The following is a 230,686-nucleotide window of genomic DNA, read 5'->3' as shown; positions in this document are numbered from 1 at the left end:
GTGTCTCGATCCTGGCGCGGGACAACGTCCCCCATGAAAGCATCGACGCGGCTATCAACCATCTGCTGTTGACGTGGGATATTGCCGCCGCTACGGCGCCGCCGGTACGTCCCGGAACGCCATGACATCTGGAACGACAAACAGGCCATTACCCTCGCACGCAGCCAATCATCAGGCTTTACCCGTCACGCTGAACCTGCAATTCAGAGGCATGATCGGGGTTCTTGTACCCGTGGGCGCAGCCCGCCCTTAACTCTCCGACTCGACCACCAGCGAGTCCGTGAAGTCGAGAATGACAGTGAAACGATGTTGCACGCGAATCACTTCAATGTGCCAACCCAGTTTTGCGCATAGCTGGCGCATCAACTGCAGCCCAAGGCCATAGCCGAAGTCGTTGGACTCCTGTTGCGGCGGGATCTCCCTCATCTGATTGGCAATAAACAAACGGGGGTATTGGAAGCTGATTTCTACTTGCCCCTCCTGCGCGTACTGAAGCGCATTGCGCAGGAAGTTGCCGATCACGATGCGGCATGCGGTGGGAGGCAAGCGGCAAGGTTCGTGGCGGATGTCGATGATCAGCTCGATATCCCGGTTACCGATCAGGTAGCGATGTTTCTCAATCAATTCGCCCACCAGCTCACCCAGGTCAACGTCTGCTTCCGGCAACGGCTCGGGGCTCTCGCGGCTCATCCACAGCAATGTCTCGGCGATGAGCTGCATATTCAGCACGGAGCGCTCGATGCGCTGCAAAGAGGTCGGCAGCACACCACCCGCTTGCAGGGTCAACAGTTCCATATTGGCTTTGAGCACCGCCAGTGGGGTGCGCAGTTCATGGCTGGTGTAGCGTAAAAGCCGACCTTCGCGCTGGCTGGCCGCCTGCACCTGCTCGACACTTTTGGCCAGCGCTTCGGCCAGCATATTGAATTCCTTGAAGCTGAAACCCGGTCGGCCGGCAGCCATTGCGTCAGCATTTTTCAACGTACTGGACCATTCGGCCAGGCGTCCCAACGGACGCACCAACCACCACACCAATAAGGCGATAATGAACAGCGCCGGCACGAATACCGCCAGGCTGATGAACGTGACGCTCTGCAACACCTGGTCAAAGTAGGCATCGGACAAGGGTGTTTCGACTTCACCGCCCTCCTCGTGGTCATGGTCGATGTCATACAGGTAAAGGGTTTTACCGTCCCCCAGGGGCTGCTCGAGGATGATCTGGAAGGGGGCATCGTCATCATCGGAGTAAAGATCGCCGAAGATGTGGACCGCGCCGAAGGACAGGCTCGGCGGGCTATCCAGCATCTGGCGGACGTTCTGCGGCAAAGCCTCCTTGCCGATGACGCCGGTATAGAAGTAATTGTGCGGAGGTGGCGTGCTCGGATCTTTCTTGTAGTGCCGGATAAAATATTGGGCTTCTTCTTCCATCATCGAGCTGGCGGTGTAGAGCAAGCCGCGCACGGTGAATACAGGCAGCAGGTGGCTGTAGATCAGCAACACCACCGCAATCAGTAACAGGAAACTCCCGCTGATCACCCACTTCAGGCTCAACCCATTACGCATAGGGTTTTACCTGAATACCGACCCCGGCAAGGGTATGGATCAATGGCCGGCCAAAGGGTTTGTCGACCGTCTTGCGTAGCCGATGCAGGTGCACTTTGAGCGTATTACTGTCCGGTGGCTCATCGCCCCAGACTTTTGCTTCCAGGCGCTCTCGGGGAACGGGTTCAGGACTGGCGCGCATCAGATGCTCCAACAAGGTCCAGCAGATCGGCGACAAATGCAGTTCCTGTCCTGCGCGACTGACCTTACGGGTGGACAGCTCCATCACCAAATCATCCACCTGCAGGCGGCTGGTCTGACCGCTACGGCGCATGCTCAATGCGCGAATCCTGGCCACCAGCTCGGCCAGCTCGAAGGGCTTGACCAGATAGTCATCGGCTCCAGCGGCAAAACTGGCGAGCTTGTCCGACAACGCATCCAGCGAAGTCAGCATCAGGATCGGCGTCTGCACGCCTTGCTGGCGCAGTCGTTCGCATAACTGCTGGCCATCCAGTCGCGGCAGCATGATGTCCAGGAGAATGACGTCGTAATGTTGGTTGAGTGCCAGATTAAGTCCGGCCTGGCCATTACTGGCGTGGTCACAGACGATGCTGCTGAACGCCAGATACTCGATGACGGTGGTGGCCAGGTCCAGGTTGTCCTCGACCAGCAGCAGGTGAATATGCACAGTAAAAAGCCTCGGACAGGTAGTGCGCAGAGGCTTGAAGGATAACGGAAGCCGGCCGGCCTTCGAATGATGTTTACCTGATGTTAACCCTCTCCTGCTTAAGCTGAGGCTCTTCTTATCCAGAGCATCACAGCCATGAACCTGTCTTCGATGATCATCGGTGTCCTGCTGGTGTTGATTTTCTCCGCCCTGATGGCCGGCCTCCTCGCACCGAAAGCTCAGTTGATCCGCATGGGAGGCAGTAGCTGGTTTCTGGTGGGTCAGAACGTTGAGCGAACAGGGTCGTTTCATGTCGTCAGTGCGTCCTGATCACGTAAACATCAGCTATACCTATCAGTTGGTATTGTGCGTAGTGCTGATTGTTTGCGTGTCGTTGTCGATGGGGATCTATATCACTCGCGTGAATGCGTATGTTGATCAGCAACGAGAGCTGTCGCCGGTGTATCTGCACGAGTGCCATGAAGGTCGCGGCGGCTTTATTGTCTATGCTGATGGCAGACGCAGCAGTGACAAGTGTTATAGCTGCGATGAAGGTGAATCGGCGGGTGCCGACGAGGCGCAGGGCCTGCCAGGCTCACACCGTACCGGGTGGCTCGAGTACATCCTGCCTACGGTTGAAGAGCCGCGGATTCTCAAGAGATGGGGCAACCCTCCTACCGACGCCCGGTAACACACCGGTCACAAACCGGACGGAAGGTATGTACCCCATCTAAAGTTAAGGCGCCGGGGACAGATAGACTTTATGTCGTTCACATCTGCAATACTGTTCAAGGACCGAACTCATGACTCAGCGTCAATCCGGCCGTACTTTACCCCCCGTTCCCTTGCCTTTTCGCTGGTTTGCGTTAATCCCGGTCATCCCTGCCATCGCATGGACACTCCTGCAATCAGCCTCGCCGGCCAACATGGCGGCCTGTGCCGTACTGCTGCTGATCGGTCTTGGTGCATGCGCCTGGAGCACCCGTTCGCAGCGTGACCTGGTGCTGCGAGCGATTGCGCAGGCCAAGGCAGACCCGACAGATGCAGACGCGAAACACCACGGCATGGCCGTGCGCGCCCAACTCGACGAGGTGTTGCTGGGCGCCATGCCCATCTGGGCCAAGCAAGTGGAAAGCTCGCGCTTGCAGACCGAAGACGCCATCGTCAGCCTGGCCAACCGTTTCACGGGTATTTCCACGCGCCTGCAGGACACCGTGCAGGCCTCCCAGCAAGCCGCCGGGGAACTCGATGGGCAGGCTGCCGACGGCGCGCTCAAGGTGCTGGCGCGCAGTGACAGCGAACTGAGCCAGGTGATCGACTCGCTCAAGGCCGCTCAATCGAGCCGAGACCAGACCCTCTCCCAGGTGCGCAGCCTCACCGCCTATACCGGCGAACTGCGCACCATGGCCGCCGACGTGGCGGCGATTGCGGCACAAACCAACCTGCTGGCCCTCAATGCCGCGATCGAGGCGGCGCGTGCCGGTGAAGCCGGGCGCGGGTTTGCCGTGGTTGCGGATGCGGTGCGCAGCCTGTCGAGTAAATCCAGCGAGACCGGCCAGCAGATGTCGGCCAAAGTCGACATCATCAACAACGCCATCACCCAACTGGTGCAGGTGGCCTCCACCAGCGCCGACCAGGACAGCCACTCCGTCGCCGCGTCCGAGCAGAGCATCCAGCAGGTACTCGAACGCTTCCAGAGCATCACCGGGCGCCTGGCCGATTCCGCCGACCTGCTCAAGCAGGAAAGCTACGGCATCCGTGACGAAATGACCGAGGTGCTGGTCAACCTGCAATTCCAGGACCGGGTCAGCCAGATCCTCAGCCATGTACGCGACAACATGCACGCCCTGCATGAGCACCTGCTCCAGGCCAACCAGACGCCCGACCAACTGGCAGCCGTCGATGCCCGCCAGTGGCTGGCGCGCATGGAGGCCACCTATGCCACCGACGAGCAGCGGCGTAACCATCATGGCGATACCGCGGCGCAGCAGAGTTCACAAGACATCACTTTTTTCTAGGAGCACAGCATGGCGAAGAATGTATTGGTGGTCGATGACTCGAGCAGCGTGCGACAAGTGGTCGGCATTGCCTTGAAAAGTGCCGGCTACGATGTGATCGAGGCCTGCGATGGCAAAGATGCCCTGGGCAAGCTCAACGGGCAGAAGGTGCACCTGATCATCAGTGACGTGAACATGCCCAATATGGACGGCATCACCTTTGTAAAGGAAGTCAAGAAGCTGGCCAGCTACAAGTTCACCCCGATCATCATGCTGACCACCGAGTCGCAGGAATCGAAGAAAGCCGAAGGCCAGGCCGCAGGCGCCAAGGCCTGGGTGGTCAAGCCGTTCCAGCCGGCGCAGATGCTGGCGGCGGTGTCCAAGTTGATCCTGCCCTGACCGATGACGGCACGGAGGCCTTATGTCCATCACCTGCGAAACAGTCGACGGTACCGCCCGCCTGGGCATTGACGGCGAACTGACGATCTACACCGTGGCCGAGCTTGCCGCCGCCCTGCTGCCCCGGATCGGCGCGGCGCCACGCCTGGAAATCGACTTGTCACAGGTCACCGAAATCGACGGCGCCGGCCTGCAATTGCTCGCGGTCATCAAGCGCGAAGCCGCCGGCAATGGCACGGACTTGAGCCTTGCCGGGCAGAGCCAGGCGGTCACGAGCACCTTTCAACTGTGTGGCGGCGCGATCCTCTAACGCGCAGCCCCGTTCAATGAGCGACAAGGAGTGTCCAGGTGAGTATTGATCTCGATCAGGCACAGCAGACCTTTATCGCCGAGGCACGCGAGCTGCTGCAGGTCATGGAGCAATCCCTGCTGCAACTGGAGAGCGAACCCGGTGATGAAGATGCGATCGGTGCAGTGTTTCGCGCCGCCCATACCATCAAAGGCTCCGCCGGGTTGTTCGGCTTGGCACCGATTGTCGGTTTCACGCATATCGTCGAAGACGTGCTCGACCGCCTGCGTGATGGCAGCGTAAAGGTGGATGCGGCGTTGATCGCGCTGCTGCTCAAGTGCGGCGACCACATACTTGACCTGATCGAGGCGGTCGACCATCACGGTGGCGCGCTGCAGCCTGCGACGCTGGAACATGGTGAGGTATTGCGCGAAGCACTGAGCGCCTATCAGCCACTGCAGACGGCAATCACCGCTGTGGAAAGCGCAGGCCAAGATGACGAGACCCGCGCCGAGGTGCTCTGGCATATTTCCCTGCGCTTCGGCGCAGAGGTGTTCCGCAATGGCATGGACCCGTTGTCCTTCTTGCGCTACCTCGCCACGCTGGGCCAATTGCTACAGGTCACCCCGCTGACCGAGCGCATTCCGCCCGTGGACGCCTGGGACCCGGAAAGCTGCTACCTGGGCTTTGAAATCGACCTGCGTTCGAATGCCAGCCATGCCACCCTCAATGAAGTGTTCGACTTCGTACGCGATGACTGTGAGGTGCTCATCAGCGCCCTCGACGCGCCAGGCGACAGCAGCACCGCAGCCGGTACCGAGTTGGTCACCCAGACCCTTGCCAGCCCAGTGGCGACGACGCAACATCGCGTCGCGACGACCAGCGACGTCAAGCCGCGGGATGGCAACTATGTACGGGTCAATGCCGACAAGCTCGATGAACTGATCAACCTGGTCGGCGAGCTGGTCATCGCCAGCGCCGGCTCCAGCCTGCTGGCTCGCTCCTGCAACAACGACCCGCTGGAAGAAGCCGCCTCGACCGTCTCCGGGCTGGTGGAAGAGATCCTCGATGGCGCGCTGCGCCTGCGCATGATCCCCATCGGCGATACCTTCAATCGTTTCCGCCGCGTGGTGCGCGATGTCAGTCAGGAACTGGGCAAGGATATCGACCTGATCATCAGCGGCGCGGAAACCGAGCTGGACAAGACCGTCGTCGAGAAAATCGGCGACCCGCTGATGCACTTGTTGCGCAATGCGATGGACCATGGCATCGAGAACGCCGAGGCCCGACGCGCCGCTGGTAAATCGACCAAGGGTCACCTGAGCCTGAATGCCTACCACGACTCGGGCAGCATCGTGATCGAAATCGCCGATGATGGCGCCGGACTCAACCGCGAACGTATCCTGGAAAAAGCCCAGGAGCGCGGGCTGGTCGCCAGCGGTGCGGTGCTCAGCGACCAGGAAATCTACAACCTGATTTTCGAAGCCGGTTTCTCCACGGCCGAGGCGGTGACCAACCTTTCCGGACGCGGTGTCGGCATGGATGTGGTCAAACGAAATATCACCCTGTTGCGCGGTACTGTCGACCTCGACAGCCGCCCCGGCCAAGGCACCGTGGTGCGCATTCGCCTGCCGCTGACGCTGGCGATCATCAACGGATTCCTGGTCGGCATCGACCATTGCACCTACGTGATTCCGTTGGATATGGTCCAGGAATGCGTCGAGCTGGACGAACTCCAGCGCCAATCCAGCCGCGACCAGGGCTACCTGGATCTGCGCGGCGAGGTGCTGCCGCTGGTGCACCTGCGCGACCACTTCAACCATGAAGGCCCACCGGCCCGCCGCCAGAACGTGGTGGTGGTGCGCTATGCCGAACACAAGGCCGGGCTGGTGGTGGATGACCTGCTCGGCGAGTTCCAGACCGTCATCAAACCCTTGGGCAAGCTGTTCGGTGCGCTGCGCGGCATCAGCGGCTCGACCATTCTGGGCAGCGGCGCGGTGGCCCTGATCCTGGATATACCGGCGTTGCTCAACCAAATCGTACAACAGGAAGCCCGCACACCTCAGGCGCCCTCGTCGCCCACGGTCGGCGTGCGCTGACGCATTCGCAATTCCATGGAGGTTCCCCGATGAAATGGTTCTACGATCTTAAGATTTCCACCAAGTTGATCAGCGCATTCCTGGTGGTCCTGGCGCTCACGGCGGCCATGGGTGGGTTTGCAATCCTCCAGCTCGGTGCTGTCAACCAGGCAGCCCAGGAGATCAAGAGCGATTGGATGCCATCCATGCGCGCCGCAGCCGGCATGCGTTTTTTTGCAGCCAATTATCGCCTGAAGGAAAACCGCCACGTCACTACCGAGATCGCCGAAGAAAAGGCACAGGCTGATCGCGAAGCCGATGAGACGCTGCAACAGTTCAATACCCGCATGGGCACCTATGAGCAATTGCTGTCGGGCGATGAAGAACGTCAGCTTTTGACCGGTTTGAAAAGTGCCTGGTCCACCTACCTGGCGACCAGCAAGCAGTTACTCGACTTGTCCCGGCAGAACCAGGAAGCCGCTGCGACTACCCTCCTCAGAGGGGAGTCCAGGACGCATTTCGATGAGGTGACCAGCCGCTTGCAGAAAATGGTCGAGTTCAATGAAGCCGGCGCGAGCGAAGCCGGTGACAAGGGCTCGGCGTTGTACGACAGCGCACGCGTTTCGATCATCGCGGTGCTGGTCGCCGCCCTGTTGATCGGCCTGGGCCTGGCGGTGTTCATCGCGCGGATTATTTCGCGTCCGCTGAGGCTCGCCGCGACCGCCGCCGAGCAATTGGCTGATGGCAACCTCAGCACCCCTATCGCGCCGGGCGGCAAAGATGAAACCGGCATGGTGCTCAATGCCATGCGCAACATGGTCGGCAAACTGGCGACTATCATCGGTGAAGTACGCAACGCTGCCGACAACCTGGCGAGCGCCTCGGAGCAAGTCAGCGCCACCGCACAGTCGATGAGCCAGGCCACCAGTGAACAGGCCGCCAGCGTCGAGGAAACCAGCGCGTCGGTGGAACAGATGAGCGCCAGCATCAATCAGAATACCGAAAACGCCAAGGTCACCGATGGCATGGCCAGCAAGGCGGCCAAGGAAGCCACCGACGGCGGAGAGTCGGTGCAACAAACGGTATTGGCAATGAAGAAAATCGCCCAGCGCATCAGCATCATCGATGACATTGCCTACCAGACCAACCTGCTGGCGCTCAACGCCGCGATTGAAGCTGCCCGGGCCGGCGAGCACGGCAAAGGTTTCGCGGTGGTCGCCGCCGAAGTCCGCAAACTGGCGGAGCGCAGCCAGGTGGCCGCGCAGGAAATCGGCGAACTGTCCTCAAGCAGCGTGGACATGGCGGAAAAGGCCGGCAAACTGCTCGGCGAAATGGTCCCCTCGATCAACAAGACCTCCGACCTGGTGCAGGAAATCAGTGCCGCGTCCGAAGAGCAGGCGGCCGGCGTGGCGCAGATCAACACAGCCATGACCCAGCTCAACCAGGTGACCCAGCAGAACGCCTCCAGCAGCGAGGAACTGGCGGCGACCGCCGAAGAAATGAGCAGCCAGGCCGAACAGTTGCAACAGGCGATGAGCTTTTTCGTACTCGACAACACCTCCGGCGCCGCGGTTCAAACCAGCAGTGTGGACAGCCCGGGCAACAAGCCCAGCCGCCAGCCACCCCGCCCGGCACCGCAGCCCGCCCGCAAAGCGTTTGCCTACACGATGGCCAGCGCCCCGGACGAATCGGAATTTACCCGTTTCTGATGCAAGACATCGACGCGGGCTTACAGGGAGAGTGACATGGGTGCAGTGATGACTAACCGTCAGACCGCAGTGGCGGCGGATGAGGATGCGCAATACCTGACCTTCATGCTCGGTGGCGAGATGTTCGCGATCGGCATCCTGGGCATCAAGGAAATCATCGAATACGGCAGCCTGACCGTGGTACCGATGATGCCCGCGTTCGTGCGCGGTGTGATCAACCTGCGCGGCGCCGTGGTGCCGGTGGTTGATCTATCGGCGCGTTTCGGCCGGGCGAACTCGCCGATTACGCGCCGCTCCTGCGTAATCATCATCGAAGCGAGTACCGAAGATGGGCAGCCCCAGGACATCGGGTTGCTGGTGGATACGGTATCCGCCGTGCAGGAGATTCCGGCGGCCCAGATAGAACCCCCTCCCAGCTTCGGCGCGCGGATTCGTGCCGACTTCATCGGTGGCATGGCCAAGGTCGAAGGCAAGTTCGTGATTGTGCTGGAGGTGGGCAAAGTCCTTTCTATCGACGAGATGTCCAGCCTGGCCGAAAGCGCGCAGACACCGGCGCTCGACCTTGAGCAGCGTTGAGATACGATCATGGCCGACACTGCTTCGCTCGACGACCGTGAATTCGGTCAATTCCAATCCTGGTTGTACCGTGCGGCCGGCATCAACCTGTCGCCGGCCAAAAAAGCCTTGGTGGCCGGGCGCCTGTTCAAGCGCCTCCAGCATTATGAATTGGAGAGCTATGGGGACTATTTCAAACTGATCATGAACGACCAGCGCAAGGGCGAACTGCAAGTCGCGCTGGACCTGCTGACCACTAACGAAACCTACTTTTTTCGCGAGCCCAAGCACTTTGATTTCCTGCGTCAGCACGTCCTGCCCAAGGCCGCGCCGGGCAAAGTGTTTCGCGTGTGGAGCGCGGCCAGCTCCTCGGGCGAAGAGCCCTACAGCCTGGCAATGACGCTGGCCGAGGCCCTGGGCACCACGCCTTGGGAAGTGATCGGCTCGGACATCAGCACTCAGATGCTGGCCAAGGCGCGTACCGGGCATTACTCGATGGAGCGCGTCGGCACCCTGCCCCAGCCGCTGCTCACCAAATACTGCCTCAAGGGCATCGGCCGCCAGGAAGGCACGTTCCTGATCGACAAGAGCCTGCGCAACCGCGTCAACTTCGTGCAAGTCAACCTGAACGAGCCGCTGCCAGGCCTGGGCGAGTTCGATGTGATTTTCCTGCGCAACGTGATGATTTATTTCGACCAGCAGACCAAGAGCCAAGTCGTCGCACGCCTGTTGCCGCAGCTCAAACCCGGCGGCCATTTCATCATCAGCCACTCGGAGAGCCTCAACGGTGTGAACGACACCTTGAAGCTGGTGGCGCCGTCGATTTACCGCAAGCCATGAAAAAGCCTCTCGGTGCAGCCGAAGTGGTGTTGGCGCCCGGCCAAGTCACTTTTGCGACGCGGCCGACTCGCCTGCGCACTTTGCTCGGTTCCTGCGTGGCGTTCACCTTCTGGCATCCGCAACGGCGGATCGGCGGCATGTGCCATTTCATGCTGCCGGCACGCTTGCGGCATGGTCAGCCCCTGGATGGCAAATACGGCGACGAAGCGCTGGAGCTGCTGATTCGGCATGCGCGCGCCCATGGCACGCGGCCCCAGGACTATCAGGTGAAGGCGTTCGGCGGCGGCGAGATGTTCCCCACGCAGCATCGCCACCTACCGGCGCAAAATGTGGCCGCCCTGAACATCCGCGCCGCGCTGGCGCTTGCCAAACACCATCATTTGCACTTGGCGGCCCAGGACATGGGCAGTACCGGTTATCGCACTATCGTGTTCGACCTGTGGAACGGCAACGTCTGGGTCCGGCATCAACCTATGGGATTACTCAAAAACAATGCCTAACAAAAAAATCAGCGTATTGCTGGTCGATGACTCGGCCGTTGTCCGCCAAGTGCTGCTGGCGATTTTCAATGACACGCCGGATATCCACGTCATAGGCGCCGCCTCCGACCCGATTTTCGCCATGGACAAGCTCGCCCGTGAATGGCCGGATGTGATTGTACTGGACGTGGAAATGCCGCGCATGGATGGCATCACCTTTCTCAGGAAAATCATGAGCGAGCGCCCGACACCGGTAGTGATCTGCTCGTCACTGACCCAGAAAGGCGCGGAAACCTCCCTGCAGGCTTTATCGGCCGGCGCCGTGGACATCATCACCAAACCCACCACAGGCCTGAAGAATTTCCTGATCGAATCGGGCCCGGAATTGATTGCGGCAATCCGTGCGGCGGCCAACTCCAATGTCAGTAACCTCGGCAAGCGCATCGCCAAGCCGACCCCGGCGCCCGCGGTCGCCGGCAAGCTGACGGCGGATGCGATCCTGCCCGCCGCCAACGGCCAGGCCATGGCCCAGACCACTGAACGCATTGTCGCCATCGGCACCTCCACCGGCGGCACCCAGGCGTTGGAGGCCGTGCTGACGGCACTGCCGAGGGTGTGCCCGGGCATGGTGATCGTGCAGCACATGCCGGAAAAGTTCACCGCCTCCTTCGCCGAGCGCCTGAACAGCGTGTGCCAGATCGAAGTGCGTGAAGCGCGCAACAACGACCGTATCCTGCCGGGCCTGGCTTTGATCGCTCCCGGCGGCAAGCACCTGATGGTCACACGCAGCGGCGCCTACTATCACACTCAGGTCATCGACGGGCCGCTGGTCAACCGCCATCGGCCATCAGTGGATGTGCTGTTTCGCTCAGTGGCCAAATTCGCCGGCAAGAACGCCACCGGCATCATCATGACCGGCATGGGCGACGACGGCGCCCGCGGCCTCAAGGAAATGCTCGTCGCCGGCGCCGCGACGGTCGCCCAGGACGAGGCCAGCTGCGTGGTATTCGGCATGCCCAAGGAAGCCATCAAACTCAACGCCGCCCAGCGCATCATGGCGTTGCAGGATATTCACCAGGCGATCCTGCATAAGTGAAGTTGGATGTAACTGCCTGGGCGACGGCACATGATGGGTTGACAGGTGCTGGCCTGGTTTTTCTCGGAGTAATAACGGGATTCGTCGGGACCAACACTGGGGCTCGTCCTTTCCGTGGGCTCACTCGCAAACGCCTTATGCGACAAGCACCGCGCTAAATACAGTCTATGGACTTGGCTCCGCTGGCCCAGTGGGCTGCGAAATCGGACGTGCGGACTGCAGGATCACAACCCAGAATGTCGAAAGTTGCCAACCTGTAAACATCGAACGGGTCCTCGGCGATTATTTGTTGAATGTCCGAGTGGCGCTCACCATACGCAAGGATGAAGCCTCCGCTCTCATCGGTGAGAGGGCCGGCAAACAGTATGATTCCGGACTGTATGTATTTGACCAGCCACGCTTTGTGGGCTTCCAAGTGAGCTTGAATTTCCTCAACAGGGCGAAGGTAGGTAAGTTTGATAGCAAACAGCATGAATTCAAGCCTCCAGACTGGGTGAGTTATTGAGCAGGGGCTGACAGGCTTGCAATGACCGCGGGCATTGCAGCTATGGCTTTTTCAACACCCTGGTCTCGTAATTGTTGACCTCTGGAGACGCCTTCGGCGCGGACGAAGTGGATATCACTAATTCCGAGAAAACCAAAAAATGCCCTGAGATAACTTTCTTGGAAATCCATTTTTTGCAGTGGCCCCTCCGAGTAGAAGCCCCCACGAGCCGAAACCACGATGACGCGTTTACCGCCGGACAAGCCTACAGGACCCTGTTCTGTGTATTTAAAGGTTCGTCCGACTTGGGCGATCCTGTCGAGCCAAGCCTTTAGCTGGCTCGATACGTTAAAGTTGTACATCGGAGCGCCGATGACCAGCACATCGCTCGCCAGGAACTCCATGACTAGAGTTTCTGACAGTTGATGCTCCTGCAAAGTGGTCTCCGTAAAATCATTGATCTCGGTTTGTCGGAATCCTGCTGCAATAGGACCGGTGAGATGCTTCAACTCATCATCGACCAGGTCGCGGTACTCCACATGCGTCTCGCGATGGCTATCTTGAAGATGTGCAACGATGGTTGAGGAAAGTCTACGGGTTATGGAGTTGCTGCCCATTATGCTCGAGTCAATATGCAGAATTTTCATGTTTGAGGACCTACTTGCTGTAGAAAACTTATGAGCACTTTTCATCGTCCGGCTTCCCTGGCGGCTTGATCGATGAACTTGGCTACCGTATCGGGATGAGAAACAAGGGACAGGTGGCTGGATCGGATTGATAAGGTCTGTGCTCCAATCTGTTTCGCGATAGCCAGCTGTACCGCTGGTAAAAGCGCCTTATCGTCAGTTGTCTGCAAGTACCAGCTCGGCTTGTCGTGCCACGCCGCGTGCTGGACCTTGCCGACAAAACAGGCTGCCGCTATAGGCTGTTGAACCGATGCAAGCAACTGCGCTTTTTTCATCGGTAAGTCCGCCGCCATGACTTGATGAAACTGCACGGGATCGTCCAGCCAAACCCAACCCTGCGCATCGGGTGTCAGGCCAGTCATAGGCGCATTCAGTCGCTGCAGAAGGCCCGCTGCTGATTCACCGCTGTCGGGCACTAAAGCGGAAAGATAGGCCAACCCCTTTACATTGGAGGCGTTACCGGCCTGCGTTATAACCGCGCCGGCCCATGAGTGTCCTACCAGCAGCACGTCGCCTTGTTGTCGGCGAAGTACGCGCTGCGTTGCCAAAACGTCATCGTCCAATGAGGTCATCGGGTTCTGTACGGCGGTGACGTGATAGCCCATAGCAGTCAGCTGCTTAATCACCGGTGTCCAGTTCGAGCCATCGGCAAATGCGCCATGTACCAGTACGATGTTGCGCACAGTGCCATCAGGTAACGCGGCTATGGCCGGCCCACCGGAGAACAACAGCGATAAACCCAGGACCAAGCCAAGTCGGCTCAGCCAGTTCAGCGGACCGAAGCGTTTTTCTTCGTGAGGCTTCGTGTGGAGCGGCAGGTTCATGTCGGAGCGCCTTTGCAGTTGACTGTGCAAAGTTTAAGTAGGCCCAACTGGAACTGTTAGATAACAAATAAGCCACACTTCATGCAAAACTCGCCAACTTGATTGCCAAAGCAGGATTTGCCATGCGCGTTGCGATTGTTGCTGTGGAAGGTAGCCTGATGTCTGCCATCACTGGGCTGGCTGATCTGTTCTGGATGACCAATCAGGCGCTGAAATCACCACCGCCTGGTTTGGCTTCGGAAATGAGCGCCAAGATCGATGTTGAATTCGAAACGATCATCGTCAGTGCGGATGGTAAGTCGCTAAGGGATCCTCAGGGCAGGCTTATTCCCGTTGATGCCGATTTTTATGGCGCGGGGCCTCTTGATGCTGTGCTCGTGACTGGCATGGCCTTGGGGCCGGATAGGTTGCCGCCCACTTCCGACTCCCTCAAACACGCGGCAGCTTGGCTCAAAGTGAATCATCAACAAGGCGTACTGGTCGGTGGGGCGTGCGCGGGTACGTTTGTTCTGGGAGAGTCTGGGTTGCTCGACAACAGACGCTGCACCACGACCTGGTGGCTGCACCATGCTTTCAAACAGCGATTTCCAAAAGCCCAGCCGGTGTGGGGCACTGCGGTGGAGGAGCACGACGGCATCATTACCACTGGAGGACCGTTATCCTGGATTGATCTGGCCCTCTACGTGATTAGGCGCTTGGCCGGTGCCGATGTCGCCAAGTTGACCGCAGATATCTCTGTGACCGACAGCTTGCCTCTGCCTCAACTGGTTTATGCACCCCGAGGTTTTATCAATAGTGCCAATCCGCTGCTTCTGGAAACCGAGCAAATCATTCGTCATGCCAAACCCGGGCTGACGGCTGAAGAACTGGCCAAAACATTGAATCTGAGTGAGCGGACACTGCATCGGCGACTCAAGAAATTGACCAATGAGTCGCCTAAAGAACTCATTACCCGCGTGAGGATAGAAACGGCCTGCGTCCTCCTTCAGACACCGGGAGCCAGCGTTAAACAAGTGGCCCTCAAGTGCGGCTACAACGAAGATACCTCGTTCCGACGGGCTTTCATTCAACTTACGGGGATGACTCCTGCGGATTACAAGCGCTGGTCTAAAGGGCGTTGCTCCTGAGCCCAAGACTGGAGACGGAGCGGATCAGCAAGATCGGGCAGTTACCGCCGCGTCCGTTCAGCGAACTTGAAGTGAACCGGGAAAACGCTTGCAACTCAGCTACCCGCTAATGGGTAATGCTCAATACGGCACGCATGACTATGGCCATCGCCTTTACATGTCCCATCCAGATACCGGTAGTTCACACGCACCGACTGGCCTTTTTTGGGCCACTCTCGGCGTGGGATCTGGCTTTGGTAATCAGTAGTTTCTGGGATAAACGTGAGGGTCGCCCCCTCTTCCGGGCACTCTGCCGTGGTCGATGTAGGGCTCACCTTCAGGATCTGCGCCTGTAGCTTGGGGTATGGATGTTTCAATACATCAGTAACACGTAACTCCATACTGCAAATTTGCCACGATGCCGCTTGTACTGGCTGGCACAACATGAAGACAGGAAAAGCAAATAACGCGTAGCGAGCCACATGATTGCCCATTATTGACACTGCCTCGAATATTGATATTCAGGACACTATCAGATTTGAACTCATCGAATCATGGAACGATCAATCTCCTTATGCACATCCAGCCAAGTCGTTGCTCGAGCCGGCATCAACTGAAGCCGCACCCGCTGCGGCTCCTGCCGTGGGCCAGTCAGCGGCGCGGCGTCTGCAAGGCGTGGTAGCCGTAATCGGCGCGAGCTTTGTGTAAAGGAACGCCCGCCTCGATAGCCGCACGAATATGCTCTTCGGCCTGGTGGATTTCTTCGGCCACCTCCAGCACTTGGCTCAGTGAGCCGGCCGGAATCACTACCAAGCCGTCACCATCTCCGCGCAACCAATCATCTGGTTGTACTCGCACGCCGCCCAGCGTCACGGGCGCCTGGATCGCTTCGACACGCACGCGATCCTTGCCGGTGCGCATCCAGTTACCCCGGGAAAATATCGGGTAATCAAGTTCCAACGCACGGTCGACATCGCGGCAGATACCGTCAATCACCGTCCCGGCCAGTTGCTTGCGGGCGGCAGTAGAGGTCAGCAAATCGCCCCACACGGTGGTGTCGAGCCGCGCCTGGTTGTCGATCACTACCACCTGGCCGGCCTCAAGGTCGTCGATGTAGTCACCCACCGAGCCGCCGTCCAGGCCAATAGGGCCGTAGCGCAGGGTCCAGGCTTTGCCTGTGAGGGTGAACGACCGGTCCAGAGGCATGATGTCGGTGCACTGGCAAACGATTTTCAGGCGGTCCATCGCATCGCTGAGGTCGGTGCAACTCAGGGCGTTGAGACGGGTAAAAATAGAGGTCTGCATGATGTAGCCTTCCTTGTGTCCGGTAGGTTAACGCACGATGGCGGCGGCACTGAATGCATGGATCTTGTCGACGATCTGACGGGACGCCACCCTGATTGCCGTGGTGGTATTGCCGGCGATATGCGGCGTCAGTTGCGCGTTGGGAATGTCGGTCAGTGGCGAGTCGAACCGGTCTTTTTCCAGGGAAAAGGTATCGATGGCGACCGCCTTGATGTGCCTGGGAAACTGGCGCATGAAGGCTGCCAGCTGGTGTTCGTCGACGATCCCGCCGCGAGCGGTATTGATGAGGATTGAACCTTGGCGCATCTGCCCGAACTCGGCGGTGCCGAACAAGCCGCGGGTCAACGTGGTGAGCGGCACGTGGATCGAGACGATGTGCGATTCAGCCAGTAACTGCGCAAGGCTTGCTCGTCGCTCAAGCTCAAGGCTGCGCGCCACCGGTTCGGTAAAACGCTCGGACCCGGTAGCGATCACCTTGATGCCCAGCGCCGCCGCCTTACGTGCCACCTGCCGGGCAATGCTTCCGGTGCCCACCAGCCCAAGCGTGAGTTCGGCGTATTCGGAGGTAGGTGCCAAGGTGCCTTTTGCCCAATGACCGTTGTGCGTTTCGGCGTTGTAATAATCCAGGTCACGAGATAGAAACAGCGCCTGGGCCAGGACGTACTCGGCAACAGCGACCGCGTTGGAGCCTGGCGTGTTGAGTATCGTAACGCCGCACTGCTCGCATTCGAGCCGATCAATATGGTTAACCCCGGCGCCGGCCTGGGCAATGGCGCGCAGTGGCGTGGCCAACGCGGGCGAACTGGCGGCACGGATCAGGCTGGCACCGAGGGGGATGTTCAGGCGCGTCTTGAACACGCTGTAACCCCTGGCTCGACTCACGGCGGCAATAAAGGCAGGCTCGTCGTGACAGTCGATCTCGGCATATTCAATACGCGTAGTGTAGTGCTGCCGGATGCGCTCTTTATCCGCGAAATAGTGCAGGTTGAGAGTGACGTTCAGGCCCAGCGCAAGAAAGCGATCGACTTCCTCAAACAGCAATGGCGGGCCGGGGGCATCGAGTATCAGGATAGTAAATGCCATACAGTTGATCCTCTTGGAGGGTAGCGCCTGCCGATACCCAGGCTGCCCTGGGTATCGGGGCTAATCACCAGTTGAAATGGTGGGCGCTGGTGGGATCGACCAGACCTGCATCGGTACTCACGGCCGCGAGGAACCCGCTGTAAAAATCATTCAGCGATGAGGACTGGATGAACGCGGGATTGCTTTTGGCGTAGATAAGAAACAACCGATAGATTCTCAGGTTCTTTTCCTTGCGGTAGACCTCTGCCTTGAGGCTAGGCCACAAGTTGAGCAAGCTGCTTTCCTTGATTTTCCAAGGATCCGCCGGCTCGGTGCCGGTGGTGGCCTTGTACACGAAGCGCTTACCTTCAATCACTTCCAGGTGCAGGCTGGCCAGCAGTTGTTCAGCCGTGCCGATGGCTTCGGTCTTCAAGGCTTCAGCCAGCGCCAGGATGTGGGCTTTCTCCGGGTTGCTGCCGGTCAAGGTCAGCCAGGCGCATTTCAGGTCGGTTCGCGCAATGGCATAGGCCATGCCTTTGACGTAGGTGTGAAAGCTCTCATCCTCGTTGAAGGCCTTCGACAAGTGCGTTACCGGCTCTTGCGCAAACTGCCCGACGCCGATCAGTTCGCTGTGCAACCCACCGGCCAGCAAGGCGCGGGTCCAGGGAATCGCACGAATGGCATCGGGTCGCGACTCGAACACCTTGATGTTGAAGATCCGAGAAGGCGGTCGGGTGCCCTTGGCGGTGGCCCTGACCACGTCAAATCGCGCCAGGTCACGCAGCAGAGAGGGCAACGCCGGATGCTCGAAGAACGTCGCCTGGTAGCGGCGCACCACTTCCCCCCAACGTTGAATCCTCCCGGCAATGACCTCTTCGGACGGTTTCGGCTGGGGCTCGGCGTGCATACGGTACAACTGGCTGAGAAAGTTGACGGACTGATTGCGGGTCAGCAGATGAGCGCGCATCTCCGCACACCCGGCCAGCATAAAGCGGGTTTCCGGCCCCTCCAACGCGCCGAATTCCTGCAAGGTCTCTGCAATCACTCCATTACACCGTGCGTGTTCCCCACCCATGATGACGTGGACGACCACCTCGATACCGTAGCGGGCCGCGATCGACTTGTGCTGGTTGGCAATCGCCATATTCAGTTTGTGCATGGCCTTGCCGCCTTGCTTGCCCGTGTCGCTGGGACCAAACGTGATGTATTGGCGGTTGCCGCGTGTTGCCAGATGCTGGCGGTACACCGGGTTTTCGTAAACCTCATGCACCGTGGCAAGCGTGCGCTCGGCACCTGCCAGGTCTTCGGGTTGCAGGGCAATGTCTATACCGTCCCGCACCTGGGCCGCCTTCATCAGGAACAACACCTCCAGCGCACTGAGGGCCGAAGTGTACTCGGCGATCCCGTGGATTTTCATGCGGTCGCGGTAACGGTCAATCATTTCAAACCGCTCGAGCGCGTTGCGCGCATCGTGCATACGGATATAACTCGGGTCCTGCTCCATCAGCGCAATGTAGTCCTGACCGGCGTATTGCTGAGCTTTCTTGGTGTAAATCGATGTGGTGCGTTGCAGATACCCTTGCCACAGGGCAGCCGGAGCCTCCTCGCCTTCCAGCGCAACCTCAAGCGCGGCCTGGCGCGCCCGCTCATCCAGCTCGTGATAGTGCCGGCCCTGGCCCAGGCCGATGGTTTCCAGCCATTGACTGGAAAGAATCTCATCGACCACGCTACTGAACATCTCGGCGTTTTCACGAAACTCGATATCCAGGTAGTGAAAGCCAAACGCATGCACCCGCAGCAGCAGGCGGTCGATGGCAACCGGCTGGGTAAAACGGATGCTGCCCAGTGCCTCGATCAGCTCGGCGGGCTGTTCGAAACGCTCGGGGTGATCCTTGCCCAGACGTGCACGAATATCTTCCAGGCGATGCTGTGCACCGCCGTCCTTTATCAGGCTGTCAATATCAGCGATGTAGCGGTTGCGCAGCGCGGTTTCCAAGGCCACAACCAGCGTTTCGGTGTGCTGGTTGGTGTCATAGGGGCGACCATCCTTGTCGCCATATAACCAGGTAAACAAGGTCAGCCATTTTTCCCGCGGCGCCAGGCCCAGGGCGTGATGTACGTCGGGCAACGCGTCATACACACTGTCGGCGTAAAAAATCTGCGACTCGATATCAGTGCCATTACTGCCCGACCATACGGCGTTGTACAACTCCAGCAGAAGCTGCGCAGTGACTTGGGGCTTTTTGAGGCCACGGTCTTCAACGTGTTGTGCCAGTTTCTGCAAGACCAGCACGACAGAATGCTTGAGTTGGTCGGTCTCTTTGCACAGCAGCCCCAGGCTGATATTTACCCCGGACGGCGCTGCAATCAACTGCGAGTCGAGCGTGAGTAACTGACGGGGCAGGCTGGCTTGCGAAGCAATCTGGGTCGCCACACTCCTGACCGACAATTCGAACAGCAGTTGCTTGATCAGCAACAACTTCCAGAACGCCTCGACGTCTTTGCTGGAGCGGGACTCGAAGAATGCCTTACCCAAAGCAGCCGCCAATTTCGAATCAGCCTTGTCCAGATACGACAGCGTATCGATTTCGGCGTAGATCCTCAGGCAGGCTCGGGTGTGCGGGGTCTGGGAAGCGTCGTCCGTGTTTGCCTTGAGTGCGTGCTCAAGTGCTCGCCATAGAATGTCATGTAGTAAAGCGGGGTTGGTATGGCCGAGTGACGGGCGAGTTGATGCATTTTCCAGTATGGAGTTGATCACATGATTCATGGGTTCGAGCCTCGATAATTATACAAATCCCTTGTTTCGCATTGCGCCGAACAGACGCACGCAAAATCATCACTGTCCCAGGCTCAACCCACTGCGCCGCAACGAACGGAACTCACCTGTTCGCCGACAGAAAGCCCTTTTGTCGGTGCCGAAAACGGCAAAAAATGAAACGATTTGTTACATTCGTGCGCAATAAAGCATGCTCCGAAATTTTCAACAAAAGACCTTTTTGGAATAGACGGTTAGGAAAAAATGATAGGAAACCAATAAAAACCACAGTACTGAATTCTGTTTCAGAGCCGATGTTTTTTCTAAAATCCTGATTATTCGAAATTTAAATCCATCCACTCAACAATGTTCGCTCCGGAAAAAATGTCGCGTAGGCACGATCTGCAAGCGCAACCTAAATAATTCTTCATAAACACGACTTTATGAAAAACAGCGCAGGCTCCTTGGATATCAATCAGAATCAGATCAATTGACGCCAACCCTGGTTTTACCCAGCGCGCCTTGGTTGAAACCACTGCAGCGATTTTCATGTAATCGCAGGATTAGAGACGCAGTCACGCTGGTCGCGCTGCGCGCTTTGATCACCCCGAAGAAATCCAGGGCAAAAAAAAGCCTGCATCGCTGCAGGCTTTTCTCTATCTGGCTCCACGACCTGGACTCGAACCAGGGACCCAATGATTAACAGTCATTTGCTAGCTGTTAGTCACAACGGCACCACGGAAGAAGGTGGTAGAGATATAGGATTGCTGCATAGCATGAGCCGCATGAGCGCAGCACGCCAAGAAAGTTAGTCGCGTTGGATTAGCTTGTCAAAGCAGGATAATTCATCAACCTGTAGGAAAAGGAGACGGTAGCAGTCAGCTACCGCATCACCTCCAACGCATACCTTACTTGATCAACGTGGACGTGGACGTACTTCAGGGTAGTCGCAATACTTCGATGCCCCAGCAAATCCTTGACGATATGTAGATTGCTCTTGGGCGGTTTCATCAGTCAGTCGTGATCGTATGACTAAAGCGATGTGGGCTCAAGCGTCAGGCAAAACCGTCGAATCGAATAATCGCCCGCGCGTTGCTTGATAAAGCCGAACCCCAGCCGAAGTCGTCGGCAAATACACGGCGGACTTTTTTCTCGCTCTTCAGTATCACACTTGAGTTCCGCTCGCAAACGACGCAGTGGTCATGATCCTGCTGCCGCGCCTCTAGAGGTTTGCTGTAGCTTTTTATCCAGGCAGCTGTACGTCGACACGCCAATATGGGCCGCCACATCAGCGACAGATAGTTTCTCTTCGATTACTTAAATGAGTACTTGGATTTTGAATTCTTCGGGGTAATACGGGTTGCTCATAATACTTCCTAATAGCCTGAGGTTAAGGCAAAGAGGCATCTACGAAACTTAGGGCGATTCATTCCTTTAAGATTGCGAAGCCATCTCAAGAATCGCAATCTTCTGATTCAGAAAGTTATTGAGCTGCCGCATTTCTTCATATTTCCGCTCAAGCTCAAGCGAGCCATCAATTCGAGCAATTATTTCACCATTCATACTCCGGTGATTTTTTTCTGCAGCCAGGTTAATCTGATCGTGAAGTCCTTCCGGCAGGCGCAGGAGGAATTTATCAGCCGTCCTGGAGTCGTTACGCGCAGGTACGGATTGGGTTGCCATATTATATCTCCAGCTTTTACAAAGTCAGTCAGCGCTCTCAGAGTCGTTTGACGCGAAGCCTGTGAACCAAAACCAGAAGGCGCATGTGATGCGGATCAGGTGCTTGAATTTCCAGGGCAAAGGGATGTCGCTCTGCGGATGGATGCAGCCAGGGGGGCTCTCTTTCAGGCTGAGTGACAAATAGCGTACGATACTGAGAGGGCTGGCAGCGGGCCTGCTAAATAGCCTACGGCCGCAGGCATTGGTGTTATAAGGGTGAAGGCATCAGATTCCTGCTGGACTGAACCACCCTGCCCTCCCTGCAAATTCTTATAACTTCTGTGTGAGGTTCCCCAGCATATCTCCTGCAGTTTTAATCACTTTCGAGTTCATCTCATAAGCACGTTGAGTTGTAATCATATTTACCATCTCCTCCACAGTGCTCACATTAGAGGTTTCCAGAGTGTTCTGTAACATGCTGCCAAAACCGTTCAGGCTTGGAGTGCCAACTTGAGGGGCTCCACTCGCGGCAGTTTCTAAGAACAAGTTATTACCGACAGCCTGCAGCCCCGCAGGGTTGATGAAATCGGCAGTCTGGATGCTCCCAATGACCTGAGCTGCAGGATTTCCGGCGACGCTGATTGAAACCGTTCCGTCCTGCCCCACTGTAAAAGTTTTAGCATCGTTCGGCACGACGACAGCTGGTTGCAAGCTGAAGCCATTGGCAGTGACGATCTGACCATTCGCATTTAGATGGAAAGTGCCGTCGCGCGTGTATGAAGTCGTACCATCTGGCTGCAAGATCTGAAAGAAACCGCGCCCATTAATTGCCATATCCAATGGTTGGCCAGTAGTTTGCAAGCCACCAGAGGTGAAAATCTTTTGAGTACCTACAACTTGCACACCTGTTCCCACTTGCAGCCCGGAAGGCAGCACGCTATCTTGCGTGGACTGAGCCCCTGGCTGACGTTTAATTTGGTAAAGCAGGTCTTGAAACTCCGCGCGATCTCTTTTAAATCCGGTAGTCGAGACGTTCGCCAAGTTGTTGGAAATCGTAGTAAGGTTCGTGTCTTGGGCGGACAGTCCGGTTTTGGCAACATAAAGTGCTGGAAGCATGTGGATATCCTTCGTCGATCGGCGAGCTGATCTATAAATTTAAATAGAGTTTAAACGCCAGAACAGGTTGGTGTACCTGAGTGTCTGAAAGCAAAACTTATTTCAACTGAATAATCGCCTCTACCAATTTTGTCTCTGTTGAAATTACTTTGGCATTCGCCTGATAGTTACTTTGACCTTTAATCAAGTTGACGAGTTCGTTCGTCAGATTAACATTGGAGCCCTCTAGAGAATTAGAGACTACTGAGCCAAGCCCGCTGGTTTGAGGGAAATCGTAACCCGGCTGACCGGAGGCGAAGGTTTCTCTCCAAGTGGTGCCACCAGCGGGTTGCAAGCCTTGCTCGTTGTTGAAGCTGGCCAGAGAGAGCTGGCCGATGGCCTTGTTCTGCTGGTTGCTAAAGGTGGCGACCAGTAGGCCTCTACCGTCAACCTTCAGCCCGGTGAGCTGCCCAGTGGCATAGCCATCAGTGAACGGTGGATTACGATAAGTAGCCGAATTGTATTGGGTGATATTGGCCATGTTGACCGCAATCCCCGCCGGATTGGCATCTGCACCGTTCGCATTCCACACACCGTTGTTCACCGTTCCAGGTACCCAGCCGGTAATGCGCCAAGTCTTGTCTGATATACCTGAGGTCACAACACTGGTGAGTTTTCCAACGCCATCAAACGTCAATGTCGATGGCACTGGTAAGGTGGACGGCGTGCCAGTCGGCGCAGACCCGTTGGGGTTTCGACCGTCGATCAAGGTATAGGCGTTCCACTGGTTGACGTCAGTCTTCACCAGGTATTGCACCATAGGGTGCGCATTGCCTTGGGAATCGTACAAGGTTGTGCTGAATTGGGCGCTGAAGGTGCTGGTGTCGTTTGGGTTAAATGGCTTGGCCGTCTGATCGATAACCGGAGAAGAGGAGTTAAGGTTACTGGTGGAGTCCACTTTGGTAGACGCCTTGGGCGGGAGGCTGGCCAGGTTCAATTGGAGATCGACCAAATTACCTTTTGAGATTTTGCCGTCAGCATCTGCCCTGTAGCCTTGCAAGCGCGAGGTTCCGGCATTGTTGGTAATAAAACCATCCTTGTTAGCACGAAAGGAGCCGTTGCGGGTGTATTCCAGAGTACCGTCGCTGGCCTTTTGCACGAAGAAACCGCTACCTTGGATACCCATGTCCAGCATACCGCCGGTAGTACTGATGTCCCCTTGGGTAAACTGTTGGGACACCGCCGCAAGGGTCACACCACTGCCTATGCTGTTCATGCCGGCGCCCAGTTTTGTGGCGGCATAGATATCTGCGAATTCTGCCCGGGATGCCTTGAAACCGGTGGTCGCGACGTTGGCGATGTTGTTGCCTGTCACCTCCATCTGTTTATTGGCTGCGTGGAGCCCGCTAAGGCCAATATTGAAAGACATATCAACTCCTTCGAGTACCGTTTCTATTCGAAACTGAGGAGGATCTGAGTGTGAGCTACGTGTATGGATGTTTGTGGGAGGCTTTGTGGAGAAAGTATGAAGACCGAGATTTATTTATCCCGGCCCTCTCGGAGGTCGCGCATTAGCAAACCAAGGTGAAAATCCGACTTAGCCGGAAGCGCAGGATGCGCCGTGTATCATCTCCGGGTGTTGTCAGCACTGCTGCCATGGCAAACCTATCCCCTGCGACTGAGCTATACATCGTCGAATTTGACTCCTGCCCACGGTGAGTGCCAGGGAATGGAACTTCTCTTTGTGCAATCTCCGCGCTTCGAGCCAGACGCCCACACCATCGTGCAATGGCTGGTTGGAAAGGATGACTATTTTCCATAACACTATGTAGCCATCGATAGCTCCCCGGTAGTGCATGGACAAGCGGGAGTGATAGTTCGGGCTATTAACAATCAATCCCAACCACAGCAACGGCACAATCAACATCCGACAGCAGCTGATGAGCGAAATCAATCAAGCTTAGGTTAGCAAGCGCTTGCCAACACCAAGGCAGCAGGAACGTAAGGAGGTGTTAAACCTTATTCGGATCAAAAGCCATCACTAAAGTCACGTCATGAATCGTCGCTCACCGCTCCTTGACTCCTAGGGATGCGGGTCCTTGAATAGGCAATTGAATCTCGAAGCGTGTTCCATTTGCAGAAGGCACACATATGGCATTGCCACCATGCGCTTCAGCGATAGCTTTCACCACTGCTAAGCCCAAGCCACTACCTCCACTCTTTCCTGACGTTGAGGGCTCACCACGGCGAAAAGCTTCAAATACATAAGGGGCTAGGTTAGGTGATATACCTGGTCCAGAGTCCTCAACGCTCAGCGTGAACAGCCCATTGTTAGTAAGTGTACGGATGATTAGCACACCAGGATCGGCATGATGAAGTGCATTTTCCAAAAGTGCGCTGAGCGCCTGGCGTAGGCGAAACGCGTCACACACCGTATGAATTTGCTCTCCAACTTCAATTCGCAATTTGAATCCACGTAGCTGCAGGCTCTCAGTGAGCGCGTGAACGGTGACCGACACTTCGTGCGTCACCTCAGTTAGTGAAAGATCCAAGTTCAAATGATGACTATCACTTAGGCTCACCACGCGCAGGTCTTCGATTAATCTGCCGAGCCCTTCAATTTGGCGCAGCAGTCCTTCAAAAATTTTGGTGGATGGAGGGAATACTCCCTCTGCCAGTCCCTGCAGACGTCCGCGCAAAATGGTAACCGGCGTACGCAACTCGTGGGCCACCGCAGCATTCCAGAATTGCTGCTCGCGTGTCACGCTCTGCAGACGCTCGGCCATGGCGTTGAAGTCGCGCACCAGTTGACCTGTCTCACCCAGCGCCTGGTCATCGGGCACAGCGCGCGCTTGCAGGTTGCCTTGGGCAATTTCCCGAAGGCTGTGGGCCACCGAGTTCAGCGGGGTGAGAATACGCCGCGAGAGCCTGATCGCCACAAAGCCAGCGAGACAAAGCGCCAGTATGGTGGTGCCAACTATCCACAGCATCTCTACCTTGGAGGGGATCCAGCTTTCCGAAATACTATCGGGCGAGAGCGTCAAGGCGATGGCATAGAACACATACGTGCCGACCATCGTCAGCAGGATCACGCCAAGCACCATGAAGCTCAACGACAGCACGATCTGACGGCGCACGCTCACCGCGCCGGTCATGTGCCACTTCCGAAGCGATAGCCAACGCCGCGCACGCTCACAGGCGTACCGTAGACGCCGAGGCCCTCCAACTTTCGCCGCAACTTGCTGATGTGACTGTCCACGGTGCGCTCCATGGTGTCGCCTTCGGGAAGACAACCGACCAGCAGTTCGGAACGGCTAAATACGCGCTTGGGAGCGCGCATGAGGGTGACTAGAATCTTGAATTCAGTAAGGGTCAGGTCGAGCGCGTGCCACTGGTCGGCGCAGTTGATCGTGGCCTCGTGATGATCCAGGTCAACCTGCAGTAGCCCAACGCGCAGTAGCCGACTATCGTGCGAAACTTCCCTCTTGGAGCGCCTCAGTACTGCCGTAACACGGGCTACCACCTCAGCCGGATTGAAGGGTTTGACCACATAATCATCGGCACCGATGCGTAGGCCCAATAGTTTGTCGATATCTTGGTCGAGGGCTGTGAGCATTATCACCGGAGTGTCGCCACGATGGCGAATTTCGCTGAGCACCTGCCAACCGTCTAGGTGTGGCATCTGCACATCGAGCAGCACCAAATCTGGCTTAAGTGCCTGATGTTGGATCAAGGCTTCTTGGCCGTCTCGTGCATATGCTGTTCGCAATCCGTCACGTTGCAAATAGGCTGCGAGGATCTCGGCGATCTCACTCTCGTCCTCAGCGATTAGGACCAGCGCGTCCTTTCGGGGCACGGGAGAGGTTTCTGGTAGCGACAATGTCATGAATTCACCTTTTACGGCTGGGTTCCATATTATCTCCACAAAATCTCGAATGAATCCCAATTCTTTTCACTGACAATCGCCCCCCTGATGCTGCGCCCGGTGCGCAGAGAACGAAACGTCTGTGAGGTTAATGAGGTTATGGAGAGTCAAATAGGGCCGTATGTCATCTGGCTCTGCCTATTCGCCCTGATGCTGGGTGGTTGCGATTCGAGACAGCAGGGCGAGGCGCAACCGACATCGGTGCATGTGTCGGTATTGAGACTGAAGCCTCAGGTCGTAGACGTCAGTGAGGATCTGCCAGGGCGCGTTGCGGCCTTCAGAACCGCAGAGATTCGCCCGCAAGTCAGCGGTATCGTACAGCGACGTCTGTTCGAGCAGGGCGCCGACATCAAAGCGGGTGCCGCGCTATTCGAGATTGATGCCGCACCGTTCAAGGCCGAGATGCAAACCGCTGCGGCCGCACTGCAGCGCGCCCAAGCCGTGTTGGCAAGAGCGCGAATTCAGGCCGAACGCCTACAGCCGCTGGCCAGCGCGGAAGCGATAAGCCAACAGGTCTATGACGACGCCGCCTCTACGCGCGAACAGGCTGCTGCCGACGTTGCACAGGCCAGGGCGATACTGGCACGCAAGCGCTTGGACCTAAAGTTCGCCACCGTAAGCGCACCGATTTCCGGTCGTGTCGACCAGGCGCAGGTGTCAGAAGGCGCCCTTGTAGCGTCCACCGACAGCACGCCGATGGCTACTATCCAGCAGATCGACCAGGTATATGTCGACGTTCGTGAATCGGCCACAAGCCTGGAGCGCTGGCGCCATGCACTGAGTAGCCAATTGCCCCCCGACGCTGATGGAGTACCGGTGCAAGTGCTCGATAGCAGCGGCAAGGCTTACGGTATCGGCGGCAAGATCCTGTTTTCTGGGATCAGCGTCGATGTTGGTACAGGCAACGTGCTGCTGCGCATTCAAGTCGATAACCCCAACCACCAGTTGCTGCCGGGTATGTACGTGCTGGCGCGAGTACCAAGGGCGCACTATGTCGATGCCCTGAGCGTGCCACAGCAGGCAGTGGTGCGCCGCGACGGCAAGGCCAGCGTGTGGGTGCTGGGTGCCGACGAGCAGGTGCAGCGAGTGCCGGTCGAGCTCGGAGAGTTGGTGGGCCGTCGCTACCGAATCGTCAGCGGGCTCAGCGGCGGCCAACGGGTAGTGATTGAAGGCTTCGAGCGCCTCGCCGAGGGTATGACCGTCAAGGCACGTCAGTGGCAAGCCGACAGTGCGGGCGAGTTAGCCGACTCGTCAGCGCGCTGATCAGGAGAAATCTCAATGCCACAGTTCTTCATCAACCGCCCGGTATTCGCTTGGGTCATAGCCATATTCATCGTGCTTTTTGGCGTCATCGCCATTCCGCAGTTACCGATCGCTCGCTACCCCTCGGTAGCGCCGCCCTCCGTAACGCTGTACGCAAGCTACCCAGGTGCCACGCCTAAGACCCTAAACGATTCGGTGGTCAGCCTAGTCGAGCGCGAGCTGTCCGGGGTCAAGAACCTACTTTACTTCGAGTCCTCGGTAGACACCTCGGGTAGCGCGCAGATCACCGCCACCTTCAAGCCAGGTACTAACCCAGAACTAGCCCAGATGGACGTGCAGAACCGAATCAAGGCGGTTGAGCCGCGCCTGCCCCAGGCGGTGCGCCAGAGCGGCCTGCAGGTGGAGTCAGCTGCATCGGGCTTTCTGGTGATGATCGGCATGACCTCGCCGAACGGACAGTTCGACGAGGTGGCGCTGAGCGACTACCTAGCGCGCAATATAGTCCCGGAGCTGCGTCGCATCGAAGGCGTCGGCCGCGTGCAGCTTTTCGGCGCTGAGCAGGCGCTGCGAATCTGGGTCGACCCCAACAAGCTGACTGCTTTTGGCCTGACCATGAGCGATCTATCCCAGGCCATTGAGCAGCAGAACGCGCAGATCGCTCCCGGGCGGATTGGTGACGAGCCGGCACTGCCAGGGCAACGCCTGACCGTGCCGCTGACTGTCGAAGGTCAGTTGGAAACCCCCAAACAGTTCTCGGCAGTGGTGCTGCGGGCCAACCCTGATGGTTCCCGGGTGACCATCGGCGATGTCGCAAGGGTCGAGCTGGGGGCGCAGTCCTATGGCTTCTCCAACCGCGAGAACGGGGTGTCGGCAACCAGCGCCGCCATCCAGCTATCTCCGGGCGCCAATGCAGTACGCACGGCCAAGGCGGTTCGCGATAGGCTCGCCGAGCTGGCTCCGAGCATGCCCTCGGGCATGAGCTATTCGGTGCCGTTCGACACAGCGCCATTTGTCAAAGTGTCTATCGAGAAGGTGGTCTACACCCTAATCGAGGCTATGGTGCTGGTATTCCTAGTGATGTTCCTGTTCCTACAGAACATGCGCTATACGCTGATACCGGCCATCGTCGCGCCCATAGCGCTGCTTGGCACCTTCGCAGTGATGTTGCTAGCCGGATTCTCGATCAACTCGCTGACTATGTTCGGCATGGTGCTGGCTATTGGCATCATCGTTGACGACGCCATCGTGGTGGTAGAGAACGTCGAGCGGTTGATGGCCACCCGAGGCATGTCGCCACGCGAGGCGACCCAGCAAGCGATGAAAGAAATAACCGGCGCGGTGATTGGCATCACCCTGGTGCTCATCGCAGTGTTCATTCCCATGGCCTTCGGCAGCGGCTCGGTGGGCGTGATCTACCAGCAGTTCACCCTTTCGATGACGGTGTCGATTCTGTTCTCGGCGTTCCTGGCGCTGACCCTGACGCCGGCGCTCTGCGCCACTTTGCTACGCCCGGTGAGCGCTGACCACCATGAAAAACGCGGATTCTTCGGCGCCTTCAATCGTGGCTTCGAGCGACTGACCGAGCGCTACACAGGCGGTATCACTCGGCTGGTCGGACGCAGCGGGCGAATGATGTCCGTATTCGCGCTGCTCTGCGGCGTGCTGGTCATCGCCGCGCAGCACCTGCCGTCGTCGTTCTTGCCGGAGGAGGATCAGGGCTACTTCATGACCTCCATCCAATTGCCAACTGGCGCCACTAGCGAGCGCACTCTGGATGTGGTCAAGCGCTTCGAAGCCTACGTAGCCTCACGGCCAGCGCTGGACACCAACTTAGTGGTGCAGGGCTTCAGCTTTTCGGGCTCCGGCCCGAACGCGGCCATGGCCTTCACCATGCTCAAAGACTGGAGGCAGCGTAACGGCGCCACAGCCGCCGACGAAGCGGCGCTGGTTCAGGAGGCTATGACCGACAATGTCGAGGGGACGGTGATGAGCCTGATGCCACCAGCCATTGACGAGTTGGGTACGTCCTCGGGCTTCAACATGTTCTTGCAGGACCGCGGCAACCGTGGCGAAGCAGAGCTGCTCAAGGCCCAGGCACAGTTGCTGAAGCTGGCCGCGCAGAGCAAGCTTGTTAGCGACGTGTACCCAGACGGTCTGCCGGCGGGCGAAAGCATTCGCCTGAATATCAATCGGCAAAAGGCTGTAGCAATGGGCCTGTCGTTCGCGTCGGTGAGTAGCACGCTGTCAGCGGCCATGGGCTCGCAGTATGTCAACGACTTCCCCAACGCCGGACGCATGCAGCAGGTGATACTGCAAGCCGACGCGTCGGCTCGTATGCAGCTTGACGACGTGCTCAACCTACGCGTGCGCAATGCCAACGGTGGCATGGTGCCGCTCAGCGAAGTAGTCACGCCGGTATGGAGCAATTCGCCGCAGCAAATGATGCGCTTCCAGGGCTTCCCCGCAGTACGTATTTCCGGCAGCGCCGCGCCTAACGTATCCAGTGGCGCAGCAATGGTCGAGATGGAGCGTTTGGTCGCCCAGTTGCCGCAGGGCTTCGCGGTGGCCTGGACCGGGCAATCTCTGCAGGAGCGCCAATCGGCTGCACAGGCCCCGATGCTCATGGTGCTCTCGGCGCTAGTAGTATTCCTGGTGCTGGCTGCGCTGTACGAGAGCTGGGCGATCCCGCTATCGGTGATGCTGGTTGTGCCGCTCGGCCTGCTCGGCGCGGTGGTGGCGGTGATGCTACGCGGCCTGCCCAACGATGTTTTCTTCAAAGTGGGGATGATCACCATAATCGGCCTGTCGGCAAAGAACGCCATTCTGATCATCGAATTTGCCCGCCATCTGCATGCTGAGGGTCGCTCGCTGGTGGACGCTGCGGTGACCGCCGCACGCTTACGCCTACGGCCGATCCTGATGACTTCGCTGGCCTTCACCCTTGGAGTGGTGCCTCTGATGCTCGCCTCCGGCGCAAGCGCCGAAACCCAACACGCCATCGGCACCGGCGTATTCGGCGGTATGCTCAGCGGCACCCTATTGGCTGTGTTCTTCGTGCCGTCGTTCTTCGTGATCGTGATGGGATTCCAAGAAAGGTTTCAGCTCTGGCGTGCGCGACACAGCCCTGCCCTATCGCAGATCGGTGAGGAGAAATGATCATGCGTTCTTTCGTGGTAATCGCAATGATCGGCTGCCTGTCCGCCTGTTCAATGGCGCCCAAACTGGAGCGCCCAATACTAGCTGTGCCAGCCAGCTTTCCCGGTTCGGGTAATGCCGCAATGACGCAGGGCAACGCCGTGCCCCCTAACGAAATAGGCTGGCGAACGATATTCGTCGACCCGCAGCTGCAGCGACTGATCGAGTTGGGCCTGGCGCACAACCTCGACTTACGCCTAGCGGCATTGAATGTCGATGCGGCGCGATCGATGTTCAATATTCAGCAGTCCACGCGTCTGCCGTCGGTGTCGCTCGATGCTAGTCGCACCCGCGAGCGGACCTTGGCGCAGGGCAACGGCGGCGAATCGCGCCGCGAGGTGACCAACCAAGTAGCCGTGAATGTAGGCACCAGCGCGTTCGAACTGGATCTGTTCGGTCGTGTGCGGTCGCTATCTGATGCGGCGCTGGCCCGCTACCTGGCCAGCGAGCAGGGCCGCGATGCGGCGCAGATTAGCCTGATTGGTGCGGTGGCCGATGCCTACTTCGCCCGCCTACTCGCCGACGAGCAACGGCAATTGGCCGAGCGCACCCTCAAGGACTGGCAGCAGTCCTTAAAACTGGCACACCTACTGCAAAGCGCAAAGCAGCACAGCGGCCTGGATGTGGCCCAGGCCGAGGGCCAGGTGGCAAGCGCCGAGGCCGACCTGCAGGCACGCCAGCGAGCCTTTGCCCAGGCTGGCAATGCATTGCAATTGCTGGTCGGTCAAGAGCTGCCTACTGACCTGCCGAGGGCGCGCGAGCTCGAACAGCAACCGCTAGTAACGCGTCTCCCGGCTGGCTTGCAGTCAGACATACTGCTCGTGCGCCCGGACATCCGCCAAGCCGAAGAAACCCTAAGGGCGGCCAATGCCGATATCGGGGCGGCACGGGCCGCGTTCTTTCCGCAGGTTTCACTGACCGCCTCATTCGGTTATGCCAGCGCCTCACTGGGTAGCCTGTTCGACCCGAGTCGGCAGGTGTGGCGCTTCACACCGCAAATCTCGCAGCCGTTGTTCCAGGGCGGGCGCCTGCGTGCAGAGCTGGGTCTTGCCAAGGTGCGTAAGTCCGAAGCGGTGGTTCAGTACGAGCGCGCCATCCAAGTTGCCTTTCGCGAGGTGGCCGACGCTCTGGCAGGCGCGGCTACCCTGGACCAGCAGATCAAGGCACAGTCCCGGATGGTAATTAGCGCGCAGCGTCGCGTGACGCTTTCCGAGTTGCGCTATGGGGCCGGAGTCGATGGTCGCCTGGAACTGCTAGATTCGCAGCGTCAATTGTACAGCGCCCAACAAACATTGCTGGAACTGCGCCGTGAGGCGGCCGTCAATAGCGTGGCACTGTACAAGGCGCTCGGTGGAGGCCTGCGTGAACGTACTGTTGTCGCGACCGCGAGCAACGCAGCGTCCACCCCCAATCATCGGGAACAATAATCATGCCCCGTGCCATCCCCAAACGCTGGTTGATTCTGATCGCCGTGATGTTGGCCTTTACGCCCATCGTCATCGACATGACCATCCTGCATATCGCAGTGCCTTCGTTGACTCAGGCGCTCGGCGCATCGAGCACCGAGGTCCTGTGGATCATCGATATCTATCCGCTGCTGATGGCTGGTCTGCTGGTGCCTATGGGCACTCTGGCCGACCGGGTAGGCAGTCGGCGCATTCTTCTCGGCGGGCTGAGCGTGTTCGGAATGGCTTCAGTGCTCGCCGCTTTCGCACCTACGCCCGCGCTGCTTATAGGTGCCCGTGTGTTGCTGGCGATGGGGGGCGCGATGATCATGCCATGCGTGCTTGGCATCATTCGTCGCACCTTCGAAGATGAGCGTGAACGGGCTATGGCACTTGGTCTTTGGGGAACCGTTGGTGCCGCCGGCGCGGCACTGGGGCCTCTGATTGGCGGGGCACTCCTCGAGCACTTCTGGTGGGGCTCGGTATTCCTAATTAATGTTCCGATCATGGCGGTGGTGATTCCAGTTGCCGTCCTACTGTTGCCTTGCACTGAAACCACGACACCTGGCAAATGGCCAATCGGCCAGGCACTGATCCTGATCGCCGGCATCATAGCCTTCGTCTACGGGATCAAGTCCGGGATCGGAGGCACGCAACCACTCGTGGTAGTTGTACCAGTGCTGGCCCTGAGCCTAGCGCTGCTTACAGTCTTCGCCCGTCAGCAGCTTCGGACTACTACACCAATGCTGGATTTATCGCTCTTCGCGCACCCAGTGCTAATAGCCGGGTTGATCATGGCGTTGGTCTCGATAGGCGCCCTGACAGGCGTGGAACTGACCCTGGCGATGGAGCTGCAATACGTACTAGACAAGACGCCATTGCAAGCGGGGGTCTTCATGATTCCGATCATGTTAGCTGCGGCTATGGGGGGGCCGGTAGCTGGCTACTTGTCTAACCGCTTCGGCTTACGCGTGGTCGCTAGCTTGTCGCTGGTTGTTTCCGCTGGGGCGCTGGCCTATCTGGCCTTCGCTGATTTTTTTACGCCAGGTATCAGGGTGCCCACCGTGCTAGCAGTGCTCGGGTTGGCATTGAGTATCGGCCTCACAGCATCGTCTATTGCGATAATGGGTGCGGTAGAGGCCAGCAAAGGAAGCGCGGCAGGCGCCTTGGAGGCGACGGCTTACGAGCTGGGCACTGGCCTGGGCATTACGTTTTTTGGCATGTTCATGGCTAGGGTCTACGGGCGCTCGATCAATCTACTGGACGGATTATCACCCTCTCTCACCGAGCGGGCGGCTAGCTCGATAGGCGACAGTTATGTGGTCGCAGCTGCGTTGCCGGCTGAGCAAGCCAGCACTTTGGTCGAGGCCGCCAAGATGGCGTTCTTGAACACTCACTCGATCCTGCTAAGCACCTCTGCGGTACTGATCGGAGCTCTGGCAATGGTGGTTTTCATACTTATTGGCCGTGCCCGCTAACTGGCTATGTGATCAACCAGAGCGAGCGGATGACTATCCAGATAACGGTTTAGTTTTGCGCTCAAGTTCGTAAAGATTCTGGTTAAGCGTGACTTTCTGCGTCGAAATCTGAACGCGCCAATATCAACCGGTGACCGCTGAGTTCGACCAAGTACTCGAGTAGAAGAACAGTACCACCTAGAACCATTTAAAATCACGAAATGTGCTAGCACGAAATTCAAGTAGGTCTCGACATAAAATCTACATCCTCGACCAACCCCTACCAGAATAGCCAAAGGCAAAAAAAAATCAACATCCATCATTTCTCCACACTCCCTCCAACAAACGCCAACACTCACACAGTAAAATATTCACATGAATCGATTTTTCCAGTTTAAACCTAGAAAGCCCTATGAGTGAAAGAAATGTTTCTGAGTAGACAAATAACAGCATGGATTTCGGCAGTCGTCATATGCGTAATTACACTTGCCGTAGCCGGATCCTATATTTTTTATAGTCTTCTCTCGAATGTCACTACATTCCAAGAAACTGAAACGGATGTATGGGAATCTACTGATTGGGCATTATTGGGATTAATTAGCTGCTTTAGTTTGACGGTTGGCATCTTGTCAGCCATCAAGGTATCACGAAAAATCATCATACCCTTAAACTCAGTGAGCTTAGGGCTTCGCAGTCTTGCAAGCGGAGATTTGAATGCAAGAGCCGCTGCCCCAGATAACTCCTTGAAAGAAGCATCTATTTTAGTAGCAGACTTCAACAAGATGGCAGACAAGTTACATCGACTTGACCAAGAACAAACTTTTTGGAACGCAGCTATTGCACATGAATTGCGTACACCTCTAACTATCTTAAGAGGACGCATCCAAGGACTGATTGATGGCGTGTTTCTCCCAAACCAAGCGCAATTTTCAATATTAATGCGTCAAGTGGAGGGATTGACGAGAATCACTGAGGACTTAAGAGTAGTAAGTCTAGCCGATAACGATCATTTAAACATAGAGTTACAAAAATGCGAATTAGGTAAAAAAGTCGTCTCTGATAGCTTGGAACTCAAGAGCCACTTAACCGCCGCGGGTCTTACTTTAACCTTAGACATAAGTAAAGAGCCAGTGTGGTGTGACCCGGGCCGAATACTGCAGGCACTTTCAGCGCTATTCGAAAATACGCTCAGGCATAGCACTCCCGGCAATGTGTCGGTTCGGCTTATCAATAAAGACAATATTAATATACTAAGTGTTTCAGATGATGGTCCGGGGATTGAGGAATCTTATCTAGGGAAAATCTTTGATCCCTTTCAACGATGTGAGAGGTCACGTTCTCGGGCCCAAGGAGGAAGTGGTCTAGGTCTAGCTGTAGTCAGAGCCATCGCATGGGCACATCATGGATCAGTTACTTGCAGCAAATCTCACACGGGCGGAACAACTTTTGAAATTCTCTGGCCAAATCAACCAGCCTCAAAATAATTAGAAGCACCTATTAGCTCTTATACCAAGGCTATATAATGAACATCGAAAAATACACAAACCCAACTATTGACTTAAAAGCGCTAGAAAACTCAGCCAATCTTTATGATTACAAATTAAAAAAACTAAATAAAATTTGGATACCCCTTCAATTTCACATTCCATACATGCTGATCGGGCTGCTTATATTAGGCACAATAACCACCCTCTTCACAAAAAACTTCTGGATTTGGGCAATCATAGCCCCCACAGTATTAACGTTTATAATCTTAGACGCAGCCATCCAAGAGCTATCAATTGATCTCTCACTGATTAGAGATGAAGCTAGGTATTTGTTGTATGCGGCTCGTCGCTCACAGACTAACTTAAACCATGGCATCTAAAATTTCACTACAGGTTTCAAAATCTCCAAACGATGAGTCAGACTCAGTTGATAACTATGATGAGATTGCCGAGCGTCACTTCTCCTTGGCTCGGGTTCTTGCACTCCTTCATCCCCATCGGACTTCGATCAGCTTTGTCGTATTTCTCATTGCAGTGGCGGGCGTCGCCGGTGTGGCCAGCCCTTTCTTGATACGCAGCATCGTTGACGATGCGCTACCTGCCAAAGACTTGACGCTGTTGGGTTATTTGGCAGGCGGGCTGATCGCAGTGGCGATGTTCAACGCCGTTGCGAACCTGACTCAGACGTACTTTTCGGTGCGTGTCGGTCAGCGCATCATGCACGATCTGCGCACACGCCTGTATCAGCACCTGCAGAGCTTGTCGCTGGCGTTTTTCTCGGGAACACGGGCCGGAGAAGTACAGGCTCGTATTTCCAGCGACGTCGCCGGTATGCAGGTTTTACTGACCAACACCGCCACCGATTTAGCCAAGCACCTCAGCGTAGTCGCAGCGACCTTAGTAGCGATGCTGCTTCTCGATTGGCGCTTGGCACTAGCTTCACTGGCCGTGATTCCTGCACTGATATGGATTAATGGTCGCGTCGCGCAGTTGCGTGAACGGGTAACTTACCAACAGCAAGAGCGTGTGGCGGACCTGTCTGCGAACATCGCCGAGTCACTCTCCGCAGGCGGTATCGTCTTGTCACGAACCATGGGTCGGGTACATTTCCTGGTTCAGCGTTTTCAGCGTGACTCTGCGGATCTGGCTCGCTTGGAAATTAAAGCCAGTACGGCTGGGCAATGGGAATTTGCGATCGTCTTCCTGGCCTTGGATATCCTGCCAGCACTGACTTTTCTCGGTGGCGGGGTTTTCATAGGTCTGGGCTTGGAGGTGTCGATTGGGACCTTGGTGGCCTTCATCGCGCTGCAGGAACAATTGCTATGGCCGCTTATCGAAATATTCGAAACGCGTATCGAATTTGCCAAGGGGCGTGCCCTGCTAGCGCGGGTGTTCAGCTATCTGGATACCCCAGCGACGGTGGTAGAGACAAGCTCGCCAGTCAATTTCTCCGGCAAAGACTTTAACACCGGCATTCGTTTTGAAAATGTCAGCTTCGCTTACGGCGAACGTACTGTGCTGCATGATCTGACATTTGAAATACCTGCAGGTAAGCACACGGCTCTGGTAGGCCCTACCGGCAGTGGCAAGACCACCATCTCATACCTGATCACTCGATTGTACGACGCCGACCGCGGGCGCATCAGCTACGACGGCGTTGATATCCGCGATTTGAGTTTTGACACCCTGGCTGACTTGGTGGGCATCGTCACGCAAGATACTTTCCTGTTGAATGCCAGCATTGAGGCCAATCTGCGATTTGCCAAGCCGCAAGCCAGCGAGGCAGAGTTGTGGCGTGTGCTGGAAATCGCGCAGTTGGATACTACGGTGCGCAATCTCGCCGATGGCCTGCATGCAGGCGTCGGTGATCGCGGCTATCAGCTGTCTGGCGGTGAGCGTCAGCGGCTTTCCTTGGCCCGCATGCTCCTACGCGATCCGCCAATCATTCTTCTGGATGAGGCCACCAGCGCGCTGGATAGCCAAACCCAGGCGGCGATGGCGAATGCATTGGCTTCGTTAAGCGGACAGCGAACCTTGATATCGATTGCCCATCGCCTGAGCACGATCAGGGAGGCGGAGCAGATTCTCGTCATTAAGGCTGGCCAGTTAGTCGAGCAGGGCACCCATGATGAGTTATTAACCCAAGACGGCCTCTATGCGGCCATGATTCGAGACGCCTAGACATTGTGAGGAAAACGCCTGCGCGGCGAGCACGCTACGCAGGTGGACTTTTCTCGAGGCGCGAAGGAAAAACCGTAACCTTCCTCCTCATATTACAAGCTGTGATATTGCAGCAGCGGAGCTCGCCCAGGCCTTCAGTGCGCCACTTAAAAACTGCTCGAGATAGGCCACTACAGTTCAGTCACTTATAGTGACTAAGGCCTACCATCCTGCCGTGCAAAATTACCAGCCTTTACGCTGAACACATTGATCTCGGGCTTCTTCATGTCTGCGTATCAGTTGTTCCAGATCAGTTCGTTGCGTGCATAAATATTATCGTCTAGCAGCCACTCACTCACACGCTCCTTGGTCTGCATCGATTGTCTACCGACCCAAACCACCACACCAGGGGCCCCTCCCTGAATAGGCATAAGCACTCCAATAGCCAGGGAACGAAGCTACCTATGCTGTTCCCGGTCCATGGAGCGCTATTTTACCCGAGCGTGTGGATCGCCGTATCGTCGGAAGTCAGGATCAGCGCCCCGTCTTCAACCTTGTAGGCAACGGCCTGTAGGCGGGCCCCGGTGCACGGGCCGTCGATACATAGACCGTCTTCGAAGCGGAATATGGCCGAATGGTGGGCGCACATGATGAGCTGTCTTTGATAGGTGCAGAACTCGCCAGGGTTGTAATCCAGCGGAACAGAAAAATGAGGACAGCAATTTCGGTAGACCCAGACCTGATGACCTCGCCGCACTGCCACAAGGGATTGCTGCTTGCCCTCGACTACTGCTTCGAGGGCTTTAGCACCACCGTCAACGATCTCCTCCAGCCGACAGAGAATCATGCGCTTGTCCCACATCACGACGACTCCGGATTGCCTAATCCCCATATCCAAGGCCGGACGACCACATGTTCAAAGATGCCCGCCCGCATGTAGGGATCATCTGCCAGGAACGCTTGGACGTCCTCAACCGAACTAGCCTCCACCACCAACAGCGTGCCGTTCATCTTCCCGCCTGCGCATTCCAGGGTCGGCCCGCCCAGTCTCACCACCACAAAATGGGGAGATGGGTTACGAAGGTATTGGCGATGGGCAGCCCTCACCCGCTCTCGGATCTGCCACTGCTCAGGTTTGTCCGTGGCGAACACGGCGAAGAACTGACTCACGATGGCACCCGCGGAAGGACGAAATCATAGGCGGCATGACGAAACGCGCCACCGAAGCCAAATTCTTGGCCGAGTGGATGGCTGGCGGCACAGGGTCTATACACCACTCGCAGGGAGTCCTTCACGCCGAACACCGCATCAGAATCCAGGTAGGGATCATCGTGGTTAAACAGGTGGGTGACCAGTGTGCGGTAACCCTGCGCTTGAATCATGAAGTGCAGATGGGCAGGACGCCACGGATGTCTTCCGGTCGCAGACAGCAGCTGTCCGACAGGGCCATCGGTGGGGATCGGGTAACTGACCGGCAGCACTGTACGGATGGCATACCTTCCCTGGCTGTCGGTTCGGTAGCGACCGCGCAGATTTCCTGTCGGCTGCTCGGTGTCCTGTCCCGAATACATGCCGTTACTCGCAGTCTGCCAGACGTCGAGTGTCGCATCGGCAATCGGTAGGCCATCGCTGCCTGCCACTTGCCCTGTCACCAGCGCCGCCTCCCCTGGGGTAAAGGCAATGTTCTCACCGTATTTGCGACTAGGCATGCCCTCGATAAAGAATGGCCCGAGCACCGTGCTTTCAGTGACGGTGTGTTGAGCGCGATGGTTGATCGCGTCGACCAACATCGACAACCCGAGCACGTCGGATAGCAGTATGAATTCCTGCCGAACCAGACCATCGCACTTCTGGCCGGTCGACGTGAGGAAACGAATGCCCGCCAACCACTCGAGTTCAGTCAGCTCCACCTCCTGAGCGAAACCATGAACGTGGCGAACCAGACTCTGCACTATCTCCCGCAGCCTGGCATCGGGGGTCGCATTAAAGCTTGCGAGGGCTTTCTCTGAGAGGGTGGCTTCTGCAGGGGTCTGGGTCATTGTTATTGGCTCCCTGATTAAGAATGGACAGGTCTCCAGCAAGAGACCTGATCCCGAACTGACACGTCAGGCCGATGCCAAGGCGTGCACGCTCCAGCATTTATTCAATCGGCGCCCGTTCAAAGGGGCGCGGGTTGTCGTAGGGGCTGTCGCATGCGATCCGTGCCGTCTCAGCGGCGCCGTCGGGTGGAAAGCCAAGGCTCTCCAAAGCCAAGGGTATTCCCAACTTTCGATTGAGCTCATACAGCAGTGGGCCCACCTCATCGACCTCAATCTCAGCGTTTGTAATGGGGGGCGATGGCTGCATCGACATTGACCCAGACTGAGTGGGCCTCGGTGTAGTCGTGGATAGCTTCAAAGCCCATCTCACGCCCATAACCGGACTGGCCAACCCCGCCGAAGGGGCTACCCGGGCTCACACGCTTGTAACAGTTAATCCAGCACATGCCGGCACGGATCTTCGATGCCATTTGGTGGGCGCGCTGCAGGTTCTGTGTCCATAGGCCGCTGCCCAGGCCATAGGCTGTACCATTGGCGATCGCCAAGGCTTCCTCATCAGTAGAGAAGCGCGTCACTGTGACGAACGGTCCGAAAACCTCCTCCTGCGATACACGGTGGTGCGGCAGCGCTTCTACGATCGTCGGTTCGACAAAGTAGCCGTCAGCCAGACCTGGCGCACTGGGCGTACGACCGCCGGAAAGAATTTTCCCGCCCTCCTCCTTTGCCACAGCAACGTAGGACAGAACGCGATCACGATGCAGGGCCGAGGTCAGCGGCCCCATCTCTGTATTGGGATCAAGCGGGTCACCTAGCCGAATGGACTCAGCCAGCTTGATGAACTTCTCCAGGAAGGCGTCGGCAATACGTTCATGAAGGACAAGACGCGAGCCGGCGATGCAAGCTTGCCCCTGGTTGTGAAAAATTGCCCAGGCAGCGCCATTGACAGCCGCTTCCAGGTTGGCGTCTTCAAATACGATGTTGGCGCCTTTACCGCCCAGTTCTAATTGGACGCGCTTCAGGTTTCCCTGGGACGCCTCGACGATACGCTTGCCAGTAGACGTCGAACCCGTGAATGCGATCTTGCCTACCCCCGGATGCTCGGCAAGGCGCTGCCCCGCCGTGTGACCATACCCGGGCACCACGTTAACCACGCCATCGGGAAACCCGACTTCTTTCATGAGCTCAGCGATACGCAGGGTCGATAGCGGGGTAATCTCGGAAGGCTTTATCACCACGGTATTGCCGGCCGCGAGCGCGGGGCCCATTTTCCAGCTGGTGAACATGAGCGGGAAATTCCAAGGCACGATTTGCCCTACCACCCCAATCGGCTTGCGCTGGACGTAGTTCAGAAAGCCCACATCGACAGGAATCACCGAACCTTCGATCTTGTCAGCCATACCGCCAAAATAGCGAAAGCACGCGGCGGTACGCGGTACATCGAGGTTGCGAGAATCGCGGATGGGGTGGCCGGTATCGCGTGACTCAAGCTGTGCCAGTTCTTCGGCATTCGCTTCAATAACATCGGCCAGTTTGAGCAGAAGACGCCCGCGCTGGGCGGCTGGAAGAGCCGCCCACGCGGGAAATGCGCGCTGGGCAGCGGCAACAGCCAGGTCGACATCCTCGGCTTCAGCAGCGGCGATCCTAGTGATGAGCGAGCCATCTGCTGGAGAAAGTACGTCGATTTCACCCCCTTTAGCGGCAGGAACGAAGCGGCCATCAATGAAGAGTTGGTTTTGCATGGTCAACACTCCCCTACGCCGCACATCAATGCGGCGTGGCTTTTGAACATCAGCGAATGCGAAGTTGTTATCAGAAGTCGACTGGGTACGGCTTGAGCGCGCCGCTCTCGTACCGTTGCGGAAGATTTGGTGTTGCGTTTTCCCAGACCAGAAGCATGGATCGTTTGGTGGAATAGCCTTGGTGACGGATGTCTGCCGGCATGGCGGCGATGTCACCGGCGCGCATCGTGAGACGTGCCCGCGGGGTGCCGTCGTCCTTATCACCCACATCCCAGATGATTTCGTCCGACATCTGCAGGAACCACTCGACACGGTCATTTCCGTGGAAGACCGGCAAGATGTATTCCTCAGTGGTGGGACAGAACAGGCTGGCCTTGCACACCGAGGTCACCGAAGGGTTCCAGGTCACGTCAGAGCGCGACAGGTACTTGAACAGGTTGATAGCATGAAGCTCGCCTTCGAACCCCGCAGCGACGTGCACTTCGGGTTCATCTTGCAGCACGTCCTCAAACTGGCGATTCACCGGGAGATCATTTCGTAGCGGCGAGTCGTCCGGGAGACCCGGCATCCGTTTCGTAGCGATACGGAAACGTTCGATGGCCTTGATGTTGTCACCGTGTTTGCGACCGAACGCCGTGCCGGTCTCGGCCGGTGCTGCAAACGGGTCGAAACCCTCGTTCGTCCAGTCGCGCAGAATCGCCTTGAAAGTCGCCATGATCTTCGGAGTTTCGAACTGCTCGATGTAATCAACCCCGGCATCACGCAAAACACCGTTGAAGGTACCTGCGTACAGGTCGACCTTGCCGTAGTGGTTATGGGTGCCGATGACAGAGTCGAAGTTTACCCAGCCATAAAAAAAGCCCCAGGCAACGTCACGCATCAGGGCCCGCAGGAACGCATCGGCGGGAATCAGGTGGGACCTTATCTGTCCCTTTGCCGGCCATTCGACACGAGCGAAATATTCGTCGCGGGAGATGGTGAAAGCACCGAGACGATACGTGCGATAACCGGTTGTGGCATCGGGCGCGCTTGCATCGACATCCTCAATGAGGGGGGAATAGATTTCCAGCGTATCAAGCATAGCCATGTTCATGATCCTTGTTCTTATCAGTCCGAAGAGGAATTATTTCAGGCAGATGTCTGCCCACTTCTCGATAGAAAGAGGGCCTTGAATCGTCTGTTGAAGCAGCACACCGGGACGGGGACTTTCGAAGCGATAGGCACAACCGGCCGGCAGAAGTGCCTGATGGCCACGGCGTAGCACGACATAACCCATCGGGCGACCTTTGGGCTCCTCGCCGGCGAACTGAGTACCCTCGGCCCCCTCGAAAGGTTGAACGAGCTTGAGGAAATCGATACGAACCTCGCCATCCATGCAGATCGCGAACTCGTCATGAGCGCAGGTATACCAAGGGGAACGGCCCTCCGCGCGTAGCACCTCGATGACATAACCGAGGTTGAGGCCAACAACGACTTTCTCGTAAGGGACGGATTTCTCAGCCACTTCGAAAATGTTCGAAAAGGCGTAGTGGCGGGCATCGCCTTTCACCAATTCGATAGTGCCCTTGCGGTAGTTTGCTAGGGAGCCGAAGACAGTGCGGTATGCAGCGCTCATGTCGATTACCTTTGTTGTTGTATTCGTGGCGTTCAAGGTAAGTCTCCTGGATGGGCACAACAACCCCACATCCACCGACCTCAGTGTTTGCAAAAAACAAACAACCGGGGCGTATCAGAAGTCAGCCGATACGTCCCGGTGCATTGCCAAAATCAACTGTTATCGAATCCAGCCGCGTTCCAGCAAAGGCTTGTCCCAGAAGGGTTCTTCGGCCATTCGTTCCACGAGAAAATCGATGAGACTGCGCACCTTAAGGGCATTGCGCTGAGTTGCCGGAAATACAGCTGAAAAGTTGAACGATGATAAGGGATAGTCTGTTAGCAGGGGCACCATGCGGTTGCTCAGCAGATCTGCACTTGCTACGAGCGTCGGCAAGCAAACCAACGCCTCGCCAGTGAGTGCGTAATCCCTCAACAGGTGCACAGAATTCGAACGGATATGCCCAGGCAAGCTGAGCTCTATCACGCCGCTGACGTGGTGAAAATGCCACCGATTTCGAGTTGGGTAGCCTTCATAGAGGGCAATGCGATGGTTCGCCAAGTCTTCAGGGCACTCAGGCACTCCATGGGCATCGAGATAAGCCCGGGTCGCAAGAAAAAGGCGTCGAACGCTGAACAGTTTTCGCTCGATCAGGGTTTCCGCTTGCGAAGGGAACATTTGGAAGGCCACGTCAAAGCCTTCTTCAATAGGATCAACCACGCGGTCATTCACGATGACATCGACTTCAATGTCAGGATAAAGCCTGGTGAACTCTGCCAACAACGTCCCAAAGTGATGGATGGCAAAGCCAGGCAACATCTGGACTCGAAGCTTTCCGGCGGGCTTGGCGCGCTGATCGCGCATCTGCTCGGTAAGGGCATTGAAGCCCGCCACCATGTCAGCGCATTCCCGGTAGTAATTGGCCCCAATCTCGGACAGCCGGACATGCCGGGTGCTACGGTGAAATAGCGGAGCTTTGATAAACGCTTCCAACTGCTGAATTCGATGAGTCACGACTGATCGAGTGACTCCCAACTGCTGCGCAGCACGGGCGAAATTGCCAGTCTCAGCGACCCGAACGAACGCTTCTATACTTAGTAGGCGATCCAAGGGACATCTCCGATTTCATTATTGTTATAAACGCCTCACGCCAGCGGGAGCGAGTCTAGCTGGCGTGAGGCGTTGACCATCGCAAAAGACCTGCGAAGGCTGATGTTCGGCGGGCTCCTGACGGAGCAGTACAACTGGCGACGCCCGCATCAGTTCAACAAAGCGCTGGCACCTGTCATTGCTGAGGTAAAAATTAACGTAGTGTCCGAGATCAGTTGATCCACTACAGTTCAAGAACCGTTCTATATTGAGCCATTGTTATTTCTCCTATCTGCTTGATTCACCCTATGCAGTCGGGCAAACAGCCCGGACGACATCCCGTATAGCTATTTAGCTGCGCCTTTACCCCACGGCCACATGCGTCTCATGATCGGGTCTTTGTCCACCATGTGATGCTTGACGAGTGCGCCGATATGGATCGCTAGCAGGATCGGCATACCCCATTCCGATAGCAGCCAGTGGCTGTCGCGAAACAGCGCAAAGAGTTGGTCGATCGTGCTTACCTCATACCTTTGCATGAACGAAAACATCGGCAGATCGAAAAGACCAAAAAACTGCTGCCTGATCGGATACACCTTGTGCGCCGAAATCATCAGCCAGCCCGTAAGCGGGATAGCGATCATCAGAAAATAAAGAAAACGGTGCATCCAGACGGCAGCGAGAACCTCCCAACGAGACATATGATCGGGGCGGTGCACTGGAGGCCGGTTACGCAGGCGCCAAAGCAGTCGAACAAATGTAAGTACCAGCACCAACACGCCCACCGAAATATGAATGGGTTTGGTCGGGTCCCATGGCGGCAAAACCGGCGGCTCGCCTGTCGGTAGGGCCACTGGCATTGGGGGCAACGGCTCATCGGAAAACAGAAACCCGGTTACCAGGTTGATGATGATCAGGACGGCGATCATCCAATGCAGACTCGCGGCCACTCGGCCATACCGCTCAGTGCTTACAGTCATGACGTTTGCCTTGTTTGTTATTGTTCGGGCAATACATTCGGTATGTAAGGAGGTTGCCGGCCCGGGCTAAGCGCTAAGCGCTTCGCCTGGACCAGCGCTGTGCATCACGACCCCACTTTTTCGCGACGGCCTCCACCGACTGCCTCGAGCATGGGCACCGGCAAACCGAAGTGGCCCTGGGCGAAGCCTTGTGACGCCGCGAGATACTGTGCGATCGGGTGGGTGCGGTAGGTGGCCATTGCACGGTAGTAACGGCCCATACGCCCCATCGCAGCACCAGTGCCTGCGGCATAGGTGCACTTTTCAACCACGCCCGCCGCCATACGCGCCGCCTGAGTGCACAGCGCGCTGGCCTCGAAGTCCTTCTCGGCAGTGAGCGGAATGCCCTTGGCCCAATCGTCGTGCGCCTGTTGGTACCAGCGCGCGAATTCCATCAGTGCCGCGTCGGCCGCCTTGGCTTCCATCAGTGCTTCACCGAAGACCATCTGGTAGTCGGTACTCCTGTAGCGGAAGTCGAACGGTGGGTTTATGGTTTTCTTCGTCTGAAGTATTTCACCCAGCTCATCGATAGCAGCCCATGCCATGCCTACAACGCAAGAGGCGATGGTCGAGCTGAAGAAGGAGGTGGTCAGGCCGAGATACATGGGGTTGCCATGGAGGCGGGTGCCGAAAGTGCCGTCAGGGGTTTCGCCTGCGCGTTGATATTCCGAGAACGGCGCTACCATGTGTTCAGGCACGAACACGTTGTCGATCTGGAATGTGTGAGACCCGCTGGCCTCGAGGCCAAACGACTTGCCGATGCCCCAGCTGTCCCAGCGGACGGTCACGTTCTCGATCGGGATGACCGGCACGTAGAAGTCCGGTGGCAGATCCTTCCCTTCCTCTACAAGCCGAGCCGTTGGCATGACGTGGGTCGCATAGCGCATGCCAGACCCAAAGTCCCAGGTGCCGTTGACGATGTAGCCGCCTTCGACCTTGCGCATGGTGCCATTGGGGACCGGCGCGCGCAGCGGCGCCAGGGCCAGACCATTGTTCTGACCGAATATTTCGTCTTGTGCCTGCTCGTTGTAATGCGCTGCGAGGCAGGCAATGTGGCCAGCGCCGAAGGTGTAGCACCAACCGCTTCCCGGATCGCTGCGTCCCATTTCAATGGCCGAGCGAATAAAGGTACGGAAATCGAATTCGAAACCGCCATAACGCTTTGGTTGAAGTGCGCGGTAGCCACCGAAGGCAAGCAACTCATCGTGAACCGATTGAACGTAACCCGCGTTTTTTTCGGCTTCAGCTTGCTGTTCACGAATCAGCGGGCGCAGACCGATGATCTTGTCGATAAATTGCTCCGGAGTCAGAGCGGGTACAGGATCTGTGTATGTCTGAACGTGGGCCTGAGCCTCACTGTTTTGCAGAGTAATCATCGCTGGGTTTCTCCTTCTTATTACGCGGCGCCCCGAGGCGTAGCGTTCTTATTATGGATAGTCTACAATCGATTATGCTTGATTTAGCCCGAATCATCCCATCGTGCCGGCCAAGCGTATGTCAAACAGGTTGCTTATCAAATTCGAGTACGGACGTGATGCGGATATCCACCGAAAAGCACCGTATATCCTAGGATTAGCAATAAAAATAAATGCCACATGTGTTTCTTGTGCGAGAGGTTTCGATCCGTCGAGGTCGCTACGTCACATGGACAAACCATAGCGCAAGTTCTTTTTGCCGTCACCAACAATCGATTATTTTTTGCCGCAATAAGCGGAGGCGAGATGGCCGCGCCAATGTCGGCCCAAGGAAACACACAAGAAATATGCACACGCACTGCTGTAACGTTGAAAACGAGGTCTCTACTCCGAGGGGCGCTGAAACAACCGCTGGAAAAAACACCGACATACCGCCGCTAGAAGCATTTCCCGCGACGCTTTATTCTCCATCCGGCTGCTTGGAACTGATCGGTGTCGCCCATGCCAATATCTGGACGTATCATGGGTTGGTATTCTGGTTGCATAAGACGTTATGAACTGGCACCAAATGGACGTTACGGCACGAACGCTTCACCGCACCCCGACTAGGTTTCCATTTCGGATAACGTGTTGTTGCCGGCTTCCGATATTCAATAGAGCCTAATATGAAAATTGTCGATCCATATCCACACCTGCGGTACGCCACGCATGACACCAGTCCGCCGCGCAGCATCACATCCGCGGTTTTTCACAAGCTGCGCAAGGCAATTCTTGTAGGCCAGTTTGAGCCAGACCAGAGGCTGAGCGCAGGGCACCTGTCCGAGCACTACAAGATCAGCCTTGGGGCTGTGCGCGAAGCCTTGGCTCGTCTGGCAGCGGAGGGGCTGCTGGAGTCGCAGGACCATAGAGGCTTCCGGGTTGCGGGAATTTCCAAAGAAGAACTGCTGGACCTGACCGAAGCGCGCATCAACATCGAGAGCCTGGCGTTGCGCATCTCTATCGAGCGGGGCGATCAAGCCTGGCTAGATAACGCGTCCGCTGCTTACCAGGCCATGCGCCAGGCCTACTCCACACCATTCGTCGAAGCCGAGCATCGGTCCGCACTGCATCTGTTTTTCCACATGGCGCTATTAGAAGGCTGTAATTCGCAATGGCTGATGCGAACCTGCACGACCATGTTCGAACGGGCCGAGCGCTACCGGCAGCTTTCGGCGGCCTACGGAAAAAGCAGCCGTGACGTGGAAAACGAGCACGAGATAATTTTCAACGCCGTCATGGATAGGGACGTCGATACGGCGATCGCTGCGCTGTCGCAGCATATCCAGGAGACCACTAACGCGGTGCTGCAGGCGGAAAGCGAATCCTCGACTTCCATCTTCGAGCTTCACTTGGCGAAGAAATAAGACTGATCGAGCGATTGCGGGGAGCTGTACCAGCCCCATGGTTGAAGGGCGAAACTCACGTATTGCTGGAGCCTGCTAGGGCTCCAGGCCCGCTTGGCTTGGAGCTACCAGCCTGACAATCGCAGGCAGGATCAAGCTGATCTGCTATTGATGCGCTTATATAGATGGATACAAGAGTTACCTTTGGGGTTGGCAAGCGATGCACTTTGCAACCCCAAAGCCTACCTAAGCGCTTTAGTCGACAACCCCCATCAATTTCTTCATATCCCGAACCCACTCCTCTCGAGGCTTGAACCCCGGTAGCGACCGCGCGTGGGCTTCCACCTTCGTCATGACGTCCTTATCCGACTCGGTAATATCGAGCGGGAGCAGCATGGGCTGATGCGCGTACCAAGGCGTATGCAGATAGAACTCCAGCCGAAGCCCTTCGGGGTCATGGGCATAAACCGAAATCGAGTTGCCATGCGTCACCGTTTCGAACCGGTCCAACCCTTCACGAAGGAAGTTTTTGTGAATCGTGCGAAGATCATCCAGGCATTTCACCTTGAACGACAGCTGATTGACGACACTATCGTAGTCTATCGCTGAATCGCGCCCGCTCAGCATCACGATCTGGTGATGCTCTTCAGGGTCTCGGCTGAAAAACGTCAGCTTGATCTTGCCTTGTGACGGGCTCGTAATTTCGCCGTGATCGGTCACGAAGAAGCCCAGCACCCGCGTATAGAAGTCAGTTTGTTTGTCGAGGTCCTCGACGTACAAACCTATATGGCTAAAGGTCAGTCCGGTCGTCGTCATTCCTGCTGCTCCTATCGTAGATTGGATCAACGCGACATTTCCTGCGCCGGTATGGAGGGTGTAGTGTCATGTGATGCGAGTGGCCGCGGGGCAGAAGAGAAGTACAGCGCGATGGCCGCGACCACGTTGATACCAACAATGGTGTAAATGACCGCCATGTAGTTCTGATTCGCATCGAAGTAGGCGCCCGCCGCCACCGGCACGATGCCGCCGCCGATGGTCTGGATGATCATTCCGAACGCCGTCAGCGCCGGGAAAACCTTGGTGCCCCAGTAGTGGCTGAGGATCGCCATCATCCCGACCTGCGCACCGCCGAAGCCGATCCCAGTGACCACTGCGTAGCCGTACAGCATGGTCATACTGCTGACCTTGGACAGCACAACGAAACCGCAGACAAAGCAGCCCATGGCCAGAATGAAGGCGCGGCGCAACTCCAGCTTCGGCGCCAGCAGCCCGAAGCCCATGTTGCCCGCCACCATGAAGATCGCCAGCAGCGACATGGTCGACGCCGCATCGGCGGCGCTGATGCCAGCTGCGCGCAAGTGCACTTGCGAGTGGCCCATGATGAAGCCGTTGCCCGCCGCCACCGTCAGCATGCACAGGGTGACGATCCACAGCAGCGGCGTGCGCAAGGCTTGAGAAAAGGTCATGTCGATACCGACAGGCGTGGCCGAAGCGCCTGGCGGCGGAGGCGGCATCAAACCATCATCAGCGGCGATAGAACGCCCAGCTACTGGCCCGGGACGGCGAACCACCAACAGGCTGATCATCAGCCCCAGCAGACCGGCTGCGGCAAACACCCACCAGCCCAGGCGCCAGCCACCATTACTGACGACGCTGCCGACCAGCGCAATCAGCAAAAAGCTCACCACGCCCATTGAGGCATATAACACCGAAAGCGCCAGGGTCCGGTGTTCGACGAACCAGGTCGCCACACCGGCCTGGCAGGGAATCAACCCGAACGAGCCGGCCAGTCCCATCATCAGGCTGAAGCCGATCAGGGCGTGCCATGGTTCGAATGCCAAGGTCGCCAGCGCGACGCCACCGGCCAGCATGATGCAACTGCTGATGATCAGACAGGCCTTGAAGCCCAACTTGCCGACCGACTTGACCACCAACGGACCGGCCAGCGCATTGACCAGCATGTTGAGGGCCGTCAGCAGGCCAAGCGTCTGCTTGTCCCAACCGAGGTCTTCAGCCATGAAGGTGTTGACGATACTGCCACCATACAGGGGAAGCGACATGCTGATGCACAGCATCGCGGAAAACGCGCCTAGCATTACCCAGGCCTGAGGGCTCGAACCTTTCATGCATGCGTCTCTTATTATGATTGTGGGACCAGCGGACGACCTCTCTCGAGGTCCATCCAGCGTTGCATTGCGAAGTCGAGATTTTCACATAATCGATTATTGGTCAACACTGGCTATTTGCTGCCAGCTCAATTTTCGTCAAGAGTGCTTTTTTCCCGTTCGATTACCGACCGTCTTCACAACGGTGACCCGCCAGTCTTCGACTTACGCGCGGCGCCCGTAATGCAACGCATGAATGTTTATCAACGCAACCTTGAGCAAAAGCTGCGACGCGCCGCCAGGAACAAGCGACGACATTTCACGTTAGATGCATTGATTTAGCTGACAGAACGCTCAAACAAAAATAATCGATTATTTGTTGATAAGCCAAGCGACCGTGCCTATGCTGAGCTTCATCGCGGGCGCCGAACCCTGCCCATCAGATTGCGTGGATGGGAGTCAGCGACCGCTAAGTCATTGCTCGACTACTAGAATAAGAAGGGAAAACCATGTACGTACGACGCATCGTCACGGGTATCGACAGCGACGGCAAAAGCATCCTCGTCTCCGACGGCTCGGCGCCACGAACCCGCGATTTCGAGCACATCCCCGGCTTCAGCAACACCGTGGTCTGGGCTACCGAAAGCGCTCAGGCGCCGACTGGAAAGCCTGAAGACCCTACCCCCACATTGACTGCGTTCACCGCACCGGCCGGCGGCTCCCGACTGTTTGTGGTTCAGATCCCTCCGGCGTCCGTGTTTGCCGGTCTGGATTTCGCCGCCGCCGATGCCGAGCAGAACGAGCATCTGCCTGGTCTGGCCGAAACCTTCGACCCTGAGCGCCCGGGTTTCCACCGTACCCAGAGCGTCGACTACATGGTCCTGTTGCAAGGTGAGCTCTGGCTGGAGCTGGACAAGGGCCCTGCGGTACAAGTGCGCCCGGGCCATATCGTGGTACAGAACGGCACCTACCACGCCTGGACCAACAAGAGCGATCAGCCGGCGGTTTTCATGGCCTGCTCCATGGGCACGAGCGCCTGAGGCCGGTATGCGGGCACTCATGTTAAACGGTGAATGGGCACCGCGGCCCAACGCCAATCTGAGCGATGAAGACCGCCGTCGCCAGTGGACGCCGGATGCGCGTCTGGCTTGGCGCAACCCGCAGTGGAATGTCGAGGATCAGTCCGATCCGACGATCACCGAACCGGACGATGTTATCGTTCGTGTGCGTGCCGTCGGCCTGGCCAACTCGAACATCCGCATGGGCAACATCGACGATGAGGGCTACGTCGTCCTGCCCTATTCTCTGCATCTGCCGCTGATACCCGGCCATGAGATCGCTGGCGAAGTGGTGGAAACGGGGTCGGCAGTGACGACCGTGAGCCCGGGTGACCCGGTATGCGTCGAGGCGTTGCGGGCCTGCCTGCATTGCAGCAGTTGCCAGCGTGGTCTGTTCAATCAGTGTCTTCATACCGAATTCACCGGCCTGACGATCAATGGCGGCATGGCCCAGTACCTCGTCACCAAAGCCCGCCAGGTCCGCCCCATCGGCGCGATGCGTGCACGCTTTGACGAACAGGCCATGTACGAAGTCGCGACGCTCGCCGAGCCCGCCGCCATCGCCTACAACGGCATGTTCGTGCGCGCCGGCGGCTTCCAGCCAGGCCTGACGACAGTCGCCGTATTCGGCTGCGGCCCCATTGGGCTTGCGGCGGTTGCCCTGGCTCGTTGCAGCGGCGCGATTAAAATCATCGCCTTCGATATCGACGATCACCGCTGCCAACTGGCGCGCGAGCTGGGCGCCGACGAGGTCTACAACAGCCGTACCCTGCGCGAAGCGGGTGGCCGTCCGGGGCAGCAGGTCATGGAGCTGACCCACGGCAAAGGCGCCGACTTCATTGTCGAGGCCGCTGGCGATCACCACGCCACCGTGCCTGAGATCGAAGCCTGTCTCGCAACCTGGGGCAAGGTGGTGTACCTGGGCGTGGAAGTCCGCAACAACCCAAGCCACCTGCTGGCCTACCAGCGCAAGGCCGCCGCGGCCTTCGCAATGATGGGCCACATCGGCGGTTACGACCCGATCATCGCACTACACGCCGCTGGCCGTATGGATCTCTCGCCGCTGATCGATCGTCGCTACGCCATGGAGCAAGCTGTCGAGGCCATTGCCCGCCTGCGCACGCGCCAGGACGTCAAAGTCCTCATCCTGCCCAATGAATAAACAAGATCACGTTGCTCGCCACGCATATGCGCGGCCCGTGCCGTCAGGTGACGGGCGATGGACAGTGCAAGGTCCGATCATGCTACCTGCTGGTACTGGTGTTCTCCGGCCTGGTGATTGCGGGCTATTTCTACTTCTTTCAACTGGCCTAAACGCAGGGTTCTGCCCACAAATGGATCCGATCATGACCGATACCGTGAATGACACCTTGCCCGCTGCGGCACTGCCTCTGGCCCAATCCGGACACCATTTCGACTTCCTGCGAGGCATTCGCGTGCTGGATCTCACCACCTCGGTGGCCGGCCCCTATGCCGCGCAGTTGCTAGGTGACATGGGTGCGGACGTGATCAAGGTCGAGCGTCATCATGGTGATGACGCCCGTGCCTGGGGCCCGCCCTTTCTGGATGGTGAGTCGCTGTGGTTTCTGAGCGTCAACCGCAACAAGCAGAGTGTGCGCCTCGACTACGCCAACCCAGAAGGATTGGAAGTGCTCAAGGCGCTGGTAGCCAAGGCCGACGTGCTAATCCTGAATGCTCCGTCGCGGGTCGCGAAAAAGCTGGGCATCGACTATGCCAGTCTGCAGGCCATCAATTCCCGGCTGGTCTACGCCTCCATCACCGGTTTCGGCATCCAAGGCGAGCGGGCCGACTGGCCCTGCTACGACCTGATTGCCGAAGGCTATTCCGGGGTCATGGACCTCACCGGCGAAATAAGCGATGAACCACAGAAGGTGGGCACGCCCGCGGCCGACATGCTGGCCGGTCAGGATGCCGCCTTCGCCACGTTGTCGGCACTGTTCAAGCGTCACACCACCGGCAAGGGCGCCCTGGTGGACATCGCGCTTGTCGATTCCATGACCCGCTTTCTCACTTGCCGCATCGTGCCCTACCTAGGCTCCGGCGAGGTTCCTCGCCGCTCGGGCGGCAAGGACAGCGTGATCGCCATTTATCAGGCGTTCGAGACAGCCGACGAACCGATCACCCTCGGGCTTGGCAACGACAACATCTGGAAGCGCTTCTGGGAGGTGCTGAATCGGCCGCAGATGATCGAAGACGCGCAGTACGCCAGCAATGCCGATCGCCGTGATCTGCGCGCACACATCGTTACGACCATTCAGGAAATCCTCATCACCCAGCCGCGTGAGCATTGGCTGGCCCTGTTTCGCGAAGCGCGCATCCCGTCCGGCCCAATCAATCGCGTAGACGAAGTCGTCACCGACGAAACGATGCTGGAGCGTGGCCTCTTCTACAACATTCAGAAAGGTAACCGCCGAATCCCACAGGTGGGCACCGCAATGCGCATCGACGGCCAGTCCAACTACCCGCGCCGCCCTCCGCCCGATCTTGGCGAGCACACCGAAACGATCTTGATCGATCTGCTGGGCTATGAGCCTTTACAGCTGGACGCGCTTCGCGCGAACGGCGTCATCTAAGCGAGGCAAACATATGAACTTCGAAACCATCATCTACGAAGAAGACGGTCCCATCGGCACCATTACCCTGAGCCGTCCGGACGACGGCAACATGTTCAACGTGACGATGTGCCACGAAATCCGCGATTGTATCGAGAGCATCCGCCGCGAAACCCGCACACGGGTCATCGTCATCACAGGCGCGGGCGACAAGTTCTTCTGCGTCGGCGGGCGCAAGGACGGCATGGAAGACAGCACGCTGTACGCCGGCACCTTGCCCACCCTGGAAATGTACGAAGCCATCGACCGTCTACAGAAGCCGGTGATCGCCTCGGTCAACGGCTTCGCGGTAGGCGGCGGCAACGTACTGCAGATGGTCTGCGACTGCACCATTGCCAAGGAAAGCGCCGTGTTCCGACAGGTCGGTCCGATGGTGGGTTCCTTCGATGCGGGCTACGGCACCTGGTATCTCGAAGACCTGGTCGGCAAGAAAAGAGCCAAGGAAATCTGGTACCGCAATCCCAAGATAACCGCCCAACAGGCGCTGGAGATCGGGCTGATCAACAAGGTCGTCCCGGACGACCGGCTGGCCGAGGAGACCCGCCTCTTCGCCCTCGAAATCGCCGAGCGCGGCGCTTTCGCCCTGGCGTCGATCAAGGCGGCGTTCAATGCCCGTCACGGTGGCGTTTCCGGTCTCTCGCGCATGGCTCATGACCTGTTGCTCACCACCTACCTGAAAACCGATGAGCACGACGAGCTGGCCTCCGCTTTCGCCGAAAAGCGCAAAGCCAACCCGTCCCGCTTCGGCCATTGAGGTAGCCAGCATGCCTGTGGAAATCAGCCAGCACGGCGAATGCGCCGTGATGACCTTGAACCGGCCGGAGAAGCTCAACGCGCTCTCCTTTGCGTTGCTCAAGGAGATCGACGAAGCACTCAACAGAGCCGCCGCGATGCCCGTACGCGCCCTGATCGTAGTCGGCGCAGGCGAAAAGGCTTTCTGCGCAGGGGCCGATATCGAGGAGCTGCGCAACCGCGACTTGCTGTCGCAAAAGCGCGGCGCCGAAATGGGCCAGGCGGTATTCGCCAAGCTGGCCGCCCTGCCCTTCGTGTCCATCGCCGCCATCCACGGCTACGCCTTTGGCGGCGGCCTGGAACTGGCGCTGGCCTGCACCTTTCGCATCGCCACCGCGCGGGCCAAGGTCGGCCTGCCGGAAATCAAGCTGGGGCTGATCCCCGCCTACGGCGGTACCCAACGCCTGCCCCGTGTCGTGGGCGAAGCCCGCGCGATGGACATGATCCTGAGCGGCCGCACCGTGGGTGCCGAGGAAGGCGAGCGCATCGGCCTGTTCAATCGGCTGGCCGAGGGCGACGTGCTTGAAGCGGCACTGGCATTAGCCGCCGAGTTCACCGGCTACAGCCTCGCAGCCAGCCACTTCGCCCGCGAGGCGGTGAGTCGCGCACTGGATCATCCGATCCACGAAGGCCTGAAGATCGAAGCGGACCTGTCCACCCTCGCCTATCGCACCCGCGATGCCGAGGAAGGCATGGCTGCATTCATGGAAAAACGCACAGCGGAGTTCAGAGATGGCTGACGGACAGATTCTGGTCACGGGCGCCAGCCGAGGTATCGGCGCAGCGATTGTTAGCGAGCTCGCACGGCGCGGATATACCGTGGCCGGGCTGTCCCGCTCGGGCGAGGTACCCGCAGGGTACGGCATTGCCTGTGATGTCTGCGACGAGCAATCGGTCGCCCATGCCGTGGCCGAAGTGGCCGCCAACGGCACGATCAGCGGGGTGATCAACTGCGCCGGCGCCCATGCCGCCGTGCCGACTGCAACGCTGCCGGTCGCGGATTTCGAGCAGACGATGCGCATCAATACCACTGCCGTACTGATGGTCTGTCAGCAGGCCTACCCACATCTGGCCGAGAACGAACAATCGCTGATCGTCAATATCGGCTCCTTTTTCGACAAACTCGGCGTAGTGGACAACGTCGCCTACTGCGCCTCCAAGGCTGCCGTCGGCGCCATTACCCGCTGCCTCTCGGTGGAGTGGGCGAAAGATGGCATTCGCGTGCTCAACGTGGCGCCCGGCTATATCGAGACCGACCTGAACCGCGACTACCTCAGCAAGGAAAAGGTACGCGGCTGGCTTTCCAAACGTATCCCGATTGCCCGCCCCGGACAGGTCGATGAGGTGGCGCGATTGGTTGGCGCACTGTTCAGCGAAAACATCGGGTTTCTGTCCGCAGAGACGATTTATATCGATGGCGGCCAAGGGATTAACCACTAAAGCGAGAAACCCATGAAGGTGTTCGAACAATTGGCTCGCTCGCGGAACTGGAGCGAGGAAGAGCATATGGTGCTCGAGCAGGTACAACGCGTTGCGAATGACATCATCGCACCCAACGCCGAGCATGCCGATGCCAAAGCCGAGTTTCCCCAGAAGAGCCTCGATGCCCTCAACGAGCTGATGCTCAACGGCATCTTCGTACCCGAGGCGTACGGCGGCTTTCCTTCGGCTTATCGGGTCTATCTTGAAGTGGTCAAGATCATCTCCGAAGCCTGCGCCTCGACCGGGATCATCTACGCCACCAATTTCCACGGCATGAAGCCGCTGATCGATTTCGGCAACGAAGAGCAGAAGCAGCGCCTGCTGCCGCGTATCGCCGAAGGCGGGTTGGGCGCGCTGGCCATCACCGAAGCGGGCTCGGGCTCCGACGCGACGGGGATGAAAACGTCGTTTACCCCAGACGGCGACGACATCATCATCAGCGGCAGCAAGCTGTTCATCACCAACGGCGACCGCGCCGATCTGATCCTGCTGTTCGGCAAATGGAGCACCATCGAAGACCCCAAGAAAGCCATCTCCGTACTGGTGTTCGAGAAAGGCACCCCGGGTTTCGAAGTGGGTCGACTGGAGAACAAGATGGGTCACAAGGCCTCTTCCACCGCCGCCATTAATTTCAATGAGTGTCGCGTCCCTCGTACCAATCTGATCGGCGAGCCGGGCGACGGGCTGCGCATCCTACTGGCCTCACTCAACAAATCCCGCCCCAGCATCGCTGCACATGCGCTCGGCATCACCCGCGCCGCGTTCAAGGACATGGTGAATTACATCAATGAACGCACGCAGTCCGGGCGGCGAATCATCGAATTCCAGGGCAACCAGTTCACCCTTGCAGACCTCGCCACTGACCTGGCGATGACCGAGAGCTGGCTCGACTACCTGGCGCGCCTGATCGATGGCGGCGCCACGGATTTCGGCATGGAAGCGTCCATGGCCAAGCTGCGTGCCTCAGACCTCGCCATGCGCATGACCACCGAGGCGGTGCAGATGCTGGGCGGCTACGGCTATTGCAAGGATTATCGCGTAGAGCGGTTGATGCGCGACGCCAAGATTACCCAGATCTGGGAAGGCACCAACCAGATACACCGCCAACTGATCGGCAGGAGTTTCATCCAAAAATGACTACGCCCAACAACACGCCAATCAAAACCGTCGCGGTCTGCGGAGCCGGCGGCACCATGGGCGCCGGCATCGCGATCGTCGCGGCGCGCGCAGGCTTCCGAACCCTTTCACTCGATCGTTCCGAAGAGATGCTCGCCCGCTCGCGCACCAACACCGAGGCGTTCTTCAACAAGTCTGTAGAGCGCGGCAAGATGAGCCAGGCGCAACGCGACCAGGTCCTCGCCAACATGAGCGTGACGACGAGCGTAGATGATCTCGCCGACTGCGATCTGGTAATCGAAGCGGTGTTCGAAGAACTATCAGTCAAGCATGGACTGCTCGAGTCGCTCGGCAAGGTAGTGCCGGAGCACTGCATCATCGCCTCCAACACCTCGACCCTGTCGATCACGGAAATCGCCTCCGCCTTCCCGCGCCCGGACAAAGTTGTTGGCATGCACTTCTGCTTGCCGGCGCAGCTGATGAAGCTGATCGAAATGTCGCCGGGCATTCTCACCTCGGACGCCACTTTCCAGACGGCTTGGCAGTTCACCGAGGCCTGTGGGCAGATCCCCGTGCAGACGCAGGACAAGCCCGGCTTCATCCTCAACGCGCTGCTGGTGCCGTTCAACAACGACGCCATCCGCGCGGTAGAAGCCGGGGTCGCTGACGCCGCTGATATCGACAACGCCATCAAGACCGCTCTGGGTTACAAGATGGGACCGCTGGAGCTGATCGACTTGGTCGGCCTGGACACCCAGGTGCGGCTATGCGAGGCGTTCTATCCCATCACACTCGACCCACGAGCTTCTGCGCCTCCGCTGTTGCGGCGCATGGTGGCTGCCGGGCTGCTCGGCCGGAAGTCAGGCCGCGGTTTCTATAACTATGAAGGCAACGCCATGTTTGGCGCGTAGCAAGTCGATTCAATGGCGTCGTAGTCGGTGTATGCCACCGATCGCTTGAATCCCTTCGCGCTGATTGCGCGCCATCAAAACAGAGAGCAGCACTATGAATTATGCAATAGTCAGCAAGGGCGAGAGCCGCTCCTTTCCTGCCGGAGACGACTTCCTGCGCAACGCGACGGAGCCGACCGAGGCCGAGATACTGGTCTTCCTGGGCGCCAGCATCCTGGAAGCCGACAGCGACAAGGCCGCCATCCTGGTGGAGTTGGGCAACGAGTCCCTGGGCGCCCACACCGGAGAAAGCGCCGGTGAAGAAGGGAGCAACGTTTTAGGCTTCGCCCGCTACCGAAACAGCGGTGACGCGCCGTCCCAGCTGGTCGAACTGGTCAAACAAAAGAACACCCTGCCGCAGGCGCTGGCAGCGGCCAAGGCGCTCTTCGAGTCGGCCGGCCTGACCGTAGCCGTATGCAGCGACCAGCCGGGCCGCATCATCGATCGCCTGGTGCGCCCCAAGTACAACGCCGCGCTGCGTTTTCTGGACGAAGGTCTGGCGACCCAGGAAGCCATCGACCTCACCTGTCGCCTGGGGTTGGGCTATGCCGACGGCCCCATCGAGCGCACCCTGCGCGGTGGTCTGGCCCATCACCATGATATCACCCGTGCGCTGTTCGAAACCTTCGGTACGCCAGCCTATGCCCCGGCGCGGCGCGCCGTAGTGGCTGCCCAGATCCGCGACGGGAATCAGGGTGACGCATCATGACAGCACTTACATCCGATGCAATTATCGCCGTGGCCGGCGCCGGCACCATGGGCGCCGGCATCGCCCAGGTCGCAGCGAGCGCAGGCCATCGCGTCCTGCTGTTCGATGCTTTTGCCGGTGCTGCCGAGCATGGCCTGCAGAATGTCGCCAAGGGGCTCGATGCATTGGTCGCCAAGGGCAAGATGGAGGCGGTCAAGCGCGATGCCATCGTCGGCAACATCAAGCCCGTGGAAAGTATCGCCGCCTTTGCCGAGGCATCGCTGTGCATCGAAGTGATCGTCGAGAACCTTGAGATCAAGCAGCAACTGTTCAAGCAGATCGAGGAAGTGGTCGCAGCGCACGCCATCCTCGCCACCAACACCTCATCCATTTCCGTATCGTCGATTGCTTCGGTGCTTCAGCACCCGGGGCGGTTGGTGGGCATGCATTTCTTCAATCCTGCGCCGGTGATGAAACTGGTGGAAGTGGTCTCCGGTGCGGCGACCGAAAAGGCCGTGGCGCAGACGGTTTTTGATGCAGCCAACGCCTGGGGCAAGACGGCGGTGCATTGCCGATCGACCCCGGGCTTCATCGTCAATCGGGTGGCCCGCCCCTTCTACGCCGAGGCGCTACGCGTGCTGGAAGAAGGCTTCGCCGACGTCGTCACCATCGATGCCCTGCTCACCGAGTGCGCGGGCTTCCGCATGGGCCCGTTCACCCTGATGGACCTGATCGGCCATGACGTCAATTACGCAGTCACTCAGTCCGTCTTCAACGCCTACCACCAGGACCCACGCTATCGCCCATCGCTGTTACAGAAGGACATGGTGGATGCCGGCTGGCTGGGGCGCAAATCCGGGCGCGGTTTTTACGACCATGCCGAAGGAACCGAGAAACCACAGCCCGCGACCGAGCCAGGCATGAGTAACGAGGGAGACGATGACACGAGCGTGCGCCAGAGAATCCTCGCTGGCGAGCAGTGGCAGGTGGGCAACGTACGCATCATCCGAACGGACGGTAAAGCCGCGGTCAGCCATGCACTGAGCTGCGGTCAGCCGGTTGTGCTCTATGACCTGGTCACCGATCCGCAAGCCACCCGCATTGCCATTACCGGATCGTCCAACGTTGCTCAGACGACATGGCAGACCTTGATCGGCTCGCTGCAGGCGGCTGGCTTTGCCGTGTCTCGCGTTGCGGACCGGCCTGGGCTGATCGTAATGCGCACCCTGGCAATGCTGGTCAACGAAGCCTTCGAAGGTAAGTTGCAGCAGATCGCCGAAACAGAATCTATCAATAAAGCGATGCGTCTAGGCGTGAACTACCCGGTCGGCCCGTTCGAATGGGCCGAGCAGATCGGTACTCAGACCCTGCTCGACGTTTTGGACGCGCTCTCCCAGGCCACCGGCGATCCGCGCTACCGCGCGTCCTTGGGGCTGCGTCAGCAGGTCATGGAGAGCCAGCTCGGAGCGCTCTGACACGCTATCGATTAGCTAGGCGGATCGCCGTCAGGCCCATCCTAGGAAGTGCTCTGAAGTCTGCCGTCGTCACGGGTGATGTAGGGTGGGCTTCAGCCCACCAAACAGTCTGTCTCGCCCATCTTGCCTAAGCGCTAGAGACATCTCGTTGCGGTCAGCAAGATGCGACCGGCCAGCCGCTGCTCAACTGCAGCGGCGTGCCACCGGCACAGCGTCAAGCCTCAATTCCCATTCGCTTTTTCATCTCCTGCACCCATTCCGCCCTCGGCTTGAACCCTGGGAGGGAGCTGGCATGAGATTCCAGATGCGCCATCAGTGTCTCGTCGTTCATGGCAAAATCGACCGGAACCCTGAATGGCTGATCCACGTACCAGGGCAAATCGATGTAGCACTCCAGACGAACGCCTTCCGGATCGAGTGCGTATACCGATAGCGCATTACCGTGGGTAATGGCCGCCTCGATGCGCTCCAGCCCTTCGGCAACGAATCGTTCGTGAAGCGTTCTCAATGTCCCCAAGCCGTCGGCGCGCAGCGAAAGCTGGTTGATCAGCTTGGTGAACACCCCGCTCGGCTCCACGCTCTCGGCGAATACGAGCTGATGATGTTCTTCGGGATTGCGGCTCATGAAGACCAGGCGCACCGGCGTGCCGCCTGGACCGGGCAGCGTGCCCCGGTCGGTCACGGTGAATTCGAGCACGCGAGTGTAGAAATCGGTCTGCTTGTCGAGGTCTTTGACGTACAAGCCGAGGTGGCTGAAATCCAGTCCGGTGATGGCCATCGGTTTATTCGCTCGCATTGTTGATTCTGATAGCGACGCCCATTTCAAGCATCGCGGTGATTCCGGCTCGGTTTATCGGTACCAAGCGCGGGGCAGACGAGAAGTACAGCGTGATGGCCGCGACCCCGTTAATGCCAGGCTCGCCAGCGCGACGCCACCGGCCAGCGCACCGGCCAGAATATTGAGGGCCGTCAGCAGGCCCAGCGTCTGCTTGTCCCAGCCGAGGTCTTCAGCCATGAATGTGTTGACGACACTGCCGCCATGCAGGGGAGCGGCAGGCTGATGCACAACATCGCGGAAAACGCGCCTGGCATTACCCAGGCCTGAGGGCTCGAACCTATCATGCATGCGCCTCTTATTATGATTGGCAAACTGGCCGACGGGTCTGATTGGCAGGCTTGCCCGGCGTCGTACCAACACATCAAGGCTTAAATATAATCGATTATTTGTTAGCAAACCATAGCCTATCAATCAATAAAACTGTAAAAATTCGATTTTTAAAAAATCGATTACATAGACTAAGCGAGCATTATCTCCTAGCATGCGATTCGCCGGGAATAGTGAGAAAGTCGTGAAACGCTGGTCATCTGGCGGCAAGTCAGACGCCATTCCAGCCCTACCATTTGCTCGCTTAGCGAAGCGAGGCGCCTCATGCTCTTGCAAGGAAATTGCCGATGAAACTGTCCGTGCTCGATCAATCCCCGATTCTTCATGGCGAGAAGGCACCTGATGCGATACGCAATACGCTCGGGCTGGCCAAAGCTTGCGACGACTTGGGTTTTTACCGTTATTGGATTGCCGAGCATCACGCCTCCCCGACGTTTGCAGGCGCAGCCCCGGAAGCGCTCATCGGCGCCCTGGCAATCGTTACGCAACATCTTCGCATCGGCTCGGGGGGCATCATGCTCCCGCACTATTCCCCTTATAAAGTCGCTGAAACCTTCAGCGTTCTGGCTTCGCTTGCGCCAGAGCGAATTGACCTCGGAGTCGGCCGTGGGCTAGGAGGTGGCCGTCTGTCATCCATAGCCTTGCAGCGAAGCAGAGACCACACACAGAACTACGGCGATTTCACCGAACAGGTCCACGAGCTGATTGCGTACTTCGACAAAGGCGTCGACCTGGTTGCCAATGAAGGCTTGGCGGCGCTTCGCACCACCCTGCCCTACGGCCAAGTGCCTCCGAAACTGTGGATTTTGGGCTCGTCTACAGACAGCGCCGGGCTGGCTGCAAGCGCCGGCTTGCCCTATTGCATCGCAGACTTCATCAACCCTGAAGGGCGCAGGCTTGCCCAAAACTACCGAAGGTTGTTCCGCCCTTCAGCGATCCTGGAACAACCTTATGTCGCTGTCGCCACCATGGCCGTGGCGGCTGATACTGACGAACGGGCACAGCGGCTGGCGCTGCCCTTCATCATGAACATGGCTCATCTTTTTCGTGGGCAGATGATCCCGCTTTCTTCGGTGGATGCAGCCTTGGAGTGGGCTCGCAAGAATCCGGCGCTTACCGCGCCACCCAACCGGATGAGCATAGGCACCGCCGAAAACGTCAAACGGAGTCTCATGGCGGTAGCCGAGGAATATGGTGCGCAGGAACTCCTCATCACCAATATCGTTCCGGAAGCCGAAGCACAGATCGATAGCTACAGGCTCATTGCGCAGGCATTCGATCTGAAGAAGTGCTGACGCGTCATCAATTGCCAAACTGGCCGTCTTCGCACCCGATTGATTGCGAGCCCTTCAGGTTCCCAAGCGCTTCGCAAAAAAACAAGGCCCGCTCAATGAGCGGGCCTTGCCGGTTATCGCTTGCGCGATATGCCGTATCGCTCCGTCCAGGGAGCCTTCCCCATCCAACATCAAACGTTTTCTTTACGAACGTAGTTGCGCAGTACACCAACTTCCGGAATCTCGATTTCCACGACATCCCCGTCCTTCATGAAAATCTGCGGATCACGCTTCAGACCGATACCGCCCGGGGTCCCGGTGGCGATGATGTCGCCCGGCTCGAGCTCGGTCCACTCAGAGATGTATTCGATCAGCTCCGGGATAGTGAACAGCATTTCATCAGACGTCGCGTTCTGCATCTCGGCGCCATTGAGGCGAGCAATCAAACGAATAGGCTGGCCATCAGCGATTTCGCCACGCGTGGTCATGCACGGTCCTAGACCCCCCGTACGGTAGAAGTTCTTGCCAGGCGTCCACTGGGTCGAATGCCACATCCAGTCACGAATGGAGCCGTCATTGAAAGGCGCATAACCGGCGACATAGTCGTACGCGTCTTGCTGACTGATTCGGCGGCCGCGCTTGCCGATGATGACCGCGATCTCCGCCTCATAATCCAGCTGAGGCGACTCCGGAGGCGCAGGCAACTCACCTTCATGTTCGATCAGGCTGTTGGTGAAGCGGGCAAACAGCATCGGCCTTGGCGGGCGCTCCCGACTCGTCTCATCCACATGAGTCTGATAGTTGAGCCCAATACAGATGATTTTCGGAGGATTGGGGATGACAGGAAGATAAGAAATCTCATCTGTACGGTAATCGCCTTCGGCGCCTTTCAAAACCTCCTCGGCTTCGGACAGGGCCCCGGCCTCTAGCAGCGATCGGAGATCAGCATACTTGCCCAACAAACGAGGCTTCAGATCAACCACCCGGTCACCAACCATAGCGCCAAATGTGGCTTCACCGTTGACGCGAAAGCTCAAAAGTTTCATCGACGACCTCTATCTTAATTGTAGTTATATCGCTACCGGAGATTGCAGCAGCGCAAGCGCAATTGAAGATAATCGATTATTTTAAGAGCGTCAACACAGCGCCGCACCCATAGGAAAAACGATTAAATAACGCTTACTATTCATACAGTTAACACGTTCAAAGTAAAAATTTCCGAAAAAAAATCAATGCACAAGCTGTAAAATCTAATCGATTATTAGCTTTAGATCTTGACGCTCATGGAGCGCTCATTCTAGGCTGGAGCTTGCTTCGTCAATCCAATAAGGACAACAAGCCATGAGCGACGCAAAACTAGAACGCAACAAAGCCATCGTCCGGGACTTCTACCAGAAGGTCTTCGTCGAACACGACGTCGATGCCGGGCTAGAGCACTTTCATGATGGTTACATCCAGCACAATCAGATGGTCCCTCCAGGGAAGGAAGCTATGCGTACTGCTTTCCGCAAAGGACTAGAGAATGTGACCACCGAGATCAAACGCATAGTGGCCGAGGGCGATCTGGTGGTGGTGCACCACAACTTCAAATTTGATCCCGTCGGCTTAGGCCTCGCCGTCATAGACATCTTTCGGGTGGAGGGCGACAAGATCGCTGAACATTGGGATGTGATGATGCCGGTTCCAGAGAATCCGCCTTTTCCCAAAGAAATGTTCTGAGTTCGGACCTGCCGCTATCAGCAGGGCACGCTTTTATGCGTCATCCGTCTTTCATCAACATTAAGGAACAAGAGAAATGGCTAAGACAATCGTGATAGTGGGCGCGGGGGGCACGATGGGCCTCTCCATTGCCCGCCAGTTCGGAAAAAACGGCTACAACGTTGGCCTGATTGCCCGTAACCAGGAAAAACTCAGTCAGCTAGCAGCAGATCTGGCGAAAGACGGGGTTACCAACGTCAGCATCCGCACTGCGGATGTGCTCCAGCAAGGGCAACTGACCTCCGCCTTGGCCAGCCTGCGTTACGAGTTCGGTAGCATCGACGTGCTGGAATACAGCCCGGCGCTCGGCCCGCAAAATTATCGCTCAGCGCTGGACGTTACCCCGGAGCTGGCTCAACAAGCATCCGATCTGCTCGTTGTCGGCGCGATTCGCGCGATAACTTCCGTTCTTCCGGCAATGCGTGAACGCAAGAGTGGCTCTCTGCTGTTCATTGCCGGTGGTTCGGCGATGAAACCCATTCCGCCGCTGGCCAACGTCGGCATTGCAACGTCCGGATTGCGCAACTACCTGACCAACCTTCATGGCGCCTTAAAACAAGATGGTGTTTATGTCGGCGCAATCTATGTAGGCGGAATAATCAAGCGGGGCACGGAAGTCGACCCTGACAATATCGCTGCCAAACTTTACGAGATGCATCAGACTCAAGACAAGCATGAAGACCTGGTGCTAGGCCCGCCACCACCCGGAGCACCCGGAGCACCTGGTCCGAAATAAGGACTGTCACAGGCGGCCATTCGAAGTGGCCGCCTGGAACACCGCTTTTTAATAGCCTGCGCCTTGCACGAAATACCTGCGAACAATAAGAGACGTCCGAGCTAAGTTTTGCGCGGATAAAAAACAGGATATACGTCATGTCCAACGTCATAGAATTTAAAGGTTTTGCCGATGCCCTTCTTACCGGAGAAAGTGGGGGCTCCCCTGCTGACCCGGCGGTGCTGTTATTACACGGAGGCGGGCATACTCGAGAAGCATGGTCGGTCATATCCAACGCGCTGATCAAAGCGGGGCGACAAGTATTCAATATCGATCTGCGGGGTCCCGACGTTGAGGATCGCTCAGTCGATAAGAACAGCCGATATGAGCTTGATATTTGTGTGCAAAACCTTCGGCGCGTGCTCGATCAACTTCCGACACGTCCCGTTATCGTTGCAAGTGCTGTAGGCGGCTGGATTGCCAGCGTGGCGATTGGAGAAACCAGCACCCCACTCTCCTCCGGCTTGGTCGTAATTGATGTGCCGCCCAACATGGACCTGGATTGCACAGCTGGCGACCCCGTGCAGGACTGGGACCCGAACCACCTCAAAGCCTTGAATGTCTCCGTCGATATCATGCGCCCACGGTTGGTGGCGGCGGCCGAGAACATTAAAGTTCCCACCTTGTTCATTCATACCTGTGGCAAGAGCGTGTCCGACACGGCAGCTCGTGAATTCGCCTCATCCATTCGCGATGCGGAGTTTGCCGAGATAGATGCCAAAGCGTGCTCTCCCAGCGACAGGCTGGACTTGTTCAACGCCACCCTTCTCGACTTCTTGGAGCGCAAAAATCCAAGGATGCATCCCGAATATATTGCCGGCTCGGACGCGCGTACCCTGCGCGATGCGATGGGCTGCTTTGCCACTGGCATCACCGTTTTGACTGCCATTGCACCGGACGGCAAACCCATTGGTCTCACAGCCAATTCGTTTACCTCGGTGTCGCTGGATCCGCCCCTGGTGCTGGCCTGTATAGCACGTAGCGCAAAGAGCATTGCAGCTCTGGAAAACGCTGACAACTTCGCCATCAACGTACTTCATATCGGGCAGCAGCCCACGTCCAATCTTTTTGCCAGCAAGGTAGAAGATCGCTTTGCCCAAGTTGACTGGGAAATGGGACGCCATGGAACGCCGGTCATCCGCCATTCATTAGCAACCGTCGAATGTCGACGGCACGCGATCCACGATGGTGGCGACCACATCATCCTTATCGGTAAAGTGGAACGTGCCGCCTTTGATCCTCGGCGAGATCCGCTACTTTACTTTGCCGGAAAGTATCGTCGACTGCACTTGGGCTAACGTGCAGAGATACAGATAAATTCTTATAGGCACTCCAAGCAAGGTGTGCCCTATAAGCCTCATCTGAAATCCAAAAAAATTTCAAATTATATACAGGAGAATTCTACCCGAGCCGCAAGCCGTGCGCGCTGTCGCGCAAAATTCCTTAGTCAGAATCATATATTAGCCAATTAAGCCTTTACCGTTTCTTAATAAAACTAACAATCAGAAATGGGGGTATCGATGTACATACATCGCGCTTCATCGATCCTGTTAATGGCATCACTTTCAACTTCGCCCATGTTCGTTAGTGCGCAGACACAAACTGCGCAACTTCCGGATTCCTATACGCTCCCTAACGGCGACAACACGCTACCGGTCTCCAAGGAAGCAGCTGAAAAGCCGGATCCAGTTACTACGCGAAAAGTCACGCCTAGTAGCCAGGCCGTGGCCAACAATCGCCCAATGGTTCCTGGCCAAATGCCCGGCGAGCAAGGGATGCTGCCTCCAATGAGCATGGCGGTTTCACGTACGGCATTCAAAAAGGACATGCTGCCACTCAGTGGGCCCGCAGCGCTGGACAATGTTGGTCCGGTTATCGTGCTACCGCCCGGCCTACTCAACGGCATGCGACCCGAAGATTTGCTGCTTGGCTTTGGCAGCCTCAAAGGCGAGCTGCCACAGCCCAATGGCTTCACAAACCAGGGCGGCCAAGTTATGGGCCTGGGCGGATCGTATGGACGTTATCGGACGTTCACGCAGGCCGGCGGCAGCACGGACAGTTTCTCGGCTTACGTCGCGGCAAGCACCATGAAAGACTCGAGCTGGCGAAAGCAGGTCGACAATTCTGACGACCGCGCCTACGTGGATCTGGGCTGGCGCAACGAAAGCACCGAACTCCACCTCAGCAGCGATGTGTTCAGCACCTATAAGTCAGGCGGTGCAGTGCCTAAAGAGGTCCTTGCGGTCGACCGGGCAGGGTACTTTGCCTACCCCGACTATGACGACGACAAGGGTTATCGAATCAGTCTCAGCGGCAAACATGAGCTGGCGGAAAACGTCAGCCTGCTGGGCGATATCAATATCGGGCGATTCGAACGGGAATCCAAGCGCACCAAGGCCGTCGCGCTGGAGTCATGCGGTGACCTGGGTTTTAAGGGGGTCGATCCCAATACCCTTTGTAGCAATAATCCTGCTTTCGGCCCGAGCCAGCTGTTGGATTATCAGGGCAACGCCATTGATGCCTTTGGTGACAAAACCGGCGGTAATGCCTACCGATACGATCTCGGCACTGTTACCCATTCACGTGGTGCGTCCATCAAGTTACAAAACCGCAATCCGCTGTTCGGCATGACCAACAACTTCGTCGTGGGGCTGCGCTACAACGGGGGCAATACCACCTCCTCCATCACCCAGCGGGTAGGTGAGTTCACCAGCGATGCCGAGTTTTCGGATGCCAACGGCAGCGCCATCATTGGCCTGACCAAGGTCGACGCCGAGAGCCAGTACTGGTCGCTTTATGCGGCAGATAGCCTGTCGGTGACGCCCAAACTGACCGTTGGGCTATCCGGCCGCTATAACTACTCCACGTTAAAACGGTCCGGTACGAGCAACACCGCTGCGTATGAAATCAACGACGACCGTACGTTTGAAAGCTTCAACCCCGCCGTTGGCTTTACCTACAGCCTGAGCGATAACGTCACCGCCTACGCCGGATACTCTGTCGAAAGCCGCGCACCCACGCCGAACGGGATGTATTGCACCGACATGGAATCAGCCTGCGCACTTGACCTCTTTTTCGTCGCCGACCAACCGTTGAAGCAGGTTGTCACGCGGACCTTCGAAGTCGGTCTGCGTGGCCAGCAACCAGCATTCGGCGGGCAGTTCGCCTGGAACACGCGACTGTTTAACAGGGCGGCCGAAGACGATTTCTGGTTCATCCAGTTCAATGACCGCCCCATGTTCAGCTCGATTGGCAACACCAGACGCCGTGGCATGAAACTTACCGGTGCCTGGAACTACGGCCGCCTGACAACTAGCGCCGCCTACACATTGATGGACGCGCGTTTCGAAAGTGCATTCACCATGTCCAGCCCAAGTAACCCACAGGCGGTCAATGGGGAAATCAACGTCAAGCCGGGCGATATCATGCCTGGGATACCTAGGCAGGTTGTCGAGCTCGGGGTCGATTATGCGATGACCGATAAGTGGAAGATAGGCAGCACGGCGGTAGCCGCAGCGGGTGTCTACGTGTACGGCGACGAGATCAACACCATGGACAAGACGGCCCCTTACGTCGTTACCGGGTTAAACACCGAGTACAAGGTCAACAAGAACGTCACCCTGTTTGCTTTCGCGGAAAATATCTTTAATGTCGATTACGAATCCGGTGGCTCGTTGATGCTTGCCAGCCAGACTTATAGCCCTTATCTGGGCCGCAAAGGCACCCAAGATATCGGGTACATGCCAGGTGAACCTCGCACGGTTTACCTGGGCATAGACGTCCGGTTCTGAGCATATAGGGCCTGCAGGATTCGTAGAAACCCTGCAGCCCCCAAGTCTTTACCTATCTATGCGGCCCTGCGAAGTTTCGCTCCTCGCTCAACGCCTCGCCTTCCAGCCTCTTCGCTGCTGCTCGCTCTTCGCTCGCCGCATGGCGATCAAGCAATCTTTATTCATTGTAGTTTCGATCATTTCCAGCATAGTCGTGGGTACCACCAGTGTATTGGGGCGGCCTACGTAAGTATTCACAGTGCGAGGAGTCAATACATAACAGGATGATCAGCAAAAAATGGGAAGACTAACGTGACGCCTGCTTCTGATTGAGTTGGGTGTGCTGAAACGCAGGCCATTTCAACACACCTTGACGCTAACGATCAGTACCCTTTGGGCGTAAGGGTAAAACCTGCGCAACCATCATAGGGATCTGCATAAGCCGAGTACTGCGCACGATCGACGATCTTCTCCCAGCTGCGTTTGATCGCCTCGGGACTTAGCGCGTCGACGTGGGCACCTGCGGTACGGGCGAACCACAACTCGTAGATCGAATTCGCTTCGGCAACGATGCATTTCCCGTTACCTGGATTATCTTCGTGCGCAAGGAATCCCACGACAGGCGCGACCAGCTCGGGAGAGAATGCCTGCATCACCTGCTCGTCCGGCTGCGCCTGTTCCGCACTCATGAGCGTCCAGGCATTGGTCGCAGCAAAGGGCCATATTGCGTTGACCTTGATACCGAGTGCGTCGCCTTCGATCGCCAGGTTGCGAGTCAAACCGAGAATCGCCGACTTCGCGGTTCCGTAGATGGACGTGTATCGCGCACCGAGCACCGCACCCGACACGGTATTGACGATCCGGCCGTAGCCCGCCTGCTTCATGTGCGGCCAGGCGGCACGACACATATACAGCGCGCCCTGGATATGCGTCTCGAGTACCCGCGCCATGTCGGCGGACTCGAAATCCTCGAACAGCTTGAAATCGACCACGCCCGCGTTGTTGATCAAGATGTCGATGCGCCCGTAGGCATCCAACGCGCCCTGAATGACCGCTTCGGCGCCCTCTTCCACGGCAACGCTGTGGGTGTCAGCGATCGCCTCACCGCCTGCGTCGCGTATTTCCTGGGCAACCACTTCGGCCTTCGCCTGCACGGCGCTACGCCCATCGGGACCCACGCCCAGGTCGTTCACGACCACCTTGGCTCCACGCTCAGCCAGGAGCTTGGCGTATGACCTACCCAGGCCAGGATTACCGCCGGCGCCAGTGACAACGGCCACCTGACCATCGAATCGAAGCTCAGCCATGAAATGGCTCCTTATGTATATGTAGGTTCACGCGCAGGCCTGCTGGAAATCCCTTTTGCCGCCACCAAAAGAGTCTGTCGCGGGCGGTCTGAACCCAGCTCCTGCTCTATAGCGTTGCGGTCACGCAGCGCTGCTGAGTGATGGCGGAACACCCGCGTGGGCATCTCTGAGCAGCTGGAGCACGGCTTCGTAGGTAACGGGCCGCGGGTTGTAATAAGGATTGCGCGTGACCATGTCGGCGGCCCTTTCAAGGTCGGCTTCGCTCAGACCCAAATCGGCCAAGGACTTAGGCGCCCCGACCTGTTGGGCGATCTTCCACAGCGCCAACGCCACATCGTCGGGCTGGCCGAGCGCCGCCTCCAGGCGCCGACGGGCATCGTCGGCCGCGGCAAGGTTGAAGGCGGTGACATAAGGCAGGATGACCGCGTGCGTTTCGGCATGGGGTGTGTTGAACGTGCCGCCGAGTGTGTGGCAGATCTTGTGATGCAGCGCCATCCCGACACTCGCCAGCAGAATGCCGGCCAAGCACGTGCCGTATTGCACGGTGGACTGGGCGTCCAGATCACTGCCGTTCTCGACCACTTTCGGCAGGCCGGTCACCAGGGCGCGGACGCTCTCTTGCGCGAATGCCGCCATCATCGGGTTGACGTTCTCGGCCCACAAACCTTCCACCGCGTGAGCCAAGGCATTGATGCCGCTTGGCCCGGCGATAGCCGGCGGTAAACTGCTGGTCAATTCGGCATCGTAGATGACCGATACGGGCTGCACGCGTGGGTCGCGTCCGGTGCGCTTTTCGCCGTTGGTGGTCAGCCCCCAAACCGGTGTCATTTCGGATCCAGCGTAAGTGGTAGGCAGTGCAATAAGCGGTAGGCCGGCTTCGAGCGCGATCGCCTTGCCTAGTCCGATGGAGGAACCACCGCCAATGCAAACGGTGCAATCGGCTCCCGCCGCGCGAGCATGCTCAGTGCCTGCTGCTGCTACATCGTGCGGCACGTGCTGCACCACTTTGTCGTAAATCCCGGCGCTGCGCTCACCTAGGCTCTTGTGCAGATGCTCGGCAATGGCACGCTGGCTGGGGTCAGCGATGACCAGCGCACATTTCAGATCAAGCCGGTCCAGCTCGGCCGCCACATCGTGGCGCCGACCTGGGCCAAACAACACGCGCAATTTTGCAATTTCGAAAATGAAGCTCTGCATGGGTAGTCTCCTGACGGTAGGTCGATCCGGGCCGCATTAGAAGTTGACGTTGTCCGCGCCTTTCAACTCAAGCATTTCTCTCGCTTCAGCCGGCGTCGCGACTTCGTAGCCCAGCTCCTCAACAATGCGGCGAATCTTGGAAACCTGTTCGGCGTTGCTCTTGGCGAGCTGGCCACGGCCGATGGTCAGACTGTCCTCCAATCCCACACGGACGTTTCCGCCGAGCATGGCGGACTGGGTGCAGAACGGCATTTGATGGCGGCCCGCAGCGAGCACGGACCAGTGATAGTTATCGCCGAACAACTTATCCGCGGTGTGTTTCATGAACATCAGGTTGTCCATGTCAGCGCCGATGCCACCTAGAATGCCGAAGATGAACTGGATGAACACCGGCGGCTTGAACATGCCCTGCTCGATCATGTGCGCCAGGTTGTACAGATGGCTGACGTCGTAGCATTCGTGCTCGAACTTGGTTCCGTGGCCCTCGCCGAGCATCTTGTAGACGCCCACGATGTCCCGGAAGGTGTTGCGGAAGATGCGATCGTCCGAGTCGACGACATATTCCTTTTCCCAGTCGTATTTCCATGACGAATATTTGCTCGCCATGGGATAGAGCGCGAAGTTGAACGAGCCCATGTTCAGCGAGGCCATTTCTGGCGAGGCCTGCAGAGGCGCAGCAAGGCGCTCCTCGAGCTTCATCGTCGCGGCACCGCCGGTGGTGATGTTGACGATGCCATCGCAACCTTCGCGTATCTGCGGCAGAAACTGCATGAAAACCTTGGGATCCGGCGTCGGTCGGCCATCGCTGGGGTCGCGTGCATGCAGGTGCAGGATAGCGGCGCCCGCCTCGGCTGCTGCGATGGACTCACGCGCGATCTCGTCCGGAGTGATCGGCAACGCATTCGACATGGTGGGCGTATGGATCGAGCCGGTCACGGCGCAGGTAATGATGACTTTGTTCTTGTATTTGATCATCGCTGTTCCTCTATCTGATGAAGCCGCGCCGCGATTGGCGAAGCCAACATTTGGTTGTTCACCTTGCGTTGTTCTTTTTCCACGCACTAAGTACTGCTGCGGCCTCGCTGAAGCCGGTATTGGCCGCCGGCAAGCCTGCGTAAACGCCTATCTGCAAGAGGGTTTCCTTAACCTCGTCCTGGGTGAACCCGCCTTGCTCAAGACCGATCTCAAGGTGCAGGCGAAACTCTTCCCAGCGCCCCATCGAGGCGGTGATGGCCAGCACCAGCAAGCGCCGGGTGCGATGATCCAAACCGGGCCGCGACCACAGCTCCTGCCAGGCGTAGCGGGTGACCAGTTCGAAATAATCGGCATTGAAATCATTCACCCCGGCCATGCGACGATCGACCACGTCCGTGCCCAACACCTCGCGACGGGTCTTCATGCCGGCCTGGTAAATCACCCCCCGCGCGGCCTCCACCTCATTGCCGCCGTTGATGCTATTGGCGAAGCCAATAACCGCGCCCGTAAAGGCCGAAGGCGCCTCGATATGTGGCGAATGCCCGGTGTCGAACATCCGGGTCACTGCACCGGTAATGGCAGCCACGGTCGGCTCACGGCGACTGACCCGCTGCATGGCGCCAGCTTCGGTGGTTCTTATGACCAGGGCGGGCGCTGCCAACAGCGACAACAGGTCTAGCGGCAAGGTATCGCGTAATGCCGCGCAGCAGCCCGCATAGCCCTGCGGGTCAGTAGCAAGCAGTGTTTGACGCAGCGTCTCGACTCGCATGGGATGCCTGCGCGCGAACCCCTGCTCGACATCTTCCGTCACAGCGCTGGCAACGCTGGCCATGCCTTCTTGCAGAACGCTGGCGCGGCGATGCTCCCAACAACCCGCTTCGAGTTCGGCAGCCCCTGGCACCAGGATCAGTGCTCGAACACGTTCCGGAGATCGGGCCGCCAGCGTGACCGCGATACTGGAACCCAGCGAAATGCCACAAACGATCGCCTGGTCGATGCTCGCGGCATCAAGCACCGCGCGCGCATCGTTGGCCAACTGTTCGAGCCTGTAGTCGCCAGGCGTCACATCGGAAGCGCCATGTCCGCGGCTGTCCATGCGAACAACGCAGAACACCTCGGCCAGACGCCCCAGAACCCGCTCCCAACAGGTAAGATCCGACCCTATAGGGTTAAGCAACAGCAGGGCAGGCTTGGCGTCGCTACCCTCCCGGTGCCAATACAAACGGCAACCGTCATTGATCACGAAAGGCACAGTGCACCTCGGTGGCCGGAGCCGTTATTGGTGGCTCGACGGTTGGGCGCGCTGGATGGGAAAGCCGGTAACGATCTCGAGCAACTCGCCCAGGTCACTGGGCAACTGGTTACCGCGCCAGGCCACATGATGGTCCGGACGAACTAGGACGCCATCGGCCTCGTACTTTTTGCGCAGCTCGCTGCGATCCGGCTCGTCCGGCGTGAACACCGTCACCGGGATGCGCTTGATGTGGGCGGCCCGCAGGAGTGCATCGTGCTCCAAATGACCAAGATCGATCAGCGTGAAGCCCTGGCTGAAATGATCGAAAAGCGATGATCCGTCTGCAAGCCAGTGGTGAGGAATTCGATTGCCCGGCTTCGCAGAGGGTTCGTAGACGGCGAACTGCGGTTCAGGCAACGGCGTGCCATCGCGAACAATGATCGGCGACGCCGTGTAGCTGTAGCCCAGCTGGCCACCCATACTTTTGAACTGCTGAGTCTTGTACGTGACGATGTCATGAGAGACCAACTGGCGTATCTCGTCACCTTCCGGCCCGTCTTTCTCGATGCCGTCGCGCACCAGCGAGTGCGCCTGCTTGGCCTGATTTTCCTCCGCTCCGCGCTGGCAAAGCAGCACCGCTTCGCGCCGCTCGGTGGTGTAAGTGGATAACAGCATCGGGCCACCCCAGCCTTGAAGTACAGCGGCGAGTTTCCAGCCCAGATCAGCCGCATCGCCGATGCCCAGATTCATCCCGAAGCCCCCTTGAGGCGACACTAGGTGCGCAGCGTCTCCGGCAAGGAAGACCCGACCGTAATCAAAGCGCGGCGTGGTCAGCGAATGCAGGTTAAAGCCACCGCCGCTGATAGGCTCTACGTCGATGTCCTGCCCGACGGCACGCAGGAGCATGGCCTTCACTTCTTCCCAGTTGTTGCCATCGAAACCTTCTGGCATAGGGCACGAGTAATACAGGAATTCGTCAGCGGTTTCGTTCTGCGGGATCAGCAGGTCCGCAGCGCGATCTTCGTTGTAGAAATACACCATCGAAACGACGGGGCCCGCTTTCCAGATATGTTTGATCTGGGGTGCACGGACATGCCAGGAGAAGGCCTTGCCCAAATTGGGCGTACCTGTCATGCGCACGCCCAGCACCTCGCGGCGAAGGTGGTTTGCAGCGCCTGCCGCAACGACCAGGTATTGACCTCGCAATTCTACCGGCCCGCTCGGGCCTGTCGCGTGGACGGTCACACCGCCATCGTCCTGGGTGAAAGTGCTGACCTCATGCTCGTAGCGGCGATCGATGAGCGGAAGCTGCTCGGCACGTTCGAACAGGGTTTTTTCGATGGTCAGGTTAGGTGCCCATTCACCTAATTCGGCGGCGAACTGCAGCGCATCCTTGGCTTCATAGGCTTTCGGGAAGTGATGCACGAGATGGCCTGTCAACCGGGTGACGATGGACACGTCGCGCTGAACCTCGGGGCTGACGACATCGTTGCGGCGCAGCATGTCGGCCATCCCCCACCGCCGGAAATGCTCCATCGATCGGATGTTGGTCATGTTGGTCTTGGCCGGAATGAATTGGCCACGCTTGCGCTGCTCTATCACGATGGAGGGGATATCACGCAGCGCCAGGTCGATGGCTAAAGCCATGCCGACCGGGCCGCCTCCCACGATCAGGACCGGTGCATCCGAAGACTCTGCCATGTTTCATCCTTTTTTGTTATTCGAGTTATGGCTCGCCAGTCGAGGCGAGGCTGGAGGCAAATAGCGCAAGCGGATCGGACTGCACAAGCGCTTTGATTGGGGCACTGCGACAGTTGGAGAGAAGCGTCGCCGCCGCCAAGGCGCGCCCGAATCGTTTAGCCATGCTGATAAATAATCGATTATTTGTCAACACGGACAATCATGATTTGTATGGACTAATGGACAAAAGAAAATTGATTATTGTATAAATCGCTTCAGGATTTTTTTCCTAAGGTCCATCGTATGTAGGATAATCGTCATTACCACGCCCTCGCCTTTCCCCGAGCGGAGGCTGGAGACAAAAAGTTGGCAGTGGAGCATCCGAACCAACGAATCTCGGGGTATATACAGCCTTGTGAGGCAAATATGACGGATTTGGTATTAGATCGGAGGATCGACCAGGACATCAGCTCTGAAGAGCTCATAGCGCGCGCTGCAGCCATGCATGACGAGCTGGCCGCCGAGTGCGAGGCGAATAATGCCGCGGGCGAATGCAGCGACGAGCGGCATCAGAAGTTCAAGCAGGCAGGCTTTTACCGCATCCTGTCGCCAAAGCGGTTTGGCGGCCTCGAGAAAGGCCTCGACACCTTCCTGCGCGTCGTGATGGAAGTTGGCAGCGCCGATCCGGGCACTGCCTGGGGCCTGGGCTTGTCTTCGGGGCACGCGCTCCATCTGGCCGCCTATTTTCCGCTGGAAGCGCAGGCCGAAGGATTTGCCGACAACGGCAACTTCATCTGTCCGCAACGCGCAGTGCCCCATGGACGGGCAGACCGTGTGGAAGGCGGCTTCGTGCTGAACGGCGAATGGCCTTATGCATCGGGCGTCCCCCATGCGAACTGGTTCATGGGTGCCACGACTGCGATTGGGGAAGACGGCAGCACTTTGCCGCCGATCGGCTTCCTTATCCCCCGCGAAGATATCGAAATCCTTCACGACTGGGGCGGTGATCTCGTGTTCGGTCTTCAGGCGACTGGATCCAATACGGTCAGGATTACCGACAAGTTCATCCCCGATCATTGGACAGCACCGTTTGACTGGCCACGTCGCGATCTTGGCGACACAGGGACGATCGGATACCAGATCCATGGAAACCCCCTGTATCTCGGCCGCATCATGGCCTATTTCGGGTGCGAGCTGGCGGCGCCGATCGTCGGTGCGGCGAAGGGAGCACTACGTGAATATCGTCGCCTGATCGAGACGCAAAAGACCCAGTTCCCGCCGCCCAAGCCTCGCGCGGAATCGGACTTCTTCCAGATGTGGTATGGCGAAGCTACCGGTATGGTCGACAGCGCCGAAATGCTGCTACTGGCGACGGCGCAACGCTACACCGAGGCATGCGAAGCCTGGGCAAAAGATCGAGTGCCGTTCACGCATATCGATGATGCCAGGATGCGCCAAACCGCGTTGATGGCGGGCCGCATGGCGTGTGACGCTATCCAGCTGATGTTCACGACATCGGGGACGACGGCAGCGCGGACATCCTCGCGCATGCTGCGCTTCTTCCGTGATTCTTCGACCTATCGGACGCACGTCACGTCGCAATTGCAGGTCATGGCACATTCCGCAGGCCGCGGGGCGTTGGGTTTCGATATCACATTGTAATTGAACCGAAAGCCGTAGGTCCGGTAAGACCTGCGGCTCCATATTCCTGATACGCGTGTTTGGAAGGAGACGATAGCAGTCAGCTACCGCATCATCTCCAACGCACACTGTAGTGGTCTGACAGCATCCAGTACTCCGAGGTTCTCCAACGGGTAGTCGCTTTTAGCGCTGACGCCCACCCGCCTGCATGGTGGGGCTCAACAGGCCTTCGACGCTTCGCCCAGCCGGTGGTAGGCACGATTGAAATACACAAGACCTTCGTGCGCACCGCTCTGGCGAATGGTCTGGATCTCGCAGTAGAAAATACTGTGGGAGCCCACCTCATGGACCTGCACGATGCGGCAGTCGAAATTCACCAACGCTTGCAACATCACCGGCGCACCGCTTTCAAGCGTGGTCCACGCCGTAGCGGCAAAGCGCTCGTCCATGCTCAAGGTGCGGTCGGCGAAGGCGCCGGACAAATGTTGATGATCTGCGCACAGCGTATTCACGCACAATGTGCCGTTGCGCTTGAAATGCTCGTTGGAATGAGAGGAACGGTTCATGCACACCAACAGCGTGGGGGGCGAATCAGTTACGCTGCACACCGCCGAGGCGGTGAAGCCGAACCGGCCTGCCACGCCATCGGTGGTGATGACCGACACGGCACCGCCCAACATGGCCATTGCGTTACGAAAGCTGCCTACGTCTACCATGATCGTTCCTCTTAGATATCCAGCACGAGTTTCTTGGATTTGGCTCGTGAACAACACACTAGAATTTGGTCATTGCCAGCCTTTTCATCGTCCGTAAGGTATACGTCCCGATGGTCCGGCTCGCCTTCGAGCACATCGCATAGGCAGGTACCGCACACCCCCTGCTCACAGGAAATCTCGATCTTGATCCCGACCTGCGCGAGTGCGGCGAGAATGCTCTGCCCCTCCGCCACCTGCACAGTCTTGCCGCTGCGGGCCGCCACCACTTCGAAACTGCCTCCCGAGCTGTCCACCTCCACCTGGAAATATTCCTTGTGAATGTGCGCTTCGGTGTAGCCCTGGTCACGGGCGCCCTGGATAACCCAATCCATGAAACCGGCAGGACCGCAGGTGTACATATGCACGCCGGCCTCGCCCTTGCCCAGCACCTTGACCAGGTCGAGCTTCTGTTCGGCACCTTCATCATCGAAGTGAGTGAACACCTGCGCGGCAAACGGTGCGCTGGCCAGTTCCGCCAGGAACGCACTGCGCTTACGCTCACGGCCGCAGTAGTGCAGTTCAAAGGTCTGGCCAGCCGCATACAGCGCGTAGGCCATGGCGATCATAGGCGTCACGCCGATCCCGCCGCCCAGCAACACCGAACGCCGCGCCTGCGGTACCAGCGCAAACAGATTGCGCGGTACGCTGATTTGCACCTCGCAGCCTTCGAGCAGGGTTTCATGCACTCCGACCGAACCGCCGCGCGATGTCGGATCCTTGAGCACGCCCAAGCGGTAAAGGCTCGGATCGGCGGGGTTACCGCACAACGAGTACTGGCGCACCAGCCCGGGGGCAATATGGATATCCACATGCGCGCCGGCTTCAAACGCGGGCAACGGCGCTCCGTCGCGACGGATCAGGTCCAGGACGACAACGCCGTCCCCTTGCAGCTCGCGCTTGCGCACGACTACGTCCAACAGTTCTTCAGTCATGGCCGTTATTCCATGGAATTCGCGAAGGCCGCCGTGGCGGTCGTTATCAGTCAGCGCATGAACAAGCCGCCATTCACATCCCAGGTCGCCCCGGTCGTGAAATAGGCTTCGGGCCGGGCCAACTGCACAATCAGGTCACCGAGAAAATCCGCATCCCCTAGGCGTTGCACCGGGATATTGGCGAGCAGTCCCGGCAGGCGTTCGGCCGGTACGGCTGCGCGCACCGCCGCCGACTCGATAGGGCCTGGGGCAATGGCATTGACCGTCACCCCGCGCGCGGCAAACTCCTTGGCGAATATCTTCGTTAGCGTCACTATGCCGCCCTTGCTCGCGGCATAGTGCGCGCCGGTCGCGGTACCGCCGTTCTGGCCGGCCAGGGACGCCATGTTGATGATCCGCCCGTATCCGGCTTCGGCCATGTACGCACCCAGCACCTGGCAGCCGAGGAACACGCTGCGCAGGTTCAGGCCCACCACGGCGTCGAATTCCTCGGGGCTGATTTGCATCAGCGGCGTACTCTTGGTGACGGCCGCGTTATTGACCACCACATGCAGCGCGCCGAAGCGCACCAGCACCTGGTCCAGGCCCACTTCGAAGTCGGTTTTGCTGCCGGCATCCAGTTGCAGCGCAAGCGTGCGCTCGCCACCGGGGTCCAACTGCCGCGCGCAGGCCTGTGCGGCTTCAAGGTTGAGGTCGGTGATCGCCACCGAGTACCCGGCCCGCAAGAGGCTGGCGCAGAAGTGCTGCCCCAGCCCCTGTCCCGCCCCCGTCACCAATGCGATATGACTCATGTCGGCGTTCCTTAAAGGATGTAGCCGATACCGGCAAGGGCATCGTCACTGTTGATCAGGCTAATCACTTTGCGCTGGATCTTGAAACCACCCTCGCTGCGGATCAGTTCGTAGGTGAGGTCGGCGCTGTAGAACTTCAGGCTTTCCTTGCGAAACTCACGGATACTCTGCGCGCAGCGCACGGTCACCAGCACACCGTCATCGGCGAGCACCCGGAATCGCGACTGCATGCGCACCGTGCGCGGTTGCGGGCTGGTGGAAATCGATTCGCCGCCCGTCAGGCGCCGCACCCGCAGCTCACGCATATGTTGGTCGTCGTAGGCATAGTTAAGAGTGTTCTCGAAGTCGGTTTCCTTGGGGTCGATGGGAATGATGTAGGTGCCTTGCCCGGTCCACATCTTCAGCCAGCCGTCGTATTCACCGTGGTCGAGCATGTCGCCTTCCTGCCAGATGAAAGCGGTCACTTCTTGCAGTAATTGCAGGTTCATAAGGTTCTCCAGGGATCAGGCCGACATCATCTTTTTCCACTGCTGGTAGCCGGCACGCATGCCGGTCTCGGCACTCACGTCGGATACCAGCCCGTCTGCGCTGGCCTGTTCGCCAGGCAAGCCGCGGTTGAGCATGATCCATAGGTCTTCACCGGCGCTCGCGCCCTTCTGTACCCGCTCCCAGGCCTCGGAATCGTCCGGCGTGCCGAAGCCCATCGGCCCCTGAAAGTGCTCATGTAGGCGCAGGCGATAGCGGTTGGCCACGGCCGGCCCGCCGTCCATAGTGATCACCGAGTGGTGGATTTCGGTCTCGGTCACCGAGATCGGCTGCAGTACTCGGAAAAATGCCATTGAGCATGCGACGTTGGGGAACAGGTTGAGGTTGAAGCCGGTGCCACCGACCGCACGCACGATCCGGCGCACCTGTTGTTCTTCGATGCCCTCGTCACGCAGCTCGGCGGCTAACCCTTCGAAGCGCTCGGGAATCGGCTTGTCCAGGTCGGCTTCGAGGTCGATCAAGTCGGGAATCATCACCATCACGCTGTGGCCGTTGCCCAGGTCCTCGACGTAGCCAGGCCCTTTGACGAAGTCGAACAGCTCCAGGGTCTGCTCATCCACCGACGACAGAAAGCTTTTGTGTACCAACGGGAAGTGGTAGGCGTCGGTGGTGTTTTCCAGCTGGATCTTCCAGTTGCCGGGGAAGCGGAAACGGTGTTCGCCCGGAACCTTGATCCCATAACCGGCGCCCTGTTTCATGAACAGGTCCATCCATTTTTTCGCCGCACCGAGGTAGTCTTCCAGCGGCTCGATATCGTCCTTGAAGGTGGCGAAAATCATGCCGGCATAGCTTTCGGTGCGCAGGCTGACCAGCGGCAGCTCGGCCTTGTCGATGCAGTCACCATAGCTTTCCGGGTGTGGAATGCCACGCAGCGAACCATCGAGCGCGTAGCCCCAACCGTGGTAAGGGCAGACGAAGCTGTTGGTCTTGCCTTTCTTGTGTTCGCACACGGTGGCACCACGGTGGCGACAGCGGTTGAGCAGCACGTGTACGTCTTTCTTGCGGTCACGCACCACGATCACCGGCTGTTTGCCGATATAGGTGGTCTTGTAACTGCCGTTGTCGGGAATCTCGCTTTCGTGGGCGACCCAGATCCAGGTGCTATAGAAAATTTTCTCCAGCTCGGCGTCGAACAGTTGCGCATCGGTATACATCGAGGTGTGAACGCGATCGGCCTGCACACGACCAGCGGGGTCGACGGCGAGGTTTACAGCGGGAATCAGCTTGCTCATGGAAGTGTCCTCGTCGGCATCAAGTACGCTGAATGATCAGCTCGCGCCCAACCCGGGCTTCAACCTTGGTGTAGCGCCACAGCTTGTAAGGGCCATCGCCCACCGGTGTGCTACGAAACAGGTTGCACGCGGCATGCACGGTTTCGATGTCCGGCACGTCGGCCAGCAGGTAGGTGGTCCAGGGGAAGCCATCGGACGGCCCGACCATGCTCTGGTCGTCATCCATGTTGCCTAGGACCTTGACCCCGGCGAGATCGTGAATGCCGTTCCACATGGCACTGAATGCTGCCCACACCTGCAATTGTTCGTCGCGCGGGGCATCGAAAAAATTCTGGTTGATGCCCATGCAGAACAGCACGCGCAAGGTCTTTTTATCGCTCATTTTATTTCCTCGACGGTTAGAGGTAGCCAGGCAAAGGCTGTTTTCCGAAGAACATGGCTCCGGCATTTTGATAGGTGATATCGCCCATGAACGCGTGCTGGGTCACCACTTGGGCGTCGTTGACGCAGCGTGCCAGCGGGCTGTCGTTGTACACACCGCTCATGCCCGAGAGCATCTGCGCGGTGCGCGCCACATCGGCAGCGACGCGGGTGGCATGGGTCGACGACAGGCGCAGCAGGTTGGTTGCGGCCACCGGCACTGCATCGCCGGCCAGTACGTATTCCCAGGCGCGGTCGATGGATTCGTAGAAGAACGCCCGGGCGGCACGTAGCTCGGCTTCCGCTCGGGCAATGTCGACCTGGGCCAGGGGCCGATCGGCAATCGCCGGAGCGCCGGTCACCGAGACGCGTCCACTGGCCATGTCGGCCAGGGCATCCAGTGCCGCACGGGCGACCCCCAGGCCGACCACCGAGAGCACCTGAGTGGCGAATGACAGCGATGGATAGCGGAAGAACGGTTCGTCCAAGTTGGGCAGGCCGCCACGCACGAAGGTCCACTCCTCGGAAACCCGCACATTTTCGGCGATCAGGTCATGGCTGCCGGTGCCGAGCAGGCCGACGGTGTCCCAGGTTTCGTCGATGCGGATTTCACTGCGCGGCATTACTGCAATGCGCGGCAGGCCGAAGGTGTCGCCGCTTTTCGGGGCGATACCAACGCCGACGATGTCGGAGCCCAGGGAACCGCTGGAGTACTTCCAGCGCCCATTGACCACAAAGCCTCCCGCGATCACTTCAGCCGGTTGCGGCGGGAATATGCCACCGGCGAAGACCACGTCCGGTCCGTTGGCATAGACCTTGGCGATGCTCTCGAGCGGCAGTGCTGCCAGATAGACCGGGCTCATGCCGAAGCTGGCAACCCAGCCGGCCGAACCATCGGCCTGGGCAATGCGTTCGATCACCTGGCAGAACTCGGCGGGCGAATACTCAAGACCACCGAAGCGCTTGGGTACCAGCGCCCGGTACACGCCATGCTGTTTGAAGGAGTCGATCACATCCTGCGAGATGTGGCGCTGGCGGTCGAATTCACCGGCCCTGGCACGCTCGCGCACATCGATAAGCAAGGCCTCGAAGGCTGAGCCACTGCCGAGCGGGTTAACGCTATCGACCGCTGGCTTTTTTAGCGAATGCATAACATTTACTCCGTTATCAGGAACGGTATTGGGCTGAGCAGGAAGGTTGCGCCAAGCAGGGACAGGAGACGGAACGGGAGCGATGGATCGGCATAGTGGTTACCTTTGTTTTTGTGGGTGCCGTTGGGGTGAATCTGAATCTATATACGTGAATTGTCAATTGATTTTTCTCGATTAAAAAGACCACTAATCACGTAATTAAAAAGCCATTTATTTTTAAATGTACTAATTAACTCATTGTTTTAATTGGAATTAATTCATTTTTATAGCTTTAATACCCTTAGAAAAAACGAAAAATAAATGTTCGATTATCGGAAATATAAGCGATATTTTGAGCGTAGCGATTTCAGCGCAATGGTGAGAACGGCGTCGGCAGGTAAACCGTTGAATGCATCTGCTTGAGCTGCGGCGCTGAATTTTCAGGTGGCCAGGCACCGTCGGCCACGGCGCGAGTGCGCACTTCAAGGCGCTGCTCAAGCGAGCTGTAGGGCCAGATATGCAGGTAACGCGGAATATGCCCGCTGGTGGCATAGAACGCGGCATATACCGGGGAATAATCCGATCCGGTGCGACGTTCTATGGCCTTGCCCCAACCGCGCAATGTCGGTGCCAGACCACTGGGCACCAGGTTGTACTCGCGCAACTCGTAGAACGGGCCATGAACCCCGGGAGGCAGCGGCTTGACGAAGGCGAAGGCGCTGTAATCGTCAACCTGCTGGTCCAGCAGAAATTCGCCAATCGCAAACCCATCGGCCGCCAGTAGATAGCGCTCACGCTCGCGATCACGAGCGCCGCCGTCGTCGAACCCACGCAGGACCGCGATGCGATTCTGCTGGCCGATTTCCGACACCCAGCAGCCCATCAAATGCACGTCCTCGCCCGCCTCGCGCAAGCTCTGCTCCAGACGCGGCAAGGCTTGAGGGACGGTGCGAACACGCAGGGTAAAGGTCAACAATTCGAACAGTTTCATGGCAATCTCCAGGAGCTACGCGCACGGCGCGACCGCCCTTGTCGGGCAGTCGCGGGAGTGTGAAAACGGAAGTGAGTGAACGCTATTGGCCAGGCACCGGTAACTCGGCGTCGCTATTCCAGGCCTCAACCGGGCGGCTGAAGAGATTTTCGGTTTGGAAATGCGCCATGCGCCACTGGCCGTCTTCCTCGGCAAAGCGCACGTTCAGACGCGCCGCGTTAAGGTGGGAGGCGCCGCTGGCAAAGGTCGACGTCTGCAACATCACCCAACTGCCGAGTACGGCATCGTCCTGCACCTCGATCAGCTCGCTGGTGAGGAAGTGCACGTTGAGAGCAAAGTGCGCCGGGGTTTTCATGTAACCGGCGAACATCGCGGCAATGGCTTCGCGTCCGCGATAACCGCCAAAGCTCTGGGCGTACTTGGCGCCTTTGCCCTCCCACACCGCATCATGGGTGAACAGGCTGGCCAGTTCGTGAAGTGGCGTGCGAGCATCGAGCGCATCACACAGCACCATGTAGCGGTTCATGCAGGTACGGGCGCTGGCCTCGATTTCAAAACGGCGCAGGCGTTTTTCCAGGTCCGCTCGTGGAATGGTTGCGCTCATTTCAGACCCCTGCGCCGGCATACAGGCGTTCGAGCAAGCGGCCGGCAATGGCCAGCAGTTGCTCATCGGCCCCCTTGGCCCCCACCAGTTGCAGGCCTACCGGGAGTCCTTCGGCACTTGCCAGCGGAATGCTCAGCGCCGGATGTCCCGACAGGTTGAAAGGACGCACGAAGGCGGTCATCCCGAGCACTGCCTGGGTGTCAGTTGCCTCGGCCAGCGTCAAGGGGAAGTCCGGCATAGTCGGCAGTACCAGCACATCGACATGCTGCAAGGCGGCGTCGACTTCGACCGTGAACTGCCTTCGTACCCGCTCGGCTTCGGCCAGTGCGGCCGCTGTGGTATTACCGGCGGCGGCCAGGCGCGCGGCGATGTCGGCGCCCACCTTGCCGGTTTCCAGCAAGTGGCCGCAGGCATCGAACGTTTCGCGGTTGATGACCACCATGCCTGCGTCATAAGCCGCCTTGAGGCTGGGCAGTGTGAGGCGTTCACCGGGTAGCCGCATAGCCACGATGGCGGCATCGAGCACCCGCTGCACGGCGGCGCCAGCCTGCACCGTCACGATGCCTAGGCGAGGTGCGTCCGGCACCGCCACTGGCTTGAAGGTGTCGTCGATCGCCTGCATGGCCGTGACCAGCATCGGCAGGCTCGCGGCAAACGGACCGACACAGTCGAGACTACTGTGCGCCGGCATGACGCCCCGGCGGCTTACCCGCCCGAACGTCGGCTTAAAGCCGAACACCCCGCAGCAACACGCCGGGATGCGCACAGAGCCGCCGGTGTCGGTTCCCAGGGAAAAATCCGCCAGCCCGGCCGCCACGGCAGCGGCCGAACCACTGGAGGAACCGCCCGGGATACGACCCGGAAATCGCGGGTTGGGCGCGGTGCCAGTCCAGTGATTGATGCCCGTGGTGCCAAACGCCAGTTCGTGCAGGCTGGTCTTGCCCACCAGACGACAGCCCTGCTCCAGCAGCGCCTGCACCACTTCGGCGTGGGTCGTGGCAGGCGCGGTATTCTCCAGAGCCTGGCTCGATGCGCGGGTGGGCCGGCCAGCCACATCGATCGTGTCCTTGACCATTACGGTCGGCCCATCGCCGCCTATGGAAAGCTGTTCAATCACCAGGGTCATGTCGGGTTACCTTCAATGTGAAGTGTGGAATGGGGGCGCTCGATGCGCCCTCTCCTTTTTTCACATTCACTGAATATTACGTGAATTGTCAACTAAATTACCAAGCTCGATGCGGGCTGCTTCCCGGTCAAAAGTCGTGCCGAATTCACGGGAAAAGTCTATGATTGCCCGCTGCCCCATCTACATGAGCACACCATGAGCGCATCCAAAAAACATGCAGGCCGCTACGACCCCGGCAGTGAGGACTTTCACAAAGAGGATTTCCCGTTCTACTGGCTGGCCATGGTGCATGGTCGCTACAGCCAGTACATGGAGAAGGCGCTGAAGAAAATCGGCCTGGATATCCCGCGCTGGCGGGTGCTGTTCATTCTCAAGGAGAACGGCCAGTCGAGCATTTCCGAAATTTCCACCCATGCCATCGCCAAGCTCTCGACCATCACCAAGACGGTGTATCGCATGAAGGAAGATGGGCTGGTGGACACCGCGCCCTGCGAGGACGACGGCCGCGTGACGCAGGTGCGAATCACCGAACAAGGACGCGAGGCGATTGAACGTATCCAGGTCGCGACGAGTGACGTGTTCAAACGCAGCTTCACCGGCATGACTGAAGCGCAGATCCAGCGCCTGAACCGCATGCTCGAAACGGTGTTCGACAACCTCGGCGAACCCTAGGTCAGCGGCACAACCTGTCAGGCATAACCAATTTCCTGGCAGGCTCGAACAAGCAACCACACGTGCACGGGTTTTTAATGCAAAGGTCTTTCGAGCGCCCCAGGGCGCAACGAATCCTTCATTGGAGCGCCACCATGCACATTGCCCTACTACCCTCAGTCGTTGCCTTCCTGGGGCGCGACCATTCCAACTTCATCGACGGTGCCGCGCGCACCAGCGCTTGCACCCAACGCATCAGCGTGATCGACCCCGCAACCGGCGAGACTGTCGCGCAACTGCGTGACGGTCTCGCCGAGGATGTGAACCTAGCCGTCGACAGCGCCTCCGCTGCCTTCAAGGGCGCCTGGGCGCAGATCACGCCTTACCAGCGCGGCGTGTTGCTCAACCGACTGGCTGATTTGATAGAGGCCAATGGCGAAGAACTGGCGCAATTGGAAACCTTGAGTTCCGGCAAATCGATCAACCTGTCGCGGCACATCGAAGTGGGCCAGAGTGCTGTGTTCCTGCGGTACTTCGCCGGCTGGGCGACGAAGATCGGCGGCCAGACCATAACCCCCTCCTTCCCCGCCATGGAGGGTGAGCAGTACAGCGCCTACACCCTGCGCGAGCCGGTGGGCGTGGTGGCAGCCATCGTGCCGTGGAACTTCTCGCTGATGATAGGCGTGTGGAAACTCGGCGCCGCGCTGACCACCGGCTGCACCGTGGTACTCAAGCCCAGCGAATACACACCGTTGTCCCTGCTGCGTCTGGCGGAACTGGCGATCGAGGCCGGGATTCCGCCAGGCGTGATCAACGTGGTCAACGGGCGCGGCCAGGTGGGTCAGCAGTTGATCGAACACCGGGCCGTGCGCAAGGTGTCGTTCACCGGTTCAGTACCCACCGGCATCGCCGTGGGCAAGGCCGCCATGGCCGCCGACCTCACCCGCGTCACCCTCGAGCTGGGCGGCAAGAATGCCGCCGCGCTGCTGGCCGATGCGAATGTCGATGACGCCGTAGCACGCTTCGTGCAATCTGCCTATGTGCACCAGGGCCAGGTGTGCGCGGCCCCTGAGCGTTTGTTCGTGCACCGCTCCATCGTCGAGCAGGTGACACAAAAGATGGCGGCGATGTTGGCGCAGATGGTCACAGGCTCGCCCCTGGATGAACAGGCGCAGTTCGGCCCGCTGTCGAACAAGCCACACTTCGACAAAATCCTCGGCTTTTTCGAACGCGCCCTGCAGAGCAACCAAGTGGTATGCGGTGCGCGTGCGGTGGACCGTGCCGGTTACTACGTGGAGCCGACGCTGATCATCGCCACCGGCAAGGATGATCCGCTGCTGCACGAGGAAACCTTCGGCCCGGTGGTCTGTGTGTTGGCATTCGACGATGAAGAAGAACTGGTCAGTTTGATGAACGACAGCCCGTTCGGCCTCACGGCGAGTATTTGGACCAACGACTTGTCCAGAGCCTTGCGCCTGATCCCGCGAATCGAAGCGGGCACAGTGTGGGTCAACATGCACACGTTCGTCGACCCGAGCGTGCCGTTTGGCGGGATGAAGGCGTCGGGCTTGGGCCGTGAATTCGGCAGTGCGTTTATCGACGACTATACCGAGCTGAAGTCCGTGATCATCCGCTATTGACCCCAACGTACCTGTGGCGAGGGAGCGTGCTGCCTCGCCACAACCCGACTAGTGCCCACGGCTGCGATAGCTGCTCGGCGTCAGCCCGGTCTGCTTCTTGAACGTCTTGGAAAAATGCGCCGAATCGGCGAAGCCCCAAGAACTGCCGATATCGGTGATCGAGCGATGCGCGCAAACGGGATCGCGAAGGTCTTGCGCGGCCTTCAACAGCCGCTCACGCAGAATATAGCGGCAGACACTGTCGCCACTCGCCTCAAACAATCTGTAGAGCTGGCGACTGGAGATGCCCAACTCGTCGGCCAGCACGGCCGGCGACAGCCGGGGTGAGTCAAGCCGCTGCTGAATGACAGATTGCACTTCATGCAGCTGCCACCCGGAGCAATGGTCGCTCGCACGGTACTCCAACACCGAACCCAGCAAGGCCACCAATGCCCTTTGCAGACCATCACCATCCTGCGGGCAAGACCACTGGGCCAGCTCGCGCGCAGCCACCTGCCGCACCAGCGTGCCCAGCAGTTGGCCACATGCCCCCGTGGTCGACAGCTTGCCGAAGCGGCTGCGGTCCAGGCCCTTGAGCAATTCACACGGCAACGGGATCGACACATGGGAGAACAAACCCTTGGGGACCATTTTTACCGCGCCGGAAAAGTCCAGCAGAGCCAGATCACCTGCGTGCAGCTCAAGCAGCTTGTCGCCCTGCTCAATGACCATCGAGCCCTGTTGCTGCAGGACCAGAAAACACCGCGCTGATGAGCTGCGCCCGCTTGAGCGAGCGGCCTTGGCAATCACACTGGCATTGCTGCGAATGTGCGCGACCGCCGTGGTGCCCACCAGCGTCTGTTGCATTTCCCCGATGAAAAGGCTCTGGCAATGGTCATAGCGGGTGTCAAAACGACCGCAGGTCGCGTGTACACGTTCGTTCCAGGTCGACAACGCTTGGCCACGCATGAGTATTCCTCCTCCTCACTCGCTCACAATCCGGGCATAACGGCGATGCCTGAAGCACGCACGTGCTGCAATGCCAACTGAGCTCTCAACACCGCCGCACCATAGATGGCCAGCACCGCCACCGAACAGGCGCCGGAGAACACAAGCACCGCCGAGTAGCCGAATGCCTCGATCAGAAACCCACCGATGGCCGGCCCGAACGCTGCCCCGAGGGACAGGCACAGCGCGCCCAGCGCAATAAGTTTGCCCGACAGGTCGAACTCAGCCATGACGCCAAAGGTATAAGCCAGCACGAAGCCGATCGAAAAGAGAAAGCAAATAACGCCGACGACGTAGGCCGTCAGGGAAGAAAACTGCGCCAGTGCCACCAGACCCAGCAGCTCGGCTAGGATAATCACGGCCATTGGCATAAAGCGCCCCATCTTCAGGCCGATTGCCGACGCGATGAAGCCGCCGCCGGCATTTATCAGGAAACCCAGCGCCAGCACCATGCCGATGGTGTCGGAGGCCAGCCCGGTCTTCTTCCCCATAAGCTCCAGGAACGCCCATACCGACATAATGCCGGTCAGGAACACGAGGCTGGCCACCAGGCTCAACCATACGATGATCCGGCTCTCAGCGCTGGCAATCCGCACGGCGCTACCGGTCGCCTCCAGCTGTCGCTCGCTAAAGCGCGGTACCCAGGGCAGCGGCAGGATGCCCATCACCACCATGGCAATGGCGATGCTGATCAGCATGCCTTCAAAGCCCCATACCGGGGCCACCGCTACGGGTAACACGATGAGCAGGATCGCGCCCGGCACAGTCTCGATACCCAGCTTGAAACCAAACGCACGTTCAGGCTGCGAACTGTCACCGAAGATCGTCATCGCCAGGGCGTACAAGGCACCTGTCCCGGCGCCGGCCAGGGCCATGATCGCCAGCAGCGACTCATAGGAAGGATCGCGCAGCACACACAGGATCGCACCCACCACCAGCGCCGACGACAGCGCCGAAATGAGTCGCCAGCTGAACCGGTGAATCCACAGCAGGGACGCCAACCCGAACGCGCCAAACCCCAGGTTCATGGCCATGGCCAGATTGCCCAGTTGGTGCTCGCCGAGCCCGAAACGCTCGGCAAACGCGCCAAACAGCACGGGTAGCACGTTCAATAACAAAGCACCTGCGCCTGAAACCAGGCCCGCACACACATAGACGGAGGTTTTATCGATCGGATTTATTTTTGTAGTTTTCATCTGGCACACCCGGTTTTTTTAACAGAATTTCACGCCTGCCTGACGACGGCCGTCACGGCGCCCGCCTGGGCAGGCGTGCGAAGAGTTACGCAATAAGCGACCAACGAGCCCAACCCGCAACACCCGACCACCCAACACATCGGCCAGGCGGTTCCGTCGACCAAATAACTGACCCACAGGCTGGCCAACGTCCCGGTGGCAAATTGCACCGAAACGCCCAGCGCAACGCTCGCGCCGGCCTGGCGTGGAAACAGCATCATCAGGCTGGCCATGCAATTGGCGCCGATCAGGCCAGTCACACCCATGTACAGCACCATGCAACACACGATACTCGCCAGCCCGCCCCATTCGGTATACCCGACCAACATCAGTGCCAGCCCTGCCCCGCTTAACAGCACCGCACCCACGCCGAGCATGCGTTGCGGCCCAAAACGGCCTACCCAGCGCGCGTTGATGAAGGTCACCAGGATGATGCCGAGGATGTTCAGGGCGAACAATGCGCTGAACATCCGTGGCGAGACCCCGAAATACACGACGTACACAAAAGGCGACGCCGTGATGAATGCAAACATTCCGCCAAACCCCAGGGACATGCACAGGATCAGCGCCATCGCCCTGGGTTGCCGGGCAATCGTGAGGTAGGCCGCAAAGGCCGCGCCAACTGACGCTCCGCGATCTTGCACCGGCAGGCTTTCCTTCAAGGTCAGGGCAACCAGCAACAGGCACAGGCTGGACAAGATGAACAAGGTGGCGAATATGGTGCGCCACCCCTGGATCAACACCAGCCAGGTGCCGATCATTGGCGCGACCAGTGTCGCCACCATCGTCAGCACGTGCATCCACGACAGTACTTTGGCTGTCTGCGCCAAGCCGACCCTGTCCCGAGCGACGGCACGCGCCAATACCAGCGCGCCCGCGCCGCCCAGCGCCTGGAAAAAGCGCCAGGCAATCAGTTGCTCGATGCTGCCGGCAAACAGGCAACCCAGGGTCGCTGTGGCGTACAGCACCAGGCTGCCGAGTAGCAACGGACGCCGGCCACAGCGGTCGGACAGCGGCCCGTAGCACAACATGCCCAGGCACAGCCCGGCGAGAAACGCGCTGATGGTATGTTGCACCTGCGCGTTGCCGGTCGACAGGTCCTCGGCGATTTGCGGGAAACTGGGCAGGTAGGTATCAATCGAAAACGGCCCGAAAGCTGTTAGGCATGAGAGCAGCACAATCAGGCGTGCCGGCGGCTTCATGAGCCGGCGGTCGCGAGGTTGTCAAGAAACGCAATGACTAGCCGATTGAAGATCTCGCCCTGATCGTCATGCACATAGTGGCTGGCGTCTGCGACTTCGGCGGTACGCACGTGTGCATTGCTGTCGCGCATAGCTTGCAGGGTCGCCGCTGGCAGAAAGTCCGAGCGCATACCACGAATGAACAACGTCGGACAATCCAGCGCGCGGACCGCCGGCCATAGATCGGTCGGCTCAATGCTCAGGCGCGCCTCGGCGATGCCTTGTTGATCGTGGCGCCAGCTGATCTCCCCGGCGCTTTCCTGCATCGAGTGCGCCAGCCGCGACGCCAGGCCCTGCGCCGACAAGCCAGGACGCGATGCCTGCCAGAACGCGCGGGCGGCGTCCCAACTATCGAAACGCAACGGGGTCTGGTTCATCTCGCGACGAATGCGCGCCGCGCCATCGCCTTGGCTCGAAGAACCCGGCCCGATGTCTTCGATGATCAAGCCGATCAAGCGCCCTTGGTGCTGCCGTGCGTATTCCAAGGCGTTGGCGCCGCCCAGCGAGTGCCCGAGCAACACAAACCGATGCAAGCCGACATGAGCAATAAAGTCCTGCAGGTCGTCCACATAGGACTGCGTGTGATAACTGGAAGCTGGCGCCCAGTCACTGAGCCCGCGCCCACGCTGGTCCAGGGCATAGATGCAATAGCCATCGCCCAGCGCTTCTACCAGCGACTCCCAGGTCTGGGCATACGCGCGTAGACCATGCAGCAGCACCAAAGGCACGCCGCTTGACTTGCCCCAGCGAAGATAGTGCAGACGCAAGCCTGTGCGATTGGTAAAGAAAATGCTGTCTGGGGACATTGCCTGGCTCCGCCGCTCAATGAAAGATAAACACCGTTTTCTGAGACTGTCGCGCTGCACGCTGACCTAGAAACGATCAAAACGATAAGGACTCGGGTCGATGATCGGGGTATGCCCGCTGACAATATCGGCGGCCAGATGGCCTGCCGCCGGCGACGTACCGAAGCCGTGCCCGGAGAAACCGGTGGCCACCGTCAGGCCGGGGATCTGCGCGACGGGCCCGATCACCGGGTTCGAATCCGGCGTCACATCGATCGTGCCCGCCCAGGCCTGGGCAATGCTGGCTTGCTCGAACACCGGCCAGGCCGCCCTGAGGTTGTTCATTGCATCATTATTCAGACGAGGGTTAGCCGCAGGGTCCTGTACGCGTACGCGTTCGAACGGGCTGACACTGCCGGCCGACCAGCGTCGCGAAAGCGCCAGGTCGTTGAAGAAATACTTGCCCAGTGACACGTTCAACACACTGCGCTGCGCTCGAAATGCGGGCATGTACTGCTTGGCCAGCAACAGGTGATCGAGGGTCAGGTAAGCATCCAGCTTGCCGCGCTGGGTGATGATGAAGCCGCCGTCCTGGTGCTTGCGAAACGAAAAGTCCGGCGCGCCCACAGCAATTTCCGTGGGGCCCTGCATTGGATGAGTGCGTAATACCGAACAGGTCAATGCCAGGGTCGGCAACGACACGCCTAGATTGCCCAGGAATCGCCGCGACCACATTCCGCCAGCCAGTAACACCTGGTCGCAACGAATCTCGCCTTTTTCAGTGACCACGCCGCTGACCTTGCCGGCGGACATCTGCAGCGTACGCACCGCACACTGCTCGATGATCACCACGCCCAGGGCCATGGCGGCTTTGGCAATTGCGCTGCTGGCCAAGGTCGGTTCGGCGCGCGCGTCGGACGGTGTATAGATACCACCAGCCCACTCCCCCTCACCGCCCGGCACCTTCTGTGCTATCTCGCGGTGACTCAGCAGCCGCGAATCCAGTGACAGGTGCTCGACTGACTTGAGCCAGCCTTCATGCATCGCCATCTGCGCTTGATTGCGGGCCACGAACATGATGCCCTCTTGCCGATAGCCCACATCCGCGCCTACCCGCCCCGGCATCTGTGCCCATAATCGGTCGGCAGCGAGGGCCAGCGGAATATCGTGGGCATGACGGCTGGTCTTACGCACCCAGCCCAGGTTGCGTGAGGACTGCTCGCCGGCGATACGGCCTTTCTCCAGGACCACCACCGGGACATTGCGTTCGGCCAGTGTCAGCGCAGCGGTCAAGCCGATGATGCCGCCACCAATGATGACGACGGTGGTCGCGGAGGGAAATTCGGTGGACGTATTCACGGGCACAATAGTCGGGGCCATGATCAAGACTCGCAAAGCAATAGAGGTCGGCCGCGCGAGTGCGCGGCCGCAGGACGGGTTATTGCGCCAGGCGAATCACTTCGACCTGGGCCTTGGAGGCATTGCGATACGCCGTCACTTCCAGCTCCACCTTGTATACCGTCGAACCCAGCGGCGGGCACGTCACGGTACTGGCCGGGTCGACACCCCGGAACTTCTCGCCGATCAGGCCCATCACCGCTGGTACGTCCTTAGGGTCTTGGATGAACACCCGCGAGCACACCACATCGGCCAGGCTGGCCTCCACGGCGGCGAGTGCGCTTTCAATGTTGGCGAACACTTGTTGAGTCTGCTCGAGGATGTCCTCCGGGATCAGCTTGGTCTGCGGGTTACGCCCGGCGGTATTGGACACATAGATCCAGTTGTCCACCACTACCAGGCGCGAATAGCTGGCTTGGTCTTCAAAGGGTGAGCCGGTCTTGAGCTTGATGATTTTGGGCATGGTGTAAGTCTCGTCAGTGGGTTAAAGGATGGCTTAGCGCAGGACCGGGGTTTCCCACAGGTTAAGCTTCACGCCGATGCCTTTTTCTACGGCATTGCGATACACCACGGTGCCCCACGCCACGTCTTCCACAGGCATACCGCCGACCGACATGATGATGATCTCTTCATCGTTGTGACGGCCCGGAGCATCACCGGCGACGATCTTGCCGATGTCTTCGAGCTCTGCGTGTTGCATCGCGCCTTCAGCGATCATGTCCATGAATCGCACGCCGATGACCGGCACGCAGTTATGCGCAGGCTTGGGCAACTCTTCGAACCAGGCTTCGTAGAGGCCGGTGTTGTCCAGCACCTTGCGCACGTCGGCGCGTTCCATCCCCTCATCCAACGAGCAGGCTGCCGGCATGGCCATGAAGCAACCCGGCTTGACCCACTCGCGCTTCACAATTGGGTAGGTTGAGGCGTCGCCGGTCTCACCGGAGCTACAATAAGTAACAAGATCGGAACCACGCACCACCTCTTCGAGGCTGTCGACCACGCTGATGGTGGTCACCTGTGGGTAAGTGTCCTTCACCCAGCCAATAAAATCATTCAAGCTTCTCTCGCCACGACCCTTGATCTTCAAGGTATCGATATGCGGGCAAACGGCAATGAAAGCAGCGAGCGTAGTCTTGCCCATCACGCCAGGGCCGAGCAGGCCGACCACCTTCGAGTCCTTACGGGCCAGGTGCCGCGCGCCTACGCCAGGGATCGCACCGGTGCGATACGCCGACAGCAGGTTGGCGGACATATGCGCCAACGGTGCGCCGGTGTCGGGATCGTTGAGGGTAAACATCAGGATCGAACGTGGCAGGCCTTTTTCGCGGTTGGCGATATTGGAGCCGTACCATTTGACGCCTGCGGTGCAGAAGCTGCCCCCCAGATAGGCTGGCATCGCCATCATGCGGCGATCAGCGGTGGGCTTGGGCATGTTCGGGAAGGGGGAATCCTTCGGGAACACTACCATCGCGCCGTGAGAATCGTTGTTGGGTCCTGCCATACGGTAGTCGCCGCTATAGAGCAGGCCGAACATCTCCTCCATGGTATTCACACAGGCGAGCATGTCGGTGACGCCGGCGCGGATCATGTCCTGCTCGGAAAGATAGATGAAGTCAATTTTTGTGGTAGTGGACATTATTATTCTCGACTGAAGATGGAGTCGCTGCGGTAGGCGCTGCTCCCACGCTATCGAGGTCGAGTATCAGTGAGTGCCTCTCCACGGTATTGTAAATTTCGGACATCAAGGTTCGTCCCTGTCCGCAGAGTTGGCGCGATAAATGCGTGAATATTCCCGCATATATCACTCCAGGGTCCGGCCATGCCCAACCTCTGTTCACCACCGCTGCGGCAAACCGCTTACGAACAACCCTGGTTCGTACTTAACTCATCCCGGTATTCGGTAATGCCTTCCGAGCACCCGGCGATTTCGCATTTCTACGCCTTCGATGTCGCTCACTCGGCTGATCTGCTGGCGGTGCCGGACGGCTGTGTGGATATCGTGTTCGACTGTGACCCCACGCGACCAAGTGTGAGGATTTGTGGTACCCCGCTGGAAGCACAGCAGGTCAAACTGCTGCAGGGTCACCATTACTTCGGCGTACGCTTTGCGCCGGGGGTCATTCCAGGTTTCATCAACGTCGTGGCCGAGGACCTGACCGAGCAGGAATGGGATCTGCTGGAAGTATCGACATTTGCCCAGCGCATTTTCGAGAGCATCGTCCAAGCCCCACAGCTGCAAGATCAGATAAGGCTGTTCAGCGATTACCTGGCCCCGCGCCTCGTGGGCCGAAGCTCGAAACTCACGACCATGGTTATCCAACAGGCGCTTGCGCATCGCGGCGACCTGCGTATCCAGCAACTGGAAGATCTCAGCGGCTACACCAGCCGCACGATTCATCGCCAGTTCAGCCAGGACACCGGCCTGTCGCCCAAGACGTTTTGCCGGATCATTCGCTGCCAGGCGGCGCTGGAAACCCTGAACACCCGGTGCGATGTGTCGTTCTCGGACCTGGCCCTGGACCTGGGTTTTTCTGATCAGTCGCATTTCCTGCGCGACTTCAAAAAGCTGGTCAGTACGACGCCCTGCGATTACCAGCGCAAAATGCTGCAGAGTGCCTATGCCGAGCGCATCCGCTTCGCCTGAGTGACCTCCCCCGGCTCAGCGGAAAAATTAATTCCCGTTGACATCATCCCTCGTAAAACCGTCGCCGAACGTGCACGGTTGCGGTGCATCATTCAATCCGTTGCCGTAAGGCTGGGCATGGCGTAAAGCCGTGGCTGGTGGCCAGCTCCCACGTCCATAGGCGTGAGCGCATCCCAACGCGGGTCAAGCCCACTCGCCACACAAGAATGCGATTGACTGAAATTTCTTAGGCAAGACTCAAGGTTGATAAGCGCGCGCTTTGTCGCGTCAGTACGACGCTCGGCGTGTTTCGGACGGCGACTCACCAAACAGCTCGCGGTAATGCGTGGCGAAATGGCTCAGGTGAAAAAAGCCATTGGCCACGGCAATGTCACCGATGTTTTTATCGCTCGCAGGAGTTGCGATCAACTGTCGCCTGACCGCGTTGAGACGCAGATTGCGCAGGTATTCGACCGGTCGCATATCGGTGACGGCATGGAAACTATTTTGCAGGGTCCTGCGACTGACGTGTAACTGCTCACACAGGTCAAGAATGCTCAACGGCGTGTCGCCGCTGGCAATGATCAATTCCTGACTACGCCGGACCAGATAGGCGCTCACGGCGAAATTGCCACGCCGGCAACGCACCTCATCGCCAGCGTGGCTGAACAGATCGAGGAACGCGCCAAGCAATTCGTCTTCGAGCATCTTTTCCGAGGCGGGGCTGATAGCGTCTGCATGTTCCAAAAAGTGACGAAACAGCGGATGGATACGCTGGCGTATGCGCAACAGTAACGTTTCATCTAGGCTAAGCGCAGAAACGCTGGTCAAGCGCTTGAGCTGATCATTGGACAGTTCGAAAGCAGCCAGTTTGGCAAAGCGCACGGCATCAACATTGAGGGCGAAAAAGTGCGTGCCTTGCGGCGCATGCAACACGAACTCTTCGCCGTCACGCAATAGCACCACGCTTTGCTCGCTCACCTGCTGGCCTTGAACCACCGGCGGGCTGCCCAGTGACATGGCCGCGCACAAGCGCCCTTTGGGCGAGCGGCCGTGCTGCACCACGCGCTTGTCCAATACCTCCTGGAAAATCTGGAAACGATCGCCGGACAACTGGCGCAACTCGCTGGTCAGGCAGCCGCGGCCAAGCTGGTCATAAACCTGCTGCCAACCCTGGATCGAGCCGGCGTGCTGTTGGGAGTCATTGAAGGTACGGACTTCGGCGAGCATAGGCTTCATTCCTCGGCGGCCAGATTGTTGTTTTTGGCCTGAAGGTGGGCTCAGTCATCCATAACAGTCGCTGGCGATTACGCAGGCACGTGGCCTGCGTGGAAATCCAAAGCCAGTTCCGTGCCAAGCATGCGCAAACGATAAGTACCCGGTTGGATAGCCAGCGGCGCCAGCAACGCACCGGACAAAACCACCTGTCCGGCCTCCACGGGATGACCGTCCGCCAACAGGCGCCGCACCAGCCAACACAGGTTGAACTGTGGGCTGTCTTCGCGCGCCTGGGTATCACCGCTACCGAGCAATTGACCCTCATGCTCCAGGCGATACTCCACGCAGGCATGCTGTACCGCATCGAACGGCACCCGCGGCCCGACACAGTAAAGTCCTGCGGCGGCGTTATCGGCCAGGAACGCGCCAAGCCCGAACGCCCAGCCCTGCCAGCGGCAGTCGGCGATTTCGAAGGCCGGGGCCACCTCGGCAATTGCCGCCAGAATCTCCTCGTCACGGTAATAGCCCGCTGCCAGAGCTCGCCCGAACACCAGCGCCAGTTCAACCTCAAGTTTGGGCTGAATCAGACGCTCGAACGACACCGCGCTGCCCGGCTCGACCGCCATGGCAGAGGTGAGCGCGCCATACACCGGCTCGTCAAGACCAAAGCGCGCCTGCGCCGCCCGGCCGGCGAAGGCAACTTTCCAACCGCTCAGGTATTCGCCACTTGCAAGGCGCTGCACCAGGGACTGACTCAGCAGCGCGTAACCCTGCCGCTGGTCCAGCGTCTCAGGCGGCAACGGAGCAATGGCCCGGGCGCGATTCCCGGCTTCGTGGAGTTGGCCAAGCAACGCATCAGCGCCACTCATGACAGTTGCTCCGCCAGCTTGCGCAGAACGCCGTCAAGCCGCTCAGGCGTGGTGATGGCGGCGACAAAGCGGTCAGGACGCACGACAACGATGCAGTCACGCACCTTCGAGAACCATTCGCCCAGTCGGTTATCCACGTCTTCCACACTCAAGGCGTCATTGGCCGTCAACGGCTGGTTACGCCCAACGCCGCTGCGCGAGCGATTGACCTGGATGAAACGTGTATCCCAGCGAGTCCAATACTCGGCCACCGGTTGACTGAGATGAGCCCGCGGGTTCACGCGATACCCCAGCACGGCATAACCATTGCCTAGCACTTCGTCCAGGCGCCGACGCTGGCCCTGGTCGTCTTCGATATTGGGCTGGATGAACAACTGCCCGACCAGATCATCCTCACGCAACTCGGCCCGCTCGTGATGCACCAGACCCTTGGTGAGGGTGGCCTTGGGCTTGAACTTGAATTCCAGCAAGTGCGAGCGCAGGTTATCCACGCTGTTGACCGCCTGGAACAGCCAATCGCGTACACCGGCCATCAGCGGGTTGGTCAAGCCGAGTACCGCACCCATGTTGTCGGCCAGCGCCACCAACTCGGTCGCGTGGCCACGCCGCTCCTGGTCGTAGGTAGCGAGGATCGACGGCGCCGCCCGCCCCTGGATGATCGCTGCCAGTTTCCAGGCGACGTTGGCCACATCGCGCAGACCCGAATTTAGACCTTGTCCGGCCCACGGCGGGGAGATATGCGCAGCGTCGCCCACCAGTGCAACACGCCCTTCGACAAAGCGCGCCGCGACCCGCGAGTGGTGGATGTAGGCACGGATACGAATGACGTTGAGGTGGTTAACGGCATCGCCGATATGCCCGTGGATGAGTGTGCGAATCGTCGACTCCTCGCACATTTTCGCTTCGTCTTCACCCTCCATCAGCATGAACTCCCAGCGTCGCTGCTGGTAAGGCAGGTAGATGCACACGAAGGGCCGCTGCGGGTCGGCATGCAGCGCAGTGTAAGGCGCATCGAGTGTGTCGTTGGCAGTGTCGACCACCACCCATTTGCGCGGATGGGTCAGCCCGAGCAGTTCGATGCCGAGCTTTTTGCGAACGGTGGAACGTCCGCCGTCGGCGCCGATCACGTAGTCCGCATGTAACTGGTAAATCTCACCCTGGGCATCGCGCACCTGCAGGGTCACGCCTTCGGCATCCTGCTCGAGCTCCAGCAACTCGTGGCCCTGACGCAGCTCGACGCTGGTGTGCTGACCGAGGTGTTCACGCAGGGTGCCTTCGAGCAACTGCTGCATGAAGATATTGCGCATCGGCCAGCCGTAATGCGCGGTGCTTGGCTTGACCTCGGCGAAGCATACGCCGCGCGCATTGTAGTAACGCAGCGGTACGTCGCAGATCATGTCGCGCACCGCCAGCTCGGCAATGCCGATACCCTGCAGCACACGCAACGCCTCATCGTCCATGCCGACTGCACGGGGATAAGGCAGGATGCCGTCGGACAGCTCAAGGACGACGCAGTCGACACCGTACATTCCCATATAGTGCGCGGCAGTAATGCCGTTGGGGCCACCGCCCACGATGACAACTTGGGTCTTCTCCTGCTTCATCGCTATTCACCGCTTTTCTTGTTGTGGTTTGAGTCCAGCACCGCTTGGTACAGCGCGTTTATCAGTGCAGACCGTCAAGACCTTTCACGTCTTCGGCTTTCAGCCCGCCCAACCGCGCATGCAGGCGTCCGCGCGTGGCGAAGGCCCAGATCACGACGATCTCATCCGGCGAAGGGCCGTCGCCGAAGGTCAGCGAGAAACTGTCGTAATGCGAGCGCACGTACAACGCATCTTTGTGCGCCAGCGGCACGTCGATGGTCGAACCTGGGCCGCCCCGCTTGCCGGTGGACGGCACCCACGACTTGCCACCGCCCAGGGCGACACGGACCGGATCGGCGGCCGGGTTGGTCAGGAATGCGTTGCCATGTTCGTACTCGCCTGCGCTGCCCACCAGAATGGCCTTGCCGTAGCTTTGAATCTGGCGCGAACCGGCGAGGGCCTGGATGCGCCGGCCGAATTCTTCACCCAACAGCGGCGACGGCTCAATCAATTGCGAAAGGTCTTCACTGTAGAGGCCGGCATACGGGTTGGCGACCACCGCAGCGACTGCGTATTTGAACACCGGCTCGCCATCGGCCAGTTGGCCGGTTTCATTAGCGAGGGTCTCTTCAACAAAGCTGTACCATTTGCGGATGTGGTAGCTGGCGAAATTGGCGGTTTTCATAGGGTAGTCTCTGTTCAAAGGGGTTCGAGTGGGTCAAGCGTGATGTTGCGACTCGGCGCACCGGCGGCCTTGAAGCGGGCCTTGCCGCACGCGTCGTCATGCTCGGTTTCGAGAAAAAATTCCATGCGATTGCAATCGGGATCGTTGAAATACAGGCCGTTGCCGATTTCATGATCAGTAATCTTCACCACCTCGACGCCCTTCTTCAGCAACATGCCGTAGAGCTGGCGCAAGGTGGTCATATCACCGGCGATCTCCAAACCGTAGTGCTGCAGCCCCAGCCCGCCCTGATGAGCGCCGGGTTCTGCACGAATCAACGCAATGTCGTGATGCTTGGTGCCAAACGCCATCATCACCCAGCTCTCGCCACGGGCACTTTCGTGCATGCCCAGAATGTCGGCGTACCAGCGTGCCGACACATCAGGATCACTCACCCATAGTGATAAGTGAGTTCGAAGGATTTCGACTTTCATCACTGCTTACCTCAGTTTTTCTTGACGATGGATTGATGCCCGGCCTTGATTTGCGCCACGGCAGGCGTCCACAGCACATCGGCAATCTCACTGAATTCGCGCCAGTGCTTCTGCCAGCCATCACCGCCATTGTCGGACGTAAACAAGTGTCCATACTTGGTGCCCGCCACCATTTGGCGCGGGTTGACCGGGTTGAAGGCAATTGCCCAGACACAGGAATTAGGCTGCTGCGGCAACGGCAGCACGCTCCAACTGAGCGCGGCATCATGGGAAACGAGGATCTTGCTGGTGGTGCCCGGCGTACCATCGGAAATGCTCAGGTACAGCTCGTTTTGCGTACCCAACGGCGCATTCATCGCGCGCAGGTAGTACAGGCCGAAAGCTTCGCGACCGATAATGCCGGTCCAGGTCAGACCCTCGTCCAGGCTGCGGTACACCGCATTGACGCAGACCACCACGATGACTTTCTCACCGTGATTGGGCAGTACCACAATGTTGTGGATGTCCGAGTTGTAGTCCCACAGCAGCCGGTCATCGACGCGGGTCCAACTGTCGCCGCCGTCACGGGAATGGAACAAGCCGCCCTCCTCCAGGCCGAACCACAGCTGGTTGCGGTCGGTGGGGTCGTAGGCAAATGCCAACAGGCGTGGACGGCTGACGCCGTCGCAGAACTCGGGAATTTCGACCGGGGCGCGATCCCAGCTCAGACCGCCGTCCAAGGTGCGCCACAATACGGCACGCGAAGGCGCGCCGGTACCAACGAAAATCCGTTGTGCATCCTGCGGGTCAACCGCAACTTTCCACACGGTCTGCCCGTTGAAAGGCGAATCGATTCGCTGCCAATGCCCACCGGTATCGTGGCTGACACACAAGCCCACATCGGTACCGGCATAGATCCGCTCGGGCGTGTCGGGGTGCTGGCTCAGGGATCGGGTGATCGCATCGAACTCCAGGTCCTGCCCAAGGCCCAGGCGATGCCAAGTCTTGCCATCGTCAGCACTGCGGATCACTGCTTGGCCCACGGTGGCGACTAAAAGGGTACCGTTGCTCATCACAGATGCTCCTCAGATATAGATGCCACGGGTCAAGCCACCATCGATGCCAATGGATTCACCGGTCACCGCAGCGGCTTTGGGCGACGCCAGGAAACCAATCAACCAGCCCATTTCAATCGGTGCGAGGGTGCGGCGAATCGGCGTCGCGTCGATGTAAGCCTGCTCGACCTGTTCCGCAGTCTTGCCTTGCTTGACCGCTTCACGGTCGTACAGCTCCTGGATGTGCGGAGTGTCCACCACGCCTGGGTGAATCAGATTGACCGTGATGCCCGACGGCCCGAGTTGATCGGACAGGGTCTTGGTCATGTGTGCGATCGCCAGGTTGCGCATGCCCGAGAGCACTTTGCTGCTGCGCCCGGTGAGGCCGCCGATGTTGATGATGCGGCCGAAACCACCCGCCTTCATGTGCGGGGTCACGGCCTTGGCGCAACGGAAGTAGCCGATCACTTTGGTGTTGAGGTCAGACAGCAGCTCATCATCACCGGCGTGTTCGATGTCGTTGCGCACCACGCCCGACGGTGCCGCCGCACCGTTGACCAGGATATCGATACGGCCAAAATGTTTGTGTGCCGCCTCGACCATCTCCGACACAGCCTGCATGTCATTGGTGTCGCAGAACAGCGGCAGCACTTCATTGCCGGTCTGAGCGCTGATCTCTTCGGCCGCCAGTTGCAGGAAGGCCATGCGCCGTGCGCAGATCACCACCTTGCAGCCTTCCTCGGAGAGGAAACGTGCGACTTCCTTGCCGATGCCCATACCGCCACCGGTGACAATGGCCACGCGGCCTTTCAATTCCAGATCCATAGCAATTACCTTTTGTGATTATTCAGTTCAGGCCAGATCGACAAACACGCTTTTGGTCTCGGTGTAGGCATCGATCACGTTTTTTCCCATTTCCCGGCCCCAGCCGGATTGTTTGTAGCCACCGAACGGTGAAGAGGGATCGACCACGTTCCAGCAGTTGATCCATACCGAGCCGGCCTTGAGCTGTGCAGCCACGCGGTGCGCCGAGCGCAGGTCACGGGTCCACAGGCCGGCAGCGAGGCCATACGGCGAATCGTTGGCACGCAGCACCAAGTCATCGATTTCGGTCCAGCTCATGACGGTCAAGACCGGGCCGAAAATTTCTTCGCGAGCGACGCAGGCGCGCTCGGCTCGATCGAGGAAAATGCTCGGTGCCATGAAGTGACCGCGCTCCAGGTGGGCCGGACGTTGCCCCCCGCAGATCAGCTCGGCGCCCTCCTCCTGACCACGTTGCAGGTAGCCCTTGACCGTGTTCAATTGGCGGCCCGAGACCAACGGCCCCATGCTGGTGGCAGGGTTGAGGCCATTACCCAGCACATACGCGGCGGCATGGCGCTGCAATTCTTCGAGCACCTGGTCGAGCACACTGGCGTGTACATAAAGGCGCGAGCCAGCCGTACATACCTGACCCTGGTTGTAGAAAATGCCATCGGCAGCACCCTTGGCGGCGCGCACAATGTCGGCGTCGGGCAAAATAATATTCGGCGATTTGCCGCCCAGTTCCAGCGAGACCTTTTTCATATTGCTGGTCGCTGCCTGAGCGATCAGCCGGCCGACCTGGGTCGAGCCGGTAAAGGCGATCTTGTCTACGTCAGGGTGCTGTGCCAACGGTGCGCCAGTGTCGGCGCCCAGGCCGGTGACCAAGTTGACGACGCCGGCGGGGAAGCCTGCGGCTTCGATCAGTTGCACCAGGCGGATAGCGATCAGCGGCGTCTGTTCGGCAGGCTTGAGCACCGCCACGCAACCGGTGGCCAGCGCCGGGCCGAGCTTCCACACGCACATGGTCAACGGGAAGTTCCACGGTACGATCAGCGCACAGACACCGACCGGTTCACGCGACGTGTAGTTGAGCATCGGCGCGCCGTTAGCCGGCGATACCGGCAACGTGCTGCCTTCGATCTTGGTTGGCCAGCCGGCGAAGTAGCGAATGATGTTCGCCGCGCTGGCCGCTTCACCGCGCGCATTGGCGATCGGCTTGCCATTCTCCAGGGTGATCAGTTGCGCCAGCTCCTCACGGTGCTGGTCCAGCAGATCGGCGAGGCGAAACAGCAACAGCCCGCGTTGTGCCGCTGACTGCAACGACCAAGCGCCGGTAAAGGTAGCGCGGGCAGCCGCGACAGCCGCATTCACATCGCGCTCATCGCCTTGGGCGACTTCGGTGAGGATCTGTTCAGTGGCCGGGTTTTCAACGGCAAAGCGACGGCCGCTGACGGCGTCCTGCCAGGTACCACCGATGAACAGGCGTCCGGGCTGAGCGAGGAACGCCTGGACGGCCGGTAATAATTCAAGCTGATGCATTATCGACTCCTTCACAGTGCCATTTCGATCAGGCAAGGCCCAGCATCGGCGGCGGCATTCGCCAGTGCCCGGTGCAGTTCGCCATTGGTATTCACCGTGCAGGCCGGTACGCCGTAGCCTTTGGCCAGGGCTTTCCAATCGATGTGTGGGCTATCGAGCACGGTGAGGCGCAGGGCTTGCGGATCCATCTCGGTCATGCCGAACCGGCGCAATTCGTTCTGCAAAATCGCGTAGCGATGGTTGGCAGCGATCAGGATCACCACCGGCAACTGCTCGCGAGCGATGCTCCACAGGGTTTGAATGGTGTATTGGGCACTGCCGTCGGATTGCAGACAGAACACACGGTTGCCGCGCTCCGCCAAGGCGGCGCCGAACCCCACCGGAATCCCCTGCCCAATGGCGCCGCCGGTGTTGGTCAGTACCCGGTGCCGCGCGGCGCGGGCCGAGGCGGTGAAAAAGGGATAGCCGCAGGTGCCGCCTTCGACCGACACAATGCTGTCGTGGGGCAACGACGCGGCCAGCACTTGGCCGATCGATTGCGGCGTGAGTTCAGCATGTCCCGACGGCAGCTCGATGCCCTCCGGGGTCGACACATAGGCCGGTGCATTCAGGGCATCGGCCAACGCCGTGAGCGCACCGGAAACGTCGTCACCGACTTCGGCCAACGTCAGCAAACGTTCACGTTCGGCGAGCCGCGAGGGGATGCCTTCATAGCCGAAATAACTGATGGGGTCCGGCACACCGGCGCAAACGACCCGGTCGTACTGTTCAAGGATTTCAATCGCCACTTCCGGGAAATACGGCAGGCGATCCAGGTCCGGCAAACCGCCGCCCCGGTAGCTGAGACGCGGAAAGGTCTCGGCAAACAGCCGTACGCCGGACAGTTGCGCAAGGCGCCCCGCCGCTTCCAGGCCCGCGACCGACAACCCTTCATCGCCGACGATAAACACCAGACGCTGGCCGTCACGCAGTGCCTGCACCACGCCTTCGATACGGTCACCAGCAAATCGGCGCACCGGCGCGCGCAGCGGGGCGAACACACCGTTGTGCGTCACCGCGTGGGCTTGCAGGTCCATCGGCAGGATCAAACTGGCGATTTGGCCCTTGGGCTGCCACGCCGCACGCACGGCGTCCTGCAAATCTTCACCGATACCCGACGCAGTGCGCGAGGTGCGCACCCAGCCGGAGACGGCGCCGGCCAGGGCCTGGATGTCACTGGCCAAGGGTGGATCGTAATTGACATGCCAGGAGGCGTGATCGCCGATCACATTGACGATTGGGGTATTGGCCCGACGCGCGTTGTGCAGGTTGGCGATGCCATTGGCAAACCCGGGGCCCAAGTGGGTGAGGGTCATCGCCGGCTTGCCGGCAATCCGGCCATAGCCATCGGCCGCCCCGGTACACACCCCTTCGAACAGCGACAGCACCGGCTTGAGAGCAGGTGCGCTGGCCATGGCAGCCACCAACGGAATCTCGGTGGTCCCGGGGTTGGCAAAGCAGTACTCGATACCGCTTGCCGCTGCCGCATTCACTATCAGTTGCGCACCATTCATTTTCAGCCCTCTTGCTTGAGCGTTTGCAGTAGTGAGATTTATCACACACAAAAAGCCAAGCAACAAGCGTTTAATTTGTATTTATCTCAATAAATGAGATTTTGAATTAATTATGATGCCTTAAAACTCATCCGTCATTGCGTTTTTCTCTCACTGCGGTAGTGTTGCGACAGTGCTTGGCGCTCGTGCGATTGCCTGACCAATATCGGCACGCAGCAAACGCCCTTCCCTTTCTCCTAGGAACACAATGAGTAGCCTGAGCAAATTGCTGAGTGTCCTGGACCTGTTCGGTCCACAGACGTTGAAGATCGACCCCGAGACCATCGCCGAGCGCATGGGCCTGTCACGGGCGACCGTATACCGCTACGTCAAGGATTTGTGTAACGCCGGCCTGCTGACCCGTGTAGACGCCGGCAGTTACAGCCTGGGGCCGCGCGTGATCGAGCTGGACTGGATGATGCGTCAGTACGACCCGGTCCTCCTCGCTGGACGCGAGCTGATGCACGAGCTCTCCGCGCAAACCGGCCTGGCGGTGTTTGCCAGCGTGTTTTATGACGGGCGCATCATCAACACCTACATCGCCGAACCCACCGACACCTATCACTTTGCATTCGGGCGCGGGCAGCCGTTGCCGTTCTTTCGCGGTGCGCAATCAAAGGTATTGATCGCCTATCAGAAAGGCCGTCGCCTGCAACGCCTGTTTGATGAGCACATGGCCAACGACCCCGACAGCCCGTATGACTGGGCCAGCTTCTCCAAGGTCGCGAAAAAAATCCGCAAGGACGGCTATTGCCTGACCCACGACGAACTCAACCTGGGCTTGACGGGCATCGCCGCACCCATCCTCCAGGCCGATATCGACGAAGTAGCGGGTAGTCTCTCGGCCGTCGGCAGCAGCCAAAGCTTCAGGCTGCTTCGCGAGGAAGCGGTGGTCGAGATGGTCATGGACACGGCGCAACGGATCGCCGACAAGATGCGCGACCCGCCTGCGCCTACCGTCCTTTAACCGAGGATCAGAACGGCACCGCCACCGTTAATTGGCTGTACAGGTTGGTGCCATTCCCGCCGACTTGATTGCCACCGGTGGTCGCGTCCTCCTTGGGTTTGTAGAGCCCCACCAGCGGCGTAATGATCAAGTGCGGGTTGACCGCCCACTCGGCGTACACATCCAGCTCTCGGCCATCAAGGTTCAGCGCATTGGTTTTGCGCACTGTGTTGTAATCGAAATACAGCGCGCCCAAGGTCAGGTTTTCCAGCGGAGTCGCCTTTAACCCGACGTGCTGGATGCTGGTATTGGTATTGAACGGTCCGGCGTAGTTGCCAGCGACTTCGCCCTGGAACCAGGTGCCGTAGCCCATGCTCAAGCCGGTGAACAGCGCGTCCCACTTCTGCGAATAGCGCGTGTAGCGATAGGTGACCTTGGGCGCCCAAGCGGTGTCAGCGAAGGTGTAGCCCGCCTCCCCATACCAGGCCTTTTCCGGCCCGGTGTCCTTGTCCTGCCAGGCATACTCGAACGCCAGGCTGAGGTTCTTGATGCCCGCATCGCCTTCACCGCGCACGCTGTAGACATTCATGCCCTTGCGCTGGCGTTGAAAATCGCTGGCCCATCGGTCGTTCACGTCGATGCCATGGACCCAGGTCAGCCCGAGGGTGCCTGGCGTTGCGGTGTAATCCAGGGTACCGGCAGCCAACTCGGTTTCGGCCTGCACACGATTATCGGACTTGAGCCACAGCACGCTGCCGTGCAGGCCATCCTGCCCACCCAGACGCAACACTGCGGTTTGATCGAACGCATGCCGTGCGGCCAGGTAATAAGCGCCACCTCGGTTCATCGTGCCGTTAGCGGGCCCCTCACCTAGGTTCAATCCATCATCGTTGATCAGGAACCCACGCCCCACCTTGACCACCTGGCGCCCGCCGGAAATGTCTACCCCGTCCTTGCCCAAGGCCGGAAACAAATCACCGGAGCGCCAACCCAGGTAAGCGTCTTCGATTTTGGTGGTGCGTTCGCTGCCCAACGTATTGCCCCCCGGGTCGCCGTCCCCCCAGGTCGCGGAACTCACCAGCGCGAAGGCGCCGTAGGCGGTGCCATTGCCGGCCAGGGACTGGTCGCCGCTCAAGCCATACTTGATGAAACCCTCGCGCCAGGTCGAACCGCCCAGCGTGCCGTTATAGTTCTTGCGGCTGTTGAACATGCCGAACACGGCGGTCATGTCGGCATTCAGATGCCGGCTCTCATCGCTGTACAACTCATAGGCATGGGCCTGGCTGACAGCGCAAAGTGTCAACGTACAAGCCAACGTACTGCTCAGAAATGACGTGGAGGGATACCGCATGATCGAAGCTCCTTGGAGTGCGCCTTTGAGAGGCTGTCTTGGTCGTTGAAGCGTTATTGGGCGGCGCGTTTGTTGACGAACAGCAACTGCTGGCCGGTGAATTCCAGTAACCCTTCAAGGCCGAACTCGACACCGAAGCCGGACATCTTGCTGCCGCCGAACGGCGTGTTAGGCTGAATGCGTGCGTGACAGTTGACCCACGCCACGCCACTCTCCAGACGGCTGGCCAGTGCCTGCGCCTGCTCCAGATCGGGGCCCCAGACCGAACCGCCCAGGCCCATGTCGCCCGCATTGGCGCGGCGCAGCACATCCTCGATATCCTGATAAGCGATCAGCGGTAATACCGGGCCGAATTGTTCCTCGTCGACCAGACGCTGGCCATCGGTCACATCCGCCACCAGCGTGGGCGGATAGAAGAAGCCGGGGCGATCCAGGCGTGCGCCGCCACACAGCACCCGCGCACCTTGTGTCCGCGCATCAGCGATTAGTGCATCTACCAGTTGTAGCTGGTCAAGGTTCTGCACCGGGCCAAAGTTGACGCCGGGCTCCAGGCCATCACCGACCACCTGGCGCTCGGCAATCCGCGTCAGAGCCTCGGCAAACGCCTGGTACTGGGATTGGTGAATGTACAAACGCTTGAGTGCGGCGCAGGTCTGGCCCATGTTGAGGAAAGCGGCTTGGAAGATCTCTTCAGCCACCTCCTCCACCGACGTACCGGGCAATACGATCGCCGCGTCATTGCCGCCCAGTTCCAGGGTCAGGCGCTTGAGGTTAGTGGCGGCCCCGCGCATGACGCTCTGGCCAGTCGCGGTAGAGCCCGTGAACACGATCTTCTGAATGCCCGGGTGCGATGTGATCGCGCTGCCGAAACCCTGCTCGCCAGTCACGCAGTTGATGACACCGTGGGGCACATGACGCCCAATGATTTCGACCAGGCGCAACGTACTCAGCGGCGTCAGGCTCGATGGTTTGCTGATCACGCAGTTACCCGCGCGCAGCGCCGGCATGATATGCCACACGGCGATCATGAACGGCCAATTCCAAGGCGTGATGGACGCCACCACACCCAAAGGCTTGCGGTGCAGCTCGATGCGCTGGGTCGGGGTTTCTTCCACCAACTCGACGGCGATCTCCTGCCCGGCGGCGTAGCGGGTCCAGGCGGCGGCGCCCATGACTTCGGAAAACGCCAGTTCCAGCGGTTTGCCTTGTTCCTGCACGATCAGCCGGGCCAGTGCGTCAGCGTCCTGTTCAATCCCATCGGCAATTGCATTGAGGTGCTCGCAGCGCTGTCCGTGGGTACTGTGGCGCCAGGTCTTGAAGGCGGCTTGCGCGGCGGCCACTGCCTCGTCCAACTGGGACAGCGAGCCGGCCGGGCAGTGTGCGAATGCGGCGCCGGTCGCTGGATTGATTACGTCAAACTGGCCGTTTTCACCGGCAACCGAAACACCGTTGATAAGCATCTTGTAATGGTGCATATGCAATTTCCTTTAAACGCAGGCGAGCCCTGCCGAACGACGGCAGCGAACAATTCACAGGATAGAGGTTTAGGACCAGGCCTTAGAGCTTGTGGCTGCCCAGGGCCAGGAACCGCAGCGGCGACACTTTGCGCAGGCGCGCGGCGAGATACAGTCCGCTAAGCAGGGCTGCGGGAATCACCGCGCATAAGCTGTAGGACAATAGTTGGCTGGCGCCCGTGAGCACATCGAAGTGCGCTACCGCCAGTACCAGCACGCACAGGAGTGCCAAGCACGACAACACCGGCAGAACACGACCGCGCAGCAGGCCGATCTTGAGTTCGGGATGCCGATGAAAATACACGCAGACCGCGAGCGACGTCATCGCCATCAGCAGGATGACGCACAGGGTTGCCAGGTTGGAGAACCAGGCGAACAGTTGCAGGATCGGGTCGGCGTCCATCGCGGCGAAGATCAATACCACCACGGCCGCGATCAGGCTTTGCAAGGCAGACCCCATGTGCGGGCTCTGGTGAACACGATGAGTGGTACCCAGCACACTGTGCAACAGTCCGTCACGACCGATGGCATAGAAGTAGCGCGCCGCAGCGTTATGGAACGCCAACAGCCCGGCGTAGATGCTGACCATGAACAACACGCGGATGACCTGGGTCAGGTGCGGGCCGACGAAGTGATCGGACATGCCGTAAATAAAGGTGGTCGGGTCTTGCATGGCTTGCAGCATCGGCACGATCTTGTCCGCGCCCACGCCCACCACCATCGACCACACCGACAGCGCATAGAACCCGCCGATCAGCAGCACCGAACTGTAGGTGGCGATCGGGATGGTGCGCTGAGGGTCTTTCGCCTCTTCACCGTAGATGGTGGTGGCCTCGAAGCCGATGAAGGCGGCGAAGCAGAACAGCAGGCCGATGGACGGAGTACCGCTGAACACATGTTGGCTGCTGAACGAGTCGAGATTGACGCCGCCGTCACCACCGGCCTTCAGAATGGCGAAGTCGAGAGTCAGAATCGCCAGGTATTCAGCGATCACCACCAAAGACAGTACCCGTGCCGAGAGGTCGATTTTCCGATAGCCAAGAAATGCAATGCTGGCCATTGCCATCAGCGAATAGGACCACCAGGGCAATATCACCCCCGCCACGCTCTCCATGGTACCGGCGACCACGCCACCGAACATGCCATACAGGGCGATCTGCAAGATGTTGTAGGCGAACATCGCCAGGACTGCCGCCGAGCCGCCGGCCAGGCCACCCAAGCCTCGGGAGGTGAAGGCATAGAAACCGCCGGCGTTGGTGACATGGCGGGACATGGTGGTGTAACCCACCGAGAACGCTAACAGCACCAGCAACGCCAGCAGCAGTAACGCCGGGGTGCCAGCACCGTTGCCGAGCATGATGCCGATCGGAAAGCCGCCGGCAATCACGCTGAGCGGACTTGCCGCAGAAATCACGAAAAAGATGATGAAGCCGACACCCAGGGCGCCACGCTTGAGCTCCGTAGAGCTATTGACCGGGAGAATTACGCTCATGTTCTTGACCTTATTGTATGAGGCAGTCGCTGTGGGGTGACCCCGATCCAGGCGCTATCGGTGCCGGGTAGTGCTTTTATTCTTAAGTTTGCACGCTGGATTCGATCCTATGCCCGCCCACATAACCCTCGCTATCCCAAATCGGTAACATCGCGGACAGCGCCCCAAAACAGGTCAGAGCCAACTCATTCCCCCGCCGATTTGGGATAACGGCGCGGGTGCGCGTTCGCGCATGCTAGGCGTACCGGCCCTATGCCTGGCTGACCTGAATCGTGGGCGGCTTGCTGTTGGAGCATTTCTAGTTTTGCGAACCGGCCTCGTTAACATCCGAGACTGCCGATGTATGACACACCCAATAAGAAGTCAGTGACCCGGGCCAACCGATGGTCAACAAGCCTGCTGTTCAACTGCGAGATACTCCTATGCTCGACGCCCTCTCCATCCGTATGAAAATCACCCTATTGTCCGGCTTGTGCCTTCTGGGCGTGATTGGCCTGATCGTCAGCCTGAACCTCTATCAGGGCAACCAGAACAACCGGTTGATCAGTACATCCAGCAGCAAGATGCTGACCGACAGTAGCGAAAACCTGCTGCTGGCCAATGCCGCCGAGCAGGCGGGTAACCTGCAGCGGGTATTCGGCAACAACCTGCTGCTCATTACCGCCTTGTCCGACCACGCGGCCCACTTGCGTAACATGACCATCCAGCGCGGGTTACCGGCCGCGATGTTGCGTGAGGAGCTGAACCAAAGTCTCAAGGCCACCTTCGAGCACAATCCGCAGATACTTGGGCTGTGGCTGGTTTTCGAACCAAATGCGCTGGAGGGTCAAGACAGCGCTTTCGCCAATGACGCCGTGCGTGCCTCCAACGAAACCGGCCGCTTTGCCAGCGCCTGGAACCGGGGTGCTGGCGAGTCGGTGAACATCCTGATTCCCGAAACCGATTTGCAGAAGACCGAGCTCAGCATCAGCGGCACTCCCTACAACAGTTGGTACACCTGCCCGCGAGACACACGGCGCACCTGTCTGATGGCGCCCTATGCCGACACTCAGGCCGGGCAGGTACAACTGATGACCACACTGTCGATACCCTTAATTGCCGATGGCAAAGTGATCGGCGCTCTGGGCGTGGACCTCGCGCTTGGCGCCTTGCAAGCTGCTGCAAGCGATGCCCAGCGCACGCTGTTCAACGGCTCGGGAAGCCTACTGATCGTGTCCGACAGCGGCGTGCTCGCGGCGTACAGCAAGGATGCCGGCCAAGTCGCCAAACCGCTCAGCAGCACATTGGGTGAGGAAAGCAAGGCGATACTCGCGGCATTGGCACAAAAAAAACCGCTGGTGCTGGCCCGGAATGATCTGATCCGCGCCGTCTACCCCGTCGCGCCGATCCCCGACGCGCCGGCGTGGGGGGTGGTCATTGATTTGCCCAAACAGGTAGTGCTGGCCGACTCGGTAGCGCTTCAGAGCTTGCTTGACCAGACCCAAACCCGCGACACGTTGGAGTCATTGCTGGTGGCCACCGGCGCCGGGTTGCTGGGCCTGCTGCTCATCTGGTTCACCGCTTCCGGGGTAACGCGCCCGATCAACAGTGTCGCGCAGATGCTCAAGGCGATTGCCAGCGGCGACGGTGACCTGACCCAACGCCTGCACTACCGCAAAAAAGATGAACTGGGCGAACTGGTCAACGGGTTCAACCGCTTCCTCGACAAACTGCAACCCACCGTCGCACAGATCAAGCAGAGCATTACCGACGCGCGCGGCACCGCTGACCAGTCTTCGGAAATCGCGCGGCAGACCAGTGAAGGTATGCAGGTACAATTTCGCGAGATCGATCAACTGGCAACCGCCTCCAACGAAATGAGCGCCACCGCCCATGAGGTCGCCCACAGCGCCTCGAATGCCGCCCAGGCGGCACGTGGTGCCGACCAGGCGTCCAAGGAGGGCATCGCCCTTATCGAGCGCAGCACCCAGGATATTAATGCTTTAGCCCGAGAGGTCAGCAAGGCCGTGGCCGAAGTCGAAGCCCTAGCGCTCAACAGCGAGCAGATCGGTTCAGTGCTGGAAGTGATCCGCAGCATTGCCGAGCAAACCAACCTGCTGGCACTCAACGCCGCGATCGAAGCGGCACGCGCCGGGGAAAGCGGCCGAGGTTTTGCGGTGGTGGCCGATGAAGTACGCAACCTGGCCAAGCGCACCCAGGATTCCGTCGAGGAAATCCGTATGGTCATCGAACGTATTCAAACCGGCACGCGGGGCGTGGTGGCGACCATGCATTCTAGCCAGACGCTCGCCCAGGACAACGCCGGGCAGATCCATCAGGCCGTACAGGCGCTTGGCAAGATCAGCGACGCGGTAACGGTGATCAGCGACATGAACCTGCAGATTGCAAGTGCGGCTGAGGAGCAAAGTGCGGTGGCCGAAGAAGTCAATCGCAACGTCTCGACCATCCGCACTGTGACCGAAACCCTGACGGAACAGGCCGCCGAGTCGGCGCAGATCAGCAGTCAGCTCAACGCACGGGCCAATCAACAGATGAAGCTGATGGATCAGTTCCGCGTTTAACACAAGACGATATGGCAGCGCGTGACGTCTGGGACGGTAATTCGGCGAACAGCGCATGGTACTCAGCCGCGAAATGGCTGAGGTGGTAGAACCCCCACTGGGCCGCGGCGTTACCAATCGAGAGATGCGCGGCCTGAGTGGACATCAAGGTGCGTCGTACGCCATTGAGCCGCACACAGCGCAGGTAATTCAGCGGCGTGGTTTCGGCCACGGCGCGAAAGCTGTTCTGCACCGTGCGCCGGCTAACCTGGAGGCGCTCGCACAGTTCGAACACGCTGGGCACGTCGAACTGTCCAGCAGTCGCCATGCGATGGCATTTCTCGACAATAAAACTGCGCGTGGAACTGGTCGTGCGCTGCAACTTATCGCAGGCCGGATCGGTCATGAGCTGCACCAACTCACCGAGCATCGACTCCTCCAGCGCCTCGTCGTCTTGTTGCTCCTGCACGCTGTCGTGAGCAGTACTAGTCATGGCCTGGGCGAATACCGCGAGCAAGCGCCGACGGGCTTCGGCAAAGCGCTGGCTGGAAACCCTGATCACTGGCTGACGCAGCAACAGGCCCACATCCTTGGCCCATGCGGTTTGCGCCAGCGCCTGCTCGAACAATTCACGCTCGAACGTGATGGACAGCAGTTGCATGCCCATCGGCATATGAAACATAAATTCCTCGCCACCGCGCAGAAAGAACAGGCTGCTGTCGTCCACCTCACGCCCCTGCATCCGCATCGCGCCCGGAATGTTGATCGGCACCGCGAAGCACATTTTGCCGCGCGGCGCGACGCCGTGCTGCACGACACGCTGGTTGATCTGCTCAAGGAAAACGTGGCAACCGCCGGTAGTCAACTGCATCAGCGAACTCTCGGTAGAGCCAGCGGTTAACTGGCTGTAGTCCTGGTTCCACTGCTGCACGTTGGCCGCATGAACGTGAACATCCTTGAATTGGCTGACGCTGTTATTTCTCATAATGAGCGAATGCCCCGGACACATTCTTTTTTAAAGTCGATTTATTTGTCGATATTCTCACATAAAGCAATTAATGCAACGTTCGCCGCAGCTTCGGCTCTCGCGATTTCAGCTGCGTTGGCCCCCATGTGCCGATTCGGGATACCAGCCCGCCCCGCCTCACGCAGATGATCAGCCCACATCAATCAACATCGTAGAGAATCCGTCATGAGTGAAGCCAAGCTTGCAGCCCTGCACTTCGCCGATGCACCGCAAATCACCTCCAGCACGCTCCCTGGCCCCAAGACGTGTGAAGCCCTGGCCCTGTCAGCGCGCACCGAGTCCATGGCGCGTGGCGGCGGACGCATGCCGATCGCCATGGACAAGGCCTTCGGTGCAACCTTCAAGGACCCGGACGGCAACACCTACATCGACCTGTCCGCCGGTGTCGGCGTCAGCAGTGTGGGTCGTTGCCACCCAAAAGTGGTGCAAGCCATACGCGAACAGTCCGAAGTACTGATGCATGCCCTGGAAATCAATAGCACGCGCCGCACCGAGTTGGCCGCAAAGCTGTCCGAAATCGCCCCCGACGGGTTGCGCGGCGACTGCATCACGTTCTTCACGCAAAGCGGCAGTGATGCGCTGGAAGCAGCGATCAAGTTCGCCAAGCGCGTCACCGGACGGCACCAGATCATCGCCTTCCACGGCGGCTACCACGGCGTTTGGAACGCTTCGGGCTCGCTGACCACCGGCACGGCCTACCGCAAGGGCTTTGGCGCGCAGATGGGCGGTGTGATTCACGCCCCCTACCCTTACGCCTACCGTTTTCCCTTCGACACGACCCACAAAAGCGCCGAGCAAATCGCCGGCGAGTACATCGATTACCTATTGAACACCCCGTACACCGCAGCCGACGACGTGGCGGCCGTGATTGTGGAACCGGTACAAGGCGAAGGCGGATATGTACCGCCGTCGCCGGAATTCCTGCAATTGCTGCGCAAGGCCTGCGACCGCAGCGGCACACTGCTGATCGTCGATGAAGTGCAGTCCGGCGCCGGCCGCACCGGCAAAATGTGGGCGGTCGAACATTCCGGCGTAAAGCCCGACATGCTCACCTTCGGCAAAGGTATCGGCAGCGACCTACCCATGGCCGGCCTGATTATGCGCGCGGACCTGGCAACAAAAATCCCAGACGGTTCCATGCCCAACACATTCGCCGCCAACTCGTTGTCGGCTGCGGTGGCACTGACCAACATCAACATCCTGCAGGACCCTGAACTCGACCTGATCAACCGTGCCCACACCCTGGGGTTGGAGGCACAGGCGCATATTCGCGGCTTCAACAGCCCTTTGGTGGGTGAGGTGCGTGGACGCGGTCTGATGATCGGCATCGAACTGATCGAAGACCCGCTCACCAAGGCTCCCCTGGCCGGCGAAAAGATCGGCCAATTGATGGGCTATCTGCTTAACCACGGCGTGCTGATGATTCCCTGTGGCCGCTACAGCAACGTGATGCGTGTAATGCCATCACTGACAATCTCGCGTGAGCTGTTCTTCAAGGCACTGGACATCTTCGGCGACGCCCTGGCTTCCCTCAAAGCATGATCTTGCCCATTACTCGAGGACCGCAAAATGACTGAGCACTTGAATCATTTCATCGAAGGTACGACCTGCGAAGCCTCCGACCTTCGCCGCATAAACCTGGTCAACCCCATCACTGAACAGGTATATGGCAGTTCCGCGCGCGGTACCCACAAAGACGTGGACCGAGCCGTGGCAGCGGCACGCCGGCAACTCGAAGGCGGAGAATGGAGCCAACTCGACGGAGCCCAGCGTGGCCGGCTGCTATCAAAACTCGCCGACCTGGTGGAGCGCGACACCGAACTGCTGGCCGATCTGGACGCCGATGCTATCGGTCGATCCCCCATCGAACCGCGCCGGATGGACCTGCCAAACGCGATCGCCAACCTGCGCGCCGCCGCTGGCTGGGCCAACCAGCTTGAAGGTCGCACCATTCCCACCGGCGGCTACTTCGGCACCAAAACCCTGTCGTACACGGTACGCGAGCCCGTCGGCGTGGTGGGTGCCATCGTACCCTGGAACTCACCGCTGATGATCACCGTGTGGAAGCTCGCCGCATTGTTGGCGGCTGGCTGTACCGTCGTGGTCAAGCCATCGGAAGAAACCCCGCAGTCAGCGCTGCAACTGGCGCGGCTGGCGCAGGAAGCGGGCTTCCCGGACGGCGTGATCAACGTGGTCACCGGTTACGGCAATGAAGTCGGCCGCGCCCTGTGCGAACACCCGGATATCGCCAAGATCAGCTTCACCGGCAGCCCCGAGGCCGGGCGTGAAATCCAGCGCACCGCCGGTGTGTTGTTCAAGCGCGTGGCCTTGGAGTTGGGCGGCAAGAGCCCGCAGATTGTGTTCGACGATGCTTCGTTCGAGGACGCCCTGCGCGGCTGTACGCTCGGTCTGTTCGCCAACCAGGGCCAGGTGTGTGCGGCCGGTTCGCGGATCCTGGTGCAGCGCGGCCTCGCCGACCGCTTCGGCGCCGCACTGGCCGAGGCCGCACAGGCGGTGACCGTGGGCGACCCTCGCGAGCCCGGCATACAGATGGGACCAGTGGCCAAGAAGGCGCAATTCGATCGCGTCAACCGCTACATCCAACTGGGCATCAACCAAGGCGCAACGCTGTTGGCCGGCGGCGTCTCGGCCCCGAAGCAAGGCTGGTTCGTGCGTCCGACAATCTTCGCCAACGCCCGCAATGACATGGAAATTGCCCGGGACGAGATCTTCGGTCCCGTCGGCACGTTGATCACGTTCGACAGCGAAGACGAAGCGATCGCCCTGGCCAACGACAGCAGCTACGGCCTCGCCGCCACGGTCTGGACCAGCGATCTGGCCAGAGCGCACCGTGTCGCGGCAGCGGTGAAAGCCGGCGCCGTGGGCATCAACTGCTGGAGCCCATTGGACGCCAACCTGCCCTGGGGCGGCGTCAAGACCAGCGGTATCGGTCGTGAAGGTGGGTTCAGCGGCGCACTGGCCTACACCGAGGAGAAAGTCATCACCGTGCTGCTACCGGCCTGAGTGCAGCGCCGACCCTGACCGAGCCACCCTCCAACGTTGAGGGTGGCCATTCAACCGTGCATCGCTCCGTGGAGAGCCTGATATGAACCCAATAGATCAATCGACAATCGATCGCTACCCGACCTCCCTGCGCGTGTTGCACTGGGTGCGTGCCGTGCTCGTCTTGGGCCTGCTGTGGGTCGGCTGGCACATGACCGGCATGAATGACGAAGTGGCGAGCAAATACGAGTTCTATTACCCGTGGCACAAGTCCTTCGGGGTGTTGACGTTCCTGGTGGTCCTGACTCAGCTCGCCGTGCGTTTTCGCACCCCCAATTTGCCGCAGCCGCTGGAAACCCTGGCGGCGTATGAAAGGTTCCTGTCACGCCTGACGCAGCGTGTAATGTATGTGCTGCTGGTGATCGTGCCGTTGATGGGCTACTCCATGTCGAGCAGCTACACGATGAGTGATGGTGTGTTCTTTTTCGGGGTTAACCTGCCGGAGTTGTTGCCGAAGAATGACGACTGGTTCGCGGTGTTCCAATGGCTGCACAAAGTCCTTGCCTACACCTTGCTGGTTTTGATCGTGCTGCATATCGCAGGCGCCCTCAAGCATCGCTTCTACGACCGCGACCCACGCAATGACGTGTTGCGCCGCATGCTCTGAATGGATGAGGCGTTGACGCGAAACATCAACGCCTGCTTGTCGAAATAAAAACCAAATCAGGAGTTTTTACGCACTCTAGACCAAAAACGGGCACTCCGTGTTGGTAACTAAAAGTCTAAATGTCCTGGAGTGACAAGGGCACGAGCATGTTGATCAGCAGTGCAAGGTCGTCTCGCTCTCAGTCGTCTACACATGAGTAAACACTCGAAGGAAGGCCTAGGGTCGCCCTATCATGAGTAATGGAGTACGGGTGAATCTTCCTGATGGATGTATACGAACGGTCCGTGCCTAAGTCTCCAACTTATATCCCACCCCATAAATGGACCGAATCGGGTCTTTGCCGGGGTTGGCCTGTTCCAACTTTCTACGCAAATTGCGTACATGACTGTCAACGGTACGATCGGTAACCACACGGTGGTCGGTGTAAAGGAGGTCGAGCAGTTGGTCACGCGAATACACTCGCCCTGGGTGGGCTGCGAGAGTGTTGAGCAAGCGGAATTCAACGGGGGTGAGGTCCAGCACCAAGCCGTTGAAGATGGCATGGTAGGCGCTTTCGTCGAGCAATAGCGTGGGGGCTGACGAGGTCGTTGCGCTGGGGGGGCAGCGGCGCAGGATGGTTTTCACCCGGGCCACGACTTCACGTGGGCTGAAGGGTTTGCAGATGTAGTCATCAGCGCCCAATTCCAGGCCGAGCAGGCGGTCGATTTCTTCGACGCGGGCGGTAATCATGATGATCGGCAAGTCGCTGAAATCGCGGACCTCCTGGCAGATTTCGCGGCCGTCGCGACCGGGTAGCATCAAGTCGAGCAACATCAGGTCGGGGGCGTTCGCGCGGATGGCAGGCACCACGGCCAGGCCGTCGGCCAGGCAGTCCACGGTATAGCCGGCCGCTTGCAGGTAGTCGCGCAGCAGGGCGGACAGTTTCGGTTCATCTTCGACCACCAGCACGCGGGTTTTCATCGGACCTCCGGCAGTTTGATGGTGACCAGTAGTCCACCCAAGGCTGATGGCTCGGCGTGAATCTGCCCACCGTGGGCCAAGGCGATAGCCTTGCAGATTGACAAACCCAGACCTGCACCACCACTGGCGCGGCTGCGAGAGGTTTCGACACGGAAAAAACGTTCGAACAAGTGCGGCAGATGCTCGGGGAGTACGCCGGGGGCGCTGTCGGCGAAGGTGATGCTCAGCACACCGCTGCGCCTCTCTACGCCTAGTTGCAGCACACCGCCGGTATCCGTATAGCGCACGGCGTTTTCCAGCAGGTTGTTGAATAGTTGCTGAAGTCGCAACGGGTCGGCTTGCAGGGAGAGTGGCCAGGGGGGGATGGCCAGCTGGAGTTGCAGGCCATGTTCCTGGCAGCGTTCGCCAAACACCTGCGCGGTATCGCGCAGCAGCGCAGCCAGATCTATGTCCACTTTGCGATAGGCCAGTGCGCCGACATCGGCGAGGGACAATTCGTAAAGGTCATCCACCAGCTTGCTCAGGGTGGCCACTTCGCCGAGCAGCGAGCGCACCGACTCTGGGCTCATCTGCCGCACGCCGTCTTCCAGCGCCTCCAGTTCGCCACGCAGTACGCTAAGCGGAGTGCGCAGTTCGTGGGAGACATCGGCCATGAAATCGCGGCGCTGGCGCTCGGTGTTCTCCAGGGCGAGGGCCAAGTGGTTGAAGTCGCGGGCCAGTTGGCCGACTTCATCGGCGCTGCTGGCTTCGACGCGGGTGTGATAGTCGCCGGCAGCCAACCTATGAGTGGCGGCGGCCACGCGTTGCACCGGTGCCAATAGCGAACGGGCGATCCACCAGGCGATGACGATGGCGAACAGCAGAGCCGCAGCACCGCTCCAAAGCGTCGCGCGCACCTGGTGTTGCTGGAAGCGCAGGTCGCCCTCGCCAGTGACACTTTGGAACGGCGCCAGTGACAGCCAACCGACAGTATGGCCGTCCACATCGATGGGCCGCAGGACTGCGTCTACACCCGCCTCGCGGTAGCCCATCAGGAAAGTCTTGTTAGCGTCCAGCAGGCTGAAACGCAGGTGGGCGCCGGTGAGATCGGAAACCGGCGAGCGGAAGTGGCCGCCTTTCATGTCTGCTACGGTAACCCCGGCGGGCATCAGCAGCACAAACATGGCATCCGGATTATTGAGCAGAAAGTTCCAACTGCCATGCTCACGGTAGGCCTCGGTCATCCGTGGCAGCACGCTCTCCATGCGTTCCAGGGCCTGCTCGTTGAGGTAACCGAGAAACCCTGATGTAAAGCTGGCGTGGGCGGCAAAGCCCATGGCCAGGACGACGCAGAGAGTGGCGGCGAGCACGGCGAGAAACAGTTTGTGGGTAATGCGCAGAATCATAGTGACGGCCATCGCGCGAAAAGTGCTGCTATTTAGGCGCCGCTCGGCAAGCATTACAAGGCGTACAGGGTGATTGGCAGCAATCTTCAAATTTTCTGCACATTTGTCAGCAATTCTGCAGGCCTTGTTTAATCCTGGGCCGCGATGGTGTGGCCTGATCGAGGTCTGCTATGTCCATTTGTGCGTTTCCCCTCATGCCGGTGGCTTGCCTGGTTACCAGCGCAGCGCTGGTCGGTTGCTCGCCAGGAAAGTCCGAACCGCCTGCCACGCCTGTGGCCCAAGTGAGTGTGCTGACGGTTCAGCCGCAGCACCTGGCCATCAGCACCCAACTGCCGGGCCGTACTACGGCTCGGATGGTGGCGCAGATTCGCCCGCAGGTGGGCGGCATTGTGCAGAAGCGTCTGTTTACCGAAGGCGCCGAGGTCAAGGCCGGCACCGTGCTGTATCAAATCGACCCGGCCAGCTACCAGGCGGCGCTGGACTCCGCGCAAGCCAGCCTGGCCAAAGCACAGGCTGCCCAGCGTTCGGCGCAATTGCAGGCCACCCGTTATACCGGCTTGGTGAAGATCGATGCCATCAGCCGGCAGGACAACGAAACCGCTCAGGCCACCTTGCTGGAGGCCAATGCCGAGGTAAAGTCAGCGCAAGCGGCGGTAAACACTGCGCGCATCAACCTGGCCTATACCCGTATCACCGCGCCAATTTCCGGGCGTACCGAAGCGTCCACCGTGACCCCCGGTGCGCTGGTATCCGCCGAGCAGACCACCGCTCTGACCACCGTGCAGCAACTGGATCCGATCTATATCGACATCACCCAGTCCAGCGCCGACCTGCTACGTCTCAAGCGTGAGCTGGCCAGCGGCGTGCTGCATAAGGCCGAAGACGGCGGCGCCAGCATCGATGTGGTACTGGAAGACGGCAGCGACTATGGCCATAAGGGCAGCCTCAAGGTCAGCGGCCTGACCGTCAGTGCAAGCACCGGCAGCATCACCCTGCGCGCCGAGGTGGCCAACCCGGATGAGCTGCTGATGCCGGGCATGTATGTGCGCGCCGTATTACAAGAGGGCGTGGACGAGCAGGCCCTGTTGGTGCCGCAGCAGGCGGTCACCCGTGACGAACGTGGCGAAACCAGCTTGCTAGTCGTGGTCGATGGCAAGGTGCAGCAGCGCAGCGTCACGGCCAGCAGCGCGGTAGGCAGCCAATGGCATATCACCGAGGGCCTGAAGGCTGGCGACACCGTGGTGGTCGAAGGCGGGCAGAAAGTGCGGATGGGTGATGCGGTGCAAACTCACACCTTTGACTCGATCCGCGCCGGTGGCGTTTCCTCCACCAGCGCGGCGCAGTAAGGGAGTCGATCAGCATGGCGCGTTTCTTTATCGATCGACCGATTTTCGCCTGGGTGCTGGCTATCGTCATCATGCTCGGTGGCCTGTTGTCGATCACCCAGTTGTCGCTGGAGCAGTACCCGAACATTGCCCCGACTCAGATCCGCCTGACCGCCACCTACCCGGGGGCATCGGCGAAAACCATCGAGGACTCGGTGACCCAGGTGATCGAGCAGGGCATGACCGGCCTGGAAAACCTCACCTATATGGCGGCCACCAGCAGCTCGGCCGGCACCGCCAGCATTACCCTGACCTTTGCTGCCGGCACCGATCCCAATACCGCGCAGATGCTGGTGCAGAACAAGGTCGACAAGATTTCCTCGCGCCTGCCTGACACAGTGCAGAGCCAAGGTATCGAGATCAATGCCTCTAGCAGTGACTTCCTGATGGTGCTGTCATTGGTCTCGGCAGATGAGAGCGTGACCGCCACCGATATCGGCGACTACATTTCCAGCACCCTGTACGACCAGATCAGCCGGGTGAATGGCGTTGGCGATGTCACCGTGCTGGGCAGCAGCTATGCCCTGCGCGTATGGCTGGACCCATTCAAATTGCAGCAGTTTGCCCTGATGCCTTCGGATATCGGCACCGCCCTGAGTGCGCAGAACGTCGATGTGTCCTCCGGCCAACTCGGCGCCTTGCCGGCCACGGCCAACCAGCAACTGAACGCAACGATCACTGCCCGCAGCAAACTGCAAACCGCGCAGCAGTTCCGCGATGTGGTGATCAAGCATGCCAGCGACGGCTCCCTGGTGACCCTGGGCGATATTGCCCGTATCGAGTTAGGCAGCGAAAGCTACGACGTCACTACCTTCTACAACGGCCGGCCTTCGGCAGGCATGGCAGTTTCGCTGGCCACTGGCGCCAACGCGCTGTCCACGGCGGCTGCGGTCAAGGCCAAGTTGGCAGAGCTGGAACCGTACTTCCCGGCCAAGCTGCAGCTGCACAGCGAGATAGGCTACGACACTACGCCGTTTGTGAAAATCTCCATCGAGGAAGTGGTCAAGACCTTGTTCGAAGCCATCGGTCTGGTCGTGCTGATCATGTTCCTGTTCATGCAGAACCTGCGTGCCACCCTGATTCCAGCGGTTGCGGTGCCGGTGGTGTTGCTCGGTACGTTTGGCGTGCTGGCGTTGTTCGGTTACTCGATAAACACCCTGACCATGTTCGGCATGGTATTGGCCATTGGCTTGCTGGTAGACGATGCCATTGTGGTGGTAGAAAACGTCGAGCGGATCATGCGTGACCAGGGTTTGTCACCCCGTGAGGCTACACGCCAATCGATGGATGAGATCAGCGGCGCGCTGGTGGGCATTGCCCTGGTGCTGGCGGCAGTGTTCGTGCCGATGGCGTTCTTTGGCGGATCCACTGGAGTGATCTACCGGCAGTTTTCCATCACCATTGTGTCGTCCATGGCGCTGTCGGTGTTGGTGGCGTTGACCTTGACCCCTGCCCTGTGCGCCAGCCTGCTGCGCAGTGCCGATGTTGGCCATCACAAAGGCACGGGGTTCTTCGCCCGTTTCAACCGTGGCTTCGAGCAAATGGCGGCGAAGTATCGCATTGCGATCAGCAGTGTAGTCCAGCATCGGCGCCTGGCCATGCTGGCTTTCGCTTTGCTCGCCGGTGTAATGGCCGTACTGTTCATGCGCTTGCCCAGTTCGTTCCTGCCGGATGAGGACCAGGGCGTGCTGATGGCGCAGATCCAACTCCCACCCGGCGCCACCGATGCCCGCAGCCAGCAGGTGCTGCGGCAGTTCGAGGCGTATTTTCGCGACCAGCCGGATGTCGCGGCGTTGATTTCCATCAGCGGAATGGGCAGCGGCGGCAATAGCCAGAACGCAGCGCGTGCCTTTATCAAGTTGAAGGACTGGAGCGAGCGCCACCGCGCCGACCAGAGCGCCAGCGCGATCGCCATGAAGGCCACCCAGGACTTGGCCTCGATTGCCGACGCCAGCGTTTTCGTCATGTCGCCTCCGGCGGTGCATGGCCTGGGAGACAGCTCTGGTTTCGACCTGCAGCTCAAGGACCTGGGCAGCCTCGGCCACGCCAAGATGGTCGAGGCGCGGGATGAGTTTCTGCGCCTGGCCCGCGCCGACCAGCGCCTGACCGGTCTGCGTATTGTCGGCCTGGAGGACACGCCGCAGTTGCATATCGACATCGACGACCGTAAGGCCGGCGCGGCCGGGCTGTCGTCCAGCGACATCAACAACACCTTGTCCACGGCGCTTGGCAGCAGCTACGTCAACGACTTTGTCGACGCAGGGCGGGTGAAGAAGGTCTATGTGCAGGCCGACGCCCAGTACCGCATGCTGCCCCAGGACATCGGCAACTGGTATGTACGCAACGATGCCAGCGAAATGGTGCCATTCTCCACCTTCGCCAGCACGCGTTGGAGCTACGGCTCGCCTTTGCTGGAACGCTACAACGGCTTCGCCTCGATGGAAATCGTCGGCCAGCCGGCCACGGGGGTCAGCTCTGGGGTAGCGATGCAAGCGGTAGAAGATATCGTCAAGCAATTGCCCGAGGGCGTGGGCTTCGAATGGACCGGGCAGTCCTACCAGGAAAAATTGTCCGGTAGCCAGGCGCCGTTGTTGTATGCGGTGTCGATCCTGTTCGTGTTCCTCTGCCTGGCAGCCTTGTATGAGAGCTGGTCGGTGCCGTTCTCGGTGATTCTCGCCGTGCCGCTCGGCGTGCTCGGTGCGGTGCTGGCCACCAGTGCAACGGGGCAGGCCAATGACGTGTATTTCCAGGTAGCCTTGCTCACCACCGTAGGCTTGGCGGCAAAGAATGCGATTCTGATTGTCGAGTTCGCCAAGCAACTGCAAGAGCAGGGCAAGTCCCTGCTGGACGCCACGCTGGAAGCGGCGCACCTGCGCCTGCGACCGATTCTAATGACCTCCCTGGCCTTCATGTTCGGCGTGTTGCCGCTTGCCATGAGCAGCGGCGCCGGCTCCGCTGGACGTACAGCCATCGGGACCGGTGTGTTGGGCGGTACCCTCAGCGCCACACTGCTGGGCGTGTTTTTTGTACCGCTGTTCTTCGTCCTGATTCGACACCTGTTCGCCAAGCAACCAGCGAACGACCCACTTTTGCTGGAGAAGCCCGATGCCATTGCGTAATTTCCCCGGTAGCCTGCTGACGTCATTGATGCTTTCCCTGGCGCTGCTCGGCGGCTGCGTCAACCTGGCCCCGGACTATCATCGCCCCGATGCACCGGTGGCCGGGCAGTGGCCGACCATCACGCCACACAGCATGGCCAATGCCGCGGATATCGGCTGGCGACAATTCTTTATCGATTCGCGCCTCAAGCAGATCGTGGAGTTAGCGTTGAGCAATAACCGCGACCTGCGGGTGGCCGCGCTGAATATCGAAAAGGCTCGTGCCACCTACCGTATTCAGGACGCCGAGCGCTTTCCAGCTATCAGCGCCACGGCCAGCGATACCCGTCAACGCAGTATCAGCAGTGTGGGTACGACCACCAGTGATAGCAAAAGTGTGCAGGTAGGTTTCAGCAGCTATGAGCTGGACGTCTTCGGCCGTCTGCGCAACCTCAGCGACGCCAGCCTGCAAGATTATCTCGCCCTGCAGGAAACCCGGCGCAGCACACAGATCAGCCTGGTGGCGGAGGTTGCCACTGCGTGGCTGACCTTGGCTGCTGACCAACAGCATCTGGCCTTGGCCCAGGACACCCTCAAGAGCCAGCAGAGCAGCTACGACTTGCTGGAACGCAGTCATGCTCTGGGCGGTCGCTCGGGCCTGGAGCTGGCTCAACAGCAGAGTTCAGTACAATCGGCGCGTGTGGATGTGGCCAGTTACGCCACCTCAGTGCAGCAGGACCGCAACGCTCTGGAACTGATGCTCGGCACCACACTGCCGGCCAACCTGCTGCCCGATAACGCAGCGGTGTCAAATGTGGCGCAGTTGCTCGATGTGCCGGCCGGGCTGCCGTCTAGCGTGCTGCAGCAACGTCCCGATGTGCTATCTGCCGAGCATACGTTGCAAAGGGCCAATGCCAATGTCGGCGCGGCGCGGGCGGCGTTTTTCCCAAGCATCAGCCTGACGGCGCAGGCCGGTATTGCAAGCACGTCGTTATCGGGACTGTTCAAGGGCGGGAGTGGAGTATGGAGCTTCGCGCCGTCGTTGAACCTACCGATCTTCAATGCTGGAAGCAACCAGGCCAGCCTGGACTCGGCTAAGGCCGAGCACGAGATTCAGGTCGCCACCTACGAAAAGGCCGTGCAGACGGCCTTCAAGGAAGTGGCCGACGCACTGGCCCAGCGTAGCACGCTGGCGGAGCAGACCTCTGCGCAACAGGCCCTGACTGACGCCACGAAGAGGAGCTACGACTTGTCACAGGCGTTGTTCAAGGCCGGCGCCCAGGGCTACCTCAATGTCCTGGATGCCCAACGCTCGTTTTATAGCGCGCAACAAGACCTGATTACTTTGGGGCTATCGGAACAGAGCAACCGCATCAGCCTGTACAAAGTATTGGGTGGGGGCTGGAAGGCTTCTTCCTAGAACGAATCGCGTTGATCCAAACTTTTAGCGGAGAGGCTTAAAGAGCCGCTGTTCGCCGATTGTGTTGAAAAAGTCGGATTTACCGCTCTGTCTAGTCCTGAAAGAGGTTTACACCTATTTCAGTCTCAAAACGCTCGATGCACCGCATCGGGCGTTTTGTATTTCAGGGACAGGTGTAGCCGTTCCCCGTTGTAGATCAGCGCCGACTCATCCACCATTTCCATAATTCATCAGACTGTAGGAAAAGGAGATGGTAGCAGTCAGCTACCGCATCATCTCCAATGCACACCTTACTTGATCAACATCGACGTGGACGTACTTCAGGGTCGTCGCAATGCTCCGGTGCCCCAGCAAATCCTTGACGATATGAAGATTGCTCTTGGGCTGCTTCATCAGATCAGTCGCGATCGTATGCCTGAAACGATGTGGGCTTACGTGCACTCCGAGCTTGCGGCTCAGCGAGGTGTAAAACCGTGAGAGCTGGCTCATATCCATCGTTCTGCGCATGTGGCGCTGTGAAAACTTGTTGACGTTGAAAAGCTGTTCATTGGATTTGATGCCGCGCTTTTTAGCATTCAACAGCAATATCCTGAGGTACCTGGCAAGCTTGCTGTGTATAGGCACGAAGTGCTCATCGAAATTTTTGGAAACCTCAGGGTGAATGCAGAACTGCATGCTATCCATGTCCACATCCTGAGGACGAAGATTCAACAGCTCATTCGCTCGAATGCCTGTGTAGTAAAACGTCTCGAACACCGTCCTCCAGAACCAAGCAGGATGGAGCGATGCCATCGCAAACGTCTTCATTTCAGAGCGCGCCATCCCGACGAGAATGATCCGTGCATCACGGACCACTCGATGCTTGACTGTTTTCGGTGGACGATTTGGGCAGCGCACGCCACAACCCTCAAATGGATTGTCGAGCTGACTGGTCAGATTGTTTTTTATGGCGTAACCAAAGAGCGCCCGTAGGTGCCGCAGATACGTGTTCCAACTCACCTCTTTGATATCACTGCCCAAGACCGACCGACGCCAATTGAGAACAGTCATCCTGTTGATTTCATCAATCAGACAATCCCCAGAAAACCGAATCAGCGCATTCGTTGCAACGCGATATCCCTGCTGTGACGTCTCTCGCAGATGCTTCTCAAAAAAATAAATCTCCGGCAGCTCTGAGATTAAATGCATGAATGTTCGTCCTTGAATATTTGCGACCCTTTCAACGCCAAGTAAGGGTTGTCATAGGGTTTCTCGGTAAAAATCAGAAGCGGATCTTTGAGCAGGTAGCCTCTTATGTCCCTAGTCTTTCTTGGACCCCGAACCTCGCAAGCCCATATGTTCAGCCCGGTAGAGCACCTCCTGTGCAGCTCCAGCTTTTCGAAGCATCGCTGGATCCAACGCCAATCAGTGGTGCCCTGTTCTTTCGCCATCCTGGCGATATAGGGATGCTCTTGCGCGTAACGTTGAAAAATCCCCGGAGTCACTAGCAACGCGGTGCCATCGACGCTGTGAACCTTTGCTTTGGCATCGTTGATAATGATCTTGTCAGTCAAAACACCACGACGCAGCCATTGAACAAAAGCCTCTCCCAGCTCTCGGGCGCTCGCGCCACAAGACCCCGTAACTGATGATTTTGCTTGCCCCCCTACCTCTAGCGGCGGTGCAAAGTCCTGAGCGTTTGAGACAGTTGCCTTACTTCCATTCGCTACTAGGTGATCACCCTCTCCCGCTCGGCATGTCGTCATCCCTTCCCAAAGATCGTCTGGGTATGGCGTAGCTTCCATGTATTCCAACGGCACAACGTTGTAACTGTTATCTGTAAGAGATGCCGTAGGAAGGGGCGTTTCCTCCAACGGCAAAGTAGCTGCATACGGTAAGAACAATGAGTTCTCGCCGTCTCCCCTTTCCTCTGAAGGCTCTACAACGGGCGTAACGATGACGCTCCCGCTAAAGGTGGACGGACGCTCTCCCCGCTCCCAGATCAAAGCGGGTGAAACCTTCAGAAAAGTCAGGGTCTTTTTCCACTTACCGCTTTGAACCGTCGCGGTCCAAATAGCTTTGCCTTCAGCGTTCACTTGAATGATCGCGTTATCCTGTAGGACGTTGAACAACGTGGAGTTCGATGTTGGGATCGATTCGGCACCTTGGGACAGCATGTGGGCTCGCAATTTGTCAGCGACGGTTTTACTCACGAGCCATAGGGCGTCATCAGTCAACCAACCATCGGATGCGCGAGGCTGATTCAGCTTGAGCTGTTCGTTTACGAGATAGCGGAGCCCTTCAATCAACTGCCGCTGAATGGAATGCCTAGGCGCAGCAAGAGCACGGGAAGGGTTACCACCTAGCTCCTGTGCGACCGAAGCCTGGTCAGCCATGATAACGAGCTCGCCAAGAGTCCCTGCATGCTCGTACTGTCCAGCAAGAACGTAGAGTAAGGCGCTCCAAGGCTCAGGGTATCCACTCAACCAGTCCATGATGGACGTTGTGAGCACGTGAACGTAGCTAAGGCCGGCCGCAGCGCTGTGTAGCTTGTACTGACGATCTTTCAAATATCGGAAGCGATACTCCCGATTAATGGGTCCATGCCACGGATGCCATAGAGTGTTGTCAGTAAAATGAACCTCCACATCGACAGCAACTTTACCTAAGTCATGAAGCAAAGCGGCGTAGGCGATGGCAGCTGTCCAAGCCTCGGTCTGCGCCGCTTGCGCTTCTGGCGTTCCGCCTAGTGGCAAAAGGTAGGACTGACGAATTTTGAGCGCAAAGGCGACGATCTCCAAGCCGTGATCAAGCATGCCACCCAGGTGCGCATGATGATGGCTCTCCGAGGCCGGTAGCTCCTGAACAAGCTCGGCGTATCGCTTCACAGGATCAAGATAAAGCTTCTCAAATTGAGAACGGGAGAGCGAGGTACGCTGCCAGATATGCTCGAGGAGCTTACTCCGACGCGGAGTGCTCAAAAGTTGGTTTGCCGTTTGAGGCGCGTGGTATCCCGAAGGCGTACTCATGGGTTCTGAGGATCCGCCACGGACTGTCTTTTTTAGCTTTGATTGCCAGAACATTCAGCTATTCACCTGCATCAATCGTTGGAGAGCCTTTTCGCTTTTCAGCTCATGACAGCCCATTTGCAGGTAGGCCTCTTCCCCTTAGATTCCCTTCCCATGAACCATTTCCGTTTGCCCGCTCTTTATGGCTTTTTGGTCCTGTCGAAACGATGGCAAAACTGGTTTGAATGCCTGCGTGTTTATTTTTTATGCATTGTGTTTAAGGCCACGTTTCCCGACAGCCCACTTAAGAACCTCGACTGATAATCGGCATTGCCGACACAGTGTGGTTTCCACATTTCAATTCTTGGTGAACAATGTGCAGGCAATAGTGAGGATGGGCGTGTTAGCCATTCGCTTACGCCTTAACGTCCTCACTAAAATGCTCAGCCGGCACTATCGGCTGCATGCCCAGGTGGCTCCAGATACTCAAGGCCACGACGAGAATCTTTCGTTGATCTGATGGAAATCGCATCGCATTCGGCAGCGCGACGCCTATCGAGACTCTCGATACTGAATGCATAGCAACACCCAACGGGGAGTTCACATCCCCGTATGGGGCGGACCTCTCCGTTCATACCCAACCGGAGAGAAAATATGTCCGTTCTCAGCTACCAAATTGGCTACCTTGTTGGAACCCTATGCCGTGAAGCGTTGAAAGCTCTACGACAAAGGGAGATGACCAACCCACCAGACTACGATTTGCTTGGCAACATTCCGAGTATGACCCGTCGGGGTATCAATCTCTTTGAGTGGCACGATGCAAATGTGAAACCTTGGATTCCCAGGTTGATCATTCCTACAGACCCTATCGACATTGACGACTAGTCTTAGCCAACTGACATTCTCATTCTTCCCATGTGCCTGCTGACGATGTCGGCAACATGGTAAAGGCAGCTCTGATCTAGAAAGCTGTACCGCACATGGCGTGCGTCGATCATCAAGCAGCCGCCCTCGCATTCATTCTTTGCGGTTACACGTCAGCTTTCTCGGCGTCGAATGCCTAGTACATCACCCAACGGGGAGTCACCTTCCCCCGGGGCGAGTGATTTCTCGTTTTCAATGTAAAACGGAGAACCCCATGCCTCAATCGCTCACAAACGAAACCAAGTACTTCGATCTGCATACCCGCGGTATCGGCTACCTATGCCGTGCTCGTGAGGTTTCAGTCAGTAGAGCTGAAACGTACCTAGCCGTTACTGTCGCTGCGCTTCACGGCGCGGCTAATGACGTTCAATACACCTATATCGATTGCCGGGTCACTGGCGCTGAAGCAGATACGCTGATTCGTCACTGCAGGGAAGAAATCAACTCGGACGATAAGGTCCTCGTGGGTTTCACGATAGGTGATATTTGGATATCACCGTTTACGTATCAAAAAGGGGAGAAGAAAGGTCAGCCAGGTGCAAGTCTTAAAGGCCGGCTGCTCTACATCTCCATGCTCAGAATCAACGGCGAAACTGTGTTCAGGGCTCTGCCAAAGGACACTGCAGAGAGCGCCTCCTCTGACATTGACATGGACCGCTCAGAACCTGCCTAAAGCGACGACTGATCGACATCTATCCAAGGCGCCTTCATAGGCGCCCTCACCTAATTCTGGGGGAACACGATTCCCTCTTGGGGACGCGAACCTCTGTGACTACAAACGAGGTTTTGATGAGTTCTTCCAATACCCAAGTCGGGCAAACGGTGTTATCGATCCAATGCCGGGAGGATGAGGACCTGGTGATCAACACCGCATTAGAGGTGCTCGATCGCCGACTGTTTTCTCGAGGGCCCAAGCTAGAAAAACCTCAGGAAGTAGCGAGCTATTTGAAGCTACAAATCGCAAAAATGGAGCATGAAGTCTTTGCTGTCATTTACTTGGACAGCGTGCACAGACTCATCAAATTTGAGGTGCTCTTTCACGGTACCATCGATTCGACCGTCATCTACCCACGGCAAATAGCCAAACGGGCGATTGCGTTGAACGCAGCGGCAGTCATTGTTGCTCATAATCATCCTTCCGGATGTACCAACCCTAGCCAGGCTGATCGCAGGCTTACCAAGCTTTTGAAAGAGTCACTACAGCTCATGGACATACGACTTCTCGACCATTTCATTATCGGAGAAGGCACACCTAAATCTTTTGCGGAAGATGGCTGGCTTTGACCTCAACCAAGGCGCCCTTCCCGGGCGCCCGCTTCTCTCTCACATCTGATCATCAGTAGACCTCACTCAGGAATCTCCCTTCATCGACGGGTGCAGCTAAGGCTGGCTCAACGTTAGGATCAAGGATGAATGAGCTGGCTCTTTTCGCAGGTGCTGGTGGAGGAATACTCGGAGGCCAGTTGCTGGGATGGCGCACCATCTGCGCCGTTGAGTGTGATGCCTACGCAGCACAAGTTCTCGCGCAACGACAAAACGATAGAGCCCTGCCGGCTTTCCCGATTTGGTCTGACGTGTGCAGTTTTGACGGAGCGCCGTGGAGAGGCATTGTTAATGTGGTATCTGGCGGGTTTCCATGCCAGGACATTTCTATTCAAGGACGTGGTGCAGGAATCGAAGGCAGCCGATCAGGACTTTGGAAAGAGATGGCTAGAATCATCGGCGAGGTTCGACCCGAATGCGTGTGGTTGGAAAACTCGCCCATGCTCGTCACGCGGGGTCTTGCATTGGTCGTCGGTGATCTTGCCCAAATGGGGTATGACGCGCATTGGTGTTGTGTATCAGCGGCGGAATGCGGTGCCCCTCACAAGCGTAACAGGATCTGGTTGTTGGCCTACGCCCACAGCGAGCATGGCCAAGGGATCATCACTGAAATCTCTAAAACGCAAATGTGGACGAGATCGAACCAAAGATCGATTGGATCACGCGGTAATGGCCTCAGACGGTGGCCAGTTGAACCCGGAGTGGGTCGAGTGGTTGATGGGCTGGCCCAGCGGATGGACCGGATTAAAGCCCTTGGAAATGGACAGGTACCTCGAGTGGTGGCGCGAGCATTCGACATACTGAATTCACTGTAGAGGCAGGTGGCCGCTCTATCTTCAGTGTGGCGACTTCATGGTATGCCTATCCAGATACAGGCTTACTTTTGCCCTGTTCGGGTTCGCTTGATAAGTGGTACCCATAGTGCAATAGAATTTCGAACGCCCTAAGTGATACCGGTCCTCATCATGCACATCAGCGCATACCTCCGAACATTCACCGAAGACCAAGCCACCGGCCGCGCCCGTACCTAGCTTGAGCAGTTCGCCAGCGACCATAATAAGATCATCGCCAGCGTGTACCTGGAGAGGGGCATCGGCGCCGCCGCCGACCGGCCTGAGCTGCTGCACCTGCTGAAGGATGCCCGCAAGGATGATCAGTTGCTGGAGGAGTCGATAGACCGTTTCTGCCGCTTGCCGGTGGAGATTGGCAGAAGCTCAAGGCTGCGATCGATTCCAAGGGCTGCACATCGTCGCGCTCGATCTGCCAGCGAGCCAGCAGGGGATGCAGGACGCCAAAGGCGACGAGTTCACCGGGCGGATGCTGGGCACTATTAACTCAATGTTGGTGGAAATGATGACCGCCATTGCTCGCTAGGACTACGAGCAACGCCGCGAGCACTAGGCACAGGGTATCGAGAAAGCCAAGGCCGCCGGCAAGTACTAGGGGCGCCCGGTTGACGTCGATCTGCACAAGCGTGTGTCCGAACTCCTCGCCGCGGGCCTCGGCATCCGCGCGACTGCTCGGCACGCGAACTGTTCGACTACTAATGTTCTACGCATCCGCGACCAGATCGCGAACTAAATCCGCAGAGAAGTGAGGGGTCACGTTAAAGAACCATCTAACGCTATTGAAAAAAGGCAGCAAAATCGGGGGAGCAGCAGTCGGAAGTGCCGTTGGCTCGCTGGCTGGGCCAACTGGCACAGTGGCAGGCGCAGCCATCGGTGCCGCTGTTGGAGAGGTTTGCGTGGTGGTTTTAGACGATCTCGCCAACCGATTTCTATCGCCAAGAGAAGAGCAGCGTGTCGCTGGTGTAGCAGCTCTAGCAATTGACGGAATTCGCGAGCGACTCCTCTGGAGGACCAAGAGGGATGACGATTTTTTCGATGGCGATGCTGATACTCCATCACCCGCAGAGGAACTTCTTGAAGGCGTTCTCTTAAATGCCAAACAGGAGCATGAACAACTAAAACTCCCTTACCTCGCAAATTTTTACATCAATCTCGTTTTCGACAGCAGCGTGAAACGATCAGAGGCGAACTACCTTCTTAGCCTCGCAGAATCCTTGACATTCTGCCAGTTCTGCTTGCTAGGGTTGGCATCCGCGAAACAAAAAACAGAATTTAGTTTGAGACATAGGATGTGGATACTCGGTGATGTTCTATCTGAGGAGACCACCAGTATCGGCGAACAAGCGTCCTATCTTAATCAACGCCAGCTGTTCTACAAGCGACCTGCAACAGGAAATTCAGACCAGCGCTTTGCGTCCGCAGAAGCTCTCCCAGGCTATACGAGACTTTCTCAAATTGGGCAGAGACTTGCAGACCTCATGTGCTTGCATGAAATCGACTCCACTGAACTAGAAGCCATAGCGAAAGCCTGGTGAGCGAGCCCCCCTGAGCGTGAGGAAAAATCTTCGCGCGATTTCTCGCTGAAGCCGATTCTCCCCTTCGCGGAGTGACAAAAGAGCTGGACTTAATAGAAGAAAATAGGCCTACCTCTGTCGCCCTGCTGTCACGGGCAATTGAACTGAGAGACCTAATGGGCTGGAAGCCTTGGATTGTATGGTGTCCCAGGGCCGGTTCGAACGACCAACCTTCCCCTTATGAGGGGACTCAGACGTTTAAATGTCAACCCAGCAGGTCTTGTAAGACACAAGTCTTCATGACTGACACACCCTACAAGATTACAGGAAACGTCTGACTGGATCATCACTTCGTTTAAGTCGACTATTTGGGCTGGATCGCTGTCGTCGACAGCACCTACCCAGGTGACTTTGATCTTGAAGGTCACGACGCTATAAGCGCGTTGATCAATTGCAGTTCGCAACGCATTCGGGAGCGCGAACAGTCGTCGACATTCTCGCCGACCGGATGCACCAACCCTCACTGTGACGGGAACCTACCGTCAGGTGGGGGCTCTGCGTCACTTGCCAAATGCAGGAGACACGATGAAAATATCGCTTAATCTGTACGACGCACTGACTTCTATCAGCGTGCCAAATGATAAAGCTAAAGCAGTAGTAGATGCTTGGGAGGCCGATGTGCAACAACTAGCATCAAAATCTGACCTTGAGCGTACTGAATCCCATCTGGAGGGTTCGATTTCTGAGCTGCGCACCGATCTCACTGCCTTAATTAAAGAGCAGGGTGCTGCTATCCGAACTCAAGGAACGGAGTTGCGTGCATTGATTGAACGTCAAGGCAGCCAGTTCGATGGGGCTATCACTAAGCTAGAGTCGAGTATGACGCTACTTCGCTGGCAATTTTGGCTTCTGGTCATTTGCTTTGGCTTTCCAATCTTGAAGAACCTTTACGAGGTCTACGGGAAAGTTATCACATCCTGAAGATCCGCATCCCCTCAACCAACAGTAACCAATCTGTGGCCTATTCGCTCTAAGACGTCGGTCTTGTCCACGTCCTGATTCACACCTATTCAGCCCACACGGGGAACACTCCCCGTACGGGCGATGTGTCTCTCCGTTTTGGGCTTTTTTCGGAGAGGCACATGAAGCTCGAAAATCTTACCTCGCTCCAATCTCAATTGCTCAAACTACCGGTTGTCTTCTCAGAGGGCGCCTGGCACGAAGCGGTTTACCTAGAGCAGCCATCGGACATCGGCGATCTGGGAAGCCGATTGGGAGAAACCCTTGAAGCCGCGTACGCATGCCTCATCCACAGATTTGAAAAAGTAGACGCTATTGAACCGTTTTACGATTTCGGGCTGTACCGTTTTCTTCCCTGCGGGGATCGAGTTGATCGGCATTGGCTGGAACTGCGATTGATCATTGAGCATGAGCAAGACAAACCAACAGTGCTACGCATCATGCTAAGACGTGAAAGCAATTCAATCAGCCTGAAGCGCACCAGCGTTTTTTTCGAGCCAGGCGCACTAATGATGACTGCGGGTGTACACCTACTCATTGAAAAGGAACTGCTGAATTTTCACCTGTATCTCAATCGCCACCTTAGTGGTGACTGGGGTGAAATATGCGATAAAGACAAGCTGAGTAACGAACAAGCGCTTCAATATGGCGAACGTTTGTTCTCATCCTATGAGATTGAGGCTGGGGATCAAAAAAAGCTCTGGATCATTACTGAAAGAGACAGAAGCGTCACCACGCTGCTTCTGCCCTCCGAGTACTGACTCTCACTTAAACACGCATCAAACGTGGTTCGTGAACCGTCTAAATGCCTCCCTTTAGGCGCTTAGACGGCTCGCTTCGTTTTGCTGCCTTACGCGCTTGGCGAAATTCAAGAGTGGACTCGAGGCCAAGAAAGGCCACTGGGCGCATGAGCACTGCTCGATACCCGTGTGCACCGGAAAGTAGTTTTCGCCCACAGGCACATACTCGCTATCAGGCATCTGCCACGGAAACTCCCTATGGGCGATACGGCGTAAGCGTCCGGCCAAGCCACCTACCGAACTCCAGCATTAAGGGCGATGGTGTCCGCGTATTTTTAAGCGGACGCGATCGCCCTTATCGCCAGGATCTCAATGCGCCAACGAAGCTCTTATCCTAAACCATTCAAAGCCCAGGTCGTCCAGGAGTGCCTGCAACCCGGAGCGACGATTTCCAGCGTAGCGATCCATCACGGCATCAACGCCAACGTGATCCGCAAGTGGCTACCGAATTACCGGGATCAATCGCCTGCAACCTTGCCTGCATTCGTTCCGGTAAAAACGGTACCAAGGCGAGCATCAGAAGAGATGGTGATCATCTCGCTGCCTCTGGGTGATAAGTCCATCACCGTAAAATGGCCAGCCTCGGATCCGGACGGCTGCGCGTGTTTCATTCGTGGCGTGGCTCAATGATCCGCATTGACTCCATCTGGCTCGCCACCGAACCTATGGACATGCGCGCAGGCACTGAGACTGCGTTGGCTCGAGTGGTCGCGGTGTTCGGTGCGGCGAAGCCGCACTGTGCTTATCTGTTCGCCAACCGCCGCGCCAATCGTATGAAAGTGTTGGTGCATGATGGTGTGGGGATTTGGCTTGCCGCCCGGCGCTTGAATCAAGGTAAGTTTCATTGGCCAGGCCTCCGTCGTGGGACGGAGGTCGAACTCGACCCCGAACAACTTCAGGCGCTGGTACTTGGATTACCCTGGCAACGAGTCGGTGCGGGCGGCGCAATTAAATTGCTTTAAATGTTGCCTCTTTTGCTGAAGCAGCGGGCTGCTTTGGTAAAATCCACACCATGACTTCTTTGCCCGATCTCGACCAAATGACCCACGAACAACTGCGCACACTGGCTGCGCAGTTGATGTCCAAGGTCGACACTCAGAGCCGAAAGATCCATCGTAATGAAACGATCATCGAGCAGCTCACTCACGAGATCGCCATCCTTAAACGCCACAAATTCGCCAAGCGCAGCGAGCAGATCAGCCCGGTGCAAGGCAGCTTGCTCGACGACCTGCTCACTACCGACCTCGAAGCCATCGAGGCCGAGTTAAAAGCTCTTCATCCCGCTCCTGCACAGAGAGAGCCACGCCAGCAACCCAAGCGCGCGCCGTTGCCAGTGCAGTTCCCACGCACTGTGATCCATCACGAACCGGACAACACCCAGTGCGCGTGCGGCTGCCAGCTTCAGCGCATCGGTGAAGACGTCAGCGAAAAGCTGGACTACACACCGGGCGTGTTTACCGTCGAACAGCACGTTCGCGGGAAATGGGCCTGCCGGCAGTGCGAAACACTGATCCAGGCCCCGGTACCGGCGCAGGTGATCGACAAGGGCATCCCCACTGCCGGCCTGCTGGCGCATGTGATGGTGGCGAAGTTCGCCGACCATCTACCGCTGTATCGACAGGAAAAGATCTTCGGCCGTGCCGGCCTGGCCATACCGCGCTCGACACTGGCGCAGTGGGTGGGTCAAACCGGCGTGCAGCTCCAGCCCCTGGTCGATGCGCTGCGCGAAGTGGTGCTGGCCCAGCGCGTGGTTCACGCCGATGAAACGCCGGTACAAATGCTGGCGCCCGGCGAGAGGAAAACTCACCGCGCTTCTGTCTGGGCCTACAGCACTACGCCGTTCTCAACCTTAAAGGCCGTGGTCTATGACTTCAGCCCCAGCCGTGCTGGCGAACATGCGCGTAATTTCTTGGGCACCTGGAACGGCAAGCTGGTCTGTGATGACTTTGCCGGCTACAAAGCCAGCTTTGGGCTGGGCATTACCGAGATCGGCTGCATGGCCCATGCACGCCGTAAGTTCTTTGACTTGCATGTAGCCAATAAAAGCCAATTGGCGGAGCAGGCGCTTCACTCGATTGGTGGGCTGTACGAAGTCGAGCGACACGCCAAGGAAATGAGCGCTGAAGACCGTTGGCGACTACGCCAGGAAACGGCGGTGCCCATTGCTGAAAAACTGCATGAGTGGATGCTGGCGCAACGAGAACTTGTCCCAGAGGGCTCGGCTACGGCCAAGGCCCTGGATTACAGCCTTAAACGCTGGTTAGCGCTGACGCGCTACCTAGGAGATGGTGCTGTGCCCATCGACAACAACCAGATCGAGAACTTGATCCGGCCGTGGGCGCTTGGGCGGTCGAACTGGTTGTTTGCTGGGTCGCTGCGCAGCGGCAAACGGGCGGCGGCGATCATGAGCTTGATCCAGTCTGCGCGGGTCAATGGTCATGACTCGTACGCCTATTTAACGGATGTTCTCACGCGACTGCCGACGCAGCGGGCGAGTGAGATTGATCAGTTGCTGCCGCATAACTGGCAGCCGGTTTAATTACCCAAGGCGCGATGCGCGGACGCATATCATTGGTTCAGCTAGCAAATAACTGCCGACGGATCTTTACAAAAGATGCTCCGAGGAGTCGTTGTGTCTGCGTATATTCTGCTTAGCAACTAATTCAACAGGAATTCGTTCTGTTGAGTCATTTGCAAAGCAGTCTTCTCCAAACGCAGTAAAAACTCTTTCCTGGGCTGTCCTCCGCCATATCCGGCGAGTGCACCATTTGTCGCTATGACACGGTGACAGGGCACGACAATAGATAAGCGATTGTGTCCATTTGCATTGCCCACTGCTTGGCTTGCACCTGGCTTACCGATGCCCCTAGCGATGGCACCGTAGGTTGAAATGGTTCCATAGTCGATTTTTAGAAGCTCTGCCCACACAAGCCTGTCAAAAGAGCTGCCTGGCATATGGAGCGGTACTGAAAACCTTTTTAGTTTTCCATCAAAATAAAGTTTTAGTTGAGCTTCGATCTGCTTGATGTAGAGATGCTCGCCAGGCGCAATTGAATACCCATGACGCCCACGCAGTTCGTTTAATTCAGCGGTTAGGGCCGGTCGGTCAAGAAATTCGAGGAGTACCAAACCTCGTTCCTCTGCCATGGCAATCATTGGGCCCAACGGTGTAGTCAGATGGCGATAAAGCAGGAGCGACGTTTCAGTTGCCTTACCGGGGGGCATTTGAAATGTTTTTTTGAAAGCATCTCTAAAGCCACTCAATGACTCGTATCCTAAGTCAAATGCTGTGTTATCCAGCGTTTCGCCCGAAGAAATCCGGCCTAGGGCGACACCGAGCCTTCTAGAACGCATCCATGCATGAAAAGTCATGCCAAAATTTTGTTTGAACCACCTGCGTAAGCGTAACGGATCGATACCACGCGTAGTTAGTTCAGCATCACTCCAGCGAGCGTCAGGTGATGCAGATACAGAGGCCAGTAGCCCCTTGACCCAATCTGGCGCGGAAGCCGCGAGATCCAATGGCTTGCATCGTAAGCAAGGCCGATAACCTGCTGCCATCGCTTCGTTGGCCTGCGAAAAGAACTCTACATTCTCGGGCTTTGGCTTACGTGCACCACATGTAGGGCGGCAAAAAATACCTGTAGTTTTGACAGCAGTGAAAAAAACGCCCTCATAGGCGGTGTCGCTGCATAGCATTGCATTTACCATCTCGCTTCTGGGCGGAAGAGCGTGATTGTAAGATCTCATTAGAGCGTAGCCTCGTCCTCGAATGGGTGTGAAAAATCGCTTTCGAGGTGCGGAAAACAGCGGCGATTTTCATACGAATCACAGATTAATAGGGCGAAGATTACTTTTCGCTTAGGTGTTTTTTTGCTGCCATGAGGCTATTCAGGTCGCTGTAGGTATATGCGTCCAATGGATACTCGAAAAGCTTTCCCGTTCGCAAGAAGCTCTTGGCTACCGCCTTGTTGGCGCCGTATAAGAATTCAGCAATGCTGGAACCGGCGCTTAGCCGTTTGACGCCTAGACTCGTTAATTCATCCATGCCGGGTTGGCCGTTCCAGGCAAGCAGGTTGACGGGTAGCCGCGTTGCCTCGCACAGTGTAGCAATGTCGTTTTTCTCAACCATTCCAGCCGCAAAAATGCCGTCTGCACCTGCTTGCTCGAACAGCGATGCACGGAAGAGGGTCTCTGCCAATTGTCGCGCTGGTTCTACCAAACATCTCAGATAAACGTCAGTTCGTACGTTCACGAACAGGTCGATTCCATGCTTGTTTGCTACCTTCTTTGCCACTTCGATTTTTCGCAAAATCAGATCGGTGCTGCCTGTTCCGTCCTCAATGTTGATTCCAACCGCTCCAGCCCTAACTACGCAGTCAACAACTTTAGCAACCGACTCAAGGTCGTCGGAATAGCCCCCTTCGACATCGACCGTGAGGGGGACTGTAAGCACTCGAACCATTGACTCAACTGTAGTAGTCAGCAGTTTTAGGGGAAGTTGATTGCCATCCTGGTATCCATGCGCCCAAGCAACGGCGGCGCTGCTGGTTGCGACTGCCTTACTCCCTACACTCTCGACTATACGTGCGCTGCCAGCATCGCTCACGTTGGCGAGTACCAACAAATTATCTTGGTGAAGGTTGCGGAAAACCGCACTTAGTGGCGTCATTCAGTGGTACCCCGGTGAGAGAAGACAGGTGCAGATCGCGCTATCGTAAGCTGACTACACCGACGTCTCCACCGAGAAATCGACAGTGATTTAAGAGCTAGCGAATATAGTTTTTGCGGGCTAGGGATGGGTGAATACCTACGCAAAAGCCTGCTGAAAGACGTTGCCGTACACATCCAGTCATCGCAGGGATCGGGTAGATGACTTCCCCGGACGCTTACGATACGGCGACCTACCAAGGCATCTCGATGCCAATCTCCTCGTAGAGCTCACGTATAGCCGCCACATAAAACAATTCCTTACCCTTAAGCTTTCCGCAGATCATCACCAAATGGCTCACACCCACCAGTACTGAATCCTAAAAACAGCGGTCGACTATTGGGGCTTCAGCACCAATAAAAGAACGACTAAACACTTTGGCGGCATATTTCTCCGCTACGGCTAGCCAATGACGCCCAATACCTCACTACCCTGCATCCTGCGCACTTCCACCACAAAATCAGCGATGTTGGGAACGGCATAGTCGACAACAAGCTCGACAACATCCTTCACGGGGTTTCCCGAACGCTTCACAGGATAGTCCGCAATTTTGCAGAAGATGCCCGTACTGCGACGATGGGGCATGGGCCAAGTATTGCCCGAGTTCATGTGGCATAGCCAAATGGTTTCGACATAGGCCGGGATGAAAGTCGAGGAGTCGAGGGTCAGGACGTCATGCTCAAGCTTGCGATAATCGCGAGCCCCAAGCAGACCATGGAGACGTTTCTCCTCGGCCCAGAAGAAGACTTTGCCGTTGATCAACTCATACCACTGGCGTGGTGTTGTTCCTTCCGTAAGCGCTCTAATCAGACGATCTTCAGGCATAGGTTTCTGATCACGAAGCACGATGTTGGAAGGGTCGCCTGCCTTGACATCCATCTTCTGCCCACGATGCTCGCTTTCATAACGAGCGCGCTCCCCCTCTTCCACTGCAAGATGATCCAAAACTGCAGTGGCACTCATCAACCCGCGTGTGCGAATACTGTCCCAGGCTCCACGTTCAGCCATGTGGTAAACGCGAGGGTAGAGCTCGATCAGCTTGTCGACATCCATCTATTATCTCCTGTCAGAACGTGCAGTCCAATTCCGTCGATCAATCAGAGAACGCAGATCGCTCGCGTCAGGGGCTCTGGAAAATCGGGTGTTTATAAGTGAGACAGGCGCCTGGGATACACGCTCCAACTCCTCGACAAACTTAATCGTTTCCGCATCGAGTTGCTCGAACCTGCGCGCCTTGCTATTGGATGACTTTAAATAATCGGCAAACGTCAGGACGATATCGGTCGGAGCATTCAGGGCGCATGCTTTTCGGAATTGATCCCATTCGAACCAACCCACCCGCCGGCTACGCTTGGTGGTGGAGGTTTTCTCGGCGGTGTTCAACGCCAGGGCTTCAAGACCTGCAAACTCTGCGATGTCATCAAAGGTCGTGGCATGTTTAAGCGTTCCAGAGGTATGGCCATCCTCACCATCGGGGTCGCCTACACGAATAGGCATGGGGCGAATGACCATTAGGATTTTGCGGATCCTGCTGGGCGATATCCCAGCCTCGGCCAGACATCCCGCAACGTTCGTATCCCTGGACGTCACGTGAGGGTAATCTCCGTGAAAAATACTTAGCCCGCTGCCCTGAGTTCCCTCCAGCAAGATGGAATGTCCACTACGGTAGGCTTCCTCCAAACGGTCTGACGTGCAGCCATGATAGTTCCCAGAAGTACCAACGTACGGACGAAGCTCATCAACATCTCTCGCAAGCCGGATTTCTTTACCCCTGCTCAAAATACGCCGAGCAGCGGCTGCGCCGCTTCCGCTCCCGGTTGATGCGATGGTTGAGACCAGATGCCCGTCCTTCTCTGTCCCAATATCCTCCTCTTCGATGATGGTGGCCTGTGGATCAATAAAAAGTCGATCCTCACCGATGCCGCACTCCTCTATTTCCTTCAAAAGCCCAGGCACGTGAATCGTCATGCCAGGGCCGAGGAGCAGTCGCGCCGTCACATCCCGTGAGCCAGAAGGAAGATGGTGGTAGGTATATGGGCCGTCAGAACTGGCTACAGTATGCCCAGCATTAGGCCCGCCGACACGGACCATCACATCGTACTCGCGCGCGAGATACGCGACGATGTTGCCCTTTCCCTCGCTACCATACTGCCCGCCAATCAACACATCCACACACCTGATTTCAGGTGGCGTGTACAGATGCAAACGGGCGGCTACTCGCACGAGAGTGTCGTTCGAGTCCGAGCGTTCGGTGTAAACACGAACGTCGGCATCATCCTTGAGAGCCTGGATCTCTGACTGATCTTTGAGCTGATTGACCTCATCATAAGGTAAAGGATTAGCTTGCCCCTCTATTCGCTCTGCATAACGTCCTTGGAGTGTAGGATCGCTTGCGTAGAGGTGTACATGCACTAGGTTTGCTCCGAAGACCTGTCGAAAATGCAGTACCTGCGCAAGGGTGTTCAGGTGATCCACGACTAACGGTCGGCCATCACTCTCCTGCTCGCAGACTGTCTGGGTTTCCCGGAGCATCCACTGGTCAAAGTCTTCCACTTCGTGACGACGATCAGGCATGTCGGGTTGCGCCATGCCAAGACGCCACTCGGGATTATCAATAGCTCGACGATCGTAAACCACGGCGAAGCCGAATTCCTTCACCAACAAGCTGGCCAATCCACTCTTGCCGCTACAGGTCTTGCCACTGATTACTACGATCTGCCGAGTTTCCATGTGCTAGATCTCCCAGATTCCCATTATTTGATCCGCAATTTGAAACGGGGTGTATGTGTACGTATCGAGAACTTTGTCTGCAAAATCTGAAAGCGAACGAGCACTCTGCTCGTTGGGATGCGACACGCTGTTGTGATATTCGTTGAGATCGGTCGCGCTACGTGCAGCGTACCTTTGCTTTAGCACAGACTCGGGCGCAACAATGTGCACGTGCCTCACCGCATTGCCAAAACGGAGTCTGAACAATTCAACCTGCCGGGGCTTGCGTACAGCATCAAGTAGCCAGTTTTCGACATCTGGCCGAGCTTGAATGGCTGGGTTCGCTACGGACTCTATTAACCAGGAGAAGTCGCTGGCCTTGTCGAGAGAGTCGCCGATTTCTTGGAGGTTATGACGATCAAGTAGCTCATTTCGGGCAGTCAGGTACGTACGCAGAAAAGCGCTGCTGCTGATCGGAGTAAATCCATAGAACTCTTGGAGAGCGGAGGAAACCGACGTCTTGCCACTGGCCATCGGGCCACTTAAGAGAAGTAGTCGCTTCACGTTTTGACGATCCCTGTCTAGCGAAACCGATATAGCGAGAAGCGTAGCTTAGTTTGTGATTTTAGCCGTGACTTTCGTGGAACCGAAGCCAGGAACCAAATGGCAGTATTTTGTGGACCATTTTTTCGAGGGTGCCAGGCTGAATCCAAACGGTGATCTCTTTCACGCAAAGCTACTTTTGAGATGATACTGCGAATCAGAATGGCCTAAGCATATCCCGATAGAGTTTGAGCTTTCACCAACTAGGTGGATCGCATTTCGTTAAGGAACCTCTCCAATACACATGGAGCTCTCTTTTTGAAGGTTCAAGAACCCCACAATGCTCATGAACTTCTGGTGCAACGAAAACATCATGAGCTGATCTGTCAAACGCGCTTGCCAGAGCGGCAAAGACTTAAAGTTTCACTGAGTTGTACTCACCTAAGCAAATGTGTGAATTGGCTGAGCAATGATGCCAACTGCCCGTAAGATTTCTTCAGGCGACACAGCAGAGGGCATCGGCGAGCGCCCAAACTCTATGTATTCAGCAATTGACTAGTCATCCAGTTGGGATGAGGCGTGTTGCTACAAAACTCCCAAAAAGCCTCCGAGCTTTGGAGAGCCGTGCTGGTCTTAACGAATGCAAAGGCGTGCACGAAGGCACGTAATTCCAGTCCCGCAACCCTCGTTGCAAGACCGAAAGGCTGCCAGTATTAGCAGCTACAGATCGGCTCAAGCCGCACTCACTTACACCCTAGATGGGTTGGCAACTGACCCTGCTTCGACTTCAGAGCGTCCTGAACGGGTTGTGGCAAATTACTCCAAAAAGTAAGCCCTGATCGTTCCTCGATCTGCGCAACCGTAACTTGATAGTCACAAAAACTTGCGTCACGACGAGTCTCTTGATTCATCACGAATGATGCATAAAGCCCGTTTTCTGGTGAGCTGCCTACGAAGATGATCTTCCAGTATCCGCTAGGGATCGTATGCACCTTGTTGGTTCCCGGAAGCGTTCCCACGAAATGTTCGTAGAGCGGCCCAGTCGCGACATACACCTGGTCAATAGAAGGGTCCTTGCTGAGATTTCTCTCCTGATCCTCAAGTCGAGCCCAGGGTCCTTGGTTGAGGTCGGATTTCTGGGGGGTGATGTTCGACAGGTAGTTAAGTGTTTGCCAGTCGGGGACACCGCCCATGGAAGCAAGGTTGGCTTGATGCCCGCGATCGATCTTGAGCGCAACATTTGCGCCGTTGTAGTCCACGGGATCAAGCGTTTCACCTGAAGGGACGTCGGGGTCTGTCTTCCAATTACGTGGACGGCCACTTGCTGGCGAGTCCTTCGTGATCTTGTACGACACCCAGTTTGCAAATTTGGTCGAACCATTATTATTGAGCGTATACGCTTGGCGTGTCAGCGTCAGGGGACTGCCACCGGTAGGGCATCCCACCGAACAGTTATCAAACTGCAGAGGCTGCTGCGGCATGCGACTATCAAGTTCAAGCTCCCGTGACCTGTCGGGTGTAGTACAGGCAGCGATAAGCGGTAAAAGCAGGAAAGCCAGGTGCCTCAGCTGTATATGTCCCTTCATGATGTTTCTCCTAGGTGTAAATGCGTGAGGCTACCTAAGTGGAACCATTCACCATTTCGGTTCCATAAGGAGATGATTCCTTCACGCAAAATAGTGCGCCAGAATGACTGATTGCAGCGGTCGAAGCGTTCAACCGCATGATTTGGAGGACTGTAGTTCATAGAGAGCTGAGCACTGCACCCGTACCCACGGACCTTGCGGACAGTAATTTATGATTCTGATCACGACTTTCTTTCTGCTAGGGCGTCATGGAAGGGCAACGCACCCTTCCATGCTGCGTTGCTCACTATCGAAGCGAAAGATCAATCAACTCAACCTGGTACCTGTACCGGGCAGCAATGTGTTTGATGAGAACAGCGCCAAGCGAAAGTCCAAAAATTAAAGCTGCACCGCAAAGCAGCACGGTATCCCCAATGTTGGAAAGCCCAGGGCCAGCTCGCAGAGTTCTTTCGATCCAAGGAAACCCCCCGAACTTTTCTGAGAAAACGTAAGCCGTTGCCAGCAGGCCCAGTGCCGCCGTCTTATCCCCAAAAAACCACGTCACGCGCGCTTCGATGCGTTTGATCTTAAGCTCAAGCCACATCTTCGCTTCGGTGAGCGCATTGACGTCGTGTCGTCGCAGACGGTTTGCGATGCTTTGCTCATGAATAATGTCGCCACGCAGGTTCTCGTACGCCACCTTTTCCCATCGCAAGAGTACCCACGCTGAAGCGAGGATAGGAACCACGAACGACGCCAACGTTAGTACCATAGAGAGCGCTATCGCCAGCAGAGCAGCAAGCTGGACCCCTTCGGATAACACCGTTGCTGAATCCTTGAAATAGGCCAGCAAAGCCGGCGGGAGCAAAAGAATCCCGGATAAAACCAGGCTCCATTTGGAAAACAGTTCTGCTTTTTTCTCCGCCCCCGTACGTCGCTCTGATGCTTTTCTAGGCTTACAAGTACTTAGCTCTTTTAAGACCGCGAGCGTCTTCACCAATGTCGTTGAAGGCTTACCTTCAGCTTCCCTTTTTTTCATCGTTCAATCCCTGTAGATGAGGACTAAAAAGCAACAACTGCGAGTCCTTTAGTCCTATTTTTTAGCGAGTAAAATTCTCTGACCACTACGTCTTCATTAAGCTATCGGCTGCTTTTTCGAAAGCAACGACTAGCACGTCAATCAGTTGCTCCTGCCCTTCTCCAATTCCTGCACACGCTTATATTGCTTCCAGAAAAGGTAAACACCACCGATTAAAATGGTTGTTGCTCCCGATAGGACGAACCACCTTGGATAGAAGATTGGCTCAACACCCCACTCCTGAGTCGCGGCCCAAGAGCGTACGAAGGTTTGTCCAAATCCGTCGAGCACGCCTTTGCTAAGGAAATACCCGAGCAACGTGTAAACGATACCGGGGGCCCAGTGGTTGAAAAACTTAATCAGTTTCGACATTAGAAATTTCATCCGCGTTGGTGAGGGGAACAAAAAGCATGCCACTCGGCCATTTTTGGTTCTACTCAACTCAATGCACTTTGATAGGTCAGGTCACGGGTGACTTAAGAATCACAAAATAGGCTCATCTCTCAGGCATGCCATGCCCCCAAAACCGCCCATTGCGATACCAGTTTCCTTGCAGCACTGCTCCACCGCATTTGCAAAGGTACGGCCTCGTTTCTTATGAGGCCACAGGGATGCCCCTTCCGCGAATCCACACAAACTCAGCAAGCCCTCCTCTCTCGATCTTCATGGTCGTAGCCCTTCTTTCCGGCTGTAGCACCTCAACGCCCTATAAAGATCCGCCGTTGACTGCAATGAGCGCCGCGAAAATGCCCATGGCTGCGCAATACCCTGCGATCGCTTTACAGATTGAACCCTCCCCAAATGTGCGTCTTGGACGGTATACAAAAGCCAATACCTCACCCAGACCTGAGCAGTTGGACCTGCTGAGCCAGGTGATCGATATCCACATACCTCAAAGCCTTACGACAAACGTTCAGCATGCACTGAACTACATATTGCGCTACTCGGGCTACAGCTTGTGCCCAGCGACCAGCGAGTTACGCCAGTTGTACATGTACCCCCTGCCCGCCTCGCACTACCGATTGGGGCCCATCACCCTGCGCAACGCAGTGGTGACGTTAGCGGGATCGGCCTGGCGGCCAATCGTTGACGAAAAGGCGCGGAGCATCTGTTTTGTCTCACGGATCGGACAGGCCACTCCTGCGCGCCGCCTATCAAAACCAGAACGCCCGTTGGCGGAGATCAAACAATGAATCGGCCTTCTCTCGCGGCTCTTCAAAACGGGGCGTTGGTGATGCTCAGCGTGGCCTCGCTGTATCTCATGACTGAAGTGGCCGCACTATCTACAGCCTTGGAGGGACGCCCTTCAACTAATCAGTTGGAGACCCTGCAACTTCAACTCGACAGACTGGACAGTGACGTTAACGACCCAAAACAGCCAGGCTTTGTGACACTGGAAGATTTTGAGTTCAATCAACAGACGATCACTGAACGGCTGGACTCGCTGGCCCCTGTGCATGCCGAAAGCATCGAGCACTTGCAGGACGAGCTTGCAGCATTATCAGAAGATGTCACAAGCGCGAAGACTCAGTTGCTCCGCCTAGAAACGATGATTGAGAACCTTACGGTCGCTGCACCTAAACGTGTTGAGTCGCGCCTCACCAAACCAGTAGCCGCCCTCCCTGCTCGTAAACCAGCCTCTTTGCCTTTCAATATCCTAGGGGTCGACTTGAGAGGCGGAGAGATCTTCCTGGCTGTTGCAGCCTTCGATCTATCCGACCTGGCCGATGTCGTCCTCATGCGTCCTTCTGCCTCATTCATGGGGTGGAGGTTGAACTCGCTCCGCCCAGATGAAGCCCACTTCATAAGACCTGATGACTCCTCACACTTCGTGACGATCAGATAGGTAAACGACATGAAATTGATCACCAAAGTCGTTTTGCTTGGCGCCCCCCTGATGACGACCTGGCTCACAGCAGGTGCCGAAGATCATCAATCCGCAACCGAAAAAAGCCGCTTGCAAGAACACCTCACCTCCTCCTTGGAACAGTCAAAAGCCAGGGCTTGGAATCTGCAACCAGAGGAGTGGCAACGCTACAAGCTTTTGATGGAAGGGCCTTTGGGCCTCTACTCACCAGGTATCGACCCTCTGACCGCGTTAGGCATCGAAGCACGTACCAGCGAGGAGCAGAAGCGGTTCACGGAGATGCAAGCGCACGCGGAATACAACCGAATAACGAAGCTGTTCGCTTATCAGAACGCCTACAACGAAACCTTCGCCCGTCTTTATCCAAACCTACTGCCGGTGGACCTACTTGGTGCCTCCACAACGGTTCAGTCGTCCCCCGTGACGTTGCCCGAAAGACTGGCAGTTTTCGTGTCTATGGACTGCAAGGGCTGTGTTGAACGGGTTCAACGCTTGCAGATCGCCAACCATGCGTTTGATCTCTACGTTGTCGGCACAAAAGGCAAAGATGAGTTGATCCGCGGCTGGGCCGACAATGCCCGTATCGACATTCAGAAAGTCCGCAATCGCGACATCACCCTGAACCACGACGCGGGTCGCTGGAGCAGTGTCGGCGATAAGGGCAGCTTTCCCGCGGTGATGCGTCAGGTGGATGGCCAATGGCAACGGCAGTGAATTTCAGTGGGGTGCTGCTGGGTGGTTGTCTTGCCTTCATCTTCACCGCCGCCGGGCGTTATCACCGGCCTGCGGAAGGTCTACCGGCCGCCGGCTATCGCACGTCGTTTGCCATTCACCTTCGTCATATCACGCAATCGCCACGTCATGGAGCGAAGTCACCATGAAATGCACTCTCTCAATGGGCGCACTCACGCTGGTGTTTTCCACCCTCTCCTGGGCATCGATGAATGGGGTCGAGGACTCGGGTTGGATCTCAACGGCTCCCCATCCCCCCCAGAATCCCCCGACAGAGCGCACGTCGACGAAGGCCACTGCACTCCCTCCAATACGTCTCGCTCCTTACAGTGAGGCGGACATGTTGCCGGTCAAATCGGAGCGACTCAGCCCAGGCAAGGTTGAAAACCGAAAGACCAAGAATCCAGGGCTAGCCCCCATATTCTTGATTGGGGATGACGACCTTTCACGACGTTGGCTAACGTCACGCAAGGAAGTGCTGCGACAGCTCAATGCCGTGGGCCTGGTGGTCAACGTTCAGCGGTTAGAGGCACTCACCGAGCTACGCGACCTCGGTACAGGACTGGACATGGTGCCGGTATCCGCTGACGAACTGGCAGAACGCTTGGATATTCAACACTACCCCCTGTTGATAACGGCATCCGGCATAGAACAGTAGCCATGGCGAACGCTCATACCATAGAGACACTCCTGCGCCCTGCCGTTGAGCTCTTCACAGTGACCGTCTGTGCGATTGGGGCTTTTCTGAGTCTGTTTGCCCCTTGGTCATTAGCATTGACACCGTTGTTTGGAATTGCGGCATCCGCGTTCTTTTTGCTCTTTGGCTGGATACGCTTACGACAAGCGCTATTCGTGCTTCGTTATCGCCGAAACATTCGCCGCCTGCCGCGCTATGTCATGACCAGCAAGAACGTCCCCGTGAGCAACCGGCGTCTATTCATAGGCATTGGATTCAAGTGGGAGCAACGCCATACCCAGCGCCTGACACAAACCTATAGACCAGAGTTTCGCAGGTACGTGGAGCCCACAGCACTTTTCCAGGCTGCCAGACGCATGGAGGCGCGAATGGAATACTCCCGTTTTCCAATGAATGTTCTTCCCAAGCTTACTTCTTGGGACAACGCACTCAACCCCGTACGCCCCTTGCCACCCGTAGGTGGTTCTGCACGTCTACACGGGGTTGAGCCAAACGAGGTTGAGGTATCCCTGCCCCTCGGTGAACGCGTAGGTCATAGCCTGATTCTGGGCACTACCCGAGTAGGCAAAACCCGATTGGCCGAACTGTTTATCACCCAGGATATTCGCCGGGTGAAGGCTATCGGCGGTCTAACCGAGTTCGAGCCTGTGATCGCGTTTGACCCAAAGGGTGATGCAGACCTACTCAAGCGCATGTACATCGAAGCCCGAAGAGCAGGACGTGAAAGCGAGTTCTACGTCTTTCATCTGGGTTGGCCGGACTTTTCTTCTCGATACAACGCCATCGGACGTTTCGGCAGAATCTCAGAGGTAGCCAGCAGGATCTCGGGGCAGTTGTCAGGGGAAGGCAACAGCGCAGCCTTTCGTGAATTTGCTTGGCGTTTCGTCAACATCATCGCGCGCGCCCTGGTGGAGCTTGGAGTCCGCCCCGACTACCTGAAGATTCAGCAACATGTGATCAACATTGATGCGCTGTTCATCGAATACAGCGGTCACTACTTCGCCAAGCACGATGCAAAGGCATGGGAAGCGATCGTTACCATCGAGGGTGCGTTAAACGAGAAGAACACACCCTTCAACATGCGAGGTCGCCAAAAGCGCGTGACCGCGATCGACCATTATCTCGCCAAAACCCGCGTGGCCGATCCAGTCATGGATGGGCTGCGTTCAGCAGTGCGGTACGACAAGACCTACTTCGACAAGATCGTTGCGTCCTTACTGCCCCTCCTGGAAAAGCTTACCACCGGCCGTATGGCTGAACTGATATCGCCCAACTACACCGATCTGAATGATCCCCGTCCCATCTTCGATTGGATGCAGGTCATCCGCAAACGCGCGATTGTCTACGTTGGGCTAGACGCATTGTCTGACCCAGAAGTAGCTGCGGCCGTGGGCAACTCAATGTTTTCAGATTTGGTATCGGTCGCTGGCCATATCTACAAGTTCGGCATCGACGACGGTCTACCCGGAGCTTCAAGCGATCAGAAAATCCCGATCAACCTGCATGCTGATGAGTTCAACGAGTTGATGGGGGATGAGTTCATCCCGATGATCAACAAGGGGGGCGGTGCCGGCATCCAGGTGAGCGCCTACACACAAACCATCAGTGACATCGAAGCAAAGATCGGCAACCGAGCCAAAGCAGGCCAGGTCGTCGGCAACTTCAACAACCTGTTCATGCTAAGAGTGCGAGAGACCGCAACGGCTGAGTTGCTCACCAAACAATTGCCAAAGGTTGATGTGTACTCAACGACCCTGGTGAGCGGTGCAACGGACAGTTCAGACCCCTCAGGCAACACAGACTTCACGAGCAACACACAAGACCGAGTGAGTTCTACGAGCGTGCCACTGATTGAGCCAGCTCATGTAGTCAGCCTTCCCAAAGGGCAAGCCTTTGCACTTCTAGAGGGAGGTAATCTCTGGAAGATCCGCATGCCATTACCCGCGCCTGACCCAGATGAGCTGATGCCCAAGGACTTACGCACCCTCGCTGAAAATATGCGCAACAGCTATGTCGACGGCGGCGGTGAATGGTGGACCAGTAGCGGCACTCGATCGCTGGATGAAACGCTACCGAGTGAGTTACTCGACGATGAGGATAAGTGTGACACACCCGAAGTAGCAGACTCATGAGATGGCCATCGCGCATTGAACTGCGCTTTATCAATCTAAGGGCGTTGGCACCGGCCATTCGTGAGATCTCAGGCGAACTGCAGCTTCTGTTGGGTTACGCCAGGCTGGGGATCTATGACGGTCACTCACTCTTCGATCAGTTGGAAGACCTAGGTCTCAAACCTCAATGGAAGAGTCCTAGCCTCATTCAGATAGAGGATCCGATAGCGGGGCCCCTTCTCGTTTGCTTTCAACACTGCCGCATGACCATTCACTGATCTGGACAAGACCATGGCAAGCCCTACTGAAACCGCCCAGCGCCAGCAGCAGTACCGTGAGAAGGGTTGGATCAGCAAAGCTTTGGGGGTGCCTGTCTCCCTGCTCAGCATCCTTCTGGTTTCACTATTTTTTAGCATCGTGACAGAGTGGATTGGGTTGTATTTCTTTTGGAGCAAGGAAGGCTGGTACCACTCACGGGATATGCTCAATAACGAGCTGGGTTGGCTGTCCGCCTCATTCACCCAAAGCCTGTTGATCCAAGACCCTGATCATACGGTTCGGACGATAATTGGCTTGGCCTACGAATGGGCCTTCGAGAAAAGTGGAATCGTCAGTTGGATCAAACTTGCATCTGAGCAAGCCAGGCAAAACAGCCCCAATGGCACAGATCTGCAGCGCTACATCAGTCTTGCCTATGCGCAGGTTGAGAGTTACGGGCTGGCCGCGGTGTATGCGACGCTAACGTTTCTGACCAGGCTGCTGATCCTTACGCTGAGCCTCCCGCTTTTTTTGATGGCGGCGTTCACAGGACTGGTAGATGGACTGGTGCGTCGCGACCTTCGCAGGTTTGGGGCTGGGCGCGAATCCGGGTTCATTTACCATCGGGCCAAGATGTTGATTATGCCGTTGCTGGTTTTGCCTTGGATCATTTATCCAGCACTTCCCATAAGCATTAGCCCACTTCTAATTCTTTTCCCAATGGCAGCAACATTCGGGATAGCGGTTAGTATTTCAGCAGGCAGCTTTAAAAAATATCTCTGAGCGTCAATCTCGTTGGCTCCGAATGCAGATATCCGAGTGCTCAGCTGAATCGCCCCACGTTTAGTAGACGCTGTTGGCCGATTGCTGCACTTCACGACATGCAGCAACCGGCCAATAGCTGCCATCCACGAGCGTCTGCTTTCAGCTGTGGATTCAACCGATCAACGCTACAGATGAAAGGCGAAAGACTGTCCGGCAGCGTTTAGAAGTTGCCACGCTTATGGCGAAACTGGATGATGCAGTGTCAAGTCGCCATCTCGGAGTGAGGCAGCCCCTATGAGTAAAACGAACAACATCTCCATCGGATCGATGCACGACTCACAAGTGCAACAAGATGCTCAGCACTCAAGTCAGCATTTCGACCAGAGTGTTCAGCACCTTGATCTGAACGCTTTCTTGGAGGCCTTCGCCCAAGACATTTCGAAGATCAACGATCAGGTAGTCGCAGCGGGGTTGCGATCTGACGTCGACACAATTAGGGTGCAGAACAGCTCGCTGGCTCCGAAGAAGGGCATCATAAAGGAGTGCTTGGGCTCGATCAAAACCGTCTTGGAAGGCGCTGCCGGCAACGTACTCGCCTCATACCTACCGGCAGTAATCACCTTCATGGGAGCGCTCTGAACTCCATGGACAGCTTGGTATTGGACCTACAGAGCGACGTGCTTGATCGGACAATTCACCTTCCAGATTTGTTGCGTAAGGCATTGCTCGTTTCCCGAAAGCTCAAGATCAAGGACATCGAGGAATGGCTCAATGACGAACTGAACGGATACGAAACACGCTCCGTTCCCAGCTACCGGATCGTCACGGGCGAACTGAAGGCTTTCAATCCGTACAGGGGGTGGATTCCTGTCGACATGGGCGGCGAGCTACATGCATCTATGTGTGAACACATTGCACGCGACTCGGTGAGCCAGATTAATGATCTGGTAGAACGTACAGATACCGGAACAGTGATGGTGAAATTTCCTGCTGACCTCAACACGGCGTTCAGAAATCTCATGAGGACAGATTTTGAGCCGGCCCTGCACGTGCCAGTACACCAACTGATTCGCATTCTTGACGTGACAAAAACCAAGATCATGGACTTTGCCCTGGATCTTGAAGCGCGAGGGATACTTGGCGAAGGAATCCGCTTTAGCAAGACCGAGGAACAGCTTGCGCAGTCGATCACACACAATACGATCCACATCGAGAGAATGGAAAACTCTCAACTGCAGCAAGCCACAGAGGGTTCAGGACAGATCAGAACTAGGCAATAAGTGGTGACTGTTCGCGGAGGTCCCTTCTTGGCAGCTACCGCTATGCTTCTCTCGCTTTCTGCGGGCTCTCGATCACACCGGAGTGGTTCGTTAGGAATCGAACAGCGGATATCTGACACACCCTGGATAGGGCAGTCCCAGGACAGATTATGAGGATGAAGCGCCACGATGGAAGGCATCAAAAAAGATAACCACTATGTTCCCCAGGCATACCTGAAGCAATGGTTGATCAATGGCAAAATCCTCACTTACAGGCTCTTAGTGCCGCATGAGAAGTGCGAGCATTGGAAGCCTCATTCTCCCAAAGGTATTGCTAAACACCAGCACCTTTATACCTATTTCTCGGGATCTAAAGACAGCGATGAAATTGAGCGCTGGCTTGATCGCGAATTTGAGCAGCCCGCATTGGTGTCGATAGCAAAGGTAGTGAATGAGACTCAATTGAGTGTCAAGGATTGGAATAATTTGTTTCGCTTCGCCGTAGCGCAATCGATTAGGACACCTACAGGCATGCAGAGCTTCATGAAGCGTCAGAACGAAACGCTCGAGGCTCTTTTGTCTGAGTCGATGGAGGGGTCAATTGCCAAAGTTGAAGCAGCTTTGGCTTCTGGTATCAAACTTGAGCCCGCATCAGCTGTAGACCCATACAGCAAGCTGCCCCTTAAGCTCCATCGCGTGAAAGATGAAGATGGCTCAGAAGGTATCGAAGCACGGGTACTGAACGGGCGGAAGTTTTGGATTTGGCAACTCGAACACATCCTCAAAAATACAATCCATCGTATGCCAACACATCGATGGACCATCCTGCACGCCCCCACTGGAGTCACTTGGCCAACAACAGATAATCCGTTCACAAGGCTGGGAGTGGGGGCGAGCGGAGAGCTGAGCCTTGAAGGCGGCTGGGGGGTACAAGGAACAAGACTTTTCCTTCCTCTAAGCCCCAAGCACCTCCTATTCGCATGTGTCGGCCAGCGCCCCCCCCCCGCGAGGCAGTACGGTAAGCCTCTCCGACGCGGCATTTTTTCGTACGATGATCATCAATGGCGCCAGCCGCTACATATTTGCGACGGATACACAGGATATCGTTGAGTTCAGGCCACGCACCGTCTCGCGTGAGCTATTTGATGCAGAGGCTAAGCTGTGGGCGGATTGGCATGCAAGCCAATCAGAAGAGGAAGCACAGTACCCTAACCTTTAACCTATTTTGCCCCCAAGGCGATTGATAGACAGGAGTGAGTTGCCGTGTATGGTCGCGGGAATACCCTTCGCCAACAGCAGCAATGGGTTGTGATTGCGGCCCTTCGTGACAGGCAGCAATCGGCCAAAAGCGGCCCTTCGCAACAGGCATAAATCGGCCAATAGCAGACAGATCGTTCTACAGCCTCGGCGCTTTGTATCAGCCAGCAGAGCACTAGCGCAGAGAGGAAAAATACTGAGTAGGCGGTTTACCCAGTGCTTTCTTGAACATAGTGATGAATGCATTAACAGAGTCATATCCCAGGATGCCCGCCACACGTTGCACGGATACCCCCTCCGCCAAATGACTCAGTGCGATCATCAAATGCAATTGTTGACGCCAGCGTCCGAAGCTCAGCCCGGTCGTGCTTTCTACAAGCCTGGCCAGCGTTCGTTCACTGGTTGCAAGCCGAGTGGCCCACTCGCGCAACGTGGTTCGGTCGCCTGGATCTGAGAAGAGCGTATCCGCGATTTGTTTGATCTTGGGGTGGTCTGATATCGGCAAATGCAGCTCTTTCAGCGGGGCATCGGAAAGCTGCTCAAGCAGCACTGCAACCAGCCGAGCTGTCTTGCCCTCGGAATGGTAAGCAGGTTCCTGTTCAGCGAGATGCAGGACCATCTCCCGAACAAGGGGCGTAATGGCAACCGTGCAGCATTCTTCAGGCATGGCTGCCGCACCGGGCTCAACGAACAGAAAGCAGGTCCGGGCGTTTTCGGTCACTCGGCAACTGTGCGGCGTGCCGCCCGGGATCCATACGGCGTGCTGGGGAGGGACAAGCCAGAGTGCATTTTGCACCTCACAGCTCACTGCGCCATGCAAAGACAGGATGAGCTGGCCTTTGCGATGATCATGCGGACGGGCACCCGAATCATTGAGGTCAGGCGCAACCTTGAGGGCAATCGCTGCCTGGGCGAAAAGGTCTGAATCGAAATCTTCCGGCGAGGAAACGACATTTTTTGAGCTTGGCATAATTTAGATATCAGGTGTCTTGATATCTATATTAGCCGGTTCTGAAGTTCTCTACAGTTGTCTTCTTTTAAGAGGACAGATAAAGAATATGTCAGATACAAAAAACAAGTGGCATGCCATCGCGCTCGTCGCAGGCATTCTGCTTATCGCCGTGAACCTGCGCGTTCCCTTTACCAGCATCGCGCCCGTTTTGCCGCTGATCCAGAATGATTTTGGCTTGAGCGCCTCAGCTCTAGGCCTGCTTACTTCACTGCCATTACTTGCCTTTGCAGCCTTCTCCCCGCTCAGCGCATCGGTCGCCCGCAGGTTCGGCATCGAGCGCACGCTTTTCGGTGCACTGTTGGTCATTTCAGCGGGCATCCTGCTCCGCTCCGCAGGCAGCGCATGGGTGTTGTACGCCGGTACGATATTGATAGGCACTGGGATCGCCCTGGGCAACGTGCTGCTGCCCGGCCTGATCAAACGCGACTTCTCGACAAAAATGGCGTCCATGACCGGCGCTTATTCCATCACCATGGGTGCAGCGGGCGCTGTCGGTTCAGCCGTAATAGTTCCGCTGACCCAATCATGGGGATGGCCGATTGCCCTGAGTTTGTTGGTCGCAGCCCCGTTGTTGGCGCTGGTGGTGTGGCTGCCGCAGTTGAAAAAACACGAACACGTAAATCTGTCAGGTCCGAAACAAGCGCCAACCGTGGCCGTCTGGCGTTCGCCGCTGGCATGGCAGGTCACACTGTTCATGGGGCTGAACGCGATGCCTTTTTATGTCGCCGTCGGCTGGCTGCCGACCATTCTGATGGACCATGGCATATCCCCGGAGCAAGCAGGCACGGTACACGGCACGCTTCAACTGACGACGGCCATTCCCGGCTTGATTCTGGCGGCCACGCTTCGTCGTCTCAAAGACCAGAAACTGGCAGCCGCTACCGTCAGCCTGTTAACCGCCTCATCCCTGATCGGGCTCATTTACGCGCCAGACTACGCCATGTTGTGGGCCGCGGTCCTGGGCTTCGGCTCTGGTGCCAGCATGATGCTCGGCCTGACCTTCATCGGCTTGCGCACAAAAAATGCCGGTGACACGGCGGCACTTTCAGGAATGGCGCAGTGCGTCGGCTACCTGATGGCAGCCGCAGGCCCCTTGCTGCTGGGCCAACTGCACGACTGGACCGGTGGCTGGACAGGACCGCTGCTGATCACAGCCGCAATCTCCGTAGCCGGAGCATTCACCGGCATGCTGGCCGGGCGCAACGTTCAACTTGAATCTGCTGAATCATCGTCGCGAACAAGCCCAGCAATCCAGTCAGCGAATGCGCTCACAGCTGGCGATAAAAAGCGCTGATGCGGGTATAGCAGGTGAACAGGAACCGATGCGGGCTGCCAGTCAGCAAGCACTTCGACCAGTCGCCCTTCTCGCAGATGCTCGCTGACCACGTTCTCAGCGAGCTGCACCAGCCCGAAGCCTTCAAGGCACATTTTGATGTAAAGCCCAGTCTCGTTGACGGCCGCTGTGCCGTTCACCGGGACTGAGATTTTTTCGGTACCACGGGCAAAGCGCATTTCACCTGCTTGCCTTGCGCGGCCCGAGAAGTAATGGATGGCCCGGTGGTGAGACAAATCTTGCGGATTTTGCGGAGTGCCGTTCTCTTCGAGATAGGCGGCAGACGCACAGGTTACCCAGCGAAACCGACCGAGTGGGCGCGCAACGAGCGTTGAGTCATCGAGCTCGCCTGTACGAATAACGCAATCGACACCCTCTTGAACCAGATCAACCTGCCGATCGTTGACGCCTATCATCAGGTAGATATCCGGGTAGCGCCTGTAGAAGTCTTGCAGGTTTGGCATGACGATGAAGTGTGCAATGCCACCCGGCATATCGACACGCAAACGCCCCTGTGGCCGTTTTACGGAATCCGTCAGGCTGGTCTCTGTGTGTTCGATCAGCTCCAATATTTCCCGGCATTGCGCCAGATATTGTGCGCCCTCAGAGGTCAGGCTGACCCGACGCGTTGTTCTGTTCAGCAGGCGTACCTGCAAGTACTTCTCAAGATTTTTAACGCTGCTGGTAACTGTGGAGGCCGGCAGAGAGAGCGTCTGCGCCGCCTGGATAAAGCTTCCTGCTTCAGCCACACGTACGAAAACCTGCATCGCTTGAATACGGTCCATGACTGTTAGCAGCCTCAAAGCAGTGATCGGGTAAAGTCGTTATTATTCGTAGATATTGAATAATAAAAACAGTTTAACCATCTTTTTCCCGCAGTATCGCATTGCGTACATTGCTTCCAACGAAATTTGAAGAGGTGTACAGAAAATGGCTGAATATAACCGCAGCATCGTGCAGGCCCCGACCGCTCAGGCCGCCCGCACCCTTATCCGCGGCGCCACTGTGCTGAGCATGGACGGTGATATCGGCAATCTGGCGCGCGGCGATATCCTTATCGAAGGCAGCACCATCACGGCCATAGGTGAAAACATCGAGGCCGGCGACGCTATGGTTATCGAGGCATCCGGCATGATTGCCATGCCCGGCATGGTCGATACGCATCGTCACTCCTGGGAGGGCCAACTGCGTCGAATCAATCCGAATGCCGAAACCCTGGAAGACTACTGCAACGCAACGCACTTCTCGTTCGCCAAATACTATCGCCCGGCTGACATGTATATTGGCAATCTACTGACTGCATTGGGGTGCATCGATGCGGGCATCACGACCGTGGTCGATAACTCGCACAACAGCCGCACCGGCGCGCACTCCGACGCCGCGGTCGAGGCGCTGCTCGATGCTGGTATCCGGTCTGTACACGCCTCCGGTGCGCCAGTTTCTGGTGAGTGGGACAAAGCCCACTGGCCCGGCAACCTGGAGCGTCTCCAGGGGAAATACGTCAAGAACGGTGACAACCCGCTGCTCTCGCTGGCGGTAATGGCGCAGCTGGAGCCTGAGCTATGGGCTGAGGCCCGGCGCTTGGGGCTGCCTATCATTACCGAATTCTTCGGCGGGGACATGGCAGCTGAGTTGGAGGGTTTGCATCGCGAGGGTCTGCTGCGCCCCGATAACATCTTCAACCACTGCACAGCGCTGCCGGACGCCGGCTGGAAAATCATTCGCGAGGCTGGCGTGCGGGTCAACGTATGCCCGCGTTCAGATGCCCACTACGGCATTGAAGATGGAATGTTCGCCATGCAGTCGGCCCAGCGTCACGGCATCAGCCCGGGGCTGAGTGTCGATAACGAAACCTCCTATAGCGGTGACATGTTCATGGAGATGCGGGTGGCGTTCTACCTGCAACGCGTCATGGGCATGCACCAGCAGCGCTGCTGCGGCGCAGAGCATCATCCGGTGACCCTGTCGGCTCATGGCCTGCTCAAAGCCGCCACTCTTGACGGCGCCACCTGTGCAGGATTGCAGGACAAAGTCGGCACCCTGACCCCCGGCAAACAGGCCGACCTGATCCTTATCAATGCGCAGGACATCAACCTTTACCCGTCGGGTAACGCATTCGGCACCGTGGTACACGCGGCCGAACGCAGCAATGTCGACACGGTCATGATTGGCGGGCGCATCGTCAAGCGCGGCGGCAAGGTGCTGGGCGTGGACAGCGAAAGGCTGCGTGCAGCAATCGACGAATCCCGTGAGCATCTGTTTGCTGCCGCAGGCTACCAGCCGGATATTTTTGCCGAGACATTCATGCCGCTTGAGTCAGCCAAGTAAGGAGGCGCGAAATGAACGCAGCTTACTACCTGCTGGCCATCGCCGCGGGGCTTGGCATTACCCTGCAGACCACGCTGAATGGTCAACTCGCTAAAGGTGTGGGTGGAGATTCCGTAGCGGCGGCGCTGTTCTCATTTACTGCCGGAGCGGTGTGCCTGGGCGTCTTTTCATTGATGCGTGGCGGGATAGTGGCCTCACTGGCGGCTATACCTGCCCAGCCCTGGTGGAGCCTGCTGGGCGGTCTGCTGGGTGCCGGTGCCTTGCTTAGTTATGTGGTGCTTGCGCCAAAAATCGGCCTGTCAGCCCTGCTGGGCCTCGCTATCGCAGGTCAGATTATCTCCTCACTGGTTATCGATCATTTCGGATTGATGGGGGCATCGGAAAGGCCGGTGTCTCTCATCAAGTTGGCCGGGTCGATGGTGATGCTCGCAGGACTGGCCATCGCCCTGTTCGGTGACAGGTGGTCAGCGCTTTTCTCCAACTGACTGCCTTGTTTGCCCCATCCTGTTTCGTAGGACGCAACCATGTTTAAAACCCTAAGCGGCACCACCAGTCTTCTTGGCGAGTGCCCTGTCTGGTGTGAAAGAACGGAACGCCTGTTCTGGACCGATATCCCTGGTTGCGAACTGCTTGCTCTGGACCCCGTGAGCGGTGAAGTACAGCACTGGCGAGTGCCCAGCCGCTGGGGTCGTTCGCCCTTACGACCAATACAGACGTATTGCTAATGGGATTGGCCTCCTGCCTAGGTTATTACAACCTGAGTACTCTTCGCTTCACCAAAATTACCATCACGCCTGGAGTACCCGGAACCCGGGTCAATGATGGCCGCTGCGACCGTATGGGCAACTTTGTGTTTAGCACTATGGATGCCGGTGAGGCGGTGCAAACTATAGGGCGATTTCACCGGTTCAATGCCGCGACGCTCAAGACTGAAACGCTGGACCTTCCCGAAGTGGCGATCCCGAACAGCATCTGTTTTAGCCCGGACGGTTCCACCATGTATTACGCGGACTCCCTGCAAGGATGCATTTTCTGCTGCGATTACCCGTCGCTAGAAAACCAGCGTGTATTCACTACAGTCAACGGTCAGGGTGCTCCAGACGGTTCTTGTATTGATGCGCAGGGCTTTCTCTGGAATGCGGAATGGGGCGGTAGCAGAGTCGTGCGTTACGCGACTGACGGCAAAGTTGACAGCGTGATCGACTCCCCGTGTATTCAGACCACTTGTCCGGTGTTAGCGGGACTTGGTTATGAAACGCTTTACTGCACCAGCGCACGGATAGGGCTGGATAAGCCGGCAGATTTCGATGGCACGCTGATAAAAGCCGAAGCCGTTTTAGCTGCCGGATCCCCTGAAGAGCGATTTACAGGACGACTGCACTGAATAGTAGGTTCTAGCCTGTCGCGCCGTTCTGAATGCCAACTTGGTAGACGCGTATGAATGACCGCTTCTGGCCGGTTTTTGTCTGTCGCGATGGGCAAAAAAACGTCTCGCCAAGCCCCTGACGAAAGACTCTCAAACCAAACCAGTTTCCCTGCTGGCAAGGGAAATTCCATGCGAGACACTCAGAAATACCTTCTGCGCATGGATGGCATCAATGTCAAACCTATACAAACTTCTCGCTGCGGTAGCATTTACTGCGTGCTGTTCGGCACCTAGTGCGTTTGCCAGACCTGCTGGAGATGAAAATCAGCAACTGACCTTCATCCTTCGTCAGCTTGATGCCGCTGACCGCCTTTCGAGAGCACATAACGACGCCGTAATTGACCCCAATGCTCGATACACCTTCGACTACGCGCGCCTTTCAGCGGACATCGACGTGATCCGCCAAGGCATCAATGTCTATCTCACACCTTCCCGTTCCCAACCGCGAAACCCAGCCGAACTAACCGGTCACTACGTCCGATCCGAGCAAACACAACCGTGAGCATGAGCCCTCAACAGCTCATTGCCTTCCAGGCCATGGGCGGGTTCACGCCACAGCAGAGCACCACCTTTTTCATTGGCTTGGTGCTCGCAAGCGCGCTGGTTTTTGCCGCCTGGGCCCTTGGCAGCGGCTATCGAGGTTGGGCAACCGGCCAGATCTCTCAGGCCAAGTTCGTCGGACTGACTCTGAAAGTCACCCTCATCTACATCCTGCTCACCTTCCTGCTGTTGCACTAATTCAGCCCCAACGTTCAATCACTGCCATTGGAGGCAACCATGCCTATCGGTTCATTTTTCAACAATCTCACTCGCCGCCTTTCGCTCTACGCCCTGACCCTTTCGACCATCATGTCTTCCGGCACTCATGCTGCACTGCCTCAAATGGAGGCCCCAAGCCGGGGCGAAGGCAACGGCATCATTCAGACCTTGCAAAACCACGGTTTCGATATCGTCGGGCTTATCGCATTGGCCATTGCTGCCGCTGCGTTCTGCGGCGTTGCCTATCACGCCTACGGCTCTTATTCCGAGGTGCAAAGCGGTAAAAAGACGTGGGGGCAATTCGGCCTAACCTGCGGCGTGGGCGCCCTTCTACTGGTGATCATTATCTGGTTGCTGACCAAAGGCACTGGCGTGCTCTGAGGTGGCTAAACGATGAAAGATCCAGATCAGTATCTTCCCGATGGCACGTTGCGTTTCCTACCCACCCGGCTCAACCGCCAACCCATAATCGTTCTGGGTCTAACGGCCGACGAAATGTGGGTCACTGTGGCCTTTTCAGGACTCACAGGCATCGGTCTCGGAATAGCTGTTGCGGTACTTTTTCAAAGCATCGCTTTGGCACCCACGATCATGATGCTCTGCATAGCACTGGGGCTTTTCATCGGGGGGAAGCTGCTACGCCGTCACAAGCGTGGCAAGCCAGAAACATGGCTCTATCGACAACTGCAGTGGTCGATCGCAACCCGCTGGCCTCTATTGACGGCGTGGACGGGTGGGGCTGATCTGGTCACCCGCTCAGGCCGCTGGAGTACACGCAGGAGCGATGGTCCATGAGTCGCTTCAAGAATGAAGTCGTTCGGCTTGAATCCCACATCAAGACCCTACGTGCCGGTTGCGGAGTGCTGTTCGGTATTGCCGCACTGATGGGTTTGGGATGGTGGGACGCTCCAAAAAACCTGACCATTCATAACCCACCGGACCTTCGCTCAGGCAGTACGCGTAAGTGGTGGGAAATACCGCCTGAGTCTGTTTATACGTTTACTTTCTACATCTACCAGCAGCTGAACCGCTGGCCGACTGACGGTGAAAAAGACTACCCGCGCGTCATCCACAAGCTCAGCCCCTACCTGACACCCGGCTGCAAATCAGAGCTGGAAAGTGACGTTCAAAAACGCCAAACCGCCAGCGAGCTGCGCAGCCGCACACGCAGTGTTTTCGAAATTCCGGAGCGTGGCTACGGTGATGCTCCAGAGCTTCGCGTCCAGGTCCAAGGACGAGACCAATGGCTGGTCATCTTGGACCTGGCGACAGAAGAGTTCTACGGCTCTGAGCGCGTGAAACAAGCTTTTGTGCGCTACCCGCTTAGGGTGGTACGCATGGACGTCGACCCGGAAAAGAATCCGTTCGGCCTTGCACTGGATTGCTTCGACTCGCTCCCGCAGCGCATCGCTCCTCTCCCCTCTTCGAGTGCCAAAACTTCAACTAAGCAAGGAGGCTTCTAATGTGCCGTCTGCGTTTCGTCCTGCCTTTGTGGCTGAGCTGTGCGGTTGCTCATGCCGTCGAAATCATGCCTTGGGAGCGGCTACCGCTGGCCGTCCCTCTGCAGGTTGGCCAAGAGCGCATTCTCTTCATCGATCGGAACGTCCGAGTGGGCGTACCGCGCTCGCTTACCGATACGTTGCGCATCCAGAGCACGGGAGGCGCTTTGTACATGAGGGCATCAGCCCCCATCGCCCCCACTCGTTTGCAACTGCAGGATGTGCAATCGGGAGAAATCATCCTGATCGATATCGCCGCGTTGGACGCTGAAGACCAACTGCCTCTTGAGCCAGTGAGGATTGTGAAGGCGGTTGCTGCTCCCAAGTACCACGGTGAAGACTCGTCCCACGCTAAAGATGCTGACTCAACTGACGAAAACCTCGCCAAGTCCCCCTCAGAGCGCCGTGACACGCCAATACCTGTGGTTCTTACGCGGTATGCCGCTCAAAGCCTTTACGCCCCACTTCGAACGCTAGAGCCTCTCTCAGGCGTTTTTCAAATCAAGCAACGAGCTGTGAATGATCTGAGCCATTTGCTCCCAACCCAACCTGTAGAAGCCTCATTACTGGGCGCCTGGCAATTGGACGATCACATCGTCACGGCCATCAAGCTGCGAAATACCTCAAACATCCTCCTCCATTTAGATCCTCGTGCGCTGCAAGGCGACTTCCTCACCGCGACCTTTCAGCACAACAACCTGGGCCCCACTGGATTAGCAACAGACACCACCGTCGTGTACCTGGTGACTCGGGGAAAGAACCTGGCACAAGCACTTGCCCCCGCTATCAGCCAAATCGATGCCAGCCCCTCTCTCAACTCCAACCAAGGAGATCCCCATGCAGAGTAATGGCCTGCTCAAGTGGTTAGTCCTGGTGGTGGTACTGCTAGTGGTCTTGGGAACATTCAGGGCTTGTTCAAACAAAGAGTCGTCAACATCGCCCATCCAATCGTCCGATCCACAATTGACCCAAGATGAAATGAAACAGCTGGGCATCGAAGGCGACACGCCACACGATACTGTGGCCACCTTGGTTGCCCAGACGAAGGCCATGCGCAATGAACTCAAAACGCTGCTCTCCGACAACAAGAGCCAACAGGAAGAAAACGCCCGTCTGCGCCAACGAGACAGCGAGATCGACCAACGCATTCAACAGGCACTGAACACCGAGTTAGACAAGACTCAATCAAACGAGCCACGCCGATTGAACGAGCTAGAAACACAAAGCTTACTGGACGATCTCAAGCAACGTCTCTCGACAGAGTTCCTGACAAATCGCAACGACGACCTGCCGATCGGCCTGGGTTTAGAGCCTAGTGATGATGACCACTTTTCCAAGGGTGAAGTCGATCTGATCTGGATCGATCCTCAAGACGCAACCGCGGTCGACGCGCAAGGCAAACCACTGCCAACCGGCTCTAAGAAACCCGCCACAGGGTTCAATTTCCCCGAAGCCTTCAATGATGAGATCAACCGTGGTCAACGGGAGCTAAAAGCCAGAACCGGCGTGATCGGACAAAACATTACCACCACCGACAGCAAAGACACCGCGACACCGGTTTATACCCTGCCGGAAAACAGCACCCTGAGTGGCTCCATCGCGATGACCGCCTTGATCGGCCGCGTGCCGGTGGATGGTGTCGTCAACGACCCCTACCCCTTCAAAGTGCTTATCGGCCCCGACAACCTCACCGCCAACGGCATTGATCTGCCTGATGTTGCGGGGGCCGTGATCAGCGGTACCGCAGCAGGTGACTGGGCACTCTCATGCGTGCGGGGACAAATCTCCAGCATGACGTTCGTGTTCAACGACGGCCGAATCCGCACCGTGCCCACACCACAGAAACTAACCAACCGGCAAAACACAGGACAAGGCAGCAGCACCCAACTGGACAAGATTCAGGGCGGGATTGGTTGGCTCAGCGATCCTTACGGTATTCCATGCATCGCGGGGGAACGACGCTCCAATGCCGAGCAGTACTTGGGCACCAAAACTCTGCTGACCTCTGCCGGTGCCGGCGTCGCCAAGTTGCTGGACGCGGGCCAACAGAACTCAAGCACGCTGTTTAGCGCCAACGGTACACCGGTTGGCGCAGCGGGTACCGACGCTGTAAACACCGTCCTGTCAGGTGGTGTGAAAGATATCGGCGACTGGGTCAACAAACTGTACGGCCAGGCCTTCGCGGCCATCTACGTGCAACCCGGAGCCAAAGTGGCTGTGCACCTGGACCGCCAACTGGAAATTGACTACGAAACCCTCGGCCGCAAAGTACGGCACATCTCTGGAGGTGCTGATGTTTCTGCGCTCGATTAACCCCCTGTACTGGATTCTGCTCGGATCGCTGGCTATCAGTGGGTGCACGACCGACAAGGATCGACTACTTCCCCATAGTCAGCAGACCATGTTGAGTATCTGGGATGCCAACGCCAGCTCGGCCAAACAAATTCTCAACGATAGCCAGTTGCTTCAGGCGCGCTCAACGTTGCATCGCCCGCTGAATGAGCCTGCGCAGGATCTCCCGTCCTACACACGAGCAGCTCAGAGCGAAATTTATAGCCAATTCAAACGCCTCCCCAATCCAGATCTGGTGATGTACGTATTCCCTCACCTAGCGGGATCTGATCCAGTCCCTGTCCCTGGCTACAGCACCGTCTTCCCCTTCTATCAGCGTGTGCAATACGCCATGCCCGGTGAACGTACGGAGGATTATTGATGGTGCAGAGGCAAAAGGAGCATTCCCCATCAGACATTGAAAAGCTGACAGCAAAAAGAGTATCTGAAGCTAGGAGTGCCTTTGCGGCCAGGCGCAGCACTCAGGCCGATGAACAAGCGCTCTACGCCAAGACCCCGAGTTTTGTCGATATGCTGCCTTGGGTTGAGTTTCTTCCCGGTTCTCAATGCATGTTGCTTGAGGACGGTGAGTCCGTGGCTGCATTTTTTGAGCTGACGCCTGTAGGTACCGAGGGCCGTGAAGCGAGTTGGCTGAAAACCGTCAGAGATGCGTTAGAGAACGCATTGCAGGACAGCTTTGACGAGTTGGAAGGCCAGCCCTGGGTCGTACAGCTCTATGCCCAGGACGAATCCGATTGGGCCAACTACCTAAACAAGTTGAAAGCGTACATACAACCTCGTGCCCAAGGCACCGCCTTCACTGAGTATTACTTGCAGATGTTCGAACAACATCTGCGGGCCATTTCCAAGCCCGGTGGTTTATTCGAAGACACAGCGGTCACCAAGCTTCCCTGGCGCGGGCAGACACGCAAAGTACGGTTGGTCGTGTATCGCCGTAGCAAAAGCACTTCCTCTCGGCGCGGCCAGTGCAACGAGCAAGCCCTCAACAGCATCTGCGATCGGCTCACCGCAGGCCTCGGCAACGCTGGGGTCAAATCTTGCCGTATGAACGAAGGGAGCACTCATAACTGGCTGCTGCGATGGTTCAACCCCAATCCTCGCCTTTTGGGCAGCACACCAGAAGCGCGTAGAACCTTCTACCAACTGGCTGCTTTGTCAGAGAACGAGTCCTGCGATGAACTGACGCTAGCCAGCGGAACAGACTTTGCGCAGCGCCTGTTCTTCGAGCAACCACGCTCCGACGCTAGCCAAGGACTCTGGTACCTGGATGAGATGCCACACCGTGTCGTCGTATTGGATCGCCTGCGCTCACCACCCGTGACCGGGCACCTGACAGGCGAAACCTCCAAAGGTGGTGATGCAACCAACGCCCTCTTCGATCAAATGCCAGAAGAGACAACACTCTGTATTACCCTGCTGATCACCCCACAGGACATGCTCGAAGCCCACCTCAACCATCTGGCCAGCAAGTCTGTCGGCGACACTTTGGCCTCCGAACAAACCCGAGATGACGTACAACGGGCCCGTTCGCACATTGGCAGTGCCCATAAACTCTACCGAGGCGCTGTCGCCTTCTATCTCCGAGGGGAGAACCTCGAGCAACTGGAAGAGCGGACACTGCAGCTTCATAACGTGATGCTCAATGCAGGGCTTCAGCCCGTCCGTGATGAACACGAGGTTGCACCGCTGAATACCTACCTGCGTTGGCTGCCCTGTGTGTTTAACCCGGGCATGCACAACAGTGAGTGGTACACGCAGTTGATGTTCGCGCAACACATAGCCAACTTGGCGCCGGTATGGGGTCGTAGTGAAGGTACTGGTCATCCGGGCATCACATTCTTCAATCGCGGCGGCGGGACGATCACAATCGATCCCCTGTACAGCCTTGACCGGCAGATGAATGCCCACCTGTTTTTGTTTGGCCCCACCGGTGCCGGCAAGTCTGCCACCCTGAACAACATTCTCAATCAAGTCACTGCAGTGTACCGACCACGCATCTTCGTCGTCGAAGCAGGCAATAGCTTTGGATTGTTTGCAGACTTCGCCAAAGGCCTAGGCTTAACGGTCAATCGAGTCAAATTGGCACCTGGTTCAGGTGTCAGCCTGGCCCCTTTCGCTGATGCCCATCGCCTGATTGATTCGCCCACGCGCGTTAAAACTCTGGATGCAGAAGAACTGGATGACGTTGAGCATACCGAAGACGACGAGCGCGATGTCTTGGGCGAGTTGGAGATTACGGCACGCCTGATGATTACAGGTGGTGAGGAGAAAGAAGAGCAGCGTTTAACCCGTGCCGATCGCAGCATGATTCGTCACTGCATCATCGCCGCGGCGACAGCCTGCTCCGAGCAATGCAGAACGGTACTGACTGAAGATGTACGGAACGCGCTAAGAGCATCTGGTGGTGACATCAACCTGCCAGAGCAAAGGCGCACTCGTATGCTTGAAATGGCGGACGCCATGGACATGTTTTGTCAGGGCGCTGACGGGGATCTATTCAACAGAGAGGGGACTGCGTGGCCGGAAGCAGATATCACCATTATCGACCTCGCCACCTACGCCCGAGAGGGATACAACGCCCAGCTCTCCATCGCCTACATCTCGCTGATTAACGCCGTGAACAATATCGCCGAACGCGACCAGATGCTCGGCAGGCCCATCATCAACGTGACAGATGAAGGACACATCATCGCCAAGAACCCACTGCTGTGTTCTTACGCACTCAAAATCATCAAGATGTGGCGAAAACTGGGCACCTGGTTCTGGTTCGCCACCCAGAATATTGACGACCTACCAAGAGCCGCAGAGCCGATGCTGAACATGATTGAGTGGTGGATCTGCTTGAACATGCCGCCGGATGAGGTCAACAAAATCGCCAGGTTCCGGGAGCTCAATGAGGCTCAGAAAAAGCTGATGCTGTCGGCACGTAAGGAGTCAGGGAAGTTTACGGAGGGTGTCATTCTGTCGAAGTCCACCGAGGTGCTTTTTCGGGCCGTGCCGCCAAGCCTTTACTTGGCGATGGCCATGACTGAGCCAGAGGAAAAAGCTGAACGGTTCAGACTGATGAAGGAGCGTGGCATCAGTGAGCTGGAGGCTGCAATGGCCATGGCGAAAGCCATTGATCTGAAACGAGGGATTTCGTCTCTCTAGATAGCAAAATTGCTTTATACGCCATGCCTTAATCAAGGCCCAATTAGCGGAACTCTTCTGATTTGCAGTAAAGCAGGTTCGCTCAGGCGCGCTTTCTGATAACGTCGTAGCCTGCTTGATTTCAGATGGATACTGGAATGCCACCACCAAGAAAAGCTGACATACAGGATAATAGACCGCTCACATCGTTTCTTCTTAGTAAGGAACTAGCGGAAAAATCCAACGCGGAGGCGTTCATAGTCCCATCAAACCGAAAATACGACGACTTTGGTTACCGTATAAGCTGCTCCGTAGGCTTTCGCACCAACGATGGACATATAACTTGGATGGAAGCGCGCTGTGCTATACAAGGTGAGAAAAATTTATTTGCTGCCATAGTTAAACTCCTACCCCCCGGCAACGATGAGCTTTATCATCAAGATATGCCCCTCCCATTTCGCACGTTGCTATCGGACGCGAAATCTTATGGGATAATGCGAAGGGCTTTGGGTGAGACCCATGCACGGGAAATCCTCGCCAGCTTGCGGGATGTAGCGACAATTAAGTGGCGACCCAATGATCGTGACTGGAACAGCTTCCTCCAAGAGGAAGTATTTAGTTATGCGATAGTTAGATCCAGTGAAGCATATTTTTCTTACCGCAAAGGCGACCAGGTACTGCAGGGCTTGCATGAACTAGACGAGGATGTTCTTAAGCCATTTTTAGTAGAGTTTAAAGGGGCTGGCCCTAAGACCATATTTAACTTCCAATTTGACGGCAAGAACTCTCTAAGGGGTAGAATTGCAGTCATCATCGGCCAGAACGGCTGCGGAAAGACTTCAGCACTAGCAAAATTATCAAAAGTTCTAGCTGATCAAAAAAGCCGACTAGCGGAACTTACTAATCGCCCAGAGCTCAACCAAGTCTTAGTATTCACTCATACCGCTTCGACTCGACAATTCACTCCCTCTTCGAGAGAAGGTCTTGCAAGAGCTAAAGTTTTTTCGCTCAATCCTGCTAGCCCACTTAGACACCGCGAAGATTCAGCAATAAACCTGCTCGTCGACGTAGCGCGCGGCCACGATTCATACGGCGTTTTACTGGAACACCTGTCGGATATATTAAAAACAGAATTTTGTAACCTTAGCGTCTTAGTCCCTGTAAGACTAGAAAAAACGGGACACAGCGGGGGTAACGTTGAGTATTTTCTATTTGACCAATGGATAAACAGTAGAGATCAACACGACTTTGATAAACTGCCAAAAATCGCGCCGTGGAAACCTCTTAAGTTCATTGATGATAATGGAAAGAATCGAAAGCTCAGTTTAGGACAACAGGCCTTTCTCAGATTCATTTTAATCGCCTTAGCAAACTCTGGGCCCGCGTCCGTACTCCTCATAGACGAGCCCGAGAACTTTCTGCACCCAAACCTCATTTCGCGGTTCATGCGAAGCCTGAACAAAATACTCAAAGGTACAAAATCTATCGCCTTCGTGGCCACACACTCTCCGTTCGTGGTAAGGGAAGTTCAAAGCGCTCAAGTACATGTCATGCGAAATGAAGACGGAATTCTCAAGGTGAGAAAACCGCTTATGCAAACTCTGGGCGCTAACGTTTCCTCAATCTCGAATGAAGTATTTGGTGACGATCTGCCTCTGCATCTTTATGAAGAACTATTGGAGGACGCGGCTCAGGAAAGCGATACATTCGATGAGGCGCTCGCCAGATACTCTTCAGAATTAAGTACCGAGGCGCTTATGCAATTACGTAGAATGATGGAGCGATAGTATGAGAAAAATTGACCCTCCAGCCATCCAAGACAAATTGCTCTTGAGCCTCCTGGCTCATGCAAAAAAAGCCAGTGCAAGAGCAATAACCAGACGAATATCTGATATCGCGATTCGTTATGCTCTATATGACGCACATCAGGGTGATCCTTGGGGAGTAGCGGAAGACATTTCCTTTGCGCCAATAAAGACTAATCTCAATGCATTGTATAAGGTTCCTCCACCAACGCTGCAGTTTATTGAAAGCCTTCGCGCGAATATTGACGGTGCATGTCCTATGTGCGGACGAGACGCGCTAGGCACAATCGATCACTACTTACCCAAAGCAAACTATTCAGAGTTTTCATTTTACTCACAAAATTTAGTTCCGGCATGCGACAGATGCAACAACAAAAGAAGCAACTCCTTCAAAGGAAAGTTTATTGGCGAACGACCCTTACATCCTTATTTCGATTATTTTGCGAACAATCAAATCCTAACCATTAAGTTTGAACCTGACTGGCGAGCTCCATTATTAACCCCCATCCCCCACGGTGTGGTTGGTACGGAACTCAAGATCGTCCAGTGGCATATCGATAACGTGTTAAGACGCGCCGGCATTGACGAGTATCTCACTAGCATGTGGGGCGTCCTGATCAATGAGGTCCGCACGATTCTTCCAGATCGAACCAGCCTGAAAACTATCAAAGCAGATCTACAGGAGCTGGAAACCTATGAGTTTCTCACTGGAAAGTCTGCGAATGGATGGCGTTGTGCATTCTGGCATGGATTGCAGCTTAACAATGGTGCACTAAGATATCTGCAAGCGCTGTAAATGGTTCTTGAATCCACATCTTCCCGTTTCTGACCAGCGTCTTAGGTAGAACAAAGATTACCACCTTCTCCTTGCTCACGGTAACGTAGGTCTTTTATAGCATGACCCACTTAAAGCTAAATACTCTGAATCAGCAAACTTTTACGAGACTCAAGGAATTGACTTTAATTACATTGATATATTGACTACGAAAACTTTGCCAAACACTCTACCTCCGTAGCTGCTAAGTCTTTAATGAGTTGGCAATGCTCCCCTACCCTCACTGCTTTCATCGCATAAATAGCCTGGATATAGCCTAACGCTAGCCAGGCCTTTTCGTTGACTTGCTCGGTAGTTCGAGCCTCACGAATTTGTTGGATTTCACTTTCACAGTTTTCCCGGACTCTTCTTCTATCGTCTTCAGTATAAACCGGCATTTAGCGCAACCTCCATCACATATATCAATAATTCATCAATTAATCCTACTGCTACCTCACTTACCATTTGGCGGATCTCAACACGCATAAAGGGTGAAGTATTCAGGAAGAAAAATACAATCTAAAAACAAAACACAAATATATCAATCTTTAAATTGTCACCAATTGAAAATCAGTCCCAACAGGGTAACAGTCCTTTGCGACCAACTGGAGCGAACGTTTATGACAATGAACTTATCCGAGAGTCTCGCATTACGTTGCTCAACATCTTAAGAAAGAGAAACAACTCAATAGTGGGTGCTCCACGTGTTACATATACTAGAAATGTTAGTCTGGGCATTCTCCTTCTATTCTGACCAAGGCCGAGCAGACAGGCTTGGTCTTTCGCTAAATGCAGGGATCTGCGAACCAGTTTTCATAATGTGGTTAGCCAACGTTACGTAGAAGATCCGGGAAATTTTTCACTGGGCACGACTATGAAACTCGAACGCTTACCAGCGCCGCCTGGCCTCCCGGGGGTCATTCACAGCCGATGTTCCCCATCCCAATCCCTCGGTTTTCACACACCTAGCTATAACGTCGGAGGTCCCTCCCCAAGTATTTTGCAGCGCAAGGACATTCAGCAATGAACGGCGGCAACACAAGATGTCGCACCCTCATGATAGCCTCTGCTATAAGCACGCTATCACACGGTTCTCTTAGCTTTGCTTTGGATACCGCCACGATTGTGCCTTCAGTGGCATCCTTCAGTTGCCTTGAATACCAAGTCGTTGGTGCCTGCTATTGGCTTCGATGTAGCAACTTCGGGTGCAAAGTCAAAACGTCTGCCAAGGTTCGCCACTACGTTCCCGATGCAGTTGTCTCAAGCTACTCTTCAACCGGAGAGAATCCTTGGAGCGAGGTCAGGGCACTGAGCGGTCCGATCCCTAACGCAAAGGGTGGCGGCAGCGGCACCACCAACGATCAACACGAAAACAATCTGTCGATCTTCAAGAATGTCGATGTCATCGGTCATCCGGGCATTGCCGCCTTCAATGCATTTGCCAGTGGCTCGGGATACACCTGCGCCGGCGCCGGCACTCCCTACGTGCCGAATATGCTCAGCACGTTGGACTACATCGGTTGGCGCTACGGTATCCCTGAAAGCATTTACCCCCAATCCCTCATTCCCGGTATTCGTGAGATCGGCAGCAGGCTGTCTCTAAATCTCTGGGGCAACGTGTACCCACGCAGCGGCTTTCTCCACCAGGTTGACGACTACAAGGCCTCCGCTGTCATGGCACAACGCGCAGGAGACATTGTTACGCGCCCTGGCCAGGTCCATGTCTACCAGCCCCTCCTCGCCTCACCCAGCCCCGGCTATTGGCCGGCAGGTGAACTGCGCGAGTCAGATTCTTCGACAGGAAAATGGCAGCAACTCACACCAAGGCTAACGAACGCCTGCTCCGTCTTCCCTAACCCAGGCCCTCACACCCAAGCCACGGACGGTAGCTATGCCTGGTCGCTCTGGCGGCCCTACACCTGCTGCAAGCGTGAAGGACAAACCTTTCTCGGCAGCACCGGCCCTCATTAACCCATTAGTCTGCACGGAGCCATTCCATGACTCGGACGTCCGTTTTCACATTCCCTTTCAACTACGCATGGATCCTCATCACTACCATACTAAGCAGTTCACAATTGACGATGGCCGCACCGGGTTACAGCAGTGCAGGCAGCGTGATCGGTGATGACGTCCTGTATAGCATCGGCGGAGGAAATGCGGTCTCAATGGGGCGTGCCGGCAACATGCAAAGCATCGGGGTGGGCGTTGGCTGGCACAGCAACTTGATGTGCGGAAACATGGACCTGTCGACCACACTGCATAACCAACTCAACGGACTGACAGGCGGCTTCCAGAGCATTATGGGGAGCGTGATTCAAAACGCGAGCGGCGCCGTTGCTTCACTTCCCGCACTGATCATTCAACGTGCAGATCCAGGCCTATACAACCTGCTTACCAACGGCATTCTGCAAGCTCGTCTCGACTTCGATCGCTCCAAGGCAAGCTGCCGTGCAATGGCAGAACGTATGGCAAACATCGCAGGTAACCAAACGGGCTGGGGCTCACTTGCAGAGGGTCAGGCTCTAAAGGAAGCCATAGGCCAAAACAGTGATGCCGTAGCCGTTACCGCTCAAGCTGAATCCGACAACGGAAATACCGGCGTACCGTGGGTGGGCGGAAACAAAGCCGGCGGTCGAGGGCAGCCGCCTATTCGCGTGGTTAGCGAGGTCACCAAAGCAGGCTTCAACCTGCTGAACAATCGCTCCGCCTCAGACACCTCCACTATCGCTCCGGATGACTGCAACAGCGGCATGCTCTGTGGCACCTGGCGCTCACCGAACGAGGCGGCATCATTCGCCAACCGCGTATTGGGCGAGGTGCAGCAACAGACCTGTGAATCGTGCACAAAGAGCACCACTACAGCCGGCGTTGGCCTTACTCCATTAATCCAGGAAGAGTACGAGTCAAAACTGGAAGCACTCCACGAACTCATATCTGGGGCCAAGCCGCCAAGCATAGAAAACTTGAAGTCCGCTGGTAGCAATTCAATGCCCATCACCCGGGGCGTCATTACTGCACTACGCGACGAACCTGATCAGGAAATCCTGGCACAGCGGCTTGCTTCTGAAATCGCCGTCACCAGCGTGCTGGAAAAAGCCCTCCTGCTGCAGCGCGCCCTCCTCGCGGGCAACAAAGAACCCAATGTCGCTGCGAATGAAATTGCTACCGCAGCAGTGAATGCCGAGCGTCAATCTCTCCAACAAGAAATTACCAATCTCAAAACCGAGTTGGAGCTACGCAGGTCCCTGACCAGCAACTCCCCGGCCAAAATCATCGCTCGACACAAGGAACGCAAAGACAACTCAAAGGCCATTTACGAAGGGGATCCAGAAACCAATCGTCTTGAGCAAGTGGAAAAAGACAGCTCCGCTAAGGGCAGGAAACCAAAGCCATGACGCAGAAGAATCAAAGACGATTCACCACAAGGAGCATTTGGGCTCCTACTGCCGTCGCTGGCCTAGTCATATTGATCGCCCTCACTTTCAACGTATTGGGCATTTACGTCATGAGCGGCTTGGCTGCATGGCAGGAGTGGCGAACCCATTCGTACTGGCATTTTTTCGCGTGGCGAGTGGCGCTTTACTGCATCGCGTTGGGGGCATGGCTGCTCTATCGAAGTCGGCTGCTTCAGAGCGAATCGGCCTCCAAAAAAAGTGTACGCAGGATAGAGACGGGCGTGATTCTGTCGCTGCTGCTGATAGAGCTGCTCCGCGCCCTGATACGGCTAGGAGTCTGATATGACGCTCTATACCAACGACTACCTTGAGTATTACCTAACCCTCGTAGGCTGGCTTGTCAGCAACGGTATTTGGGACGTCTTGCTCGACTCCGGCATGTTCGCCCTCCCCCTCTTCGCCATCCTTCTCCAAGAGTGGCTCAAGGCGCGTGGCGAAGGTGCTGATGAGGGTAATAAAGGCTTGCTGGCCAGCACACGAATCGAAAGCCGTCTTTGGCTGGCGACGGCTGTGATTATGTTTGCAGGCATGCCCTTCATCCACCTCGATCTCAGCACGCTGCAGTTCGATGAGAGCCGCTCCGAGCAGTGTCAGTACCAAGTTCCGGCGCCTGCTGACACGGGCTGGGGCCGATCTTTCACCTCCTTGAACAATCAGAGCGCACAAGTGCCTGTGTGGTGGTTCTTTGTGCACTCGATTTCAAAAGCCGTGACCGGTGCGGCCGTTGCAGCCATTCCGTGCGGTACGGACCTCAGACAGATGCGAATGCAGGTGAATAACACTCGGCTGCATGATCCGGTGCTCGCCCAAGAGGTCGCAGACTTCACCAATGATTGCTACGGCTACTCCCGAGCAAAGCTATTCATGAATCGCCCGAACCTCACCGACGAGCTGAAAAACGATATCAATTGGATAGGGTCCAGGTACTTCTCCAGCCAGTCAGGCTACTACGACACCTACTACTCAAGGACCCCTCGTACAGAGTGGCCCTACGATCCAGCGAGGGACCTGGGACTCGCCCAAGTTAAGAATGGCGGTGGTTACCCAACGTGCAGCCAATGGTGGACAGACAGCGATCGAGGCCTCCGTGCTAGATTGCTCAACCAGGTGGACAGCACTTTGTTGGAGCGCTTTATTCGCTGGGCCAGCTTCATGTCTCAGGACAAGGTCAACGACACAATCATTCGGCAGGTGGTTTCGCCGAGTAGTCAGAAGATGACTCAGGGAAAAGTGTATACCGACTACGGTGGCCAGCTCGGAGACTCACTCTTCAATGACATGAGTCGTGTGACAGGCACCGTTGGATTGACGGTGGGCACCCTGGCGTACTTTCCGGCGATGGACGTCGTACGCCAGGCACTGCCTATGGTTCTCGCAGCTCTAAAGATGGCATTGGTGATCTGTACCCCGCTTGTGCTGATGTTCAGCACCTACGACCTTAAGGCGACAATCACCGTCTCAGTCGTTCAGTTCGCAATGATCTTCGTCGACTTCTGGCTGCAGATCGCACGCTGGGTTGATACTACCATCCTAGATGCACTGTATGGAGCCACCTCCCCTCACTCCACACTAAATCCGCTGATGGGTATGAACAATACACAGGCTGACATGCTGTTGAACTATGTAATGGCGGCTTTATTTATCGTATTGCCCACCTTCTGGGTTGGCGCTTTGGGCTTTGCGGGATTCAGAGTTGGCAACTCAATTGACGGGCTGAGGCAAGCGTCGAAAGGCGCCGAAGACGCTGGGGCAAACGGCGCTAGTGTGGTGCAAAGGCTATCGAATAAAGGGAAGGGTTGAACTCAACTATCTTCATCGAACCTACTAGCGTCCACGCGCTGATCTCCACTGTAATCGCCGTAGCCGGATGCGCCATGACGCCATCCGTCACCGCCGCTGGCTTTCTCAGGGAAGATCAATCCACGGCGCTGCAGCGCGCTGGCTAAAACTAAGACGAGATAGGGCAAAGCTACCCAAAGTGCCAAGCACATGAGAACTCCAAGTAATAAGAGCTTTACAACCCAGAGCATTACTTTCGTCAGGGAGCGAGAGGCTCCCCTTACTAACAACCAGTTAATCGCTGATGCCTCTTTCCGCGTGTAAGCCCGTAAAATCCTTCCAAAACCGTAGCCTACACGCCTAGCAAAGTCTTTTTTTTCCATTTTGTGCTCGTCCTGTTTTGCAATTTATAAACTCACTAGACTGAACGTAGGTGAGTCCGATCAGGCTTGCAGAAACCCAGACGGAATGCTTGTAAGGAAACTCTTTTTAATTCGTCGGTTTTATCTGAATCTGGCGGACAGTTTTTAAATCGCCCGTAGATTCCGTGACAAACCTAACGGCGACATCCGAGCCGACACCGTTCTCCCAATATCGAAAAAAGGGTAAATTTTTCAGAAAAAAGTAGTTCCGTATCCCCTTGGACGAACGGGTTAGTCTGCAATCGGCCCAGGGCGTGTAAAAACGCTCAATGTCCGTGGCTGAACGATCGCATGGCAAATGCTGCGTATTGCATCAGTCGCGACCTGGAACACGTCAAAGCTTTTTTACAGCCTCTCGGATGGGCCAAAATCAGCTTTTTTATGCCGATAGCGCCTTCATCAAACCGTGAGCATCGATGATTTTCATGACTCGTTTCATGTTTTAGGCGAGCACATTTAAACTCATCTCCGCGCCAACCCCCGCCAGCTTTCGCGTCAGGAAGTGCGTCGCACCCATCCATTGTTTGAGCGTCCCGAAGGGATGCTCAACCTTCCGTTTTCGGACTCGCATCGTCTCCGGCGCTTTGCTCAGCCGAAGCTGCATCTCCTCCAATACGGCTTCATGCTCCCAACGTCGAACCCGTCGTTCCGTGCTCGGAGTGCATGCGACTTCAACGCGCAGCCCTGGCATTTCGAACTCCAGTAACGGTGCAACATCAGGCCCTTTTCAACGTTGGTATAGCGCCAGATCAGCGCCTCTCCAGGCGGGCAAATGTATTCGTTTTTTGCCGCGTCATAGATGAAGGCATCGTTATTGAAACGCCCGTCTGCCTTGGCTCCAGAGGTCATCGGCTTGGGCACATAGTCGGTGATGCCGGCATCGTGACAAGCCAGGATTTGTTCGCTTTTGAAGTAACCACGATCAGCCACTACCGATGCCATCGCCTCGCGGGCCTGCGTGGCCATCGAGCTGAGTTGATCGCGGTCGGAGCCGACGTTGGTCACCTCATATGCAACGATCAATGGTGCTGAGTATCGACCGCTGTCGGCGCGTTGCAGCCGACGATTCCCGTGCCACGCGTCTTCATGGAGCGGGCGTCTGGATCGGTCAGTGAGACCTGTTTATCCGGCGATTCATTGAGCTGGATTTCGATCGCTTGAAGCTCCTTCATTTGAGTTTTGAGCTTGGCGATTTTCTCTTCCAGCCGCACGGCGCTAGGCTCGGAAGCTGTGGGTTCTTGCCGATCGGCAGCATCGAGTGCAGTCAGGTAACGCTTGATGCTCGATTCAATTTCTTCCATTCGCCGCTTCAGTTTGGCGCTGGTGAAATTGCGGTCGCGGTTGTTGACTGCTTTGAATTTACTGCCATCGATGGCGACCAGATTTTCTCCGAACAGTCCCAACTGCTGACACAGCACAACGAACTGGCGACAGACGCCTTGGATGGCCTTGCTGTTGTCTTTTCGGAAGTTGGCGATGGTCTTGAAATCCGGCATCAAAAGCCCGGTCAGCCACATCAGCTCGACGTTGCGTTAGGCTTCTCGCTCCAAACGTCGGCTCGACTGGATGCGGTTGAGATAACCGTAGATATAGATTTTCAGCAGGATCGCGGGGTGGTAAGCCGGCCGGCCTGTGTTAACAGGAATAGCACCGTAAAAAGCCAGACTGATCAGGTCGAGTTCGTCAACGAAGACGTCGACTATGCGCACCGGATTGGTATCGCTGACGTAGTCGTCGAGGCTTTCGGGAAGTAAGGTGCCTTGGCCTCGATGTTCACCTTGGATAAAGCGCTTCATGGGCGATCCTTGCTATGACCCCCCCAGAAATCATAGCAAGGGTTCAAGAAAGCGTTTTTACACACTCTGGGCCAAAATCGGTCGCCTGCTATCGCCGAGATTGGAATAGGCCAACGGCTAATGACTACCCCAAACTCTGCGTAACATCCACCTCGAAAAAAGTACCGTTCAAGTAACTATAGTTCGTATATGTTCAACCCCAGAGCAAATCCGATTGGGTAAAATATGTCTTGCCAGCGGACGTAAGCTAACTCGGTACCCGCGAAGGAAGTCTCATCGTTGCCTAGGCGTAAAAGCTTGGCATTAGGAAGGTACTTGTGAGTGTAGGCTCCGACGGTTTTTTCACTGATTTTTGCTGGCAGTACGGCACGAATAGGAGCTCTATAGACCGGATCATCTGCGACTACCATGAATTCGTCAAAAAAATGTGCAAAATTTTCTAGGTGTTCGCCCAAGTCCAACGAGTAAAGTTCACTTGCCAAAGTATTAAACTTAATTTCACCCTTGTCATATTCCACGATAGTTGCATTCAGATGTTCTATTTCACTGTGTAGTTCCTCAGGGCAGAATACGAAAGCCGTGACAAATGACTTTTCATGCAACCACTCAATCGCATGAGGGATGATTTTTTCAAGCGACTGGCATGTGAGTTTCTTCTCAGGGTGAATCCCGCGGTAAAACCTCAGGGCTTCATTCATCTGTTTTTTGACAAATAAATAGTCAACGTACATGACTCGATACTTAGCAGGAGCCCGCTGCATGCGCTCCTCGTACATCTGACGCACCTCTGAAACACACCCCTCTGCGTCATTCGCGATCTCTCGCCCCGTGAAACGGATCACAGTGTAGCCGGCTCGGCTTAGATAGCGTTGTCTGACAGCATCCTTCTCCAACTGTTCTCTTGTTGAATGCGAGGAATGACCGTCAAGCTCAATGATGAGTCTTGCATCTTTTAAGATGAAATCCACCCGATAACGATGGTGCTTATCCGCATCCCCAAACCAATGCTCTCTTTCAATCAGGCCCGCGAAGTCAGAGGCAGCTTTACTGAACTCGTCCTCAATAGGGGATGGCCCTCGATCGTGAAACCAACTCGGCGGTGTCATGGGGCGACCTAAGTTTTTCATCATGTAGTTTTCTGATTGCGAAAACCGCACTTTCAACTTTCAGGTGCTCAATGTCTAGTGGCTGAGCCTCATGCGTTGCTTCGGGCAACGTCCAAGATTTTGTTTTTAAGCGAATTTCCTAGAATTTTTTACGAGGCACTCGACTAAAGTAGGAGAGCGAGTCGAGGTCGGGCTTCACATTCCAGTCAAGTATATGGTAGATTTCACACGGCGGCTGGATGATTGACCGCGGTTATGTCCGTGGGCATGAGTCCGTGCCCGACCTTTGAGGTCTTACATATTCCATCCAGCCGCCCCTTATACTCTGCAGCCTCTAATGACTACAAGATGCCTGAAAGACATTCATTCCGCCCATGAGCTAGCTCAAGCCGTAGGTGTGAGTGAGTCAAAAATATTCGAATACGCAGTTTCGAATTGCCAGAAAGGATTTTACGAAAAGCTCGAAATTCCAAAGCGTGGAAGAAATCGCAAAGGGGAATTTAGAGAAGTCTATAAGGCAAACCATAAGTGGGTCACCCAGCTTCACCGATCTATTTCGATGTTGGTTACAAACAGCGCTAGCTTTGGTATGCACGTTCAAGGTTTTCTCAAGGGTCGCTCGACCCTAACTAACGCTGAACTCCACCTCCGTAAAAGTCTAATCCTTCATGCGGATATAAGAAATTTTTTCAACGCAATTACAGAGCCACAAGTTGCGAAAGCTTTTTTAACAATCGGGGCAACTCCTGAAATTTCGGAATTACTAGCAAGGATTTCTACCATTGACGGATTCTTGCGTCAAGGAACTCGCTGCAGCCCAACAATTTCGAATCTAGTTTGCAAGGGGTTAGATCAAGCGATGCTAGATTTAGCCTCCACCCATGACTGCATGTATAGTCGCTATGCTGACAATATGACCATATCAGGGGCGGGAACCCCAGATATTAGCGCTGTGAGCCAGATTGTTAAAAACAATGGGTTTGAACTTAGGGAGAGCGGCTGTTATGTCCAGCGACGAGGCTCGAGACAGTTTGTCACAGGACTATCCGTAGTTGATCGAGAAAGACCACGACTTCCAAAAAAATTGAAAAGGAGGCTTAGACTTGCAGTCTTCTACGCAAGCAAGTATGGAAAAGAACATTTTGAAAGAAGTAAGCACGTAGATACAGTTACACCTTCTTGGGCTCAAATGAAAGGCATGATAGCTTATGCACACTCAATTGAGCCGGCTTTCGCAGAAAAGCTATGGAAGCTTTTGAGGCAGTCATGCTAGCGGATTGCGGTCTCGTAAGTGCTTTTCCCTTGTAACAACATTCTCGCCATATCTAATTCTCGTCTTTATGTAGCCGATCTGGCTAACTGCAACTTGATCACCTGCGATGAAGCCAGCAGTTATTTTCGCGATAATATCCGCAAGTTCTTTAATTGCTGCTACTTTTCCAAAGCTATTTTTTAGTATAGGGCTTTCTATTTCACGGTGATAGTTTTCAGCTAAAAATCTTATGGCGGCGTCTGAAAATCGTTTGGCGTTTACCTCAGTAGTATGAAGCTCATCAATCAATTCGCGCTTGCTGCTCAATCTGTGAACCAAAGGCAGTGTCTTAAGCTCGAGTTCATATCTGGCCTCATCCCATTTTTCAATATTTATTTTTTTCGCGTAATAAACATAGGCAGAAAAATCTGCCACAGCCAGGTTCTGAAGGAGGACATACGCTAACACCGGTTGCGCAACTATATTTTTTAGTGGTTCCCGAACAATCTCAGACCTATTCTCATCAGGGATTAACGCGCTCCGAGCAACGTGCTCTTTCCAAGACTGTATCTGATTAGATAACGTTTCAGGTTCGTCTGTTACAATTAATGCGGTAACTGCGACATCGCTCTGCTCGATATGCGAAAACGCAAGAGAGCACGTAATTGGGGTGGCGCCCGAGGTTCCACTCTCTGATCGTCCGACTGTCGACTTTATTTCCTGCTGAGCAGCTATATCTTTGAAGGAAAACAATACCAATTTACGTTGAAGTGACCGCTTGTTGTAGGTGGCAGCTTGGCCCGCTCCTTCTCTTGCTATTCCTTTAAGAGCCTCCCATAGGTCGGTAACGCGATGTTCTGCCCTAAGAACTGTCTTAAGTTCATTTATCGCTGACGTGAGTAATGGAGCACCCGAAGTCATGACTCGTAAAGACTCTATATAAAACCCTTGGAGAAATTCATATAATTCGTGCGGGGTCGTCTGGATATGTGCGCCATCTAAAATCTTACGTAGTACATCAATGAACTCCCTGAATTTTACACTAGCCTGAGCTTCTATAGCCCAGAATGATTCGCTACTCTCGCTACTTCGTGCACTTTCACAGACAGTTTGAACATTTCTCAGGGATGAGCTGGCGATTTCGTCTGTTAGCGCTCCATATGTGTCGTTACGGCTTTCATTTTTTGAGATGATATACGTCTTCCAAGAGTTAATAACAATTTCCTTGAAATCTTTATTGGTTTTAGAGAAAGATATGATAAGGCTTCGTTTGACTTGAAAGTGCGCTTTCATCTGAATTGAAGTATCAAATTCGATGATAATATCATCAAGAGGAGCGCCCAGAGCGGCTTGTTGAAGACGTACACTTTTAATTTTACTTTGTAATGGTGGTCTGACAGTCTCCGCAAGAAGAGCAGACATGAAATATGCAGCCACATGGCTTTCATAGACAAACCCGGCGCCACCGGTTAACTCGGTTGACTGAGACATAGTAGATCCATCTAGGATGTTTAAAAGGTCAATTCCATCTAATTCCGACTGCTTCTAAGTCGCGAGTTGACCACCTTTAATGCTATCAACCCTGTCGAGAGCCTAATCCCAAATGGCTTGGGGCTTGGAGCTCCAGACCTTGCGAATGCTTTTTACCACGGACGCAGTTCGAAGTCCGCTTTTGGCCGATAGCAGTCGTTCGCGGACTAGTGCTTTTGGCCAAAAGCTGTCATTTCCCGACGGCCGCTCGAAGAGCGTTTCAATTCAGCTCCTCGCTTTGGATATATCTCTCAAGCGTTTTTCCAAAGCAGCTCTCCATGTCGCCAATCTCTCGACGTCCTGTTCTAGTTCATCAGGTTCTGGCGTCGGGAGCCTTCCGACGGTCGTTGCCGCGTCATGCTCGAACTTGGAGCACTTGCTCATGCCGATATCGATCTCTCGGTAATCTTCATCAGTCACAACAACAGACTTGAGACGCTGTGTCGATACACCCTCGCCGAACCGCTGGACCGCTCCGTTCAACAGAACTTCTTCGATACACCGCTCCCAAGCGAGGCGCAGTCGACCATAGCATGCAGCGGTCAGGCGACGATGCTCGTCTTCGTCCCCATCCTTCTGTGCTCTACGAACCTCAACCATCGCTTGGCGCAATCTGGCCAGGCGTTCCTTTGTACCCACCACATCGAATGGCAGGTCCTGCGAGTGCACTCCATAGCCTTGCGCGGTTCGACGAATGTAGTTCTTAGTCAGAGCAGCCCCAAACTCCTCAACTTTCTGCTCCAGAATGCAGAGGAAGTAGATGTCATGGGTGAAGACGATTACTTGTCGAGTCAGCGACTCAATCGCTAAACGCTCCGCTACCTCCCAACGACGACGGTGATCTAACGATGAAACCGGATCATCCAGCACAATTCCACCACGGCCCTTACCAAGCCTGATCTCCGCGAGGAAAGAGGCAATGGCAATAGCGCGCTGCTCTCCCTCGCTAAGAATGGCTGCCGGGGCGCGCCCTCCAGGTAGTTGCAAAATCAGCTTGAACTGGGTCTTGCCTCCCGGAGACTCAGGCTTCATCACGACTTGAAGCTGATGCACCTTAAGACGCTTGAGCTCTTCGTTCAGAGCGTCCGCAAGTTCTTGGCTGGCCGTAGTACGAGAAAGGTCGGTGGATTTTCTGGAAATAGCGCGTGCGTCTAAACCCTCAATGCATGCCTGAAGTTTGCTACATACCTCATGCTTAGCGATTGCCTCCAGCACAGCGTCCTTAACCTCGCCCAACCTTACTCGTGCATCAAGCTCTCGCTTCTCCGTCGCCATTTCAGCCCGGACTTTCTCATCGGCCGTTGCCTCTAGCGTAGCGGCTTGGCCCTGTAGACCTAAAATAATGTGCTTTAAGCCCGGTTGCGGATCGGCCCGCAACTTCAGGACATCCTCCCATTGGATCTCAGCCGCAGCGGCTTGCAGTATGCCTTTCTGACGGGAGTGCAGACACTCCTGCATTGATGAACATGACGCTGCGAGCTCTGGATCAATTTCCGTAAGCTCCTCAACCAAGGCATCGCGGAACATTACATCCAAGGCTGCGTTCTGAATTGCCCTGTATGCAGTGGCGGCAGTTTCACGGGCGTCTTTCGCAGTCTTTTCGGCAGCATGCTTAATGAAGGCATCAAACTTAACTAGTCGCAAGGCGCCATCTTCCCCAAGTCGGTTCTGGCAAAGGGGACATGTGGCATCTTCTGAAATCGCCGGGAACTCATGATCTGGATGACTAACCCCGGCGAAAATTCGAGCCGCCTCAAAAAGGGCCTTCCACTCATCGCCACCTGTTCCAACAAGCTGACCCGGCGTCTGCTTGAATTCCGTAGCAGCCAGCTCCGCGGCGGCTTTGGCTGCTTTCGACTTCTTAATGAGTTCTCCGAGCTGATTGAGCTTTTCATCGTTGATCAACGTCATTGCAGCTGCGATTCGATCCTTCAACCCTGAGAAGCGCGTCGCCTTCTGGCGCAGCGCTTGGGCTTTTTGCTTCGGATCAGCTTCAGCTAGGGTTTGTGTCAGTAAGAGCAGCCGATCCTGCTCTGCCTGGCTGAGCGTCGCTAAAGCCTCGATATGCTTAGAATTGGTTTTGGTGGGGATACCCAGCAGCGTAGTGGCCACTGCGGTCTGCTCTTTCGCGAGTACGGCGTAAGCAGCGTCACTAGGAGCATTCGCTGTCTTTTCTTGCGTGGCACGCAATTTGAGCTTGTTACAAGCGCCTACTAACCCCTCCAAGATATCCAGTCCGTATGGAGCGTAAGCGAAATCGCCATGGTTATCGATGTAAGCACGTGCGCAATGGGTATCGAAGATGGATATGTCCGATAGTGGTTCAGGCGCCGCTATTCCATACTGCCACGCAAGGTCAGTGGCCGTGCCGTCGATTAAGGCCTCGAACACCGCTTGGGCAACGCCGGCATTCTTGGGATCCAGGTTTGCGTTGGGCAGTATGGGCTCACGCCGATCTCTCGCACGGCACGCATGCTTGAATACTCTGGAGTATCCCGACTTCCCAGCGCCATTCTCCCCGTAAATAACCGTCAGACCTGCCACTGCAATCGGAACACTGCCACCGTTCGCTAGAGCGTTAACATTCTGGAGATCCTTAATCGCTGCTAGCTGAACAACTCGGGTTGAATCGGCCGGCGGAGCTACCTGAGCATCCTCTAGCACCATCGCCTTCCGGTCATCTGGATCAGCGATCCCCACTTCGGCCTTGGCCAACGCGTAAAGATCATCTAGGTCAACCACACTAAGCGTACGATCTTGATAGAGCCGAGCAATCGCATCTTGCTGCCAAGCAGGCAGCCCCTTAGACCATGCGTGAATTTCCTGAATGATCGTCACTCTGCCTCCTTGCGTAGTACTAAGCATATCGTTCGATACCCCCCCAGAATGGCAATTCGCCATCGGCATGTCTAGATGGTAGTCAGAAAGGAGACAACTTGCCTGGCACCGAGTCAGTAGCAACCGCCCCTCAAAGGCAACTACTGGCCGACTGCTGCCCTTCACGGGGACATCTTCAGGTCGTAACTGGCCGTTCATAAGTATCTGCTTTTAGCATAAGACAGCCTTTGACGACGCACGCCAGGTACATCCCCTACTACAACCCTTAACAGATCTATGTCCCAAGTAGCACGTCAATGTCCCGATTCCCAACAGGTCCATATCCCTACAGCTCGTCGCCTCAAATCGCTTCGATGATCAGCCTCGATTACTGTACGTGCGTACAGTTTAAATAAGCAGTCCCTCACATGCCTCCTGCACAACTCAAAAAGGAATGGCTCGCCAAATGGCGGCGAATCCTCAACGACAACTCGTTTCGGATGGATACCCCCGAGGCCCATAGAACAATGTGCCGATGGGAAGCTCGCGACATGCTGGAGGCAGGGGTAATTGATCAGATGGAAAAGCTGGAGATGGACGAACTGGTTGACGCGGCTTACTGGCACACCGTCGAGGAGCTGGTTACGGCGGATGCCGGATACATGTTTGGCGGACACTACGACGTCGTGCATCGAGCCAGCTCGGAGTGCCTTGGGCAGATAATTGCCAACACTTTCTATTCGGTCACTGGCCCAGGTGCGGGTGGGTTTGATGGAAAGGTATTTGGCGACAAGCATGAGCTGCGCCTGATGCTTCGCCAGAACAATGATGTTTGGTCGATAAACGGGTTAGTGCTGACTGCACCATCCGGTGAGTTGTACGATTTGGTGCAGACCGCACAAGTTATCTGGGGGAAGATTTATCCAGCCATTTGCGACGCGGATGTCTATCGGGCGCTGGTCGATTGCGCTCAGGTCGCGTTGGAAGAGCATGATTTCGAGAGTTATCGGAAAGCCAGGCCCTTGCTGATATCCGCCAGTTTCACCAAGTGCACAGTTTGCCTCGACCGCTTCGGGCTACGGGAAGATTGTACGAACTGCTCCGGCCAGGGCTTCGTCCCCAAAACCGGAAGTCAGCCAACATCGTCTCCATAAGCAGCGATTGCTTCCTCCACCAGCTCCTGCCATTCGCCGCAGCCGATCACCTTCCGCTCAAGCATATCGTCAGCAAGCGCCAGGCGAGTTTCATATCGGTACTCCGGCGACCCGGCTTCAAACTCAGCATCACCGAGAAGCGCATACCGCGCCTCTATCTCGTTAACCTGTTGGATATCGGTTGTCATGACGAATCTCCCGTCCCGGTGTCTACTGGATAGAGACCGGCCGAGGCTCGGCGGTTCACCAGGCTCGACCAGCGGAGACGGTTATGTGCGGCAGGCTCTCGCAATACAGCGGCATTCATGACTTCGTAGCAGCACTGAGCATGCCCAATGCACTGGCTAACTCAGTGGGTGATTTACCGCTTGAGCGCTACAACGTAGCCCCTACAAGCCAGGTCGCCCTGCTCCACCGGCAAGGCGATCTGCTGCACGCCGATTTGGTGCCTTGGGGGTGGCGTCCACACTGGGCCAAAGACCGGGCCGCACCGATCAACGCCCGCGTCGAGAAGGTTGCGCACGGCCCTTTCTTCCGGGCAATCTGGCCGCACCGGTCAATCACGCCAATAGATAACTGGTTTGAGTGGGTGGATGAAGGCGGACTGAAGAAACAGCCTTACCTGATCCGACGGCGGGACGGTACCCCGGTGCTATGTGCCGCTATCGGTCAACTGCCCGATGCCGATGAAGGCCCAGGCGAGCACGACGGTTTTGTGATCATCACCGCCGACAGTGCCGGCGGCATGGTGGACATCCACGACCGGCGCCCCGTGGTGCTGACGCCGGAGCTGGCTCGTGAATGGTTGGACCCAGCAACGCCAAAGGAACGTGCAGAACAGATGGTTTTGCTCCAGGGCGAACCGGCAGAGGCCTTTGAGTGGTTTAAAGTCGACGTCGCGGTTGGCAACGTGAAGAACAAAGGCCCCGGTTTAATCCAGCCGGTGCGTTAGAAAAGGCCGCCGAAGGCTTTGGCTGCCAATTCATGATCACCAGTTCGCCGCTCACCTCGGCTTTGCCCTGCCGTTGATTCGTCGTGCTATAGCGGATATCCACCGTTTCGAAGTGAACCCCCTCAAACACCCGCCGGATATCGGGATGGTCGTTGATGCTGACCATCACTTTGCCTTTGCAGCGCCGCATGAAATCAGCCATGCGCTCGTAGTTTTCGAAAGGAAAATCTACACCATAGCCAGCGGTCTGCCAGTAAGGCGGATCCATGTAATGGAAGGTATGCGGCCGGTCGTAACGTTCTGCATACTCCAGCCACCCAAGGTTTTCGACGTAAGTGCCGGACAGGCGCTGCCAGGCGGGAGAAAGGTTCTCCTCGATCCATAGCAGGGTAATGGCCGGCCCGGTAGTGACGGTCCCGAATGTCTGGCCGCTGACCTTCCCCGAAAAAGCATGGTGCTGCAGATAGAAAAACCGCGCCGAAGTAGCATTCGTACGGTGGGAAGAGCGGGATAAGGCGGTCGGCAAGGCGGTGTTTGCCGACCATCGGTGGGGTAATCCACCGAGTATCTTTTTAGGGGGCGGTGGTGTGGGGACAATCTGAACTTGGCTGTCGAGCACGCATAGAAATGTCCCCATAAATGGCGCCGGAGTGCAGGCCCTGATTAACCATTACCTAATTGCTCGATAACCGCTTTTGGTCAGTTGCCGTTCTTCGTGAAGGGCTGCTGATGGGCAAGCTCGAACATCAAATATTGCCTGCGACTTGGGGAGGCTCACTGGCTGGTTGCGGTCAAGTTCATGTGAGAAAAAGCAAGCCTTGCTCACACTATCCTATAGGAAGAGCGTCGGTTGTTGTCACTCCTGCACTCTGTAGACGGTGTGGCAGGATCCCAACCCGACTGGCCTGCACCTTCATTGCTCTACACTCTCCACCGCTCTCGTCCTCCCACTTATCCATCACCAGCCGACCAATCACCACCACCCGCATGCTTTTGCTATAGAGATCCGAGTAGCGTTCAGCATCTTTATGCCAGAGTTCTACACTGGCCCAAAAACCACCACGATCCTCATACTCACCATCACCTTTCGGAACTGGGTTATCAAAGTAGACATTCAGCCGCAGCAATCGCCGAGGCTCTTTGTTCCCATTCGGAAACTCCTTGAATTCTGGCTTGGTTCCGATGTTGCCCTCCCCCCAAAACTTGGTGGACATGGTCATACCTCCGCTGCGTTTTTTTCCGGATGCTGAGAGATTCGCTGTTGATAAATCTGTTCGGCAGTATCAATTTTGGATGCGCAGAGGAATGCCTGGCGGCTGATGCTGTGAACCAGACTGATCTGCATATTGACCACTACGCGCTGCCGCTCCATGGCGAGTAGATCCAAAACCAGACTATCCGGTGTCCTGCCATCCAGGAGAAGGCCACCCCATAAGTCGACACCCATCTTGCTGCGATCCATCCGACTCCACCGCAGAAACACTGTCCCAGCGCCGGTCGACTGTCGCGTCATACGAATTGGAAGCAACGTGAATGGATAACGCTCTGCTTGAGCCAGTACCTGCTCAGTCGCCAACAGAATCAGACTGTTCATTAACTGACTACATTCGTCGCCAAATTGCATGAGCTCTCCCTTACCCTTAAAAGGCTTTAAAAACCCTTTAAGGAAGGCAGCGTGTTCCAGCTCGGAGAAGGCAATCTGTTGAAGTGCTTGGAAGGATGTATGTTTTAAGCCTTGGGTGGGTTTTTCTGGAGTTGGGTGCATGGTTAGGTATTCAGAATGAGCCATATCGCTCCCCTCCCGACGCTTCGGGCAGGACGATTTCAACGCCTGGTGCAGGCCTCAGAAAATCTTCGTCAGAGCGCTCGTCGTGCTGCCCATCAAGAAGCCGACGCTGAACGATTAGCGGCGCATACTCCGAGCGTCGTACTCCTTCCAAAACGTCCTGAGGCAGCTCTCCGAATTTCTCCCGAGCCTCACGAGCTACAGCGTTGTTGGTGATGAAATCATCACGGGTGACACCGGAGACTTTATAGCGCTGAGCCAACCCAAACAGGCTACGCAGCACCTTCCCCCCAGCGTTGATCCAGATCTCCATATCTCGCCGCCCCATCAATGCAGTGTGATGAGCCAACAACAAGCGGCGAACGATATCGTCGTACGCAATAAGTAGGTAGACGGCTAGAAACCCAAAGGGAGAATTGATAAATACGGGCAGCGTGACCGGGTGCACATTCACATTTTCACCCACACTTAAAGCCTCCGGCAGCCTACTCATTGACTGGTCTAATAGGGCTTTTATGGCTTCCAGCTCTGATTTGGAAGACTCAAGTTTCTCCTGGATTTGAATCATCCATAAATCGGCGTAGGGGTCATCCCGCTCAGCCATGCGTGTGATCTTATTCATCAATGCTACAAAGCCGCTTAGGCCAATGATGCCGTTCTTACCCTCCCCCGCTGGCCTGCCGTGCCAAACGCGAGCAGCGTGGTGAGTGTGAAGCGTAAGACTTTTGTCGCTGCGTAGAGGACCAAGGTTTAGCTGGAAAACTTCAGACATGGATTGCTCCTGCAAGTGGATGCCACAGCATCAGTGTTGCCAGGAACATCGGGATCGTCAGTCAGGAAACAGAATTGGAAGGGTGCGGCTTTAAACTCTCACTAACTCAATGAGCAACCAAGAACGTGATGCCACTGGAATCGCAGTAGCCGTCTGCCAGTATGATTCCAGTGGAATCGTTTTACCGATGTGCCAAAGTGATTCCAGTGGAATCACTTTCAACGGCCTAAGATTTTGTATTTGACTTAAGCAGATCTAAAATCGCTTTGACCCCTTCACGTCCAGTTACGAGGCTTTCAGTACTTGGCTTGCCACGCTGAATGACTGACCCCGGGATAGGTGCCGAACGAGAGACTGTGGTTCTCAGAGCGCCGCGAGAATCATCCGAGAGAGATACTTTTCCGTGGTCGCCAGGCTGATTGAATTCACCCCGCTGTGCTTTTTGGATCATGCCAAACAGGTATCCAGCTGGGTTTCGTACCTCGGCACTGGCACAACGAGCAGACCATTGATCCAGCACCTGCTGCTGCAGTTCAGGATTCATGCCGCCCAGCGCCACCATCGCGTTCCGTCGCTGCTCTGCCGCAAGCTGCAGGAATTGCGCCGGCAATCTCAGCGTCTCGCGCGCCCGCGGTACTGTGTTTTTACAAACATTTGTATCTGTACTAGTACTAGATGAGTTCGGATTCCGAACTGGGCTCACAACGACCGGTTTCCAACTGAGTTCGGAATCCGTACTCAGGTCACCACGACTCCGAACTGGGGCTTTTTTACCGAGTTCGGAATCGTTTTCACTGAGTTCGGATTCACTTGATGCCCGACGAACAACTGAGGATTTTGCCCAACCTTGCTCAGTTATACGCTGCTGCATCCGCTCCAAGTGTGAGGGCAAAGCGTTCTCACGAAGGTAGGAATCAGTGGAAAGCTCTTGGATGACATGAGCTGCTACATCACGAATGGATTTGTTCGCATGCTCCAAGCCTTCATTCACTAACTCCAGATAGCCGCGGTCTAATAAGGCTGCTTCAGCAATGCTCACCGGCTCATCGTGCAACAGGTAGATGTTGCCCTTCATTTGCCCCGTGACCTCATCGCGCACGCAACCGCCCAAGCTAAGCCAGCGTGTCATACGCAAAGCCGTGAGCGCTTTGGAGACGGTTTCACGCGAGGCTACCTTGAAGGGAGAGGACGTTAGATACGGCCGCAGTTGCTCATACGTTGGAAAGGACGTCAGGCCATCATCATTGAGTAGCAGTCGGAAGACCTGCCAGGCATTGCGCTCCAGGGGCGTTAGGCGGTTATCCAACAGCAGACGTCTAGGCACAGCCTCATGCGGATTGCCGGTAAAGATAATGCCGGCTTTTTCCGGTTCAGAAATGGGCAAGAGAGGCCGTGCCAGTGACCTCTCGCCATTCGACACGGCCCGCTTTCCAGATCGGGCCTCACTGAGTGATGCGCTAGCAGAGCTGAGCAGCGCATTTAGCGCGTCGAGGTTACTCGGGGTGTAACGGTGATTGCCCCCTTCACTCATCACACGAGGCCCTGAGTGATCCAGCTATGAATGGTGCTCCAGATCATGGCCAGATTTAGACTCCTCTCCCGCTCAGCCATCACCATCGCGACATCAAGAATCGACCGAGGATCCTTTAAGTTGGTGTTGAGTTCTTTGATAAGGCTGACCCAATGCTTCCATAGAACAGCCTCATCCTCAGCCCCAACATGAGGCCAACGCCCTCTGCGCAGCGGTACACCAAGAATTGAGCGCCGGACCGCAACTTCCTTGGGAGGCAAGCCGAATAGCTCCAGAATCATCGGGGAGCTGGCCCCCAGCGTTAGCGCGCGGTTGATCACCTCATCTTCTTCAGTATTTTTGGCGTGAGCAATTACCCGCCTTACCGCCACGCCATCGACAACAACCTTGAACCAAGGTACCGGTGAATTCACCAAAGCCCCCATGCACAGCGGATCTACAAGGGTCTTCAGGTCGTGTTCTTCAAAGCCCATGGCCAGGCAGCTACGCAGTTGGCCATTTTTGATGTTGTTTAGAATCTGAAAGGCAACAGCCAGATTTAAGGGATGCACAGAAACCTCCACCACTCCGTGGTTATTGGATGACATCGCAAGATGTTTGGTTGGACTCCAACTCGATAAGCCGGCGCCCGAGCCGAATGACTCTGAATAACTTCACCAGCGCGACATCACCCAAGCGGTCAGACACAGATGCCGGTTGGCTTTTTAGAAGGGCATTACCAAGCAGGATGTGTCCCAGCTCAGCAAGAAAGCGATAGCTATTCATCTCCGGGCGCTCAGCGGCGTCGCTGTCGTCCCGGAGCATATTCAGAGCGGGAGCAAAACGGCCGCTCAAGCCATCCAGAAGATTGAGCAGCGTGTAGGCCTCAGGGCTGAGTCCTTTGGGCGTACCAGCGAACAGATCGCTGTCCCAATCCTCCGCACGCGAACAGACATAGCCGATCCCCCAATCGCTTTCAGCAATATGATCGAGCGGCAACCCCACTTCGCGAGCGATGTCCTGTACCAATCCGAACACGGCCTGCCGCAGCCCCTCAGGCGAATCGACGGCCCGTTCGATGTACCAAAGATCGGCAACCGGGTGTACACCGCCAGCCTGGATAGGAATGGACTCAAGGCACGATTGCTCAAACGTGGGGATCGCTTCCCCAGTGGCTTGAGCTAGCTGCACTTTGATCGCTTGAGTACGTGCTGTAGCACCTGAGATCGGAGAGATTGTATTGGAGGCAATACGCTCCCTCTGCTGGTCCTGCAACAAATTGAGCTTTGGCTGCTCAGGCTGCGCCAACGTTTCGGTAAGATAGGCTTGCGCTGCCGAAGACCCCGATACTGATTGAGTGTGAGTACCTTCAGGCACAACAACTACAGGCGCCTGACTCAGATCAGACACCGGACTGATTGATGGGCCACGTGCCACCGAGGAAGGACGATCAGGATCCAGTACATCGAGCCTCAGGTTGTTGTAGTCCTGCCCCAACAACTGACCCATCTTATGCAGCAATTCGTCTTGGAAGCGCTCGTAGATGAATTCGCCACCGTCAAACGCGGATAGCACCTCTTGGAAAAGATGTTCGTGATTCAGCTCTTGAATTGATGATCCAGAATGCTTTAACCAAGCTCTCTCACTTGCCCGACGTAGAATAGTCAGCTTTTCAATCTGCGGCTTACCCAGTCCTGCATAGAGCGTGTTGGGAATGGCGGGCAGCAAATAGCGCACTGCATCCTGCATTTTGCTGATGTGCGGCTGGGAAATAGGATAGCCATCCTGCTTTAGCAACCTAGCCAGCTCTCGTTGAGAAAGAGGTGCGTCGGCTTCCAGTTGATAGAACTCTCTTGCTCGCTCAACTCCTAGCGCTCGCTCAATGAAAGTCAGTTCGCCGTGTAGATCGCTCTCAGCCAAATGGCCGGTCAAAGCGAGAATCTCACCACGGTTGGGCCAAGGCCTGAACAAGCAATGAACACGAAAAAAACGCTCCTCACCCGTTTCACGCCATAGCTCATTGAGAATGGCCAATCTCGTGTTGCCGCCGTTACGAATGATGAAGTGCTCTTCACCCGGACGACGCGTGACCGGCGGCGGCGCATCCAAACCACGATTCAGTATCGATGCTCGTAGATCATCGTATCGTGGGTTGCGGTTAAGCCTGGGGTTGTGGTCATAGGGCCTAAGCTGCTCCAAAGTCAGGATCATCGGCGTATCGACAATTGGATCAGACAATCGAGCGGGTGCAGGACCAGCTGCAAACGTGCCCATCAACAACTTGCCTTTGACCTGTTCTTTAGACAGGGATTTGGTAGCCATCAATGCACCTCCCCGATAGCTGCCTCGTAACACTGATCAGGCATCTGAACCCTTAACACTTCGACGCCCTTCCAGCCTTCGATACGACAGGCCAACGCATAGAGAAATTCGCCGCTGCCCATTTGCTCACGGTTAAGCCGAAAAACGACTGTGCAAGTGTCGTCGACGTTATCGTCAGTGCATGCCTGCGTCGCAGAATCCTCCACGCTGAAACTGCCGCACTCAGGGCACAGATCAAGTTCGATCTCACTCTCGGTTGGGCAAACATCGAGGAATTTCTGAGTTGCAGTGTGCAAAGGGAACTCAGCGCCGCATTCACAGCATCGCCCTCGCTGACTGAACACACTCATCGCAAATCTCCCGCTTCGTAGCCTTTGGGCAGATTTGCAAAACGAGTTTGATCAGGAACGAAAGCAACACGGACGGTGCCTGTGGGACCATTACGGTACTTGCCGAAGATGATTTCTGCTACGCCAGAATCCGCGGATTCCGGGCGATACACCTCATCCCGATAGATGAACATGATGACGTCGGCGTCCTGCTCAATAGCGCCTGATTCGCGAAGGTCACTATTGGACGGACGTTTGTCGGCACGCTGTTCAACCGAACGATTAAGCTGCGACAGCGCAATCACCGGACAATTGAACTCCTTGGCCAGCGCCTTCAAGGACGCTGTGATCCCTGCAATTTCAAGGTTTCGGTTTTCTTTTCCATCTAACCGCATGAGCTGAAGGTAGTCGACCATGATCAGGCGAGGCATTCCTGCTCGGCGCGCAGCACGTCGTACCTTTGACCTGAGCGCTGACGGTGTCAGGCTGGCAGTGTCATCAATGATGAGCCGCTCACCGTATCCGTTGATGCGACCTACAGCCGTAATGACCTTGGGCCAATCCTCATCACGCAACTGACCGCGCATCAAATTCGCAAGATTGAGTTCGCCCAGGATGGCAATCAAACGAAACGTAAGCGCGTGAGCTGACATCTCTTGGCTGTAGATCTGGACTGTATTGTTGGGCTTCTGTTGAAGTACGGCATCCACGACACTAAGTGCCAGACTGGTTTTCCCCATGGAAGGACGCGCCGCAATGACGATCAAGTCAGCATCTTGAAAGCCACCAGTGACCTGATCCATTGCATCCAAACCACTCGGAACTCCGGTAATACTGTCGCCTTCATTGAAGTGGTAGTCGATTCGTTCAACCACCTCCATCAATGTCTGTTTCATGTTTACGAAATCGCTCCGACTTCTATCCTGTCCCAGCAAGAAGAGTTTCTGTTCGACAAGGTCTTGAACCTCGGCACTCTTGGCTTGGCTTGAAGAGGCCTCCCGACTGCATTCATAACCAAGCATCACCAAACGACGAAGGTGGGAGCGCTCACGGACAATCGCGGCGTAGGTCGAAATGTTGGCAACGGAGGGCGTGTTCTTTGCCAGCTCCGCCAGATAGCTTAAGCCTCCGACCTCATCAGGCTCGTCCAGAGACTCAAGGACAGTGACAACGTCGATAGGTGAACTGCGTGAAGCAAGCTGCTCAATTGCCTGGTAAATCAGGCGGTGATCACGCCTGAAAAAATCGTCCGCCGAGATGATGTCCGCGATGAGATCCCATGTGGAATTGTCGAGCATCAGGCCACCGATCACGCCTTGTTCAGCCTCAACCGAATGAGGTGGAGCTAAATCAAGAAAACTCATACCGCAGCTCTCCCCAAGGCCACCCTATTCGATAACAACGATATGTTATGACTCAGGCGCTCTTCATTCAGCGCCTCAAATTTCGAGCGCCATTCGGGAAAGAGCTCTATTGAGAGGTCTTTGATGACTTTGAAGGCGGTAGGCGAACGACGGTGAGTAGGAAGGCGATACTCCAGACGGTGCGCAGGGATGCCTTCTGTCGCAGCTCGGCGAAAGCTCACTGCGGCCGGGATGGTAGTCTGAATCATCTGCACTTTCGGATGATTAGAAAAGGTTTCGGTTAGCGTGTGATAAATCAGATTTGCATCATTGGTTGCATCAAGCTTGTTGATCACGACATTCAACATTGGCGTCACTGCACCCAATGCTGCCAACGGCTCAAGATCTCGATAGAGCTGGAGCATTCCACGCTGAAACTCTCGCGCAGTCAGCATATCCGGGGTGATAGGCGAAATAGCCATTTGTGCCCCAAGCAAAGCCATCTCCAGCACGATGGAGCGGGCTCCTTGGGTGTCGATCAGAACCAAATCAAAATCCTGCTCGAAAGCCGGTAACAGATTTTTGAGACGAAGGCGCCCGTCAGCAGCATGGAGCAACAAATTTCCCAGCTGATTGAACGGATCGTTGGAATGGATCAATGAGAGATTAGGAATGCAGGTCTTCGAAATGACCTGATCGGCCCGAGTCTCGTTATTCGCGATCAGTTGATAGGTCCCACCCGGCGCCTCATGCGATAGCGTATAGAACGACGACAGCGAAGGCTGATTATCCAGATCAATGAGCAGGGTGCGGATCCCTGCATCGGCGCAGAACGCGCCCAGATTGACGCCAACCGTGGTTTTACCCGGTCCGCCTTTGGTTGAAACGACCGCAGCGACTTTCATGACATTTACCCCTGAATCGTAGGATTAGAGATGCATTCATGCCGCTCACGCCGTGCGCTTTGATCACCCGGAAGAAATCCAAGGCAAAAAAAAGCCTGCATCGCTGCAGGCTTTTCCTATCTGGCTCCACGACCTGGACTCGAACCAGGGACCCAATGATTAACAGTCATTTGCTCTACCAACTGAGCTATCGCGGAATGCGCCGTATGTTACTGATTAAAAAGAAGAAGTCAAGCATCGAGACGCATTTTGACGAATTCATCCTGATAACCGGTAGCCGCCCTACTCCGAATGGGCCATTTCCTTGGCCAAATCCAGCCAGGCACGCGCCGCCGGCGGCAGGTGGGCGCTGGCGCGCCAGGCCAGGGCGATGTGCCAGTCGGTGTGGGGTTCGTCCAAGGGGATCAGGGCGATACCGGTGGGTTGATGCATGTGCGCCAGCATGCGCGGCAGGAACGCGACGCCCAGGCCCGCCGAGACCAGGTCGACGATAAAGTCGATCTGCCCGCTGCGGGCCGTGACCTTGGGAGTCACGCCTTTGCGCTCGCAGGCGGCGAGGATCTTGGCGTTCAGGGCGAAGCCGGCTTCGAACAGAATGAACGGTGAGTCCGCAAGGTCGGTGAAGTCGATGCGCTTGCGCCGGGCCAGCGGGTGGTTCATGGGTAACACGGCCATCAGGGGTTCATTGCGCACGGGTTGGAAGTCGAACCCTTCATCCGTGGGCAGCAGCAACGCCGCGAGGTCAATCTCCCCGGCTTCCAGGCACCCGCGCAGTTTCTTGCTGCCGTACTCGGTGAGTTCGATTTCGATGTCAGGGTAGCGCCTGCGGTAGGTGGCGAACATGGCCGCGAACAGCACGCCGCAACCCACCGGGGGCAGGCCGATGCGCAGTTGGCCACGCTTGAGGCCGCGCAAGTCATTGATCTCGGCCACCAGGTCATTGCTCTCGGCGAGCAGCACCTGGGCGCGACGGTAGACAATTTCACCGGCGGCGGTGAGTTCGTTACGGTGGCCCAGGCGATTAAAAAGCGGCGCGCCCAGTTCATCCTCCAGCGTCCTGACGGCCTTGCTCACGGAGGACTGAGTCAGCGACACCACCTCGGCAGCCTGGGAGAAGCCGCCCTGGCGCACCACTTCGACAAAGGCACGCAATGCTCGTAGGTTCATCGGTATTCCTTTTGCGACTGGCTACCATTGATAAAAGTTGTTTTTATCATGCCAGATTATTGCCTATCCTGAATCACCTTGCCCTGTGGAGCCCCTCTTCAATGATCATCTCGTCCGCCTCCGACTATCGCGCAGCCGCCAAGCGCAAGCTGCCGCGCTTCCTGTTCGACTACATCGACGGCGGTGCCTACGCCGAACACACGATGCGCGCCAACAGTTCGGACCTGGCCGAGATCAGCCTGCGCCAGCGTGTCCTGCGCAATGTGGATAGCCTGAGCCTCAAGACCACCCTGTTCGGCCAGTCCCTGGACATGCCGGTGATCCTCAGCCCGGTGGGCCTCACCGGCATGTATGCGCGGCGCGGCGAAGTGCAGGCGGCCAAGGCAGCCGCCAATAAAGGCATCCCCTTCTGCCTGTCGACGGTGTCGGTGTGTTCGATTGAAGAAGTGGCGTCTCAAAGCGCGCAATCAATCTGGTTCCAGCTGTATGTCCTCAAGGACCGTGGCTTCATGCGCAACGCGCTGGAACGGGCCCAGGCGGCCGGGGTGACGACACTGGTGTTCACCGTGGATATGCCCACGCCAGGCGCACGCTACCGCGATGCACACTCGGGCATGTCCGGGCCATTCGCGGCGTCGCGGCGCATGCTGCAAGCCGTCACCAAGCCGCAATGGGCGTTCGATGTAGGGTTGCTGGGCCGTCCACACGACCTGGGCAATATCTCCAGGTACCTGGGCAAACCCACCCACCTGGAAGACTACATCGGCTGGCTGGCCAACAACTTCGATCCTTCCATCAGCTGGAAAGACCTGGAATGGATCCGTGAGTTCTGGAAAGGCCAGATGATCATCAAAGGCATCCTCGATCCGCAGGATGCCAAGGACGCCGTGAGCTTCGGGGCCGATGGCATCGTGGTCTCCAACCATGGCGGGCGCCAGCTGGACGGCGTGCTGTCCACCGCCAAGGCTCTGCCACCGATTGCCGACAAGGTCGGCGATGACCTCACCGTGCTGGTGGACTCCGGCATCCGTTCGGGGCTGGACGTGGTGCGTATGCTCGCCTTGGGTGCCAAAGCGTGTCTGCTGGGCCGCGCCACCGCCTACGCACTGGCTGCCGACGGCCAGCACGGGGTGGAAAACCTGCTCGATATCTTCGCCAAGGAGATGCGCGTGGCCATGACCCTGACCGGGGTCACCTCGATTGAGCAGATCGACCGCACGACCTTGGTCTAAGCCCGCCGTCAGCCAAATAACTGACGCAAGCAGGCGACAACCCCACTGAGTTATAAAAGCAATTAATTGATTTGTAAGACGTTTTATACAGCCAAAAGGATTTGGCACGAATCTCGCTCTAATCCCTGCCAAGCAGGTTAAGCGATGACAAGACGTGCGGCAGTGCCCCGGGGTTATAACCCGGACTAAAGCGGTTTAAACTGTTCCTATTGTTTTACGCAACTGACGGAACAGTAAGACGCTTGGCTTCTGCCATTCTCATCCAGCCTGTAAGACAGTTCAGTGCTTAGAGGCCGTCCAACTATGAAAACACCCACCCAGACCAACGCAATTGACTTCGACAGTGCCAAATTGCAACGTCTGGGGTTTGGTCAGCCCTCCCTGCGGCCGCAGCGCCCCATTACCCTTAACCAACTGCGCCAGCAACTGAACCAGCAATTGCAGGTCAGCCTGGAGCCGGAGCGTATCCTCGGCCTGTTCTTTCGCGAAATCCAGCGCCTGGTCCCCGTGGATGCCCTGCAGTACCGTCACGCAACCAGCGACCTGCGCCTGGAGTTCGGCCATCGCGGCCATCATTCAGTCAGCTACAGCCTGAGCCACGAAGGCGAGCACTTGGGTGAACTGATCTTCCGCCGCAACCAGCGTTTCATGGAAGACGAACTGAACCAGCTCGAATCCCTGCTGGCGACCCTGCTCTATCCGATGCGCAACGCCCTGCTCTACCGCGCAGCCACGCGCAGCGCCCTGCGTGACCCGTTGACTGAAACCGGTAACCGAATCGCCATGGACCAGACTCTGCAAAGGGAGATCGACATGGCCAAGCGGCACCTGAGCCCGTTGTCCTTGCTGATGCTGGACATCGACCACTTCAAGCGAATCAACGACACTCACGGCCATGCGGCTGGCGATAGCGTGCTGCGCGAAATCGCCACCACGATCAAAAACCAGTTGCGCAACGTGGACATGGTGTTTCGGTTTGGCGGGGAAGAGTTTCTGATCCTGCTGTCGAATACCGGCCGAGAGGCCGCCGCCATGGTCGGCGAGCGTTTGCGCCAGGCAGCACAGACACAGGATTACTGGGTGGAGGGGACGCGGATCGAATTGACGGTGAGCCTCGGCTGCTCAACCTTGTTGGCTGCCGAGTCGGCTGAAAGCCTGCTGCGCCGGGCCGATAACGCTTTGTACGTGGCCAAGCGCGAAGGCCGCAACCGCTTGGCGATGGCGGGGTAAGCCCCCCGCCATCACGCTTGCATCACGCCTCGCTGGCGACGCGTGCCGGGCGCTCGCGAACGGCAGCGAGCATCTTGTCGTTGTCTTTTTCCAACCGCATGCAGCTTTCCAGAAACAGGTACATGTAGTCGTAGCTCTTGCAGACGGCCTGGCGCAGCTCGACCTGCAAGGCCTTGCTCGGGTTCATCTCGGCCAGGGTGCAGATGATTTCCAGGGCTTCCCAGGGATGGGCGTCGTCGTACTGGGCGTGCATCTTCAGCCACTTCATCGCGCGCTTGCGGTCTTCCTCAGGGAAGGCGGCGGCATACACACCGGTCGAACACACCACGGCGGACCACTCCCCAGTCGCCCCCTCGATGGCATAGTTGGTTGCGGCAATTGCAACGATCAGCGCATCGGACGAACTGGTATGCCAGCACCAGTGGCTCAGGGCATGCAATTCCGGCGGTACATTCTGCGCCTGCAACTCCTCCAGGCTCACGCCATGGGCACGCGCCCAATTCACCCAATAGTCAGCGTGGTTCAGTTCCACGCGAATATTGCGCATCAGCCAACGTCGCGCCATATCCTCCCCAGGATGGCGGGCAAACTTGGTCTTGGTGAGGTTCTGTGCCATGTACAAGGCAAACTGTTCCACCACCGGCCAGCCACCAATCAGGTAGTGGCGCATGGTCTTGGCGCTGAGCGTGTTGTCGCGCATGCGCTGGTACAGTTCGTGCTCGACAACTCGGCGCTTGCTCTCGCTACAGTCCTGGATCAATTGTTGCGCCCAGGCGGGGTAACTCGAGGCTTCCATAAGCGGGCCGGTTCTGTTGAATGTGTCGATCACTGTAGGGCTCCTTTTTTAGTGTGATAGTACAGACCAGCAAATGTTTCAGCGGAATGTGCCGGGCGCCTTGAATAACAGAGGCTGCGGACGCACAGGTCGACACTGCAAGCTATCAAAGGTAAACAATTGCGGGCGTTCAATAAGGTAGCCCTGAGCGTAATCCACACCGATCTCAAGTAACGCCTGTTCGATGTGCGTGGTTTCAACAAACTCGGCAATTGTGCGCTTACCCATGACGTGGCCGATGTGATTGATCACTTCGACCATGGCGCGGTTAATCGGGTCGTCCAGCATATCCTTTACGAAACTTCCATCGATCTTCAGGAAGTCTACAGGTAAATGTTTGAGATAAGCGAATGAGGACATTCCGGCGCAAAAGTCATCGAGGGAAAAATGGCAACCTAAGGCTTTGAGTTCATTAATAAAACGGATTGCACTGCCGAGATTGGCAATAGCACTCGTCTCTGTTATTTCAAAACATATCATTTCAGGCGGGATGTTATAAGCCGCGAATTTCTCATGTAAAAAACCCAGGAAATCGTCATCACCAATGGTAATGCCTGACAGATTGATCGCACACATGGCCATGGGCCGGCCCGGACGCTCATGCATGCACTTGGCGATGATCTTGAACACGTTCTCGACCACCCAGCGGTCCAGCGATGTCATCAGGCCGTAACGTTCGGCGGCCGGGATAAAACTGTCGGGCAAGATGATACGCCCCCCTTCATCGTGCAGTCGCAAAAGGATTTCGATATGCCCACTGCCGGCGTCGGTATGGCCCAGCGGCGAGATTTCCTGGGAGTACAGGCAAAAACGGTCTTCCTCCAACGCCATGTGCAGGCGCTGCACCCAGGCCATCTCACCGAAACGCAAAGACAATTCCGAGTCATCGGCATGATAGACCTGCACTCGGTTGCGGCCCTTTTCCTTGGCCATGTAGCACGCCATATCTGCCGCCCGCAACGACGTTTCGAGGGTGGTCGGGGTTTGTGAGATGTGCACCAGGCCGATACTGACGGTGGTCATGAACGGCCGTCCCTTCCACACAAAATGCAGGCTCTGCACGGTATGGCGCAGGCTTTCGGCGATTCTTTCCGCCACCGGTGCCGGACAGTTCTCCAGCAGGATGCCGAACTCGTCGCCGCCCAACCGAGCCAGCGTGTCGCCTTCGCGCAGGTCCGACTGCAGCAACGCACAAATATGACGCAGCAGCTCGTCACCGGCCGCATGACCACAGGTGTCGTTGACCAGCTTGAACTGGTCCAGGTCGAGGAACATCAACGCATGCCGCCCACCCTGCTGGCGCCCCACTTGTTGCAGCACCTGCTCCAGGCGGTACTCGAACTCGCGACGGTTGGCCAGGCCGGTCAAGGCATCATGGGTCGCTTGCCACGACAGGTTGGCGATGTACTGGCGCTCTTGGGTCATGTCGTGCAGCACCAGCACCGCACCGCTGACTTTGCCGGCGCTGCGGATCGGCGCCCCCACCAGCGTCACCGACACCGTACTGCCGTCCAGGCGCTGGATCAGCTTGGAATGTTCGCTGCCGCCACCGAGCCGGCCCTTGATGATGCGCTCGATCAGGGTAAAGCCGTCGGGCTCGGCGCTTTCGTCCAGCAGGTTGAACAACGCCGCCAGGGGCAGGCCTTGGGCCTGGGCGTTTTTCCAGTGGGTCAACGCCTCCGCCGCTGGGTTCATGTAGGTGATGGCGCCATCGACGTCGGTGGTGATCACCCCGTCGCCGATCGACTCCAGGGTGATCTGCGCCCGCTCCTTCTCGACTTGCAGGGCATTGGCGAAGGCATGGCGCTGGGCCAGAAGCTTGTGGGTACGCAGCAGCGCCAGAACAATCAGCCCCAACGCTGTGGCCAGGTTGGTGATCAGCAACAGCCGCAAAATCATCCGCGAGCCTTCGCCCAAGGCATCGCTGAATGCCTTGGCCGCCGGGGTCACGCCGTCATTGATCGCAATGATGTGCGCCTTCCAGTCGCGCACGTTGTCGCCACTGACTTGATTGGCGCTGATCGCCCGGTGCATCGACTGGGCCAGTTCATCCAGCTGCACCAGGTAGCCATCGCCCACGGTCCACAGTGCGATGGCTTTTTCCAGGTAGCTGAAATGGCGAAAGTTGAGGTACAGCCAGATCAGGCTGGAAACGTCATCCGGGTGGTTGCCCCCCTTGAGAATACCCAGGCGCGCCGCAGTGAGGTCGGGGACGGGACGGTCGAGGGCAATGCGCAACTCGTGCCCACCCTGTGGCACGGCGATGGCGTGCTGATACTTGAGGTAAGTGGCTTCGTCGCGATTATCGGCGTAGAGGGTCAGGTAATAGATGGCATCTTTCTGCCCCTTGGACCAAAGACTTTCGCCAGCCACATAGCCACGCACCGCTGAAAGCACGTAGAGACTGACGCAACCCAACAATGCCTGGAACAGCACAACGGCAATAAAAGGCCAGACAATGCCCAACAACCGTGGTGTTCCGAGAGTTCGTTTTTGCTTCATGAAGTCCCTTGCACATGCACAGCTGAATACGCACGCGAAAATCCGCTCCCGACAGCACAGCCTAAGCTAACTCAACGCACTTGTTGCAGGTGACCATACAGCTTGGCGTACAACCCGCCATCGGCAATCAATTGCTGATGGTCGCCATCTTCGGCGATATGCCCACCATCGAACACCAGTACCCGATCGGCCTGTTTCACCGCCGACAGGCGATGGGCGATAATCAGTGTAGTACGCCCGCTGAGAAACCGCGCCAGCGCCTGATGCAGGTTGTACTCGGTGGCGGCATCCAAAGCAGAGGTCGCCTCATCCAGAATCACCACCTTCGGCTCGGCCAGCACCATCCGCGCTATCGCCAGGCGCTGGCGCTGGCCACCGGAAAAGCGCACGCCGGAGCGCCCCACTACGCTGTCCAAGCCCAAGGGCAACGCTCTGACGGTAGCATCCAGCTGGGCGATCTCCAATGCCTGCCAGCAGGCCTGGTCGGAACGGGTACGGCCCATGGTCAGGTTGGCGCGCACGGTATCGTTGAACAACGCCGGATGCTGCAGCACCACCGCAACGTTTTCACGAATGGTTGCCAGGCCGATCTCCTGCTGGGTGGCACCGCCAAAACGGATACTGCCCGCCTGCGGGGTATACAAGCCCAGCAGCAGTTGTACCAAAGTACTCTTGCCGCCACCACTGGCACCGACGATGGCGACCTTCTCTCCGGGCGCAATACTCAGGTTAAGCTGGTCGAGGACTAAATCTTCGCCGTAGCCGAAATTGAGGCCCCGCACATCAATACCGACCGTTTCATGCCCGGTAAACGGATCTTCGCCACCGGCATATTGCGGCTCATCGGCGCGCGCCAGCAGCTCGTTGATCCGCGTCAGCGCCCCACCCGCCGCGTAGTAGGCGTATTGCAGGTTCAACAGCTGCTCCACCGGGCCGATCATGAACCACAGGTAACTGAACACGGCGAGCATCTGGCCAATGGACAGGTCGGAAAACAACACGGTGAGCATCGCCGCGGCCCGGAAGATGTCGATACCAAACTGGAACAACAACCCGCTGGCGCGGCTGGAGGCGTCGCTTTTCCATTGGGAATTGATCGCATAATCGCGCACTTCCAGGGCACGCTGGCCGAGGCGCCCGAGGAAAAAGCCCTGGCGGTTGCCGGCGCGCACTTCCTGGATGGCGTCCAGGGTTTCGGTCAGCGCTTGGGTAAAGCGTGAGGTGCTGTCGTTTTCCAGCTTCTTCAGGTGTTTGACGCGTTTGCCCAACTGCACCGTGGCGTAGATCACCAGCGGGTTGAACAGCAGGATCAACAACGCCAGTTGCCAATGCATCCACACCAGAATGGCCGAGGTGCCCACCAGAGTGAGCATGGCCACCAGGAAGCGGCTGAGGGTTTCACCGACAAATTTGTCCAGAGTATCGAGGTCGGTGACCAGATGCGTGGTGACCGTGCCGCTGCCCAGGCTTTCATATTCGCCGAGGGAAATGCGCTTGAGCCGTTCGATCAGGCGCACGCGGATGCGGTACACGATGTCTTTGGCCAGCCGCGCGAACAGCCGCGCCTGCACGACGTTGAATACCAGCGCACCGCAGCGCAGCAGCAGGGTCACCAGCAGCATCAGGCCGATATAACCGGCGGCTTTCTGCCAGCCCAGCGGTAAGACGTGGTTCATCACCTTGAGCGCGGCGTCGCCGTGGCCCAGCAGTACTTCATCGACCAGCAGCGGCAACAGCAACGGAATGGGCACACTGCACAGGGTCGCCAGCACGGCGACGCCATTGGCGAGCCACAAGGATTTCTTGTGACGCAGGGCCAGGCGACGGATTTCCGCCCAGGTCAGGCGATCAGTGCGTTTGCTCGGCTCGAGGTCAGGCTGGTCATGCACAGGTTGCTCGCTCCAGCCATCGAGCCAGCAACGGCGACAGCTCGGACAGCGGCTGGTAACCATTGGTCAGCAGGGCCAACTGGCCATTGCGCTCGGCCAGCAGCGTCGGGAAACCGGCGATGCCCAGGTCCTGCACCCAGGTGAAATCGGCGGCCGTCGCCGCGTGTTGCTCGGTGCGGTCAAACTCACCGGCAAACTCGATACGCGGGATGCCCGCCTTCTCCGCCAACTCCACCAGCACACTGGCGAGGGTCACATCGCGGCCCTCGACATAAAACGCACGCTGGATCAGCCCCAGCAGCTTCCACGCGCAATCCGGCGCCAGGCTGCGGGCAGTGACGATGGCACGGCACGCAGGCTCGGTGTCATAGACGAAACCGTCGGGCAATGCGCCTTCAAGCTTGAATGGCTGGCCGGTGGCCTCGGTGACCGCCTGCCAGTGCTCCAGGATGTAGCGCCGGGTCGTAGGCTCCAGCGCCGCGCCGCTGCCGGTGCGCAAGCCACCCACCACCAGGTGCAGCTCCACGCCGGCAGCCTGGGCCTGCTCCACCAACGCCTCGGCCACCGGGGCAAAGCCCCAGCACCAGGAACACATCGGGTCCATTACATAGAGCAGGCGCGCGGACATGGCTCAGGCCTCGGAAGGGGTTTGCTTGTAGTTGAAGCCAATCGGGTGCGGCATATTGCGGGCCTTGGCCAGTTCAATCTGCTTTTGCCGGTCGATCGCACTGCGACGGGTCTTCTCCGGCAGCTTATCCCAGCAATGCGGGCAACTGATGCCGGCCACATAGTGCTCGGACGCACGGTCTTCGACGCTTACCGGCGTGCGGCAGGCATGACATTGATCGTAGTCGCCTTCGCTCAAGTCGTGGCGGACCGTCACGCGATTGTCGAATACAAAGCAGTCGCCCTGCCATTTGGTTTCTTCCTGGGGCACTTCTTCAAGGTACTTCAGGATGCCGCCCTTGAGGTGGTAGACCTCATCGAAGCCTTCGCTGAGCATATAGCTCGACGCTTTCTCACACCGAATGCCGCCGGTGCAGAACATCGCGACCTTCTTGTGCTTCGCTGGGTCGAAGTTGGCTTTGATGTAGTCGGGAAATTCGCGAAAACTGGTGGTTTTCGGGTCGATCGCGCCTTCGAAGGTGCCAATGGAGACTTCGTAGTCGTTACGGGTGTCGATCAACAGCACTTGCGGGTCGCTGATCAACGCGTTCCAGTCCTTGGGGTCCACATAGGTGCCGACTTTCTTGTTCGGATCGACGCCTTCGACGCCCAGGGTCACGATCTCTTTCTTGAGCTTGACCTTGGTACGGTAGAACGGCTGCTCGTCGCAGTACGATTCCTTGTGGTCGATGTCGACCATGCGCGGATCGTTCTTCAGCCAGGCGATCAGGCCATCGATGCCTTCGCGGCTCCCGGAAACAGTGCCGTTGATGCCTTCTTCGGCGATCAGCAAGGTGCCTTTGATGCCGTTGTCGACCATTGCCTGCAGCAGGGGTTCGCGCAGGGCGACGTAATCTTCGAGGGTGACGAACTTGTACAGTGCCGCCACGACAATCGGTTGAGTCATGGGTGTTCTCTCCAGGTGGCTACCCTCGTAAAGGGTGAACCGGATGCAAAAAAAACGCGCCGGCTAAGCGGCGCGTTGCGGATTCTAACAAATGCCCGGTGTCAGAGACACCCGCTCATTAATCATGCCCGCCGGCGCAGGTCGGCGAGGCCGGGGCTGCGTCGATTTTCGCCCATTCGTCAGGCGTGTAGGTATGCAGCGCCAGCGCATGAAACTCGCTCATCAGCTCACCCAGGGTGGCGTAGACCTTCTGGTGGCGCTTGACGCGGTTGAGCCCCTCGAACTGCGGGCTGACCAGCACGGCCTTGAAGTGGGTCTGCAACCCGCGGCTGTGCATGTGGCTTTCATCCAGCACACTCAGATGGTCGGAGCCCAGGGCGGCAAGCGCCGTTTCGATACGCTGTTGCATGGTCATTCCTGCTTACTTCTTCTTGGCCGGTGCGGCGGCTTTCGGCATCAGCTCGTTGGTCATGTCTTCCAACAGCTTGTTCACGACCGGCACGGCGCTTTCCAGCTTGGCCTGGGTCATCTGGGCCGATTGCTGGGTCAGTTGCGGCATTTTTTCCAGGACTTTCTTGCCCAGTGGCGACTGGTAGAAAGCGACCAGGTCCTTGAGCTCGGACTCGCTGAAGTTGCTGGTATAGAGCTTGACCATGTCCGGCTTCAGCTTCGGCCAGCCGATGGCCTGGTCCAGGGCGGCATTGGCCTTGGCCTGGTAGCTGTCCAGTACGGACTGCTTGGCGGCAGGCGCCTTGGTCTGTTCGAAACGCTGGGCGAACATTTGCTGCACTTGCATGTACACCGGGGTACCCAGCTTGTCGGCGTGGGCCAGGGTAAGGAAGGCTTCGGCACTGGCGTTGTGGCTGGCGGTATCGGCAAGAACCTGGCCGCTGGCGCAAACCAGAGCAACCGCGGTACAGATGGCACGAAGACGAGTCATCGAGTTTCCTTTTCTAGCAGGCGAGGTAAGACCCCAAGGGCGCCCATTCTGCGCCTAAAAAACCTTATGGCTCAACCCCGCCCCTTGTCGGACGTGGATTTGCCGATGAAAAGTCTTTTAGGGAACCCGCCCGGCCGATCACAGCCTAAACTGCGCAAACGAACCTGAAGGAGTGTGCCCGATGAGCCGTATCGAAACCGACAGCCTGGGGGAAGTTCATGTCCCGGAGGACGCTTACTGGGGCGCGCAGACCCAACGTTCGCTGGTGAATTTCGCCATCGGAGAACAACGCATGCCGCTTGCGGTGCTGCACGCCCTGGCCCTGATCAAGAAGGCCGCTGCACGGGTCAACGACCGCAACGGCGACCTGCCCGCCGATATCGCCCGCCTGATCGAACAGGCCGCCGACGAAGTGCTCGACGGGCAGCATGACGATCAATTCCCATTGGTGGTGTGGCAGACCGGCAGCGGCACCCAGAGCAATATGAACGCCAACGAAGTCATCGCCGGCCGTGCCAACGAGCTGGCGGGCAACAAGCGTGGCGGTAAAAGCCCGGTGCACCCCAACGACCACGTCAACCGTTCCCAGAGCTCCAACGACTGCTTCCCCACGGCCATGAGCATCGCCACCGTGCAGGCCGTGCATCAACGGCTGTTGCCCGCCATCGCCAATCTTTCCGGCGGTTTGGCGGAACAAGCGGCCAGGCATATGAAGCTGGTGAAAACCGGTCGCACCCACATGATGGACGCAACGCCGATCACCTTCGGCCAGGAACTCTCGGCCTTTATTGCCCAACTCGACTACGCCGAACGCGCGATCCGTAGCGCCCTGCCCGCCGTCTGCGAGCTGGCCCAGGGCGGCACCGCCGTCGGCACCGGGCTCAATGCGCCCCACGGTTTTGGCGAGGCGATTGCTTCCGAGCTGGCGGCGTTGTCAGGCTTGCCGTTCGTCACGGCCCCCAACAAGTTCGCCGCCCTCTCCGGCCATGAGCCTTTGGTGACCTTGCACGGCGCGCTGAAAACCCTGGCCGTGGCGCTGATGAAAATCGCCAACGACCTGCGCCTGCTGGGTTCCGGCCCCCGCGCCGGGCTGGCCGAAGTGAAGTTGCCGGCCAACGAGCCGGGCAGCTCGATCATGCCGGGCAAGGTCAACCCGACCCAGTGCGAGGCGCTGACAATGCTGGCCTGCCAGGTACTGGGCAATGACGTGACCATCGGCCTTGCCGCCAGCCAAGGGCATTTGCAGTTGAACGTCTACAAACCGGTGATCATCCACAACCTGCTGGAATCGATCCGCCTGCTGGCCGATGGCTGCAATAACTTCCAGGAGCACTGTGTCGCCGGTCTCGAGCCTGACGCTACGCAGATGGCCGAGCACCTGGAGCGCGGGCTGATGCTGGTCACGGCACTCAACCCGCACATCGGCTATGACAAGTCGGCAGAGATCGCCAAGAAGGCTTACGCCGAAGGCCTCACACTACGGGAGGCCGCGCTGGAGCTGGGCTACCTTACCGATGAAGAGTTCGAGCAATGGGTCCGCCCTGAGGACATGCTCGGCAACTAGGAGGCCATGCGCAAGCGCCGGGCCTTGAGCCCGGCGAGCAACGACGGAGCCAACGCCACCGTCGCCGAGCCCAGCACCACCACCAACGCCCCGGCATAGCCCAGGGCGTTGATCTCTTCGGCCTGCACAGCGTCCGGCCACCACCACGCGGCCAGGGCCACCGCGACAAATGTCACCAGGGGCGTGAGCGCCAGGGTCGCACTGACCCTGGACGCTTCCCAATGGGCCAACGCCTCGGCGAAAGCGCCATATGCCACCAGGGTGTTCATGCAGCAGGCCAGCAACAGCCAGCCTTGCAGCGGGCTCAGGTCCAGCGCTTCCAGTGGATGCGCCCAGGGTGTAAGCAGCAAGGCACAGAACAGGTAGATCACCATCATCACCTGCAGCGAATTCCACACCGTCAGCAGTTGTTTCTGGCCCAGGGCGTAGAACACCCAGATGGTGGTGGCCAGCAGGATGGTCAGCACGCCGGCGGTGTAGGCCCCAAGGGACGTCAGCAGTTCGTCCAAGCGCTGGTTGAAGAACAGGCCAAAGCCAATGATCAGCACCACCAGGCCCAGCCCCTGCCCCAGGCTGAAGCGCTCCTTGAACACAAAAACGCTGGCGACCATCAGAAAGATTGGCCCCATCTGCACCACCAGTTGTGCGGTACCAGGGCTGAGCATCTTCAGGCCAACCAGATACAGCACGTAGTTGCCCACCAGGCCGCACGCCGCCATGACCACCAGCCAGCCGCCCCTGGGGCCGAGCACCTGGCGGCTGGGCAAGCGTTTGGTGAGGGCGAGGTAGACGAACAAACAACCGCCGGCCACCGTCAGGCGAAACCAGGTGACGGTGATCGGGTCCATGACCTGCAACACTTGCTTGAGTTTGATGGGCAGAATGCCCCACAGCAGCGCGGTCAGCAGGGTCAGGAGAAAACCATAGACCCAGCGGCCGGAAGAGATGTGCATGAGTGCCCCAGAAGCCAGAGGGAGTGGAGCCGCATTCTAGGGGCACCCGATGCACTTTGTGTAGCGAAGATCAGCGCACCGCTTCGAACAACCCGGTCGCGCCCATGCCGCCGCCCACGCACATGGTCACGATGCCATAACGCAGATTGCGTCGTTGCAACTCACGCACCAGGTGCCCCACCTGCCGCGAACCGGTCATGCCGAACGGGTGCCCGATGGCGATCGAACCGCCGTTGACGTTGTACCTGGCGTTGTCGATTTCCAGGCGATTACGCGCATACAGGCACTGCGAGGCAAACGCCTCGTTGAGTTCCCACAGGTCGATATCCGCCACCTGCAAGCCCTTGGCCTTGAGCAGCTTGGGCACCGAGAACACCGGGCCAATGCCCATCTCGTCCGGCTCACAGCCCGCCACCGTGAACCCACGGAAAAACGCCTTGGGCTTGAGCCCCAGCGCCAGGGCTTTTTCCAGGCTCATCACCAAGGTCATCGAGGCGCCGTCGGACAACTGCGACGAGTTGCCCGCCGTGACCGATCCATCCTCGGCAAATACCGGTTTCAAGCCTTGCAGGCTGGCCAGCGTGGTGTCCGGACGATTGCAATCATCACGGTCAACCACCCCCTCGAGCACCTGCACTTCCCCCGTGTGCTTGTCCTCAACCTTGTACTTTACGGCCATCGGCACGATTTCATCACTGAACAGACCTTCAGCCTGGGCCTGGGCCGTGCGCTGCTGGCTCTGCAGGGCATACAGGTCCTGCTCTTCACGGCTGACGTGATAACGGCGCGCGACGATCTCGGCGGTCTGGCCCATGGGAAAATACAGACCCGGAACCTGCTCCTTGAGCAAAGGGTTGATCAGGTGATCGGTGTTGACGCTTTTCATCGTCAGGCTGATGGACTCGACGCCACCGGCAACAATGATATCGCTGCAACCCGAAGCGATCTGGTTGGCCGCAATGGCAATCGCCTGCAAACCCGACGAACAGAACCGGTTGAGGGTCATGCCTGCCGTCCCGGTGCCCAACTGCGAGAGCACCGCCACGTTACGCCCGATGTTGTAGCCCTGGGCGCCTTCGTTGGAGCCGGCGCCGACAATGCAATCCTCCACACTCGCCGGATCGATGCCATTGCGTGTGAGCAGCGCGTTGACGCAATGGGCCGCCATGTCATCGGGACGGGTCTGGTTGAACTTGCCGCGAAAGGATTTGGCCAGGCCGGTTCGCACACTGTCGACGATCACTACTTCACGCATGGGCTACCTCGATCTTGTCATTATTGGGAGAGCCCTCGAGGATAGATCCAGGCCCTCCCAACCGCGACGATCATTCACCCCGCGTATGCAAAACCATGATGGTGTAGTGAGCGGGCTTGCCCCACGCTGGGTGGCGCAGCCGCCCCAAAACCAGACACCGCGGTCTTTCTGAAACACCACAGTTGCAGGGTTTAGGGCGGCTACGCCACCCAGCGCGGGGCAAGCCCGCTCACTACAGAGTTTGGTCGCGGCGGGGCAAGCCCTATGCCAGTCAGTTAAGCGATAAAGCGGGCGATGAATAAATTGTGGGAGGGGCGGTGCGACGATTCGACTTGCTCCCGATAGGCCGCGCAGCGGCCTCAAAAATGGGCCTGCTACGCAGTCCATCGGGAGCAAGCCCCCTCCCACAGTGACCGCGTTAATCCTTAACTGACTGGCATTAGGACTTGCCCGCTCACTACCGTTTCTTGTCGTGCTTGTCGGATTTGGCGAACGCTTCTTCCAGCGCCCGGTTGATCGTGCGCAGCACCTTGACCCGCGCCCAGCGCTTGTCATTGGCCTCCACCAGGGTCCAGGGCGAAACTTCGGTGCTGGTGCGGTCGACCATATCGCCCACGGCGGCGCGGTAGTCGTCCCACTTGTCGCGGTTGCGCCAATCGTCCTCGGTGATCTTGAAACGTTTGAAAGGGATATCTTCACGGGCCTGGAAGCGCTCCAACTGCGTCTCCTTGTCGATGGCCAGCCAGAACTTGACCACAATCACGCCCGCGTCGCGCAGTTGCTCTTCGAAGTCGTTGATCTCGCCGTAGGCACGCATCCAGTCGGCCGGCGAACAGAAACCCTCGACGCGCTCCACCAGTACGCGGCCATACCAGGAACGGTCGAACACGGTGAACATGCCGCGTGCCGGTATTTTCTGCCAGAACCGCCACAGGTAAGGCTGGGCGCGCTCGTCCTCACTGGGCGCGGCAATCGGCACGATATGGTATTGGCGTGGGTCGAGCGCCGCCGCCACACGACGGATCGCCCCGCCCTTGCCCGCCGCATCATTGCCTTCAAACACGGTGACCAACGCGTGCTTGCGCATGCGCTTGTCGCGCATCAGGCCGGAGAAACGCGCCTGTTCGGTAATCAGCTGTTCTTCGTAATCTTCTTTTTCCAGACGCTGGGTCAGATCAAGGGCGTCCAGCACGCTCTTCTTGTCCACCGAAGCGATCAAGGGCGCCGGGTTCATGCCGCTGGATTTACCTTTGGCCAGCTTCAAGGCGTTTTGCAACCCTTCGAGCAGCAGCTTGCCCACCGTGAGGCTGCGGTAATGGGCATCGACCCCTTCGATCACATGCCACGGCGCGTAGTCGCGACTGGTTCGGCGCAGGATACGTTCACCGAAATGCACGAACTTGTCGTAGGTCTTGGATTGCTGCCAGTCCAGCGGGCTGATGCGCCAGCTGTGCAATGGGTCATCCGCCAATGCCTTGAGGCGAGCCTTCATCTGCTTCTTGGACAGGTGAAACCAGAACTTGAAGATCAGTGCCCCTTCATCACAGAGCATCTTTTCCAGGCGCTCGGCACCGGCAATGGCCTGATCGAGACGGGCGTCCTTGATCTCGCCGTGCACCCGGCCTTGCAGCATCTGGCTGTACCAATTGCCGAAGAACACCCCCATGCGCCCCTTGGCAGGCAACTGGCGCCAGTAGCGCCAGGCCGGAGGCCGGGCCAATTCTTCATCGGTCTGCTGGTCGAAGGTGCGCACCTCGATCAGGCGCGGGTCCATCCACTCATTGAGCAGCTTGACCGTCTCGCCCTTGCCGGCGCCTTCGATGCCGTTGATCAGGATGATCACCGGAAAACGCTTCTGCTGCTGCAGTTCATACTGCACTTCCAACAACGCTTCGCGCAGCGCCGGCACTTCGGCGTCGTAGGTGTCTTTGTCGATGGCGTGACCGATTTCGGCGGATTCGAACATGGGGCAGCTCCGTTTCAAGATGGCTCAAGACTAGCGGATTGGGCTGCAGTGCGCGGGAGGAAATTCGATGTGCACTTGCCTTGGGTCAATTCAACGCCCCGTGATCGGCTAGAATGGCCGCCTTGCCTTCGCCTGCTGTTTTTTTATGAGCTGCCCATGACTCCCATCACCCACGCCCAGCTCGACTGGGATGACCAAGGCCGCCCGCACTCGCGGGTGTTCGACGATGTGTACTTCTCCGATCAGTCGGGCCTTGAAGAAACCCGTTATGTGTTCCTTGAACAAAACCGTTTGCAGGAGCGCTTTGCCGCCTTGCCGGTAGGCGAGCATCTGGTGATTGGTGAAACCGGGTTTGGCACCGGCTTGAATTTCCTGTGCGCCTGGCAACTGTTCGAGCAGCACGCGGTAGCCGGTGCACGGCTGCATTTCGTCAGCGTGGAAAAATACCCCCTCAGCCACGCCGACCTGCGACGTGCCCTCGCCCTCTGGCCCGAACTGCAACCGTTCGCCGAACAACTGCTGGCGCAGTACATCGCCATCCACCCGGGTTTTCAGCGCCTGGTGCTGGATAATGGCCGCGTGACCCTGACGCTGTTGATCGGTGATGTACTGGAACAATTGCCGCAACTGGACGCGCAGATCGATGCGTGGTTCCTCGACGGTTTCGCCCCGGCGAAAAACCCAGAGATGTGGACCGCCGAGTTGTTTGCCGAACTGGCACGCCTGGCCGCGCCGGGCTCGACCATCAGCACCTTCACCAGCACCGGCTGGGTGCGCCGTCTGATCAATGCCGCCGGGTTCAAGATGAAGCGCACGCCGGGTATCGGCCACAAGTGGGAGATCCTGCGCGGGGAATTTCTCGGTTGGCCGAGCGAAGCCCCACCACCACCGGCAACCAAGCCCTGGTTCGCGCGACCGGCGCGTTCTCAAGGCGAACGTAAAGCCCTGGTGATCGGTGGCGGCCTGGCCGGTTGCGCCACCGCCGCCAGCCTGGCTGCACGCGGTTGGCAGGTGCACCTGCTGGAGCGCCATGAGGCACTCGCCCAGGAGGCTTCCGGCAATCCGCAAGGCGTGCTTTACCTCAAGCTTTCAGCCCACGGCACTGCCTTGTCCCAGATGATCGTCGCCGGGTTCGGGTACACCCGTCGTTTGCTGGAACATCTGCAGCGCGGGGTGGATTGGGATGACTGCGGTGTGTTGCAACTGGCCTTCGATGCCAAGGAAGGTCAGCGCCAGGCGCAACTGGCCAATGCGTTTGCCCCGCAGTTGCTGCACCCGCTGAACCGGGAACAGGCGCAAGCCAAGGCGGGAGTGGCACTGGCACACGGCGGGCTGTTTTACCCCGAAGGCGGTTGGGTACACCCGCCCGCCCTGTGTGACTGGCAAGCGCGTCAGCCTGGCATCAGCGTACAGCCCCTTCACGAGGCGCTCGAACTGCGCAAGGTCGATGGTCAATGGCAGGCCTGGGGCGGTGAACAGCTGCTGGCCAGTGCACCGGTGGTGGTATTGGCCGGTGCGGCCGAAGTCCAACGCTTCGCCGATCTGCCGCTCAAGCGCATCCGCGGGCAAATCACCCGTTTGCCGCAAACTGTCGAGAGCGCCGCACTCAAGACGGTGGTGTGCGCCGAAGGCTATGTGGCCCCGCCGCGCCTGGGCGAACACACCTTGGGCGCCAGCTTCGACTTCAAGAACGATGACCTCACGCCCACGGCCGCCGATCACGCCGGCAACCTGGCGCTGCTCCAGGACATCAGCGCAGACCTCGCCCAACGCCTGCGTGCCGAAGCCTTCGACCCTGCCCATCTGCAGGGTCGCGCAGCCTTTCGCTGCACCAGCCCGGACTACCTGCCCATCGTCGGCCCGCTGGTTGATCGCGCGGCGTTTGACCGGGCCTACGGCATATTGCGTAAAGACGCCCGCCAGGTTCCGGATGCGCCCTGCCCCTGGCTCGAAGGCTTGTACGTCAACAGCGGCCACGGCTCTCGCGGCCTGATCACCGCGCCACTGTCCGCAGAACTGCTGGCGGCCTGGATCAATGACGAGCCACTGCCGGTTGCCGCCAGTATCGCCGAAGCCTGCCATCCGAACCGCTTTGCCGTGCGCGCGTTGATTCGCGCAAAAGCAGGCTGAGCGCCCCTCAGGGCAAGGGGCAGATCCCCAGGTCATCGATGCGCAAGGCATCCTCGCTCAGGCGCCGGATCTCGGCCGCCTGGGCTTTTTCCTGCTCGTGCAGGATCACGTTCATCTGGTCGCGATAATCGATGTCACTCAGCGTCAGGCTCAAGTCGAACACCTCGTTCACACGCCGGTTGTACGGCTGATTCAAACGCTCGAAACGGCTGCCGAAGACGCGCTTCAGATAGTCTGTCCAGAACGGCAGCTCGACCAGATAATTCAACAGGCGCGACGACATTTCAGCCGTCTTGACTTGCTGCTCGGCGCTGTCCAGCGCACTGGGCGTCACCCCACCCAGGCGCGCAAAGCGCATATGCAGGGGTTGCCCCGGCAGGTGGAAGCGGTCGACCAGCCCAGTGCGGTAAGCGAGGCTGACTTCCAGCGGATCTACCGCAGGGTTGCTGTCACTGTGGCGGCGCGCGATACCTTCCAACTGGTCCAGTCGAAACAATCCCCTGGCCAGTTTCAGCAACGGTTTGGCCGTCAGTACCCGGCCCTCGATCAAGCGCGTGGCGTCGCTGATCTCCGTGAGCACTTCCAGTGTGCTGAAATTGTTGGCCGCCGCATCATCGCAACGCAGCGGTGTGGCGGCGCGCTGAAATACCTCCTCACGCAAATCCTCGTCGTCGGCGGCGGCCATCAGCACGCGCCATACTCGCCGATCAAGGTCTTCATGTACAAAGTGCGCATCCGCTGTGCCGCCCAGTTCGGCAAGCAAGTTGAACAGGCCGTCGGAGCCCGGCTCATCCGCGAGGCCTTGCCACACCCGGTTCTTTTCAGCGTAATGGCTCACCCCGTCATCGCCTAACCACAGCTCCCGGGCGCGCTGTTCGCTCAAGCGCACAAGGTCATCCTCAAGGAAACCCATGCCGGTGCCGTGGTTGAGCCGATAATTCTTCAGCGCCAGTCGGCTGGAGAATGACAGCGGGTTGAGCCGCAGGTTGAATGCTTCGGTAAACCGTCGGGGCATGGTGAACAACCAGTCCGGCAATACCTTGATTTCGTTCTGGCGCAAGTCGACATGCTCCAGCCACGGCAACCGCCGGCAACCCTCGGGAAAGTCGGTGAGCTTGCAATTGCGCAGCAGCAGTTCGCGAAGGTCGAGCATCTTCCCCACTTGCGGCACGTCAATCAGCGGGTTTTCGCTCAGGTTCAGCGAGTGCAGGTTGCGCAGGCCGGCCAGCTTGCGAAGGGTGTGTTCAGTCAACTGCAACTGATTGTTGGCCATGTTCAACCGCACCAACTGCGGCATTTGCCCGAGTACTTCGGGCAGCCGCGTGATGTGATTCTGTGTCAGGTCGAGGGTGTGCACCGCCTTGAAGTGCTTGAGAAAATACGCAACGTCATCGCCCAGGCGCATATTTCTCAACGACAAACGCTGAACATGCTCGAATTGAATGGACGACGGCAACGTCGGCAAGCCTCCCAACAGCATGCCGTCGAGTTCAAGGGTTGGCACACGCAAGCCGTGCTCGTCGCGCGCCAGGCTCATCCGCCGCCAGCACCGCTCGATCAGGTTCATGGCCTGGAGCCGGCTCAGGCGCTGATCCCAGGGCGCAATCGCTTCGCTGTTACTCGGTGCCCGCTGATTGCTCCAGGTTTTCAGCGCTCCGTGCAGTGAAGCGAAGTCACCTTCAAGCGCATCCACCCTCATGGCCCGGGACACGTGGTCGTGGCCGGCGCCCTCGATCAATCGTGAAATTTCCACGTCGCTCAAAAGCGGATACAACTTTTTAAGCTTACGCACCAGCGCCGGCGGATGCGCGGCGGGCGTCCTCAGTTGCGCTTGAATACAGGACGTCGGCGCGGCTTCAGGCATGCCCCGCTCTGGCCACAGGTAGCCCTTCACGCGATGTCGTTCGCCCTGGGACTTGAAACGCAGTTGGCTGCGCAGTTGACTGCCGGTGCGCGCGCCGGCCAGGCGCAAGGCAGTGCGCTGGGTATCCAACAGGCAATCGACGATTGCCTGATACAAACCGTCCGGGCCGGTGATGTGCGCGCCGAGATTATGGCCTTGCTCGTCAAACACCTGAAAACCCTCGGCGGACTCGACGATCGTACGGCGCACTGCCGCTCCGGCAGGCCCGACCTGCTCAAGGAGGCGTCCGGTCAAATACCCTTCGCGCACCTGGAACGAAAAATCCCGCGGCCAACCCGGCAAACGCTCAAGCGTGCCCAGCGCGATACGTCGCGTCCCCGCGTTGGCCAATTGCGGCCAAACCAGGCCCATCAGTGCCTGGTCCTCGTGCAATTTATTCAGAGCCTGTCGGGCTTTGCGCGCCAGGCGCAACGGAACGCGGCCGCTCTCATGCAAGACCCGGCGATCAGTCGTGCGGGCCTGGGAGGCCAGCTCCCTGGCGACTCGACGTGGCAACTGGGGATATAGCGCGATCAAAGGCTCCAGTTCCCCCTGAGCAATGCCTTCGTAATCCTGATAAAGACGACGATGCAACTGCGCATGCTGTGTGTTGACGGTCGCCAGCAGCTGCTTTCGAAGCACCTCGGACGCCTGTTCCCGCGCAACGGTTTGCCCAAGCAGCTGTGTACGTTCTTCACTGCTGAGCGCTTGCAGCAGCACGTCCATCACCTGACCCTCCTTGAGCTGTTGCTCGCTGACAGGAACAGGCAGGCCCTCATCGTCGAAGGGTTCCCGGAACGCCAGGCTTTCGAGCACATTACCCGGCTCGTCGCGCACCTCAAAAAAGCGCCCCTTGGGCCACCCCGGCATCAACGGCAAGGCGAGCATTTGCACACGGGCGGTGGCAGCATCGGCGCGCGCGCCCTGCTCAAGCGTATAGGTCAGCGCGCCGATTTTATGATGCAGGCGCCAGCGCGCCACGGCGTTCTGAACACGCTCCGGCAAGGGTTCGTGCTCCAGGGCCAGTTGTTGCATGTCGGCCAGTGCCAGTTCGGTGATGGCCGCGAGGCTGTTCAACGGGTCCTCGGGCACTGCGCTCAACGCGGGATCGATCCGCCTCAGGTTATAGGAGGGCGAATGCCAGTCCTGCGGACGCTCGAACGCGTGCTGCCAGCCACCCTGCCGGTTATGCTCCAGGGGCGGGCGCCAGGCCTCAGGTCGTCGCGGGTGCAGGGCGCGCCACTTGCCCATGACCGGATCAAAGCTGATTGCGTACAGCGCGCCATCGATGCTCGCATAGGCACTGCCGTTGGCCTGGTAGATGCCTCTGGAGTCGACGTCCCATCCGCGCTGGAACATTTCCGGCGGCTGACTGTACGGCGCCAGCCGCGGGCGCCACAGCCTCGAGCTCTGATCCTGCAAGGCGATGGGCTCGACTTTCTCAAAGAACCGCGAAGACCGGGTGAGCTGGCGTTTGAGGCTGCCAACGACTTTCCCGCCTGCGGCGAACAGCATCATGCCCACAATGTTTTCCGCCACGTTGAACAGGTGGTGGAGCGCCTCGTCCTTCTCGCCGTGAGCCCAGTCCTCGACGCCTTCAAACACCTCGCCGAGCAGTTGGCCGACAGCCACGCCCATCATCAGTTGGCCCAGTACCGGGACGACAAAACCGGCTACGTTGAGCGCGTTCAGCCCGATATCCAGATAGGTTTGCAGACGTTGCTGCCAGGCCTCTTCATCCACTTCGGCCTTGGGCACCGCCAATACCAGGGCATCGAGCTGGATCTTGCCGATACAGGCCTGAACCAGGAAATCCGACAACCGTACCTGTATCGGGATCACTCGTAACGGGCCGACCTTGCGCGCCGTATCGTAGCGCTGGAAAAACTCCAGGCGCTCAGACTCATCCAGATAAGCCCCGAACGTTTTGCGGTAAGACTGCGCTTGCAACATCAGGCTCAGATAAAGCGTGAAGTCCTCCAGGTGCGCGTATTCGTACCAGGGGCGCAGCGGTTCGTTGGGCATGTAGACCACAAAATGCCTGGTCGGCAATTGGCCGGGGGGCTCCCGGCTGAACAACATGACGCCCCACAGGCAGACGCCGTCGATATTCAGGCCTTGCCAGATCCACGGCTCATTGGCCGGAATCGAACTGTGCGATTCATCCGCCGGCTGGTCAGCCTTGATCAGGTTGAGCAACCCGTCGTAGGTCGGCTCGCCGAGGTAACCCTTGGCATAGGCGATATGCAGGTCCATTTGCAGGTCGAGGCTTTTGGATTCGCCAAGATCAAAGATTGTCCGATTGAAACCCTGCCCATCGGCGCCCGGCCCCCGCAGGTTGAATACGCTGCGCACGTGAGCCTGGTAGGCCGCCCCCAGATCCAGCTCACGGCAGTAGCCGACAAACTCGGTAACCGTCATGCCGGCGATGGCCTGCCCGGTAGCCGCGCTGCGCAGCAGCGCCGAAGCGGACAAGCCACCAGGTTCGGCCTGGCTCTCGGAAAAGTTTTTCATCGCCGCCTGCACCAGGCTGAGGGTCTCGACCGTCACGGTCTCTTGCAGGGCGCCTCCCAGGTCCGCGCCGACGCCCGACAAGCTGCGTTTTGACAGCTCCAGCGTGTCACGCTCCACTTCCACGCCCGCTACGCCCTTGCCCAGTAAAAAAGTGCGTAATCGCTCAATGCAAAACCTGTCCAGCGACTGCAGGCGCCCGAGCCGTTGCTGAGCACGCAGGCGCGTCTCCTGGCTGTCACGGTGGGTTTGTTCGATCGCTCGCAGAGTAGTGGACTTGGCCTCCAGCAGCCAATGCGGCAGCGTGGCCTGCAGCGCCCGGGCCTTGCCCAGGTCGCCGGTCATCTCCAGCAGGGCAGCCTCCATCTCGGCTTGGGTCACAGGCTTTGCGGCATTGAGCAACTCGCGTCTCGGCACCATCGACAACGTCTTCCTTTGCGTTGAATAACGATGGATACGATAAGCGCGAAATACAGGAAAACAGATTCGAATACCCCCGCATTGTCCTGTGCGATCAATGCAGATTTTCTATGCAAAATTGCGTTATTTGACGCCAATTCGCTGCACACCGCGCCCGACAAGGACCGGGCAAAAACCGATCGCGGCCATTTGCCTTATAACTTATCGGTCTAAAACTCCCACAAATGCCTCGGGTCAGTTTCAGGGTATGCGCCCTCACGGCGCTGTGAGTTTTTAGTCTCCCCAACGGAAAAACCGGTAAGGAATTTATGTGTGGATTAGCTGGCGAGCTACGTTTTGATCATCAACCTGCCGACCTGGCAGCAATAGAACGCATCACCCATCACTTGGCCCCGCGCGGGCCGGATGCCTGGGGCTTCCACGCCCAGGGCCCGATTGCGCTTGGCCACCGTCGCCTGAAAATCATGGACCTGTCGGACGGCTCGGCCCAACCGATGGTCGACGCCCATCTGGGCCTGTCCCTGGCCTTCAACGGCGCCATCTACAACTTCCCGGAACTCAGGGCAGAACTGGAAGCCCTGGGCTACGCCTTCTACTCCGGCGGCGACACCGAGGTGCTGCTCAAGGGCTATCACGCCTGGGGCGAAGCGCTGTTGCCCAAGCTCAATGGCATGTTTGCATTTGCCATTTGGGAGCGGGATGCCCAGCGCCTGTTTATTGCGCGTGACCGTCTCGGCGTGAAGCCGTTGTACCTGTCGCGCACCGGTCAGCGCTTGCGCTTTGCTTCGGCGTTGCCGGCACTGCTCAAGGGCGGTGACATCAACCCGATCCTTGACCCGGTGGCACTCAACCATTACCTGAATTTCCACGCCGTGGTGCCGGCGCCGCGTACCTTGCTGGCCGGCATTGAAAAGCTGCCACCGGCCAGCTGGATGCGCATGGACGCCAACGGCAAGACCGAGCAGAAAACCTGGTGGACCCTGCCCTACGGCCCGCATGAGGATGAACGCAACCTCACCCTCGAAGACTGGACCGACCGCGTCCTCGACAGCACCCGCGAAGCCGTGGCGATCCGCCAACGTGCCGCCGTGGATGTCGGTGTGCTGCTCTCCGGCGGCGTCGACTCGAGCATGCTCGTCGGCCTGCTGCGCGAAGTCGGCGTAGAGGGCCTGTCGACCTTCTCCATCGGTTTTGAAGATGCCGGCGGCGAGCGTGGCGACGAGTTCCAGTACTCGGACCTGATCGCCCGGCACTACAACACCCGCCACCACCAGTTGCGCATCGCCGAAAGCGAGATTATCGAGCAACTGCCTGCGGCCTTCCGCGCCATGAGCGAGCCGATGGTCAGCCACGACTGCATCGCCTTCTACCTGCTGTCACGGGAAGTGGCCAAGCATTGCAAAGTGGTGCAGAGCGGCCAGGGCGCCGATGAGTTGTTCGCCGGTTACCACTGGTATCCGCAGGTGGACGGCGCCAGCGATCCCTACAGTGCCTACCGCGAGGCGTTCTTCGACCGCAGCTACGACGACTACGCCGCCACCGTCGCCCCGAAATGGCTGACCGCCAACGACGCTGCGGGCGACTTCGTGCGCGAGCATTTCGCGATGCCGGGGGCGGATGCCGCAGTGGACAAGGCGCTGCGCCTGGACAGCACCGTGATGCTGGTGGACGATCCGGTCAAACGCGTCGACAACATGACCATGGCCTGGGGCCTGGAAGCGCGTACGCCGTTCCTGGACTACCGCCTGGTGGAACTGTCGGCTCGCGTGCCAAGCCAGTTCAAATTGCCCGATGGCGGCAAACAGGTGTTGAAAGAGGCGGCGCGCCGCGTCATCCCCAGCGAAGTCATCGACCGCAAGAAAGGTTACTTCCCGGTGCCGGGACTCAAGCATTTGCAGGGTGACACCCTCAATTGGGTGCGCGACCTGCTGCTGGACCCCAGCCAGGACCGAGGCCTGTTCAACCCGGCCACACTCGACCGCCTGCTCACCGACCCGCAAGGTCAACTGACCCCGCTGCGCGGTTCGAAACTGTGGCAACTGGCGGCGCTGAACCTGTGGCTCAGCGAACAAGGAATCTGATCGATGAAACCCCATGCAGCGGCTTACAGCCAACGTTTGCTCAAGGGCCAGGCGCCGTCCTACGAGCGCCTGCAAGCCCGACTGGCCGAGGATGGCAACCCGCACCACGCTGAACCGATTGCCGTGCATTGCGGCTGGGGCCGGTTACTGATCGGCCATACGTTTCCCGACCCCGCCAGCCTGGCCGAAGAACTGCTCAAGGAGCAGCCTGGGGAGCGCGATATCGCGCTGTACGTGGCCGCGCCTCAGCAGATTCTCGGGCTCGACCCGCAACAATTGTTTCTCGACCCCTCCGACACCCTGCGCCTGTGGTTTACCGACTATCGCCCGGCCACCCGCGTATTTCGCGGCTTTCGCATACGCCGCGTACAGACCGATGCCGACTGGCAGGCGGTCAACCTGCTGTACCAGGGACGCGGCATGTTGCCTGTCGACGCGGCCCGTCTCACGCCCCGCCACCAAGGCGGCCCGGTGTATTGGCTGGCCGAAGACGAAGACAGCGGCGCGGTGATCGGCAGCGTGATGGGCCTCAATCATCAGAAAGCCTTTCACGACCCGGAACACGGCAGCAGCCTGTGGTGCCTGGCGGTCGACCCGCAGTGCACTCGCCCCGGCGTGGGTGAAGTACTGGTGCGTCACTTGGTCGAGCATTTCATGAGCCGTGGCCTGAGTTATCTCGACCTGTCGGTGCTGCACGATAACCGCCAGGCCAAGAACCTTTACACCAAGCTGGGTTTCAGGGCGCTGACCACGTTTGCGATCAAGCGCAAGAATGGCATCAACCAACCATTGTTTCTGGGGCCGGGTCCGCAGGCGCAATTCAACCCCTATGCACGGATCATCGTCGAAGAAGCCCATCGCCGGGGCATCGATGTACAGGTCGATGATGCCGAGGCCGGCTTGTTCACCCTCAGCCATGGCGGGCGCCGTGTGCGCTGCCGTGAATCCCTCAGCGACCTGACCAGCGCGATCAGCATGACCTTGTGCCAGGACAAAAGCCTGACCCACAAAGTACTCAAGGCGGCGGGTTTGAACTTGCCGGCACAACAATTGGCAGGCAGTGCCGATGACAACCTCGAGTTTCTCGATGAGCACCAGCGCATCGTGGTCAAGCCGCTGGACGGCGAGCAAGGCCAGGGCGTGGCCGTGGACTTGCAGACCATCGAAGACGTGCAACAGGCCATCGAGGCGGCACGCCAGTTCGACAGCCGGGTGCTGCTGGAAAGCTTTCACCAGGGCCTGGACCTGCGCATTCTGGTGATCGGCTTTGAAGTGGTCGCCGCCGCGATCCGTCGCCCGGCCGAAGTCACCGGCGATGGTCACCACAGCATCCGCGCCTTGATCGAGGCCCAAAGCCGTCGCCGCCAAGCGGCCACCGATGGCGAAAGCAAGATCCCGCTCGATGGCGAAACCGAGCGCACGCTGCATGCCGCCGGCTATGACTACGACAGCATCCTGCCACCTGGCCAGACCCTGGCGGTGCGCCGCACGGCCAACCTGCACACCGGTGGCTGCCTGGAAGATGTCACCGCGATCCTGCATCCCACCCTGGCGGATGCCGCCGTGCGAGCCGCCCGTGCCCTGGACATCCCAATGGTGGGCCTGGACCTGATGGTGCCCGCGGCAGACCAGCCCGAGTACGTGTTTATCGAAGCCAATGAGCGCGCCGGCCTGGCCAACCATGAGCCGCAACCCACTGCGCAAAAATTTGTGGACTTGCTGTTTCCCCACAGCTGAACGATCCGACCTTAGGAGTCTTTATGAGCCGAACCATCCCCGAACCGGATCTGAACTACCTGCAAAAAGTCCTCCTGGAAATGCTCGCCATTCCCAGCCCGACCGGATTTACCGACACCATCGTGCGCTACGTCGCCGAACGCCTGGAAGAACTGGGCATTCCGTTCGAAATGACCCGGCGCGGCACCATTCGCGCCACCCTGAAGGGTCAGAAAAACAGCCCGGACCGTGCCGTGTCCGCGCACCTGGACACCATCGGCGCGGCGGTACGGGCGATCAAGGACAATGGTCGCCTGAGCCTGGCGCCGGTGGGCTGCTGGTCGAGCCGGTTTGCCGAAGGCAGCCGGGTCAGCCTGTTTACCGACAACGGTGTGATTCGCGGCAGTGTATTGCCGCTGATGGCCTCCGGACACGCCTTCAACACCGCAGTGGATGAAATGCCGGTGAGTTGGGACCATGTGGAACTGCGCCTGGACGCCTACTGCGCCACCCGCGCCGACTGCGATTCGCTGGGCATCAGCGTGGGCGACTATGTGGCCTTCGACCCATTGCCCGAATTCACCGAGAGCGGGCATATCAGCGCCCGCCACCTGGACGATAAAGCCGGCGTCGCGGCCTTGCTCGCCGCCCTCAAGGCCATCGTCGACAGTGGCGAACCGTTGCTGATCGACTGTCACCCGCTGTTCACCATCACCGAAGAAACCGGCAGTGGCGCGGCGGCCGCCCTACCCTGGGATGTCAGTGAATTCGTGGGGATCGACATCGCGCCGGTCGCACCCGGCCAGCACTCCAGCGAGCACGCCGTGAGCGTTGCGATGCAGGACTCCGGTGGGCCGTATGACTATCACCTGTCTCGCCACCTGCTGCGCCTGGCCAATGACAACGAGCTGCCGGTACGCCGCGACTTGTTCCGTTACTACTTCAGCGATGCCCACTCGGCCGTCACCGCCGGCCACGACATCCGCACCGCCCTGCTGGCCTTCGGCTGCGACGCCACCCACGGCTACGAACGTACGCACATCGACAGCCTGGCCGCGCTCAGCCGCCTGTTGGGCGCCTATATTCTCAGCCCGCCGGTATTCGCCAGCGATGCACAACCGGCCCAGGGCTCTCTGGACAGGTTCAGCCATCAGCTGGAACACGAGACGCAGATGGAGAGCGACACTCGCGTGCCGTCGGTGGACAGCCTGGTCGGTCAGAAGTCCTGACGCTGCTGGTAACCAGGGCCCCGGCGCAGTAGGATCGCCGGGACCCTACCTCTGAGGCTTGTATGCTGATTCCCTACGATGCACTTGAAGTCGATACCCTGACCCGGCTCATCGAAGACTTCGTCACCCGCGACGGCACCGACAATGGCGACGACACGCCGCTGGAAACCCGCGTACTGCGCGTACGTCAAGCCCTGACCAAGGGCCAGGCGCTGATCGTATTCGACCCCGAGAGCGAGCAATGCCAGTTGATGCTCAAGCACGATGTGCCCAAGCATCTGTTCGACTGAGGACGTTTCAGGGGTTGGTGGCGGTGTGGGGTTGGGCTGCCTGGCGTTCGAGTATCTTCTGGTAGACCTCGGCACGGTGCACCTTGACGCCCACGGGCGCCGCGATACCGAATTTTACCTGGGTACCGTTCAGTTCGAGGATATGCAAAGCGATGTCATCGCCGATGGAGATGATTTCGCCTATGGCGCGGCTTAAGACCAGCATGGCGGTTGTCCTTTTGGAGTGACAGGACCTTGACCATGCGCGCTTGAATAGGGCCCAGCAATGGCTTGCGGTCAAATCAGGCACTACCTACATCAACAGGTAATTTGCCTGACAGACTGCACGCTAATCAGCCCTTAACGGCTTGCGCCTTGGCCCGCATCTTGTCGGCCATCAGCGTCATTTCGTCGTAGAGCAATTGCGGGTTCTTTTGCTTCAAGGCCCAGGCCATCCGCCCCTGCTCATGGGGCAGAATCATGAATTCACCTGCGGCCACGCGCTGGTAGATGTAATCGGCAATGTCTGCCGCCGAGATCGGCGAGCTTTCCAGCAACTTGCCCACCTGCGCCTTCATCGCCGGGGTCGGCCCCCGGAAAGAGTCGAGCAGGTTGGTCTGGAAAAACGACGGGCACACCACATGCACGCCCACTTCCTGCTGCTTGAGTTCCACCAGCAGACTTTCCGACAGCGCCACCACACCGGCCTTGGCCACGTTGTAGTTGCTCATCGCCGGCCCCTGCATCAGCGCCGCCATCGAGGCGATGTTGATGATCCGGCCCTTGCTCTTCTCCAACAGCGGCAGGAACGCCTTGCATCCCTTGACCACGCCCATCAGGTTGATTGCAATCTGCCAGTCCCAATCCTCCAGGGACAATTCGGCGAAGAAGCCGCCCGACGCGACCCCGGCATTATTGACGATGACATCAATGCCGCCGAGCTTCACCTCGCACGCTTGGGCAAGCGCCGTGAGCTGGCTGTAGTCACGCACATCACAGCGCTGGGTGAAGCCATCACCACCGGCCTCGCGCACCTGCTTGAGGGTTTCCTGCAAGCCCGGCTCGCTGACATCCGACAAGGCCAACTGCCAACCTTCACGGGCCCAGCGCAGAGCGATTTCACGACCCAGCCCGGACCCGGCGCCAGTGATCATCATGCGATTTTGCATAGAGAAGTTGCCTTGTGTTCTCGGAAGTAGTGCTCGGCAGTGTAGCGAAGGTTTTTCCCGTACCCACGCACCATCCAATTGATGAATGCCTCGGGCAAACCGGCGAGCGGGTACGAGGCTGGCTTATCGGGTAAGTTCAATCTTTTTCAACTAAGCCTGGCTATTTGCGAGCGCATTAAAAGAAATAAGAAAGTTTGCAAAATGCTTTAAAGAAACAGGGAATTTTCTTTAAAGGGGCACAGTCGGAGTTATCAAGGCGTCCGTGAACAACTGGCGGGCCTCTCGTTAAACAACCGGTCTTTACCCAAGGCCAATAAGGAAGAAAACATGAGCCTCATTCTGATCATTATCCTGATCCTGCTGTTGGTCGGCGGCTTGCCGGTGTTCCCTCACTCGCGTAATTGGGGCTATGGCCCATCGGGTATCCTGGGTGTCGTGCTGGTCGTTCTGCTGGTGTTGCTGTTGCTCGGTCGCATATAAGCGCCGCCCAAAAAAAGAGGCCTCATATAGAGGCCTCTTTTTTATTGCCGGTTAATTAGTCCGGCTTGCCATCCACCACACCTGCCGTGTTATCCAGCAGGCTCTTGGTTGCGGTTTGCAGGAACGATTCGAGCTTCTGCTTCAACGCCGCCTCATCCGGCGAGTCCGGAATGACTTTGCCGGTCGGGTTTTCGCCCAAGCCGTATTCCCACAGCTTCGGTGGCATGTCCTTAGGCAATACCAACACGCGGTCGTCGGTGAGCAAGGCGACGGTCTGGTCGCTGCCCGATGGCTTGATCACGCCGAAGCCTTTGTCGCCTTCCGGCAGGTTCAGCAAGTCACGGCCCCAGCACTGGTGCAGGGTGTCACCGCCGAGGCGGCCCATGATGGTCGGCACGATGTCGATCTGGGTGCCCACGGTGTGGTCACGCACGCCGAACTTCTCCTGCATGCCCGGTGCGATCATCAGCATCGGCACGTTGAAGCGGCCCAGGTCCATCTCGGTGATCTGCTGTTCGTTACCAAAACCGTGGTCGCCCACGATCACGAACAGGGTTTCCTTGAAGTACGGCTCTTTACGGGCTTTTTCAAAGAACTGGCCCAAGGCCCAGTCGGAGTAACGCATGGCGGTCAAATGCTCGTTGAGGCTGCCACGGTCGGTGACTTTCTCTACCGGCAATGGCGTCGGCAACGCGTACGGCGTGTGGTTGGACAGGGTTTGCAGCAGTGCGTAGAACGGCTTGCCGCCTTCGCGGGCTTTCAACTCTTCCAGGCCACGGTTGAACATGTCCTGGTCGGACACGCCCCAGGTCGGGTCGGAGAACACCGGGTTGACGAAGTCGTTACGCCCGATGAAGTTGGTCATGCCCTGGTTGCTGAAGAAGCCCGACTGGTTGTCCCAGGCGAAATCGCCGTTGTAGACGTACACGTCGTCAAATTTGCGAGCGCTGAGCAACTGCGGCAGGCCCGACAGCTTGTGGCTGCCTTCCGGCGTCTGCATCAGGTATTCGAAGCCCGGCAGGTTCGGGAAGCAGGCCATGGTGGCGAACATACCCTGGTGGGTGTGGGTGCCGTTGGAGAAGAAGCGGTCGAACAGCAAGCCTTCCTTGGACAGTTTGTCGAAGTACGGGGTGATATTGCCCGGACGCCCCAAGGCGCCTACCGAGTGACCGGCAAAGCTCTCCATTAGGATCACCACGACGTTCTTGATCGGCAGGGTCTTCTCGGCCGGTGGCGTGAAGTCACGGCGCACGGCGGCGCTGGCGGTGTCTACCAGCTTCTCATGGGCCGGCAGCAGCAACATGTCGCGCACGGTCCGGGTCGCAAGCGGCTGGTCCAGGGTGGCCTTCCAGATGTTGGTACGCTCTTCGGAGAAACGCGCCTTGGCGGCGGCAATCAGCGACAGGGTGCCGTTCAAACCCAGCTGGTTGGCGAAGTTCGAGTCGGTGGTGTAGACATCCCCCCAACGCAGCGGCGGGCCCTGGCGCAGGGTGCCGCGAATGGCGACGGTAGCGATCAACAGGCAGACCACGAACACCGCAATACGGGTGTACCACGGCGCCACCTGGCGCGTGCCGATGCTGCCGCCGCTGAACGGGCCACGGGGGCGCGTTGCGCGGTCGGCACCTTTAAAGGCCATGCTCAGGATCAGCGTACCCACGGCCCAGGCCAGCAGGTAACGCACCACCGGGAAACCGTACCAGAGCATGCTCATCACGGTTTTCGGGTCTTCCTTCACGTATTGGAAGACCAGGCCGTTGAGGCGCTGGTGGAACTCGCGGTAGAAGTCCATTTCCATCAGGCCCAGGAACAGGGCAATGCTGGACGCGACGGTCAGCCACAAACGGAAGAACCCCCGCGCCGCCATGGCTCGCACGCTGAACAACGCCAGCAGCAGCGGCACCAGCGCATACATCACAAAGCGGATGTCGAAGCGCGTACCGTTGGCGAACGCTTCGAGGAAGGTCGAGGCCGGCGTATCGAGGATCATCTCACGGTTGTAGACCAGCAGCGCCAGGCGCAGCAGGGAGAACATCACCATCATGACCAGTGCGCAAAGCAGTGTGTACGCCAGATGGGATTTGACGGTCGGTTGCAGCAGGCGATTTGAAGCTCGCTGCTGATTCAGGGCGTCCGGGTTTGCCATGTCGTTTCAGGACCCATTGGAAGTTTAAGTTTCGAAGTAATGCAGTGGCGCGAATGGTGCCCGATCAACGGCGGCAAGGCTATTAATTACTGAACGCGCACCACTGCCCCACCGTGAATGGCACTCGAAATAGAGCCTTTGGATGGGAGATGAAGCCGGCGAATTGTCTTGGATGAGATGTGAAAATTTCGTGCACCGAATATTTCGACACACAAATTTCCCAACTACTGGGAAAGCAAATGTGGGAGGGGGCTTGCTCCCGATGGCGGTGTAACAGTCAACGAATGT

203 protein-coding genes, 1 tRNA gene and 5 pseudogenes (1 of these 209 cut by a window edge) are annotated in these 230,686 nt (G+C 57.5%); 100 read left to right on the top strand and 109 right to left on the bottom strand.

The window, feature by feature from the left end; all coding sequences use genetic code 11:
* Positions 1-125: the 3' end of a TetR/AcrR family transcriptional regulator gene (locus tag ACQRBT_RS17835; RefSeq protein WP_060755835.1), read on the top strand. The gene continues 517 nt to the left of window position 1, outside the view; 125 of the gene's 642 nt are visible here — the last part of the coding sequence; its start codon lies off the left edge, out of view; it ends in the stop codon at positions 123-125.
* Positions 126-249: 124 nt separating this feature from the next.
* Here the strand turns inward: ACQRBT_RS17835 and ACQRBT_RS17830 are convergent, their stop codons facing one another.
* Positions 250-1,560, bottom strand: coding sequence for a sensor histidine kinase (locus ACQRBT_RS17830; protein ID WP_244699836.1), 1,311 nt, complete (start codon positions 1,558-1,560; stop codon positions 250-252).
* Entirely contained in the window at positions 1,553-2,227 is a 675-nt protein-coding gene (locus tag ACQRBT_RS17825) for a response regulator transcription factor (RefSeq protein ID WP_412046363.1), read from the bottom strand. The genes ACQRBT_RS17830 and ACQRBT_RS17825 overlap by 8 nt, the downstream gene beginning before the upstream one ends.
* 135 nt (positions 2,228-2,362) lie before the next feature.
* Between ACQRBT_RS17825 and ACQRBT_RS17820 the strand changes: the two genes are divergently transcribed.
* The 11 genes from ACQRBT_RS17820 (at position 2,363) to ACQRBT_RS17770 (ending at position 11,648) form a co-directional block, all read left to right on the top strand.
* Positions 2,363-2,536 carry a hypothetical protein gene (locus tag ACQRBT_RS17820; protein WP_412046364.1) on the top strand — a complete coding sequence of 58 codons (174 nt, stop codon included), beginning with the start codon at positions 2,363-2,365 and terminating at the stop codon, positions 2,534-2,536.
* Entirely contained in the window at positions 2,517-2,897 is a 381-nt protein-coding gene (locus ACQRBT_RS17815; RefSeq protein ID WP_081087055.1) for a hypothetical protein, read from the top strand. Before ACQRBT_RS17820 ends, ACQRBT_RS17815 begins: the two co-directional genes overlap by 20 nt.
* 112 nt (positions 2,898-3,009) lie before the next feature.
* Complete coding sequence (locus ACQRBT_RS17810) at positions 3,010-4,224, top strand: methyl-accepting chemotaxis protein (protein WP_081087056.1); 1,215 nt, start codon at positions 3,010-3,012, stop codon at positions 4,222-4,224.
* 9 nt (positions 4,225-4,233) lie between these two features.
* Entirely contained in the window at positions 4,234-4,602 is a 369-nt protein-coding gene (locus ACQRBT_RS17805) for a response regulator (protein ID WP_003174214.1), read from the top strand.
* 22 nt (positions 4,603-4,624) lie between these two features.
* Positions 4,625-4,912: an STAS domain-containing protein gene (locus ACQRBT_RS17800; RefSeq protein WP_412046365.1), complete on the top strand. Its 288-nt coding sequence runs from the start codon at positions 4,625-4,627 to the stop codon at positions 4,910-4,912.
* Between the two features lie 38 nt (positions 4,913-4,950).
* Positions 4,951-6,990, top strand: a complete 2,040-nt coding sequence (locus ACQRBT_RS17795) for a chemotaxis protein CheA (protein ID WP_412046366.1) — start codon at positions 4,951-4,953, stop codon at positions 6,988-6,990.
* Positions 6,991-7,019: 29 nt separating this feature from the next.
* Positions 7,020-8,678 carry a methyl-accepting chemotaxis protein gene (locus ACQRBT_RS17790; RefSeq protein ID WP_412046367.1) on the top strand — a complete coding sequence of 553 codons (1,659 nt, stop codon included), beginning with the start codon at positions 7,020-7,022 and terminating at the stop codon, positions 8,676-8,678.
* A gap of 36 nt (positions 8,679-8,714) precedes the next feature.
* Entirely contained in the window at positions 8,715-9,254 is a 540-nt protein-coding gene (locus ACQRBT_RS17785; RefSeq protein WP_060755841.1) for a chemotaxis protein CheW, read from the top strand.
* A 9-nt stretch (positions 9,255-9,263) separates the two neighbouring features.
* A complete protein-coding gene (locus ACQRBT_RS17780) occupies positions 9,264-10,073 on the top strand; it encodes a CheR family methyltransferase (protein ID WP_060755842.1) in 810 nt (269 codons plus the stop codon).
* Positions 10,070-10,573 (top strand): chemoreceptor glutamine deamidase CheD, encoded by a 504-nt coding sequence (gene cheD / locus ACQRBT_RS17775; protein WP_060755843.1) that lies wholly within the window; start codon positions 10,070-10,072, stop codon positions 10,571-10,573. Before ACQRBT_RS17780 ends, cheD begins: the two co-directional genes overlap by 4 nt.
* Complete coding sequence (locus ACQRBT_RS17770; protein ID WP_060755844.1) at positions 10,566-11,648, top strand: protein-glutamate methylesterase/protein-glutamine glutaminase; 1,083 nt, start codon at positions 10,566-10,568, stop codon at positions 11,646-11,648. The genes cheD and ACQRBT_RS17770 overlap by 8 nt, the downstream gene beginning before the upstream one ends.
* 154 nt (positions 11,649-11,802) lie before the next feature.
* On the opposite strand, the gene ACQRBT_RS17765 is transcribed toward ACQRBT_RS17770, so the two are convergent.
* Genes ACQRBT_RS17765 through ACQRBT_RS17755 form a run of 3 tightly spaced genes read right to left on the bottom strand, consistent with a single transcriptional unit; the run spans position 11,803 to position 13,642 of the window.
* Positions 11,803-12,120, bottom strand: a complete 318-nt coding sequence (locus ACQRBT_RS17765) for a YciI family protein (protein WP_244699848.1) — start codon at positions 12,118-12,120, stop codon at positions 11,803-11,805.
* 26 nt (positions 12,121-12,146) lie between these two features.
* On the bottom strand, positions 12,147-12,779 hold the full coding sequence (locus tag ACQRBT_RS17760) for an FMN-dependent NADH-azoreductase (RefSeq protein WP_104994367.1): 633 nt from the start codon (positions 12,777-12,779) through the stop codon (positions 12,147-12,149).
* 41 nt (positions 12,780-12,820) lie between these two features.
* Positions 12,821-13,642, bottom strand: a complete 822-nt coding sequence (locus ACQRBT_RS17755; protein ID WP_412046368.1) for an alpha/beta fold hydrolase — start codon at positions 13,640-13,642, stop codon at positions 12,821-12,823.
* A gap of 122 nt (positions 13,643-13,764) precedes the next feature.
* On the opposite strand from ACQRBT_RS17755, the gene ACQRBT_RS17750 reads away from it, so the two are divergent.
* Positions 13,765-14,769, top strand: a complete 1,005-nt coding sequence (locus tag ACQRBT_RS17750) for a GlxA family transcriptional regulator (protein ID WP_104994369.1) — start codon at positions 13,765-13,767, stop codon at positions 14,767-14,769.
* A 630-nt stretch (positions 14,770-15,399) separates the two neighbouring features.
* On the opposite strand, the gene ACQRBT_RS17745 is transcribed toward ACQRBT_RS17750, so the two are convergent.
* The 9 genes and pseudogenes from ACQRBT_RS17745 to ACQRBT_RS17705 form a co-directional block, all read right to left on the bottom strand.
* Entirely contained in the window at positions 15,400-16,053 is a 654-nt protein-coding gene (locus tag ACQRBT_RS17745) for an RraA family protein (RefSeq protein ID WP_060755848.1), read from the bottom strand.
* 27 nt (positions 16,054-16,080) lie between these two features.
* On the bottom strand, positions 16,081-17,136 hold the full coding sequence (locus tag ACQRBT_RS17740; RefSeq protein WP_412046369.1) for an NAD(P)-dependent oxidoreductase: 1,056 nt from the start codon (positions 17,134-17,136) through the stop codon (positions 16,081-16,083).
* A gap of 64 nt (positions 17,137-17,200) precedes the next feature.
* Positions 17,201-19,882: a phosphoenolpyruvate carboxylase gene (locus ACQRBT_RS17735; protein WP_412046370.1), complete on the bottom strand. Its 2,682-nt coding sequence runs from the start codon at positions 19,880-19,882 to the stop codon at positions 17,201-17,203.
* Between the two features lie 1,035 nt (positions 19,883-20,917).
* Positions 20,918-21,184: pseudogene (locus ACQRBT_RS17730) on the bottom strand (IS3 family transposase); the annotation flags it as partial.
* A gap of 120 nt (positions 21,185-21,304) precedes the next feature.
* On the bottom strand, positions 21,305-21,553 hold the full coding sequence (locus tag ACQRBT_RS17725; RefSeq protein WP_060755851.1) for an Arc family DNA-binding protein: 249 nt from the start codon (positions 21,551-21,553) through the stop codon (positions 21,305-21,307).
* A 309-nt stretch (positions 21,554-21,862) separates the two neighbouring features.
* Positions 21,863-22,648, bottom strand: coding sequence for a flagellar basal-body rod protein FlgG (flgG, locus tag ACQRBT_RS17720; protein ID WP_060755852.1), 786 nt, complete (start codon positions 22,646-22,648; stop codon positions 21,863-21,865).
* Between the two features lie 97 nt (positions 22,649-22,745).
* Entirely contained in the window at positions 22,746-24,056 is a 1,311-nt protein-coding gene (flgE, locus tag ACQRBT_RS17715) for a flagellar hook protein FlgE (protein ID WP_060755853.1), read from the bottom strand.
* Between the two features lie 637 nt (positions 24,057-24,693).
* The gene (locus ACQRBT_RS17710; protein ID WP_412046371.1) at positions 24,694-25,782 is read right to left on the bottom strand and encodes an ATP-binding protein; all 1,089 of its coding nucleotides are present in this window, start codon (positions 25,780-25,782) and stop codon (positions 24,694-24,696) included.
* Positions 25,779-26,513: a response regulator gene (locus ACQRBT_RS17705; RefSeq protein ID WP_412046372.1), complete on the bottom strand. Its 735-nt coding sequence runs from the start codon at positions 26,511-26,513 to the stop codon at positions 25,779-25,781. Before ACQRBT_RS17705 ends, ACQRBT_RS17710 begins: the two co-directional genes overlap by 4 nt.
* Before the next feature lie 138 nt (positions 26,514-26,651).
* On the opposite strand from ACQRBT_RS17705, the gene ACQRBT_RS17700 reads away from it, so the two are divergent.
* The 7 genes from ACQRBT_RS17700 (at position 26,652) to ACQRBT_RS17670 (ending at position 37,580) form a co-directional block, all read left to right on the top strand.
* Positions 26,652-27,815 (top strand): efflux RND transporter periplasmic adaptor subunit, encoded by a 1,164-nt coding sequence (locus ACQRBT_RS17700; RefSeq protein WP_412046373.1) that lies wholly within the window; start codon positions 26,652-26,654, stop codon positions 27,813-27,815.
* A 15-nt stretch (positions 27,816-27,830) separates the two neighbouring features.
* Positions 27,831-30,971 carry a multidrug efflux RND transporter permease subunit gene (locus ACQRBT_RS17695; protein ID WP_412046374.1) on the top strand — a complete coding sequence of 1,047 codons (3,141 nt, stop codon included), beginning with the start codon at positions 27,831-27,833 and terminating at the stop codon, positions 30,969-30,971.
* Positions 30,972-30,973: 2 nt separating this feature from the next.
* Positions 30,974-32,437, top strand: coding sequence for an efflux transporter outer membrane subunit (locus tag ACQRBT_RS17690; protein WP_412046375.1), 1,464 nt, complete (start codon positions 30,974-30,976; stop codon positions 32,435-32,437).
* A gap of 2 nt (positions 32,438-32,439) precedes the next feature.
* Complete coding sequence (locus ACQRBT_RS17685; protein WP_412046376.1) at positions 32,440-33,933, top strand: MFS transporter; 1,494 nt, start codon at positions 32,440-32,442, stop codon at positions 33,931-33,933.
* A 404-nt stretch (positions 33,934-34,337) separates the two neighbouring features.
* Positions 34,338-35,396, top strand: coding sequence for an ATP-binding protein (locus tag ACQRBT_RS17680; protein ID WP_412046518.1), 1,059 nt, complete (start codon positions 34,338-34,340; stop codon positions 35,394-35,396).
* A gap of 38 nt (positions 35,397-35,434) precedes the next feature.
* On the top strand, positions 35,435-35,779 hold the full coding sequence (locus ACQRBT_RS17675) for a hypothetical protein (protein ID WP_412046377.1): 345 nt from the start codon (positions 35,435-35,437) through the stop codon (positions 35,777-35,779).
* Complete coding sequence (locus ACQRBT_RS17670; RefSeq protein ID WP_412046378.1) at positions 35,769-37,580, top strand: ABC transporter ATP-binding protein; 1,812 nt, start codon at positions 35,769-35,771, stop codon at positions 37,578-37,580. Before ACQRBT_RS17675 ends, ACQRBT_RS17670 begins: the two co-directional genes overlap by 11 nt.
* Positions 37,581-38,052: 472 nt before the next feature.
* Here ACQRBT_RS17670 and ACQRBT_RS17665 read toward each other — a convergent pair whose 3' ends face one another.
* The 7 genes from ACQRBT_RS17665 to ACQRBT_RS17635 form a co-directional block, all read right to left on the bottom strand.
* The gene (locus ACQRBT_RS17665) at positions 38,053-38,421 is read right to left on the bottom strand and encodes a Rieske (2Fe-2S) protein (RefSeq protein WP_412046379.1); all 369 of its coding nucleotides are present in this window, start codon (positions 38,419-38,421) and stop codon (positions 38,053-38,055) included.
* On the bottom strand, positions 38,421-38,729 hold the full coding sequence (locus ACQRBT_RS17660; RefSeq protein WP_412046380.1) for a YciI family protein: 309 nt from the start codon (positions 38,727-38,729) through the stop codon (positions 38,421-38,423). Before ACQRBT_RS17660 ends, ACQRBT_RS17665 begins: the two co-directional genes overlap by 1 nt.
* Positions 38,726-39,598 carry an intradiol ring-cleavage dioxygenase gene (locus tag ACQRBT_RS17655; RefSeq protein ID WP_412046381.1) on the bottom strand — a complete coding sequence of 291 codons (873 nt, stop codon included), beginning with the start codon at positions 39,596-39,598 and terminating at the stop codon, positions 38,726-38,728. Before ACQRBT_RS17655 ends, ACQRBT_RS17660 begins: the two co-directional genes overlap by 4 nt.
* Positions 39,599-39,873: 275 nt before the next feature.
* Entirely contained in the window at positions 39,874-41,337 is a 1,464-nt protein-coding gene (locus ACQRBT_RS17650; protein ID WP_412046382.1) for an aldehyde dehydrogenase family protein, read from the bottom strand.
* 70 nt (positions 41,338-41,407) lie between these two features.
* Positions 41,408-42,424 carry a hydroxyquinol 1,2-dioxygenase gene (locus ACQRBT_RS17645; RefSeq protein WP_412046383.1) on the bottom strand — a complete coding sequence of 339 codons (1,017 nt, stop codon included), beginning with the start codon at positions 42,422-42,424 and terminating at the stop codon, positions 41,408-41,410.
* A gap of 36 nt (positions 42,425-42,460) precedes the next feature.
* Positions 42,461-42,952: a hydroxyquinol 1,2-dioxygenase gene (locus ACQRBT_RS17640; protein WP_412046519.1), complete on the bottom strand. Its 492-nt coding sequence runs from the start codon at positions 42,950-42,952 to the stop codon at positions 42,461-42,463.
* A 159-nt stretch (positions 42,953-43,111) separates the two neighbouring features.
* Positions 43,112-44,041, bottom strand: a complete 930-nt coding sequence (locus ACQRBT_RS17635; protein WP_412046384.1) for a LysR family transcriptional regulator — start codon at positions 44,039-44,041, stop codon at positions 43,112-43,114.
* Between the two features lie 72 nt (positions 44,042-44,113).
* Between ACQRBT_RS17635 and ACQRBT_RS17630 the strand changes: the two genes are divergently transcribed.
* Positions 44,114-44,260: a hypothetical protein gene (locus ACQRBT_RS17630; protein WP_427851683.1), complete on the top strand. Its 147-nt coding sequence runs from the start codon at positions 44,114-44,116 to the stop codon at positions 44,258-44,260.
* A 107-nt stretch (positions 44,261-44,367) separates the two neighbouring features.
* Here ACQRBT_RS17630 and ACQRBT_RS17625 read toward each other — a convergent pair whose 3' ends face one another.
* Together ACQRBT_RS17625 and ACQRBT_RS17620 are read right to left on the bottom strand one after the other, a co-directional pair.
* Positions 44,368-45,000 (bottom strand): cytochrome b, encoded by a 633-nt coding sequence (locus ACQRBT_RS17625; RefSeq protein ID WP_412046385.1) that lies wholly within the window; start codon positions 44,998-45,000, stop codon positions 44,368-44,370.
* 104 nt (positions 45,001-45,104) lie between these two features.
* Positions 45,105-46,415 (bottom strand): hypothetical protein, encoded by a 1,311-nt coding sequence (locus ACQRBT_RS17620; RefSeq protein WP_412046386.1) that lies wholly within the window; start codon positions 46,413-46,415, stop codon positions 45,105-45,107.
* Positions 46,416-47,119: 704 nt separating this feature from the next.
* On the opposite strand from ACQRBT_RS17620, the gene ACQRBT_RS17615 reads away from it, so the two are divergent.
* The gene (locus ACQRBT_RS17615) at positions 47,120-47,857 is read left to right on the top strand and encodes a GntR family transcriptional regulator (RefSeq protein WP_412046387.1); all 738 of its coding nucleotides are present in this window, start codon (positions 47,120-47,122) and stop codon (positions 47,855-47,857) included.
* Positions 47,858-48,091: 234 nt separating this feature from the next.
* Here the strand turns inward: ACQRBT_RS17615 and ACQRBT_RS17610 are convergent, their stop codons facing one another.
* Entirely contained in the window at positions 48,092-48,652 is a 561-nt protein-coding gene (locus ACQRBT_RS17610) for a VOC family protein (protein ID WP_412046388.1), read from the bottom strand.
* 26 nt (positions 48,653-48,678) lie between these two features.
* Positions 48,679-49,932 carry an MFS transporter gene (locus ACQRBT_RS17605; protein ID WP_427851684.1) on the bottom strand — a complete coding sequence of 418 codons (1,254 nt, stop codon included), beginning with the start codon at positions 49,930-49,932 and terminating at the stop codon, positions 48,679-48,681.
* 518 nt (positions 49,933-50,450) lie between these two features.
* On the opposite strand from ACQRBT_RS17605, the gene ACQRBT_RS17600 reads away from it, so the two are divergent.
* The 11 genes from ACQRBT_RS17600 (at position 50,451) to ACQRBT_RS17550 (ending at position 60,135) form a co-directional block, all read left to right on the top strand.
* A complete protein-coding gene (locus ACQRBT_RS17600) occupies positions 50,451-50,981 on the top strand; it encodes a cupin domain-containing protein (protein ID WP_412046390.1) in 531 nt (176 codons plus the stop codon).
* A gap of 19 nt (positions 50,982-51,000) precedes the next feature.
* Positions 51,001-52,161, top strand: a complete 1,161-nt coding sequence (locus ACQRBT_RS17595; RefSeq protein WP_412046391.1) for an alcohol dehydrogenase catalytic domain-containing protein — start codon at positions 51,001-51,003, stop codon at positions 52,159-52,161.
* A gap of 11 nt (positions 52,162-52,172) precedes the next feature.
* Positions 52,173-52,313, top strand: a complete 141-nt coding sequence (locus ACQRBT_RS17590) for a hypothetical protein (RefSeq protein ID WP_412046392.1) — start codon at positions 52,173-52,175, stop codon at positions 52,311-52,313.
* 32 nt (positions 52,314-52,345) lie between these two features.
* Positions 52,346-53,593 (top strand): CaiB/BaiF CoA transferase family protein, encoded by a 1,248-nt coding sequence (locus ACQRBT_RS17585; protein ID WP_412046393.1) that lies wholly within the window; start codon positions 52,346-52,348, stop codon positions 53,591-53,593.
* 13 nt (positions 53,594-53,606) lie between these two features.
* Complete coding sequence (locus ACQRBT_RS17580; RefSeq protein WP_412046394.1) at positions 53,607-54,386, top strand: enoyl-CoA hydratase-related protein; 780 nt, start codon at positions 53,607-53,609, stop codon at positions 54,384-54,386.
* A 10-nt stretch (positions 54,387-54,396) separates the two neighbouring features.
* The gene (locus ACQRBT_RS17575; protein ID WP_412046395.1) at positions 54,397-55,164 is read left to right on the top strand and encodes an enoyl-CoA hydratase/isomerase family protein; all 768 of its coding nucleotides are present in this window, start codon (positions 54,397-54,399) and stop codon (positions 55,162-55,164) included.
* Entirely contained in the window at positions 55,157-55,864 is a 708-nt protein-coding gene (locus tag ACQRBT_RS17570; RefSeq protein ID WP_412046396.1) for an SDR family NAD(P)-dependent oxidoreductase, read from the top strand. The genes ACQRBT_RS17575 and ACQRBT_RS17570 overlap by 8 nt, the downstream gene beginning before the upstream one ends.
* A gap of 12 nt (positions 55,865-55,876) precedes the next feature.
* Positions 55,877-57,043, top strand: coding sequence for an acyl-CoA dehydrogenase family protein (locus ACQRBT_RS17565; RefSeq protein ID WP_412046397.1), 1,167 nt, complete (start codon positions 55,877-55,879; stop codon positions 57,041-57,043).
* On the top strand, positions 57,040-57,933 hold the full coding sequence (locus ACQRBT_RS17560) for a 3-hydroxyacyl-CoA dehydrogenase family protein (RefSeq protein ID WP_412046398.1): 894 nt from the start codon (positions 57,040-57,042) through the stop codon (positions 57,931-57,933). Before ACQRBT_RS17565 ends, ACQRBT_RS17560 begins: the two co-directional genes overlap by 4 nt.
* A gap of 94 nt (positions 57,934-58,027) precedes the next feature.
* On the top strand, positions 58,028-58,681 hold the full coding sequence (locus ACQRBT_RS17555) for a 3-hydroxyacyl-CoA dehydrogenase family protein (protein ID WP_412046399.1): 654 nt from the start codon (positions 58,028-58,030) through the stop codon (positions 58,679-58,681).
* Entirely contained in the window at positions 58,678-60,135 is a 1,458-nt protein-coding gene (locus ACQRBT_RS17550; RefSeq protein ID WP_412046400.1) for a 3-hydroxyacyl-CoA dehydrogenase, read from the top strand. Before ACQRBT_RS17555 ends, ACQRBT_RS17550 begins: the two co-directional genes overlap by 4 nt.
* A 214-nt stretch (positions 60,136-60,349) precedes the next feature.
* Here ACQRBT_RS17550 and ACQRBT_RS17545 read toward each other — a convergent pair whose 3' ends face one another.
* Both ACQRBT_RS17545 and ACQRBT_RS17540 read right to left on the bottom strand, forming a co-directional pair.
* Positions 60,350-60,913: a VOC family protein gene (locus ACQRBT_RS17545; protein ID WP_412046401.1), complete on the bottom strand. Its 564-nt coding sequence runs from the start codon at positions 60,911-60,913 to the stop codon at positions 60,350-60,352.
* 72 nt (positions 60,914-60,985) lie between these two features.
* Complete coding sequence (locus ACQRBT_RS17540; protein ID WP_412046402.1) at positions 60,986-61,261, bottom strand: hypothetical protein; 276 nt, start codon at positions 61,259-61,261, stop codon at positions 60,986-60,988.
* Between the two features lie 326 nt (positions 61,262-61,587).
* On the opposite strand from ACQRBT_RS17540, the gene ACQRBT_RS17535 reads away from it, so the two are divergent.
* Entirely contained in the window at positions 61,588-62,595 is a 1,008-nt protein-coding gene (locus ACQRBT_RS17535; protein WP_412046403.1) for an MsnO8 family LLM class oxidoreductase, read from the top strand.
* Between the two features lie 170 nt (positions 62,596-62,765).
* Here ACQRBT_RS17535 and ACQRBT_RS17530 read toward each other — a convergent pair whose 3' ends face one another.
* Positions 62,766-63,620, bottom strand: coding sequence for a fumarylacetoacetate hydrolase family protein (locus ACQRBT_RS17530; protein ID WP_412046404.1), 855 nt, complete (start codon positions 63,618-63,620; stop codon positions 62,766-62,768).
* A gap of 295 nt (positions 63,621-63,915) precedes the next feature.
* Here ACQRBT_RS17530 and ACQRBT_RS17525 point away from each other — a divergent pair, with 295 nt between their 5' ends.
* The 4 genes from ACQRBT_RS17525 (at position 63,916) to ACQRBT_RS17510 (ending at position 68,898) form a co-directional block, all read left to right on the top strand.
* Positions 63,916-64,293: a nuclear transport factor 2 family protein gene (locus ACQRBT_RS17525; RefSeq protein ID WP_412046405.1), complete on the top strand. Its 378-nt coding sequence runs from the start codon at positions 63,916-63,918 to the stop codon at positions 64,291-64,293.
* 76 nt (positions 64,294-64,369) lie between these two features.
* Positions 64,370-65,068, top strand: coding sequence for an SDR family NAD(P)-dependent oxidoreductase (locus ACQRBT_RS17520; RefSeq protein WP_412046406.1), 699 nt, complete (start codon positions 64,370-64,372; stop codon positions 65,066-65,068).
* Positions 65,069-65,205: 137 nt separating this feature from the next.
* Positions 65,206-66,405 (top strand): alpha/beta fold hydrolase, encoded by a 1,200-nt coding sequence (locus tag ACQRBT_RS17515; protein ID WP_412046407.1) that lies wholly within the window; start codon positions 65,206-65,208, stop codon positions 66,403-66,405.
* A 222-nt stretch (positions 66,406-66,627) separates the two neighbouring features.
* Positions 66,628-68,898, top strand: coding sequence for a TonB-dependent receptor domain-containing protein (locus ACQRBT_RS17510; RefSeq protein ID WP_412046408.1), 2,271 nt, complete (start codon positions 66,628-66,630; stop codon positions 68,896-68,898).
* A 362-nt stretch (positions 68,899-69,260) separates the two neighbouring features.
* Here ACQRBT_RS17510 and ACQRBT_RS17505 read toward each other — a convergent pair whose 3' ends face one another.
* The 5 genes from ACQRBT_RS17505 to ACQRBT_RS17485 form a co-directional block, all read right to left on the bottom strand.
* Positions 69,261-70,184, bottom strand: a complete 924-nt coding sequence (locus ACQRBT_RS17505; RefSeq protein ID WP_412046409.1) for an SDR family NAD(P)-dependent oxidoreductase — start codon at positions 70,182-70,184, stop codon at positions 69,261-69,263.
* Between the two features lie 120 nt (positions 70,185-70,304).
* Positions 70,305-71,381, bottom strand: coding sequence for a maleylacetate reductase (locus ACQRBT_RS17500; RefSeq protein WP_412046410.1), 1,077 nt, complete (start codon positions 71,379-71,381; stop codon positions 70,305-70,307).
* 36 nt (positions 71,382-71,417) lie between these two features.
* Entirely contained in the window at positions 71,418-72,353 is a 936-nt protein-coding gene (locus ACQRBT_RS17495) for a 3-keto-5-aminohexanoate cleavage protein (RefSeq protein WP_412046520.1), read from the bottom strand.
* Between the two features lie 61 nt (positions 72,354-72,414).
* Positions 72,415-73,608: an alpha/beta fold hydrolase gene (locus ACQRBT_RS17490; RefSeq protein ID WP_412046411.1), complete on the bottom strand. Its 1,194-nt coding sequence runs from the start codon at positions 73,606-73,608 to the stop codon at positions 72,415-72,417.
* Positions 73,609-73,632: 24 nt separating this feature from the next.
* Positions 73,633-75,291, bottom strand: a complete 1,659-nt coding sequence (locus tag ACQRBT_RS17485; RefSeq protein ID WP_412046412.1) for an FAD-dependent monooxygenase — start codon at positions 75,289-75,291, stop codon at positions 73,633-73,635.
* Positions 75,292-75,696: 405 nt separating this feature from the next.
* Here ACQRBT_RS17485 and ACQRBT_RS17480 point away from each other — a divergent pair, with 405 nt between their 5' ends.
* Positions 75,697-76,932 carry an acyl-CoA dehydrogenase family protein gene (locus ACQRBT_RS17480; protein WP_412046413.1) on the top strand — a complete coding sequence of 412 codons (1,236 nt, stop codon included), beginning with the start codon at positions 75,697-75,699 and terminating at the stop codon, positions 76,930-76,932.
* Between the two features lie 197 nt (positions 76,933-77,129).
* On the opposite strand, the gene ACQRBT_RS17475 is transcribed toward ACQRBT_RS17480, so the two are convergent.
* From ACQRBT_RS17475 to ACQRBT_RS17430, 10 genes are all read right to left on the bottom strand, one after another.
* Entirely contained in the window at positions 77,130-77,627 is a 498-nt protein-coding gene (locus ACQRBT_RS17475) for a flavin reductase (RefSeq protein WP_412046414.1), read from the bottom strand.
* Between the two features lie 11 nt (positions 77,628-77,638).
* On the bottom strand, positions 77,639-78,598 hold the full coding sequence (locus tag ACQRBT_RS17470) for a PDR/VanB family oxidoreductase (protein ID WP_412046415.1): 960 nt from the start codon (positions 78,596-78,598) through the stop codon (positions 77,639-77,641).
* A 50-nt stretch (positions 78,599-78,648) separates the two neighbouring features.
* Positions 78,649-79,389 carry an SDR family NAD(P)-dependent oxidoreductase gene (locus tag ACQRBT_RS17465; protein WP_412046416.1) on the bottom strand — a complete coding sequence of 247 codons (741 nt, stop codon included), beginning with the start codon at positions 79,387-79,389 and terminating at the stop codon, positions 78,649-78,651.
* Positions 79,390-79,400: 11 nt separating this feature from the next.
* Positions 79,401-79,877, bottom strand: coding sequence for an aromatic-ring-hydroxylating dioxygenase subunit beta (locus tag ACQRBT_RS17460; protein ID WP_412046417.1), 477 nt, complete (start codon positions 79,875-79,877; stop codon positions 79,401-79,403).
* A 15-nt stretch (positions 79,878-79,892) separates the two neighbouring features.
* The gene (locus tag ACQRBT_RS17455) at positions 79,893-81,167 is read right to left on the bottom strand and encodes an aromatic ring-hydroxylating oxygenase subunit alpha (protein ID WP_412046418.1); all 1,275 of its coding nucleotides are present in this window, start codon (positions 81,165-81,167) and stop codon (positions 79,893-79,895) included.
* A 19-nt stretch (positions 81,168-81,186) separates the two neighbouring features.
* Positions 81,187-81,549 carry a hypothetical protein gene (locus tag ACQRBT_RS17450; RefSeq protein WP_017528258.1) on the bottom strand — a complete coding sequence of 121 codons (363 nt, stop codon included), beginning with the start codon at positions 81,547-81,549 and terminating at the stop codon, positions 81,187-81,189.
* Between the two features lie 16 nt (positions 81,550-81,565).
* On the bottom strand, positions 81,566-82,738 hold the full coding sequence (iacA, locus tag ACQRBT_RS17445) for an indole-3-acetate monooxygenase (RefSeq protein WP_412046419.1): 1,173 nt from the start codon (positions 82,736-82,738) through the stop codon (positions 81,566-81,568).
* A gap of 346 nt (positions 82,739-83,084) precedes the next feature.
* Entirely contained in the window at positions 83,085-83,708 is a 624-nt protein-coding gene (locus ACQRBT_RS17440; protein WP_412046420.1) for an NIPSNAP family protein, read from the bottom strand.
* Between the two features lie 82 nt (positions 83,709-83,790).
* Complete coding sequence (locus tag ACQRBT_RS17435; protein WP_412046421.1) at positions 83,791-84,312, bottom strand: nuclear transport factor 2 family protein; 522 nt, start codon at positions 84,310-84,312, stop codon at positions 83,791-83,793.
* A gap of 1 nt (position 84,313) precedes the next feature.
* Positions 84,314-85,438 carry an amidase gene (locus ACQRBT_RS17430; protein WP_412046422.1) on the bottom strand — a complete coding sequence of 375 codons (1,125 nt, stop codon included), beginning with the start codon at positions 85,436-85,438 and terminating at the stop codon, positions 84,314-84,316.
* A 195-nt stretch (positions 85,439-85,633) separates the two neighbouring features.
* Between ACQRBT_RS17430 and ACQRBT_RS17425 the strand changes: the two genes are divergently transcribed.
* The gene (locus tag ACQRBT_RS17425; protein ID WP_412046423.1) at positions 85,634-86,110 is read left to right on the top strand and encodes a MarR family winged helix-turn-helix transcriptional regulator; all 477 of its coding nucleotides are present in this window, start codon (positions 85,634-85,636) and stop codon (positions 86,108-86,110) included.
* A gap of 134 nt (positions 86,111-86,244) precedes the next feature.
* Positions 86,245-87,729, top strand: a complete 1,485-nt coding sequence (locus tag ACQRBT_RS17420; protein WP_412046424.1) for an aldehyde dehydrogenase family protein — start codon at positions 86,245-86,247, stop codon at positions 87,727-87,729.
* 48 nt (positions 87,730-87,777) lie between these two features.
* Here ACQRBT_RS17420 and feaR read toward each other — a convergent pair whose 3' ends face one another.
* The 7 genes from feaR to ACQRBT_RS17385 all read right to left on the bottom strand — a co-directional run bounded on the left by feaR (position 87,778) and on the right by ACQRBT_RS17385 (position 95,011).
* Complete coding sequence (gene feaR / locus ACQRBT_RS17415) at positions 87,778-88,677, bottom strand: transcriptional regulator FeaR (RefSeq protein WP_412046425.1); 900 nt, start codon at positions 88,675-88,677, stop codon at positions 87,778-87,780.
* A gap of 23 nt (positions 88,678-88,700) precedes the next feature.
* Entirely contained in the window at positions 88,701-89,822 is a 1,122-nt protein-coding gene (locus tag ACQRBT_RS17410; RefSeq protein WP_412046521.1) for an MFS transporter, read from the bottom strand.
* Positions 89,823-89,941: 119 nt separating this feature from the next.
* Positions 89,942-91,153 (bottom strand): multidrug effflux MFS transporter, encoded by a 1,212-nt coding sequence (locus ACQRBT_RS17405; protein WP_412046426.1) that lies wholly within the window; start codon positions 91,151-91,153, stop codon positions 89,942-89,944.
* Positions 91,150-91,998, bottom strand: a complete 849-nt coding sequence (locus ACQRBT_RS17400) for an alpha/beta fold hydrolase (RefSeq protein WP_412046427.1) — start codon at positions 91,996-91,998, stop codon at positions 91,150-91,152. The genes ACQRBT_RS17405 and ACQRBT_RS17400 overlap by 4 nt, the downstream gene beginning before the upstream one ends.
* Positions 91,999-92,064: 66 nt before the next feature.
* Complete coding sequence (locus ACQRBT_RS17395; RefSeq protein ID WP_412046428.1) at positions 92,065-93,357, bottom strand: NAD(P)/FAD-dependent oxidoreductase; 1,293 nt, start codon at positions 93,355-93,357, stop codon at positions 92,065-92,067.
* Between the two features lie 58 nt (positions 93,358-93,415).
* Positions 93,416-93,838 (bottom strand): RidA family protein, encoded by a 423-nt coding sequence (locus ACQRBT_RS17390; protein WP_412046429.1) that lies wholly within the window; start codon positions 93,836-93,838, stop codon positions 93,416-93,418.
* Positions 93,839-93,871: 33 nt separating this feature from the next.
* Positions 93,872-95,011, bottom strand: a complete 1,140-nt coding sequence (locus ACQRBT_RS17385; protein ID WP_412046430.1) for a tyramine oxidase subunit B — start codon at positions 95,009-95,011, stop codon at positions 93,872-93,874.
* Positions 95,012-95,194: 183 nt separating this feature from the next.
* On the opposite strand from ACQRBT_RS17385, the gene ACQRBT_RS17380 reads away from it, so the two are divergent.
* A complete protein-coding gene (locus ACQRBT_RS17380) occupies positions 95,195-96,019 on the top strand; it encodes a helix-turn-helix domain-containing protein (RefSeq protein ID WP_412046431.1) in 825 nt (274 codons plus the stop codon).
* Between the two features lie 267 nt (positions 96,020-96,286).
* On the opposite strand, the gene ACQRBT_RS17375 is transcribed toward ACQRBT_RS17380, so the two are convergent.
* From ACQRBT_RS17375 to ACQRBT_RS17335, 9 genes are all read right to left on the bottom strand, one after another.
* Positions 96,287-97,228: a helix-turn-helix domain-containing protein gene (locus ACQRBT_RS17375; RefSeq protein ID WP_412046432.1), complete on the bottom strand. Its 942-nt coding sequence runs from the start codon at positions 97,226-97,228 to the stop codon at positions 96,287-96,289.
* 77 nt (positions 97,229-97,305) lie between these two features.
* Complete coding sequence (locus tag ACQRBT_RS17370; protein ID WP_412046433.1) at positions 97,306-98,085, bottom strand: 2-keto-4-pentenoate hydratase; 780 nt, start codon at positions 98,083-98,085, stop codon at positions 97,306-97,308.
* The gene (locus ACQRBT_RS17365) at positions 98,082-99,689 is read right to left on the bottom strand and encodes a bifunctional 3-(3-hydroxy-phenyl)propionate/3-hydroxycinnamic acid hydroxylase (RefSeq protein ID WP_412046434.1); all 1,608 of its coding nucleotides are present in this window, start codon (positions 99,687-99,689) and stop codon (positions 98,082-98,084) included. The genes ACQRBT_RS17370 and ACQRBT_RS17365 overlap by 4 nt, the downstream gene beginning before the upstream one ends.
* Positions 99,690-99,750: 61 nt before the next feature.
* Positions 99,751-100,353 (bottom strand): amino acid synthesis family protein, encoded by a 603-nt coding sequence (locus tag ACQRBT_RS17360; RefSeq protein ID WP_412046435.1) that lies wholly within the window; start codon positions 100,351-100,353, stop codon positions 99,751-99,753.
* Between the two features lie 14 nt (positions 100,354-100,367).
* Entirely contained in the window at positions 100,368-100,826 is a 459-nt protein-coding gene (locus tag ACQRBT_RS17355) for a VOC family protein (protein WP_412046436.1), read from the bottom strand.
* Positions 100,827-100,837: 11 nt separating this feature from the next.
* Positions 100,838-101,878, bottom strand: coding sequence for a VPS10 domain-containing protein (locus ACQRBT_RS17350; RefSeq protein ID WP_412046437.1), 1,041 nt, complete (start codon positions 101,876-101,878; stop codon positions 100,838-100,840).
* Positions 101,879-101,890: 12 nt separating this feature from the next.
* Positions 101,891-102,685: an SDR family NAD(P)-dependent oxidoreductase gene (locus tag ACQRBT_RS17345; RefSeq protein ID WP_412046438.1), complete on the bottom strand. Its 795-nt coding sequence runs from the start codon at positions 102,683-102,685 to the stop codon at positions 101,891-101,893.
* A 27-nt stretch (positions 102,686-102,712) separates the two neighbouring features.
* Entirely contained in the window at positions 102,713-104,203 is a 1,491-nt protein-coding gene (locus ACQRBT_RS17340) for an aldehyde dehydrogenase family protein (protein WP_412046439.1), read from the bottom strand.
* 11 nt (positions 104,204-104,214) lie between these two features.
* Positions 104,215-105,756 carry an acetolactate synthase large subunit gene (locus ACQRBT_RS17335; protein WP_412046440.1) on the bottom strand — a complete coding sequence of 514 codons (1,542 nt, stop codon included), beginning with the start codon at positions 105,754-105,756 and terminating at the stop codon, positions 104,215-104,217.
* A 247-nt stretch (positions 105,757-106,003) separates the two neighbouring features.
* On the opposite strand from ACQRBT_RS17335, the gene ACQRBT_RS17330 reads away from it, so the two are divergent.
* Complete coding sequence (locus ACQRBT_RS17330; RefSeq protein ID WP_412046441.1) at positions 106,004-106,762, top strand: IclR family transcriptional regulator; 759 nt, start codon at positions 106,004-106,006, stop codon at positions 106,760-106,762.
* Between the two features lie 7 nt (positions 106,763-106,769).
* Here ACQRBT_RS17330 and ACQRBT_RS17325 read toward each other — a convergent pair whose 3' ends face one another.
* The 3 genes from ACQRBT_RS17325 to ACQRBT_RS17315 all read right to left on the bottom strand — a co-directional run bounded on the left by ACQRBT_RS17325 (position 106,770) and on the right by ACQRBT_RS17315 (position 111,098).
* Positions 106,770-108,092, bottom strand: a complete 1,323-nt coding sequence (locus ACQRBT_RS17325) for a hypothetical protein (RefSeq protein WP_412046442.1) — start codon at positions 108,090-108,092, stop codon at positions 106,770-106,772.
* Between the two features lie 53 nt (positions 108,093-108,145).
* Positions 108,146-109,567 carry an aldehyde dehydrogenase family protein gene (locus ACQRBT_RS17320; protein ID WP_412046443.1) on the bottom strand — a complete coding sequence of 474 codons (1,422 nt, stop codon included), beginning with the start codon at positions 109,565-109,567 and terminating at the stop codon, positions 108,146-108,148.
* Between the two features lie 82 nt (positions 109,568-109,649).
* Positions 109,650-111,098, bottom strand: coding sequence for an APC family permease (locus ACQRBT_RS17315; protein ID WP_412046444.1), 1,449 nt, complete (start codon positions 111,096-111,098; stop codon positions 109,650-109,652).
* 422 nt (positions 111,099-111,520) lie between these two features.
* Between ACQRBT_RS17315 and ACQRBT_RS17310 the strand changes: the two genes are divergently transcribed.
* Positions 111,521-113,659 carry a methyl-accepting chemotaxis protein gene (locus ACQRBT_RS17310; protein WP_412046445.1) on the top strand — a complete coding sequence of 713 codons (2,139 nt, stop codon included), beginning with the start codon at positions 111,521-111,523 and terminating at the stop codon, positions 113,657-113,659.
* On the opposite strand, the gene ACQRBT_RS17305 is transcribed toward ACQRBT_RS17310, so the two are convergent.
* Positions 113,607-114,623, bottom strand: coding sequence for a helix-turn-helix domain-containing protein (locus ACQRBT_RS17305; RefSeq protein ID WP_412046446.1), 1,017 nt, complete (start codon positions 114,621-114,623; stop codon positions 113,607-113,609). The two genes, ACQRBT_RS17310 and ACQRBT_RS17305, sit on opposite strands and share 53 nt — an antisense overlap.
* 207 nt (positions 114,624-114,830) lie before the next feature.
* Here ACQRBT_RS17305 and ACQRBT_RS17300 point away from each other — a divergent pair, with 207 nt between their 5' ends.
* From ACQRBT_RS17300 to ACQRBT_RS17290, 3 genes are all read left to right on the top strand, one after another.
* Positions 114,831-116,207: an aspartate aminotransferase family protein gene (locus ACQRBT_RS17300; RefSeq protein ID WP_412046447.1), complete on the top strand. Its 1,377-nt coding sequence runs from the start codon at positions 114,831-114,833 to the stop codon at positions 116,205-116,207.
* A 27-nt stretch (positions 116,208-116,234) separates the two neighbouring features.
* Positions 116,235-117,689: an aldehyde dehydrogenase family protein gene (locus ACQRBT_RS17295; RefSeq protein ID WP_412046448.1), complete on the top strand. Its 1,455-nt coding sequence runs from the start codon at positions 116,235-116,237 to the stop codon at positions 117,687-117,689.
* An 82-nt stretch (positions 117,690-117,771) separates the two neighbouring features.
* A complete protein-coding gene (locus tag ACQRBT_RS17290) occupies positions 117,772-118,335 on the top strand; it encodes a cytochrome b (RefSeq protein ID WP_412046449.1) in 564 nt (187 codons plus the stop codon).
* Between the two features lie 288 nt (positions 118,336-118,623).
* Here ACQRBT_RS17290 and ACQRBT_RS17285 read toward each other — a convergent pair whose 3' ends face one another.
* Complete coding sequence (locus ACQRBT_RS17285; protein ID WP_412046450.1) at positions 118,624-119,295, bottom strand: response regulator; 672 nt, start codon at positions 119,293-119,295, stop codon at positions 118,624-118,626.
* Positions 119,292-120,680, bottom strand: coding sequence for a sensor histidine kinase efflux regulator BaeS (baeS, locus tag ACQRBT_RS17280; protein WP_412046451.1), 1,389 nt, complete (start codon positions 120,678-120,680; stop codon positions 119,292-119,294). The genes ACQRBT_RS17285 and baeS overlap by 4 nt, the downstream gene beginning before the upstream one ends.
* 170 nt (positions 120,681-120,850) lie before the next feature.
* Between baeS and ACQRBT_RS17275 the strand changes: the two genes are divergently transcribed.
* The 3 genes from ACQRBT_RS17275 to ACQRBT_RS17265 are packed head-to-tail and all read left to right on the top strand — an operon-like array spanning position 120,851 to position 126,583.
* Positions 120,851-122,026, top strand: coding sequence for an efflux RND transporter periplasmic adaptor subunit (locus tag ACQRBT_RS17275; RefSeq protein ID WP_412046452.1), 1,176 nt, complete (start codon positions 120,851-120,853; stop codon positions 122,024-122,026).
* Positions 122,027-122,040: 14 nt separating this feature from the next.
* Positions 122,041-125,184, top strand: coding sequence for an efflux RND transporter permease subunit (locus ACQRBT_RS17270; protein WP_412046453.1), 3,144 nt, complete (start codon positions 122,041-122,043; stop codon positions 125,182-125,184).
* A complete protein-coding gene (locus ACQRBT_RS17265; protein ID WP_412046454.1) occupies positions 125,171-126,583 on the top strand; it encodes an efflux transporter outer membrane subunit in 1,413 nt (470 codons plus the stop codon). The genes ACQRBT_RS17270 and ACQRBT_RS17265 overlap by 14 nt, the downstream gene beginning before the upstream one ends.
* Positions 126,584-126,847: 264 nt before the next feature.
* On the opposite strand, the gene ACQRBT_RS17260 is transcribed toward ACQRBT_RS17265, so the two are convergent.
* Together ACQRBT_RS17260 and mobH are read right to left on the bottom strand one after the other, a co-directional pair.
* On the bottom strand, positions 126,848-127,771 hold the full coding sequence (locus ACQRBT_RS17260) for a tyrosine-type recombinase/integrase (protein WP_412046455.1): 924 nt from the start codon (positions 127,769-127,771) through the stop codon (positions 126,848-126,850).
* A complete protein-coding gene (gene mobH, locus ACQRBT_RS17255; protein WP_412046456.1) occupies positions 127,762-129,591 on the bottom strand; it encodes a MobH family relaxase in 1,830 nt (609 codons plus the stop codon). The genes ACQRBT_RS17260 and mobH overlap by 10 nt, the downstream gene beginning before the upstream one ends.
* Positions 129,592-130,708: 1,117 nt before the next feature.
* On the opposite strand from mobH, the gene ACQRBT_RS17250 reads away from it, so the two are divergent.
* From ACQRBT_RS17250 to tnpC, 10 genes and pseudogenes are all read left to right on the top strand, one after another.
* Complete coding sequence (locus ACQRBT_RS17250) at positions 130,709-131,167, top strand: DUF3577 domain-containing protein (RefSeq protein WP_060755877.1); 459 nt, start codon at positions 130,709-130,711, stop codon at positions 131,165-131,167.
* Between the two features lie 116 nt (positions 131,168-131,283).
* Entirely contained in the window at positions 131,284-131,778 is a 495-nt protein-coding gene (radC, locus tag ACQRBT_RS17245; RefSeq protein ID WP_060755878.1) for a RadC family protein, read from the top strand.
* A gap of 125 nt (positions 131,779-131,903) precedes the next feature.
* The gene (locus tag ACQRBT_RS17240) at positions 131,904-132,632 is read left to right on the top strand and encodes a DNA cytosine methyltransferase (RefSeq protein ID WP_412046457.1); all 729 of its coding nucleotides are present in this window, start codon (positions 131,904-131,906) and stop codon (positions 132,630-132,632) included.
* A gap of 150 nt (positions 132,633-132,782) precedes the next feature.
* Positions 132,783-133,398: pseudogene (locus tag ACQRBT_RS17235) on the top strand (recombinase family protein).
* Between the two features lie 46 nt (positions 133,399-133,444).
* Positions 133,445-134,200 carry a hypothetical protein gene (locus ACQRBT_RS17230; protein WP_412046458.1) on the top strand — a complete coding sequence of 252 codons (756 nt, stop codon included), beginning with the start codon at positions 133,445-133,447 and terminating at the stop codon, positions 134,198-134,200.
* Between the two features lie 564 nt (positions 134,201-134,764).
* Positions 134,765-135,160 (top strand): DUF1640 domain-containing protein, encoded by a 396-nt coding sequence (locus ACQRBT_RS17225; protein ID WP_412046459.1) that lies wholly within the window; start codon positions 134,765-134,767, stop codon positions 135,158-135,160.
* Between the two features lie 161 nt (positions 135,161-135,321).
* Complete coding sequence (locus ACQRBT_RS17220; protein ID WP_412046460.1) at positions 135,322-135,960, top strand: hypothetical protein; 639 nt, start codon at positions 135,322-135,324, stop codon at positions 135,958-135,960.
* Positions 135,961-136,311: 351 nt separating this feature from the next.
* Positions 136,312-136,629, top strand: a complete 318-nt coding sequence (tnpA, locus tag ACQRBT_RS17215) for an IS66-like element accessory protein TnpA (protein WP_158177970.1) — start codon at positions 136,312-136,314, stop codon at positions 136,627-136,629.
* Complete coding sequence (tnpB, locus tag ACQRBT_RS17210) at positions 136,626-136,961, top strand: IS66 family insertion sequence element accessory protein TnpB (protein ID WP_412046461.1); 336 nt, start codon at positions 136,626-136,628, stop codon at positions 136,959-136,961. Before tnpA ends, tnpB begins: the two co-directional genes overlap by 4 nt.
* Before the next feature lie 50 nt (positions 136,962-137,011).
* Positions 137,012-138,538 (top strand): IS66 family transposase, encoded by a 1,527-nt coding sequence (gene tnpC / locus ACQRBT_RS17205; protein ID WP_412046462.1) that lies wholly within the window; start codon positions 137,012-137,014, stop codon positions 138,536-138,538.
* Between the two features lie 119 nt (positions 138,539-138,657).
* On the opposite strand, the gene ACQRBT_RS17200 is transcribed toward tnpC, so the two are convergent.
* The 9 genes from ACQRBT_RS17200 to ACQRBT_RS17160 form a co-directional block, all read right to left on the bottom strand.
* On the bottom strand, positions 138,658-139,749 hold the full coding sequence (locus ACQRBT_RS17200; protein ID WP_158177973.1) for a bifunctional transcriptional activator/DNA repair enzyme AdaA: 1,092 nt from the start codon (positions 139,747-139,749) through the stop codon (positions 138,658-138,660).
* Positions 139,750-139,849: 100 nt separating this feature from the next.
* Positions 139,850-140,671 carry an isocitrate lyase/PEP mutase family protein gene (locus ACQRBT_RS17195; RefSeq protein ID WP_412046463.1) on the bottom strand — a complete coding sequence of 274 codons (822 nt, stop codon included), beginning with the start codon at positions 140,669-140,671 and terminating at the stop codon, positions 139,850-139,852.
* Between the two features lie 232 nt (positions 140,672-140,903).
* Entirely contained in the window at positions 140,904-140,996 is a 93-nt protein-coding gene (locus tag ACQRBT_RS17190; RefSeq protein WP_412046522.1) for an NUDIX domain-containing protein, read from the bottom strand.
* Between the two features lie 116 nt (positions 140,997-141,112).
* Positions 141,113-141,763, bottom strand: coding sequence for a DUF7002 family protein (locus ACQRBT_RS17185; protein ID WP_412046464.1), 651 nt, complete (start codon positions 141,761-141,763; stop codon positions 141,113-141,115).
* A gap of 3 nt (positions 141,764-141,766) precedes the next feature.
* Positions 141,767-143,440: an adenylosuccinate synthetase gene (locus ACQRBT_RS17180; RefSeq protein ID WP_412046465.1), complete on the bottom strand. Its 1,674-nt coding sequence runs from the start codon at positions 143,438-143,440 to the stop codon at positions 141,767-141,769.
* A gap of 3 nt (positions 143,441-143,443) precedes the next feature.
* A complete protein-coding gene (locus tag ACQRBT_RS17175; protein WP_412046466.1) occupies positions 143,444-143,983 on the bottom strand; it encodes an AAA family ATPase in 540 nt (179 codons plus the stop codon).
* Between the two features lie 722 nt (positions 143,984-144,705).
* Entirely contained in the window at positions 144,706-145,548 is an 843-nt protein-coding gene (locus tag ACQRBT_RS17170; RefSeq protein WP_412046467.1) for a DNA/RNA non-specific endonuclease, read from the bottom strand.
* A gap of 286 nt (positions 145,549-145,834) precedes the next feature.
* Positions 145,835-146,566: a hypothetical protein gene (locus ACQRBT_RS17165; RefSeq protein ID WP_412046468.1), complete on the bottom strand. Its 732-nt coding sequence runs from the start codon at positions 146,564-146,566 to the stop codon at positions 145,835-145,837.
* A 141-nt stretch (positions 146,567-146,707) separates the two neighbouring features.
* Complete coding sequence (locus tag ACQRBT_RS17160; RefSeq protein ID WP_412046469.1) at positions 146,708-146,977, bottom strand: hypothetical protein; 270 nt, start codon at positions 146,975-146,977, stop codon at positions 146,708-146,710.
* 293 nt (positions 146,978-147,270) lie between these two features.
* On the opposite strand from ACQRBT_RS17160, the gene ACQRBT_RS17155 reads away from it, so the two are divergent.
* The 9 genes from ACQRBT_RS17155 (at position 147,271) to ACQRBT_RS17115 (ending at position 155,404) form a co-directional block, all read left to right on the top strand.
* Complete coding sequence (locus tag ACQRBT_RS17155; protein ID WP_427851682.1) at positions 147,271-147,798, top strand: hypothetical protein; 528 nt, start codon at positions 147,271-147,273, stop codon at positions 147,796-147,798.
* A complete protein-coding gene (locus tag ACQRBT_RS17150) occupies positions 147,795-148,451 on the top strand; it encodes a hypothetical protein (protein WP_412046470.1) in 657 nt (218 codons plus the stop codon). The genes ACQRBT_RS17155 and ACQRBT_RS17150 overlap by 4 nt, the downstream gene beginning before the upstream one ends.
* 9 nt (positions 148,452-148,460) lie before the next feature.
* Complete coding sequence (locus tag ACQRBT_RS17145) at positions 148,461-149,186, top strand: TIGR03759 family integrating conjugative element protein (RefSeq protein WP_412046471.1); 726 nt, start codon at positions 148,461-148,463, stop codon at positions 149,184-149,186.
* Positions 149,164-149,862, top strand: coding sequence for an integrating conjugative element protein (locus ACQRBT_RS17140; protein ID WP_427851681.1), 699 nt, complete (start codon positions 149,164-149,166; stop codon positions 149,860-149,862). Before ACQRBT_RS17145 ends, ACQRBT_RS17140 begins: the two co-directional genes overlap by 23 nt.
* 2 nt (positions 149,863-149,864) lie before the next feature.
* Positions 149,865-152,033, top strand: a complete 2,169-nt coding sequence (gene traD, locus ACQRBT_RS17135) for a type IV conjugative transfer system coupling protein TraD (protein ID WP_412046472.1) — start codon at positions 149,865-149,867, stop codon at positions 152,031-152,033.
* A 270-nt stretch (positions 152,034-152,303) separates the two neighbouring features.
* Positions 152,304-153,053, top strand: a complete 750-nt coding sequence (locus ACQRBT_RS17130) for a TIGR03747 family integrating conjugative element membrane protein (RefSeq protein ID WP_412046473.1) — start codon at positions 152,304-152,306, stop codon at positions 153,051-153,053.
* Between the two features lie 276 nt (positions 153,054-153,329).
* Positions 153,330-153,674: a hypothetical protein gene (locus ACQRBT_RS17125; RefSeq protein ID WP_412046474.1), complete on the top strand. Its 345-nt coding sequence runs from the start codon at positions 153,330-153,332 to the stop codon at positions 153,672-153,674.
* A gap of 5 nt (positions 153,675-153,679) precedes the next feature.
* A complete protein-coding gene (locus ACQRBT_RS17120; RefSeq protein ID WP_412046475.1) occupies positions 153,680-154,315 on the top strand; it encodes a hypothetical protein in 636 nt (211 codons plus the stop codon).
* Between the two features lie 168 nt (positions 154,316-154,483).
* Positions 154,484-155,404, top strand: a complete 921-nt coding sequence (locus ACQRBT_RS17115) for a DUF4238 domain-containing protein (RefSeq protein ID WP_412046476.1) — start codon at positions 154,484-154,486, stop codon at positions 155,402-155,404.
* 322 nt (positions 155,405-155,726) lie between these two features.
* On the opposite strand, the gene ACQRBT_RS17110 is transcribed toward ACQRBT_RS17115, so the two are convergent.
* The gene (locus ACQRBT_RS17110; RefSeq protein ID WP_041931406.1) at positions 155,727-156,521 is read right to left on the bottom strand and encodes an AraC family transcriptional regulator; all 795 of its coding nucleotides are present in this window, start codon (positions 156,519-156,521) and stop codon (positions 155,727-155,729) included.
* An 88-nt stretch (positions 156,522-156,609) separates the two neighbouring features.
* Here ACQRBT_RS17110 and ACQRBT_RS17105 point away from each other — a divergent pair, with 88 nt between their 5' ends.
* Positions 156,610-157,857, top strand: coding sequence for an MFS transporter (locus ACQRBT_RS17105; RefSeq protein ID WP_015371105.1), 1,248 nt, complete (start codon positions 156,610-156,612; stop codon positions 157,855-157,857).
* On the opposite strand, the gene ACQRBT_RS17100 is transcribed toward ACQRBT_RS17105, so the two are convergent.
* Positions 157,770-158,681 (bottom strand): LysR family transcriptional regulator, encoded by a 912-nt coding sequence (locus ACQRBT_RS17100; protein ID WP_015371104.1) that lies wholly within the window; start codon positions 158,679-158,681, stop codon positions 157,770-157,772. The two genes, ACQRBT_RS17105 and ACQRBT_RS17100, sit on opposite strands and share 88 nt — an antisense overlap.
* 145 nt (positions 158,682-158,826) lie before the next feature.
* Here ACQRBT_RS17100 and ACQRBT_RS17095 point away from each other — a divergent pair, with 145 nt between their 5' ends.
* From ACQRBT_RS17095 to ACQRBT_RS17010, 18 genes and pseudogenes are all read left to right on the top strand, one after another.
* Positions 158,827-160,224: an amidohydrolase family protein gene (locus ACQRBT_RS17095; RefSeq protein WP_015371103.1), complete on the top strand. Its 1,398-nt coding sequence runs from the start codon at positions 158,827-158,829 to the stop codon at positions 160,222-160,224.
* Positions 160,225-160,235: 11 nt separating this feature from the next.
* Positions 160,236-160,709 (top strand): DMT family transporter, encoded by a 474-nt coding sequence (locus ACQRBT_RS17090; RefSeq protein WP_015371102.1) that lies wholly within the window; start codon positions 160,236-160,238, stop codon positions 160,707-160,709.
* 39 nt (positions 160,710-160,748) lie between these two features.
* Positions 160,749-161,608, top strand: a pseudogene (locus ACQRBT_RS17085) (SMP-30/gluconolactonase/LRE family protein).
* 205 nt (positions 161,609-161,813) lie between these two features.
* On the top strand, positions 161,814-162,152 hold the full coding sequence (locus ACQRBT_RS17080; RefSeq protein ID WP_427851680.1) for an RAQPRD family integrative conjugative element protein: 339 nt from the start codon (positions 161,814-161,816) through the stop codon (positions 162,150-162,152).
* A gap of 2 nt (positions 162,153-162,154) precedes the next feature.
* Complete coding sequence (locus ACQRBT_RS17075; RefSeq protein WP_412046478.1) at positions 162,155-162,388, top strand: TIGR03758 family integrating conjugative element protein; 234 nt, start codon at positions 162,155-162,157, stop codon at positions 162,386-162,388.
* 111 nt (positions 162,389-162,499) lie between these two features.
* Positions 162,500-162,790, top strand: a complete 291-nt coding sequence (locus ACQRBT_RS17070; RefSeq protein ID WP_254854453.1) for a TIGR03745 family integrating conjugative element membrane protein — start codon at positions 162,500-162,502, stop codon at positions 162,788-162,790.
* A gap of 12 nt (positions 162,791-162,802) precedes the next feature.
* Complete coding sequence (locus tag ACQRBT_RS17065; RefSeq protein WP_412046479.1) at positions 162,803-163,204, top strand: TIGR03750 family conjugal transfer protein; 402 nt, start codon at positions 162,803-162,805, stop codon at positions 163,202-163,204.
* Positions 163,201-163,872 (top strand): PFL_4703 family integrating conjugative element protein, encoded by a 672-nt coding sequence (locus ACQRBT_RS17060; RefSeq protein WP_412046480.1) that lies wholly within the window; start codon positions 163,201-163,203, stop codon positions 163,870-163,872. Before ACQRBT_RS17065 ends, ACQRBT_RS17060 begins: the two co-directional genes overlap by 4 nt.
* Positions 163,872-164,756, top strand: coding sequence for a TIGR03749 family integrating conjugative element protein (locus ACQRBT_RS17055; protein WP_412046481.1), 885 nt, complete (start codon positions 163,872-163,874; stop codon positions 164,754-164,756). The genes ACQRBT_RS17060 and ACQRBT_RS17055 overlap by 1 nt, the downstream gene beginning before the upstream one ends.
* Positions 164,746-166,221 carry a TIGR03752 family integrating conjugative element protein gene (locus ACQRBT_RS17050; protein ID WP_412046482.1) on the top strand — a complete coding sequence of 492 codons (1,476 nt, stop codon included), beginning with the start codon at positions 164,746-164,748 and terminating at the stop codon, positions 166,219-166,221. Before ACQRBT_RS17055 ends, ACQRBT_RS17050 begins: the two co-directional genes overlap by 11 nt.
* On the top strand, positions 166,202-166,621 hold the full coding sequence (locus tag ACQRBT_RS17045) for a TIGR03751 family conjugal transfer lipoprotein (RefSeq protein ID WP_412046483.1): 420 nt from the start codon (positions 166,202-166,204) through the stop codon (positions 166,619-166,621). Before ACQRBT_RS17050 ends, ACQRBT_RS17045 begins: the two co-directional genes overlap by 20 nt.
* The gene (locus ACQRBT_RS17040; protein ID WP_412046484.1) at positions 166,621-169,410 is read left to right on the top strand and encodes a conjugative transfer ATPase; all 2,790 of its coding nucleotides are present in this window, start codon (positions 166,621-166,623) and stop codon (positions 169,408-169,410) included. The genes ACQRBT_RS17045 and ACQRBT_RS17040 overlap by 1 nt, the downstream gene beginning before the upstream one ends.
* Positions 169,411-169,535: 125 nt before the next feature.
* Positions 169,536-171,176, top strand: a complete 1,641-nt coding sequence (locus tag ACQRBT_RS17035; protein WP_412046485.1) for an ATP-dependent nuclease — start codon at positions 169,536-169,538, stop codon at positions 171,174-171,176.
* Position 171,177: 1 nt separating this feature from the next.
* Positions 171,178-171,990 (top strand): HNH endonuclease, encoded by an 813-nt coding sequence (locus ACQRBT_RS17030; RefSeq protein ID WP_412046486.1) that lies wholly within the window; start codon positions 171,178-171,180, stop codon positions 171,988-171,990.
* Positions 171,991-173,064: 1,074 nt separating this feature from the next.
* Complete coding sequence (locus ACQRBT_RS17025; RefSeq protein ID WP_412046525.1) at positions 173,065-173,979, top strand: TIGR03756 family integrating conjugative element protein; 915 nt, start codon at positions 173,065-173,067, stop codon at positions 173,977-173,979.
* A 26-nt stretch (positions 173,980-174,005) separates the two neighbouring features.
* The gene (locus ACQRBT_RS17020) at positions 174,006-175,403 is read left to right on the top strand and encodes an integrating conjugative element protein (protein ID WP_412046487.1); all 1,398 of its coding nucleotides are present in this window, start codon (positions 174,006-174,008) and stop codon (positions 175,401-175,403) included.
* Entirely contained in the window at positions 175,400-175,744 is a 345-nt protein-coding gene (locus ACQRBT_RS17015; RefSeq protein ID WP_412046488.1) for a hypothetical protein, read from the top strand. The genes ACQRBT_RS17020 and ACQRBT_RS17015 overlap by 4 nt, the downstream gene beginning before the upstream one ends.
* Position 175,745: 1 nt before the next feature.
* Positions 175,746-177,263, top strand: a complete 1,518-nt coding sequence (locus ACQRBT_RS17010) for a conjugal transfer protein TraG N-terminal domain-containing protein (RefSeq protein ID WP_412046489.1) — start codon at positions 175,746-175,748, stop codon at positions 177,261-177,263.
* 2 nt (positions 177,264-177,265) lie between these two features.
* Here ACQRBT_RS17010 and ACQRBT_RS17005 read toward each other — a convergent pair whose 3' ends face one another.
* The 3 genes and pseudogenes from ACQRBT_RS17005 to ACQRBT_RS16995 form a co-directional block, all read right to left on the bottom strand.
* Positions 177,266-177,625 (bottom strand): DUF3742 family protein, encoded by a 360-nt coding sequence (locus tag ACQRBT_RS17005; RefSeq protein ID WP_412046490.1) that lies wholly within the window; start codon positions 177,623-177,625, stop codon positions 177,266-177,268.
* Positions 177,626-178,043: 418 nt separating this feature from the next.
* A pseudogene (locus ACQRBT_RS17000) lies at positions 178,044-179,460 on the bottom strand (IS1182 family transposase).
* Positions 179,461-179,636: 176 nt separating this feature from the next.
* Entirely contained in the window at positions 179,637-180,590 is a 954-nt protein-coding gene (locus ACQRBT_RS16995; RefSeq protein ID WP_412046491.1) for an endonuclease domain-containing protein, read from the bottom strand.
* A 313-nt stretch (positions 180,591-180,903) separates the two neighbouring features.
* Here ACQRBT_RS16995 and ACQRBT_RS16990 point away from each other — a divergent pair, with 313 nt between their 5' ends.
* A complete protein-coding gene (locus tag ACQRBT_RS16990; protein ID WP_412046492.1) occupies positions 180,904-181,839 on the top strand; it encodes a reverse transcriptase family protein in 936 nt (311 codons plus the stop codon).
* On the opposite strand, the gene ACQRBT_RS16985 is transcribed toward ACQRBT_RS16990, so the two are convergent.
* A complete protein-coding gene (locus tag ACQRBT_RS16985; RefSeq protein ID WP_412046493.1) occupies positions 181,831-183,309 on the bottom strand; it encodes a hypothetical protein in 1,479 nt (492 codons plus the stop codon). The two genes, ACQRBT_RS16990 and ACQRBT_RS16985, sit on opposite strands and share 9 nt — an antisense overlap.
* Before the next feature lie 264 nt (positions 183,310-183,573).
* Complete coding sequence (locus ACQRBT_RS16980) at positions 183,574-186,213, bottom strand: AAA family ATPase (RefSeq protein WP_412046494.1); 2,640 nt, start codon at positions 186,211-186,213, stop codon at positions 183,574-183,576.
* 380 nt (positions 186,214-186,593) lie between these two features.
* On the opposite strand from ACQRBT_RS16980, the gene ACQRBT_RS16975 reads away from it, so the two are divergent.
* Entirely contained in the window at positions 186,594-187,319 is a 726-nt protein-coding gene (locus tag ACQRBT_RS16975; RefSeq protein ID WP_412046495.1) for a hypothetical protein, read from the top strand.
* Here the strand turns inward: ACQRBT_RS16975 and ACQRBT_RS16970 are convergent.
* Positions 187,298-187,507: a hypothetical protein gene (locus ACQRBT_RS16970; RefSeq protein ID WP_412046496.1), complete on the bottom strand. Its 210-nt coding sequence runs from the start codon at positions 187,505-187,507 to the stop codon at positions 187,298-187,300. The genes ACQRBT_RS16975 and ACQRBT_RS16970 overlap by 22 nt on opposite strands.
* Before the next feature lie 83 nt (positions 187,508-187,590).
* Between ACQRBT_RS16970 and ACQRBT_RS16965 the strand changes: the two genes are divergently transcribed.
* Positions 187,591-188,271: an SOS response-associated peptidase family protein gene (locus ACQRBT_RS16965; RefSeq protein ID WP_412046497.1), complete on the top strand. Its 681-nt coding sequence runs from the start codon at positions 187,591-187,593 to the stop codon at positions 188,269-188,271.
* Here the strand turns inward: ACQRBT_RS16965 and ACQRBT_RS16960 are convergent.
* From ACQRBT_RS16960 to ACQRBT_RS16910, 11 genes and pseudogenes are all read right to left on the bottom strand, one after another.
* A pseudogene (locus tag ACQRBT_RS16960) lies at positions 188,268-188,752 on the bottom strand (DNA adenine methylase); the annotation flags it as partial. The gene ACQRBT_RS16965 and the pseudogene ACQRBT_RS16960 sit on opposite strands and share 4 nt — an antisense overlap.
* A gap of 346 nt (positions 188,753-189,098) precedes the next feature.
* Positions 189,099-189,485, bottom strand: coding sequence for a single-stranded DNA-binding protein (locus ACQRBT_RS16955; RefSeq protein WP_412046498.1), 387 nt, complete (start codon positions 189,483-189,485; stop codon positions 189,099-189,101).
* Positions 189,486-189,487: 2 nt separating this feature from the next.
* Entirely contained in the window at positions 189,488-190,060 is a 573-nt protein-coding gene (locus ACQRBT_RS16950; RefSeq protein WP_412046499.1) for a DUF3158 family protein, read from the bottom strand.
* Positions 190,047-190,829, bottom strand: coding sequence for a PFL_4669 family integrating conjugative element protein (locus tag ACQRBT_RS16945; RefSeq protein WP_412046500.1), 783 nt, complete (start codon positions 190,827-190,829; stop codon positions 190,047-190,049). The genes ACQRBT_RS16950 and ACQRBT_RS16945 overlap by 14 nt, the downstream gene beginning before the upstream one ends.
* Positions 190,830-191,055: 226 nt before the next feature.
* On the bottom strand, positions 191,056-192,213 hold the full coding sequence (locus tag ACQRBT_RS16940) for an STY4528 family pathogenicity island replication protein (RefSeq protein WP_412046501.1): 1,158 nt from the start codon (positions 192,211-192,213) through the stop codon (positions 191,056-191,058).
* A gap of 146 nt (positions 192,214-192,359) precedes the next feature.
* Positions 192,360-192,911 (bottom strand): STY4526/YPO1902 family pathogenicity island replication protein, encoded by a 552-nt coding sequence (locus ACQRBT_RS16935; protein WP_412046502.1) that lies wholly within the window; start codon positions 192,909-192,911, stop codon positions 192,360-192,362.
* Between the two features lie 22 nt (positions 192,912-192,933).
* Complete coding sequence (locus ACQRBT_RS16930) at positions 192,934-194,661, bottom strand: ParB family protein (RefSeq protein WP_412046503.1); 1,728 nt, start codon at positions 194,659-194,661, stop codon at positions 192,934-192,936.
* 346 nt (positions 194,662-195,007) lie between these two features.
* Positions 195,008-196,354: a replicative DNA helicase gene (dnaB, locus tag ACQRBT_RS16925; protein ID WP_412046504.1), complete on the bottom strand. Its 1,347-nt coding sequence runs from the start codon at positions 196,352-196,354 to the stop codon at positions 195,008-195,010.
* Positions 196,351-197,238, bottom strand: coding sequence for a ParA family protein (locus ACQRBT_RS16920; RefSeq protein ID WP_412046505.1), 888 nt, complete (start codon positions 197,236-197,238; stop codon positions 196,351-196,353). The genes dnaB and ACQRBT_RS16920 overlap by 4 nt, the downstream gene beginning before the upstream one ends.
* Before the next feature lie 121 nt (positions 197,239-197,359).
* Positions 197,360-197,435: transfer RNA gene (locus ACQRBT_RS16915), tRNA-Asn, on the bottom strand.
* A gap of 85 nt (positions 197,436-197,520) precedes the next feature.
* Positions 197,521-198,405, bottom strand: a complete 885-nt coding sequence (locus tag ACQRBT_RS16910; protein ID WP_090369672.1) for a LysR family transcriptional regulator — start codon at positions 198,403-198,405, stop codon at positions 197,521-197,523.
* Positions 198,406-198,506: 101 nt separating this feature from the next.
* On the opposite strand from ACQRBT_RS16910, the gene lldD reads away from it, so the two are divergent.
* Both lldD and ACQRBT_RS16900 read left to right on the top strand, forming a co-directional pair.
* Positions 198,507-199,637: an FMN-dependent L-lactate dehydrogenase LldD gene (gene lldD / locus ACQRBT_RS16905; protein ID WP_412046506.1), complete on the top strand. Its 1,131-nt coding sequence runs from the start codon at positions 198,507-198,509 to the stop codon at positions 199,635-199,637.
* Between the two features lie 303 nt (positions 199,638-199,940).
* Positions 199,941-200,867, top strand: a complete 927-nt coding sequence (locus ACQRBT_RS16900) for a GGDEF domain-containing protein (protein WP_412046507.1) — start codon at positions 199,941-199,943, stop codon at positions 200,865-200,867.
* Positions 200,868-200,889: 22 nt separating this feature from the next.
* On the opposite strand, the gene ACQRBT_RS16895 is transcribed toward ACQRBT_RS16900, so the two are convergent.
* The 7 genes from ACQRBT_RS16895 to ACQRBT_RS16865 all read right to left on the bottom strand — a co-directional run bounded on the left by ACQRBT_RS16895 (position 200,890) and on the right by ACQRBT_RS16865 (position 208,606).
* Positions 200,890-201,663 (bottom strand): TenA family transcriptional regulator, encoded by a 774-nt coding sequence (locus ACQRBT_RS16895; RefSeq protein ID WP_412046526.1) that lies wholly within the window; start codon positions 201,661-201,663, stop codon positions 200,890-200,892.
* 78 nt (positions 201,664-201,741) lie between these two features.
* A complete protein-coding gene (locus ACQRBT_RS16890; protein ID WP_060755927.1) occupies positions 201,742-204,204 on the bottom strand; it encodes an EAL domain-containing protein in 2,463 nt (820 codons plus the stop codon).
* 71 nt (positions 204,205-204,275) lie between these two features.
* Positions 204,276-206,093 (bottom strand): ABC transporter ATP-binding protein, encoded by a 1,818-nt coding sequence (locus ACQRBT_RS16885; protein ID WP_060755928.1) that lies wholly within the window; start codon positions 206,091-206,093, stop codon positions 204,276-204,278.
* Entirely contained in the window at positions 206,086-206,688 is a 603-nt protein-coding gene (locus ACQRBT_RS16880) for a DsbA family protein (protein ID WP_412046527.1), read from the bottom strand. Before ACQRBT_RS16880 ends, ACQRBT_RS16885 begins: the two co-directional genes overlap by 8 nt.
* A 36-nt stretch (positions 206,689-206,724) precedes the next feature.
* Positions 206,725-207,666: a rhodanese-related sulfurtransferase gene (locus tag ACQRBT_RS16875; RefSeq protein WP_104994374.1), complete on the bottom strand. Its 942-nt coding sequence runs from the start codon at positions 207,664-207,666 to the stop codon at positions 206,725-206,727.
* A 118-nt stretch (positions 207,667-207,784) separates the two neighbouring features.
* Entirely contained in the window at positions 207,785-208,081 is a 297-nt protein-coding gene (locus ACQRBT_RS16870) for a BolA family protein (RefSeq protein ID WP_198763428.1), read from the bottom strand.
* Between the two features lie 6 nt (positions 208,082-208,087).
* Positions 208,088-208,606 carry a DUF2059 domain-containing protein gene (locus ACQRBT_RS16865; protein ID WP_060755932.1) on the bottom strand — a complete coding sequence of 173 codons (519 nt, stop codon included), beginning with the start codon at positions 208,604-208,606 and terminating at the stop codon, positions 208,088-208,090.
* A 181-nt stretch (positions 208,607-208,787) separates the two neighbouring features.
* Here ACQRBT_RS16865 and ACQRBT_RS16860 point away from each other — a divergent pair, with 181 nt between their 5' ends.
* Positions 208,788-210,170, top strand: coding sequence for a class II fumarate hydratase (locus ACQRBT_RS16860; protein ID WP_090369659.1), 1,383 nt, complete (start codon positions 208,788-208,790; stop codon positions 210,168-210,170).
* On the opposite strand, the gene ACQRBT_RS16855 is transcribed toward ACQRBT_RS16860, so the two are convergent.
* From ACQRBT_RS16855 to pap, 3 genes are all read right to left on the bottom strand, one after another.
* On the bottom strand, positions 210,167-211,123 hold the full coding sequence (locus ACQRBT_RS16855; RefSeq protein ID WP_104994376.1) for a DMT family transporter: 957 nt from the start codon (positions 211,121-211,123) through the stop codon (positions 210,167-210,169). The two genes, ACQRBT_RS16860 and ACQRBT_RS16855, sit on opposite strands and share 4 nt — an antisense overlap.
* Positions 211,124-211,193: 70 nt before the next feature.
* Positions 211,194-212,378, bottom strand: coding sequence for a thiolase family protein (locus ACQRBT_RS16850; protein ID WP_412046508.1), 1,185 nt, complete (start codon positions 212,376-212,378; stop codon positions 211,194-211,196).
* 457 nt (positions 212,379-212,835) lie between these two features.
* Complete coding sequence (gene pap / locus ACQRBT_RS16845) at positions 212,836-214,344, bottom strand: polyphosphate:AMP phosphotransferase (protein WP_205343456.1); 1,509 nt, start codon at positions 214,342-214,344, stop codon at positions 212,836-212,838.
* Positions 214,345-214,500: 156 nt separating this feature from the next.
* On the opposite strand from pap, the gene mnmC reads away from it, so the two are divergent.
* The gene (mnmC, locus tag ACQRBT_RS16840) at positions 214,501-216,474 is read left to right on the top strand and encodes a bifunctional tRNA (5-methylaminomethyl-2-thiouridine)(34)-methyltransferase MnmD/FAD-dependent 5-carboxymethylaminomethyl-2-thiouridine(34) oxidoreductase MnmC (RefSeq protein WP_412046509.1); all 1,974 of its coding nucleotides are present in this window, start codon (positions 214,501-214,503) and stop codon (positions 216,472-216,474) included.
* A 7-nt stretch (positions 216,475-216,481) separates the two neighbouring features.
* Here mnmC and ACQRBT_RS16835 read toward each other — a convergent pair whose 3' ends face one another.
* Positions 216,482-221,308, bottom strand: a complete 4,827-nt coding sequence (locus ACQRBT_RS16835) for an NEL-type E3 ubiquitin ligase domain-containing protein (protein WP_412046510.1) — start codon at positions 221,306-221,308, stop codon at positions 216,482-216,484.
* A 308-nt stretch (positions 221,309-221,616) separates the two neighbouring features.
* Here ACQRBT_RS16835 and ACQRBT_RS16830 point away from each other — a divergent pair, with 308 nt between their 5' ends.
* The 4 genes from ACQRBT_RS16830 to ACQRBT_RS16815 all read left to right on the top strand — a co-directional run bounded on the left by ACQRBT_RS16830 (position 221,617) and on the right by ACQRBT_RS16815 (position 226,624).
* Positions 221,617-223,389, top strand: a complete 1,773-nt coding sequence (locus ACQRBT_RS16830; RefSeq protein ID WP_412046511.1) for an N-acetylglutaminylglutamine amidotransferase — start codon at positions 221,617-221,619, stop codon at positions 223,387-223,389.
* Between the two features lie 3 nt (positions 223,390-223,392).
* Positions 223,393-225,126, top strand: a complete 1,734-nt coding sequence (gene ngg / locus ACQRBT_RS16825; protein ID WP_060755939.1) for an N-acetylglutaminylglutamine synthetase — start codon at positions 223,393-223,395, stop codon at positions 225,124-225,126.
* 23 nt (positions 225,127-225,149) lie between these two features.
* On the top strand, positions 225,150-226,334 hold the full coding sequence (locus tag ACQRBT_RS16820) for an osmoprotectant NAGGN system M42 family peptidase (protein WP_090369643.1): 1,185 nt from the start codon (positions 225,150-225,152) through the stop codon (positions 226,332-226,334).
* Between the two features lie 62 nt (positions 226,335-226,396).
* Positions 226,397-226,624, top strand: a complete 228-nt coding sequence (locus ACQRBT_RS16815) for a YheU family protein (protein WP_003192759.1) — start codon at positions 226,397-226,399, stop codon at positions 226,622-226,624.
* A gap of 7 nt (positions 226,625-226,631) precedes the next feature.
* On the opposite strand, the gene csrA is transcribed toward ACQRBT_RS16815, so the two are convergent.
* Together csrA and ACQRBT_RS16805 are read right to left on the bottom strand one after the other, a co-directional pair.
* Entirely contained in the window at positions 226,632-226,829 is a 198-nt protein-coding gene (csrA, locus tag ACQRBT_RS16810; RefSeq protein WP_060755941.1) for a carbon storage regulator CsrA, read from the bottom strand.
* A 127-nt stretch (positions 226,830-226,956) separates the two neighbouring features.
* Entirely contained in the window at positions 226,957-227,772 is an 816-nt protein-coding gene (locus ACQRBT_RS16805) for an SDR family oxidoreductase (RefSeq protein ID WP_090369641.1), read from the bottom strand.
* Between the two features lie 327 nt (positions 227,773-228,099).
* On the opposite strand from ACQRBT_RS16805, the gene ACQRBT_RS16800 reads away from it, so the two are divergent.
* Positions 228,100-228,252, top strand: a complete 153-nt coding sequence (locus tag ACQRBT_RS16800) for a DUF3309 family protein (RefSeq protein WP_015885095.1) — start codon at positions 228,100-228,102, stop codon at positions 228,250-228,252.
* 55 nt (positions 228,253-228,307) lie between these two features.
* Here the strand turns inward: ACQRBT_RS16800 and ACQRBT_RS16795 are convergent, their stop codons facing one another.
* Positions 228,308-230,398, bottom strand: coding sequence for an LTA synthase family protein (locus ACQRBT_RS16795; RefSeq protein ID WP_412046512.1), 2,091 nt, complete (start codon positions 230,396-230,398; stop codon positions 228,308-228,310).
* Positions 230,399-230,686: the final 288 nt, after the last annotated feature.

It is taken from the genome of Pseudomonas sp. R19M (assembly GCF_050312585.1).
Classification (GTDB): domain Bacteria; phylum Pseudomonadota; class Gammaproteobacteria; order Pseudomonadales; family Pseudomonadaceae; genus Aquipseudomonas; species Aquipseudomonas palleroniana.
This window is presented reverse-complemented; position numbering and strand designations above follow the sequence as displayed.

Bases quoted from the DNA above. Each gene is read 5' to 3' on its own strand.
- ACQRBT_RS17830 (WP_244699836.1), bottom strand. From the start codon at position 1,560: ATGCGTAATGGGTTGAGCCTGAAGTGGGTGATCAGCGGGAGTTTCCTG.
- ACQRBT_RS17820 (WP_412046364.1), top strand. From the start codon at position 2,363: ATGAACCTGTCTTCGATGATCATCGGTGTCCTGCTGGTGTTGATTTTC.
- ACQRBT_RS17815 (WP_081087055.1), top strand. From the start codon at position 2,517: ATGTCGTCAGTGCGTCCTGATCACGTAAACATCAGCTATACCTATCAG.
- ACQRBT_RS17810 (WP_081087056.1), top strand. From the start codon at position 3,010: ATGACTCAGCGTCAATCCGGCCGTACTTTACCCCCCGTTCCCTTGCCT.
- ACQRBT_RS17805 (WP_003174214.1), top strand. From the start codon at position 4,234: ATGGCGAAGAATGTATTGGTGGTCGATGACTCGAGCAGCGTGCGACAA.
- ACQRBT_RS17800 (WP_412046365.1), top strand. From the start codon at position 4,625: ATGTCCATCACCTGCGAAACAGTCGACGGTACCGCCCGCCTGGGCATT.
- ACQRBT_RS17790 (WP_412046367.1), top strand. From the start codon at position 7,020: ATGAAATGGTTCTACGATCTTAAGATTTCCACCAAGTTGATCAGCGCA.
- ACQRBT_RS17785 (WP_060755841.1), top strand. From the start codon at position 8,715: ATGGGTGCAGTGATGACTAACCGTCAGACCGCAGTGGCGGCGGATGAG.
- ACQRBT_RS17780 (WP_060755842.1), top strand. From the start codon at position 9,264: ATGGCCGACACTGCTTCGCTCGACGACCGTGAATTCGGTCAATTCCAA.
- cheD (WP_060755843.1), top strand. From the start codon at position 10,070: ATGAAAAAGCCTCTCGGTGCAGCCGAAGTGGTGTTGGCGCCCGGCCAA.
- ACQRBT_RS17770 (WP_060755844.1), top strand. From the start codon at position 10,566: ATGCCTAACAAAAAAATCAGCGTATTGCTGGTCGATGACTCGGCCGTT.
- ACQRBT_RS17765 (WP_244699848.1), bottom strand. From the start codon at position 12,120: ATGCTGTTTGCTATCAAACTTACCTACCTTCGCCCTGTTGAGGAAATT.
- ACQRBT_RS17760 (WP_104994367.1), bottom strand. From the start codon at position 12,779: ATGAAAATTCTGCATATTGACTCGAGCATAATGGGCAGCAACTCCATA.
- ACQRBT_RS17755 (WP_412046368.1), bottom strand. From the start codon at position 13,642: ATGAACCTGCCGCTCCACACGAAGCCTCACGAAGAAAAACGCTTCGGT.
- ACQRBT_RS17750 (WP_104994369.1), top strand. From the start codon at position 13,765: ATGCGCGTTGCGATTGTTGCTGTGGAAGGTAGCCTGATGTCTGCCATC.
- ACQRBT_RS17745 (WP_060755848.1), bottom strand. From the start codon at position 16,053: ATGCAGACCTCTATTTTTACCCGTCTCAACGCCCTGAGTTGCACCGAC.
- ACQRBT_RS17740 (WP_412046369.1), bottom strand. From the start codon at position 17,136: ATGGCATTTACTATCCTGATACTCGATGCCCCCGGCCCGCCATTGCTG.
- ACQRBT_RS17735 (WP_412046370.1), bottom strand. From the start codon at position 19,882: ATGAATCATGTGATCAACTCCATACTGGAAAATGCATCAACTCGCCCG.
- ACQRBT_RS17725 (WP_060755851.1), bottom strand. From the start codon at position 21,553: ATGGCAACCCAATCCGTACCTGCGCGTAACGACTCCAGGACGGCTGAT.
- flgG (WP_060755852.1), bottom strand. From the start codon at position 22,648: ATGCTTCCAGCACTTTATGTTGCCAAAACCGGACTGTCCGCCCAAGAC.
- flgE (WP_060755853.1), bottom strand. From the start codon at position 24,056: ATGTCTTTCAATATTGGCCTTAGCGGGCTCCACGCAGCCAATAAACAG.
- ACQRBT_RS17710 (WP_412046371.1), bottom strand. From the start codon at position 25,782: ATGACCGGCGCGGTGAGCGTGCGCCGTCAGATCGTGCTGTCGTTGAGC.
- ACQRBT_RS17705 (WP_412046372.1), bottom strand. From the start codon at position 26,513: ATGACATTGTCGCTACCAGAAACCTCTCCCGTGCCCCGAAAGGACGCG.
- ACQRBT_RS17700 (WP_412046373.1), top strand. From the start codon at position 26,652: ATGGAGAGTCAAATAGGGCCGTATGTCATCTGGCTCTGCCTATTCGCC.
- ACQRBT_RS17695 (WP_412046374.1), top strand. From the start codon at position 27,831: ATGCCACAGTTCTTCATCAACCGCCCGGTATTCGCTTGGGTCATAGCC.
- ACQRBT_RS17690 (WP_412046375.1), top strand. From the start codon at position 30,974: ATGCGTTCTTTCGTGGTAATCGCAATGATCGGCTGCCTGTCCGCCTGT.
- ACQRBT_RS17685 (WP_412046376.1), top strand. From the start codon at position 32,440: ATGCCCCGTGCCATCCCCAAACGCTGGTTGATTCTGATCGCCGTGATG.
- ACQRBT_RS17680 (WP_412046518.1), top strand. From the start codon at position 34,338: ATGTTTCTGAGTAGACAAATAACAGCATGGATTTCGGCAGTCGTCATA.
- ACQRBT_RS17675 (WP_412046377.1), top strand. From the start codon at position 35,435: ATGAACATCGAAAAATACACAAACCCAACTATTGACTTAAAAGCGCTA.
- ACQRBT_RS17670 (WP_412046378.1), top strand. From the start codon at position 35,769: ATGGCATCTAAAATTTCACTACAGGTTTCAAAATCTCCAAACGATGAG.
- ACQRBT_RS17665 (WP_412046379.1), bottom strand. From the start codon at position 38,421: ATGTGGGACAAGCGCATGATTCTCTGTCGGCTGGAGGAGATCGTTGAC.
- ACQRBT_RS17655 (WP_412046381.1), bottom strand. From the start codon at position 39,598: ATGACCCAGACCCCTGCAGAAGCCACCCTCTCAGAGAAAGCCCTCGCA.
- ACQRBT_RS17650 (WP_412046382.1), bottom strand. From the start codon at position 41,337: ATGCAAAACCAACTCTTCATTGATGGCCGCTTCGTTCCTGCCGCTAAA.
- ACQRBT_RS17645 (WP_412046383.1), bottom strand. From the start codon at position 42,424: ATGGCTATGCTTGATACGCTGGAAATCTATTCCCCCCTCATTGAGGAT.
- ACQRBT_RS17640 (WP_412046519.1), bottom strand. From the start codon at position 42,952: ATGAGCGCTGCATACCGCACTGTCTTCGGCTCCCTAGCAAACTACCGC.
- ACQRBT_RS17625 (WP_412046385.1), bottom strand. From the start codon at position 45,000: ATGACTGTAAGCACTGAGCGGTATGGCCGAGTGGCCGCGAGTCTGCAT.
- ACQRBT_RS17620 (WP_412046386.1), bottom strand. From the start codon at position 46,415: ATGATTACTCTGCAAAACAGTGAGGCTCAGGCCCACGTTCAGACATAC.
- ACQRBT_RS17615 (WP_412046387.1), top strand. From the start codon at position 47,120: ATGAAAATTGTCGATCCATATCCACACCTGCGGTACGCCACGCATGAC.
- ACQRBT_RS17610 (WP_412046388.1), bottom strand. From the start codon at position 48,652: ATGACGACGACCGGACTGACCTTTAGCCATATAGGTTTGTACGTCGAG.
- ACQRBT_RS17605 (WP_427851684.1), bottom strand. From the start codon at position 49,932: ATGCTAGGCGCGTTTTCCGCGATGCTGTGCATCAGCATGTCGCTTCCC.
- ACQRBT_RS17600 (WP_412046390.1), top strand. From the start codon at position 50,451: ATGTACGTACGACGCATCGTCACGGGTATCGACAGCGACGGCAAAAGC.
- ACQRBT_RS17595 (WP_412046391.1), top strand. From the start codon at position 51,001: ATGTTAAACGGTGAATGGGCACCGCGGCCCAACGCCAATCTGAGCGAT.
- ACQRBT_RS17585 (WP_412046393.1), top strand. From the start codon at position 52,346: ATGACCGATACCGTGAATGACACCTTGCCCGCTGCGGCACTGCCTCTG.
- ACQRBT_RS17580 (WP_412046394.1), top strand. From the start codon at position 53,607: ATGAACTTCGAAACCATCATCTACGAAGAAGACGGTCCCATCGGCACC.
- ACQRBT_RS17575 (WP_412046395.1), top strand. From the start codon at position 54,397: ATGCCTGTGGAAATCAGCCAGCACGGCGAATGCGCCGTGATGACCTTG.
- ACQRBT_RS17570 (WP_412046396.1), top strand. From the start codon at position 55,157: ATGGCTGACGGACAGATTCTGGTCACGGGCGCCAGCCGAGGTATCGGC.
- ACQRBT_RS17565 (WP_412046397.1), top strand. From the start codon at position 55,877: ATGAAGGTGTTCGAACAATTGGCTCGCTCGCGGAACTGGAGCGAGGAA.
- ACQRBT_RS17560 (WP_412046398.1), top strand. From the start codon at position 57,040: ATGACTACGCCCAACAACACGCCAATCAAAACCGTCGCGGTCTGCGGA.
- ACQRBT_RS17555 (WP_412046399.1), top strand. From the start codon at position 58,028: ATGAATTATGCAATAGTCAGCAAGGGCGAGAGCCGCTCCTTTCCTGCC.
- ACQRBT_RS17550 (WP_412046400.1), top strand. From the start codon at position 58,678: ATGACAGCACTTACATCCGATGCAATTATCGCCGTGGCCGGCGCCGGC.
- ACQRBT_RS17545 (WP_412046401.1), bottom strand. From the start codon at position 60,913: ATGGCCATCACCGGACTGGATTTCAGCCACCTCGGCTTGTACGTCAAA.
- ACQRBT_RS17540 (WP_412046402.1), bottom strand. From the start codon at position 61,261: ATGCATGATAGGTTCGAGCCCTCAGGCCTGGGTAATGCCAGGCGCGTT.
- ACQRBT_RS17535 (WP_412046403.1), top strand. From the start codon at position 61,588: ATGAAACTGTCCGTGCTCGATCAATCCCCGATTCTTCATGGCGAGAAG.
- ACQRBT_RS17530 (WP_412046404.1), bottom strand. From the start codon at position 63,620: ATGAAACTTTTGAGCTTTCGCGTCAACGGTGAAGCCACATTTGGCGCT.
- ACQRBT_RS17525 (WP_412046405.1), top strand. From the start codon at position 63,916: ATGAGCGACGCAAAACTAGAACGCAACAAAGCCATCGTCCGGGACTTC.
- ACQRBT_RS17520 (WP_412046406.1), top strand. From the start codon at position 64,370: ATGGCTAAGACAATCGTGATAGTGGGCGCGGGGGGCACGATGGGCCTC.
- ACQRBT_RS17515 (WP_412046407.1), top strand. From the start codon at position 65,206: ATGTCCAACGTCATAGAATTTAAAGGTTTTGCCGATGCCCTTCTTACC.
- ACQRBT_RS17510 (WP_412046408.1), top strand. From the start codon at position 66,628: ATGTACATACATCGCGCTTCATCGATCCTGTTAATGGCATCACTTTCA.
- ACQRBT_RS17505 (WP_412046409.1), bottom strand. From the start codon at position 70,184: ATGGCTGAGCTTCGATTCGATGGTCAGGTGGCCGTTGTCACTGGCGCC.
- ACQRBT_RS17500 (WP_412046410.1), bottom strand. From the start codon at position 71,381: ATGCAGAGCTTCATTTTCGAAATTGCAAAATTGCGCGTGTTGTTTGGC.
- ACQRBT_RS17485 (WP_412046412.1), bottom strand. From the start codon at position 75,291: ATGGCAGAGTCTTCGGATGCACCGGTCCTGATCGTGGGAGGCGGCCCG.
- ACQRBT_RS17480 (WP_412046413.1), top strand. From the start codon at position 75,697: ATGACGGATTTGGTATTAGATCGGAGGATCGACCAGGACATCAGCTCT.
- ACQRBT_RS17475 (WP_412046414.1), bottom strand. From the start codon at position 77,627: ATGGTAGACGTAGGCAGCTTTCGTAACGCAATGGCCATGTTGGGCGGT.
- ACQRBT_RS17470 (WP_412046415.1), bottom strand. From the start codon at position 78,598: ATGACTGAAGAACTGTTGGACGTAGTCGTGCGCAAGCGCGAGCTGCAA.
- ACQRBT_RS17465 (WP_412046416.1), bottom strand. From the start codon at position 79,389: ATGAGTCATATCGCATTGGTGACGGGGGCGGGACAGGGGCTGGGGCAG.
- ACQRBT_RS17460 (WP_412046417.1), bottom strand. From the start codon at position 79,877: ATGAACCTGCAATTACTGCAAGAAGTGACCGCTTTCATCTGGCAGGAA.
- ACQRBT_RS17455 (WP_412046418.1), bottom strand. From the start codon at position 81,167: ATGAGCAAGCTGATTCCCGCTGTAAACCTCGCCGTCGACCCCGCTGGT.
- ACQRBT_RS17450 (WP_017528258.1), bottom strand. From the start codon at position 81,549: ATGAGCGATAAAAAGACCTTGCGCGTGCTGTTCTGCATGGGCATCAAC.
- iacA (WP_412046419.1), bottom strand. From the start codon at position 82,738: ATGCATTCGCTAAAAAAGCCAGCGGTCGATAGCGTTAACCCGCTCGGC.
- ACQRBT_RS17440 (WP_412046420.1), bottom strand. From the start codon at position 83,708: ATGAAACTGTTCGAATTGTTGACCTTTACCCTGCGTGTTCGCACCGTC.
- ACQRBT_RS17435 (WP_412046421.1), bottom strand. From the start codon at position 84,312: ATGAGCGCAACCATTCCACGAGCGGACCTGGAAAAACGCCTGCGCCGT.
- ACQRBT_RS17430 (WP_412046422.1), bottom strand. From the start codon at position 85,438: ATGACCCTGGTGATTGAACAGCTTTCCATAGGCGGCGATGGGCCGACC.
- ACQRBT_RS17425 (WP_412046423.1), top strand. From the start codon at position 85,634: ATGAGCGCATCCAAAAAACATGCAGGCCGCTACGACCCCGGCAGTGAG.
- ACQRBT_RS17420 (WP_412046424.1), top strand. From the start codon at position 86,245: ATGCACATTGCCCTACTACCCTCAGTCGTTGCCTTCCTGGGGCGCGAC.
- feaR (WP_412046425.1), bottom strand. From the start codon at position 88,677: ATGCGTGGCCAAGCGTTGTCGACCTGGAACGAACGTGTACACGCGACC.
- ACQRBT_RS17405 (WP_412046426.1), bottom strand. From the start codon at position 91,153: ATGAAGCCGCCGGCACGCCTGATTGTGCTGCTCTCATGCCTAACAGCT.
- ACQRBT_RS17400 (WP_412046427.1), bottom strand. From the start codon at position 91,998: ATGTCCCCAGACAGCATTTTCTTTACCAATCGCACAGGCTTGCGTCTG.
- ACQRBT_RS17395 (WP_412046428.1), bottom strand. From the start codon at position 93,357: ATGGCCCCGACTATTGTGCCCGTGAATACGTCCACCGAATTTCCCTCC.
- ACQRBT_RS17390 (WP_412046429.1), bottom strand. From the start codon at position 93,838: ATGCCCAAAATCATCAAGCTCAAGACCGGCTCACCCTTTGAAGACCAA.
- ACQRBT_RS17385 (WP_412046430.1), bottom strand. From the start codon at position 95,011: ATGTCCACTACCACAAAAATTGACTTCATCTATCTTTCCGAGCAGGAC.
- ACQRBT_RS17380 (WP_412046431.1), top strand. From the start codon at position 95,195: ATGCCCAACCTCTGTTCACCACCGCTGCGGCAAACCGCTTACGAACAA.
- ACQRBT_RS17375 (WP_412046432.1), bottom strand. From the start codon at position 97,228: ATGCTCGCCGAAGTCCGTACCTTCAATGACTCCCAACAGCACGCCGGC.
- ACQRBT_RS17370 (WP_412046433.1), bottom strand. From the start codon at position 98,085: ATGAGTGGCGCTGATGCGTTGCTTGGCCAACTCCACGAAGCCGGGAAT.
- ACQRBT_RS17365 (WP_412046434.1), bottom strand. From the start codon at position 99,689: ATGAAGCAGGAGAAGACCCAAGTTGTCATCGTGGGCGGTGGCCCCAAC.
- ACQRBT_RS17360 (WP_412046435.1), bottom strand. From the start codon at position 100,353: ATGAAAACCGCCAATTTCGCCAGCTACCACATCCGCAAATGGTACAGC.
- ACQRBT_RS17355 (WP_412046436.1), bottom strand. From the start codon at position 100,826: ATGAAAGTCGAAATCCTTCGAACTCACTTATCACTATGGGTGAGTGAT.
- ACQRBT_RS17350 (WP_412046437.1), bottom strand. From the start codon at position 101,878: ATGAGCAACGGTACCCTTTTAGTCGCCACCGTGGGCCAAGCAGTGATC.
- ACQRBT_RS17345 (WP_412046438.1), bottom strand. From the start codon at position 102,685: ATGGATCTGGAATTGAAAGGCCGCGTGGCCATTGTCACCGGTGGCGGT.
- ACQRBT_RS17340 (WP_412046439.1), bottom strand. From the start codon at position 104,203: ATGCATCAGCTTGAATTATTACCGGCCGTCCAGGCGTTCCTCGCTCAG.
- ACQRBT_RS17335 (WP_412046440.1), bottom strand. From the start codon at position 105,756: ATGAATGGTGCGCAACTGATAGTGAATGCGGCAGCGGCAAGCGGTATC.
- ACQRBT_RS17330 (WP_412046441.1), top strand. From the start codon at position 106,004: ATGAGTAGCCTGAGCAAATTGCTGAGTGTCCTGGACCTGTTCGGTCCA.
- ACQRBT_RS17325 (WP_412046442.1), bottom strand. From the start codon at position 108,092: ATGCGGTATCCCTCCACGTCATTTCTGAGCAGTACGTTGGCTTGTACG.
- ACQRBT_RS17320 (WP_412046443.1), bottom strand. From the start codon at position 109,567: ATGCACCATTACAAGATGCTTATCAACGGTGTTTCGGTTGCCGGTGAA.
- ACQRBT_RS17315 (WP_412046444.1), bottom strand. From the start codon at position 111,098: ATGAGCGTAATTCTCCCGGTCAATAGCTCTACGGAGCTCAAGCGTGGC.
- ACQRBT_RS17310 (WP_412046445.1), top strand. From the start codon at position 111,521: ATGCTCGACGCCCTCTCCATCCGTATGAAAATCACCCTATTGTCCGGC.
- ACQRBT_RS17305 (WP_412046446.1), bottom strand. From the start codon at position 114,623: ATGAGAAATAACAGCGTCAGCCAATTCAAGGATGTTCACGTTCATGCG.
- ACQRBT_RS17300 (WP_412046447.1), top strand. From the start codon at position 114,831: ATGAGTGAAGCCAAGCTTGCAGCCCTGCACTTCGCCGATGCACCGCAA.
- ACQRBT_RS17295 (WP_412046448.1), top strand. From the start codon at position 116,235: ATGACTGAGCACTTGAATCATTTCATCGAAGGTACGACCTGCGAAGCC.
- ACQRBT_RS17290 (WP_412046449.1), top strand. From the start codon at position 117,772: ATGAACCCAATAGATCAATCGACAATCGATCGCTACCCGACCTCCCTG.
- ACQRBT_RS17285 (WP_412046450.1), bottom strand. From the start codon at position 119,295: ATGAAAACCCGCGTGCTGGTGGTCGAAGATGAACCGAAACTGTCCGCC.
- baeS (WP_412046451.1), bottom strand. From the start codon at position 120,680: ATGATTCTGCGCATTACCCACAAACTGTTTCTCGCCGTGCTCGCCGCC.
- ACQRBT_RS17275 (WP_412046452.1), top strand. From the start codon at position 120,851: ATGTCCATTTGTGCGTTTCCCCTCATGCCGGTGGCTTGCCTGGTTACC.
- ACQRBT_RS17270 (WP_412046453.1), top strand. From the start codon at position 122,041: ATGGCGCGTTTCTTTATCGATCGACCGATTTTCGCCTGGGTGCTGGCT.
- ACQRBT_RS17265 (WP_412046454.1), top strand. From the start codon at position 125,171: ATGCCATTGCGTAATTTCCCCGGTAGCCTGCTGACGTCATTGATGCTT.
- ACQRBT_RS17260 (WP_412046455.1), bottom strand. From the start codon at position 127,771: ATGCATTTAATCTCAGAGCTGCCGGAGATTTATTTTTTTGAGAAGCAT.
- mobH (WP_412046456.1), bottom strand. From the start codon at position 129,591: ATGAGTACGCCTTCGGGATACCACGCGCCTCAAACGGCAAACCAACTT.
- ACQRBT_RS17250 (WP_060755877.1), top strand. From the start codon at position 130,709: ATGCCTCAATCGCTCACAAACGAAACCAAGTACTTCGATCTGCATACC.
- radC (WP_060755878.1), top strand. From the start codon at position 131,284: ATGAGTTCTTCCAATACCCAAGTCGGGCAAACGGTGTTATCGATCCAA.
- ACQRBT_RS17240 (WP_412046457.1), top strand. From the start codon at position 131,904: ATGAATGAGCTGGCTCTTTTCGCAGGTGCTGGTGGAGGAATACTCGGA.
- ACQRBT_RS17225 (WP_412046459.1), top strand. From the start codon at position 134,765: ATGAAAATATCGCTTAATCTGTACGACGCACTGACTTCTATCAGCGTG.
- ACQRBT_RS17220 (WP_412046460.1), top strand. From the start codon at position 135,322: ATGAAGCTCGAAAATCTTACCTCGCTCCAATCTCAATTGCTCAAACTA.
- tnpA (WP_158177970.1), top strand. From the start codon at position 136,312: ATGCGCCAACGAAGCTCTTATCCTAAACCATTCAAAGCCCAGGTCGTC.
- tnpB (WP_412046461.1), top strand. From the start codon at position 136,626: ATGATCCGCATTGACTCCATCTGGCTCGCCACCGAACCTATGGACATG.
- tnpC (WP_412046462.1), top strand. From the start codon at position 137,012: ATGACTTCTTTGCCCGATCTCGACCAAATGACCCACGAACAACTGCGC.
- ACQRBT_RS17200 (WP_158177973.1), bottom strand. From the start codon at position 139,749: ATGAGATCTTACAATCACGCTCTTCCGCCCAGAAGCGAGATGGTAAAT.
- ACQRBT_RS17195 (WP_412046463.1), bottom strand. From the start codon at position 140,671: ATGACGCCACTAAGTGCGGTTTTCCGCAACCTTCACCAAGATAATTTG.
- ACQRBT_RS17190 (WP_412046522.1), bottom strand. From the start codon at position 140,996: ATGATCTGCGGAAAGCTTAAGGGTAAGGAATTGTTTTATGTGGCGGCT.
- ACQRBT_RS17185 (WP_412046464.1), bottom strand. From the start codon at position 141,763: ATGGATGTCGACAAGCTGATCGAGCTCTACCCTCGCGTTTACCACATG.
- ACQRBT_RS17180 (WP_412046465.1), bottom strand. From the start codon at position 143,440: ATGGAAACTCGGCAGATCGTAGTAATCAGTGGCAAGACCTGTAGCGGC.
- ACQRBT_RS17170 (WP_412046467.1), bottom strand. From the start codon at position 145,548: ATGAAGGGACATATACAGCTGAGGCACCTGGCTTTCCTGCTTTTACCG.
- ACQRBT_RS17165 (WP_412046468.1), bottom strand. From the start codon at position 146,566: ATGAAAAAAAGGGAAGCTGAAGGTAAGCCTTCAACGACATTGGTGAAG.
- ACQRBT_RS17160 (WP_412046469.1), bottom strand. From the start codon at position 146,977: ATGTCGAAACTGATTAAGTTTTTCAACCACTGGGCCCCCGGTATCGTT.
- ACQRBT_RS17155 (WP_427851682.1), top strand. From the start codon at position 147,271: ATGGTCGTAGCCCTTCTTTCCGGCTGTAGCACCTCAACGCCCTATAAA.
- ACQRBT_RS17150 (WP_412046470.1), top strand. From the start codon at position 147,795: ATGAATCGGCCTTCTCTCGCGGCTCTTCAAAACGGGGCGTTGGTGATG.
- ACQRBT_RS17145 (WP_412046471.1), top strand. From the start codon at position 148,461: ATGAAATTGATCACCAAAGTCGTTTTGCTTGGCGCCCCCCTGATGACG.
- ACQRBT_RS17140 (WP_427851681.1), top strand. From the start codon at position 149,164: ATGGCCAATGGCAACGGCAGTGAATTTCAGTGGGGTGCTGCTGGGTGG.
- traD (WP_412046472.1), top strand. From the start codon at position 149,865: ATGGCGAACGCTCATACCATAGAGACACTCCTGCGCCCTGCCGTTGAG.
- ACQRBT_RS17130 (WP_412046473.1), top strand. From the start codon at position 152,304: ATGGCAAGCCCTACTGAAACCGCCCAGCGCCAGCAGCAGTACCGTGAG.
- ACQRBT_RS17125 (WP_412046474.1), top strand. From the start codon at position 153,330: ATGAGTAAAACGAACAACATCTCCATCGGATCGATGCACGACTCACAA.
- ACQRBT_RS17120 (WP_412046475.1), top strand. From the start codon at position 153,680: ATGGACAGCTTGGTATTGGACCTACAGAGCGACGTGCTTGATCGGACA.
- ACQRBT_RS17115 (WP_412046476.1), top strand. From the start codon at position 154,484: ATGGAAGGCATCAAAAAAGATAACCACTATGTTCCCCAGGCATACCTG.
- ACQRBT_RS17110 (WP_041931406.1), bottom strand. From the start codon at position 156,521: ATGCCAAGCTCAAAAAATGTCGTTTCCTCGCCGGAAGATTTCGATTCA.
- ACQRBT_RS17105 (WP_015371105.1), top strand. From the start codon at position 156,610: ATGTCAGATACAAAAAACAAGTGGCATGCCATCGCGCTCGTCGCAGGC.
- ACQRBT_RS17100 (WP_015371104.1), bottom strand. From the start codon at position 158,681: ATGGACCGTATTCAAGCGATGCAGGTTTTCGTACGTGTGGCTGAAGCA.
- ACQRBT_RS17095 (WP_015371103.1), top strand. From the start codon at position 158,827: ATGGCTGAATATAACCGCAGCATCGTGCAGGCCCCGACCGCTCAGGCC.
- ACQRBT_RS17090 (WP_015371102.1), top strand. From the start codon at position 160,236: ATGAACGCAGCTTACTACCTGCTGGCCATCGCCGCGGGGCTTGGCATT.
- ACQRBT_RS17080 (WP_427851680.1), top strand. From the start codon at position 161,814: ATGGCATCAATGTCAAACCTATACAAACTTCTCGCTGCGGTAGCATTT.
- ACQRBT_RS17075 (WP_412046478.1), top strand. From the start codon at position 162,155: ATGAGCCCTCAACAGCTCATTGCCTTCCAGGCCATGGGCGGGTTCACG.
- ACQRBT_RS17070 (WP_254854453.1), top strand. From the start codon at position 162,500: ATGTCTTCCGGCACTCATGCTGCACTGCCTCAAATGGAGGCCCCAAGC.
- ACQRBT_RS17065 (WP_412046479.1), top strand. From the start codon at position 162,803: ATGAAAGATCCAGATCAGTATCTTCCCGATGGCACGTTGCGTTTCCTA.
- ACQRBT_RS17060 (WP_412046480.1), top strand. From the start codon at position 163,201: ATGAGTCGCTTCAAGAATGAAGTCGTTCGGCTTGAATCCCACATCAAG.
- ACQRBT_RS17055 (WP_412046481.1), top strand. From the start codon at position 163,872: ATGTGCCGTCTGCGTTTCGTCCTGCCTTTGTGGCTGAGCTGTGCGGTT.
- ACQRBT_RS17050 (WP_412046482.1), top strand. From the start codon at position 164,746: ATGCAGAGTAATGGCCTGCTCAAGTGGTTAGTCCTGGTGGTGGTACTG.
- ACQRBT_RS17045 (WP_412046483.1), top strand. From the start codon at position 166,202: ATGTTTCTGCGCTCGATTAACCCCCTGTACTGGATTCTGCTCGGATCG.
- ACQRBT_RS17040 (WP_412046484.1), top strand. From the start codon at position 166,621: ATGGTGCAGAGGCAAAAGGAGCATTCCCCATCAGACATTGAAAAGCTG.
- ACQRBT_RS17035 (WP_412046485.1), top strand. From the start codon at position 169,536: ATGGATACTGGAATGCCACCACCAAGAAAAGCTGACATACAGGATAAT.
- ACQRBT_RS17030 (WP_412046486.1), top strand. From the start codon at position 171,178: ATGAGAAAAATTGACCCTCCAGCCATCCAAGACAAATTGCTCTTGAGC.
- ACQRBT_RS17025 (WP_412046525.1), top strand. From the start codon at position 173,065: ATGATAGCCTCTGCTATAAGCACGCTATCACACGGTTCTCTTAGCTTT.
- ACQRBT_RS17020 (WP_412046487.1), top strand. From the start codon at position 174,006: ATGACTCGGACGTCCGTTTTCACATTCCCTTTCAACTACGCATGGATC.
- ACQRBT_RS17015 (WP_412046488.1), top strand. From the start codon at position 175,400: ATGACGCAGAAGAATCAAAGACGATTCACCACAAGGAGCATTTGGGCT.
- ACQRBT_RS17010 (WP_412046489.1), top strand. From the start codon at position 175,746: ATGACGCTCTATACCAACGACTACCTTGAGTATTACCTAACCCTCGTA.
- ACQRBT_RS17005 (WP_412046490.1), bottom strand. From the start codon at position 177,625: ATGGAAAAAAAAGACTTTGCTAGGCGTGTAGGCTACGGTTTTGGAAGG.
- ACQRBT_RS16995 (WP_412046491.1), bottom strand. From the start codon at position 180,590: ATGATGAAAAACTTAGGTCGCCCCATGACACCGCCGAGTTGGTTTCAC.
- ACQRBT_RS16990 (WP_412046492.1), top strand. From the start codon at position 180,904: ATGACTACAAGATGCCTGAAAGACATTCATTCCGCCCATGAGCTAGCT.
- ACQRBT_RS16985 (WP_412046493.1), bottom strand. From the start codon at position 183,309: ATGTCTCAGTCAACCGAGTTAACCGGTGGCGCCGGGTTTGTCTATGAA.
- ACQRBT_RS16980 (WP_412046494.1), bottom strand. From the start codon at position 186,213: ATGCTTAGTACTACGCAAGGAGGCAGAGTGACGATCATTCAGGAAATT.
- ACQRBT_RS16975 (WP_412046495.1), top strand. From the start codon at position 186,594: ATGCCTCCTGCACAACTCAAAAAGGAATGGCTCGCCAAATGGCGGCGA.
- ACQRBT_RS16970 (WP_412046496.1), bottom strand. From the start codon at position 187,507: ATGACAACCGATATCCAACAGGTTAACGAGATAGAGGCGCGGTATGCG.
- ACQRBT_RS16965 (WP_412046497.1), top strand. From the start codon at position 187,591: ATGTGCGGCAGGCTCTCGCAATACAGCGGCATTCATGACTTCGTAGCA.
- ACQRBT_RS16955 (WP_412046498.1), bottom strand. From the start codon at position 189,485: ATGTCCACCAAGTTTTGGGGGGAGGGCAACATCGGAACCAAGCCAGAA.
- ACQRBT_RS16950 (WP_412046499.1), bottom strand. From the start codon at position 190,060: ATGGCTCATTCTGAATACCTAACCATGCACCCAACTCCAGAAAAACCC.
- ACQRBT_RS16945 (WP_412046500.1), bottom strand. From the start codon at position 190,829: ATGTCTGAAGTTTTCCAGCTAAACCTTGGTCCTCTACGCAGCGACAAA.
- ACQRBT_RS16930 (WP_412046503.1), bottom strand. From the start codon at position 194,661: ATGGCTACCAAATCCCTGTCTAAAGAACAGGTCAAAGGCAAGTTGTTG.
- dnaB (WP_412046504.1), bottom strand. From the start codon at position 196,354: ATGAGTTTTCTTGATTTAGCTCCACCTCATTCGGTTGAGGCTGAACAA.
- ACQRBT_RS16920 (WP_412046505.1), bottom strand. From the start codon at position 197,238: ATGAAAGTCGCTGCGGTCGTTTCAACCAAAGGCGGACCGGGTAAAACC.
- ACQRBT_RS16910 (WP_090369672.1), bottom strand. From the start codon at position 198,405: ATGAACCTACGAGCATTGCGTGCCTTTGTCGAAGTGGTGCGCCAGGGC.
- lldD (WP_412046506.1), top strand. From the start codon at position 198,507: ATGATCATCTCGTCCGCCTCCGACTATCGCGCAGCCGCCAAGCGCAAG.
- ACQRBT_RS16900 (WP_412046507.1), top strand. From the start codon at position 199,941: ATGAAAACACCCACCCAGACCAACGCAATTGACTTCGACAGTGCCAAA.
- ACQRBT_RS16895 (WP_412046526.1), bottom strand. From the start codon at position 201,663: ATGGAAGCCTCGAGTTACCCCGCCTGGGCGCAACAATTGATCCAGGAC.
- ACQRBT_RS16890 (WP_060755927.1), bottom strand. From the start codon at position 204,204: ATGAAGCAAAAACGAACTCTCGGAACACCACGGTTGTTGGGCATTGTC.
- ACQRBT_RS16880 (WP_412046527.1), bottom strand. From the start codon at position 206,688: ATGTGTTCCTGGTGCTGGGGCTTTGCCCCGGTGGCCGAGGCGTTGGTG.
- ACQRBT_RS16875 (WP_104994374.1), bottom strand. From the start codon at position 207,666: ATGACTCAACCGATTGTCGTGGCGGCACTGTACAAGTTCGTCACCCTC.
- ACQRBT_RS16870 (WP_198763428.1), bottom strand. From the start codon at position 208,081: ATGACCATGCAACAGCGTATCGAAACGGCGCTTGCCGCCCTGGGCTCC.
- ACQRBT_RS16865 (WP_060755932.1), bottom strand. From the start codon at position 208,606: ATGACTCGTCTTCGTGCCATCTGTACCGCGGTTGCTCTGGTTTGCGCC.
- ACQRBT_RS16860 (WP_090369659.1), top strand. From the start codon at position 208,788: ATGAGCCGTATCGAAACCGACAGCCTGGGGGAAGTTCATGTCCCGGAG.
- ACQRBT_RS16855 (WP_104994376.1), bottom strand. From the start codon at position 211,123: ATGCACATCTCTTCCGGCCGCTGGGTCTATGGTTTTCTCCTGACCCTG.
- ACQRBT_RS16850 (WP_412046508.1), bottom strand. From the start codon at position 212,378: ATGCGTGAAGTAGTGATCGTCGACAGTGTGCGAACCGGCCTGGCCAAA.
- pap (WP_205343456.1), bottom strand. From the start codon at position 214,344: ATGTTCGAATCCGCCGAAATCGGTCACGCCATCGACAAAGACACCTAC.
- mnmC (WP_412046509.1), top strand. From the start codon at position 214,501: ATGACTCCCATCACCCACGCCCAGCTCGACTGGGATGACCAAGGCCGC.
- ACQRBT_RS16835 (WP_412046510.1), bottom strand. From the start codon at position 221,308: ATGGTGCCGAGACGCGAGTTGCTCAATGCCGCAAAGCCTGTGACCCAA.
- ACQRBT_RS16830 (WP_412046511.1), top strand. From the start codon at position 221,617: ATGTGTGGATTAGCTGGCGAGCTACGTTTTGATCATCAACCTGCCGAC.
- ngg (WP_060755939.1), top strand. From the start codon at position 223,393: ATGAAACCCCATGCAGCGGCTTACAGCCAACGTTTGCTCAAGGGCCAG.
- ACQRBT_RS16820 (WP_090369643.1), top strand. From the start codon at position 225,150: ATGAGCCGAACCATCCCCGAACCGGATCTGAACTACCTGCAAAAAGTC.
- ACQRBT_RS16815 (WP_003192759.1), top strand. From the start codon at position 226,397: ATGCTGATTCCCTACGATGCACTTGAAGTCGATACCCTGACCCGGCTC.
- csrA (WP_060755941.1), bottom strand. From the start codon at position 226,829: ATGCTGGTCTTAAGCCGCGCCATAGGCGAAATCATCTCCATCGGCGAT.
- ACQRBT_RS16805 (WP_090369641.1), bottom strand. From the start codon at position 227,772: ATGCAAAATCGCATGATGATCACTGGCGCCGGGTCCGGGCTGGGTCGT.
- ACQRBT_RS16800 (WP_015885095.1), top strand. From the start codon at position 228,100: ATGAGCCTCATTCTGATCATTATCCTGATCCTGCTGTTGGTCGGCGGC.
- ACQRBT_RS16795 (WP_412046512.1), bottom strand. From the start codon at position 230,398: ATGGCAAACCCGGACGCCCTGAATCAGCAGCGAGCTTCAAATCGCCTG.